190 protein-coding genes, 1 pseudogene and 2 riboswitches (2 of these 193 cut by a window edge) are annotated in these 230,686 nt (G+C 42.1%); of the genes and pseudogenes, 110 read left to right on the forward strand and 81 right to left on the reverse strand.

Annotation, left to right across the window (positions count from 1 at the left end; all coding sequences use genetic code 11):
* Positions 1–42: the 5' portion of a protein-disulfide isomerase gene (locus AAEY98_RS00750; RefSeq protein WP_351014524.1), read on the reverse strand. 585 nt of this gene lie to the left of the window's left edge; only the first 42 of its 627 coding nucleotides appear in the window; the start codon lies at positions 40–42; the stop codon falls past the left edge of the window.
* A 326-nt stretch (positions 43–368) separates the two neighbouring features.
* Here AAEY98_RS00750 and AAEY98_RS00755 point away from each other — a divergent pair, with 326 nt between their 5' ends.
* A complete protein-coding gene (locus AAEY98_RS00755) occupies positions 369–1,172 on the forward strand; it encodes a polysaccharide deacetylase family protein (RefSeq protein WP_350998144.1) in 804 nt (267 codons plus the stop codon).
* Positions 1,173–1,397: 225 nt separating this feature from the next.
* Here the strand turns inward: AAEY98_RS00755 and trmH are convergent, their stop codons facing one another.
* Complete coding sequence (gene trmH, locus AAEY98_RS00760) at positions 1,398–2,099, reverse strand: tRNA (guanosine(18)-2'-O)-methyltransferase TrmH (protein WP_101086009.1); 702 nt, start codon at positions 2,097–2,099, stop codon at positions 1,398–1,400.
* A gap of 316 nt (positions 2,100–2,415) precedes the next feature.
* Between trmH and AAEY98_RS00765 the strand changes: the two genes are divergently transcribed.
* Positions 2,416–2,802, forward strand: coding sequence for a ribosome recycling factor family protein (locus AAEY98_RS00765; RefSeq protein ID WP_351014775.1), 387 nt, complete (start codon positions 2,416–2,418; stop codon positions 2,800–2,802).
* 352 nt (positions 2,803–3,154) lie between these two features.
* On the opposite strand, the gene AAEY98_RS00770 is transcribed toward AAEY98_RS00765, so the two are convergent.
* Entirely contained in the window at positions 3,155–3,730 is a 576-nt protein-coding gene (locus AAEY98_RS00770; protein ID WP_162022374.1) for a porin family protein, read from the reverse strand.
* An 885-nt stretch (positions 3,731–4,615) separates the two neighbouring features.
* Here AAEY98_RS00770 and cspE point away from each other — a divergent pair.
* From cspE to AAEY98_RS00790, 4 genes are all read left to right on the forward strand, one after another.
* Positions 4,616–4,828, forward strand: coding sequence for a transcription antiterminator/RNA stability regulator CspE (gene cspE, locus AAEY98_RS00775; RefSeq protein WP_011636218.1), 213 nt, complete (start codon positions 4,616–4,618; stop codon positions 4,826–4,828).
* A gap of 309 nt (positions 4,829–5,137) precedes the next feature.
* Positions 5,138–5,368, forward strand: coding sequence for a hypothetical protein (locus tag AAEY98_RS00780; RefSeq protein WP_101086008.1), 231 nt, complete (start codon positions 5,138–5,140; stop codon positions 5,366–5,368).
* A gap of 546 nt (positions 5,369–5,914) precedes the next feature.
* Positions 5,915–6,931, forward strand: coding sequence for a hypothetical protein (locus tag AAEY98_RS00785; protein WP_351014526.1), 1,017 nt, complete (start codon positions 5,915–5,917; stop codon positions 6,929–6,931).
* 714 nt (positions 6,932–7,645) lie between these two features.
* Positions 7,646–9,832: an OsmC domain/YcaO domain-containing protein gene (locus AAEY98_RS00790; protein ID WP_351014528.1), complete on the forward strand. Its 2,187-nt coding sequence runs from the start codon at positions 7,646–7,648 to the stop codon at positions 9,830–9,832.
* A gap of 86 nt (positions 9,833–9,918) precedes the next feature.
* Here the strand turns inward: AAEY98_RS00790 and AAEY98_RS00795 are convergent, their stop codons facing one another.
* Positions 9,919–11,406: a CotH kinase family protein gene (locus tag AAEY98_RS00795; RefSeq protein ID WP_351014530.1), complete on the reverse strand. Its 1,488-nt coding sequence runs from the start codon at positions 11,404–11,406 to the stop codon at positions 9,919–9,921.
* Between the two features lie 287 nt (positions 11,407–11,693).
* On the opposite strand from AAEY98_RS00795, the gene AAEY98_RS00800 reads away from it, so the two are divergent.
* Both AAEY98_RS00800 and AAEY98_RS00805 read left to right on the forward strand, forming a co-directional pair.
* Entirely contained in the window at positions 11,694–13,097 is a 1,404-nt protein-coding gene (locus AAEY98_RS00800) for a hypothetical protein (protein WP_351014532.1), read from the forward strand.
* 136 nt (positions 13,098–13,233) lie between these two features.
* Positions 13,234–13,482, forward strand: coding sequence for a hypothetical protein (locus AAEY98_RS00805; protein WP_182744881.1), 249 nt, complete (start codon positions 13,234–13,236; stop codon positions 13,480–13,482).
* Positions 13,483–13,555: 73 nt separating this feature from the next.
* Here the strand turns inward: AAEY98_RS00805 and AAEY98_RS00810 are convergent, their stop codons facing one another.
* Both AAEY98_RS00810 and AAEY98_RS00815 read right to left on the reverse strand, forming a co-directional pair.
* Positions 13,556–17,146: an FG-GAP repeat domain-containing protein gene (locus AAEY98_RS00810; RefSeq protein ID WP_351014534.1), complete on the reverse strand. Its 3,591-nt coding sequence runs from the start codon at positions 17,144–17,146 to the stop codon at positions 13,556–13,558.
* Positions 17,147–17,482: 336 nt separating this feature from the next.
* Positions 17,483–18,685 (reverse strand): ammonium transporter, encoded by a 1,203-nt coding sequence (locus AAEY98_RS00815; RefSeq protein WP_101086001.1) that lies wholly within the window; start codon positions 18,683–18,685, stop codon positions 17,483–17,485.
* Between the two features lie 414 nt (positions 18,686–19,099).
* Between AAEY98_RS00815 and AAEY98_RS00820 the strand changes: the two genes are divergently transcribed.
* The 3 genes from AAEY98_RS00820 (at position 19,100) to AAEY98_RS00830 (ending at position 21,844) form a co-directional block, all read left to right on the forward strand.
* Positions 19,100–20,269 (forward strand): lipid-transfer protein, encoded by a 1,170-nt coding sequence (locus AAEY98_RS00820; RefSeq protein WP_101086000.1) that lies wholly within the window; start codon positions 19,100–19,102, stop codon positions 20,267–20,269.
* A gap of 218 nt (positions 20,270–20,487) precedes the next feature.
* Positions 20,488–21,030 (forward strand): carboxymuconolactone decarboxylase family protein, encoded by a 543-nt coding sequence (locus tag AAEY98_RS00825; RefSeq protein WP_162022383.1) that lies wholly within the window; start codon positions 20,488–20,490, stop codon positions 21,028–21,030.
* A 166-nt stretch (positions 21,031–21,196) separates the two neighbouring features.
* Positions 21,197–21,844: a DsbA family oxidoreductase gene (locus AAEY98_RS00830; RefSeq protein ID WP_351014537.1), complete on the forward strand. Its 648-nt coding sequence runs from the start codon at positions 21,197–21,199 to the stop codon at positions 21,842–21,844.
* 49 nt (positions 21,845–21,893) lie between these two features.
* On the opposite strand, the gene AAEY98_RS00835 is transcribed toward AAEY98_RS00830, so the two are convergent.
* Together AAEY98_RS00835 and fdhD are read right to left on the reverse strand one after the other, a co-directional pair.
* Complete coding sequence (locus AAEY98_RS00835) at positions 21,894–24,239, reverse strand: FdhF/YdeP family oxidoreductase (RefSeq protein ID WP_351014539.1); 2,346 nt, start codon at positions 24,237–24,239, stop codon at positions 21,894–21,896.
* Entirely contained in the window at positions 24,232–25,047 is an 816-nt protein-coding gene (fdhD, locus tag AAEY98_RS00840) for a formate dehydrogenase accessory sulfurtransferase FdhD (RefSeq protein WP_162022385.1), read from the reverse strand. The genes AAEY98_RS00835 and fdhD overlap by 8 nt, the downstream gene beginning before the upstream one ends.
* 134 nt (positions 25,048–25,181) lie before the next feature.
* On the opposite strand from fdhD, the gene AAEY98_RS00845 reads away from it, so the two are divergent.
* The 7 genes from AAEY98_RS00845 (at position 25,182) to AAEY98_RS00875 (ending at position 31,314) form a co-directional block, all read left to right on the forward strand.
* The gene (locus AAEY98_RS00845) at positions 25,182–26,081 is read left to right on the forward strand and encodes a LysR family transcriptional regulator (protein WP_101085995.1); all 900 of its coding nucleotides are present in this window, start codon (positions 25,182–25,184) and stop codon (positions 26,079–26,081) included.
* Positions 26,082–26,420: 339 nt separating this feature from the next.
* Complete coding sequence (atcJ, locus tag AAEY98_RS00850; protein ID WP_059745623.1) at positions 26,421–26,705, forward strand: cold adaptation protein ActJcold adaptation protein ActJ; 285 nt, start codon at positions 26,421–26,423, stop codon at positions 26,703–26,705.
* A 7-nt stretch (positions 26,706–26,712) separates the two neighbouring features.
* Entirely contained in the window at positions 26,713–27,240 is a 528-nt protein-coding gene (atcA, locus tag AAEY98_RS00855; RefSeq protein WP_011636233.1) for a cold adaptation protein AtcA, read from the forward strand.
* A complete protein-coding gene (gene atcB, locus AAEY98_RS00860; protein ID WP_351014541.1) occupies positions 27,237–27,992 on the forward strand; it encodes a cold adaptation protein AtcB in 756 nt (251 codons plus the stop codon). The genes atcA and atcB overlap by 4 nt, the downstream gene beginning before the upstream one ends.
* An 11-nt stretch (positions 27,993–28,003) precedes the next feature.
* Positions 28,004–28,897 carry a cold adaptation protein AtcC gene (gene atcC, locus AAEY98_RS00865; RefSeq protein ID WP_162022386.1) on the forward strand — a complete coding sequence of 298 codons (894 nt, stop codon included), beginning with the start codon at positions 28,004–28,006 and terminating at the stop codon, positions 28,895–28,897.
* A 504-nt stretch (positions 28,898–29,401) separates the two neighbouring features.
* Entirely contained in the window at positions 29,402–29,806 is a 405-nt protein-coding gene (locus AAEY98_RS00870) for a VOC family protein (RefSeq protein WP_351014543.1), read from the forward strand.
* 278 nt (positions 29,807–30,084) lie between these two features.
* Complete coding sequence (locus tag AAEY98_RS00875; protein WP_162022388.1) at positions 30,085–31,314, forward strand: dicarboxylate/amino acid:cation symporter; 1,230 nt, start codon at positions 30,085–30,087, stop codon at positions 31,312–31,314.
* Between the two features lie 61 nt (positions 31,315–31,375).
* Here the strand turns inward: AAEY98_RS00875 and AAEY98_RS00880 are convergent, their stop codons facing one another.
* Together AAEY98_RS00880 and AAEY98_RS22795 are read right to left on the reverse strand one after the other, a co-directional pair.
* A complete protein-coding gene (locus tag AAEY98_RS00880; protein WP_351014545.1) occupies positions 31,376–32,569 on the reverse strand; it encodes a GGDEF domain-containing protein in 1,194 nt (397 codons plus the stop codon).
* Positions 32,570–32,732: 163 nt separating this feature from the next.
* Positions 32,733–32,897 (reverse strand): annotated as a pseudogene (locus tag AAEY98_RS22795) (AGE family epimerase/isomerase); the annotation flags it as partial.
* 355 nt (positions 32,898–33,252) lie between these two features.
* Between AAEY98_RS22795 and AAEY98_RS00885 the strand changes: the two are divergent.
* The gene (locus AAEY98_RS00885) at positions 33,253–33,786 is read left to right on the forward strand and encodes an NUDIX hydrolase (protein ID WP_351014547.1); all 534 of its coding nucleotides are present in this window, start codon (positions 33,253–33,255) and stop codon (positions 33,784–33,786) included.
* 91 nt (positions 33,787–33,877) lie between these two features.
* Here AAEY98_RS00885 and proC read toward each other — a convergent pair whose 3' ends face one another.
* From proC to putP, 4 genes are all read right to left on the reverse strand, one after another.
* Entirely contained in the window at positions 33,878–34,717 is an 840-nt protein-coding gene (gene proC / locus AAEY98_RS00890) for a pyrroline-5-carboxylate reductase (RefSeq protein ID WP_101085982.1), read from the reverse strand.
* Positions 34,718–34,792: 75 nt separating this feature from the next.
* Entirely contained in the window at positions 34,793–36,040 is a 1,248-nt protein-coding gene (locus AAEY98_RS00895) for a glutamate-5-semialdehyde dehydrogenase (RefSeq protein WP_192115594.1), read from the reverse strand.
* Positions 36,037–37,143 carry a glutamate 5-kinase gene (gene proB / locus AAEY98_RS00900; RefSeq protein ID WP_101085980.1) on the reverse strand — a complete coding sequence of 369 codons (1,107 nt, stop codon included), beginning with the start codon at positions 37,141–37,143 and terminating at the stop codon, positions 36,037–36,039. Before proB ends, AAEY98_RS00895 begins: the two co-directional genes overlap by 4 nt.
* Positions 37,144–37,157: 14 nt before the next feature.
* Positions 37,158–38,654, reverse strand: a complete 1,497-nt coding sequence (putP, locus tag AAEY98_RS00905; RefSeq protein WP_192115596.1) for a sodium/proline symporter PutP — start codon at positions 38,652–38,654, stop codon at positions 37,158–37,160.
* Positions 38,655–39,693: 1,039 nt separating this feature from the next.
* Here putP and acuR point away from each other — a divergent pair.
* A complete protein-coding gene (gene acuR, locus AAEY98_RS00910) occupies positions 39,694–40,338 on the forward strand; it encodes an acrylate utilization transcriptional regulator AcuR (protein ID WP_243756236.1) in 645 nt (214 codons plus the stop codon).
* Positions 40,339–40,384: 46 nt separating this feature from the next.
* Entirely contained in the window at positions 40,385–41,368 is a 984-nt protein-coding gene (acuI, locus tag AAEY98_RS00915; protein WP_351014550.1) for an acrylyl-CoA reductase (NADPH), read from the forward strand.
* Between the two features lie 222 nt (positions 41,369–41,590).
* Here acuI and AAEY98_RS00920 read toward each other — a convergent pair whose 3' ends face one another.
* From AAEY98_RS00920 to AAEY98_RS00930, 3 genes are read right to left on the reverse strand one after another with little or no spacing between them, the layout of a single operon-like run.
* On the reverse strand, positions 41,591–43,636 hold the full coding sequence (locus tag AAEY98_RS00920; protein WP_351014551.1) for a putative bifunctional diguanylate cyclase/phosphodiesterase: 2,046 nt from the start codon (positions 43,634–43,636) through the stop codon (positions 41,591–41,593).
* Positions 43,637–43,640: 4 nt separating this feature from the next.
* Positions 43,641–44,171 (reverse strand): YfiR family protein, encoded by a 531-nt coding sequence (locus tag AAEY98_RS00925; RefSeq protein ID WP_101085975.1) that lies wholly within the window; start codon positions 44,169–44,171, stop codon positions 43,641–43,643.
* Positions 44,172–44,179: 8 nt separating this feature from the next.
* Complete coding sequence (locus AAEY98_RS00930; RefSeq protein ID WP_351014553.1) at positions 44,180–46,243, reverse strand: TonB-dependent receptor plug domain-containing protein; 2,064 nt, start codon at positions 46,241–46,243, stop codon at positions 44,180–44,182.
* 319 nt (positions 46,244–46,562) lie between these two features.
* On the opposite strand from AAEY98_RS00930, the gene AAEY98_RS00935 reads away from it, so the two are divergent.
* The 3 genes from AAEY98_RS00935 to AAEY98_RS00945 all read left to right on the forward strand — a co-directional run bounded on the left by AAEY98_RS00935 (position 46,563) and on the right by AAEY98_RS00945 (position 52,411).
* On the forward strand, positions 46,563–47,078 hold the full coding sequence (locus AAEY98_RS00935; protein ID WP_011636249.1) for a VF530 family protein: 516 nt from the start codon (positions 46,563–46,565) through the stop codon (positions 47,076–47,078).
* 670 nt (positions 47,079–47,748) lie between these two features.
* A complete protein-coding gene (locus AAEY98_RS00940) occupies positions 47,749–50,331 on the forward strand; it encodes an acylase (RefSeq protein WP_351014555.1) in 2,583 nt (860 codons plus the stop codon).
* A 610-nt stretch (positions 50,332–50,941) separates the two neighbouring features.
* A complete protein-coding gene (locus AAEY98_RS00945; protein ID WP_162022395.1) occupies positions 50,942–52,411 on the forward strand; it encodes a carbon starvation CstA family protein in 1,470 nt (489 codons plus the stop codon).
* 79 nt (positions 52,412–52,490) lie between these two features.
* On the opposite strand, the gene AAEY98_RS00950 is transcribed toward AAEY98_RS00945, so the two are convergent.
* Positions 52,491–53,705, reverse strand: coding sequence for a 4Fe-4S binding protein (locus tag AAEY98_RS00950; RefSeq protein WP_351014557.1), 1,215 nt, complete (start codon positions 53,703–53,705; stop codon positions 52,491–52,493).
* Positions 53,706–53,950: 245 nt separating this feature from the next.
* Here AAEY98_RS00950 and AAEY98_RS00955 point away from each other — a divergent pair, with 245 nt between their 5' ends.
* Both AAEY98_RS00955 and AAEY98_RS00960 read left to right on the forward strand, forming a co-directional pair.
* Positions 53,951–54,970, forward strand: a complete 1,020-nt coding sequence (locus AAEY98_RS00955; protein ID WP_182745043.1) for a DUF2817 domain-containing protein — start codon at positions 53,951–53,953, stop codon at positions 54,968–54,970.
* A gap of 63 nt (positions 54,971–55,033) precedes the next feature.
* Complete coding sequence (locus AAEY98_RS00960; protein ID WP_351014559.1) at positions 55,034–55,828, forward strand: alpha/beta fold hydrolase; 795 nt, start codon at positions 55,034–55,036, stop codon at positions 55,826–55,828.
* A 203-nt stretch (positions 55,829–56,031) separates the two neighbouring features.
* On the opposite strand, the gene AAEY98_RS00965 is transcribed toward AAEY98_RS00960, so the two are convergent.
* Genes AAEY98_RS00965 through AAEY98_RS00980 form a run of 4 tightly spaced genes read right to left on the reverse strand, consistent with a single transcriptional unit; the run spans position 56,032 to position 60,202 of the window.
* A complete protein-coding gene (locus AAEY98_RS00965) occupies positions 56,032–56,931 on the reverse strand; it encodes a LysR family transcriptional regulator (protein WP_192115614.1) in 900 nt (299 codons plus the stop codon).
* A gap of 28 nt (positions 56,932–56,959) precedes the next feature.
* A complete protein-coding gene (locus AAEY98_RS00970) occupies positions 56,960–58,546 on the reverse strand; it encodes a cryptochrome/photolyase family protein (protein ID WP_351014562.1) in 1,587 nt (528 codons plus the stop codon).
* Between the two features lie 11 nt (positions 58,547–58,557).
* On the reverse strand, positions 58,558–58,698 hold the full coding sequence (locus tag AAEY98_RS00975) for a DUF2256 domain-containing protein (RefSeq protein WP_351014564.1): 141 nt from the start codon (positions 58,696–58,698) through the stop codon (positions 58,558–58,560).
* The gene (locus AAEY98_RS00980; RefSeq protein ID WP_351014566.1) at positions 58,688–60,202 is read right to left on the reverse strand and encodes a cryptochrome/deoxyribodipyrimidine photo-lyase family protein; all 1,515 of its coding nucleotides are present in this window, start codon (positions 60,200–60,202) and stop codon (positions 58,688–58,690) included. The genes AAEY98_RS00975 and AAEY98_RS00980 overlap by 11 nt, the downstream gene beginning before the upstream one ends.
* 203 nt (positions 60,203–60,405) lie before the next feature.
* On the opposite strand from AAEY98_RS00980, the gene AAEY98_RS00985 reads away from it, so the two are divergent.
* From AAEY98_RS00985 to AAEY98_RS00995, 3 genes are all read left to right on the forward strand, one after another.
* Positions 60,406–61,044 carry an NAD(P)-dependent oxidoreductase gene (locus tag AAEY98_RS00985; RefSeq protein WP_351014567.1) on the forward strand — a complete coding sequence of 213 codons (639 nt, stop codon included), beginning with the start codon at positions 60,406–60,408 and terminating at the stop codon, positions 61,042–61,044.
* Between the two features lie 703 nt (positions 61,045–61,747).
* Positions 61,748–61,882 carry a hypothetical protein gene (locus AAEY98_RS00990; RefSeq protein ID WP_351014569.1) on the forward strand — a complete coding sequence of 45 codons (135 nt, stop codon included), beginning with the start codon at positions 61,748–61,750 and terminating at the stop codon, positions 61,880–61,882.
* A 53-nt stretch (positions 61,883–61,935) separates the two neighbouring features.
* Entirely contained in the window at positions 61,936–62,502 is a 567-nt protein-coding gene (locus tag AAEY98_RS00995) for a hypothetical protein (RefSeq protein WP_351014571.1), read from the forward strand.
* 749 nt (positions 62,503–63,251) lie between these two features.
* On the opposite strand, the gene AAEY98_RS01000 is transcribed toward AAEY98_RS00995, so the two are convergent.
* Positions 63,252–64,154, reverse strand: a complete 903-nt coding sequence (locus AAEY98_RS01000) for a LysR substrate-binding domain-containing protein (protein WP_351014573.1) — start codon at positions 64,152–64,154, stop codon at positions 63,252–63,254.
* 217 nt (positions 64,155–64,371) lie between these two features.
* Here AAEY98_RS01000 and AAEY98_RS01005 point away from each other — a divergent pair, with 217 nt between their 5' ends.
* Both AAEY98_RS01005 and ybaK read left to right on the forward strand, forming a co-directional pair.
* Positions 64,372–65,340 (forward strand): TDT family transporter, encoded by a 969-nt coding sequence (locus AAEY98_RS01005; protein WP_351014575.1) that lies wholly within the window; start codon positions 64,372–64,374, stop codon positions 65,338–65,340.
* A 10-nt stretch (positions 65,341–65,350) separates the two neighbouring features.
* Positions 65,351–65,824: a Cys-tRNA(Pro) deacylase gene (ybaK, locus tag AAEY98_RS01010; RefSeq protein ID WP_162022404.1), complete on the forward strand. Its 474-nt coding sequence runs from the start codon at positions 65,351–65,353 to the stop codon at positions 65,822–65,824.
* A 325-nt stretch (positions 65,825–66,149) separates the two neighbouring features.
* Here the strand turns inward: ybaK and AAEY98_RS01015 are convergent, their stop codons facing one another.
* Together AAEY98_RS01015 and AAEY98_RS01020 are read right to left on the reverse strand one after the other, a co-directional pair.
* Positions 66,150–66,881: a DUF2057 domain-containing protein gene (locus AAEY98_RS01015; protein WP_351014577.1), complete on the reverse strand. Its 732-nt coding sequence runs from the start codon at positions 66,879–66,881 to the stop codon at positions 66,150–66,152.
* Positions 66,882–66,960: 79 nt separating this feature from the next.
* Positions 66,961–67,806: a pseudouridine synthase family protein gene (locus AAEY98_RS01020; RefSeq protein WP_351014579.1), complete on the reverse strand. Its 846-nt coding sequence runs from the start codon at positions 67,804–67,806 to the stop codon at positions 66,961–66,963.
* Positions 67,807–67,987: 181 nt separating this feature from the next.
* Between AAEY98_RS01020 and lgt the strand changes: the two genes are divergently transcribed.
* Positions 67,988–68,764, forward strand: coding sequence for a prolipoprotein diacylglyceryl transferase (lgt, locus tag AAEY98_RS01025; protein ID WP_101085954.1), 777 nt, complete (start codon positions 67,988–67,990; stop codon positions 68,762–68,764).
* Between the two features lie 109 nt (positions 68,765–68,873).
* Here the strand turns inward: lgt and AAEY98_RS01030 are convergent, their stop codons facing one another.
* Complete coding sequence (locus tag AAEY98_RS01030; protein ID WP_101085953.1) at positions 68,874–69,716, reverse strand: sulfotransferase domain-containing protein; 843 nt, start codon at positions 69,714–69,716, stop codon at positions 68,874–68,876.
* Positions 69,717–70,041: 325 nt separating this feature from the next.
* On the opposite strand from AAEY98_RS01030, the gene AAEY98_RS01035 reads away from it, so the two are divergent.
* The 4 genes from AAEY98_RS01035 to AAEY98_RS01050 all read left to right on the forward strand — a co-directional run bounded on the left by AAEY98_RS01035 (position 70,042) and on the right by AAEY98_RS01050 (position 73,322).
* Positions 70,042–70,263: a hypothetical protein gene (locus AAEY98_RS01035; protein ID WP_351014581.1), complete on the forward strand. Its 222-nt coding sequence runs from the start codon at positions 70,042–70,044 to the stop codon at positions 70,261–70,263.
* A gap of 44 nt (positions 70,264–70,307) precedes the next feature.
* Entirely contained in the window at positions 70,308–70,505 is a 198-nt protein-coding gene (locus AAEY98_RS01040) for a hypothetical protein (protein ID WP_351014583.1), read from the forward strand.
* A gap of 439 nt (positions 70,506–70,944) precedes the next feature.
* Positions 70,945–72,435, forward strand: coding sequence for a SulP family inorganic anion transporter (locus tag AAEY98_RS01045; protein WP_101085950.1), 1,491 nt, complete (start codon positions 70,945–70,947; stop codon positions 72,433–72,435).
* A 32-nt stretch (positions 72,436–72,467) separates the two neighbouring features.
* Positions 72,468–73,322, forward strand: coding sequence for a universal stress protein (locus tag AAEY98_RS01050; protein WP_351014585.1), 855 nt, complete (start codon positions 72,468–72,470; stop codon positions 73,320–73,322).
* A gap of 279 nt (positions 73,323–73,601) precedes the next feature.
* Here AAEY98_RS01050 and fdhF read toward each other — a convergent pair whose 3' ends face one another.
* From fdhF to AAEY98_RS01065, 3 genes are all read right to left on the reverse strand, one after another.
* A complete protein-coding gene (gene fdhF, locus AAEY98_RS01055; RefSeq protein ID WP_351014587.1) occupies positions 73,602–77,831 on the reverse strand; it encodes a formate dehydrogenase subunit alpha in 4,230 nt (1,409 codons plus the stop codon).
* A gap of 456 nt (positions 77,832–78,287) precedes the next feature.
* Positions 78,288–79,004, reverse strand: a complete 717-nt coding sequence (locus tag AAEY98_RS01060; protein WP_182744674.1) for an oxidative stress defense protein — start codon at positions 79,002–79,004, stop codon at positions 78,288–78,290.
* Between the two features lie 164 nt (positions 79,005–79,168).
* Positions 79,169–80,074, reverse strand: coding sequence for a LysR family transcriptional regulator (locus AAEY98_RS01065; RefSeq protein WP_350995643.1), 906 nt, complete (start codon positions 80,072–80,074; stop codon positions 79,169–79,171).
* Positions 80,075–80,174: 100 nt separating this feature from the next.
* On the opposite strand from AAEY98_RS01065, the gene AAEY98_RS01070 reads away from it, so the two are divergent.
* Together AAEY98_RS01070 and AAEY98_RS01075 are read left to right on the forward strand one after the other, a co-directional pair.
* Positions 80,175–80,981, forward strand: a complete 807-nt coding sequence (locus AAEY98_RS01070) for a class II aldolase/adducin family protein (RefSeq protein ID WP_081430151.1) — start codon at positions 80,175–80,177, stop codon at positions 80,979–80,981.
* Positions 80,982–81,117: 136 nt separating this feature from the next.
* Positions 81,118–81,999 (forward strand): bile acid:sodium symporter family protein, encoded by an 882-nt coding sequence (locus tag AAEY98_RS01075; RefSeq protein ID WP_351014590.1) that lies wholly within the window; start codon positions 81,118–81,120, stop codon positions 81,997–81,999.
* Positions 82,000–82,197: 198 nt separating this feature from the next.
* Here AAEY98_RS01075 and AAEY98_RS01080 read toward each other — a convergent pair whose 3' ends face one another.
* Complete coding sequence (locus tag AAEY98_RS01080) at positions 82,198–83,202, reverse strand: AraC family transcriptional regulator (RefSeq protein WP_351014592.1); 1,005 nt, start codon at positions 83,200–83,202, stop codon at positions 82,198–82,200.
* A 141-nt stretch (positions 83,203–83,343) separates the two neighbouring features.
* Here AAEY98_RS01080 and AAEY98_RS01085 point away from each other — a divergent pair, with 141 nt between their 5' ends.
* Positions 83,344–83,673, forward strand: a complete 330-nt coding sequence (locus AAEY98_RS01085; protein ID WP_351014594.1) for a 2Fe-2S iron-sulfur cluster-binding protein — start codon at positions 83,344–83,346, stop codon at positions 83,671–83,673.
* 10 nt (positions 83,674–83,683) lie between these two features.
* Entirely contained in the window at positions 83,684–84,841 is a 1,158-nt protein-coding gene (locus tag AAEY98_RS01090; protein ID WP_351014596.1) for an alkane 1-monooxygenase, read from the forward strand.
* 61 nt (positions 84,842–84,902) lie between these two features.
* Here the strand turns inward: AAEY98_RS01090 and AAEY98_RS01095 are convergent, their stop codons facing one another.
* The 4 genes from AAEY98_RS01095 to AAEY98_RS01110 form a co-directional block, all read right to left on the reverse strand.
* The gene (locus AAEY98_RS01095; protein ID WP_192115657.1) at positions 84,903–86,036 is read right to left on the reverse strand and encodes a sensor domain-containing diguanylate cyclase; all 1,134 of its coding nucleotides are present in this window, start codon (positions 86,034–86,036) and stop codon (positions 84,903–84,905) included.
* A gap of 500 nt (positions 86,037–86,536) precedes the next feature.
* Positions 86,537–86,917 carry a DP-EP family protein gene (locus AAEY98_RS01100; RefSeq protein WP_182741341.1) on the reverse strand — a complete coding sequence of 127 codons (381 nt, stop codon included), beginning with the start codon at positions 86,915–86,917 and terminating at the stop codon, positions 86,537–86,539.
* A 25-nt stretch (positions 86,918–86,942) separates the two neighbouring features.
* Positions 86,943–90,236 carry an nSTAND1 domain-containing NTPase gene (locus AAEY98_RS01105; protein WP_351014598.1) on the reverse strand — a complete coding sequence of 1,098 codons (3,294 nt, stop codon included), beginning with the start codon at positions 90,234–90,236 and terminating at the stop codon, positions 86,943–86,945.
* Positions 90,237–90,440: 204 nt separating this feature from the next.
* Complete coding sequence (locus tag AAEY98_RS01110; protein ID WP_192115662.1) at positions 90,441–91,406, reverse strand: 2-dehydropantoate 2-reductase; 966 nt, start codon at positions 91,404–91,406, stop codon at positions 90,441–90,443.
* Positions 91,407–91,537: 131 nt separating this feature from the next.
* Here AAEY98_RS01110 and AAEY98_RS01115 point away from each other — a divergent pair, with 131 nt between their 5' ends.
* Both AAEY98_RS01115 and AAEY98_RS01120 read left to right on the forward strand, forming a co-directional pair.
* Positions 91,538–92,851: a metal-dependent hydrolase family protein gene (locus AAEY98_RS01115; protein ID WP_101085937.1), complete on the forward strand. Its 1,314-nt coding sequence runs from the start codon at positions 91,538–91,540 to the stop codon at positions 92,849–92,851.
* 385 nt (positions 92,852–93,236) lie between these two features.
* Entirely contained in the window at positions 93,237–94,202 is a 966-nt protein-coding gene (locus tag AAEY98_RS01120; protein ID WP_182744683.1) for a sensor domain-containing diguanylate cyclase, read from the forward strand.
* A gap of 203 nt (positions 94,203–94,405) precedes the next feature.
* Here AAEY98_RS01120 and AAEY98_RS01125 read toward each other — a convergent pair whose 3' ends face one another.
* Complete coding sequence (locus AAEY98_RS01125) at positions 94,406–94,852, reverse strand: MarR family winged helix-turn-helix transcriptional regulator (RefSeq protein ID WP_162022423.1); 447 nt, start codon at positions 94,850–94,852, stop codon at positions 94,406–94,408.
* 205 nt (positions 94,853–95,057) lie between these two features.
* Between AAEY98_RS01125 and curA the strand changes: the two genes are divergently transcribed.
* The 4 genes from curA (at position 95,058) to AAEY98_RS01145 (ending at position 98,381) form a co-directional block, all read left to right on the forward strand.
* Positions 95,058–96,086, forward strand: a complete 1,029-nt coding sequence (gene curA, locus AAEY98_RS01130; protein ID WP_162022424.1) for an NADPH-dependent curcumin/dihydrocurcumin reductase — start codon at positions 95,058–95,060, stop codon at positions 96,084–96,086.
* 43 nt (positions 96,087–96,129) lie between these two features.
* Complete coding sequence (locus AAEY98_RS01135) at positions 96,130–96,807, forward strand: type 1 glutamine amidotransferase domain-containing protein (protein ID WP_194956143.1); 678 nt, start codon at positions 96,130–96,132, stop codon at positions 96,805–96,807.
* Positions 96,808–96,937: 130 nt separating this feature from the next.
* The gene (locus AAEY98_RS01140) at positions 96,938–97,558 is read left to right on the forward strand and encodes a glutathione S-transferase family protein (RefSeq protein ID WP_182744684.1); all 621 of its coding nucleotides are present in this window, start codon (positions 96,938–96,940) and stop codon (positions 97,556–97,558) included.
* Between the two features lie 223 nt (positions 97,559–97,781).
* The gene (locus AAEY98_RS01145; protein ID WP_101085931.1) at positions 97,782–98,381 is read left to right on the forward strand and encodes a hypothetical protein; all 600 of its coding nucleotides are present in this window, start codon (positions 97,782–97,784) and stop codon (positions 98,379–98,381) included.
* Here AAEY98_RS01145 and AAEY98_RS01150 read toward each other — a convergent pair.
* Positions 98,371–99,204, reverse strand: a complete 834-nt coding sequence (locus tag AAEY98_RS01150) for a TIGR03899 family protein (protein ID WP_101085930.1) — start codon at positions 99,202–99,204, stop codon at positions 98,371–98,373. The two genes, AAEY98_RS01145 and AAEY98_RS01150, sit on opposite strands and share 11 nt — an antisense overlap.
* 66 nt (positions 99,205–99,270) lie before the next feature.
* A complete protein-coding gene (locus tag AAEY98_RS01155) occupies positions 99,271–100,410 on the reverse strand; it encodes an MFS transporter (RefSeq protein ID WP_502959629.1) in 1,140 nt (379 codons plus the stop codon).
* 280 nt (positions 100,411–100,690) lie between these two features.
* On the opposite strand from AAEY98_RS01155, the gene AAEY98_RS01160 reads away from it, so the two are divergent.
* The 5 genes from AAEY98_RS01160 to AAEY98_RS01180 all read left to right on the forward strand — a co-directional run bounded on the left by AAEY98_RS01160 (position 100,691) and on the right by AAEY98_RS01180 (position 106,593).
* Complete coding sequence (locus AAEY98_RS01160) at positions 100,691–102,094, forward strand: porin family protein (protein WP_351014601.1); 1,404 nt, start codon at positions 100,691–100,693, stop codon at positions 102,092–102,094.
* A 56-nt stretch (positions 102,095–102,150) separates the two neighbouring features.
* Positions 102,151–103,314 (forward strand): imelysin family protein, encoded by a 1,164-nt coding sequence (locus AAEY98_RS01165; protein ID WP_351014603.1) that lies wholly within the window; start codon positions 102,151–102,153, stop codon positions 103,312–103,314.
* A 142-nt stretch (positions 103,315–103,456) separates the two neighbouring features.
* The gene (locus tag AAEY98_RS01170) at positions 103,457–105,085 is read left to right on the forward strand and encodes a di-heme oxidoredictase family protein (RefSeq protein WP_351014605.1); all 1,629 of its coding nucleotides are present in this window, start codon (positions 103,457–103,459) and stop codon (positions 105,083–105,085) included.
* Between the two features lie 467 nt (positions 105,086–105,552).
* A complete protein-coding gene (gene hemG / locus AAEY98_RS01175) occupies positions 105,553–106,074 on the forward strand; it encodes a menaquinone-dependent protoporphyrinogen IX dehydrogenase (RefSeq protein WP_351014607.1) in 522 nt (173 codons plus the stop codon).
* Between the two features lie 3 nt (positions 106,075–106,077).
* The gene (locus AAEY98_RS01180) at positions 106,078–106,593 is read left to right on the forward strand and encodes a cytochrome b/b6 domain-containing protein (protein ID WP_351014609.1); all 516 of its coding nucleotides are present in this window, start codon (positions 106,078–106,080) and stop codon (positions 106,591–106,593) included.
* 89 nt (positions 106,594–106,682) lie between these two features.
* Here the strand turns inward: AAEY98_RS01180 and AAEY98_RS01185 are convergent, their stop codons facing one another.
* Positions 106,683–107,570 carry a LysR family transcriptional regulator gene (locus AAEY98_RS01185; RefSeq protein ID WP_351014611.1) on the reverse strand — a complete coding sequence of 296 codons (888 nt, stop codon included), beginning with the start codon at positions 107,568–107,570 and terminating at the stop codon, positions 106,683–106,685.
* A 144-nt stretch (positions 107,571–107,714) separates the two neighbouring features.
* Between AAEY98_RS01185 and AAEY98_RS01190 the strand changes: the two genes are divergently transcribed.
* Both AAEY98_RS01190 and AAEY98_RS01195 read left to right on the forward strand, forming a co-directional pair.
* Positions 107,715–108,686 carry an aldo/keto reductase gene (locus tag AAEY98_RS01190; RefSeq protein ID WP_351014612.1) on the forward strand — a complete coding sequence of 324 codons (972 nt, stop codon included), beginning with the start codon at positions 107,715–107,717 and terminating at the stop codon, positions 108,684–108,686.
* A 73-nt stretch (positions 108,687–108,759) separates the two neighbouring features.
* Entirely contained in the window at positions 108,760–110,559 is a 1,800-nt protein-coding gene (locus AAEY98_RS01195; protein WP_351014614.1) for an alpha-amylase family glycosyl hydrolase, read from the forward strand.
* Positions 110,560–110,615: 56 nt separating this feature from the next.
* Here AAEY98_RS01195 and AAEY98_RS01200 read toward each other — a convergent pair whose 3' ends face one another.
* The gene (locus tag AAEY98_RS01200) at positions 110,616–111,272 is read right to left on the reverse strand and encodes a thiol:disulfide interchange protein DsbA/DsbL (protein ID WP_101085920.1); all 657 of its coding nucleotides are present in this window, start codon (positions 111,270–111,272) and stop codon (positions 110,616–110,618) included.
* Positions 111,273–111,850: 578 nt separating this feature from the next.
* The gene (locus tag AAEY98_RS01205; RefSeq protein ID WP_351014616.1) at positions 111,851–112,510 is read right to left on the reverse strand and encodes a DNA-J related domain-containing protein; all 660 of its coding nucleotides are present in this window, start codon (positions 112,508–112,510) and stop codon (positions 111,851–111,853) included.
* A gap of 360 nt (positions 112,511–112,870) precedes the next feature.
* Between AAEY98_RS01205 and AAEY98_RS01210 the strand changes: the two genes are divergently transcribed.
* The 6 genes from AAEY98_RS01210 to AAEY98_RS01235 all read left to right on the forward strand — a co-directional run bounded on the left by AAEY98_RS01210 (position 112,871) and on the right by AAEY98_RS01235 (position 120,356).
* Positions 112,871–113,437: a phosphoribosyltransferase gene (locus AAEY98_RS01210; protein ID WP_101085918.1), complete on the forward strand. Its 567-nt coding sequence runs from the start codon at positions 112,871–112,873 to the stop codon at positions 113,435–113,437.
* A 175-nt stretch (positions 113,438–113,612) separates the two neighbouring features.
* Complete coding sequence (locus AAEY98_RS01215; protein WP_351014776.1) at positions 113,613–115,526, forward strand: peptidase U32 family protein; 1,914 nt, start codon at positions 113,613–113,615, stop codon at positions 115,524–115,526.
* Positions 115,527–115,720: 194 nt separating this feature from the next.
* Positions 115,721–116,056, forward strand: a complete 336-nt coding sequence (locus AAEY98_RS01220) for a DUF3622 domain-containing protein (protein ID WP_101085917.1) — start codon at positions 115,721–115,723, stop codon at positions 116,054–116,056.
* A gap of 126 nt (positions 116,057–116,182) precedes the next feature.
* Positions 116,183–116,848 carry a hypothetical protein gene (locus AAEY98_RS01225; RefSeq protein ID WP_101085916.1) on the forward strand — a complete coding sequence of 222 codons (666 nt, stop codon included), beginning with the start codon at positions 116,183–116,185 and terminating at the stop codon, positions 116,846–116,848.
* Positions 116,849–117,160: 312 nt separating this feature from the next.
* Positions 117,161–117,374: riboswitch (cobalamin riboswitch) on the forward strand.
* A gap of 141 nt (positions 117,375–117,515) precedes the next feature.
* Positions 117,516–119,495: a TonB-dependent receptor gene (locus AAEY98_RS01230; protein WP_182744695.1), complete on the forward strand. Its 1,980-nt coding sequence runs from the start codon at positions 117,516–117,518 to the stop codon at positions 119,493–119,495.
* A 120-nt stretch (positions 119,496–119,615) separates the two neighbouring features.
* Positions 119,616–120,356, forward strand: a complete 741-nt coding sequence (locus AAEY98_RS01235; RefSeq protein WP_101086305.1) for an HDOD domain-containing protein — start codon at positions 119,616–119,618, stop codon at positions 120,354–120,356.
* Here AAEY98_RS01235 and AAEY98_RS01240 read toward each other — a convergent pair.
* Positions 120,339–121,241, reverse strand: a complete 903-nt coding sequence (locus tag AAEY98_RS01240) for a LysR family transcriptional regulator (RefSeq protein WP_101085914.1) — start codon at positions 121,239–121,241, stop codon at positions 120,339–120,341. The genes AAEY98_RS01235 and AAEY98_RS01240 overlap by 18 nt on opposite strands.
* Before the next feature lie 154 nt (positions 121,242–121,395).
* Between AAEY98_RS01240 and metE the strand changes: the two genes are divergently transcribed.
* Together metE and AAEY98_RS01250 are read left to right on the forward strand one after the other, a co-directional pair.
* Entirely contained in the window at positions 121,396–123,687 is a 2,292-nt protein-coding gene (gene metE, locus AAEY98_RS01245; protein ID WP_351014618.1) for a 5-methyltetrahydropteroyltriglutamate--homocysteine S-methyltransferase, read from the forward strand.
* Positions 123,688–123,996: 309 nt separating this feature from the next.
* Entirely contained in the window at positions 123,997–124,209 is a 213-nt protein-coding gene (locus AAEY98_RS01250) for a dodecin (RefSeq protein ID WP_041412796.1), read from the forward strand.
* A 12-nt stretch (positions 124,210–124,221) separates the two neighbouring features.
* Here AAEY98_RS01250 and queG read toward each other — a convergent pair whose 3' ends face one another.
* Together queG and AAEY98_RS01260 are read right to left on the reverse strand one after the other, a co-directional pair.
* Positions 124,222–125,451 (reverse strand): tRNA epoxyqueuosine(34) reductase QueG, encoded by a 1,230-nt coding sequence (gene queG / locus AAEY98_RS01255; protein ID WP_351014620.1) that lies wholly within the window; start codon positions 125,449–125,451, stop codon positions 124,222–124,224.
* 40 nt (positions 125,452–125,491) lie between these two features.
* Entirely contained in the window at positions 125,492–127,375 is a 1,884-nt protein-coding gene (locus tag AAEY98_RS01260) for a tetratricopeptide repeat-containing diguanylate cyclase (protein WP_351014622.1), read from the reverse strand.
* Between the two features lie 423 nt (positions 127,376–127,798).
* Between AAEY98_RS01260 and AAEY98_RS01265 the strand changes: the two genes are divergently transcribed.
* Positions 127,799–128,233: a DUF3069 domain-containing protein gene (locus AAEY98_RS01265; RefSeq protein WP_182744700.1), complete on the forward strand. Its 435-nt coding sequence runs from the start codon at positions 127,799–127,801 to the stop codon at positions 128,231–128,233.
* Between the two features lie 156 nt (positions 128,234–128,389).
* Here AAEY98_RS01265 and AAEY98_RS01270 read toward each other — a convergent pair whose 3' ends face one another.
* The 4 genes from AAEY98_RS01270 to AAEY98_RS01285 form a co-directional block, all read right to left on the reverse strand.
* Complete coding sequence (locus AAEY98_RS01270; RefSeq protein ID WP_101085910.1) at positions 128,390–130,078, reverse strand: NAD-dependent malic enzyme; 1,689 nt, start codon at positions 130,076–130,078, stop codon at positions 128,390–128,392.
* 284 nt (positions 130,079–130,362) lie between these two features.
* Complete coding sequence (locus AAEY98_RS01275) at positions 130,363–130,827, reverse strand: YehS family protein (RefSeq protein ID WP_192115693.1); 465 nt, start codon at positions 130,825–130,827, stop codon at positions 130,363–130,365.
* 386 nt (positions 130,828–131,213) lie between these two features.
* A complete protein-coding gene (locus tag AAEY98_RS01280; RefSeq protein ID WP_351014625.1) occupies positions 131,214–132,479 on the reverse strand; it encodes an NRAMP family divalent metal transporter in 1,266 nt (421 codons plus the stop codon).
* Between the two features lie 12 nt (positions 132,480–132,491).
* Positions 132,492–133,031, reverse strand: coding sequence for a PH domain-containing protein (locus AAEY98_RS01285; protein ID WP_351014627.1), 540 nt, complete (start codon positions 133,029–133,031; stop codon positions 132,492–132,494).
* Between the two features lie 223 nt (positions 133,032–133,254).
* Here AAEY98_RS01285 and AAEY98_RS01290 point away from each other — a divergent pair, with 223 nt between their 5' ends.
* Together AAEY98_RS01290 and AAEY98_RS01295 are read left to right on the forward strand one after the other, a co-directional pair.
* Positions 133,255–135,822, forward strand: coding sequence for a TonB-dependent receptor (locus AAEY98_RS01290; protein WP_192115701.1), 2,568 nt, complete (start codon positions 133,255–133,257; stop codon positions 135,820–135,822).
* Between the two features lie 94 nt (positions 135,823–135,916).
* On the forward strand, positions 135,917–136,549 hold the full coding sequence (locus AAEY98_RS01295) for a glutathione S-transferase family protein (protein WP_192115703.1): 633 nt from the start codon (positions 135,917–135,919) through the stop codon (positions 136,547–136,549).
* A 62-nt stretch (positions 136,550–136,611) separates the two neighbouring features.
* Here AAEY98_RS01295 and AAEY98_RS01300 read toward each other — a convergent pair whose 3' ends face one another.
* The 4 genes from AAEY98_RS01300 to AAEY98_RS01315 form a co-directional block, all read right to left on the reverse strand.
* Positions 136,612–137,112, reverse strand: coding sequence for a DUF4447 family protein (locus AAEY98_RS01300; protein WP_351014628.1), 501 nt, complete (start codon positions 137,110–137,112; stop codon positions 136,612–136,614).
* A gap of 91 nt (positions 137,113–137,203) precedes the next feature.
* A complete protein-coding gene (locus AAEY98_RS01305) occupies positions 137,204–137,605 on the reverse strand; it encodes an SMI1/KNR4 family protein (protein ID WP_011636316.1) in 402 nt (133 codons plus the stop codon).
* Between the two features lie 175 nt (positions 137,606–137,780).
* Complete coding sequence (locus AAEY98_RS01310; protein ID WP_162022445.1) at positions 137,781–138,560, reverse strand: nucleotidyltransferase family protein; 780 nt, start codon at positions 138,558–138,560, stop codon at positions 137,781–137,783.
* Positions 138,561–138,774: 214 nt separating this feature from the next.
* The gene (locus AAEY98_RS01315) at positions 138,775–140,862 is read right to left on the reverse strand and encodes a M13 family metallopeptidase (RefSeq protein ID WP_101085903.1); all 2,088 of its coding nucleotides are present in this window, start codon (positions 140,860–140,862) and stop codon (positions 138,775–138,777) included.
* A 292-nt stretch (positions 140,863–141,154) separates the two neighbouring features.
* Here AAEY98_RS01315 and rsuA point away from each other — a divergent pair, with 292 nt between their 5' ends.
* A complete protein-coding gene (gene rsuA / locus AAEY98_RS01320) occupies positions 141,155–141,844 on the forward strand; it encodes a 16S rRNA pseudouridine(516) synthase RsuA (RefSeq protein WP_101085902.1) in 690 nt (229 codons plus the stop codon).
* A gap of 183 nt (positions 141,845–142,027) precedes the next feature.
* Here rsuA and AAEY98_RS01325 read toward each other — a convergent pair whose 3' ends face one another.
* The 3 genes from AAEY98_RS01325 to AAEY98_RS01335 are packed head-to-tail and all read right to left on the reverse strand — an operon-like array spanning position 142,028 to position 144,098.
* Positions 142,028–142,966 (reverse strand): DUF4097 family beta strand repeat-containing protein, encoded by a 939-nt coding sequence (locus tag AAEY98_RS01325; protein WP_182744893.1) that lies wholly within the window; start codon positions 142,964–142,966, stop codon positions 142,028–142,030.
* On the reverse strand, positions 142,963–143,604 hold the full coding sequence (locus AAEY98_RS01330) for a hypothetical protein (protein WP_182744892.1): 642 nt from the start codon (positions 143,602–143,604) through the stop codon (positions 142,963–142,965). Before AAEY98_RS01330 ends, AAEY98_RS01325 begins: the two co-directional genes overlap by 4 nt.
* Positions 143,601–144,098, reverse strand: coding sequence for an RNA polymerase sigma factor (locus AAEY98_RS01335; protein ID WP_351014630.1), 498 nt, complete (start codon positions 144,096–144,098; stop codon positions 143,601–143,603). The genes AAEY98_RS01330 and AAEY98_RS01335 overlap by 4 nt, the downstream gene beginning before the upstream one ends.
* A gap of 328 nt (positions 144,099–144,426) precedes the next feature.
* On the opposite strand from AAEY98_RS01335, the gene AAEY98_RS01340 reads away from it, so the two are divergent.
* Positions 144,427–146,289, forward strand: coding sequence for a methyl-accepting chemotaxis protein (locus tag AAEY98_RS01340; protein WP_351014632.1), 1,863 nt, complete (start codon positions 144,427–144,429; stop codon positions 146,287–146,289).
* Positions 146,290–146,419: 130 nt separating this feature from the next.
* Here the strand turns inward: AAEY98_RS01340 and rpiA are convergent, their stop codons facing one another.
* From rpiA to AAEY98_RS01355, 3 genes are all read right to left on the reverse strand, one after another.
* Complete coding sequence (gene rpiA / locus AAEY98_RS01345; protein WP_011636324.1) at positions 146,420–147,079, reverse strand: ribose-5-phosphate isomerase RpiA; 660 nt, start codon at positions 147,077–147,079, stop codon at positions 146,420–146,422.
* Positions 147,080–147,143: 64 nt separating this feature from the next.
* Positions 147,144–147,956, reverse strand: coding sequence for a mechanosensitive ion channel family protein (locus tag AAEY98_RS01350; protein ID WP_101085897.1), 813 nt, complete (start codon positions 147,954–147,956; stop codon positions 147,144–147,146).
* Between the two features lie 11 nt (positions 147,957–147,967).
* On the reverse strand, positions 147,968–149,320 hold the full coding sequence (locus AAEY98_RS01355; protein ID WP_351014634.1) for a P-loop NTPase family protein: 1,353 nt from the start codon (positions 149,318–149,320) through the stop codon (positions 147,968–147,970).
* A gap of 346 nt (positions 149,321–149,666) precedes the next feature.
* Between AAEY98_RS01355 and pbpG the strand changes: the two genes are divergently transcribed.
* The 8 genes from pbpG to AAEY98_RS01395 all read left to right on the forward strand — a co-directional run bounded on the left by pbpG (position 149,667) and on the right by AAEY98_RS01395 (position 156,027).
* Entirely contained in the window at positions 149,667–150,575 is a 909-nt protein-coding gene (gene pbpG / locus AAEY98_RS01360) for a D-alanyl-D-alanine endopeptidase (RefSeq protein ID WP_101085895.1), read from the forward strand.
* A gap of 170 nt (positions 150,576–150,745) precedes the next feature.
* Positions 150,746–151,390 carry a cupin domain-containing protein gene (locus tag AAEY98_RS01365; protein WP_182744889.1) on the forward strand — a complete coding sequence of 215 codons (645 nt, stop codon included), beginning with the start codon at positions 150,746–150,748 and terminating at the stop codon, positions 151,388–151,390.
* 84 nt (positions 151,391–151,474) lie between these two features.
* Positions 151,475–151,768, forward strand: coding sequence for an FMN-binding negative transcriptional regulator (locus AAEY98_RS01370; protein ID WP_351014637.1), 294 nt, complete (start codon positions 151,475–151,477; stop codon positions 151,766–151,768).
* Positions 151,769–151,980: 212 nt separating this feature from the next.
* A complete protein-coding gene (locus AAEY98_RS01375; RefSeq protein ID WP_351014778.1) occupies positions 151,981–152,358 on the forward strand; it encodes an FMN-binding negative transcriptional regulator in 378 nt (125 codons plus the stop codon).
* A gap of 99 nt (positions 152,359–152,457) precedes the next feature.
* Positions 152,458–153,756, forward strand: a complete 1,299-nt coding sequence (locus AAEY98_RS01380; protein WP_101085892.1) for an MFS transporter — start codon at positions 152,458–152,460, stop codon at positions 153,754–153,756.
* A 258-nt stretch (positions 153,757–154,014) separates the two neighbouring features.
* Positions 154,015–154,365 carry a HopJ type III effector protein gene (locus AAEY98_RS01385; RefSeq protein WP_162022453.1) on the forward strand — a complete coding sequence of 117 codons (351 nt, stop codon included), beginning with the start codon at positions 154,015–154,017 and terminating at the stop codon, positions 154,363–154,365.
* Between the two features lie 244 nt (positions 154,366–154,609).
* A complete protein-coding gene (locus tag AAEY98_RS01390; RefSeq protein ID WP_101085890.1) occupies positions 154,610–155,158 on the forward strand; it encodes a type II secretion system protein in 549 nt (182 codons plus the stop codon).
* A gap of 380 nt (positions 155,159–155,538) precedes the next feature.
* The gene (locus tag AAEY98_RS01395) at positions 155,539–156,027 is read left to right on the forward strand and encodes a hypothetical protein (RefSeq protein WP_162022454.1); all 489 of its coding nucleotides are present in this window, start codon (positions 155,539–155,541) and stop codon (positions 156,025–156,027) included.
* A gap of 116 nt (positions 156,028–156,143) precedes the next feature.
* On the opposite strand, the gene AAEY98_RS01400 is transcribed toward AAEY98_RS01395, so the two are convergent.
* Genes AAEY98_RS01400 through AAEY98_RS01410 form a run of 3 tightly spaced genes read right to left on the reverse strand, consistent with a single transcriptional unit; the run spans position 156,144 to position 160,836 of the window.
* The gene (locus AAEY98_RS01400; RefSeq protein WP_182744888.1) at positions 156,144–157,433 is read right to left on the reverse strand and encodes a cytochrome c; all 1,290 of its coding nucleotides are present in this window, start codon (positions 157,431–157,433) and stop codon (positions 156,144–156,146) included.
* On the reverse strand, positions 157,430–157,966 hold the full coding sequence (locus tag AAEY98_RS01405) for a (2Fe-2S)-binding protein (RefSeq protein WP_101085887.1): 537 nt from the start codon (positions 157,964–157,966) through the stop codon (positions 157,430–157,432). Before AAEY98_RS01405 ends, AAEY98_RS01400 begins: the two co-directional genes overlap by 4 nt.
* Positions 157,963–160,836 carry a xanthine dehydrogenase family protein molybdopterin-binding subunit gene (locus tag AAEY98_RS01410; RefSeq protein ID WP_182744887.1) on the reverse strand — a complete coding sequence of 958 codons (2,874 nt, stop codon included), beginning with the start codon at positions 160,834–160,836 and terminating at the stop codon, positions 157,963–157,965. The genes AAEY98_RS01405 and AAEY98_RS01410 overlap by 4 nt, the downstream gene beginning before the upstream one ends.
* A gap of 907 nt (positions 160,837–161,743) precedes the next feature.
* On the opposite strand from AAEY98_RS01410, the gene AAEY98_RS01415 reads away from it, so the two are divergent.
* The 6 genes from AAEY98_RS01415 (at position 161,744) to trxC (ending at position 171,082) form a co-directional block, all read left to right on the forward strand.
* Positions 161,744–163,372, forward strand: a complete 1,629-nt coding sequence (locus AAEY98_RS01415; RefSeq protein WP_351014640.1) for a methyl-accepting chemotaxis protein — start codon at positions 161,744–161,746, stop codon at positions 163,370–163,372.
* Positions 163,373–163,732: 360 nt separating this feature from the next.
* Entirely contained in the window at positions 163,733–165,019 is a 1,287-nt protein-coding gene (locus tag AAEY98_RS01420; RefSeq protein WP_351014642.1) for an acetyl-CoA hydrolase/transferase family protein, read from the forward strand.
* Between the two features lie 734 nt (positions 165,020–165,753).
* Entirely contained in the window at positions 165,754–166,866 is a 1,113-nt protein-coding gene (gene aguA / locus AAEY98_RS01425; protein WP_351014644.1) for an agmatine deiminase, read from the forward strand.
* A gap of 95 nt (positions 166,867–166,961) precedes the next feature.
* On the forward strand, positions 166,962–168,665 hold the full coding sequence (locus AAEY98_RS01430) for an amidase (RefSeq protein WP_351014646.1): 1,704 nt from the start codon (positions 166,962–166,964) through the stop codon (positions 168,663–168,665).
* A gap of 672 nt (positions 168,666–169,337) precedes the next feature.
* On the forward strand, positions 169,338–169,946 hold the full coding sequence (locus AAEY98_RS01435; RefSeq protein ID WP_123777245.1) for a tetratricopeptide repeat protein: 609 nt from the start codon (positions 169,338–169,340) through the stop codon (positions 169,944–169,946).
* Between the two features lie 713 nt (positions 169,947–170,659).
* Positions 170,660–171,082, forward strand: a complete 423-nt coding sequence (gene trxC, locus AAEY98_RS01440; RefSeq protein ID WP_350977892.1) for a thioredoxin TrxC — start codon at positions 170,660–170,662, stop codon at positions 171,080–171,082.
* Positions 171,083–171,291: 209 nt separating this feature from the next.
* Here trxC and AAEY98_RS01445 read toward each other — a convergent pair whose 3' ends face one another.
* From AAEY98_RS01445 to metH, 3 genes are all read right to left on the reverse strand, one after another.
* Positions 171,292–172,452, reverse strand: a complete 1,161-nt coding sequence (locus AAEY98_RS01445; RefSeq protein ID WP_123883820.1) for a lipase family protein — start codon at positions 172,450–172,452, stop codon at positions 171,292–171,294.
* Positions 172,453–172,476: 24 nt separating this feature from the next.
* Positions 172,477–172,998 (reverse strand): DUF6795 domain-containing protein, encoded by a 522-nt coding sequence (locus tag AAEY98_RS01450; protein ID WP_351014649.1) that lies wholly within the window; start codon positions 172,996–172,998, stop codon positions 172,477–172,479.
* Positions 172,999–173,552: 554 nt separating this feature from the next.
* Positions 173,553–177,269 (reverse strand): methionine synthase, encoded by a 3,717-nt coding sequence (gene metH / locus AAEY98_RS01455; protein WP_351014651.1) that lies wholly within the window; start codon positions 177,267–177,269, stop codon positions 173,553–173,555.
* A 283-nt stretch (positions 177,270–177,552) separates the two neighbouring features.
* On the opposite strand from metH, the gene AAEY98_RS01460 reads away from it, so the two are divergent.
* From AAEY98_RS01460 to cobO, 8 genes are all read left to right on the forward strand, one after another.
* Entirely contained in the window at positions 177,553–178,296 is a 744-nt protein-coding gene (locus tag AAEY98_RS01460) for a histidine phosphatase family protein (RefSeq protein ID WP_351014653.1), read from the forward strand.
* A gap of 218 nt (positions 178,297–178,514) precedes the next feature.
* Positions 178,515–178,635, forward strand: a riboswitch (cobalamin riboswitch).
* Between the two features lie 79 nt (positions 178,636–178,714).
* Positions 178,715–179,524, forward strand: coding sequence for an ABC transporter ATP-binding protein (locus AAEY98_RS01465; RefSeq protein WP_101085873.1), 810 nt, complete (start codon positions 178,715–178,717; stop codon positions 179,522–179,524).
* Positions 179,517–180,623, forward strand: coding sequence for a FecCD family ABC transporter permease (locus tag AAEY98_RS01470; protein ID WP_351014655.1), 1,107 nt, complete (start codon positions 179,517–179,519; stop codon positions 180,621–180,623). The genes AAEY98_RS01465 and AAEY98_RS01470 overlap by 8 nt, the downstream gene beginning before the upstream one ends.
* A gap of 129 nt (positions 180,624–180,752) precedes the next feature.
* Positions 180,753–181,808: a nicotinate-nucleotide--dimethylbenzimidazole phosphoribosyltransferase gene (cobT, locus tag AAEY98_RS01475; protein WP_351014656.1), complete on the forward strand. Its 1,056-nt coding sequence runs from the start codon at positions 180,753–180,755 to the stop codon at positions 181,806–181,808.
* A 9-nt stretch (positions 181,809–181,817) separates the two neighbouring features.
* Positions 181,818–182,603: an adenosylcobinamide-GDP ribazoletransferase gene (locus tag AAEY98_RS01480; RefSeq protein WP_011636351.1), complete on the forward strand. Its 786-nt coding sequence runs from the start codon at positions 181,818–181,820 to the stop codon at positions 182,601–182,603.
* Positions 182,603–183,133 carry a bifunctional adenosylcobinamide kinase/adenosylcobinamide-phosphate guanylyltransferase gene (gene cobU, locus AAEY98_RS01485; RefSeq protein WP_101085869.1) on the forward strand — a complete coding sequence of 177 codons (531 nt, stop codon included), beginning with the start codon at positions 182,603–182,605 and terminating at the stop codon, positions 183,131–183,133. The genes AAEY98_RS01480 and cobU overlap by 1 nt, the downstream gene beginning before the upstream one ends.
* On the forward strand, positions 183,133–184,704 hold the full coding sequence (locus AAEY98_RS01490; protein ID WP_351014657.1) for a cobyric acid synthase: 1,572 nt from the start codon (positions 183,133–183,135) through the stop codon (positions 184,702–184,704). The genes cobU and AAEY98_RS01490 overlap by 1 nt, the downstream gene beginning before the upstream one ends.
* Positions 184,701–185,339 carry a cob(I)yrinic acid a,c-diamide adenosyltransferase gene (gene cobO, locus AAEY98_RS01495; protein WP_101085867.1) on the forward strand — a complete coding sequence of 213 codons (639 nt, stop codon included), beginning with the start codon at positions 184,701–184,703 and terminating at the stop codon, positions 185,337–185,339. The genes AAEY98_RS01490 and cobO overlap by 4 nt, the downstream gene beginning before the upstream one ends.
* A gap of 153 nt (positions 185,340–185,492) precedes the next feature.
* Here the strand turns inward: cobO and AAEY98_RS01500 are convergent, their stop codons facing one another.
* The gene (locus AAEY98_RS01500; RefSeq protein WP_351014658.1) at positions 185,493–186,266 is read right to left on the reverse strand and encodes a substrate-binding periplasmic protein; all 774 of its coding nucleotides are present in this window, start codon (positions 186,264–186,266) and stop codon (positions 185,493–185,495) included.
* 149 nt (positions 186,267–186,415) lie between these two features.
* A complete protein-coding gene (locus AAEY98_RS01505) occupies positions 186,416–186,772 on the reverse strand; it encodes a winged helix-turn-helix transcriptional regulator (protein ID WP_101085863.1) in 357 nt (118 codons plus the stop codon).
* A gap of 110 nt (positions 186,773–186,882) precedes the next feature.
* Here AAEY98_RS01505 and AAEY98_RS01510 point away from each other — a divergent pair, with 110 nt between their 5' ends.
* The 3 genes from AAEY98_RS01510 (at position 186,883) to AAEY98_RS01520 (ending at position 190,343) form a co-directional block, all read left to right on the forward strand.
* Positions 186,883–188,250 (forward strand): aldehyde dehydrogenase family protein, encoded by a 1,368-nt coding sequence (locus tag AAEY98_RS01510; RefSeq protein ID WP_351014660.1) that lies wholly within the window; start codon positions 186,883–186,885, stop codon positions 188,248–188,250.
* Positions 188,251–188,387: 137 nt separating this feature from the next.
* A complete protein-coding gene (locus tag AAEY98_RS01515; RefSeq protein ID WP_192115750.1) occupies positions 188,388–189,182 on the forward strand; it encodes a 2OG-Fe(II) oxygenase family protein in 795 nt (264 codons plus the stop codon).
* A gap of 579 nt (positions 189,183–189,761) precedes the next feature.
* Entirely contained in the window at positions 189,762–190,343 is a 582-nt protein-coding gene (locus tag AAEY98_RS01520; protein ID WP_192115751.1) for a hypothetical protein, read from the forward strand.
* A 110-nt stretch (positions 190,344–190,453) separates the two neighbouring features.
* Here AAEY98_RS01520 and AAEY98_RS01525 read toward each other — a convergent pair whose 3' ends face one another.
* From AAEY98_RS01525 to AAEY98_RS01540, 4 genes are all read right to left on the reverse strand, one after another.
* Positions 190,454–192,178 carry an RluA family pseudouridine synthase gene (locus AAEY98_RS01525; protein WP_351014662.1) on the reverse strand — a complete coding sequence of 575 codons (1,725 nt, stop codon included), beginning with the start codon at positions 192,176–192,178 and terminating at the stop codon, positions 190,454–190,456.
* 90 nt (positions 192,179–192,268) lie between these two features.
* Positions 192,269–193,054 (reverse strand): subclass B1 metallo-beta-lactamase, encoded by a 786-nt coding sequence (gene bla / locus AAEY98_RS01530; protein WP_351014664.1) that lies wholly within the window; start codon positions 193,052–193,054, stop codon positions 192,269–192,271.
* A gap of 295 nt (positions 193,055–193,349) precedes the next feature.
* A complete protein-coding gene (locus tag AAEY98_RS01535) occupies positions 193,350–193,733 on the reverse strand; it encodes a VOC family protein (protein WP_101085857.1) in 384 nt (127 codons plus the stop codon).
* Positions 193,734–193,798: 65 nt separating this feature from the next.
* Positions 193,799–195,121 (reverse strand): ABC1 kinase family protein, encoded by a 1,323-nt coding sequence (locus AAEY98_RS01540; protein WP_351014666.1) that lies wholly within the window; start codon positions 195,119–195,121, stop codon positions 193,799–193,801.
* A gap of 180 nt (positions 195,122–195,301) precedes the next feature.
* Between AAEY98_RS01540 and AAEY98_RS01545 the strand changes: the two genes are divergently transcribed.
* Positions 195,302–196,876 carry a tetratricopeptide repeat-containing sulfotransferase family protein gene (locus tag AAEY98_RS01545; protein ID WP_351014668.1) on the forward strand — a complete coding sequence of 525 codons (1,575 nt, stop codon included), beginning with the start codon at positions 195,302–195,304 and terminating at the stop codon, positions 196,874–196,876.
* Between the two features lie 127 nt (positions 196,877–197,003).
* Here AAEY98_RS01545 and AAEY98_RS01550 read toward each other — a convergent pair whose 3' ends face one another.
* From AAEY98_RS01550 to AAEY98_RS01560, 3 genes are all read right to left on the reverse strand, one after another.
* On the reverse strand, positions 197,004–198,197 hold the full coding sequence (locus tag AAEY98_RS01550) for an aspartyl/asparaginyl beta-hydroxylase domain-containing protein (protein ID WP_351014670.1): 1,194 nt from the start codon (positions 198,195–198,197) through the stop codon (positions 197,004–197,006).
* 111 nt (positions 198,198–198,308) lie between these two features.
* Positions 198,309–199,337 carry a sulfotransferase family protein gene (locus AAEY98_RS01555; protein ID WP_351014672.1) on the reverse strand — a complete coding sequence of 343 codons (1,029 nt, stop codon included), beginning with the start codon at positions 199,335–199,337 and terminating at the stop codon, positions 198,309–198,311.
* Positions 199,338–199,395: 58 nt separating this feature from the next.
* Positions 199,396–199,938 (reverse strand): isochorismatase family protein, encoded by a 543-nt coding sequence (locus AAEY98_RS01560; RefSeq protein WP_182745197.1) that lies wholly within the window; start codon positions 199,936–199,938, stop codon positions 199,396–199,398.
* A 131-nt stretch (positions 199,939–200,069) separates the two neighbouring features.
* Here AAEY98_RS01560 and AAEY98_RS01565 point away from each other — a divergent pair, with 131 nt between their 5' ends.
* The 13 genes from AAEY98_RS01565 (at position 200,070) to AAEY98_RS01625 (ending at position 214,602) form a co-directional block, all read left to right on the forward strand.
* The gene (locus AAEY98_RS01565; protein ID WP_351014674.1) at positions 200,070–201,107 is read left to right on the forward strand and encodes a T6SS phospholipase effector Tle1-like catalytic domain-containing protein; all 1,038 of its coding nucleotides are present in this window, start codon (positions 200,070–200,072) and stop codon (positions 201,105–201,107) included.
* 213 nt (positions 201,108–201,320) lie between these two features.
* Positions 201,321–202,139: a cobalamin-binding protein gene (locus tag AAEY98_RS01570; protein WP_049763570.1), complete on the forward strand. Its 819-nt coding sequence runs from the start codon at positions 201,321–201,323 to the stop codon at positions 202,137–202,139.
* Between the two features lie 820 nt (positions 202,140–202,959).
* A complete protein-coding gene (locus AAEY98_RS01575; RefSeq protein WP_351011086.1) occupies positions 202,960–203,208 on the forward strand; it encodes a PspC domain-containing protein in 249 nt (82 codons plus the stop codon).
* 100 nt (positions 203,209–203,308) lie between these two features.
* On the forward strand, positions 203,309–203,710 hold the full coding sequence (locus AAEY98_RS01580) for a DUF6896 domain-containing protein (RefSeq protein ID WP_350995797.1): 402 nt from the start codon (positions 203,309–203,311) through the stop codon (positions 203,708–203,710).
* 259 nt (positions 203,711–203,969) lie between these two features.
* A complete protein-coding gene (locus tag AAEY98_RS01585; protein ID WP_351014676.1) occupies positions 203,970–204,593 on the forward strand; it encodes a hypothetical protein in 624 nt (207 codons plus the stop codon).
* Between the two features lie 672 nt (positions 204,594–205,265).
* Positions 205,266–205,592, forward strand: coding sequence for a hypothetical protein (locus AAEY98_RS01590; RefSeq protein WP_335689926.1), 327 nt, complete (start codon positions 205,266–205,268; stop codon positions 205,590–205,592).
* Positions 205,593–206,719: 1,127 nt separating this feature from the next.
* A complete protein-coding gene (locus AAEY98_RS01595) occupies positions 206,720–207,979 on the forward strand; it encodes an efflux RND transporter periplasmic adaptor subunit (protein ID WP_351014678.1) in 1,260 nt (419 codons plus the stop codon).
* A gap of 77 nt (positions 207,980–208,056) precedes the next feature.
* A complete protein-coding gene (locus tag AAEY98_RS01600; RefSeq protein ID WP_182771439.1) occupies positions 208,057–208,278 on the forward strand; it encodes a hypothetical protein in 222 nt (73 codons plus the stop codon).
* Between the two features lie 140 nt (positions 208,279–208,418).
* On the forward strand, positions 208,419–209,117 hold the full coding sequence (locus AAEY98_RS01605; protein WP_123883845.1) for an ABC transporter ATP-binding protein: 699 nt from the start codon (positions 208,419–208,421) through the stop codon (positions 209,115–209,117).
* Between the two features lie 10 nt (positions 209,118–209,127).
* Entirely contained in the window at positions 209,128–210,441 is a 1,314-nt protein-coding gene (locus AAEY98_RS01610; protein WP_351014680.1) for an ABC transporter permease, read from the forward strand.
* A gap of 30 nt (positions 210,442–210,471) precedes the next feature.
* The gene (locus AAEY98_RS01615) at positions 210,472–211,680 is read left to right on the forward strand and encodes an ABC transporter permease (protein WP_351014682.1); all 1,209 of its coding nucleotides are present in this window, start codon (positions 210,472–210,474) and stop codon (positions 211,678–211,680) included.
* Between the two features lie 160 nt (positions 211,681–211,840).
* Positions 211,841–213,244, forward strand: coding sequence for a sigma-54-dependent transcriptional regulator (locus AAEY98_RS01620; RefSeq protein WP_351014684.1), 1,404 nt, complete (start codon positions 211,841–211,843; stop codon positions 213,242–213,244).
* A gap of 2 nt (positions 213,245–213,246) precedes the next feature.
* Entirely contained in the window at positions 213,247–214,602 is a 1,356-nt protein-coding gene (locus AAEY98_RS01625) for a sensor histidine kinase (protein ID WP_351014780.1), read from the forward strand.
* 250 nt (positions 214,603–214,852) lie between these two features.
* On the opposite strand, the gene AAEY98_RS01630 is transcribed toward AAEY98_RS01625, so the two are convergent.
* From AAEY98_RS01630 to bufA2, 3 genes are all read right to left on the reverse strand, one after another.
* Positions 214,853–215,662: an HvfC/BufC family peptide modification chaperone gene (locus AAEY98_RS01630; RefSeq protein WP_351014686.1), complete on the reverse strand. Its 810-nt coding sequence runs from the start codon at positions 215,660–215,662 to the stop codon at positions 214,853–214,855.
* Positions 215,663–215,664: 2 nt separating this feature from the next.
* Entirely contained in the window at positions 215,665–216,603 is a 939-nt protein-coding gene (bufB, locus tag AAEY98_RS01635) for an MNIO family bufferin maturase (RefSeq protein ID WP_101085838.1), read from the reverse strand.
* A 124-nt stretch (positions 216,604–216,727) separates the two neighbouring features.
* Positions 216,728–217,186, reverse strand: coding sequence for a BufA2 family periplasmic bufferin-type metallophore (bufA2, locus tag AAEY98_RS01640; RefSeq protein WP_101085837.1), 459 nt, complete (start codon positions 217,184–217,186; stop codon positions 216,728–216,730).
* Positions 217,187–217,580: 394 nt separating this feature from the next.
* Here bufA2 and AAEY98_RS01645 point away from each other — a divergent pair, with 394 nt between their 5' ends.
* Positions 217,581–217,964 carry an MAPEG family protein gene (locus AAEY98_RS01645; protein WP_101085836.1) on the forward strand — a complete coding sequence of 128 codons (384 nt, stop codon included), beginning with the start codon at positions 217,581–217,583 and terminating at the stop codon, positions 217,962–217,964.
* A 158-nt stretch (positions 217,965–218,122) separates the two neighbouring features.
* On the opposite strand, the gene AAEY98_RS01650 is transcribed toward AAEY98_RS01645, so the two are convergent.
* The gene (locus AAEY98_RS01650; RefSeq protein WP_182745074.1) at positions 218,123–218,377 is read right to left on the reverse strand and encodes a hypothetical protein; all 255 of its coding nucleotides are present in this window, start codon (positions 218,375–218,377) and stop codon (positions 218,123–218,125) included.
* Between the two features lie 114 nt (positions 218,378–218,491).
* Between AAEY98_RS01650 and AAEY98_RS01655 the strand changes: the two genes are divergently transcribed.
* Entirely contained in the window at positions 218,492–219,085 is a 594-nt protein-coding gene (locus AAEY98_RS01655; protein ID WP_502959630.1) for a uracil-DNA glycosylase family protein, read from the forward strand.
* Between the two features lie 91 nt (positions 219,086–219,176).
* Here the strand turns inward: AAEY98_RS01655 and AAEY98_RS01660 are convergent, their stop codons facing one another.
* Positions 219,177–219,677, reverse strand: a complete 501-nt coding sequence (locus AAEY98_RS01660) for a YcxB family protein (protein ID WP_162022491.1) — start codon at positions 219,675–219,677, stop codon at positions 219,177–219,179.
* Positions 219,678–219,823: 146 nt separating this feature from the next.
* On the reverse strand, positions 219,824–222,472 hold the full coding sequence (gene glnD, locus AAEY98_RS01665) for a [protein-PII] uridylyltransferase (RefSeq protein ID WP_101085833.1): 2,649 nt from the start codon (positions 222,470–222,472) through the stop codon (positions 219,824–219,826).
* An 81-nt stretch (positions 222,473–222,553) separates the two neighbouring features.
* Here glnD and AAEY98_RS01670 point away from each other — a divergent pair, with 81 nt between their 5' ends.
* The 3 genes from AAEY98_RS01670 (at position 222,554) to AAEY98_RS01680 (ending at position 227,021) form a co-directional block, all read left to right on the forward strand.
* Positions 222,554–223,267 (forward strand): 16S rRNA pseudouridine(516) synthase, encoded by a 714-nt coding sequence (locus AAEY98_RS01670; RefSeq protein WP_351014690.1) that lies wholly within the window; start codon positions 222,554–222,556, stop codon positions 223,265–223,267.
* Positions 223,268–223,331: 64 nt separating this feature from the next.
* A complete protein-coding gene (locus AAEY98_RS01675) occupies positions 223,332–224,288 on the forward strand; it encodes a LysR family transcriptional regulator (RefSeq protein WP_351014692.1) in 957 nt (318 codons plus the stop codon).
* 336 nt (positions 224,289–224,624) lie between these two features.
* A complete protein-coding gene (locus AAEY98_RS01680) occupies positions 224,625–227,021 on the forward strand; it encodes an OmcA/MtrC family decaheme c-type cytochrome (protein ID WP_351014693.1) in 2,397 nt (798 codons plus the stop codon).
* Between the two features lie 621 nt (positions 227,022–227,642).
* Here the strand turns inward: AAEY98_RS01680 and AAEY98_RS01685 are convergent.
* The 3 genes from AAEY98_RS01685 to AAEY98_RS01695 form a co-directional block, all read right to left on the reverse strand.
* Positions 227,643–229,178 carry an MFS transporter gene (locus AAEY98_RS01685; RefSeq protein WP_162022493.1) on the reverse strand — a complete coding sequence of 512 codons (1,536 nt, stop codon included), beginning with the start codon at positions 229,176–229,178 and terminating at the stop codon, positions 227,643–227,645.
* 282 nt (positions 229,179–229,460) lie between these two features.
* Positions 229,461–229,799, reverse strand: a complete 339-nt coding sequence (locus AAEY98_RS01690) for a PBPRA1643 family SWIM/SEC-C metal-binding motif protein (protein WP_011636389.1) — start codon at positions 229,797–229,799, stop codon at positions 229,461–229,463.
* 219 nt (positions 229,800–230,018) lie between these two features.
* Positions 230,019–230,686 carry the end of a valine--tRNA ligase gene (locus AAEY98_RS01695; protein WP_351014695.1) on the reverse strand. Its footprint extends 2,239 nt past the window's final position, so 668 of the gene's 2,907 nt are visible here — the last part of the coding sequence; its start codon lies beyond the right edge, outside the window; its stop codon occupies positions 230,019–230,021.

A 230,686-nucleotide genomic window follows, 5' to 3' on the forward strand; every position in this document is an offset into this window, starting at 1 on the left:
AGGGCAATGTGAGTCGTAGATAAAATAAAGCTCAGTGGTCATTAAGTGAATTCTTGTTTGCGAGTCAGATGTGCTGATCCTAAATAGTTTATGAGTATTATACAATCATTGAATCTGCACCAATTGAGCTGAAGTTGCCTGAGGCGTTGAATAAACGATAGCTTTCAATACTGTATAAAAAACGGCTACCGTATAAAAGCAATTGCCTATAGGATTAACACTAGCGACTAATATGCATGGCGTCGGCCAAGTCCAATAGACGATTGAGCTTTTGATTACATAACACTCAACCATGCTGATGTAGATTAAACGCATGTGGATTAATGACAAGGAATTAGTTCAAGTGACTTTATGGACACTAGATTATTATGATTAAACCAATTTGTTTTTTTGCTGCACTACTACTTTCATTATCAAGTTATGCAGAAACGCCAAGTACGGTTAACACACTAGGTGATACGTTCACTTGGCCAGGCGGGAGCAAGTTAGCCGTTAGTCTGTCTTATGATGATGCGCTTAATAGTCAGTTAGATAATGTGATACCCGCGCTGGATAAACATAATTTCAAGGCGTCTTTTTATGTGGTAGTAAACTCTCCGGTTATGAATGTCCGGTTAGATGAATGGCGTGCAGCAGCTAACCGTGGCCATGAGCTTGGCAATCACAGTGTTTATCATCCTTGTCGAGCCTCTTTGCCGAACAAAGATTGGGTAGAGGCGCATCATGATCTTGATCATTACAGCGTGGCGCAGATGATTGAAGAGCTAAAAGTAGCCAATACTTTTTTAAAGGCCATTGATGGTCAATCGGAACGGACTTATACGGTGCCTTGTGGTGATATGGTAATTGGCGCTGATGTGTTGAGTCACCAACAATACCTGAGTCAGCTCAATGAGTTATTTACTGCGGTGAAAGGGCAAGGGAAAGATTCTCGATTTTCACTGATATTATATCCAGAAGGCCAAAGTGGCAAAGAGCTTATCGATTATATTCGCCATATTCCCGCAGATACTTTACTGGTAAACGTAATATTTCATGGGGTTGGAGGAGATTATTTATCGGTGTCATCTGAGGCACACGCTGAATTATTAACGTTTTTAGCCAATAACCGGGATGCTTATTATGTTGATTCATACATCAACTTGATGAAATATGCTGACAGTAAGCTGTAAGTGTTCAATCATTTGATGGTAGGCAAGGGAGTGTAGATGGCAGGTTGATAAACCTCGTAGTTTTCTTATAACTCAGCGGTTATTTCAAATGGCTCAAAACTCTATCAAGTCGTTCAGAATACTTATCAAACAGTGGTGCAGAATAATTGAGGCCGAATACTGGCCTCAATAACTAGTTATTAGTTATTAGTTATTAGTTCTTAGTAAATGTACTGAGTTGATGCATCAATCCACCAACGTTTGTGGATTTGGTGCGCGCATTCTATCCCACCACTCTTTGTCAGCTACAATTTGGCCTTGATCATCAATGGCTGGGTAGGGGATCTGTTTGCGGCGACACGCTTTGGCATAAACCGGATGACCTTGTTCAAATAACATAGTCTGGCAGTAGCTGTGATCCAGTCTACGTGTGCCGTACATCTTGGCTACTTCGCGCTGGCGCTGAGCTTCATACATCACTAGTGCTGCGGCAACCGACACGTTAAGCGATTGCACCATGCCACGCATGGGAATAATGATATGTTGGTCTGCTGCGGCAATGGCTTCTGCGCTGACGCCGTCACGTTCATTACCCATTACAATGGCAGTGGGTTGAGTATAATCAATCTCACGAAAATCAACCGCAGAGTCCGAAAACGTAGTGGTTAATATCTGCATTTTCTGTTTTTTAAAGGCCTGGTGAGCTTCTTCAAAAGTGTAATGTTTAACGGTATCAACCCATTGCTGGCTGCCAGAAGCGGTATTACCCGATACCCGCATATCATCATCGGGCCACACAGCATGAATTTGATGTATGCCCACACAGTCAGCAGAGCGAAGAACCGCAGCAATATTATTGGTCATATGCACTTTATCAAGGCAAACCGTTAAGTCGACTTGGCGGTTATCAAGCATTTGATTTATTCGGGCAAAACGTTCTGGACTCATGAGGTATTTCTACTTAATTTTATTCAACAGATTTTAACATTAGCTTTCAACAGAAAGGGCGCTAAATGCGCTGGTAAGCGGTTAATATTGATAGCAGGTGATTATTTCGAGTGGCATTATAGCGTTAAAATGCGAACGCTAAAACGTCATCAATCGTGACAAGAGATTGGTTACTATATAATTCTGATTTTTATTACTATGTTGCTTTTAAAGATATGCTTGTAAGTTACAGATAACGTTGAAGTTAGTAGTTTTTGCCGATAAAAGTGTTTTAGCCAGAACTCATTTCAACAAAGTAGGTTTGCCACAAAATATTATGATTGAAGATATTACCATCCCACTTCCATCGCTTATTCATCGAATTGGTGGGGAGAAAACCAAGCAAGCCAAAGTCATTGCGCTGCAATTTAACTGCGAGCTGAAGCGTGTACGTCGGTCTCGGAATTGGTGCGTTATCGGTGAGGCGGTTAATATTCAGTCGTTTACTGAACAGTTAAAAGCACAAAATGATGATAATTTTCGTTATCTTATTCAAAAGATTGAGACCGCGCTTCTTGGCCATGCAGATAAGTTAGAGCCATTAGATGCAAAACTTGTCCGCTTAATTAAACAAACTCCAGGTATCACCTTGGGGGAACTTATGCAGCTTACCCAATGTACGTTAACTGAGGCGCGAGTGGCTCGTTTTAAAGTCGATTTTTGATTATTTCAACGTGTGATTCGTACTTTTTTATGCTGCAGGATCGCAATGCTCCGTGGCGATAAAAATACAGCGCTTGTTGTTTTGAGCCCCAAGCTCAGTATGTAAATTTTGCATCGCAGTGAATAAACAGAGTTAAAGATAAGCAACCTAATTCATCAATTGTTTTATTGACGTAAATCGCAGACACAAGAGCGATGTTCATATAACTTGTTTTGGGTAGAAGGTTAATCGTTTTAATGCGGATCTTAGAATAATAGGTATAAAATAAAGGTGTAACACAATTTGCATTACACCCTTCTGAATTTTATTATTAAGTAGTTAATTTAAGCACTCTACTTAATCACTAGAATCACTAGAAACGATATTCAACACCGATACTAGCCTGCTTAAAGTCTGTTTCTGTGTCGGAACCGTTAGAGACATTATCTAAGTTAATTTCTGCATCATACCAAGTGTACTCCGCATTAATTAAAAAACGATCTGTTACTTTAAACGCGACACCAGCACCGGCAAATACACCTTCATCATCTTTATTGCCAGAAAACCCGACCACGTCATAATCTGTTGAGTACCATAACTGACCACCTTTGGCATACAGCTCTATTCGCTCAGCAATTGGCAATGTCACTTTTAGACCAGCGGTATAACCATCTGTTTCAGCACTAGATAAGTTGTTGCCGTAACTACCAAAATCAATATAGCTGCCTTCTAGAGCTAAGTATTTGTTGAAGCGATAACCTACTAGGCCCTGGAGTACATCATTGTCGTCGTCAAAGTCATCTTCGCCATCGACTTTTAGGTAACCATAATTAGCGCCGACATAAACGCCATTTTCTGCTGCGTCTTTCTTGAAGTCATCAGCGTGAGAATAAGTACTAAAAGAGGCTAACGAAATAAGTCCGGCTAAAGTAAGAATCGTATTTTTCATAAGGTACTCCTAGTTAATTACGTAAATACATCTAACTAAATACAAAACGGATGCCAACTTTATAAAAGTAACAGAGAGTTAATTATCGATATTTAAATTTAACATTTAATATCAACAACTTATGTTTAGTGTTTTTGGTGATGGAAGGTGTAGGTGATGATATCTCAAGCGAAATGGCTTATTTTTTCACCCGCTCAATGAGCCAGTAATAATGTAAAACGGTATTTTTTTCTGATTAAATTGTAATTTTTTCATCTTTAAAACATAATGTTATCAATATGTTGTGGTTTTATTTGTTGTTGCCTATTTTCTAGAAAAGATAAAATCTTAGTCATAAACTTGCTATGTTGATTTAGCTTTTTAAAGTGTAGGCTTGTCCGATAGCGTTAAAGTACAACCATTAAAGAAAGATAATGACTATACAGTCATAAGCCCAATAACCGGATTATCAACACGTTAGGATCGAAAACCTAGATTGTAAATTGGGTTGGATGACTTGCCTAATTGGATTATGAAGCTAATTTCATATCTGTTTTTGGTTAACGGCTATGGTAGGCGCTATGGCAGGCTTAGTGGCTAATCTAGTGGTTAATCTAGTGGATTAAGGTTGCAAGTGGCAATGCTGTTAATCAAGTGGTTTTAGGTGTTGTTTATATTTATTCAATAAAAATATTTACAAGCTTAGATATTCGTGTATTATATGTCTTGCTCTGACATTCAGAGTTATTAATGAACATCAAGTAAAAGAAAAGCCTTAGAATCTCTTCGTTATCGTTGTTATCCTCTGTGTTTCCCTTAGCTTCATCGTGACATTCAATAATTCAAGCTTGAGCGCATCGCATTTTCGCGACAGATTGATTAATTTTAATATATAAGGGACACATCATGTCTAACAAAACAACTGGTTTAGTAAAATGGTTTAACGAAGATAAAGGTTTTGGTTTTATCACTCCTGATAACGGCGGCGCTGACGTGTTCGTTCATTTCCGTTCAATCACTTCAGAGGGTTTCAAGACTCTTGCTGAAGGCCAGAAAGTTTCTTTTGATGTTGAGCAAGGCCAAAAAGGCCCACAAGCTGCTAACGTAGTAGCTGTGTAACTCGACGTTATAAGAATAACGCAAACGGTTTAACGACTGTTTGCGTTTTTTTATGTCTGCGATTTAACAACTTGTATTCGTAACGGGTATAAACGGTTTATTTTTGTAGTGTCATCATTTCAAATTATTATTTTAACTATGTCTCCTCTGCTTGTTAATCACCATCCTCAACATGAGCGGAATCTAACTGTTATCTAATTTTCTTATTTCTCCATAATCCTATTTCTACTTTGATCTGAATCAAGGCTATTGATCGCAAATAGTTTCATTATATTAGCTGTACATCATGTTGATGATAGCGAGGCCATAATGCCGGATAACAAACTCATATTGATCTTAAAAATCTGTATCTCGATAGGGTTCAGCCTAATTTTGTTAGGCATTTATTGTCATAATTTCAGTGATACGATTGAGATGATGGGAGTTAATGGAATTATTATTAGTGCGATGTGCGTGGCCTTTGGCATGGCATTGTCGCTACCGACAAAAATGTACCTGACTTTTATGCTGGTTAAGCGTGAAGCAGATAAAGCGTCATAATCTCATCGTGGTCGGTTCGTTACAAGATGAGCGTTAATGTTTACACTAACGATATTTCATTTCACATAGAATGTTATTCCCTCCTAGAACACTACAGCAAGTCGCTTTTTAATGACTAAAACAGTCTAATTCTCTTCATTTTCTATTAGAAAATCGGTTGTCATAATACATAAATTAACGGGCATAAAAATAAATTTTCCGCGGTTGCAATAACAATTTAATACTTAATGATGACGTTTTTTAGTGATTGATTATTAAAGATTATATGTAAATTCAGAGCCGAACGATGGTCTGTTTACTGTGGCTATAATGCTGTTGGTTCATTTTGTGTTGAGTGATAGCTTATTTGAGATGAAAAATACTTATTACATTGATTTTAGTGCTATTAAGTATGTTTAAATAAATTGTTTAATCGCTAAAAAATGATTTAATTTGAGGGTATATGTGTGACTTTTATTGTCTTTTAGCCTTTTTCGTGGTGACATTAGTAGTTGGATCAGTTATTACTATTTATACAAACAGGAAAATAACATTTAAGGAAAAATAATGCCTTCATGGTTTGATAATGTTCAGCTTGGTTTTGATATGGCGACAAGTCTGACAATTGTTGGTGCTGCAGTGACTTGGGTTATTCGTGAAAAGAAGCAGGCTGAAGCAGAAAAAGTGCGTGGAATTAATCAACAAGTTCGGTCTACAAGTCTAAAAAAAGTACAAGATGTACTTTTTGAGATGGAAGATAAATTTTCAGTGTTGATCAATGAGACACAGACCTATGAAAATATGATCGATAATCGTGTTCGCAAAGTAAATGATCAACTCGATTTTTCTCGGTTGAATTTAGCGATAAAACGAGATGATCAATTTCTGATTAAAGCGATTGATCGTCTCCAAGCGATTCGCGAAGAATTAGGCCAGTTTTATGAATTGATTCAGGTTAGACGTTATAGCTTGATACCTTTACTTGATGCTATTGAAGAAGGTGATAAGTATATTGGTGTATTCCAACAAAATATCGACGAAGTCGGTGATGCTTATAACCAAGTGACATCAGGAAATGTATCTCTGTTAAAAGAGCTGGAAGCAGTTATTTCAATGCTCAACAAACAGTTTAGTGATGAGCTTGTTGACGTATCTGATGAAGTCAAAAAAGAGCTTTTTCAAAAGATATCGACAGATGAAACGTTTATGAAACCAATACAATCTATCATTTACGATGAAGATTATTTCTATTGGGTACAACGTTTTGTTCCTGCAGGAAGAGAAGAAGATTATTTAGAAAAGGTTGTCAGACCAAGTAAAATTGAAGATAAAGAGCTTTGCTCTGAAGTAATGGTTCATTTTATTTTAGCCTTAATTGGTAAAAATCATGAGCTAATTTCTCAAGTCTTGAGAACCGCTTCGGGATCGGTGATGAAAGCCAGAATTGAGTGTAAAGATATTTTGATTTCACTTAGTGCAATTTCGCATAAATTGGTGATGGATAATCACGGCGATACACTTGAAAAAGTAATCGCAAAGTATGAGTCTGAAGAATATTTTGGCCGAAACGTAACTATTCGCTAGTCGATCTATTTAACATTGAACTTGCTGTTTATATTTTACAGATGATTAGGGTCTGTTGATCTTCGTTGGTTGAATTTTGTTCGAGTTAAAAACGTTTTAATCGAGGCGAATGAATTGCTGCCTAGTCATCTAAGCAAAATGCATTCAACAAAGAGTAAAACGTTTTTAGCCGAACCTTTCGGGCAGCGTTTGTAGGTCATTTTTACTGCGTTATCGACTTTTTATGTAGAATAACTACACCACAAAGTCTCTGCCTTGTAGCTCATGTTTAAGTAATGGCCAACAATTCTCTGCAAAAACAACCTTGAAAGATCAACAGGATCCAGTGTTCCTAGGTCTTACCGGACTTAGTGGCAGATGAATGAGGTGTGAAAGCCCTTCATCATTTATACATTGGGTTTTGCCTTTACCAAGACTGGCTTTAACCTTTGTCGTTAATACATTCATAATACGATCTGTGACGATTGGCTCTACAGTGATATCTGTTTATTTTTATTGAAATGAGCGTGTTCATCAATTTATCTATTTTTACAAACACTATTGATTAGCTAGCTCTGTTCTGCTGCTAGCTAATCAATAGTGTTTATCCTGCAAAATCACCTTAAAGCTATCATTTTGGCAATTAACCCAAGACTATTGGGTCAAAAACACCGATAATTCACCCTAATTTAGACAAGCTGGCCGTTTGGTTGCGCAAGACTGTGGATATATTCAATGGAAATCAAAGTAAATTTTCTCGATAATTTGAGACTCGAAGCTAAGTTTGACGACTTTACCGTCACCGCCGATCAGCCGATCCGTTACAAAGGTGATGGTTCTGCTCCTAGTCCTTTTGATTATTTCTTAGCATCTTCAGCACTTTGTGCCGCTTACTTCATTAAGGTGTATTGTAAAGCTCGTGATATTTCGACTGAAAATATCAAATTGTCGCAAAACAATATTGTTGACCCGGAAGATCGTTATAACCAAATTTTCCAAATTCAAGTTGAGTTACCGGATGATATTTCGGATAAAGATCGTCAAGGTATTTTACGTTCAATCGATCGTTGTACCGTTAAAAAAGTGGTTCAGACTGGGCCAGAGTTTAAAATCGAAACCGTTGAAAACTTAGACGCCGACGCCAATGCGATGTTGATGGGCCAAACTGAAGCAGATGCGAGTACTTTTATCTTAGGTAAAGACTTACCGCTTGAGCAAACTATTAAAAATATGACGGGGTTGTTAGCCGACCTTGGGATGAAGATTGAGATTTCGTCATGGCGTAACATTGTGCCTAATGTGTGGTCTTTACATATTCGTGATGCAGCATCACCTATGTGTTTCACCAACGGAAAAGGTGCCACTAAAGAGAGCGCGTTATGTTCTGCTTTAGGCGAGTTTATAGAGCGTCTTAATAATAACTTTTTCTATAACGATCAATTCTTTGGTACTGAAATCGCCAATAGCGAATTTGTGCATTACCCAAATGAGAAATGGTTTGCACTAGAAGAAGATGATGCTTTGCCTACTGGTATTTTAGATGAATATTGTTTAGATATTTATAATCCAGATGAAGAGTTATGTGGTTCGCATTTAATTGATACTAACTCAGGCAATAAAGATCGTGGCATTTGTGCTATTCCATACACGCGTCAGTCAGATGGGGAAACGGTCTATTTCCCATCTAACCTTATTGAAAACTTATTTTTAAGCAATGGCATGAGTGCGGGTAATAACCTGCAAGAAGCCCATGTGCAGTGTTTATCTGAAATTTTTGAACGTGCAGTTAAACGTCAAATTATCGAACAAGAAATTGTACTACCCGATGTGCCAATGGCAGTACTAGAGAAATTCCCAAGTATTTTAGCGGGCATTAAAGGACTTGAAGAGCAAGGCTTCCCTATTGTTGTGAAAGACGCTTCTTTAGGCGGTCAATTTCCTGTTATGTGCGTGACCTTAATGAACCCACGTACTGGTGGTGTATTTGCCTCGTTTGGTGCACACCCTAGCTTTGAAGTGGCATTAGAGCGCAGCTTAACCGAGTTATTACAAGGCCGCAGCTTTGAAGGCTTAAACGATGTGCCAAAGCCAACGTTTAACAGCATGGCAGTGACTGAGCCAGAAAACTTTGTTGAGCACTTTATTGATTCAACAGGGGTTATCTCTTGGCGTTTCTTTAGCAGTAAGTTTGATTACGAATTCTGTGAATGGGACTTTACTGGTACTAGTGAAGAAGAAGCCAGCGGTTTATTCGGTATTTTAGAGGCCATGGGCAAAGAAGTGTATATTGCCGAGTTTACAGATTTAGGCGCATCTGCGTGTCGTATTTTAGTGCCGGAATATTCAGAAGTGTATCCAGTAGATGACTTGATTTGGGACAACACCAATAAGTCTTTAAACTACCGTGAAGATATCTTAAATCTGCATTCATTAAGCACTAAAGCGTTAGGTAAGTTAGTTAATCGCTTAGAAGAAAGCCAGCTAGATAACCATACCGATATTCGTACCTTAATTGGCATTGTGTTCGATGAAAATACGGTTTGGGGCCAGTTAACCATTATCGAACTGAAGATTTTGATTTATCTTGCATTAGGCTCGCACGAAGATGCGATTGAATTGGTAGGTGAGTTCTTACAGTTTAACGACAATACCGTCCAACGAGGTCTGTTTTATCAAGCTGTGAATGCAGTATTGGAAGTGACCTTAGATGAAGACTTAGAACTTGAGCACTTTATCGGTAACTTTAACCGCATGTTCGGTAAAGAAGTGATGGACAATGTCGTCGGTTCGGTTAATGGCACAGTACGCTTTTATGGCCTGAGCAAAACCAGCATGAATCTCGAAGGCATTGAACCGCATTTACGTTTGATCGAAAGCTACAAAAAACTACATCAAGCGCGTAAAGCAAACCTTAGTATCTAGTTTATTGGTTCTGTTTTGCATAGCAAAAAGCCCGCCATTTATGTGGCGGGCTTTTTTTTGCGCTATATTGTGAAGGAGTGGCGTGCTTACTGTTTGTCTAAATAGCTTTCTACAGCAGTGGATCTATCTTCTGCATGCTCTATTAGCTCATCGATAGCACGGTAAAAATCGCTGCTACTTTCTAAAAAGCTATACCCAGATACTTCAGTGGTCGCATAAGGGGCAACAAGTGCAGAGTAAGCATTGTAGCTTGCTTGCATTTTATTGGTTTCGAATGCATCGCTGATAACCTCAAGTAAAAACTGGTTGTAGCGGTCACGGTATACATCATCTGCGTACAGTTTTGATATGAGTGGCCAGCTGTTCGAGTTGAGGTCTGAGAAGTCTAACGACAATGCGCCACCTTGTTTCCCGTCTTGCAATGCTTCGTTGTTGTCCCAAGGTATCCAGGTCAGTTTTGAATTGTCTGGATTGTTATATAAATAGTAGTTGTGTGGCATTAAGCCGTAAGTGTCCCAGTTTTGAATGATGCCATTAACGGCTAAGTATTTTAAAAATACATCAACATCAAATACCGTTTCTAGATTGGCTCGCCATGTTTCAGGATCTGTGGTGCGAGTGTCGTCGTGTAGGGCGGTAAACAGGGCTTGTATGTCAGACCAATCTTCGTCGTCTTCGTTAGTTTTTTTCTCAAAGTCTTCTTGATTAAATGACCCATCAACAAACATTGCGCCATCATCTTCGGGTTTGTACAAGTTACCTTTGTCGCTAGAAAATTGCGTGTCGATTACAGTGTCATCAATTTCTTCTACAAGAGTATATAAACCAAAATATTCTGGGCCGTCTCCATGGTCAACGTATAAGGTGTAAAACCCTGTGTGAGATACAGCAAGCCCAGCGTCTTTAAACACATCCGCTGCGACTTTTTCACGTAACATTGACTCATCATCAAAGTTATTTTTTAAACTAAACTTTTTAAAGCCATAAAAACGTTGGTTTTTAATTTGCGGGTAATCGTCTTCATACTCGTCGAAATCAAGTTTAAGTGCCAGTTTAAGAATGCCTTGTTGCCAGCTAGTTTGCAGTGATGAATTACCTTTAAAGCGGATGCCGACGCGATACCATTGCGTGCCGTTATAAAATACTTCAGCTGGAACAAAAATAGGATCTTCATCGGTATCACTTAAGCTATTTGATGAGCTTCTACCAAATTCACCATAGAGTGTCGTCATGTCATCTAACATGCTTTGCCAGCGCGCTTGTGTGACAACGATATCAAGCCGTTTAACTTCGGTATCACTAAACACTTCATCAAAGTTAGGGTCGACATTTTTGCTGTGGGTTTCGTCTGTCCAATCGCTCGCTTCAAAATCTGCGTCAGTGACCTCTGTTTCAGTATCAGTGCTTGTGTCAGTATCAGCGCTAATGACCGTTTCGGCTATTTCGCTGTTGCTATCACTGTCGCTCCCACAACCTGTGAGTATAAAAGCACAACTGAGTGTCATGATAAGTAATAGTGTCATTGGCTGGTTAATTAACCGCTTTTTGAGGTGTAAGTTATTAAGGGAAAACATCGGGCTCTCCTAGTACTTGGGTAAGATTATTTATATGAAGTCGTTACACGTATGTTAGAGAGTAAAAGTGCAGAAACTGCACAGTGAGTGTGGAACAAAATAGCAAGTCGATAAAAGTGCGATCTTGTTCACTGTGATATATTTGCGTGCTAATAGCCGTCGCCACCGTATTCGATAAGATAAATAAGTTTACAGTGAAGAGGTTTATCTTTAGGTTAGTGAACAATGATAATGTTAACGTCTTGTAAAAAAACATATTCTTAATAATTAATATTCAAGGACGATAAATGAAACCTTCACTTTTTTTGCTCAGCTGTGCAATGTTAAGCCCTGCTATAAACGCCAATGAATTACCGCCAATTTTAGATTTTCACCCACTTTGTAGTCCACACACTATCGATACAGCCAATGATAAAATCGTCTACGATATTGACTCAGAGTTGCTGGAATCGTCTAGTGATGGCGTGTTGTCCCATCGTGATGCTTATATACAACAAGCCTTTGTGGAAATACAGCGCAAAGCTGCAGCAGCAGGAGCGGATGCGATTATTATTGATAGATTAAGTGTTGGCGGAATTGAGCGAAGTATTGACTTGCAAGATGACAGTAGCCGAGTTAAATCGATCACCAAGCAAATCCATGTGATTACCACTGCGCAATACGTTACCTTTTGTGACGATACACAACTGAGCAAAGATCCCACACCTTATAACAGTGAAGGTAAATCGGTTTCGTATACCCAAACCACAGTAAAGTTGACGATGCCAAACGAGGGGAATGTATTAAAGCAAGCGCAAAAACACCAAGCACCTGATGCGCTTATTACAACCGACAGCGCCTATGGCATACACATTGGTGACTCGGTTGATGTTTTACAACAAGCATTAGGTCCTCACAGTATTCAGTTGCAACTCGACAATGGTGCAACCGTTTATGGTTATGGGCGCAGTCTATGGTTTGTTGTTAAAGACAATCGTATCGAGATGATTACCCAGGATTTAGGATTGTTAAATGGCCATGGTCAAAACCAAATTGCCTTAAGTGGAAACTATGATGGTGATAATTGGGTGATTGCTAACCAAGTGCGTCAAGGTGATGGGCTTGCTAGCGTGAAAGCGCATTTAGCGCTTAAAAAGCAAGGTGATGTTTACAGTGTGGGAGATAAAAATAGCCGATTGATATTAACTTTTGAAGACTATAATGAAAGTCTAGATAATGCTGCTGTTTCTCGACTTAACAGCTTTGCAATTATGCCATTAACAGTCACTGATGATTATCACGTTAAGTTCGGTAACTTTGATAATATCGACATCGCAACATTGTTGACATTAGCATTTAAGCAAGCTTATACCTTGCAACCACAACAGCTCATCAACCAAATCCAATTGACAGACAACGGTCCAAAAGTGCTGGTGAATAGCAATGTATTATTGGGTTTTGATCGCCAAGGAGTCGTTAATTCAATTAAAATTACCGAGTCGATGTTTGGCACGCAAACGATGAGTGAATTTAATGCTGTGCTTGCTAATTATCAGTTGCCTACTATCAAATCTCAATTGTTGGAGCGATACCCAAACGCAGAAGATAATTTTGATAACATTATGCTGACAAAAGGGACGGTGATGTTGTCGATTAATTTTGATTCATACGATGACGATGCGCAGCTGATTGATTTTACGTTACGTTTTTAATCATCTTAGCGACTAGACCTGAGTGAGTGGTACAGTTACCAGCGCTATAGGCACAGATGGCATACAATATACCTTATTGAGGTTCAATGGGGTAAAGTAGCACCCAAGTTTTGATCTAAAGTTGTGGGGAATACAAATGAATATTGAAAATGATGTGATTGATAATTTAGCCGAATTAGAACGCTTTTTACTGTCGGTGGAAAAGGGCGGTTTAGGTTTGGAAGGTGTTGCGGGTGTGGGTATGGCAACTAGTAATGCCGACGGACGTCATTTTGTTGCGGTATTTGGTGATAACCACAAGCTATTACTTGGCCGTTGGATTACCGCAGAAATCTTCGAAAGTGGTCAAGATATGGTTAAAAATGGGCTTAAATCTAAGCATTGATGAACTAAATTGCTTGGCCTCAAAAAAGGCAGAATGAATATTCTGCCTTTTTTATTACACATTAAATTATTTGTTAATTAATCATATACATAGCTTTTTGGGTCGACAGCATTAACTGGGTACCATTACTGCTAGAGTATCGCGCTTTAAGCCCTTGCTCTGATGGTTTTCCAATTAAGCCAGGGCTTCGCCAGACGACATTACTGTTAGCGTCATGTTTTTCAATGTGGTAACTGACATCAGACTCACCGGTATAACCTTGACCTTTTTGGACAGTGACAAAATACCCTTGGTTATTACGGGTAGATTCATCGATAGCAATACCATAGATTGAACGATCGAATGCTTTTTTGCTTTTCTCAACAAGCACTAAGTTGTCTATTTCGTATGTATAGATATTACTGATGTTTTCATAATGATCACCTTCAATACAAATTAGTTCTTGTTGAAGGTCGGTGTCTTTGTTGAGTAACGTTAAATATTGGCAACGTTGATTGATAAAAGACTGCTCTGACAGAGAGTAAGTATTTAGCGTTAATACACTGACCGTATCTTTTCGGGCCACAATCACGGTGTTTTCATATATAACAAAGTCTGTGATATTGCTTTCAAAACTGTATTGCGCAATCAGACTTTGATCTTCAATATTGACTATTTTGAGTACTTTTCCATCGGCATAAATGGCATCTTCAAATCCATCTTGATTGATATCAAATGCCTTTATCACGCCAATATCAGATTGGCTGCTGATTGTAGATTGCCAATGGAAGCTATAATCAAATAATTGCATAACGCTCATGCGCCCATCGTAATATTCTGTTGTTGGCAGCAGTAAATCACCAAAACCGTCATGATTGTAATCAGTGGTGACAGCATGAAAGCTATTATCCCAATTTGACGATATTTGCTCACTCAATTGGTAAGAGCCATCTGCTGCCATTGTCAGGATTCGGCTTCCTTCATAACCGCTTGCTGTTTGCGGAACAAAGAATACGGCTTTTTCATCATTATCGGTAATAGTTGACCAACCAGCACTGCTAAAAGTATCTAATTGAATGGTGGGGGTTGATGGTTTGATGTTTATCGTATTAATGCCGAGATCTGCGACATGAAAACTGTCTGCCCCGGTGCTCATTGTGCCAGAGCCCCAATGAAGTTCGTCTTTGCCATCATTGTCTGAATCACCCACAGTTAACGAACTCACCCCAGTATATGGAATATATACAGACCATAACTCAGAGAGTGTATTAATATTTAAGTTATAAGCATGCAATTGTCCTGACTGACATTCACCAACCACTAACTCGTCGGCCTTATCATTATCCAAATTAATGGTACTGATGGAACAAGTATTAAAGACTTCTGTCGTCGCTAATTGCGATTTATTGACTGCAGAATAGACAGTGATAGCTCCCCAATTATTCGCGCCGGCAATTTCATTAACACCATCGTCGTTATAGTCACCGGCAGTTACGGCTCGGTCTCCAAATGGCGTGCTGTTAGCCCATTTATTTTGCCAACTCTGGGTATCGTAAACTAAGCCAGTATTTGTGATCAGTTCAAGGCCTGGTTGCAGATCTACATTGGAAAAGATGACTTGTTGAGCACTAATATTGGTTGTAAACAGCGTTTCTGAAGGTGCTGACATACTGATAACACTGAGCATGGGTTCTTCATCGTAAGAAGTCAGCGCTCGAGAATGCAAATAAGCAATTTCTGGGACCCCGTCATTATCGATATCATCAATTGCAGCGCTGAAGATCGTATCATCTGTAGCTAATAATTCGTATGACAAGGCATTGAGATCGTTAATAACACTGATCCCGTGTGTTGTTATTACCACAATATCATCACGATTATCTTTGTTAGTATCAAAAACCAGAACTTGTTGAATTGTGCCTTGTGATGCCACTTTAAATGGATAAAGCCAGGTTTGCACATAACTACCATTTTGTTCGGTTAGAATGAACAGCCTGTTGTTATTATCTGTTGATATGACTTCATTAATACCATTGCCATCAAAATCACCCACCCACATAGATTTTTCGTAATAAGGAACCTCAATACCTGAACGAGCCAGTGGCATTGGCTTATCGGCATTCACATCAAGTGAAACCGTTGCTGATTCTAGAATGTTGCCATTTGAATCGGTCAGTGCAAAAACAAAATCGACACTTTGCTGTGGAAAAATATAGTCACTTCCTACATGCCACGTGACCAGACCTTGGCTGTCAATGGTTGCACCATTAGGGCCTGAAATTAAGGATCCAATTTTTGATGGATCAATATTGTCTGGGTCGGTGAGCAATGCGCTAAATTGCACGGTTTGTCCCGATTGAATGTTGCTTGGGAGGTTAACCGCATTAAATTGTGACGGTGAGTCATTAATGGTAAAGAAAAAGTAATCACTTTCAACAGTGTTAATCCCATCGGAGACGACCATTACCACTTTTACTTCATCGCCGAAAACAGCAATATGAGCTGGTAGGATATTACTTGTTTGCCCTGCGACAGGTTGGCCATTAATGTACCAACGGTAACTGACAGTGAGTTGGTCATTGCTGTTATCTGGGTCGTAATAATACCCAGGCGACACAGTCAGTGGTGTGGTTGTATATAACTGATAATTATTTCCATAGGGCGCTGAAGCTTCTGGAGGTAATGACATCTTAGCCACATCAACAAGCTGTTTATTTGATAAATTACTGTCGATTAAGTCATAAATAGATGCAAAGTAAGTACCTACATCATCAATGCCATTGTTGTCTGTATCTTGAGTATATTTTACTGGACCATTCAAAAACTCCAGCGTAGACGAATTGGTGCCCTTAAATATGATCTTTCCTTGTTCTAAATTTCCATCTAAAGCATTGGTAGATATATTGAATTGACCAATCTTACTGTGAAAGTATGAACCTGAAATAACCCAACTAAACAGGTTATCCTTATACGATTGAGTTTGAGTTATCTGAACAAGTGCTTGAGTTTGGCCTGAGTAAGTATAAAGAAGATTGGTTTTGATACTATTGCTGTATTGGGAAGTATTAGGCGTTTCTTGGCTATTAATTCCATAGGTGCCAGTGAGTGATGTTGTGAGATTACCTTCTTTCCAAGATAAATTATCAAAGTTAAAGCTAAAATTGTATTGGCTTTCTGTGGCAGTTTTTATTGAAAAAGCCATATTGCCGGTTACATTATTGCTATAACCATCACTACAATTATTGTAACTAATGGCAAGGTTACCCGTAAATTGAGTACTTAACTGACCTTTAAATTTGACACTGCCGGAGGTAGAGCATTGAGCAGTAAAATCCACTTTACCAGATTCGTTAACATTATAATCAAGCTCTTCTAAATGTAAGTTGGGCAGTAATATACCTTCTCCATTTATGACTTTTTTAAAGGCATGTTGGGTATTTGATAGCGTCAATGTGGCCAATGATTTTGACCCCGTATAGCGTGCGATGATTAACTGCGCTGCAGCGTTTTCAAGTTCAATCGCATTATAATTATCGGCATTTTTAATGATATTAGATTGTGAGTTCGTGTTTGTTGAACCATCAGGTGTTTCTGAAGGAGAGTCTGATGAGTCTCCGCCACCGCCACAAGCAGAAAGGGAAAATAAAATCGCTAAGGCAAACGAAAGTTGGTTTTTGGTTAACATTTTTCATCCTTGTGACAATGCTATATAAGTGTGATTTTTATGTAAATTTATTGTTTATTTTTTGCGTATACTAGGATTTAGATATGATTTTTGCAATGTAAATTTATGCTTAAGTCAGTTATTTTATTAAGGCCAAAGACGCTGAATGATGGCCGCATACGTCTCCCTGATTAAGTGTTCATTTTGGGGTGTTTCGAATTGGCGATAAGGGTTTAATATTATTGATTTTAATGAATTTATTTATCTTTAATGAGCGAACATATTTCAGGACGGGACAAAGGAGACAAAAAAGGCAGAATGAAGATTCTGCCTTTTTTTAATGGTTATCTTTTTTAACTACTTATCTGAATTGGTTGAACCAATTTTATGAATCGCTAAATCCGCCCCAATAAATTCATCTTCTTGGCTTAAGCGTAAACTCGATAGCTTGTTAACCACGCCATACACAATCATACCGCCAACAATTGCCACCACAACACCAGCAATACTACCGATAAGTTGTGACATAAAGCTGACTCCGCCGAGGCCTCCGAAAGCTTGCTGGCCAAAAATACCCGCTGCAATACCGCCCCACACACCGCATAAACCGTGTAGTGGCCATACACCTAGAACGTCGTCTATTCTGTTGCTGCGCTGTAATTTTGTGTATACGAAAACAAACAAACCTCCAGCGACACCGCCAACCACAAATGCGCCAACAGGATGCATTAAGTCAGAACCGGCACACACAGCCACTAAGCCTGCTAGTGGTCCGTTATGAATAAAACCAGGGTCATTCTTACCCACCACAAGTGCCACAATCGTACCGCCAACCATAGCCATTAAACTGTTTACCGCCACTAAGCCACTAATTCCATCGAGGGTTTGCGCTGACATAACGTTAAAGCCAAACCAACCGACAATCAGCACCCAAGAGCCTAGCGCTAAGAACGGAATATTTGATGGTGCAAAAGCGATACCGGGTTTGCGGCCGCGTCGGGCACCTAATAAATAGATGGCGACTAAGGCTAACCAACCGCCCATGGCATGTACCACAACGGAACCTGCAAAGTCATGGAATTGGGCGCCGAATTGGCTTTCTAACCAAGCTTGGAAGCCATAATTACCGTTCCACATAATCCCTTCAAATAGCGGGTATACGAAGGCAACAATCAAAGCTGAAGCCAATAAAAAAGGCCTAAAACTGCCGCGTTCAGCAATACCGCCAGATACAATGGCTGGAATGGCTGCTGCAAATGTGAGTAAGAAGAAAAATTTAACCAGTTGGTAACCATTATCAGTGGTTAAGCTTTCTGCGCTGACAAAAAAGTGATTGCCGTAAGCAATTTGATAGCCAATGACAAAGTAGGCAATAGCGGAAAAAGCAAAGTCAGTTAGAATTTTCACCAAGGCATTGACTTGGTTTTTATGTCTCACTGTGCCCATTTCTAAAAATGCAAAGCCTGCGTGCATGGCTAACACCATAATTGCACCAAGTAAGATAAACAAGGTGTCTGCACTTTGTGCAATGACGCCAATAGCATCACTAATATTATTCATTTCAGTTCCCACAAAACGATTCTCTGTTGAAATTCATACTTTTATAAAGCAAAAGTCATTCCTAAACCGTTACTTGACTGGCATATTCATGAACCCATATGGTGCAAATAGCTGAAAATGTTGCTGAAATGATCCGTTAAATGTTCTACTTCGGTGCGTTTTTATGTCGGTTCAATGCTCAATAGTGTCAGTAATGATTGATGTTTGGACTGGTAATGTTTCATTTTGGTGCGCTATCGCTTTCATTTGGTGCGTTGTACTACAGGTAAATTAACTTTATGTTAACAGTTGTCATTAAGCTAATATTGTCCAATAACGAGGGCTTAAATACATCGGTTGTAAAGATCCCTATTCCAAATTATCAATAACTGATCCCCAATAACATCTCACTAGAAACAGCATTACGGGAGCAATATGACAGCAGTAAGAGTGGCTGGAGTGGGAATGATCCCATTTTGCAAACCAGGTAAGCATGAGCCCTATCGTGTCATGGCGGCTAAAGCGATAAAGCTGGCATTAGCTGATGCAGGGCTTGACGCCAAGTCAATTGGCCAAGCATATGGAGCCTATATTTATGGCGACAGCACCTGCGCTCAGCATGCATTCTACGATGTAATCCAAAGCGGCATTCCAATTATCAATGTTAATAATAATTGTTCTAGTGGCTCGACTGCGTTATTTCTAGCGCGTCAAGCGGTGTTATCTGGACAAGTAGATTGTGCGTTAGCGTTTGGGTTTGAAGAAATGCAACCAGGTGCATTGGGATCGCATTGGACCGACAGAGAAAGCCCTTTTGAGCGGGTTGAGCCAGTGTTAAAGCAGTTTAATGCCCCGCAAGGTCCAATTGCATTACGGGCTTTTGGTGCTGCGGGTCGTCATTATATGGATAAGTATCACGTCGGTGCCGATATTTTTGCCAAGGTGGCCGAAAAGTCACGTTGTCATGCGTTACAAAATCCATACTCGATGTTTTCAACGCCATTAACGTATCAGCAAGTGCTCGATGATAAGTTAATTTACGATAATTATTTAACTCGGCTTATGGCTTGTCCTCCTACTTGTGGTGCAGCAGCGACCATCGTTTGCAGCGAACAGTTTGCCCGTCAAAATGGCATTACATCCAAGGTAAAGATTATTGCGCAGGCAATGGCAACTGATACAGAGCAGTCGTGGCAAGACCCAATTTATGCCGTCGGTAAGGGAATGAGCCAACAAGCGGCGCTGCAGGTTTATGATGATGCTGGTATCGACCCCAACGATATCGATGTAATAGAACTGCATGATTGCTTTACCCCAAATGAGGTGATCACTTATGAAGCATTAGGCTTATGTCCTGAAGGCGGCGCAGCTGAATTGATTGCCAATGGTGACAACACTTATGGTGGCAAATTTGTTATTGGGCCATCGGGGGGATTAATGTCGAAAGGACATCCAATTGGTGCTACTGGGCTGGCACAATGTACCGAGCTGACATGGCATTTACGTGGTCAAGCTGGCAACCGGCAAGTCGACAATGCCAGGTTAGCGTTGCAGCACAATGTAGGTTTAGGTGGCGCGGTGGTGGTGACGTTATATGGCGTTTAGCTAACGGTTTTATTTCATGTTGCGCTTCAGTGTCGTCGATGTATGAAGGCAATGTAGCGCAACAAGGTGGGCTGTTATTTTATGGTGTGATTTGAATAACAATAAATTATTTGAACGATCACTCAAAATAAACTTGAGCGATTGTTCAAATTAGTTTATAGTGGACTCAATTCGAAACGAAACGCTCCTAAATTTATTTATCTAGAAGAGAGAATATTATGACTGCATTTACTATTCATACAGTAGACACCGCACCAGAAGGCAGCAAAGCTATGTTAGAGGGTGCTAAAAAACAAATGGGTATGGTTCCCAATCTATTTGGCGTTTTAGCAGAGTCTCCAAGCACGTTGCAAGCTTACCAACAGTTACATCAGGCCTTTTTAGACACATCATTTAACCCTGAAGAGCTAACGGTTGTATGGCAAACCATTAACGTTGAACACGAATGTGGTTACTGCGTACCAGCCCATACAGGTATTGCACATTCAATGAAAGTAGACCCAGCGTTAACTGAAGCATTGCGTAATAAGGCGGCGATGCCAAACGCTAAATTACAAGCGTTACAAGATGCGACATTAAGTATTGTACGTAACCGCGGCAATATTTCTGAAGCAGAACTAGCAGCATTCTATGCCGCAGGTTATGGCCAACAGCAGGTATTAGAAATCATTTTAGGTCTGTCACAAAAAGTGATCAGTAACTATACCAACCATGTGGCAAAAACACCGGTTGATGATGCATTCAAAAAGTTTACTTGGTAATTCTTAACTAACATTGTTACCGACATTTTTATCAAAGATTATCATTCACGATAAGTCGATTCATGTATGACTTCATAATACCAATGCCGCGTTATCGCAAATGGCATTGGTATTTTTTTATCACGTTACAGTGAAAAAGCGTACTTGAAGAGATGAGGACAGCCAAATGACAGCAAAGATTAAGCTCGATATTATTTCAGATGTAGTGTGCCCTTGGTGCATCGTCGGTTATAAACACTTAGAAGCAGCGATAAATGAACTTGGGCTGCAAGATCGAGTTGAGATTGAGTGGCAACCATTTGAACTTAACCCTAACATGCCTGCTGAAGGTGAAAATCTGCGTGAGCATTCAGCCAGAAAATACGGCACAACCCCAGAAGGTAGCGTTCGTGCACGGGCCAATATTGCTCAACAGGGGGCTGAACATGGCTTTATTTTTGACTATTTTGAACAGATGAAAATGGTTAACACTTTAGACGCTCATGTGTTGTTGGAATACGCGAAAGAGGTCGGTAAGCAAACGGAGCTTAAATTGCGTTTATTCAGCGCCTTTTTTAGCGAACATAAAGATATTTCAAACCGTGAGGTGTTGACCGCTGAGCTCACCGCAGTGGGTATTAATGCCGCAGAAGCCATGAGTTTACTTGATAACGCTGCAGTGGCAGAACAGGTTCGCGCCAAAGAGGCTCATTGGCAGCAACTTGGTATTTCGGGTGTACCCACGGTCATTTTTAACCAATCGAGTGCATTAACCGGCGCGCATCCAGTTGAAGCATATAAACAAGTTTTGGCCGATTTAGTTGCCCAGCGCTAATGCGCTAGGGCTACATTGTTTGAGTATTGTTATCCCGAGTTTAGGTTACTTACACCTGAGCCACGCTAATCACCTGTTTGGTTGATGGAGTAATAACCACCGGGATTGATTTTGAGGTTGGGGTGTAAGAGCCAATTCCGACGCTGTTGATTGACACCAGTGGATTCGTCTCAGGATAATAAGCAGCAATGTTACCGCGTGGAATGTCGTAATAAACCACGCTAAAGTCACAGACTTTGCGGACGATATTGTCGTTGGCAATAGACTGTATATCAATAAGTTGGTCTTCAAGCAGATTAAGCTGAACAGCATCTTGTTGGTTCATAAACAATACATTCCGCTTACCTTTAATACCGCGATATCGGTCGTCCATTCCATAAATAGTGGTGTTGTATTGGTCGTGAGATCGCAAACTTTGCAGTAGAAAAATAGGGTGTTGTTCGGAGGATGACGCAGTTGTTTGTGCGTTGCTTGAGCAATCTGCAATAACTGAATTTGGCAACTGACTAGGATTAAATTGAGCTAACTGGTTAGTGGTATTCCAAATAAGCTCAGCAGCGCTATTCCCCAGATAAAACCCGGCAGGTTGCTCGATACGTTGATTAAAGTCACTAAAGCCGTCGATGGTATTTTCGATAAGCTGACGGATTAGTGCATAGTCATCACGTAATGCCAGCCAATCTAGTTTATTTGCGGCATGGTTTGTTGAGTTGAGCTGAGTCGAGCCGGAATGGTTAAATGTTGCATGAGCCATTTGAGCGACAATATCAATTTCAGATAAACATTGTTCAGAGGCGGGTTCGGTCATGCCTGTTGAAGCATGAACCATGCTAAAGGTGTCTTCAACGGTGATTTTTTGAATGCCGCTTTGCTGCTTGTCTAATTCAGTGCGGCCTAAACAAGGTAAAATTAAGGCGTCGTGTGTTACTTGTAAGTGGCTGCGATTAAGCTTAGTGCTGATTTGAACATTGAGTTCAGCATTGCGCATTGCTTGGTATGTAAAATCAGTATCGGGCGCCGCAGCCGCGAGATTTCCACCTAAACAAATTAGCACCTTACTCTGTTTACTGTGTAGGGCTTTAAGGGCTTCGACCACATTGTGGCCCGCTTGCCGCGGTAAGCTGGTAGATAAATGCTGTTCTAAGCGGGTAATAAAAGCGGCAGACGGCTTTTCATTAATGCCCATAGTGCGGTTGCCTTGCACATTACTGTGGCCGCGAACAGGGCATAATCCGGCACCTTTTTTGCCTATTTGACCACATAGCAGATGCAGATTAACGACTTCACGAATAATGTCGACCGAATGCTTATGTTGAGTTAAGCCCATTGCCCAGCAACTGATCACGGTTTTGCTGTCACTGAACACGGTCGCGGCTTGAATAATCTCTGCTTTTGTCAGTCCAGATTGTTGTTCTATTTTATCCCAGCTAGTGTGTGTAACACTGTGTTGATAATCTTCAAAAAATGCACTGTGCTGCTGTATAAACTCATGGTCTATTTTATCTGGACGTTGTTCAATAATAAATTTAGCCATGCCTCGCGCAGCGGCCATATCGCCGCCTAATTTAGGGGTTAAATACAAATGGCTGATGGTAGTGGCTGCTGGAGTGAGCAATTCTATAGGGCTTTGTGGACTGGCGAACTTTTCTAAGGCAACTTCTTTAAGATTATTGAAAGTGACAATTTTACCCCCTTGTTTGGCGGCCTTGCGCAGAGTATTCATCATTCTTGGATGGTTGGTGCCAGGGTTTTGGCCAAACACAAAAATGGCTTCGGCGGCATCAAAATCTTCTAATACTACCGTGCCTTTACCTATTCCAATGGCGCTAATTAATGCGACACCACTAGCTTCGTGGCACATGTTAGAGCAATCGGGAAAGTTATTGGTGCCATAAAGCCGGCCAAACAGTTGGTAGAGGTAGGATGCTTCGTTACTGGCGCGTCCAGAAGTGTAAAATTCAACTTGGTCAGGGCTACTTAAACTGTTGAGCTTGGTGGCGATAATCGAAAATGCCTCAGACCAGGTTACTGGTTCATAGTGATCGGTTATCGCATTAAAGCGCATTGGTTCGGTTAAACGCCCCTGATACTCTAACCAATAGTCAGTCTGTTTTGTTAGTTGGCGTACCGAATGTTGAGCAAAAAAATCGCGGCCAACGCCTTTACCCGTTGATTCCCATGCCACAGCTTTGGCGCCATTTTCACAAAACTGAAATGCACCTTGCTTGTTATCACCCCATGCGCAACCCGGGCAATCGAAGCCATCAGTTTGATTAACACGGAGTAAGTTTTTAAGGTTTTGCTTGGTGTGTTGGCTGCGAAGTACATGAGTAAATGTGGCTTGCAGTGAAGGAAATCCGCCGGCTTTAGTTGGTTTTTGGTGATGACTAGACATGAATTTCTCCGATAGGGCTCAGCGATAGACGGTTAACATTAAAATGACAATCGTAACTGGAATAATAAATAGGCGCTGAAAACTTGGGTATGTGAATAATATTGAGGTTGTATTTTAGTGCCAGCTTTACTGCCAGTTGGCTTGGCGAAGCTAGACTAATAAGATTGTTAGCGCCAAAAAGAACCGCTTTATGGATCAATTCACTGCTACAACGACTGGTGATTAATAAGGTATTACATGATGTTTTTTGCGTCGCGGTTGTTTGCCTTATTAACATGCCGATAAGTTTATCGAGTGCATTATGACGGCCGATGTCTTCACGACAGGCGATAATGTCGCCTTGTGCTGTTAACGCTAAAGCCGCATGTATCGCACCACTTTGTTGAGCTTTTATTTGGCTGTCGGCAATACGTTGTTTTAAGGTTTCAAGGTTATTAATGTCAATGGGGCGTGTGACCGGAAGAATAGCTAATTGAGGCAGTGCATGTTCTATTGCTTCAACACCGCAGATACCGCAACCTGTTGCACCCACGAGCCGACGTTTTTTACTGTTTAAGGCCGACAGACAACGATTGGCGATAGTCACTTCAACCATAAAGCCGCTATCTGATGGCGTTATTTGAATGTCATGTATGTCATGGTCGTGTTGGATAATGGCTTCGGCAAATAAAAAACCAATCGCAAAATCTTCAATATCATCAGGGGTGACCATCATCACAGCATAGTTAATCCCGTTAATATTAATGGCGGCAGCCGCTTCCTCTACCAGATGTTCAATGGGGGGCAACCATTTATATGAAGCATTCATGTGTATAGACTCAAAACCGGACGTGGATCACAGTTTAGGGGGCACTAATACACAAAGCCAATCAAACAAATTTATGCGGTGATAGTTTTTATCTATTAATATAGTGGAATTGATAGGGAGACTTTGAAGGGCGTATGAACCTGAGACAGTTACATTATTTTTATGAATTAGCGCAGTTTAAGCATTTTGCTAAAGCAGCCAAAGCTTGCCATATTACCCAGCCGACTTTGTCTGCCAGCATTACCGCGTTGGAAAAAAGCTTTGGTACCGAGCTAGTGGTGCGCGGCAGTCAGTTTGTTGCGTTAACCGATGCTGGACAGATTGTATTGCGCTATGCAGAAAAAATGCTGTTAGATCAAGCGGCGCTAAAACAAGAATTGAGTGTGTTTAGCGGGCCATTAATCGGCTCTTTGCGGATTGGCATTGTGCCGCAGTCGAGTGTCGATATTATGCCGATAATTAAAGCATTCAACGAGCTGCATTCTAATATTGCCGTAACGCTCTTGGTGACCACCAATGAAAAGCTAATTGAGCAACTGACTTTGCATCAAATTGATATCGGTTTAGGGTTTGATGAAAACCTTACTGAGGCGAATCGTCGCACGTTTCATTTTTATCCGCAGATTGATAATGATATGGCGGTATTATCAACCCAAGCACTTGTTAATCAACTCGACACTACTGCGCTAAGTGATAACCGATTAACCCTTAATAATTTGCAACGTTTACCATTGGTGTTGTTGAGCCAAAATATGCAGTTTAGGCAATACATTGATAATGCGATGGCAGAAACGGATTTACGCTTTAATGTGGTGTTAGAAACCGATTCGTTATTTCACCTAGTCAGCGCGGTAAAACACAATATTGGCTACGCGATTGTCAGCAGCGGTATTGCAAAATCAGCTCAGCAGTTATTCAATCTGCATTACCGACAACTGCAAGGTATTGAATCGGGTAATACGGTGTTTATTACCCGCAAATACAGTGTCTCACCTGCGATGCGCGAATTTGTGAGTCTGATTGAAATGGGGTAATTTTTGCAGGTGTTTTGCCGTTAAAGCATCATGCTAGCAAACTCAGATAGGCGTGGATATTGTTAATATCGCATCATTCAACTTGGCTGGTGGCATCTTAACGGCAGCAAAGATAACACCTGTTAATGACAACGCTGCTTTTTGGGTGTCATAGCTGTCCTAAAATTACTGTCCTAAAAATAGCTGTCCTGAAATTGATGTCTTAAATGATTGCAACTTAACTTGGGTTTATGTTTGCTGCAAGCCTGTGATTGTTGATATAATAGCGGGCTAAAAAATTTATCTATTTACAGACTTTTTTATCTCGCAATCACTGCCACATCGCCTGCAGGAATAACTATGATTAACCACTTTAGCGTACTGGGCGTCAGAGCCAATGCCAAAGAAGATGACATAAAAAAAGCCTATAAACGTTTATCGAATAAGTACCATCCTGACAAATTACTTGGGGCGTCTGATGATGAAAAGCAACAAGCATCTGTGCAGCTCCAACGAGTCAAAAAAGCTTACGAAGTGTTGTCAGATAAAAAGCAGAGAAATGCTTTTATCAATGATTTTAACAACGTAATTGTTACCGATCCCACAGCCGCTATGCGCGAGTTGTGGGACGAATATTATTCCTGAGTATCCCATGGCTAAACATCTTAATATCTCACGCATTAATGAGCTAAAAAATAATGCCAATGACAATATAGAATCTTACAACGACCCTGATACGCCAAATGCGCTGGCAAAGTTTACCAGCCAAATCAGAGAGATATTGTTGGCCGATCCTGGGATGCTAGATTCAGTCCCTGAATATTTACCTGTTGCACTTTATGAAAGAGTTAAGTTCTCGCCTGAGTCAAAGCGCCAATGGGCACATTGGATTAGCTTGAATATTCACCCAAGCTGGGATGAATTTAAAACGACGATTGCGTTTAACAACGCCGATCTACCTCTGGCGCTTGCGGTACGCAAATATAACGAAGATTTGCTCATTGAAAGTTGTGCCGTGGTGTATCTGTTAGAGACTCAGGGAGATACAGCGCCCAAGCCTGAGGAAGATGATTCTGATGGTCTTCATGAGCATGAACGTGATGAAAACGATGATGACGACACGGACTATGATAGCGATGAAGAAGGTTATTATGACCAATATGACGAGGATATCGAATGAACAGTCTCATTGAAATAACCGCAGCTGAAATACAAGAGCTGGCTAATGTTGAGCCTAAACAGGCCAGCAAGAGATTTGAATTGATTGCATCGTCGATGTCAGATGATCAGTTGGTTGAAGTTATCGAGAAAATGGATATCGTTACGTTGACACAAATTAACAGTCAGCATGATATTTCGTGTCCATCGATTATGTCTGAGTTAATGACCCCAGAACAGATCCGCGACATTGTCTGCCAGCAGCCACTTTATTGGGAAGAAAAAATCAAGAGTAATGCCGAAGAGTTAATGCAGCATACTTTTGACTTTATGACTTATCTGATTCGAATCCAAGACAATGAAGAGAAACAAACTGCTATTTTAGAGTGTTTGGCTGAAGATCCTGCTGCGCTGTTTTATCTATCGATTCCGTTTATCGAGCTTATTTTAGGCGGTACCAGCAGTGATGACGATGAGATCAACGACACTTTTGATGATGAAGCTGATGAGGAAACCGTAGGGTACTCCGATTGGCAAGCCGATGAAGAGGCACACAGTCTTAGCATCGATGACCCGCGCAGTTTATTAGCATTGATCCGCGATCGAGCGCCTAATGTTGAAAAGGCGATTAAGAACATGTTGCGTAACACCGGCTCTGATTGGCAGTTAATTATTAGCCAGTTTGCCAGTGAGTTAGTGATACAGGCGAAAGAAAAGAACCAAGTCACCGACGAGTATGCTGAAGTTGATGAAATGTTTAGCTTTCTTGATTAAGGGTTCTGCAAATGCAATTGGTATTACGTGACGAAAATCAGGGTCCCTATCTGAGTCGGGTGTTGGCTTATGGCCGAACCGAAGAATTGCTCAGTAATGAGCAATTGGGACAGATCAAAGCGAAAGCCATTTTGATGAGCCTTAAGTTCGCTGATAAGTTTTATAACAAGTATAAAATGCATTTGCTTGAAGAAGCTGCGCAAGATGTTATCGGCATTGTTAGCATTGGCTTAATGGCATTATCGGACCAAAGTCAGGCTAATGCTATACGGTTGCTACTGACTGATGACGGCGTAGTTAAGTCGTTCCAGAAGGGCTGGGGAATGCTAACTAAAGTTAGCCAACACAGGCTTCATGGTAAATCTGTTTATGGTGACGTAGATAAAGTGTTGCTTGATCAAGTGTCGAGTCCACCTGATTGTGACGAATGGCAAGGCTGGGCTTACTACCAAGAAGCATTAGCTGAGCATAATCGCCAGCAATCTATTAATGCCTTATTGGCTCAGTTCTACATTGTCGGCACTTTTGATCCAATGGATTATATCAATCTAGAAAGTACTCTGGCAGAAGCCGTGTTATATCGGATATTTTTTGACGGTAAAAAAGTCCGTCAAGATCTTAAACGCCGCATGGCTCGTATAGAACTTAAAGATGAATGGTTTAACCTCGAATTTATCGAGCTACAAACTAAGGTGGCTTTGGCCGAGTTACCTAACGAGCTTGCTGATGCAATTCGTTTAGATTTAGGTAAGCATTTTAACGCAGCATTGTTGCGGACCCTGCATTTCTCTCGAAGTTATCAAGAGTTGGCCATTCAAAATGCCTCTCCTGAACGATTGGAGCGCCTGGAATACAAAGAAGGCTTAATTGGTCTACTTGGTTGGCCAATCTATATCGACATGTAGTTTAGCTTTAGGAAGCTTGCGAGTGAGCAAGCTTCCTTCATTCACTGATTATGTCTGCCATTATTTACTTCCGGATTGCGCAGCACCATAAAATCTCTCGTTACCGTGATGTTGTACATTATATTTATACTCTGCTTTGAGTTAACAACGTTTTAATCCTATCTAATACCTATTTAAAATTACTTTTTTCAACTCAATCATTTCATATTGCACTTGTTACAAATACTGTTGCTTCCCTATTCAACACTGACTTAATGGTTAACTTATTCATATAGCACAACATATGTGAGTTGCATCTTCTGCTATCCGATCGATACAGAGGTATAGATAGTGTGGAGTCAATGGTATTAATGTCCACTGATGAAACGACTCGGTTATGGATTATCAAATGATTTTTGATAATGTTTACCTTTTGTGGTGGTTCATTGGTAGTCATAATCCCAGTAATATAAGGCTTTGCTGATAAAGATCGTTAAAGTCGGCTATATTCTAAAAGGGCGTGGTATGAATATTCGCTTTGATCATTTGTCACTAAGTGCTAGAAATCCGCAAAAAATGAGCGATTTTCTGGTGGAGCTATTAGATTTAACCGTTGGTGATCGGCCTAATCTTGAGTTTTCTGGTTATTTTTTATTTGCCGGTGACAAAGATGTGATACATATTTTTGCTAACCAGCAGCCAGAGGTAAGCTATCAACTGTCGCAAAATGAGCAACAGCAAAATATTGTTCATCATGTGAGTTTTTTCAGTGATGACTATCAAGATGTCATGGCAAGAATTGCCAAACTGGGCCTGCGTTATTCTATGAGTGAAGTGCCGGGAACGTCGGTTAAACAAATTTTTGTTCGCGGCCCTGAAGGGCTCATTATTGAAATCCAAGCCTTGCCGAACGGCGAGTGCGGTTTGTAGTTGTGTATAGTATTGGTTTTGTGTCATATTTATCATTAAGTTATGTTGTTAGTACGTCATTGTAGAGAGTGATGATCGATAGTGAAAATCGATAGCGATTGTTGATAATGATTGTCGATAGTGATTATTGATAATCATTGTCGATAGTGAAAATTGCTAGCGTCTTGATAGGGTTAATTGTACATCTGCATTTTCTGTTAGTTGTTAACGCGTTAACTGTTCTTTGGGCCGAGTCTGCTGCCTATTCCATCTTTGTTTAATTGTTCTTAGGATCCAATATGCTGAGTAGCTTACGTGCTTATCGTTCGTCCATTATTTTACTGAGTGCCTTACTGCTGGGCGGATTGTTTGGTGGGTTATTTCCTGAATGGGCTATCAAGCTTAAGCCTATTGGACAAATATTTCTCAATCTACTGTTTATGATCATCGTACCTTTGGTTGCTGTGAGTGTGATGTCATCTATTGCTCACATGACCGATTTAAAGAAATTAGGCGCGATACTGGTGTCTATTATGGCTGTGTCGATTGTCATGGCGATTATTCCGTCAGTGGGCGTGGTGTTGTTGGCATTAGCATATGATCCCGCGCAAGGGGTGACATTAGACTTAGCCAATACCGTTGATTCTGCCTCGGGTAGCATGGACTTTGTCAGCTTACTCACAACTAACGATTTTGTCGGACTACTCTCTAAATCAAACATATTAGCATTGATTATTATGTCGGTGATTGGCGGTGTGGCCATTGGTCAATCCGGTGAAGATGGCCAGAGAGTGGGGCGCATGCTCGACAGTTTAAATACCGTGATCATGAAAGTGATTTCGATATTAATGTATGTGGCTCCAATTGGGCTAGGTGCTTATTTTGCCGCGACTATGGCTAGTCAAGATACTGAATTAATGGGGACATTTGCTCGAGCGGTGGGGTTGTTTTTTGTGGCGATGGCTATTTACCTAACGTTAGGTTCGACGTTATATGCGTGGATTGGCGGTGGTGCACAAGGTGTGAAACGTTTTTGGCAACATATGCTTGAACCTGCTGTGACGGCATTAGGCACTAGCTCGTCGTTAGCAACGTTACCTGTGACTATTCGCAGTGCGGCTAAAATGGGCCTAAATGAGCAAATTGCCGAGATTAGCTTACCGTTACTAGTGAATCTCAATAAAGGCGGTGCAGCGGCTATTACCGCACTAAAAATCGTGTTTATTTATTCGTTATTAGGTCTCGATTTTACGACCGATGTATTTATGCTGACGATTTTGATTTCGGTATTATCGGCATTTATCATTGGCGGAGTACCGGGCGGGGCATTTTTAGGTGAAATCTTTATTGTGACCACCTTAGGTTTACCGATGGAAGTGATCCCTATTTTAGTGGTCATAGGGGCCATTACCGATGCGGCTTCAACGGTGGTTAATGTGGTACATGATTTAACCGCAACGCAAATTATTGAGCGCATTAATGGTAAGCATTATATTGTGGATGCGCCAGCGAGTCGCTTACAAGAGTAAGATTCAATATTCTGTTAATTGTTAATTGTTAATTGTTAATTGTTAATTGTTCTTTATCCTACTAAGCCGCTGCTACACAGTTTCGCCCGCCAGATTTTGCTGAATATAAGGCTTTGTCTGCGCGGTCAAGCAAGCTGTGAGCCGTGTCTTCTACTCTATACTGGGCGACACCTAAGCTAATTGTCAGTTCCATTGCTTGAATATTTTGCATGGCAATATACAGCCTTAACCTTTCGGTTAACTCAACAGCATCTGCCAATGTCGTGTTGGGTAAAACCACCACAAATTCTTCGCCGCCCCAGCGTGCTAATAAATCGTCGCTACGCATTTGGTTTTGTAATAATTGCGCGAGTTGGCATAGCACTTTGTCTCCGAATAAATGGCCGTGATTATCATTAATTTGTTTAAAATGATCGATGTCGATAATTGCTACCGAAATAGGGTATTGAGTGGCAGCTTGTTTACTGAGTAAATCTTGAGTTGTTTGATGGTTTTTCAGCGGATGGTCATCCGCATAAGGTTGGTAAATAATCGGTGCTTCGTCTGTTCGTTTTGTCGCGTTAGCGCTTTCTGTTGCCATGGGCGCATTGGCTGCTGGTGTGGTCAGTAGAGTATCAAGCGCAAAATCGAGTTTTTCACGGTTATACAGTCCGGTGAGTTTATCTGTTTCAGCCATTTTTTGGATTTCTAAATTACGCAGTGCCAGTTTTTGATAAGCTGAAAAACGGGTTTTTTCGTAAAATCTAAACAGTAAAATTTGTGCAATACACACTTCAATAACGTTAAATAATGAGCCGGTGCTAAAGGCCACTGGCTGAGGGTCTTGCGTTTGCAGGTAAACAATAAAAGCACACACACTAAAGCAGATGCATGAAATAAATGTGCCCCATGTTCGACCGATAAGAAAAAATGAAAAAGGCGGAATAAGCGTCGCCCAAAACAGTGAATGAGAATACCCTTTGGCTGATATCACAAATAGCATAATTAAACTGGCTACCATGAGAGTGACAGCCCATGCGGTTATCTTTACATGACCCGTGCGACGAAAACGACAGTAAATACCCAATGAGATAACTAAGCCTGAACCGTCGAGCAAGGCATATTGATAACCTTCAAAATAGAATAGGTTGATCAGGGTAAGAATGAGAAAGTAACTCGTGGTAATGAGTAATGAATGTTCGATTAAGCGAATACGCCAATAATCAGGGTGATCAGGCGGATACTGAGGGAATTGTTTGTACCAAAATTTAATCATAAGCAACTTCCGAGGTGACATTCAGTGAACGTTAATCTTTGTATCTTGATAACCGTATCATTCAATCCTTGATAAGTGATAATTAAGCATAGGTAAAATTTAAAAAATAACCGTCTATTTAGGCGGTTATTTTAAGATATTGGTATGAAAGGACGATTAAAATTTATGGTTTTGTTTCAATTAGCTCAAGAATGTCAAAACAGGCGCCCATGGTGTGAAAATCGGTTTTGCCGAGCGGACTTTTTAGGTTATCTATCTTTTGGTTGTCTTGAGTTCACATGCTAAACCCAGCACCGTATCGATGAGCGACCATGTGTTGCCACGTGCCGTGCCCAATTTGGTCAAATGGGTATTTAACTGTGGCTTTTAAAATGTGGTTTTCTAACGTTGGTTATTTAACTGAAAGTACCTAGCAAAGAGTATTTGACTGGAAGCATTGAGCTAGCAGTATTGAATGAGACGTTTTGCGCTATAAGTATTGCGCTATAAGTATTGAGGTAAGAGTACCAAAGTCGCTTGTTGTGAATAATCAGCTTCATAATTGATTGTTATTATTTGCACTCAAGTTGTCATTACAAGCACTGATATGCTGCCCTGCAAGTAGTTTTAACTTATACGCCAAACTTGAAGCATATAGTTTGGCAACGTATCATGCGCTTTTTATTGCGATGAGCCCTTCTATAATGCGCCACTTAACCACTCGTTATCATTCCGACACTCCAGCAGATTTTATTGCTGCGAATCACCAAACAATGCTAACGCGGCTTGCTGCTCGCGCAATTGTCATGCGTAATAATCAAATATTAATGCTTTACACCCAACGTTATCATGACTATTCATTGCCTGGTGGTGGCGTTGATGCTGGCGAGGAGATAGAGCAAGGGCTTATCCGTGAGTTACAAGAAGAAACTGGCGCCCAACAAATTCGCAATATTAATCCATTTGGCTTATATGAAGAATATCGTCCTTGGCAACGAGATGGTTATACGTCGGTTAATATGCTGTCTTATTGTTTCACTTGTGATATTGACAGTCAGCTGGGGGAAACCCAATTTGAAGCTCACGAAATTAATAACGGCATGATACCAGTATGGATTGATATCGATGAGGCTATTAGGCATAACCTTGACACTATCGCCAACAGCAGCAAAAAAGGCTTATCGATTGAACGAGAAACCTTTCTACTGAAATTGATTAAACAAGAGTTAGTGCGCTAAGCTTAAGCCATTGTGGCTTAAGCTTAGCGCTATATGGCTATCACATAGCCAAGCGGATGGTATTAACCGTCAGCTCAGGTTCATAGCCCCGTTAGCCTATAGACAGTTCTTTTGCTCTTGTCGCTGCACACGCCATTGCGCTGGCAACTAGCTCGTCAAGATCACCATCCTGAAACGCTAATATTGCCTGTTCCGTTGTGCCTTTAGGTGAGGTCACCTGGTGACGTAGACTCGCCAAGTTATGCTGACTATTCATCGCCATTGATATGGCTCCCATAGCACTCTGCAACACAGCTTTAGTGGCTGTTTCTTGCGGCAGCCCTTGTTCAATGGCAGCTTTCTCCATGGCTTCTAAAAATAAGAATAAATACGCCGGCGAGCTGCCTGCTGCAGCCACGATGGTCGACATTTGGCTTTCTTCTTTTAGCCATACTGTTTCACCCACAGCACGCATGAGTCTTTCTGCTAGCGCAATGTCATTAGCGTGAGTGTCTGGTCCCGCATATAAACCCGTTAACCCTTCACCAATGGCGGTAGGCAAGTTTGGCATGGCGCAAATGACTTTGGGTGAGAAATGTAGTTTTTGGCGCAGTGTGGCATGTTTGACTCCCGCGGCAATCGAGATAACGAGTTTTCGGTTATCGTACTGCATAACTTCACTCAACTGCTCACACACTACAGGTACTACAAAAGGCTTAACGGCAACAATGATGACATCAGCAAACGCAACGGCGGCGGTATTGTCTTGATGTACTTTAACATTGAACTTATCGATTAAGTCGTGTCGAGTAGTTTGGCTGGGGGTGCACACTAGAATATTGGCACTGTTATGACCTTGTTTAAGTAGGCCGCTGATTATGGCTCTTGCCATGTTGCCACCACCAATAAAGGCGATACAGGTATTGGGGTCTAATGATTCATGTTGAGAGATGACAACCTCCGAAAATGTCGCTAAAAAGAAAAGGCCACGCTTTCGCTTGGCCTTTGAATTGTGGAGCCTATTTGATTATGCGCGAACTTGACCTACACCGCTGACTAAGTATTTCTCAGTGGTAAGTGACTCAAGGCCCATAGGTCCGTAGGCATGCAATTTACTGGTGGCAATACCAATTTCAGCACCTAGACCGAGCTCGCTACCATCAGAAAAACGTGACGATGCATTAACCATCACTACCGAGGCATCCACGGTGCGTTGAAAACGCGTAGCCGTTAATTCATTTTGGGTACAAATCACTTCAGTATGATGGCTACCAAAGCGGCGAATATGATTAATAGCATGATCAAAATCAGTGACTTGGCGAATGGCAATTTCTAAATCCAAATATTCTTGGCCGAAATCATCATCGCTAATAACGTTGGCATGCTCAAAGTATTGTTGGGCATTTTTGCTGACATTTATACGTACTTTATGTGCAGCAAGTTGGGCTGCCACTTTAGGTAAAAAGGCTGCCGCTACGTCTTGATGTACCAGTAATCCCTCTAGAGCATTACATACTCCAGTGCGTTGGGTTTTACCATTGAGCAATAAAGACATCGCAATATCAAGATCGGCATCTTTATCAACATACAAATGACAAACACCTTTAAAATGTTGAATAACAGGTATTTTACTGTTATCTGTAACAAAATTGATTAAGCCTTCGCCACCGCGTGGAATAATGACATCAATAAAGTCACGTTGCTGCATAAGCTCTAGTAATAAAGCGCGATCTGGATCGGGTATTACGGTGATCAGTGCTGGTGGTAATTGATATGCTTGCAATACATTTTGTAAAATAGAAGCAATGATTTTGCTTGAATGTATTGCTTCTTTACCGCCACGCAATATCACTGCATTACCTGATTTAAAGCACAATGCACCTGCATCAGCGGTAACATTAGGGCGTGCTTCATAAATCATACAAACAACGCCTAAAGGTACGCGCATTTTTTGAATGTTTAGACCATTTGGTCGCTCACATATTTCACGTACCATGCCGACAGGATCGGGTAATGATGCAACGGTTTCAATGCCCGCAGCCATAGATTCAATACGTTCAGGTGTCAGTGTCAATCGATCTATCATTGCCGCGCCTAAATCTGCTTTTTCGGCATGGTCAAGATCCAATAAATTCGCTTTAATAATATCGTCGCTGTGTGCTCTAAGTGCACGGGCCATATCAAGTAAAATAGTGTTTTTAACTTTCTCATCTAATAGGGCTAGAGTTTGTGCCGCTGTGGCTGCTGCTTGCGATAAATCTTTAATTAAACTCATAGTTGCTCCAAAATGGCGATGTTTTTGTCAGAGATCAGTGGGCCCGTTTTTTGCTGGGCATTGTTGGCAAATTCACGATCTTCTTGGTCTGCAATAAAATGTAATAAACAACTACTGTAGTTTGATTTGGCTTTTGCCAATTTAGTGCCATCGCCTTTGCGCACTAAAACAGTATCGCCGACGGAAAAGTTGCCTCTTACGGCCACTACATCGTCAGTGGTTAGTTGGGTATCATGCTCTTCAAGGTCAGCGCTAAAGTCATTTTCGACAATTAACTCACCCTGAACTTGTGAGGTATGCATCATCCAATGCAAGTGTTCTTGCATCGGTACATCATACGGGGTGAATAAAGTGCCTGGATTTTGGCCCTTTAAAAGTTGATTGAATGTGTCCGCGTCAAAACCATCGACAATCATGGTTTCAATTCCGTGTGAAATTGCTTTCTCAGCGGCTTCAATCTTGGTTAACATGCCGCCAGTACCTACGCTGCTCGTAGCACCGCCAGCCATAGCATAAATCTCAGCATTGATTTCACTGACTTGCTTAATTAGCGTGGCATCTTCATGTAAATTAGGGTTTTTAGTATAAAGCCCTTTTACGTCAGAGCAGATAATTAACGCATCTGCATCCGCTGCTGCGGCAACCATAGCTGATAAATTGTCATTATCCCCGACACGTAACTTGGCTGCGGTAACAGCATCGTTTTCGTTGATAATGGGAAGTAAGCCATTGTCTAGCAAGGTAAAAATAGTATTTTTAATACTGATATAACGGTCACGGTCGCGTAAATCACCATGGGTAAGTAATAGCTGCGCCGATGGGAAATCGAACAATTTATCCCAGGTGGCCATCATATCGGCCTGGCCTGCAGCTGCCATGGCTTTTTTAAGCGAAATACTTGGCTCTGCCGTATCTGGGAATCTATGTTTGCCCGCGGCGACTGACCCTGAAGATACCAATACAACTTGGCATCCTTGAGCGCGACAGGTAGCGATAAACTGTGCAATACCTAATAAATAATGGCTGCTACAACCTTGTTGATGGGGCGCAATTAATGCGCTTCCCACTTTAACGACAATCCGTTTCCAATGTGAAGTTGACATAGTTTTGTTCTCCATTACTGTTGCTCGGTTAAAACACGATTCGCTTCATGGAAGGTATCAACTGTTTTATTACAAGGATCCGAGTCAAGAGCGCTGGTAATCCAAATCACTACACTACTAACAATAAAGCCGGGGATCATTTCGTACATTACGGTGGTTAACGCTTTTCCATCTGCCAGAACTGGCGCGTAAATCCAAAATAATACGGTCACTGCACCCGAAATAATACCCGCAACAGCGGCTTTATGGGTCAGGTTCTTTTTATATAGGCAACACAGCACCAGTGGACCAAAGGCCGCACCAAATCCAGCCCATGCATTGCTGACTATCGATAAGATGCTATTTGAGCGATCGAGCGCCAGTAAGCTGGCGACAATACCGACACCGGCTACACCATAACGTCCCATTCTGACCATTTCTTTCTCAGTTGACTCTTTTTTCGAAATGACTCGATAAATGTCTTCGGTCAATGAACTTGACGACACTAATAACTGTGAAGAAATCGTGCTCATAATAGCGGCTAAAATGGCTGCTAAGAGGAAACCACTGATCAGTGGATGGAACAACAATTCAGAAAATACAATAAAGATGGTTTCAGGATCGCTTATTGTCATATCGAATTTATTGGCGTAGGCAATACCCACTAGACCTGTTGCCAGCGCACCAGTAATGGTGACCGTCATCCAACTCATGCCAATTCTTCGTGCCGCTTTGATATCAGAAACCGAGCGGATAGCCATAAAGCGCACAATAATATGTGGCTGACCAAAATAACCTAATCCCCAAGAAAGACTGGAAATTAACCCGAGTATAGTGACATTTTGCATCGCATCAGAAAAATGTGGGATCGACTCATAAGCAAAGCCCATCATTTTATCAGCACTGCTAAACTCTTGATATGCCACAACGGGTACCAGAATCAAGGCAACAAACATGATACAGCCTTGTACAAAGTCAGTCATACTGACGGCTAAAAAGCCACCGAGTAGGGTATAAGACACTACTACACCTAGGGTGATCACGAGCCCGAGTTCATAATTTAAATCAAATGCAGAGACAAATAATTTCCCGCCAGCGACTAATCCTGCCGAAGTATATAAGGTAAAGAAGATCACAATGATCACTGCCGCGATAATCCGCACATTACTGTTAGGTGCGTGGAAGCGTTTAGCAAAAAACTCAGGGATCGTTAGGGAGTCACCCGCGACTTCAGTATAAACCCGTAATTTAGGTGCCACGATCAGATAATTAATCAATGCCCCAGCTAATAGGCCGATCGCAATGTAGATGGTTTCGAAGCCTACTAAGAACATGGCGCCAGGTAAGCCCATTAGCATCCAGCCACTCATATCGGAGGCTCCAGCTGACAGTGCGGTAACTTGCGGGCTGACTTTACGGCCACCCAAAATGTAACCAGATACATCGCTTGTTGATTGTTTATACGCGAACAATCCAATGCCTAGCATTACCAGGAAATATATTGCTAATGAGACATAGGTTAAGTAATGCATGAATTATTTTCCTCCTAACGCTTTGTGATTTTGAATCCCGCTAGGTTTCAACATAACAAAGAGATAGGTACTTAAAAGGGCACATAAACAAAATAATTGTGAAGCCTCTTTCAGCTTTAATTTAGCGGTGTTCAACATAGTGGTAGTGAGATTTTCTTCGTTTGACGTGTCCGTTGACATAATGTCCTCCTGGGTGCGGGCTAATCGGATTATTGTTAATTCATTTTTCATTCAACAATAAAAAACCACCAAACTAGTTAGTGGTCTAACTATATTAACATCATTTTAGGTAAAATTTCCAATCCAATCTCAGTTACGGCAGTAATAAATGTTTTTTAACAGCTATTTAACTTTATATCGATACGCTGTCAGCGGCATGAAATATAACGATGTCACACTGGCTGATTAAGTTGTGAGTACTTTTTAGCTATGTGCTGTTCATCTTTTTAATTTTCGACGGCGGTTAGCTTAAGTTACTGTATTTAAGGTTTTATATATTTCAAGTTGAGTGTGAACGTCATCGGTTTTACTGGGTATTTGCCTAATGTTGATGCTATAGATTGTTTATTATGCAGTATAAACGTTACAGATATGATGCTATTCGCAAGTCGATTTGGTGCACTTTTTAGCTATTAATAAGGTGTTTTTAAATAAGTGGTTACAGCTCGAATGATTTGAATTCAAATGGTTTTGACTCGAGTCGCTATGTCAAAAGATTTGGTTTTATCGCGTGATATGTGTTGAATGGCCACTGCGTTTTCTGCCATTGCTAAGTTAACTATTTCAAATTACTTATACATAAATCCATGGATGTAGTGGGTTATCTATTGCCAGTTTCAGTAATAGCAGTGGATTAAGTCGGCATGTTATTCGGTGGCAACATTGCTGTGAGATAGAGCTTTACTAGCTCATGTTAATGTTGTCGCGACCTTGATATTACTGGGTAACTGGGCTTCAAGTAGGATTTGATATAATGTTATTGCATTTAATTAGACGCTCGGTCTAATATAGGGGTATGAATAATTTAAGTGTAGATATAATGACAAGTCCGCATACTAAGCCAAGCCCTAAACCTCGTAGAGGCAGACCTCCCAAAGTATCGCGAGATAATCCAGATACTCGGGCAGAGCTTATTCGTAGTGGTCTTGAGCAACTGACAGAGCAAGGTTTTGCCTCATCGGGTATTGAACCCATTTTGAAAAAGGTGGGCGTTCCGAAAGGCTCTTTTTATCATTATTTTGCGAGTAAAGAAGTCTTTGGCCAAGCGGTATTGCAGAACTACGCTGAATACTTCTTACATAAACTTGAAATTCATTTGCTTGATGAAGCTTATTTACCATTAACGCGGATTAGACACTTCGTTGATGATGCTAAGGCCGGAATGATTCGATACCAATTTAAACGCGGTTGTTTAGTGGGTAATTTGGGTCAAGAAATTGGCGTTTTGCCAGACAGCTTCAGACCGCAAATTATTGCGATTTTTCTGAGTTGGCAAGCTTGTTTAGCTCGTTGCCTCAAAGCTGCGCAATCACTCGGACAAATAGCTGCAACGGCAGATTGTGATGCTCTAGCTGAAAATTTTTGGGTTGGCTGGGAAGGAGCGGTAAGCCGTGCAAAGTTAGTTCAAGATGAACGCCCACTTGATAACTACTATGATCATTTTATGGCAGCGTTAGCAAAATAAATTTTTTAACCATTAATAGACGATCAGTCTAAATTAGGAGAGCAAAATGTTTAATGGCATGTTGATCGAAAAAGACGACCAAGGTTACCGCACCACAGTAAAAAGTATCGATGAAAGCGTGTTACCTGAAGGTGATGTGACGGTAAAAGTGCTCTATAGCACCCTTAATTACAAAGATGCGCTAGCGATTACCGGTAAAGCACCTGTAGTGAGAACTTTCCCTATGGTGCCAGGCATTGACTTAGTAGGCATTGTCGAACATAGCGATAATGATAAATTTGCCACAGGTGATACAGTATTATTGAATGGTTTTGGCGTAGGTGAAAGTCATTGTGGTGGCTTGGCTACAAAAGCGCGTTTAAAAAGTGAATGGCTTATTCCATTACCAAAGGCATTTTCACCACAACAAGCTATGGCGATTGGCACTGCAGGTTATACCGCAATGTTATGTGTGATGGCTCTTGAGAAAAATGGCGTAACGCCAGACAAAGGTGAGGTGCTAGTTACTGGTGCTAATGGCGGAGTCGGCAGTTTTGCTATCGCTATTTTAGCCAAGTTAGGCTATCACGTCGTCGCCTCGACTGGCCGAATGGATGAAAGTGACTACCTAAGAAAGTTAGGTGCCAAAGACATTATCGATCGCGCAACATTGTCAGAAGCTGGTCGTCCATTGGCTAAAGAGCGTTGGGCTGGTGCTGTTGATTCTGTCGGCAGCCATACCTTAGCCAATGTGTGTGCTAGTACCAAGTATGGCGGAACGGTTGCTGCTTGTGGTTTGGCACAGGGAATGGATTTTCCTGCCAGCGTAGCGCCATTTATTTTACGTTGCGTGACCCTAGCGGGCGTCGACAGTGTAATGCGACCTTTAGCTGATCGTATTGAGGCATGGCAACGTCTAGGCGAAATCTTGGATGTTGGTGTGTTCGATGACATTGTTCATGAAATCAGCTTGACTGAAGCGATTGATGTGGCAAGTGATTTGTTAGCTGGTAAGGTTCGTGGCCGTGTGGTTGTTGATGTAAATCGTTAATGAATTAATTTGGATAGTTTTTAGTTGGATAATGTTGTCGGCCTGTGTAGCAGGTCGATGAATTTGTTAGCTGTTTTATCGCTCCCTCGTTCTTTCATGACAGCAAGCTGTTATGAAAATATTCTACCGCTACAAGTGTTTGTGAATGCCTTAATTGGAAGATTTAACGCTAATATCAAAGACTCAACATACTATTTTTACATGACGATGTATGAGTTTTTATTACTCTGCGGCAAGTGGGAACGGTAAGATATAACGGTCAATAAAATGTTGTGTTGGCATAGGTCTGGCAAATAAATAACCTTGTAAGTAATCGCATGACAGTTGTTGAAGTAACTGGTGTTGTCCCTCAGTTTCAACACCCTCGGCTACGACTTTAACTTTCAAATGATGTGCCATGGTGATAATAGCTCGTACCAACGCAATGCTACTTTCATTGGTTTCCATGTGCTGAATAAACGATCGGTCAATTTTTAGAATATCAATATCGAGTCGTTGCAAATAGGCTAATGATGAATACCCGACTCCAAAATCATCAATGGCGATATCAATACCATAATTATTGAGTCGTAGCATTTGCTGTTGAATGGGAGAGTCTGGGTCCATCAAGGTGTTTTCTGTCACTTCGATAATCATGGTATCGCGAGGTAAATTGAATTTATTACACGCTAATATCCATTCATCGACCCACAAACCCTCCTGATCAATTTGCAACGGTGAGGTGTTGACGCTCACTTGCATTTTGTTGCCCGACAATTGATAAAAATGAGCAGCATCTTCAATCGCTTGGTCTCTTACCCAGTTACCAATTTCTTCTATTAAACCATTTTGTTCAGCCACCGGAATAAATTCATTTGGACCAATAAGGCCGCGCTGTGGATGATTCCAACGGATGAGTGCTTCTGCCTTGGTAGCATTAACGCCAGATTGGTCAAAAATGGGTTGGTAAAACAATACAAATTGACCGAGTTTAAGTGCTATGCGGATTTCTTCGATAAGACGACGTTTCTCAATTGCTTGTTCTTCGATAGCATGAGAGAAAAATTCATAACGATTACGCCCTTTGCTTTTAGACAAGTACATGGCTTGATCAGCATGTTTGACTAACGCTTCAACATTTTGACCATCGGCAGGGTAGAAAGTAAGCCCGATGCTACCTGTCACGTTGACTTGCACTTCTTTAATGCTAATACATTGCATCAGGCTATTTTTCACTTTTTCAGCAATTGTTGCAGCGTGTTCTAAGTCACTCACATCTTCAAGAATTAAGGTGAACTCGTCTCCGCCTAGACGCGCAACCGTATCATGATCTCGAACACATCCACGTAAACGTTTAGCCACTTGATGCAGTAACAGATCACCATATTCATGGCCTAAGGAATCGTTGATCTCTTTAAAGCCATCGAGATCGATAAAAATTAACGCAAAAAACATGTCATCTGTATCAATAAGCGACTGCAGTTTTTCATAGAAAAAACGTCGATTGGGTAGCAGGGTTAAGCCATCTTGATAAGCATATTCGTGCAATTGAATATTGGCATTCTCTAGTTCTCTAGTACGCAGTTGTACTTCACTTTCAAGCGAGCTTTCACGCTGTTCAATATTATCTAACATACTATTAAAACAAGTGGTTAACTGACCGATTTCATCTTCAGACTGTACTTGAGCACGCAAGCTGTAATCTTGTGACACGGTGATTTTTTGCGAAATTTTAGCGAGATATAACATTGGACTTAAAAATTTACGACGTAAGAATAATGAGAGAAAAAAGCTGGCACAAAGAGATGATAATAGTAATAGCACAATAAATTGGCCGTAAAATGTAATTCTATCAGTGATAATGCTGTCATCTACTGATATGTGTAAATCACCATATTGTTGCTTGTCGAGTGTCAATGGTGTCATCACTTGAGTGATGTCATTAAGGTCGTCATCAATCTGGGTCATAGAAGGGCGCTTTGATAATGCCTGAGCTAACACAACACCTTCAACATTAGTGACGCTGACAGATAATACATCTGATCTTAACAAGATAGGATTAATCAGTTCTTGAATGGCGTCTTGATCATCAAATAATAAGGCCGCAGTGATATTGGGCGACAACATTTGCGACAAGCTGTGTAGGCTTTCAACTTGTTCTCTTTTAGCGGAAGACAGCTCGAAGGCGCTGAATATTGATGTCACAGTGAGTGTCGAAATGAGCGCAACGCTCATTAAAATGAATTGCAATTTTTTACTGATTGTATTTAAAGCGAAAAATTGTTTCATAGCATTAATTATTCACTACTCGACCTAGGCGTAATACTTTTGAACTCATTGTTATCCCTGATAATTTTAATTTTTCGGGTGAGACTTCAAAACGAATTTTACCACCGGATAAAAAGAAACGAATATGCCCACCTTGCTCTATAAAGTTGTCTGTTTCACCAACGATCATGACATCAGCAAGATGTTTATTATCCAATTGTTGCCAAGATTCAAGGGTGTCGGTTGTGATAAACAAGATATTACATTGTTCTAAGTTTGTTTCTGTGAGACTCACTTCGACATTTTCTATTGGTAAATTATTGACTTTACGACCATTGAGGATTGAGCGCGAGACACTAATAAAGCTAGTATCAGGGCTGCACAGTGTAAAAGAGCTGGCTGTATTCGTGTGATGACTCCATTCGCCGTAACGGGCAAAGTTAAATAAAAAACCAGCTTTAAGTGCATATTCTTTTTCGTCAGCAATCGCGCCTTGGCTTATAGTAAGCAAAAGCGTTATAAATGATCCAAACAGAATACGTTTAATAGTTAACATTAAGTCAGTTAGAATTTCGCCGTAATTTTAAAAGTGACACTTTCGTCTATATAATTTGATCGTGTATACGTTTCACTATCATTGCCATACTCAAGATGTGAACCTGCAAACAGGTTTTTACCCATAATGGCGAATGCCCAGTTAGGGTGAAAAGCCCAATTCCAAGTTAAATCGAGTGCGGTATAATTTTCTGTTTGATAGGCATCACTATTTTCAACTCTGAGTGAGGCAAAAATATTATGCTGTTCAAAAAAATGTATATCAGCTTTAGTAAACAGTTGACGACTGGTTGAGTCAAAGCCAATCGCTGGGAACGTGTTGTCTGCTAAGTCGTAATTAAAGGTGTTATAGCTGTAACCTACCTCGGCAGTAAAGTTGTCAGACGGTTGCCATGACAACACCACATCACCACCTTCAGTGGTCAGCCCTGCATTAGAGACTAAGTCAAAATTAATCGATGTTGTCGTCAATGCTTGTACTGCGGCATCAATCTGTCCAGCCTGTAACAATGCAAACACGGGGAGGAACTGATCGATATTCGGATCGATTTGGATCACGGCTACATCATCGGTATCAGTATGATAAACCGATAGGTCAAGTGCCCATGTGGTATCAGATAAACGATAGCCCATTTCATAAGATACAGATTTTTCTGACTTTACGTTGTCATTACCATTGAGGTAAGTGCGGATATAATAACGATCAATCTCGGGTATTCCGGTGGTGATAGGCGATACTTCTTCGACTCGTTGTCCATCGATAAGAAAGTTGTCGTTAAATTCAAGTAAAGAGGGAACCCGAACACTTTTTGATACAGAGGCCCACAAGACTTGATTATTTAGTGGTTTCCATACCAGCCTTGCTAGTGGTTGGTTTTCCCAACCAGTCAAATCGTTATGATCAACTTTGACACCCACAATTAAGTCTAATGTGTCCGCAATCACGTTATATTGAGCCTGCGCTAATCCACCATATTGATGTAGGCTTTCAAAACCTCCATCGCTTTGCACAAAGGTACTGTCTGCAAAAGAAATAGAATTGTAACGGTAGTTTAGCCCCCAATCGAACTGTAAGTCTTGGTGCAGGAAATTCATCTGATAATCAACATCAAAAGATTCAAAATTTTCTTGTAAATGGGTTTGGCTACCACTTTGTTTTAACCAAGATGTTTGCAGCATTTGGTTAGCTTTGGGTGAAATACGATTTTCCAACCTCGCCATGACTCGAACATCGGTACGATCTAAGCTGTCAGTAAATGAGATATTACGGTTGCTTTCATCCACGACGCCGCGAAAATTTTGGCCTAATGTAGATTGAGTCATATCACCTTGAATAAGTCCTGACCATTGATCGTTTGGGGTAAAGTCAAACCGGGTGCCTACAGATTGTTGCTCTGAAAAGTCAGCCGGCTCCATTTCAATCCCTTTGTCAGACTTCTGGCCATCTTTAACGTGGCCATATATTCTGAAACTGCCATTATTACCAATATCGCCACCATAACGAAGATTGGTATCGACATTAAGCTGGCTACCACTGCTGACATCAGCATATAGGCCCCGAGTATCAATGCTGTTTTTAGTAATGATATTAATGACGCCATTAGTGGCATTGCTGCCCCACAGTAACCCACCTTGACCGCGGATAATTTCGATACGTTCTATATCGTATAACGGTACGTTTAGGGTTTCCCAATACACGGCGGCAAATTTAGGGGTATACAAACTTTGACCGTCTACCATAACGAGTAATTTGCTTGAAAATCGCGATGCAACACCACGAGAAGAAATTGCCCATTGATTATTATCAAGTTGTCTAACGGCTAATCCAGGTACCATTTTCAGGGCTTCTGGAACAGAAGTCACGCCTGAACGAGTGATTTGTTCTTTGGTTAATACGTATATAGATGAAGCGGTTTCAAAGGCTGATTGGGTTCTTTTCATCGCCGAAGTCACTTGTACATCCATCGCCATCAGCGAATCTAAATCTAAATCGAGATTGTTTAAGATTTCTTCTGCTATGACATGAGGCGAAATTAAAATAAATAAGTACAAGCATTTTGGTGATAACTTCAAACCAATGTCCTCGATAATCTTTGATGATGGTCAACTATAATGGAACTATTTTAACACACGCTATTAACTAAATATCAGTGCATCCCTTTCAATATACGGATTAATTTACCTTCTGTTAACGACTAAGTCGTTATTTTTTGGTTCACATCTGTGAGTATCGTCATAAATAAATCAGAAAACGATGTTAACCGCCACACTAGAGGTAATGAGTTTTAGTTAACTCATTACCTCTAGTGTGAAATATGCATAAAGACGATGGGGCATTTTAACGGTAAACTATACACATTATAGAGACAGCTTTTTGAGGTCATGAGATAGCATGGTAGAACTGCAGCAAAATAATCCACTTCACGGTTTAAAATCAGAAACGATGATATCTGAGTTAGTGGCATTTTATGATTGGAAAATTCTCTACGCAGCTTTGCGTTTAGAGTGCTTCAATACCAACCCTAATATGGACGCTTGTGTTAAGTTCCTAAAAAAGACGGAATGGGCGAGAGAGCGTGTTGAAAATTTTTATTTGTACCGTTTCAAGCGTATGCCAAAAGGTAACTCTGCACAATTTGAATTAAAACCCCGTGAACGTGGTTTTGCTGACGGTATTTTACCGCGTAAGCCGCAGCCTTTAACGGTTGAGTTAGTTGCCGAAATGAAAGCCAAAGCAACGGCTGATTATGAACAAATGAAACATAATCAAAGTCGTTCATATGCTTCTTCGTCATCACCTTCATATTCCTCATCGAGTCGTTCAAATGACAGCGATGCAGCGACACAGCGTAGTAATCAAAATAAGCCGCAGCCTACATTTGATCCAAACAATCCGTGGAATAAATAACCACTAGACTGATCTCATGTCAAAGGACGCTATAAAAGGGAAAAGCCTAGATGCTATACAGGCGAAAAGCCTAGATGCTAGGACGCTACGCTGCTAGATGCTATACAATCTTAGCAGCGAAGCGACACTCACAGGACGCAGTCCGCCCTAGCAGCGAAGCGATACTCGCAGGACGCAGTCCGCCCTAGCAGCGAAGCGATACTCGCAGGACGCAGTCCGCCCTAGCAGCGAAGCGATACTCGCAGGACGCAGTCCGCCTTAGCAGCGAAGCGATACTCGTAGGACGCAGTCCGCCTTAGCAGCGAAGCGATACTCGCAGGACGCAGTCCGCCCTAGCAGCGAAGCGATACTCGAAGGACGCAGTCCGCCCTAACAAATATCCAAAGACGTCGCTATTTTATAATCGTTTATTATCCAGGACTGAGGTTAGCTGAATAAGGTTAATTGTTTTTGTTAAGTACGTTTTGGCTATTTTTATCAAGATGTAGACACACGAGAGAATGATTGCTTAAATAGTAATGCATGTCTTTGTTGTATTTAACAACAGCGCATTCGTTTCAAGGTAACTGGGATTACTTTGGCGGTGCTGTTAGCTTAAATTGAGGCGTAAAGGATTAAGTACCTCATCCATTTTGCTGCTTAGCATTGGGATACAACAAGGATAATAATAATGAAACTGAATAAAATTTTGCTCGCTATCGGCATGGCTTCTAGCGTTGCGATAGTAGGTTGCGGTGATGACACCCAATACGGTAAAACCCCTCAACCAGATCCAGAACCCGAAGTCGTTACTCCTCTATTACAAGCCTTTGCCCCTAATGGCAGCTTAAAAGTCCAAATTCGCCGAACTCAATATGGTGTACCACACATTACCGCCGACAATTTAGAGAGTCTTGGTTTCGGTAATGGTTATGCCCAAGCACAAGATAATTTATGTGTAATTGCAGATGGCTTTATTAAAGCCAATTCTGAACGGTCGATGTATTTTGGTCCCCATGCTTCGATTGACTTTACTACCGGCCTTCCAACCAGTGAAGATAACGGTAACTTAATTTCTGACTTTGCCTACAAAGCATTGAAAATCAGGCAGCTTGCTGAAAACCAATACCCACAGTTTAGTTATAATTCGCGTGCATTAATGGAAGGTTTCAGTGCGGGTTATAATCAATATCTTGCCGATGTAGAAGCTGGAACTCAAACAGGCGAGCCATTTTGTGCTGGTCAACCGTGGGTTAAACCTATTAGCGGTGTCGATGTAGCAAGCTATCTATTTTCCATCGCGCTATTACCTGGGGCGGCAAACTTTTTAGATTTAATTTTTTACGCCAACCCTGGCGATGCTCAAGAGTATTTACCGCGAATTATTGGGCCTGCACCATCCACTGCACAAACCGCGTTTGTGCAGGATATGAACAACAAATTAATCGCACGGTCTGCAACCATTACCACACCGGAAACTAATCCGCGAAATTTGGGTTCTAATGGTTGGGGTTTAGGTAAGGATAAAACTGAAAATGGTAAAGGTATGGTATTGGGTAATCCACATTTTCCGCATACCGGTAATTTACGCTTTTGGCAGTCGCATTTGACCATACCAGGACAAATGGATGTGATGGGCGGCTCGTTGGTTGGTATGCCTGGATTGGTTAACATTGGTTTTAACCAAGATGTTGCTTGGACGCATACCTTTTCAACCGCAGAACATTTTGTAATGTATAACCTTGAGTTAGTTGCCGGTGATAGATTGCAATATATGTACGATAATTCGCCGATGCCAATCACCAAAGAAACGGTTTCGGTATTAGTTAATGCAGGCCCCGCTGGCATGTTGGTGGCGGAGAAGGATATTTACACTACAGCCAAAGGTCCGATGGTTGAAGCACCACCGGCATTAGCACCATTTGGATGGGACGATGGCCAGGCTTTCTTTATTCAAGATGCCAACATGGCCAATAAAGATCCGCTCGATCATTGGTTAGCCATGAATCTTGCATCCAATAAAGATGAGTTTCAACAAGCGTTTAAAAATTATGATGGGGTTATTTTTAATAACACCATGTATGCGGATAAAGAAGGTAATGCGTTTTATATTGACGACTCAACCGTACCAGGTTTTTCGGACTTAGTGGTCGATATTATTAAGACGACCCCAGCGATACAAGCGGCTAGAGCTCAAGCTGGATTTACTATTTTACCCGGTAATACCTCGGTATTTAGTTATGACTCGCCAATGCCTTACGACCGTGCACCTAAGCTTGAACGTACTGACTTTGTGCAAAACTCCAACAATTCATTTTGGTCAACTAACTTAGCGGCACCGCTTGAAAACTACTCTCCTTTATACGGTCCAGAGCGAGGCCAATTATCGTTACGTACTCGTATGGGCTTAACCTTAATGGATGACGCCGCGGGTGATGACGGTAAATTTACTATTGAGGAGCTAGAGGCGGCTTTATTATCCAATCGGGCTTATCTTGCTGAATTGGTGTTACCCGACTTAATCAGCCAGTGCGAGCAACAAGGGTCTACGCCGGTGATGGTTAGCGCAACATTGTCTAAAGATGTCTCGGCATCATGTGCCGCGCTAAAATCGTGGAACGGTAAACAAGATAACGACAGTAAAGGTGGGGCGTTACTCCGTGAGTTTGCCCATCAGTTCAATCAAAATACCATGCTAACCGAAGCATTTGATTATATGAGTGCAGCAACTACGCCCAATAAGCTCAATACTGACGGCAGTGCATTAGTGGCTTTAGCTCATGCAGCTTTGAATCTTGAAGCGGCAGGTTTTGCGGTTGATGTTGCGTTGGGAGATGTGCAGTTTGTTGAAAAGTCACTTGCTGATGGCTCAGCATCTGGGGTGAAGTTACCTTGGCCTGGTAGTCATAATGCGGAAGGTGGGTTCAACGTATTCTCGACCAGTTTATCGGGCGATGACACCTTAATACCTCAACATAAATATAGCCCTGTTATGGATGTTGTTTCTGGTAATGCTACAGCATCAGGATTAACTTCTGAAGGTTACCAAGTGCGTTATGGTTCAAGTTGGATGATGACCGTGAGCTTTACTGATGACGGTCCTAAGGCAAAGGGTATTTTGACTTATTCAGAATCTAGCAATGTGTTGAGTCCAAGTTTTTCCGATCAAAGTGAATTGTATTCCTCGGCAAAACAATTACGTCCATTGCTATTTACTGAGGCAGAAATCCAAGCATCAGTTGAATCTAGCATCGAGCTAACGCTGCAAAAATAGACTAACGGTTTATTCTGTATGAGTGAATAAAACTAAAACCTCACTGATATTTATCGGTGAGGTTTTATCATTTTATAGACGAATAGACGAATAGACGAATAGACGAATAGACGAATAGACGAATAGACGAATAGACGAATAGACGAATAGACGAATAAACAGATGAGCCAGTAAGCGGATGTTTGGGTTGTTCACATGGTGATTCAATCGTGTTTGTTACCTCAATTTCAGGCTACTTAACTTCCCACCTATAAAGATGTGTTTGAGGTGATATATTGGTGACGGTGTAATTATCTTAGGTGTTACAAAGGGTAATTAACCATTTTTAGTATATAGGGATGTGTAAGTTTACAAGCCACAGGTGAGTTAAAAGTGATTATGTTTGAATTTTTTTGATGTGTGGATATGGGTAATTAAATAGCTAATTATAAGGAAGTTGGGGTAAGCCATTAACAGGGTTATAGTTTATCGCTAAAGTGAGTATATATGCACGGAAAGTAACTGGTAGCAATCCCTACTTTGGTATAACACCCGGTTGCTTGACCTAGAAAGCTAACTGAAACAAACTCGACATTGAATATATTCCTATAAATAATTGGATGACAATAATATGCTGATTTTCCTCATTTGTATCGGGCTACTATTGCTCGGGTACAAGTTTTACAGCCCGTTCGTTGAGCGACAAGCAGGTATTGACCCTAAAGTTAAAACCCCTCAAGAACGATTTAATGATGGCGTTGACTATGTACCCGTTCATCCGGTTAAAGCGTTCTTAATTCAATTTCTTAATATCGCCGGTGTCGGACCGATATTTGGGCCAATTTTAGGTGCATTATATGGCCCGATAGCACTGGTTTGGATTGTGATTGGTAATGTACTCGGTGGCGCAGTTCACGATTACTTCTCTGGTGTAATGAGTATAAAAGAAGACGGTAAAAGTTTACCTGAAATTGCTGGCCATTATTTCAATGTGTACTTTAAAGGTGCCATGTTGATATTTACTGCCATGCTACTCTTCTTCGTTGGTGTAGTATTTATCATGAGCCCAGCAGGGCTGTTAAGTAACTTAGATTATTTTAAAGACACTTTTTTGAGTAATAATACCTTTTGGGTATTACTGATTTTGGGTTATTACTTTCTCGCGACTTTGTTACCAATCGATAAAATCATTACCAAACTGTATCCAGCATTTGGTTTATTAATGATTGTGATGACAACCTCTATTGCTGTTGCATTGCTAATCCATGCGCCGCAACTACCGACTATTGACAGTATCTTTGCTTATTTTGATCATAGCCATTATAACAATGACTTATTAGAGCCGAACCCAAGTGGGCTACCTGTATGGCCATTATTGTTTGTCACTATTACCTGTGGCGCAATCAGTGGATTCCATTCAACTCAAGCACCGATTATGGCGCGTTGTTTAACTAACGAAAAATACATTCGTCCAGTTTACTATGGTGCCATGGTAGCAGAAGGTGTAGTGGCATGTGTGTGGGCTACTGCAGGTATTGCGGCTTTCCCTGGTGGTTATATCGAACTTAAGAGTGTTCTCGATATAGGCGGTCCTGGTATGGTTGTTAACCAAGTGGCGACCACTTACCTAGGTGTAGCGGGTGGTGTTATGGCGATTATCGCGGTTGCGGTTTTCCCTATTACCTCAGGTGACACTGCGTTTAGAGCATTACGTTTAACTATTATCGATGCGTTTAAAATTCCGCAAAGTGTCAGAAACCGTTTACTGGTTGCCATTCCGATTCTGATTATTGCTTATTTTATGACTAAGATTGATTTCACTCTAATCTGGCGTTATTTCGCATTCTCAAATATGTTGCTCTCAACTAGCGTATTGTGGCTGGCGACTAAGTATTTATTTGATCGTGGTACCTTCCATTGGATTGTCAGCATTCCAGCGATTATTGGTACTTGTGTGACTGTGTCGTACATCATGACCGCAGGTATTGGTTTTGGTTTGCCGCAACAGCTGAGCCAGCCAGTGGGTATTGTTGTAGGTGTAATATGTCTTATTGCGCTGATTATTGCGCACAATAAACGCAAAGTGATTACTACTCAATAAGTTAATGATTGTGGTAATTGTTAGTTAATTAAAGGGCTGCATTGTGCAGCCCTTTTTGTTGCCTATTTGTAACCGTAAATTAATGACCAATACGGTCCAGTTTCTGAATCAGTTCTATTTTGATATCGTTAGGTGTTTGACTGTGCCAGTAGCCACTTACGTAAGCAAACAGCGGTAACATAAACATAATAGTCAGTAACACAATGAGTAACCCTCTGGCAGAAAGCGGAATGCCATTACGAGTGCTAAATTGCAACGCCTGTTTTTTAGGGCAAGCAGACACACAACGCATGCAAGCTTGGCATTCGTCTGAGTGGATATTTTTTTGAGTATGCACCGATATATTGGCAGGACAAGCACGGGTGCACTTATCACAACTCATGCCTTTAGTTTCAATTAAACAATGCTGAGTATTACGGCGAATTTTAAACGGACTTAGAAAACTTACAATACCTAGCAATGCGCCATAAGGGCAAATGTAACGGCAAAAACCTTGGCGACGCCATGCCGCTAAGGCAAAGATCATTCCAAAACCGATTAAGGCCACCATTGATGGCATCATAAAAAACACTGCCATTTTTAAGTCAGCCACTTTGTGGTAATTACCTGATAGGTAGTGTGGAATGCTTGCTGATGGCATCGAAATAACCAAATAAAGCAGTGCCGCTAATAATAAATATTTAACCATTCTGAGTGGCCAGTCTATCCACGCCGGCGGTAATAACTCTGCATGAATAACACGTTTTCTCAGTTTATAAAGGTACTCACCTGCTAATCCTAGCGGACAAGCCCAACCACAAAATGCTCGCTTACACACTACACCTGTGAGCAATACTACACACAGCATCACTACCGCAGCAGGGTGGTTTTGATCCCAAAGTCCAAGGGTTAAAATAGCTTTGAGTTCTATGCCGCCCGCAATAGGTAAAAATGCATCACCGACATCCGGTCTCATTAACCAAGGTGTTTCTCCGGCATACAATAATCCTGCATTGATGGCATATTGCACGCCAACCAATAACATCGAAAGGGCAAAGAAATGTTGGCAAATCTCACGTACAGCATTGGGTCTGCCTTCTGCATTGGCAAACGCAGGTTGATATTGCCCTATTGCGGTAACAACTAATACCGCGCCCAACAATATAAGTAAAAGTGGCCAGAAAAAGCTAGCTAGAGTCGCGCCGAGCAATAATGCCCCGCTGACCAATGCGCCCCATTTTTTGCCACCCCAATACAGTAAGCTGGTGCTATATACCAAGGCTAGCATTAAAGTGATTGATTCAATTGTACTCATAGAGGATGCCTACAGTGTTTTATTTTCTATCAATAATGATAAAAGTTCTGCTTAAGGGCTAATGTGAGAGGAGTCACCAAAGCCAATAATTGATTTCTAAATATATGATCTACATTGATTTGTTTACTTTATGTAAACATTGTTAAGCAGTGTGTGAACTAAGTGTTTTCACTCTGTTGTCATGAACTTGTCTTAATTACTGGTTACCTTATTAAGATCATTTTTGTGACCGTAAAAAGTGGCTAATGGCTAAGTTTTCTTTTGAGCATTCTTTCGAGATCGACACCTTAAAGCGCTTAATTGCCCAGCATCAGCATCAATTTAGGCATAAGTCCCTGGCGAATTTATATTATCGTGGTGAAAAATTATCGGTAACCGCCATTGAGCTTGGGCAACAACAGCAACCTTGCCCTACGGTGTTATTTGTTGGTGGGGTGCATGGTGTGGAGCGTATTGGTGCACAAGTGGTGTTGGCCTTTTTAGACAGCTTACTCAATCGACTACCTTGGGATACTCATTTACAGCAATTACTCAAACACGTGCGTCTAGCTTTTGTACCTGTGGTGAATCCGGTAGGCTTTTTGCGTGGTAGCCGAGGCAATGGCAACAATGTTGATTTAATGCGTAATGCACCGATTGATTCAGACGAAGACGTGACCTTTCTTGTTGGTGGTCAGCGACTCTCGCCGCGCTTGCCTTGGTACCGTGGTCAAAATGGCATGGAGCTAGAAACCCAAGCATTAGTAAACTATGTGCAACAATTACAGCAACAAAGTAGCAGTGTTATTGCCTTGGATGCTCATTCTGGTTTTGGTTTGCTAGACCATCTGTGGTTTCCTCATGCGCATACTCGGCAACCGTTTGCAGGCATAGGTTATATTTATCATTTAATGCAATTATTCGAAAAGGGTTACCCTCACCACGGCCATTATCGGTTAGCGCCACAAAGTCATTTTTATCGCACTCATGGCGATATTTGGGATTACTTAGTGGCGAGTAATATCAGTGAAAAACCGTTTATTCCATTAACGTTAGAAATGGGCTCGTGGGCCTGGGTGCGTAAAAACCCACGTCAGCTATTTAATTTCCCCGGCTATTTTAATCCGCAGAAAACACATCGACATCAACGTATTTTACGACGTCACGTGGTATTAATGCAGTTCATTATCGATGCAGCTTATGCACAAATTATTGAACAAATAAAGCCTAAACAGCTGACGCAGTTGACTCAACAAGCGAATCGCTTCTGGACTAAAAAAGGCTAAGTGAGGCTAAAAAAGGCTAAGTGAGGATAAGTGAGGATAAATGAGGCTAAGTGAGGATAAACGATGACCACCTTGGTTTTGCTTAGAGGATTAATGCGCGATAGCCGCCATTGGTATGGTTTTGATCAGCGTTTAGCTCAACAAGCGGTGAATGTTATTAGCGTCGATTTACCGGGTAATGGCCTGTTAGTTAATCAGTCTAGCCCTGGTGAAATGCAGGATTATTGTGATGCAGTGTGGCAACAAATCGATGACGCCTTGCTAAAACAGGGCATGCTACCAAGCCAAGTTAAGTTAGTATTGGTTGGGTTGTCTATGGGAGGAATGTTGGCCTTAACGATGGCGGCGCAGTGTCGCTCGCGAGTTGAGCATGTGGTGTTAATTAACAGCAGTGCGGCCAACTTGTCACCTTGGTATAAACGATTCCAATGCTTGGAGTTAATGAGGTCATTGGGTGCTGTGTTCACTCGGGCTTTACGCGCCAGCTTGTCGAACAGTATTGATACAGATAAAAGTCATTGGCTAGAGGCAACGGTATTAGATTTTACCAGCAGGCATTTTGGCCAGAGTATTGACGTGATTAATGCCTGGAGCATACTGAGATTGCAATGCCATACATCATTTATTAATGGGCTACGCCAATTGTACGCCTCAGCCCGTTTTCACTGTCCAGTATTGAATGACATACCGGTTAGCGTGATTGTCGCTAATCAAGACAAACTTGCCCATCCAAAATGCAGCGAACAGTTAGCGGTATTTTATCAAACACAATTACACAAAATAGACGACTGTGGTCACGATGCCAGCCTTGATCAACCACAACAATTACAACAACTATTGCTGAAAATTATTCGTTAGAGCTTATTCATTAGAGCTTATTCATTAGAGCTTATTCAGTAGGACTTATCCATTAGGGCTTATAGAGTAGTGCTTCTTAAATAGAAAGTACTGAATCGAGAGTATTAAACAGAGAGTACTAAATTGGAAGTGCTAATTTGAAAGTGCTAATTTGAAAGTGCTAAATAGTAGCGATTACTCATTCAATCACATAATCATTCAATTTAGCTTGCTTGCCATTTTTTAATGTCTTGCTGCCAAGCATTAGCGGTAAAGTCGATAAAGGCTCTGACGACCGTTTGCTGATAACTGCGCGACAAATAAACCGCCCACAACGTCTTACCCGGCGCAGTGGTGTTGGGCAGCACTTCAAGCAATTCACCTTGTTCAAGATAGTGATTAGCTAAATCGGTCGGCAAGCACACAATACCATTGCCGCGTAATGCCGCATTGATTAATACACCCATGTCATTGGCCTGTAAATTACCGCTCACATCAAGTAAACAGGTTCGAGACTCATCGATTATCTCCCAACTTGGTTGGCTCGAGTGGCGTAAACAGTTGTGTTGTAATAAGTCATTAGCTGACAATATGGTCGAATGTTTGGCGAGATAGTCAGGGGATGCGCAAACCACATTGTCGATATGCATTAAGCGTCTGGCGATTAAGCTTTCATCAGGCTGGTGGGTATAACGCAGCGCAATATCGACTCTGTCATTCACCAATTGCGAGACATTATCCGACAGTAACAGCTGAATATTAACCTGAGGATGTTGCTGACAAAAAGCCTCAACTACGTCATACAGTTTGTGTTGCCCAAGTCCAATGGGCGAGGCGATACGAATACTGCCAACCAGTTCATTATTGTGGCTGTTGGCGCGACTTTCCATCGCCGTCACTTCACTTAAAATCCGTTGGCAGTAATTAAGCGCTTCTTCGCCCTGTAGGGTGAGGCTAACTCGGCGAGTAGTGCGATGTAATAATCGCAACGCTAACCATTGTTCAACTTCTTTGATATGGCGCGACACTTGTAAACGGCTTAAGCCAAGTTGCTCGGCCGCTTGGGTAAAGCTGCCACAACTGGCCACTTCAACAAAGCTGCGTATAGCAGATATTTTGTCCATAAAATCATCCTGTCGCGACAGCTAAAGGTTATAAGTTTTCTATATTTTCCAATAGGCTATCGGCTTTGTTAATAATGGCCTGTTGCGTGTGCACATCCATTTTTTGCCAGTTTTTATATACCATTGCCATGCGAGGGTTACGTTTAAATTGGTCTTGATGCCGCTGAATAAAATGCCAATATAAACTGTTGAATGGGCAGGCGTTATGTTCTGTCTTGAGTTTGACATTGTAATGGCAGCTTTTGCAATAGTCGCTCATTTTGTTCAAATAGTTACCGCTGGCGGCATAAGGTTTTGTGGCCGCAATTCCGCCGTCAGCAAATTGAGTCATCCCGCGCGTATTGGGCATTTCGACCCATTCGATGGCATCAATGTAAATGCCTAAATACCAGTGGTCGACTTCATCTGGATTGATACCCGCGAGTAAACTAAAGCAGCCAGTCACCATCAATCTTTGAATATGGTGGGCATAGGCATAATCGAGCGACTGTTTTATGGCGTGGTGCATGCAATTCATCTTGGTGTTGGCGGTCCAAAAATACCCTGGCAGCGGCCGCTGTGCTTGTAAGGCATTTTTAGTGGCGTAGTTGGGCATATTGCACCAATAAATACCGCGGACATATTCACGCCAGCCAAGTATTTGCCTAACAAAACCTTCAACTTGAGCCAGTGAAATATCATGTTGATGCGCTTGCCAATGCGCGATGACTTTATTAATCACTTCACTGGGGGAAATAATTTTAGCGTTAAGCGCAAACGATAGCCTTGAATGATATAAGCTCCAATCCGCACGGCTATTTTCGGTCATCGCATCTTGGAAATGACCAAAGCGGATCAATAAATGCTGGCAAAAAAAGTCGAGTAACTCACGCGATTGGCGTCGATTTACTGGCCATAATAATTGGCTTTCTGCCTTACCTATGGTGTTGATGTTATGGCGCTTAAGGCGGGCTAAAATATCACTGACATCGTTAGCAAATACCAAGGGCGCAGGAACATCAGCAAGGTCATTCTTTTTAAAGCTCGCACGGTTTTGCTGGTCAAAATTCCATTGGCCACCTAATGGTTCACCCTCTTGCATTAATACATTAAAGCGTTTGCGCATGCGTCGATAAAAAAACTCCATTTTCACATGTTTATTCGGTGTGAATTCGCGCTGAATATCGTCAAATGGCAGTAAGAAATGTTCTGTGTCATAGCTGTTTTTACTCACCTTTGGCAGTGCGAGTTCACTCAATTGTTGCGCTAAGCGATATTCATCAGGCTGTTGATATTCAAATATCGTCAGTTGCTGGATTGTGGTGATATTTTCAAGTAATGCAGGGAGATCTGCATAGTGCTGGGTGTCATCTAATGTTAGGTACATCACTTGATGACCACTCTTGGCTAAGGCCTGTGCAAATTGCGCCATAGAGGCAAAAAAGGCGCAGACCTTTTGCACATGATGAGTGACGTAGTTTGCTTCTTGTCCCAACTCGGCAATCAAATACACCACATTAGGATCGACTTGTTTAAACCAGGAGTGTGACGCATTAAGTTGATCGCCCAAAATGAGTCTCAATGTGCTGGTTTGCGGCAATAATGTTGATGAAGCATGGGTGTAAAGCGTCGTCATGGTGATTACCTTTATTTAGATTTATGTCGGCGACAGCGTTCAGAACAATATTTAACCTTGTCCCAATCTTTGGCCCATTTTTTACGCCAGGCAAAAGGGCGTTGGCATACCAAACAGATTTTATGGGCTAAATGCGTTTTTTTATGAGTCATGGCGAGCCTTCTTCTGTTTGGGCTTTGGGCGTACATGACTGGTTAATACCGCAGAAATATGCTGTTTAACTTGAGGTTGTTCGCGATACGACCATAAACGATCACGGGCAGTTTGTGATGCTTGAGTTAAATCAATCATTGGCTCTGGATAATCACGACCTAAGATAATGTCGTTAAAAATCGCTTCCATAGGCGGTTGTTGCCAAGGTTGATGAATATACTCATTGGGTAAATTGGTGAGCTCTGGGCACCACAATCGAATAAACTCACCGCGTGGGTCTTGGTCCTGTGACTGCTTTACGGGGTTATATAACCTTATGGTGTTAATACCTGTGACCGAGGCTTGCATTTGCAGTTGCGGATAATGGATGCCGGGTTCGAAATCGAGAAAATAATTGGCTAGCGGTAAGCTGGCATGCTGCCAGGCAATATTGAGATGGTGAGTCACAAAGCTGACTAGCATGGCGCGCATTCTAAAGTTGATATAGCCGGTTTCTTTTAAACAACGCATACAGGCATCGATAATAGGGATCCCCGTTTGGCCGTCAGCCCAGCGTTGAATATCTTGCTGCACTTTGTCGTCGGTACGGTAGGGATAATCAACATACCCAGGGTTAACCGGGGTAAATTCCATGCTGCATTGGCTTTCAAATTTTTGCATAAAATGGCAATGCCAATGTAAACGAGACATCATCGCCAATAACGGTTTTCTCCACGCTTTATTGCTGGTTTGCACCTCGTTATAACGTGTTAATGTCGCTTGATATACTTGCTTTAGACTGATGTTTCCCCATGCTAAATAAGGCGATAAGCGTGAGCAGTGGGTGCGGCTCAAACTGGGACTTGAAATACTGCGTTGATAGTCTTTACCCCGATGGGTTAAAAAACTGCTCAGTATTGTTCTGGCTGCTTTGGGGCCACCTATTTGAAACTGATCATAGTGTGCCATGATGGCATGATCAAGAGTCGGGTCTTGATGATTATCGAGTTTTTGTAACTGACATAGTTGCCAGTTGGGGATGGCAATAGGGCTGTTCATTACTTGTTGCCAGTGTTGATCCCATGCCTGACGATTTTTTCGGCCACGAACTACAGCTCCAGTAGGCGACTGCTGCCAATTAACTTGCTGTTGATTACACCAGCGAGCAACCGTTTTATCGCGTTCAAAGCTGTTGTGTAAACCTATCTCTTGATGACTATAAATATTTTTAATTTCAAATGTTTGGGATATCTCATCTAGTAAGTCAATCATCGGCATACTGAACATATACACCTGTCCGTTAAATCGGAGCAGTTGTTGATTCATATCTTGCAGCGACTGCCACACAAAGCGCCAATGGCGTTCATTATAATGCGAGTCAGCCAGCATAAATGGCTCAAAGGTGTAAATGAGCAAGCAGGGTAAATTGTGGTTAAACGCATCGACGAGCGGTTGATGATCAGACAAGCGCAAGTCGCGTTTAAACCAGACAATATTAATAGCTTGCTTGATTGTGTCGGGCATGGCGCCAAAATCTCATGATGAATGAGCCATTAGATACGCACTAGCCTGCGGTTTAGATTGCTTTTAAGGACACAATTACGTAATGATTTTACACCTTAATTTGTATCTTTAAATGAAACAATTAAGCGCAATTATCGATATTTATCTCTAAAAGATTACCCACTACACTAGCTCCATTGATAATTAATAGAGCGAGACACAAAATGAAATTAGCAGTATTAGGCGCAACAGGTTGGATTGGTGGCACTATCATGCAACAAGCGATAAGCCGAGGCCATGAAGTGATTGCCGTAGTGCGCGACGCCAGCAAAGTCACTCAAGATGTGGCCGTACGTACGCTTGATTTAACCACGATGACAAGCGATGCCATCGCTAGCGCATTTGCCGACGTTGATGTTGTTATAGCGTCAATCGGTGGCCGCGCCGCACAAAACCATCAAGTAGTAGCGCAAACCGCTAAGCAATTACTGCAACACTTGCCTAAAGCGGGCGCACCGCGTTTGTTATGGGTTGGCGGTGCAGGTAGCTTAGAAGTCGCACCAGGCGTGACGTTAGTGTCAACACCAGAGTTTCCTGCAGATTATAAAGCCGAAGCCATCGCCCAAGGTGAGGCACTAGCGTTGTTCCGTGATACAGATTCTGCTATCGAGTGGACTTATGTTAGCCCCGCAGCGATTATTTTCCCTGGTGAGTCAGAAGGCCCATACCGTATAGGCGGCAACGAATTTTTTACCGATGCACTAGGCCAAAGCCGAGTATCAGTAGTGGATTATGCCAAAGCCATGCTTGATGAAGCCGAAAATGCTAAGCATATTAATCAACGTATTAGCGTTGCTTACTAAGTGATATTGGGTGGGTGATTAATCGAAACAGGCCAAAATGGCCTGTTTTTTTTATGCTTTATCCGGTGCATAGGTGGTTATATCGATTAGGCAAACAATGGTTTAATTTGTATTAGGCCATAGCCGTTACTCGGTAATATTTGAGCGCATTTTATTCAAAAATCATACTGGGTTATCAGTTACAGGTTATGTAATTTGAGTCTGTTTTAAAACGTTTTTGGATAAAAGTGTATTTAAGATATGGCCTGCGGCCACTAACGTCGTGGCGCTTCGCCCACACCAGACCAAAAGGAAACCAACGGCTATTCCCTCTTGGATCACCCAGCCGCCCCACAACATTTTCGCTATCTGCAAAACAAGAGCGGCGAAAAGGTCGCAATGGGGTAGATCCAGCTTTTGACTTTATTGGGTAACTGCCTCAGTCTTATTCGAAAATGCTAACGCTTCCGATGGTACATCCTGTACCCCGAAAGCTAGCCTGACATCCATGTCAGGACTCACGCTATTTTCTTCAACGCCCTCAAGTTCAGAGTTAAATTTGTACATTTTTAAGTCAAAAACCAACTCGTTTTTGCCCCATTATGAGATAGAACGCTAATTCTATCTTAATTCAGTCTTTCCGATTATCATTACATTAACTAATGCAAGTAAAGTTGTATTTACTGCTGTTTTGGAAACGACCCATACCCTGGAGGTTATACAGGTGAATAAGGATGCCAGCAAAGGTATAACAAATTTTTCAAAAGAGATTGATACACATAATGTTCAAAAAGTGTTTCGAGAAGATCCTGTAAATACAATGAAACAGGTTTTTGGAATGCCGGTGGTTAATTTATGAGCACTGTTAACATGCTCTTGACGTAATATTAATTTAATAATCTTGGATGTTATATGAGTGGAATAATACTTATTTTAATACTGGTTGCATGGGTTTTTGTTGCTAAAAATATAGCGGTACTATTCTCTTCGATTTTTAATTTACCTAAAGGGAATATAAAGCGGGTCATAATAGGGGGGAGCTTTATTTTAATTTTAATTTTCCCTATTGTAGATGAAGTTGTTGGGTGGTTTCAGTTTAATACTCTATGCACTACAGAGAATACACTTCTATACGATAAAGATAAGGTTTACGGGAAATCAGTTGTGCGTCGGGATATACCTCTAAGTACTGGTTGGCCAATGTCTACAGAGAGAGCTAACAGCAAGTACAAAGGTATAGCAATGTATACTTTACATAAAGCTATTCCGATAGTTGTTACTACAGCACAATGGGAAGATTCTGAAACTGGAGAATTACTAATTACCTATAGGTTGTTGCAAGCTGAAGGAGGGTGGCTAAGCCATTTGATTGGATTTCCCCAGGGAACCCCGCCTTATATTTTTGATGGCCGTTGTAGTTCAAAAGAATATTACGAGTTATTTGATAATTTAAATGTTAATAGAGTCAAGAATAAATAGGGATGTTAATTATGTCAAACCTTGGAGTTTTCGAGCTACGCGAAGGTAAACATTCACCCATACAAAGATGAATATGAAACATACGAAATAGAGCATTAGTTCTAACGCATTTCTGTCCAAAAACGAGTTAGTAACGCTTGCAAAAGTCTAAATTCAACTCTGAACTTGAGGCCGTTGAAGAAAATAGCGTGAGCCTGACAGGACGTCAGGCTAGCTTTCGGGGTACAGGATGTACCATCGGAAGCGTTAGCATTTTCGAATAAGGCCGAAGACGGTTACAGATGAAGTTAAAAGCTGGATCAATTTCCGTCGCAATTTTTTCGCTGCTGTTGTTTGGTTAAAAAGCGAAAATGTTGCCGGAACGGCAGGGGTGATCCAAGAGGGGATTGCTGTTGATCCCCCTTTTGGCCCGTGCAGGGTGGAACCTTGCGATCTTAATTCAAACGAAGTTTGAAAAATAGGTATGGCGAAGCGCCACGACGTTAGTGGCCGCAGGCCATCGCCAAGACTAAAACCAAAGAATAGAGCTGGATTCCGGCTCACAAGCATTACCGGAATGACGAAAAATGGCGACCGGAATGACGGGAAATGGCGACCGAAATGACAGAGAAGAGTGACTGGCATGTCTGATGTATTTGGCCCGTGCAGGGTGGAACCTTGCGATCTTAACTCAAACGAAGTTTTAAAAATAGGTATGGCAAAGCGCCACGACGTTAGTGGCCGAAGGCCATACTCAACCAAGAATCGCTTTATGAATTATCCCATTGATGACAAAACTCAATAAAGCTTTTCAACAGCGGGCTGTGATATTTATCTTTGTGAACCACCAACCAAAACGGTCGCTGCATATTGATATGATTCCCCTTAATTGGGGAGTCGAGCTGAGTCACACGGCCATCATTAATCGCATATTGTGCCGCCAAAGCAGATAAACACCCTAAGCCAAGTCCGGCGGCGACACTGTTAATTAATGCTTCAGTGGTATTCAGTTCAAACACTTCATGCCACGACTCTATTTGCGGCGCGATAGTGCGCAAAAAAAACTCTCTCGAGCCAGAACCTGCCTCACGTAATATCCATTCACTTTGTTCTAAATCATTAAACGTCCATTGTGCCTGCAGACTTATGGGTAAATGAGGCGCAGCGATAATACACATTTCATCATGGCTAAACTGAGTGGCGATGAGTTCTGGGTGATGACTTTTACCCTCAATCAAGCCAATGTCTAACTCGTAATCCAGTAGTTTTTGGCAGATTAGACGTGAATTGGAAATCACCACGCTTTGTGAAAAATGTTGATGTTGCTGACGAAAATGGCTCAATAACCCGGGTACAACATGATTACCTAAGGTGTCACTGGCACCTATTTTCAATTGACCCGTAAAAGCGTGGTCTGCATCAAACAATTGACTGATATTATTTGCTCTACTAAGCAGCTCATCGGCCAGTGGTAATAACTTGTGTCCTTCTTGATTCAGCACCAAGCGATTATTGACCCGATCAAATAGCGGGTGACCCAATTGTTTTTCGAGTTCTGCCAGTGCCATGCTCACCGCGGCTTTAGACAAATACAGTGCCTCGGCTGCAGCGGTTAAGGTTTTATGTTGGGTAACACTGGTAAACACGTTGAGCTGCTTTAATGAAATGTGCATAGCGCCGCTTAGTTTGATATAGAGTGAGTTTGAAATAGCATTAGTTTGATGGTTATAAAGTTAATGTGAACGGTTTCATTTTTATTTCCATCGTTATTGGTATGATTAATATTTCGTTCAATTTTTATGAACGTATGTTTCATATAATTGGATATATATAAACAAAGTGCAAGCGTAATATAAGCTTATTCTCTGATGGGTTGTTTTTGAGGTTGTAATGATTCGAGCGGTAAAACAAACACTAACGGCAGTTCCAACCCCTATGGCTGGATTAGCGTTGGGAATTGCAAGTTTAGGTTGGAGTTGGGAAACCCTCGTTGATTTACATCATTATAGTCAGTGGGTTGGGGCTGCCATTGCAAGTGTATTATTGCTGATTTTAAGTGCTAAATTTTTATTACATTCGGATTTATTACGCCAGGATCTTGCTCATCCAGTGGTCGGCAGCGTGGTACCTACTTTTGCAATGGCGTTAATGGTGGTGTCGAATTCGCTGAGTTATGCCTCTGCACTCGCAGGTGATTTATTATGGTCATTTGCAGTATTGCTGCACATCAGCTTTTTGGTCGGGTTTATTTATCATCGCAGTAAACAATTTTCACTGCATCATATGGTGCCTAGTTGGTTTATTCCGCCCATTGGTATTGTGGTGGCCGATGTGTCGTTTTCAGGCAATATTCATCTAGCGTGGGTTGCTCATGCTGCGCTAATCTTTGGCATGTTGAGTTATGCCATAATGTTACCGATGATGATTTATCGTCTTATATTTACAGAACAAATCCCAGATGCAGCCAAACCTACTTTAGCGATTTTAGCGGCGCCAGCAAGTTTATCTTTGGCGGGCTATTTAACGGTAATTGAACAACCATCGCCGGTCATTGTTGGGCTATTATTTGGTATTGGGGTGTTAATGACCTCAATTATCTATTTGTGTTTTTTCAAACTGATGCGTTTACCCTTTAGCCCCGGCTATGCCGCATTTACGTTTCCGATGGTGATTGGGGCAACGGCATTATTTAAAATGTCTGTTTGGATGGAAAGTGTTGGCATGGCAGCGGAATATGTACAGCAAATTAATGCATTAGCTGAGTTTGAATTGCTTGTCGCTACCGTGGTTGTCAGTTATGTTTGTCTGCGATATCTGCATTTTTATCAACCGAGTAGAGTCTTGGTGGCTAATCCATAAATGAGCGTATATGACCCCAGCAATTGAGATAGCAAAAAAGCATAAAATAGATTTTGAAGTACATGAATACCACCATGATACTAATAGTGAATCTTATGGTTTAGAAGCAGCGCAAAAACTGGGCGTGCCAACGGAACAAGTGTTTAAAACCTTGGTGGTGAGTTTAGATAATCAAGCGCTGGTGGTTGGGGTTGTGCCAGTGTCGTCGATGTTGAGTATGAAGTTAATCGCGAAAGCCGCAGGCGCAAAAAAAGCCCGCATGGCAGAGGCATTAGTCGTTGAGCGTTCTAGCGGTTATGTACTGGGTGGAGTGAGCCCATTAGGGCAAAAAAAACCTCTGCCGACAGTTATCGATATTTCTGCACAGCAGCATCAACGTATCTACATTAGCGCCGGCAAAAGAGGCGTAGATATTTCGTTAAGCCCTGCTGATTTACAACGGTTATTGAACGCCACGTTTGCTGATATTTGTGCCCAACGTTAATGTCTATTTGCCGTTAACTGGCCGATGAGATTGTTAGCTTAATGACCATTGTCAGCAAGCAATACGCAGCCAACATTTCGCAGCCAATAATTTTCTACAAAGAGTTTGCTATAAAAGGTTAGCTATAAAGAGATCGCCGTAAACATTTGCCGTAAACAATTCACCTCAAACAATTCATCTCAAACATTTTATCGTAAAATATCTGCTCTTAAACAAGTTCGTCTCAAAAGAGTGAGTCTCAAAATCATTAATCTCAAAGAATGAGTGTTGAACTATTCAAGTTCAAACTCTAGGTTTTACCTTCGTTCAATAACACCCTTCATTATCAATTTATTTTGGCTTTAAACTCTGCTTGGGTATTGAGATTAGCCTTTTGATACCAATAATCGAGCATTCTACTGATTTCTGCTTGGGTGATATCTTCAGTTTTATTAACCTGAGTGTTAGCGGTATTGTTACTTGCTGTAACCTCTGCCGTTTTTGTGACTGGTACTGGCGCTACTGGCGCTACTGGCGCTATTGGTACTATTGGTACTACTGGTGCAATTGGCGCTGCAGTAGCTGTTTTTTTGTTGATAGGTTTAGCTGATGCAATTGCAGCTATGGCGCCAGATTCATTATATTGTGCGATCTCTTGAGCAAAATCACGGCCAATTTGTAAGCCTGATTTCATCAGTTTATCTTGAGTAAATACAATGCTTTTACCCGTATTGTCGGTTAACGTTATAGTGGGTTGATCATTAAATTGATTGGCGCGTGAGGCAGAGTTAATGGTCGGCAATGTGAGTTGGTAGTTTTGCTCGCTGGCCTGAAAACGCAAGATAACAACATCAGAAACAAAATTATTTTGGCTGCCATTATCGCGATAACGGGCTTGATAGCGAAAAGCGATTTGTTGCATGTTATCGGGCATGCTTAAGTCCAGTTTTACACTAGATTGCTGTTGTGATGCTTTACCGTTAACTAATACCGTTTCGACTCTGTCTGGCAGTTGTAAACTGGCGGCGATGCCCATAGGGCTAAGAGTAAGACAAAGTAACGCGATGATATGACGCATAGTATGTTATTCCATTGATGTTGATGAACAATATTGTGTGTTATGTGTAAGCACAATAATTGCTTAATTTCCTAATAGCTTAAGTGGTAATAAATGCTGGTCGGTAATGCTCTGGCAGTTCAAAGGTTTTTAGCATGTTGCTTAATGGGCAAACAAAACGGAAATAACACGATGTCAGTGCAAGGTCGGGCGAGTGCTCGTCGCCATTGCCATGCAAACGGTCGCCTACAACCGGGTGGCCTAAGCTAGCCATATGAATCCTAATTTGATGTTTACGGCCGGTGTCTATTTTTACCTGTACCTTGGATTGATTCAACTCTGAGTTGTAGGTCAGTAAGGTGGCGTGGGATAACGCCGGTTTATTATCGACCGGAGTATCAATGGTAACGGGATTGCTCGGAAACTCACCTTCAACAATCACTTGATAGTACTTTTCCAATTCGCGAGTTTCAAACAGCTTAGCAATAGCGGCAGCGGCTTTTTTACTGTGTCCCAATACTAATAAACCGGTAGCAGCACGATCTAGACGATGAATAATAAAGGCATTGCGCTGCGGCTGCATATTTAATTCAGCATAGCGATTAATGGTGGTGTGATCGCTCCACTTTGAGCCCTGGCAACGCATAGCATAGGGCTTGTACCAAATGCTGTAGTCGCCTTCATCAAACAATAACTCTGCCGGTGTGACTTGTTCGTCTAAAATGTATTGATTGTAATAGAGATGCAGTTTGTCACCGGGTTGCAAAGGCTTTTTTGCACGGCGAATACGATTAGTTTGTTTACCATGGCTGTGCCAGATAGCACCTTTTTGCATAGCATCTTTCAATACTTGCTTGCTCAGGCTACTGGCTTGCGCCAAAAGCTCAATAGCGTCAGTACTGTGCTCGGTAATATCAATATGGTATTCGGTTTTATCAGCCATCATTTGGTTAACTCTAACAATGCAGTTTATCAGCAGTAAATAACGCTAAATGTTACCTTATTTAGCGCTTCAATGTTGATTAGTTAATGAAACTTTCTCTTCGCTTAAGTATCTATGTATCATCTGTCGTAAAGTTGTTTTAGCATAACGCGACAAAACACCATATCAATCTGGAGTAGGTAACTTGGAACACATCGTTTGGGATTTTGATCCTATATTAGTCTCGTTTATGGGATTAACCGTACATTGGTACGGCGCGCTTTTTGCGTTGGCTATAGCCACTGGTTTTCAGGTGATGAAGCACTTTTACAAAAAAGAAGGCTTAGATGTTGAGTCTCTTGATAACCTATTAGTGTATTGCGTTATTGGCATTATTGTTGGGGCTCGTTTAGCTCATTGTATTTTTTATGACCCTGGGTATTACTTTGCTCATCCGCTGAAGATATTTGCGATTTGGGAAGGCGGCCTTGCTAGCCATGGCGGCGGGTTAGGAGCGATATTGGGTCTGTATTTTTACCAACGTAAAGTGAAGTTACCGTTTTTGTTTTTACTCGATCGTTTAGCTATTGCGACAGCCATATTTGGCTTTTTTGTGCGTATGGCGAACTTTGCTAATTCAGAAATTTTGGGCGAACCCACTAATCAGCCATGGGGCATTATTTTTAAACGTATTGATATGTTGCCGCGCCATCCTGCGCAGTTGTATGAATCGTTTGCCTATTTATTAATATTTATCGGCTTATTCGCCATTTATAAATACACCAATATGAAGCAAAAACACGGCGCTATCTTTGGTTTGTTTTTGGTATTGGTCTTTACTGCGCGTATCGCGATTGAAAGCGTGAAAGTCAGCCAGGCGGCATATCATGAGTCAATGCTCAGTGCCGGCCAGTGGTTAAGTTTACCGTTTCTATTCGCGGGTATTGTGTTGCTGGTTATGGCTTACCGTAAACGCAGCTAATATGCTTACAAACTGAAAGTGATATCCAATAAAAACGTCCTATGGCTAATGCGATAGGACGTTTTTTTATGAGTAATCTGAGTCAGGATTTAATGCCTTTTACTTGGCATTACATACCTGCTGGTAAATACTTAAATCGCTTCATTTGTTCGTAATGGGTATCAACAATTTTTTGTACTTGTTCTGGTGTCAGTTTGGTTTTCCACTGATGCTTGCCACCATTTCTAAAGAAGGCATTAGCATTTTCATGTTTTTCAACAAAGCCGAGTTTAGTTTCTTGGGCTTTCAATTGAGCAAAAGAAGAGTGCTTAATGGCATTTTTCAGGCGGACAGGATCTTTTTTCAAACCTAAAAAGGATTCTACTTTACGGAAGACCTTTTTAGGATCATCTAGCATATCCTCATAGCGTAAAATCAGCTTTGAGGCATCATCGGCAGTCCAGCTAGACACATGCATAGACCAAGAGGTAATAATTTGTGGCACATGCGGTGCTTCATTTGGCGTGCCAGTCATTTCTTCTGCCATATAAGCTATGGCTTCATCGATGCTGTAACCAAAGTAATTGGCCATTGAGATTGCCACATCTAGCGGGTTACGAACCACATAAATTGCCCCAGATGTGACTGAGGAATTATGCAGTGGATGACCGTTGTATTCGCCTAGGTAGTTGTGGGTTTTTACAAATGTGGTGCCATTAGCTTGATGCGCAATATCAGCCTGAACCTGTGGCCGCAATACACTCACCTCTTCTAACGTCAGCTCGGTGGTGGCAGCTTTGTCTTTTGGTAAATAATGCTGGTAACGATGCGCGGCCGACTCTGCCGTCGAAATGGTGTGCATGGTATTAATATCAATCGGTTGATCTTGATTTTGAATATAGTTTTCTAAAAATGCGCGTACCCAAGTGTTACCCGATTTAGGGTAAGAGGCCACCCAAAGTATGTTTCCCATCCGTAATCCTTTGTTATTATTTTTACGTCTTTCAATGCAGTAAAACTACCGATAATTGTGCAAAATGGCAAGTTTACTGGGGTGTTTGTATAGGGATTAAACTGTGATTATAACAACGATAATGTCGCTAAATGTAAATGCTGTAATGAATTTCAAGCTTCATAGCGCATGGTTTATTGTTAAGCGCTGACATTAATTGCTTTGCATCAAATCGCTTTGCATCAAATCGCTAGCAAATGTAGCATGCTTGTTAATAAATGCCTTGCGACCGTTTGGTAGAGGTATTTTAGGCTGTATTATGTATAAAACAACAAGGAGAGTTTTGATGAATATTAATGCAACGCTGATTGGCCAGTTAATTGTTATTTTCGCATTGCTAGTGGGTGTTATCAGTTATTTTCTTGGTCGTCGTAAAACACAATCACCGATTATGGCGGGCGTGCTTGGCGCTGTATTATCAATTGTACCGCTATTTGGTTTGATCTATTTAGTGGTGTTGATGCTCAAAAATGATGTTAATTTAGGCGCTGAAACCGCAAGCAATTAAAGGTTGTTCCTAGGTCTCCTTTTAATGTTAAGGCTGCTGTTTTGATGCAGTTACCATTTTTTCTGCTAGTGATAATAAGTTTCGGGTCAACTTATGCAACGTTAATTCCTCGCTCTGTTTATGAAGCATTCCGGTTATTGGGTTCTATTTCAGAGTGTGTTTCAGTATTAATGGCTTACGGCTTAATCGTTGCGTACAACAAATTTACCTCAGAAAAAATTGCGGTTATCTCTTCATCATAACGTTGGGCTTTGTTCAGTTGAGCATTAAAAGGGGATAGCTGAGTGTTGTATCCACTTTAACTGCTCTGACAAGGCTCTAAACCAGTAAACGTGTCCGCGGCGTTACTGTTTAAACGCTTTGATTTTACTTATGCAACCCTTTATACTTGCCGCTGCATTTTTATGCACTGCGCGTTTAATAAATTTTAAGCCTAATTTACACATATTGCCGAGGTCGTTTTTCCATAATGAATATTAAGCCGCATTAGTTTTCCCTCCCTATTTGGATCGTTAAGATCCGTCCGTAATTGCTGCCATGTTGGTAGTTTTTGTTGTATATCACTATCCAATATCATTTTGTCGCATTAATGAGTTAATTTCACCGCTGACGCACGCTGATATATCAGGCGTTAACATATGTTATTGGCATATTGGCTAACATTAAAACAGAGTAAAATACATGATACAAAACATGAAAAAAGAATGGTTTTCCAACATCCGTGGAGATCTGTTAGCAGGTATAGTCGTCGCGCTAGCGTTAATTCCTGAGGCGATTGCCTTTTCTATTATTGCTGGGGTTGATCCAAAAGTGGGTTTGTACGCTTCATTCTGTATCGCTGTGGTCATCGCGTTTACGGGTGGACGTCCTGGAATGATCTCTGCGGCCACGGGTGCTATGGCGCTATTGATGGTGACCTTAGTTAAAGAGCATGGTCTTGAGTATTTATTAGCAGCAACGTTATTGACCGGCATATTTCAAATTGCAGCAGGTTACTTAAAGCTTGGTAGTTTGATGCGTTTTGTCTCGCGTTCGGTGGTGACCGGCTTTGTGAACGCACTCGCCATTCTGATCTTTATGGCGCAGTTGCCAGAGCTCACAGATGTGACGTGGCATGTATACGCTATGACCGCCGCTGGACTGGGTATTATTTACTTATTCCCACTCATCCCAGTTATTGGTAAATCATTGCCGTCACCTTTGATCTGTATTGTCGGCTTAACCATTTTTGCGGTTTACATGGGATTAGATATCCGTACCGTAGGCGATATGGGACAACTTCCTGATACGTTACCAATCTTCCTTTGGCCAGAAGTGCCATTAACCCTTGAAACGTTAATGATTATCTTCCCTTACTCTGCTGGTCTTGCTGTTGTGGGTTTATTGGAATCGATGATGACAGCGACCATTGTTGATGATTTAACCGATACGCCAAGCGATAAAAACCGCGAATGCAAGGGCCAAGGTATTGCGAATATCGGTGCTGGTTTATTGGGCGGCATGGCAGGTTGTGCCATGATTGGTCAATCAATTATCAACGTTAAATCAGGCGGGCGTGGGCGTTTGTCGACATTCTCTGCCGGTTTGTTTTTGCTAATCTTGATCGTGTTTTTAGGTGATTGGTTAAAAATGATCCCTATGGCTGCACTCGTTGCCGTGATGATCATGGTGTCTATTGGAACCTTCTCTTGGGATTCTATTCGTAATCTTAAACATCATCCTTTATCGACCAATCTTGTGATGGTTGCCACAGTTGTTGTGGTTGTCGCTACCCATAATTTAGCGATTGGGGTATTTGTAGGTGTGTTACTTGCCTCGTTATTTTTTGCCAATAAAGTGGGCCGTTTTATGGTGGTTAAAAACACCGACACTTCAGCAGACACTGGCCGTCATTATCAAATTATTGGCCAAGTCTTTTTTGCCTCAGCAGATAAGTTCAGCAACTCATTTGATTTCAGAGAAGTGGTTGATAAGGTGACTATTGATTTATCTTTGGCACATTTTTGGGATATTACTGCGGTATCGGCGCTCGATAAAGTGGTGATTAAATTCCGCCGCGAGGGCACTGAAGTTGAGTTAATTGGTCTTAACGAAGCCAGCGCTACCATTGTGGATAAATTTGGTGTGCATGATAAACCCGAAGACGTTGAAAAAATGATGTCAGGTCACTAAGCCCATAGCCACACCATAAAAGGATAATAAAGATGACAAATGTGATTGCCTGTATCGACGGTTCAAAAGCAACACGCGCGGTATCTGATGCTAGTGGGTGGGCGGCTATGCAGTTGAATGCCCCTGTGACTTTACTACATGTATTGGATAAGTCTGCCTATCCTACAGAGTTAAATCTGTCGGGAAATATTGGCCTTGGAAGCCGAGAGCATCTGCTTGCTGAAATGGTTGAACTTGAAGGGCGCATGAGCAAACTCGCGCTCGAACAAGGTAAATATATGCTACAAGATGCGCAAACGAGCATTGTGGCGGCGCAACCTTCTGTGACTGTGCAAATACTGCAGCGCCATGGCGATTTAGTTGAAACGCTGCTTGAGCAAGAAGCTGATGCCAGACTGGTGGTTATTGGTCGTCAAGGTGAGCAACATCAAGATCAAGCGCAAGCGATTGGCAGTCATTTAGAAAGTGTTATACGCACGCTTAAACAGCCGATTTTAGTGGTGATGGCTGATTTTACAATGCCAAGCCGTTTTATGATTGCTTATGACGGCAGTGCTACTTCGAAAACCGTGCTTGAACGCGTGATAAGCAGCCCACTACTTAAAGGGCTCGCATGCCATTTAGTGATGGTGTCTGACAATCAGTCTCAAGCGCTGACCGAATTGACTTCAGTTGCAGACTCTCTTACCGAGGCTGGTTTTGAGGTAACAACTGCGGTTTGTCAGGGCGAGGTGCAAACGGCTCTAGAGGCTTACCAGCTAGCACACCAAATTGATTTAATGGTAATGGGTGCTTATGGTCATTCACGTATTCGTGAGTTTTTTGTTGGTAGTAACACGACACGGATGATCAGTAAAAGCCACATCCCGTTGTTATTGTTGCGTTAAGCAAAAAAGACTAGCGTCGCTTCGCTGCTAGGGATAGCTTAAAAAAATGATAACAAGCGGTGACAAGCGAACGCTGCGCTTACGGATAGAAGGATCTAGCACCTAGGCGCCTGGCTTGTTATCGCTTGATACCGCTCATTATCTCTGGGATAGGGATAGTTTAAAAAATGATAACAAGCGGTGACAAGCGAACGCTGCGCTTACGGATAGAAGGATCTAGCACCTAGGCGCTTGGCTTGTTATCGCTTGTTATCGCTCGTTACCGCTCGTTACCGCTTGTCATCCAACACTTGGCTGCAGTGACTTTTCTGCTTTTACAGCACACACCTTATATTCTGGAATTTTTGCAATGGGATCTAATGCATTAATGGTCAGTTTATTGGCTGCGGCTTCGGCAAAGTGGAATGGTAAAAATAATACTCCTACCTGAGCCCGCTTAGTCACAAAGGCGGCTATGTCTATTTCTCCGCGGCGAGTACTCAGTTTCAACATATCACCGTTATTGACTCCCAATTGCTCGGCATCAAAAACCGAAATCATTACTCTGGGCGACCCTTTAATATCCAGTTCCGGGGTTTTGCGCGTCATAGTACCAGTATGGAATTGTTCCAGTAAACGGCCTGTTGAAAGGGTTAATGGATATTCGCTATCGGGCATTTCGGCAGGTAGTCGATAGCTCACTGGCATCATCCTGCCTTTACCACGTAAAAATGTTTCGGTATGCAAAATCGGTGTGCCAGGATGGTTTTCATCAAAGCATGGCCACTGTAAACCATCTACCTTATGTTCAAGTCGTTGCCAGGTAAGGCCTTGATATTGCGGGGTGACGTGGTTAATTTCTTGCCAGATATCTTTGGTGCTGTGGTAATTCCAATTAGCATCAAGGCTGTTGGCAATCATTTGGATAATTTTCCAGTCTACAATCGCATCCCCAGGAGGGGTTAACGCGACACGTAATTGTTGTACCCGACGTTCTGTATTAGTGAAATGGCCATCTTTTTCGGCAAAGGCAGTTGCGGGTAGTACCACATGGGCCATCTGCGCGGTTTCGGTTAGAAAGATATCTTGCACTACCATAAATTTAATTTTGGATAGTGCAGCGATTACGTGAGCTTGGTCCGGATCGCTTAGCACTGGGTTTTCACCCAATACATACAGAGCATCGAGTTTACCTTTGACAATAGCCTGCATGATTTCAGTTGCTGCTAATCCTATCTCTAAATTTAGCGATGTATTGCCCCAAGCTTTGGCAAATTTAACGTTATTGAGTGGGTTATCGACTTGCTGATAACCGGGATAATAATTGGGTAACGCGCCCATATCACAGGCACCTTGCACATTACTTTGGCCACGTAGTGGATTGAGTCCGCCGCCCGTCACGCCAATGTTGCCACACAGCAATTGCAAGTTAGAGGTGGACACAACGTTGTCATAACCCGAGGTATGTTGAGTAATTCCCATGGCATAATACAAGGCGGTTTTATCCGCGGTACCAATCATTTTTGCCATAGCGGCAATGTTTTCAGCGCTCACACCAGTAATTAACGCTGCATTGGCTAAGTTGTAATCTGGCTTCATCACTTCTTGCTTGAGCAATTCATAGTCTTCAATACGGCTATTGATGTAGTGCATGTCTTGCCAGTTATTGATGATAATTTGCTGCATGATGGCATTGAGTAACATCACATCTGTGCCCGGTTTATGTGACACATATAAATGGGCACTGTCTGCAATAGCCGTTCTCTTTGGGTCCGCCACAATTAAGCGCGCGCCGTGTTGGCTGACCGCTCTTTTAATGTGAGAGGCGATAATAGGATGGGCGCTGGTGGTATCGGAGCCGATAATAAAAATAACATCGGACTCTTTGATACTGGGAATATCATTGGTCATGGCCCCGCCGCCAATGGTATCGGATAACCCTGCAACAGATGATGAATGACATAGTCGTGCGCAGTGATCGATGTTATTAGTGCCCATAATGCTACGGGCGAATTTTTGCATTAAATAGTTTTCTTCATTGGTGCATTTAGCTGAAGACAATGCCGCAAACTTGCTTGGCCCAGCAGCATCTTTAATCGGTTGAAGTTGCTGTGCTATATAGTTAATGGCCTCGCTCCAGCTGGCCGGTTCTAGCTGACCATTTTTGCGAATTAATGGTGTGGTAAGGCGTTTAGGGCTGTTTAAAAAGTCAAAACCAGAGCGCCCTTTAACACATAACATGCCTTCATTGACCACTGATTGAGTATCGCCAGATACTCGCATTACATGATTTTTGGCCGGGTCGACATGCAGTTCAACCCGGCAACCGACACCACAATATGTGCACACGGTTGAGGTTTTGGTTAACGCTCTGTCGCTGCCTTGGGTTTTATCGCGGGCATCAACCAAAGCGCCAGTAGGGCAAACTTGAACACAGTTACCGCATTGCACACAATCACTGTCATTCATCGACGCAGTAAAGCCAACACGAGGGGCGTTGCGGCTAATGCCTGCTGTTGTAGCATCGGGTAGTGCTTGATAACTATTGGCTTCAAAGCTGATAACGTTATGACCACTTTGTTGATGGCAAGCGTCAATGCAAGCGGCGCAACTGATACAGCGATTAGCGTCGAAAGTAATAAAAGGCGCACTGTTATCGACTTTAAATTTACGCGACTGAGTTTGATCCAGTGTTTTTCCGTCGACTTTATATTCGGTGGCATAGTCGCGTAACTTACAATCGGTATTGGCTTGGCAAGCACACTCCAAACAACGCATAGCTTCTTGCATTGCTTCATCGGGAATGAATCCTAGCTCTACTTCGGCAAAGTTAAGCGCTCGATTGAGCTGGTTTAGCTCTGGCATTTTTAAGCGACGACGTTTGGCTGTCTCAGGGTATAAGTTAGGGTAAGCGTTGGGATGTAGCGCTGCAGATAACGAGGCTGTTTTGTTGGCTTTTCGTGAGTTAAATAGTCCAGGCTCTAAATGACATGTTAAGCCTTCAGTTAATAATCCTTCAATGGCTTCAGCGGCTTTTCGACCGTCTGCCACCGCACCAACTGCAGTACCTGGGCCGGTGCGGGAATCACCGATAACAAATAGCTTTTCCACTCCAGCAGACATGGTTTGCTCGCAGCCAAGGAAAGTATGCCAGCGGGTCAGGGCGATATGGCCAGTGTCTATTTGATTTTCTGGCTGGTCTAAAAAGGCTAAATCCACTTGTTGAGATACCGCAGGAATTACAGTGTCGAATGCTTCTTCAAAGGTTTCGCCAGTCGCTTTAGGAGAACGGCGACCAGATTCATCGGGCTCGCCGAGCGCCATTTTAGCAAAGGTGACGGATTTAACCCGGCCTTGGTCATCGCTGTGGTTTTCCAGAGGATTAGTGAGAAAATGAAACTTAACCCCTTCCTCTTCTGCTTCATGTATTTCATAGGGCTCAGCTGGCATTTCATCACGGCTACGACGATAGATTAAGGTCACATCAGCACCATCACGGACAGCGGTACGGGCGCAATCAATGGCAGTATTACCGCCACCAATGACGGCCACTTTTTTGCCTGTAATGAATTTTTTGTCGGTGCAATAATCGCGTAAATAGTCCACACCTAAATAACAGCCGATTAAATCACTGCCAGGATAATTCATTGGCATGGCTTTTTGTGCCCCAATAGCAAGGCAAACCGCATCATAATTGGCCACTAACTCGGTTAAATTGGTATCACGACCCAGTTCAACTCCAGTTTCAATCTTAAGTCCGTTGCGGGTGAGCAGTTCAATCTCTTTATCGAGTATATCTTTAGGTAAGCGGTACTCAGGAATACCGTAACGTAACCAGCCCCCTGCTTTAGGAGCCGACTCCATAATGGTGACATCGTGACCATTATTAGACAAATAATAACCCGCGGTTAGCCCTGCTGGGCCACTGCCGATAATCGCAATGCGCTTGTTGGTAGCGGGTGCTTTTGGCGGAGCATAAGACTCTGCATCTTGTAAATCTAAGTCTGCTGCATGACGTTTTAATTGGCGAATTGCCACAGGTTCATCTACTAGTCCGCGGCGACACTGGGCTTCACAAAAAGCCGGGCAAACACGGCCAATAGACAAGGGTAAAGGTAAGGTTTGCTTGATGACTTTGACGGCTTCTTTATGATCACCTCTGCCGATATGATACAGGTACGACTGCACGTCAACGCCGGCAGGACAGGCGGTTTGGCAAGGTGCTTCACAATCCGCAAAGTGATCACTCAGAATATCTTTGAGTGCTTGTTGCCGAAGGTGGCTTAAGTGGCTCGACTGGGTAATGACCTCTAAGCCGGTTTCAAGCGGGGTTTCACAGGCACGAACACATCGTAAGCTGCCATCATGGTTTTTGATTTGTACTTGGCACAAATTGCAGTGTTGTCTCTCTTGGCGATGAGAATAATCACATAAGCTAGGGATGTTAATACCGGCGTTTTTTGCTGCCTTTAACAAGCTGTCTGCTTTAGGAAGCGAAAGTGTTGTTCCGTCGATAGTGATATCAATCATTGCAAAGCCTTTTCATTTTTTGAGTCACGGGCAAAGTCTAATGCCTTTGAGGATGGGACGAGTAGGGCGTCAATAGGGATAAAAAACTAAACCTAAAATGGGGTTAATGTCAGCAATGGCAGATTAAGCTGATAACCTTGCGCTCGCATCTACAGTCTATGCATCAAGTTTAATTTGAGGAGTGATTTTCAGATGTGACTTAGATCATTTTTATTGCGATTAAATGTGTATTTTATATTAATGTTATAATAAACAATTAATTACTTATGGTTTTATGTCGTAATTATTGCTAGGAGAGTGATGATTTGTTGTCATTGTTCACAATTGTGGACAGTTGGTTGTGATGAGAGGATTCATCGCTGTTGCAACCATTGCAGTTATAGCCATTGCTGTTACAACAATGGCTGTTACAACAAAGCAGGCTGAATAAATGATATTCAACCTGCTTGTTTATTGCTACTTCAATCTAAAAACCACTTCAACTCTGTCGCTAATGTTAACTTGGCCTTGTTGATAGGTTTGCGCCACATCGGCATTCATTTTCATGCTGGCGCGGTACATTTCTGGCTGATTGGCTTGTTGCGGAAAGTATCTTACTTGCCATACCCCAGCAATTTGTTCACCAAAGCCTTTTGCTAAAGATTGAGCTTTTTGCTTGGCATCATCAATCGCGGCTTGGCGAGCTTGAGCAATGATTTTGGCTTCTTGGCTCGACTTTAGTTCGATATTATTAACGTTATTAATCCCTTCAACCAAAGCGCTGTCGAGTAATTCATTTAAGTTGTTAAGGTCAATTACGGTAATGGTCATTTGACGACTAGCGTTATAACCCGTGAGTTTACGCGGTTCATTTTGCACATACATATATTGCGGATTAAGTTGTAAATTAGCACTTTGAATGTGTTTTTTGTCGACTCCAGCCTTGAGTAAACGTTGCATAAATTGGCTGACGGCTTCGTCGGCTTTGTCTTTAGCGGCTTTAGCGCTATCGGCTTCTATAGATACTTGAACATTGATAATAGCCATGTCTGCTGCAGCTTCAATGGTGCTTGTTCCCACTGTTTCAATATGAGCAAAACTGAGCTCGGCTGCTTGTACTGGCGATAAACTGCTGGTGGCGGTTAAGGTAAATAATGAGGCAGAAATGATGCTTGTGAGTAATATTTTGTTCATTGATAACTCCGCTAGTGGTTAGCTAAATACTGTTTACACTCAGGTAAAGTGGGTCTGTTATGAGTGTAAACGGTGCAAATATAAAAAAGGGTTTTTATTTTTGACTATTTTCTGCGATTTATTTCTTACGGTTTATTTATGACTTACTAACTACTTAACAGAAACTAAAACAACTGGGCCGAGATATTAAGCAATTTGTTTCTGATCCATTGATTTACCGGATCGTCTTGGGCTTGTTGATGCCAATACATGTGTACCGCCAGTTCTGGTACTTCAAAGGGCAATGGCGACACTACAATTGGCATGGTTTGTTGTAACAACATGGCGTAGGTGTTTGGCATGGTCATGATCAAATCTGATTGGCAGATCACGCTGATGGCGGCAAAGTAATGCTCGCAGCGTAATGCAATATTGCGGCTAACGCCTTGATGGGCGAGTGCCATGTCGACGGTGTCGATGCTGAAGTCTTTTAAGCTCACTAATGCATGAGATGCGGCGGCATAATTAGCGAGCGTGAGCTGCTGTAATATAGAATGGTTTTGACGACACACTAATGAAAATCGTTCGCTACATATTAGAGTATTGCGAATATCTTTATGGGTTGGCATCAGTACATCGATAACAATATCTAAACTTTGCTGCGCCAGTGACGGCTCAAGTTCAGTGCGTTTAATTTGACGACTGTTTAGGGTGATATTGGGGGTGTTATTGAGTAAATCGGGCATAAGAATAGGAAAGAACATTGACTCTAATATGTCTCTTAAGCCTAGTTTTATCTCGCGTTTGTGCTGTTGTATGTCAAATGTCGCGGGTTGGCTAACGGTATTATTGAGTAACAGCAGCGCTTGTTGCACGTCGGGAATGATTTTTTGGCATAAGGCGGTTGGCACCATTTTACGGCCATGGCGGACAAACAACGGGTCGTTAAATTTGTCGCGTAGCCGAGCAATAGCATGGCTTACAGCGGGTTGTGTTAGGTGCAGTTTACTGGCCGCAGCAGTAATGCTGCCGTGCTGATATACCGTGCTCATAATGAGGAATAAGTTTAAATCAATCTTACTATGCAGCATATTAATAGTTATCTATGATTTAGTATCATTTGAATTTATTTTAGGCTTGGTTAAATTAAAGTCAAACTAAACTAATAAAAGTAGACTCAACATGACCGCAATAAATGACACTCAAGCACAGCAAATTCAAAAAATGACCATTGGCACAGATAAATATCCAATGCCGTTACCGCCAAAGTTTGATAATAAACAACAGCAACAACAATATGAAAAACAGCGTCTAGCGGCGGCATTTAGAGTATTTGCCCATTATCGATTCGACGAAGGATTGGCGGGGCATATCACCTTACGTGATTGTATTGATCCTGAGTCATTTTGGGTTAATCCGTTAGCGGTGCATTTTTCTAAAATTAGGGCTTCTGATTTAGTGCGAGTTGACCATAAAGGCAATATTTTGGAGGGTAAGCATCCAATCAATAATGCCGCATTTGCGATTCATTCGCGTATTCACCATGCGCGCCCCGATGTCAACGCAGTGGCTCACGCCCATACTACTTATGGCCGTGCATTTTCATCACTAGGTGAGTTACTTAAACCTATTTCTCAAGACGCATGCATGTTTTATGAAAACCACAGTGTGTTTGACACTTTTACCGGCGTGGTCGCCGATTTATCTGAAGGCGATATGATTGCTGAGGCGCTACAAGGCCATGCTGCGGTTATCTTACAAAACCATGGCTTACTCACTGTCGGTAAGTCTGTTGATGCGGCAACGGCTAATTTTGTCATGTTAGACAGTTGCTGCCATAGCCAGTTATTGGCACAGGCGGCGGGTGAACTTAAATTGATTGGCCATGAAATTGCGACTAAAACTCGCCAAATTAATGGCTCAGATTTAGTGACATGGGGTAATTTTCAACCTTTGTATCAGGTCATGTTGGCGCAAGATAACAGCTTTTTAGATTAAGCCTGTTAACGACGCCAAAGGGCGGTTTGATTTTGATAAAACCGTATTCATGCAGCTATATTTCGCAAGAACGTATTCTGTACTGATGCTTATGATACTCGCTAAGTCTGCTTAGCGAGCAAGGATGCAATTCCCTATGACAGGTTCGATTATTACCGAAATACTGCTGCCATTGTCGCTCGCCTTCATTATGTTTGGCATGGGCTTAAGTTTAACTCAATTTGATTTTTTACGTTTATGGCAAACTCCAATGCCGATTATTGGCGGCTTTATTGGCCAAATTATCGTGTTGCCTTTGTTGGCTTTTACGCTTTGTTTGTTGATGGACTTATCGCCAGCGATGTCGATAGGGTTAATGATTTTGGCTGCCTGCCCCGGTGGCACAACCTCAAATGTTGTAAGTCATCTTGCTAAGGCTAATTTGGCTTTGTCGGTGAGTTTGACTGCACTGAGTAGCATTGTGTGTGTTTTTACCGCGCCGTTTATCATCCAATTTGCGGTTAGCTATTTTAGTGAAACCCATGATATTGAGGTGTCGTTAAGCAGCATTTCATTAGGGTTATTGGTGATTACCTTACTACCGATTATGTTTGGCATGATTGTGCGGCGTTATTATCGCGATTGGGCTGTGAAGGTTGAGGTGTATTTTAGGCGCTTTGCATTAGTGTTTTTATTGTTGATGATTACTGGGGTGGTGATTCAAGAAAGTGACATTATCAGCGATGCTTTTAACGAGGTGTTTATTGCGTGCATGTTGTTAAATTTGCTTGCCATGATGGTGGGCGTAATTACTGCTAAGATATTCAAATTAAGCCACAAAGATAGCCTAACGTTGGCCATTGAAATTGGTTTGCAAAACTCCACTATGGCAATGCTTATTTGCATTAGTTTACTGCAAGCCCCGAGTTATGCTGTGGTGGCTGGAGTGTATAGTTTAACGATGTATTTAGGGGCTGGCTTGTTAATCGCCTATGCCCGTTATGCTAGAAACCAAAAACATACAGTTCAATCTAGCTAATTACATTAGTGCTATTGATTAACGGATTTTTGTCGTTTAGTTAATAGCTTAGTTACTTACTTAGGGCTTAGTTACATAGTGTTTAGTTACATAGTGTTTAGTTACATAGTGTTTAGTTACATAGTGTTTAGTTAGTTACTTCGTTACTTCGTTACTTCGTTACTTAGTGCTTACGCACTCGTGTTCCTACATCGAATGTCATTTTACTCTTTTTTGCTGGCGGTATTCACTGGGTGTGGTGCCTTGCCAGCGTTTAAAAGCCCGCCGAAAGTTAGCCACATCTACATAACCTAATTGATATGCCAATTGCTTAATACTGCCATTAGATTGCGATAAGTATTGCTTCGCAATATGGTGATTCACCGACGCGACAATGTTTTTATAGCTTGTTTGTTGTTGGGTTAAATGGCGATGAAGAGTCCGTGGGGTCATATTAAAATGCGTGGCTGTATCGCTTAAGCTTGGTAGTGGCATCGGACTTTGTAGTAAATACTGATACAACTTATCGCTAAGGCTTTGCTGTAAATCAAGTTTTTTAAGTTCGTTAATACACCATTGTTTAGCTTGAACAAACGAGCTGGGATCGGCCATATCCAAGCGTTGATTTAATGATGCTTGAGTTAATATTAGCTGGGTGCTGGCTTGATTAAAATGCACCGGTACTTTGAGTAATGCAGAGTATTGTTGCCAATAGGCTGGTGCTGCGAACCCCAAATTAACCTGGCTTATTGCAGGTGATAACGGGGTGGTTTGTTGTAACAAGTTGGCAATGGTGACGAGCAAAGTATCCATAAACGGTTGTTGAATCACGCCCAATGGTTGTATCGCTTGCAGTGTGATAACCATACTGCTGGCGGTTTCATGGGTATTAACATTAACTAATGGTGTGCGTGTATTGATAAATTGCTTCAATGTATCAATAGCTTGTTTAAGGGTACTGCTATTAAGGATGGCAAATCCCATCATGCCATGGGTGTTAATGCCTATTCGGCTGCCGACATGTAAACCTAAGTCTGGCCGTGCCGATAGATGAATTGCAGACGTTATCAGTCGTTGATAATCATCAAAACTCACTTGAAAGTGTGGGTCTTGTAGTTGTTCAAGCATAAGGCCGTTATGGGCTAGCCATATATCGACATTGCATTCCCACAGGCGCAGCTGTTGATACACTTGGTTTAAGTAAAATACAGGAAGCAGCTGCATAGCAATCTTATTAATGGCTTTGAGTTAGTTGTAACGGATTTTGCTGTGCTTGTCTATTAATGACCCCTTAATGTCCATTCTTCCCTCTTTGTTATATTTCTGGTTGGCGTACAGTAAACCTTTAATCACCAAGGAATGCGTATGTTGTCTATGTTTACTGCCAAACCGGTTAGCCTAACCATTAATGATGAAATAGTGATAGCGCAAACTAGCGTTAAACACTCTATTTTAACCGCCGCGTTGGCTGCCAACATTGCCTTTCCGCATCATTGCCGAGTAGGCAGTTGCGGTGCTTGTCGATGCAAGTTGATTGCTGGCGAAGTGAAACAATTAACCGACAGCGCATATGTTTTATCGGCTGAAGCCATCGCTCAAGGAATGATTTTGGCCTGTCAGAGTCTGGCTAAAACTGATGTGAATATTCACGTTAATTTACGCCAGCGTCCTTTAGTTGACGAACCGCAAGCATAAGGACGTGGCCATGTTTAAATACCTTAAATTTATGTCGTTTCATCTTATGGCGGTGATCGCTATTATCAGCATCACTTTGGGTGGAACCTATATCAGCATTGGCTTTACTATTTGGGTTACGGTGTATTTGGGTGGTGACATCGTGTTTGGTGATGATACCGCGACGCCACAATATCGCTATCCGGCATTGCTTACGTGGCAATTATGGTTGGCACTGCCATTGACTGTGATATTAGTGTTTGTGTGTTGCTGGCAATTTGCCAGCCAAGATATTGGCCAATATGGCGCATGGGTCACTCGTTTTACGGGGTATGACGCCCTGTTAGCAAGGCAAAACACCAGCATGATTCAATATGGGGTGATGGTGATTTATTTGGGCTTAGTGGTTGGCGTAATGGCGACGATTACAGGCCATGAGCTAACCCATCGTACTTGGCAGCCGGTGTCATTATTGATTGGACGCTGGTTATTGGCATTTAGCTTTGATGCTAACTTTGCCATTGAACATGTATATGGCCACCATAAATACGTTAGTACCTTGAACGATCCTGCTACCGCTCCGCGTGGTCGTGGTGTTTATGCACATATTATTATTTCGACCATTAAGGGCAATATTAGTGCGTGGCATATTGAGCAACAAAGGCTGGTGCGTAAACAGTTAGCTGTGTGGAGTTGGCACAATAAAGCGTTACGAGGTTACGCTATGAGTGTCGCTATTATGGTGTGGGTATTTTGGCTTGCTGGTTGGCAGGGGTTAAGCTTTTTTGTATTAATGGCGTTATGGGCTAAAGCGACTTTAGAGATAGTCAATTACATGGAGCATTATGGTTTGGTTCGCGAACTTAACTCGCCAGTAAAACCTCATCATTCTTGGAATACCAATAAGCGGGTAAGCTCGTGGGCAATGTTTAACTTAACCCGACATTCACATCATCACGCTCAAGGGCAGTTACCTTACCATCAGTTATCGCCTTATCCCGATGCACCGCAAATGATTGGCGGTTACCTTAGTACCTTTGTATTGACCCTCATTCCGCCTTTATGGCATCGACTTATGCTGCCCAAATTACAACATTGGGATGCACATTTTGCCACGCCAGCTGAATATAATATGGCCCAGCAGGCAAATCAACAAAGTGGCATTGCAACTTATCAAGCGTGTTGTTAACCCTTTGATTGTTTGATTGTTTGATTGTTTGATTGTTTGATTGTTTAGTAGCTAATAGATATTAGCTACTCATATTAATGCGGTTACGGCCTGTTGATTTGGCGCGGTAAAGTGCTGTGTCTGCGGCGCAAACCAGTGCGGTTGGCGTGCGGTATTGACCACTGCGTTCACAGGCAATGCCCTGGCTGACACTGATTTTGGTTTGTGCAGGTAACCCTATATCGGTAAAGCTTAACTGGTTAATACGACGTTGAATATTTTTGGCAATGTATTCTGCAGTTAACGGATTACTGTTGGGCAAAATGACCACAAACTCTTCACCACCATAACGGGCAGCCATCGCATTGTTAGACGGGAGCACCTCTGCCAGTACTTGGGCAATTTTTTGCAAACATTTATCACCGTTAACATGACCATACTGGTCATTAAACATTTTAAAATAATCGACATCGATGATGATTAAACACAGCGGTTGGTCGTGATTAATGCTGTCGTTCCAGTTGGTTTGCAGGGCATCATCAAAAGCATGTCGATTGGCAAGACCGGTTAATTTGTCAGTATGGGCTAAGTGGCGCAGTTTATTGTATTCGGCTTTATGCGAAGTCAGGTTATGCATAATGCCAATAAATAATGGCTCCGAGCCTATTTGTATTGACGGTAAACATGACAATGATAAATCGGCTTCGAGCAACGTGCTGTCGGCGCGGTTAATGATAATTTCTTTAGGCCCATGATTAAACTGAGTTACTTTGTTGCTTTGATCGCTGGCGTTGTTCCACAGGTCAAATAAAGATTGATACTCATCTTTAAAAGGACTTTGTAGATAATCGGTCCAGGTTTGACCAATTAACATTTCGGCTGGGGCACCGAATAATTTAGCGCCTAACGGATTAATCATCTCAATAACGCCAGCGGAGTTAATCACAAATATCGCTTCTGAAATCGCGTTAATCACATTGAGTAAGGTGCGAATTTGTAAGTTATCTACTACAGCCATTTTGCCATTCTGGTTTGCTGAAGTGGCATCAAAAGTGGCATCAAACATCACCGCTGTCGATGACGAGTCGGCTAGGGTTTCAGCTTCAACACGCAGTGGTATTTTTACCGCGTTAGGATATTTAGACAATGAGTCTGTTAATTTAGTCACACGAGAAATCGTGTCATTGAGTTCAGTTAATTTATCATTGGTAAACATGGTGCATTTCCTCAAGCGTTTGGTGTTGGTAACCCCTTGTTGATGACAAACACTCTATTAGGAATGGGAGTTTTTAACCTTTCGGTAATCTTCTGATTTTAACTTATTGATTTTTATTTAATTAAATTATGATTTTTGGTATAAAAAAGATTGATTTTAGTTGCAGCTTAAAATGTCTGCATCAATCTGGCTGCGACTTATAGGGTAAGTCATGGCAATTGTCATAGCCATTCATCGGCAAGTTTTAGAGTTTTTCGCGAATTGGTTAGCGAATGTTTTAGTGAAAATATTAGTAAACAACACAGTGTTATTGGCGATGATTAACAGAGGTTTTTGTCTGGATTTTAGCAGAGGATTGAGGACTAAAAATCTAACCTTGCAATGGGTTAGTGGGTAACACAAGTTGTTTTAGTCTTGGTTAAGCGATTAACTGCTTTGTAGTGTGGTTATCTTGTTCAAGATAAAAAGCTCAGGGTAGCCCTGAGCTTTTTATCTATTTTTTATTTATTATCGCGATTAATAACTTGAGGATCTGGGCTAAGTACTAGCAGGGTATTGGCACTGTTTGACAGCACAAATTGAAAGCTGGTGCTGCCTGGCACTTCATTTAAATCGGTTAATTGTATCAAGTTGCCATCGCTGCTGATGGTGGTGGCATCGATAATACCGTCAAACGTGGTAGTGAAAGCTGCGCCAACAAATTTAAGGCCCTTACCAGTCTTGTCAATCAACTGGTAAGAAATGACTCCGTATTGAGTTACGACCATATTGCCGGATACTGCAGAACCATCAATATTAGTATAGCTAAAGACGGGTTCATTGTTCGCGTTTAGGATTACTGTGACGTTAAACATGGTTGCTTGGCCTTGGACATTAGGCATTTTATTCTCCATACTTTCTTTTTGTTTAGGGTTTAGGGTTAAACTTATAATCTGTGATGGCCGATTGTTGTAGCTGTTGCACTAAGTCATCGTGTTGATCTAGCTCTCCTAGACAATCGAGGGCCTTCGCGTAGGGCATAGTAAATCTCGGTTCTTTATTTTTATCAATAATATCGGCCAATTGATTTTTAGTTTGCTGACATAGGGAGTTAACTTGCTTAGGTTGACCTAGGGATGTCAATAATGAAGCCGTTAACATATTGCTTTGGGCTAAACTCGCGACATAAAGTGAACTTTGGTTAAATTCAGTGATTAATTGCTTAAATGAGGTAATGGCTCGCTGTGCATATACTAAGCTTTCTGACAATAGTCCCTTAGAGGCCAAATAGTTGGCGGCAGCCAATTGATATGTTGCCCAAACCTCTATTTTTTGGGCTGATTTGTTTAAGGTAATATCTTTCTCGAGCATGGTTGCTAATGAGTCAAGACTCTGCCCCATAGTCTGTTCAATCGGCTCAGTACTATAAGCCAACATCTTTAGGTAGGCGTAATATTGCTGGATTTTCCAAACATCATTTTCAGGGTCTTGTTTAAGGGCATTGGTGATGGTCACTAAACTGAGTTGTGCTTTCTCAAAAGCTTGTTGCTGATGGTTTTGGTAGCTTAATAATCTAGCCAGTAACGCATAACTGCTTGATAATCGTTCCAGTAAGTAGGGCTGCTTTTCTAAGGAGTTATTGTTAAATTGTTGCTGAATTTGCTGATGGATTTTAATTGCCGTGCTGATATCACCTTGGTCACTGGCGGCACTGGCAAGCCATGAGCGAGTGTCTGCAATATCGGCTATTAGCTGGTTGTTGGTTTGGTCTTTATCCCACAGTTGTAGTTTAAGTTGTAATGATTGCTCAAATGCCTCACGGGCATCGGTAAAGTTTTGCTGCTTCATGTATATGGAGCCAAGAGAATTTTGCGCATAGGACAACTCCATTAGCGCATCGTTATCGTCTGGCGCGTATTGATACATGGTTTGGCTGTATGTTAAATACTGTTCGAACCAAGGCTGTGCCGCTGTCCAATCATTTTGATCGTATTCAAGCTGGCCGAGCCAAAAAGCATTGGCACCTAAGGTTTTGAGTAAACTGAGGTGTTGAGGTTGCATTTCGAGTAACGGCAGCATGCGCTCACGGGCGGCGATTAAGGCGCTGTGGGCCTCGTCGATATTGCCGCGAGAATAGGCCACTTCGCCCATGGCCTCTAAGGTTTGGCTGTGTTGAAAGCGCGCTTCAAAGCTTAAATAGCTGGCATCGTCGGCAGAAAAGTCGCTGAAATATTCCAATGCCTTGTTACTGATCCCATCGAGCAAGTCCATGCGGCCAATGCCGCGCATTTTGTCGGCGAACTCACCGACCATAAAACCAAGTAAGTTTTCTGCCGCAAGGCGTTTTTGTTGTGCCTGGGTTTCGGCCTCAATGCTGCGAATACTCATGGCGACCGAAATGAGTGTCAGTGCCACAAGGGCTAGCATGACTGCAAGGCGGCGCCAGCGGCCGATGTTGGCTTGTTTGGTTGAGGCTTGAATGAGTGCCAGTTCTTGAGGCTCTAAACTAAACAATTGGTTATCGAGCAATGTGCTTGCTTCTACTAATGGTTTGCCTTCTGCCAGTAAATAAGCATTACTCTTTGACTCGGCCAGCCAGCGGTTAGATTGATGCTGTAAACGGCTTTTAATGGCTAAACTGTCCTTGTGCTCGGTTATCCATTGGGTGGCGCGGGGCCAGCGCCTTAATAGCGCTTCGTGAGCAATACTAAAGCAGGGTTGATCTTGTTGCAGATGCGAAACAAACAAACGGTTATCAACCATGGCTTTGACGAGGTTTATTTCGGCATCACTACTGAGATCGCTCCAGCGGGCGGTGATGCTGGTGATTGATTTTTCATCTTCGGTTAGGGTGACTAACATCGACAGTATTTTAGGCAGTGCGGCGCGTTCGCTGTTGTTTAATTGGTTGAGCACTTCTTCGGCATTTTTACCGATGGCGCCTTCAATCCCCCCAAGCGAATGGTATACCGACACCAATAATTGGTTGTTGTCATCTTTGTGCAAATACAGTGATTGCAAGGTGTATTGCAACATGGGCAGAGCATCGGGGTTTGAGGCGGCTTCACTGCAAAGTATTTCGTCCAACGGCATTGCCGTATCGGGATCGAGTGTCCATGTGAGGTTAGCTGCATTGGCCGGCAAGCGGATCATTTGCATCAGCTCTGATCGGGTTGGCGCCGATAAATCGAAATGTGAGCCATTAGCTTTGCCTGCCATTAGGCTTGGGTGGCTAACAACCTGAGGGTAAAAGTCATTGCGGCAAGCACTAATTATTAATACTGCCCCTGAAACCGCAAGGGTTTCGAGGATATCTAATACATTGTTGCGTTCGGATTCGGTAAATAATGGCGACGCTAATAAGATTTCTAAACGGTCGATAAACAATGAAAAATGGGGCCGACTGTATTTTGGGGCATTGTCATCATTGATTGATGAGTATTTGGCTAAAGCTAGCTGACAATATTCAATAACGGCGTTGATGTCGTTTTGCAGTTTGTTTGCCAGCATATCGGCACTACAGTCGGTAAACACCGCTTGGTCTTTGATTTCCCAGTCGAGCATCGCACTGGCGATATCGATAATTAAGCGTCCTTTAGTGACATCGGCTAAATCTAGGTTAGCATTATCGATTACGCCAACCCCGTTAAAGCCATTTTTGGACATTAAATTAGGCATGATGCCGGCATTAATTAACGATGATTTACCTGTACCGCTGGGGCCGAGGATTAAGCAAAAGGCACGGCCAAATTCAACTTGTTTTGTGATGCGATTTAATAAAGTGTCAACTTGCTCACTTCGGCCAAAAAATACATTGGAGTCGTTGGTGTCAAATGCGCGTAAACCTGGAAACGGCGAGGCGCCTTGCCATTGTTGGGTAGTGACTTTGGCATGATGACCAATAGGGAATTCAACACTGGCGATGGTGCGATAACCGCGTTTGCGGATGGTTTCTATGTACTGCGGATTAGATGCTTGATCGCCTAATGCTTTACGCAGCTGGGTAATGACTTTATGCAGCGGATTATCGCCAATGGCGATGCTGTTCCAGCAGTGGTTAATAATATCGTCTGCTGCTAGCACTTCCCCTTGGTGTTGGCACAGTAAACGCAACACATCCATGGCTTTGGGTTCAAGACTGCGAATAACATCGCCAGACTGAATGCTATTGCTGTGTGGATTAATTTGCCAATCGCCAAAAAAGAAAGTGCTGTCGTTCATCTGTAATTAATTTCCGATTGGTTAATCGCGTTAAGTTATAAGCAATAAAGATTACGTCACGATGACTCTTATTGAGAGTCATCTTTAGGCGTACTACTTCTGCTTGTTTGATTGTATCGTGCGACTACGTCAATTGTATTTTTTTGCAATATTTTACAATAGATTTACTTTTTTCTCGACAACGATATCGCGTACGGCATTTGGTTAATGTCGTTGTTCTAGCTGCTTTATTTGTTCTACTATCGCTTGATTCTCCGGTGTTTTTATACCGTATTTTTTCCCAATGCTGACCACCGCGCCATTGATGTAATCGACTTCTGTTTTTCGTTTCGCTTGAATGTCTTCCCACATTGATGATCGTGCTTTGGGATCGATGTCGAGCATCTGTTTAGCGACCAGATTAAACAACCCATTTGGCAACGATAAAATGGTGGGTAACCAGGAGGGTTTAACCTTGGTGTATTGATGCAATGTAATGTTTGCCGCTTCGCATACTGCTAGCCATTCTTTCATTGCTTTGGCTAAAACTCGGCGATTTTTGTAGTCACTTAATTGCTGTTTAATCGGTAAATCGGTGACCGCATTTAATGCATTATTGAGATTTAATAATAATTTACCGTAAATCATTGGGGTAAAGTCTGCTTCAATGTCGCAACCAAATCCGTGGTTAACCAGTGCGGATTGAATTGCGATGGTATGAGGGTTTTCTTGTAAGGTAAACACACCCTCTGTGCCTTTATGAAATACGCCATTGGGCAGTTGCAGCACATTAAATGGCGTGATCCCTTGGAGTAAGCGGTAATGATCGAGCGAGTCTTTAATGCTGTCAAAACTGCCTAAGCCATTTTGCATAAATATAATGCTGCTGTTGTCGTGAGTAATCGCCATTAATTGATTGGCAATACTGCTAACTTGATGACATTTTAAGGTGACAAATACTACATCAAATTTGCCATTGATTGATGATTCTTGGTCGATATCGGTGATCAACGCTTGCGGCATAATCGTTTGTTTTAAGCCGTTATAATCGGTCAAGGTAATGCCGTTATTGGCAATGATTTTTTGCTTAATTGCTGGGCGACAAATTAAGCTGACTTGTAACCCCGAAATACATAACTGACCCGCTAAATAACAGCCTGTTGAACCCGCGCCAAAAATTGCAATATTCATTTTTTATTCATTCACTGTTTGTTAATGACGAAACGATTTTTCTAATACAATATTTTACTCTCTTGTAACATAACAGCATTTTTGGCAGTGTAGAAACTTAACCTCTTTCTCGTTATCAACAGTGAGCGTCTATGAATAATAATACTATTACCACCATCGCCTTAGCGGTGTTCGGATTAACGATGGCATCGACGGTGGTTGAGGCTGCCGATATTAACGTTATTTATGCTGGCACATTATTAACTACGCCAGGCGAGTCACCTTTAACTCAGCAAACTGTGGTGATAAAAGATGGGGTAATCACTTCTATCACTTCAGGTTATCAGTCTGCACCGGTGGTGGACGAGCATGACAATGTTGAGATGATTGATTTAAAAAATAGCTTTGTTATGCCTGGCATGATGGATATGCATGTTCATTTACAAGGCGAGTTAGGGCCGAATAATGATAGCGAAGCTTTGCGAATGTCGGATGCTGACGTGGCAATGCGCAGTGCTTATTTTGCTAAAAAGACCTTATTAGCAGGCTTTACTACGGTGCGAGACTTAGGCGCGAAACCGGAACAGATTTATGCCTTACGCGACGGCATTAATAAAGGCTGGATTGATGGCCCGAGAATTATTGCATCTGGTGGCGTGTCGGTTACCGGAGGCCATGGTGATGTTGACGGTATGAGTCCTGATTTACTTGATAAGTTTACCTCTAAAACCATTTGTGACGGACCTTATGATTGCCGCCGCGCGACTCGTCGGGCGATAAAGTTTGGCGCTGATGTGATTAAAATCACCTCTACCGGAGGAGTGTTATCGGACACTAATACGGGTACTGGCCAGCAAATGGATGATGATGAGCTTAAAGAGGTGATTGATACTGCGCATGCCTTAGGTCGTAAAGTGGCCAGCCATGCCCATGCTGCTCAAGGTATTAATGCAGCGTTGCGCGCCGGTGTCGACAGTATTGAACATGGCAGTTACGCCGATAAAGAAAGTATTAAATTAATGAAAAAAAGTGGCGCGTTTTTAGTGCCAACATTGTTGGCGGGCGACACGGTAGTGAAAATGGCCAATACCGCAGGGGCTGACTTTATGTCTCCTGCCATAAAAGCCAAGGCAATACGTGTTGGTGGCGACATGATGCAAAACTTTAGTGCGGCTTATAAAGCTGGGGTTAATATTGCTTATGGCACCGACAGTGGGGTGTCACATCATGGTGATAATGCTAAAGAAGCTGTATTGATGAGCAAAGCGGGTATGAGTAATGAGGATATTATAATCAGTGCGACGATTAATTCGGCAAAACTGATTGATATGTCAGATAAACTTGGCACTTTGGAGGTTGGCAAATATGCCGACATCATCGCAACGCATAAAAGTCCTCTTGAGCAAATTGAAGCGTTATTAGATGTGTCATTTGTGATGAAGAGCGGAGTTATTTATAAGCGTTAATGTTATTTATTATTGTAGGTCAATAGTATCGACAATAACTAACCTTAACGCTTGTTTTGTTTTGAGTTGAGGTTAGTTAGCAAAACAGTAGACAGTTTAATCACCGTTTATTAGCGGAAGCGAAGGTTAACTTGACTTGAGCCCCAATATTGTCGATTTCAACACGATAATCAGAATCTATATTGCGATATTTCAATAATATGCAACGCATTTCGGCGTTGAATCCAGGCATTCATTATTTGATTGTCACAATAGATCTTTTTATACTTGACCCTGTTTACTATACGGTATGGTTAACCGTAAGTAATAAGAGTATATTGTTGGATCTGCGTCATTAACATCATCAATGACGTATATGGATATAGATGGTAGCTAAGGAATGCTCATGTCGCTTGAAATCGTTGGATTATTGATTTTCATCTTATTGTTAATCATTGCTTTTTTGCTGTTTTTTAACCTAAACCGATACCGTCAGCAGCAAGCAAAAAAGATGATATTAGATACCTATGAGCTTATCCTTGATCAAGTTGATGCTTATATTTATTTAAAAGACACTCAATGCAAATATGTTTATGCGAATCAACTAACGCTTGACTACTTTGGTGTGACGCTTGAAAAGCTAAAGGGCACTTCCGATAGCGATTACTTTCCCGCGAATGTTGTAGATATTTTGCACGTGAATGACACTAAAGTGCTTAACTCGCAAAGTAAACTCTCTGACGATATTATTGTTGATACCCCAGCCTCGCTCATTGTATATCACGAAGTTAAACAACCCTTATATAACCATAAAGGCACATTAATTGGCCTCATCGGTATTTCTACCGATATTACCGCTGCTTATCATTTACGTTCAAAACTAGAGCGACTTGCTAATACCGATCCGTTAACGGGTTTGTTTAATCGTCGTTCATTTACGTCTTTTTGCGAACATGAGTTTTTTCGTGCTACTCGCTATTTTCAACCATTCTCGTTAATGATCATTGATATTGATTTATTCAAAAATGTGAATGATACCTATGGCCATTTAGTGGGTGATGAAGTGATTAAGCGCGTTGCCAATATATGCAATGAACATATTAGGGAGGCCGATGTATTGGCTCGAATTGGCGGTGAAGAGTTTGCTATTTTATTACCCGATACTGATATTGACTCTGCTTATATCTTGGCTGAACGGTTAAGAGAAGCTCAACAACAGTACGACGAACAAAAAGCTCCTTCGATAACCATTAGTATTGGCGTTGCAACCTTACGTTCTCAGGATAAAGCATTTTTAGAGATATTTAAGCGGGCAGATAAAGCGTTGTACTCATCAAAAAATATCGGTCGCAATAGTGTCAATGTCGCGTAATGGCAAGTGCTTGATAACCATTTCAGTCAGATGGCAAAGTGGGATTTCATCGCGTTTTATTCTCTTCAAACAATGCGGCGGCATCACGTAATCGTTTATAGACCTTAAAAATTGTTAATTTAAGTTGCGCGCAATTAGTTATCGTGATTATCATATAGCTAAGCAAAACAAATTAAACTCAAAATTTTGAGTCATTTTGTGCGTTAGAACTCAATATGACTAGGCAGTTTTAGCCTAAATTGATCCAGCTGTCGTTTTAGATCGGTGATTTCAGACATTTCGATACCGCATTGTTCAAGAATACATAGGTGGATTTGTTCTGCTTGGGGCTGCAGTTGATGACCTTTTTCAGTTAATTGCATGCACAAGGTCCGTTCATCTAAGGGCTCGCGAATGCGCTTTAGCAGGCCATCAGTTTCGAGACGTTTTATGACCGGTGTTAATGCACCCGATTGCTGCCCGAGTTTGCTGGCCAAGGTTTTTAAACTTAGACCATCTTGCTCCCAGAGGACTAACATCACCAAATATTGAGTGTAAGTTAGCCCAATAGAGTCTAGTAACGGTTTGTACAGTTGGGTAATAGCCAATGACGTTGAATAAACAGCAAAACACAACTGATTTTCGAGTAATAGATGTTTGTTTTTATTCATATCAATCGCTTAGCTCGCAAAGTTGTTGACCATATTTGAATTGATCAACTTAAGTAAAAAGATCGTATTATTTGGCCTCGGTTGTTTATTGTACCAGTGTTTAGTTGATATCAGTATTACAGCGGTAATCAACTTTTAGCAACCGAGGTCATATTGTCTTCTCAAGTACCACTTTATGGTGCTTATGTTATTTAAAGGACACAAGATGAACACTCAAAATCGTCGTATAGTACTTGCCAGCCGTCCACAAGGTGAGCCAGTGGCTAATAATTTCCGTTTAGAAACCGTCAACAAACCTGTACCAGCAGAAGGTGAGGTGTTATTGCGCGCGGTGTATTTATCGCTTGATCCTTACATGCGTGGCCGTATGAATGACGCCAAATCATATGCAGATCCAGTAGCAATTGACGATGTGATGGTGGGCGCTGCGGTATCACAAGTGGAAGAGTCTAATCATCCTGATTATAAAGTGGGTGAGTGGGTGTTAGCGTTTGGTGGTTGGCAAGATTATTTAGTCTCTAATGGTGAAGGACTGATGAAATTGGGCGATAACCCAAGCCATCCTTCTTATGCGTTGGGTATTATGGGCATGCCAGGCTTTACTGCGTATATGGGGCTATTAGACATTGGCGCGCCTAAAGCGGGCGAAACCGTTGTGGTTGCCGCAGCTACTGGGCCTGTTGGCGCAACGGTTGGCCAAATTGCTAAGTTGAAAGGCTGTCGAGTTGTTGGTATCGCCGGTGGCGCAGAAAAATGTCGCTACGCAAAAGAAGTATTAGGCTTTGATGAATGTATTGACCATAAAGCGGCTGATTTTGCGCAGCAACTGACAGCCCATTGTGATAACGGCATTGATGTGTATTTTGAAAACGTTGGCGGCAAGGTGTTTGATGCGGTAATGCCATTACTCAACACTGGTGCTCGAGTGCCAGTGTGTGGCTTAATTTCTCAGTACAACGCAACTTCATTACCCGAGGGACCTGATCGTTTGTCATTACTGATGGGCACATTGCTGGTTAAGCGCATTAAGATGCAAGGCTTTATTATTTTTGACGATTATGGCGACCGCTATCCAGAGTTTGCCAAAGATATGGGCCAATGGCTTGGTGAAGGTAAGATTCAATATCGTGAACAAATTGTCGATGGTCTTGAAAATATGACTACAGCCTTTATCGGGCTATTAAAAGGCGAAAACTTCGGCAAGGTTGTCATTAAAGTAAACAATCCTCTGTAATCTAAGTGATTACAACTAAACATACAGTATTTAAGGAATCACTATGAAAGTATTAATGGTATTAACTTCGCACGATAAATTAGGCGACACTGGCGAGAAAACCGGTTTTTGGTTAGAAGAATTAGCGGCTCCATACTACGCATTTACCGATAAAGGTGTTGAGGTAGTGCTAACATCTCCTAAAGGTGGTTTACCGCCATTGGATCCTACAAGTGATAAAGTTGATTTTCAAACTGACTCTACGCGTCGTTTTACAGCCGATACTAAAGCGCAAGCATTACTAGCCAATACACTCACATTGGCATCAATTGACGTAGCAGATTATGACGCGGTATTTTATCCAGGCGGTCATGGTCCATTATGGGATTTAACCAATGACAAAGACTCTATTGCATTAATTGAACAGTGCTACAAAACAGATAAACTTTTAGGTTTAGTATGTCATGCACCGGCTGCACTTAAGTACCCTAAAAAGCCAGACGGAACGCCACTCGTTGCCGGTAAAAATGTCACTGGTTTTACTAATGGTGAAGAAGAAGCTGTACAGTTAACTAACGTTGTACCGTTTTTAGTTGAAGATATGTTGCAGCAAAATGGCGCGACTTATTCTAAGGGTGACGACTGGCATCCATATGCAGTAGTTGACGGTAAACTAGTTACCGGTCAGAACCCTGCATCGTCTGAATTAGTGGCAGAGAAAATGTTAGCTTTACTAAGCTAATCTGCTGTTTAGTTTAGTGGTTACAGTTAACTGTAACTCGAAATAACAGAATACGTAGATTGATAGAAGCAAACCCAGTGAGTTGTTCATTGGGTTTATTTTTTATCACTAACAATACAAGGATGGCTTAATGATTAAACTACATCATTTAAATAAATCACGTTCAAAACGCATTATTTGGTTATTAGAAGAATTGGGAGTGGACTATGAGCTGGTTGCTTATCAGCGTGATACAACCACATTTTTAGCGCCAGAGTCGTTAAAAGCGGTTCATCCATTAGGTAAATCACCAGTATTAGAAGCGAGCGGTTATACCATTGCTGAGTCGGGCGCGATTACCGAGTATTTAATTCATACCTATGGCGCTGATAAACTGATGCCAGCACTCGGCACAGCAGATTATATCGATTACTTACAATGGATGCATTTTGCTGAAAGCTCAGCTGCTTTGCCACTATTGCTGAAAATTTTTGTTAAAATGGATGGCGCAGAAACCCGTTTTATCGGTGGATATGCCGATGCAGAAACGGCAAAAGTCATCAGCTATGTTAACGACCGCTTAGAAGATAAGTCATACCTAGTCGGTAACCGTCTTAGCGGTGCAGATATTATGATGTCGTTTATTGCAGAGCTTGTTGGCCAAAACGGTGAGTTTGACAAGTATCCTAATATTGCTAAGTACTATCAACAACTAATGAGCCATGCATCGTTTAAAAAAGCCATGCAAATAGAAGCTGAACACGATCGATAATGATTAGATTGTATCGGCACTAAAAAGACGAACTGAGTTCGTCTTTTTTCATTTAAGTGTGAGTACTGTTCATTCACATCAGCTTATCCTTTGTGATGTATTTTACGCTGTTCGGCAACTCTTGTGCATTATAAGTGGTGGTGTATTTTGGTTAAAGTTTGTTCGCTATCATACTAAGGTGTTAGTATAGGGGTCGTGTTAGTGTGTAAAAAAAGGCTAGATTATGTCGACTTTATCTGATGAAGAGCTCGCTTATTTTAGCGGTGTATTTTCGCCGGAAGATGACAGTACCGATAATGCTTTATCGAGACATTCATTAAGTGTTGCGACTGAAATACCGCAAGTGCTTGCTCATATTTTGGGGAATGCCAAATTAACCTTATTGGCAGAAATTAGTTATTACCGTTTATGGTTTCCATTAACCTTAAAGCAAGATGAGCTTGGGCAATTTTTGCCTGAGTTGGGTATTCCTGAAGTGATTGATATGCGCGGCGGTGAACGTAGCTGGCGGCTCAATAATGTCAAAAATATAAAAGTCATTGATAACGATACGGCTAAATTTGTTGAGGTACTCTCTTTATCGAGTTCAGGCATGACCATTAAAGTGCCGCAAGAACTTAACGATAAAGTGCCACGCTTAACACAGCTAATTTTACCTAATGGTGTGCACCTCGATATGGTGTTTGAACCGGTACGAACTGAAAATGGGGTAATGGCAGCAAAAATTAGTGCTGAAGGTGAATCCCGTGAAATACTGCGTCAATTTTTGTTTAGCGAACATAAGGCTAAGTATTCGCACCTTTACAAAAATATTAACCGCTAACCATAAAATCTTTGGCTAACATGGTTTTAACGGCATTGATAAATTCATCATCACTTTTTGCCTGAATTAATTGGCACAACTCATCACCTACAGTGGTAAATCGATAATACGTAAATAATAAGTGCTGATGCTTAGGTTTGAGCGACAAAGTGGCATTACACATAGTTAACTGAATATGTTCACTACTGCTTAATAGTCCGGTTTCAAACTCGCTTTTATGTAAAATTCCCGCATCGACTAAGGTAAGAATACTCGAATAAGGTAAGCCGAATTGGGACAGGCCGAAGTTAGTGTGAGTATGCTTACGAAAATATTGTTTCATCCCACCATTAATACGATAACTACTGAGTAATTTAAATCTGGGCTCGGTATTAATTTTAACTGACATGCCTAAGGCTTTTTCAAATATCAGTGCTTCTCGAAACGTCAGTTGCAGTAATACCGCTAAAGTTCTAAGGCTAAAGTTACCTGGATTAACGACTTCACTGGCTAAAATTCTGGCCCACAAATCCTGCATTTTACGGTTATGAATTTGTTCAGCCATTTGAAAAAATTGATAGCGCCAATCTGGATCTAATTCGACTCCTGTTACATCGGATGGGGTGTAATTGAGTGCTAAGGCAAAAATGCTTTCAAGGTTGGTCTGATGCTGGCTGAGTTGCTTGCGTTGACGGTGCTCAGCACGCTCGGCAACGGAGGCTGTTGAAGGGCGATAATCTTCCTCGCTGGCTAAGCCGATAATGCGCCCGAGTAATAAGGTTTTTTTGCGTGCGGACACTTGAGTATTGTCATCTTGTGTTGCCGTCACATCAATATCAGTCATCATTAACTCCCTTTATGCATTACACTTTCGCCATGTTTGTATGGTATGACATCTGTGCTAAATCTTTTAGCGTTTTGTCATTAACGGTGACCATAAGGCTTCTTTACCAGGCTCCGGATGACGCGGCACATTGAATGCTAGTGCGAGTGAGCATACGGCAAACCCAGTGCCTATGAAGAATACTGCTTTAGGCGAACTGAGCCATAAAATGCCTAATAAAACAGGGATAATTACCGCGGCAATATGGTTAATGGTAAAGCTGACCGACATGGTTGAAGCAATATCTTGTTTATCGGCAATTTTTTGAAAATAGGTTTTCATCGCAATCGCCATAGCAAAAAGCAGGTGATCAATCACATACAATCCAGCCGCAATATTAGCGTCGCTGACATAAGCGTAACTACTGAAAATAATCACTAAGCCAACGTATTCGATAATTAACGCGTTACGTTCACCCATTTTTCCAATAAAGCGACCAATGGTGGGGGCAAAGAGTAAGTTAACGACATAGTTAATTAAGAATAAAGCGGTGATTTCAGACACAGAATAGCCAAATTTTTCAACCATCATGAAGCCAGCAAACACCATAAAAATTTGCCTGCGCGCCCCAGAGAAAAAGGTTAGTAAGTAATAAAGCCAGTAGCGTTTTCTCAGTATTAAGTGTTTGTGCTGAATGGAGCCAATGGCAAAACGAGGAAAATACACTGCCATAATGAACACCATGACTAATCCACATCCGCCAATAATGCTATACATCCAGATGTAATCTAGACTCAGCCAGTTCATTATTAACCAAATTGACCCATAGCCGACAAGTGCAGCAGCGGAGCGCCACGCTAACGCTTTGCCCATAAAGCCAGGTGCATCGGCTTTATCTACCCACTGTAACGTAAGCGATTGATTTATTGTCTCAAAATAATGAAATCCAATCGACATGAGTATCGTTGTTAAATACAACCCGATGACATCAGGAAACCAGCCAGTAATTCCCACTCCAATGCACAATAGTGCCAAGGATGATAAGGCGAAGGTTTGCTCTTTGATCAGCAGCAATACAAACACCGCGGTAAAAGCTAAAAATCCAGGTACCTCTCTTAAACTCTGCAGTAATCCAATCTCAGCGCCAGTGAATGCGGCGCGTTCAATAACAAAGTTATTTAACAAAGCCTGCCAAACTGCAAACACCATGGACATTACAAAGGTCATCCATAGCAGCAAATGTTGTGGATTAGTGCGCTCAATACGGGCCGATTTACCACTAAAGAGGGCAGTATTACTGATGTTTGACATTGAAAGTACTCGGTTTATAGGAGGTTTTTTGATTGTTGTTTTCCATAGTGACATAAAACAGTTTGTTAAGTGAAATGTAATTTAGTGTAAATAAAATTGCTAATCTTAATGTAAATTATAATGCGAATGGTTATCGTTTGATGTATGGTTGTTGCGTTTTTTGAGGGAGTATTAACGTGACGTGTCGGAGAAACAGATGAATAAAAAGTTAACCTTGTTGGCAGTATCTGTGGCAAGTGTATTGGGTTTGAGTGGGATGCCTAATGCTCAAGCTGCAACGAATACCGAAACATTAGCCAAAGCCATTGCCAAGCAAGAAGCTGAAATTATGATATTGAAACAGCAGCTTGCTACATTAGCAGCCGAACAAAAACAACAACAGCAGCAAAACAAACAAGTGGCGACTCAAGTTGACACTGTGGTGCAACAGGCCACTAAAGCGCAAGACCGATTGAGCCGTTTTAGCTTTAACTCATATGGCAGCGCTGTTTACACCAGTGATGAATATTTCGATAACGTACAAGATACATCCGCAGAGCGACGTAGTCGTACTGATTTAGAGCGGATTGTGACCGAGTTTGGTTATCAGTTCACTGATGATTGGAGTATGGAAGTTGAAATTGAATATGAGCATGGTGGCACTGGCACCTCACTAGAATATGACGGCTTTGATGAATTTGGTGAGTTTGAATCCGAAGTTGAAGCGGGTGGCGAAGTGGTGGTTGAAAAAGCGGAAATTCGTTACCGTCCATCAAAAGCCTTTGGGGTGAAATTCGGTAACATTCACTTGCCTATTGGCTTATCGAGCATGTTACACAAACCTAATCAATATCTTACAGTGCAACGTCACAAGAGTGAAGCTGCGATGATGCCAACCGTTTGGAACGAAAATGGTATTGGTGTTTACGGAGAGGTTGCCGATTTTCATTATCAGGCACAAGTTGTCAGTGGGTTAAACTCTGAGTATTTTCGCACTTATGATTGGGTGGCATCAGGCCATCAAAAACGCTTTGAAGAGGTGAATGCTGACGACTTGGCATTTGCTGGCCGTATTGATTATGGCAATTTCAAAACAGGCAGTGCAGTCGGCGTGGCTTATTACTACGGTAATACCAGTGGTAATCGCCATAAGAGTAACAAACTCGATGTTGATGGTGCTCTTAGCATTGTGTCTGTTGCCGGAGCCTTTGTTGAAGGTCCATGGATCCTCCGCGGTCAATATTTATATGGCTCGTTAGACAATGCTGACGCTATTACCCAGGCTAATAAAACCACCCCAGGTTTACGTCCAGGTAATTTTGCCCAACTGGGTTCAGAGTCGCAGTCGTTCTTTGTTGAGGCGGGCGTCAAACTTGATGAATGGTTTGATATTCCGATGACCGTGTTTGCCAATATCGATTATTCCAATCCACTTATGGCCGTTGAAACGGGCACCGCAACCAAGCGTTATGAAAATACTTGGAGCAGTGTGGGTATTAACTATTTCCCGATACCTGAAATTGTGATTAAAGCCGAAGGTGGTCTTCATCAAGTGGCTGTTGCCAGTATTCCTGACACCAATTTCTTTGCTTTAGGTGTGGGATATCAGTTCTCGCTATAAGCAAATTTAATTTTTCGACCTATTTTTTGATCTGTTTTTTTACATGGAGTTTTATTATGCGTTTTAACTACACTGCAATCTCACTAGCACTAGTGGCAACATTATCCGCGTGTGGCGGTTCAGGCTCGGATGACACTAGCACCCCGACAACCCCAACTACACCTACAACCGGTTTTAGTTTTGTCGCGACAGAAATGATCACTAACTTAACCGATGAGGTGATTGTGGCTGGTTATGCTGATTTAGCGGCAAAGGGGGATGCCTTATTATTGGCAACCCAAACCTTACTTACCTCAACGGTACAAGCCGATTTAGTGGCTGCACAAAATGCGTGGAAGTCGGCTCGTCAACCTTGGGAGCAAGGGGAGTCGCATATCTTTGGCCCAGTCGACTCATTGAGTATCGACCCGCATTTAGACAGCTGGCCGTTAAACACCACTGACTTACAAACCCAGTTAGCCAACAGCAATGGTTTTGATGCCGACACCATTAAAGGTTGGAATGATGATGTTCAAGGTTTTCATACCATGGAATATCTGTTGTTTGGCGATGGTGTTAACAGCAACACAAAGTTGATTGCAGATCTTAGCACCAAAGAGCGTGAGTATTTAATCGCCTTAGCGGAAGTGTTCCGCGATTACACCGCGCAATTAGACGATGCTTGGCAAGTGAGCCATAACCCACAAGATGCTAACGCCAAACCTTATGCCGAGTTGCTTAAAACTCCTGGCGATGCCACTAACACTATTTACTCATCACAGTTGGCGGTTATTGAAGAATTGATCAACGGCATGATTGGTATTGTCGATGAAGTGGGTAACGGTAAAATTGCCGATCCATTCGGAGAGTCATTAACCACGGCAGACACCTCTAAGGTGGAGTCGCAGTATTCGTGGAACTCACTAACCGACTTTTCAAATAACATCATTGGTGTACGTAACGTTTATCAAGGTGAGTTTACGGGTGGTGCCGATAAACAAGGTTTAATTGATTTTGTAACAGCAGCTGATGCGACTTTAGCTACGCGTGTCGCCAGCGAAATTGATGATGCCATTTTAAAAATTCAAGCCATTTCGGGTAGCACTAGCATGCCGTTCCGCCAAGCGATTCTCGATGCTGATGGCCGAGCTAGAACCCAAGTCGCCGTGGATGCATTAACAAAGTTACAAGCGACGCTGCAGTCAGATGTGCTGCCTTTATTATCTGATTGGAACTCATAATTTAGCTGTTACCCTCCCAATAAGGCCATGGAACGACCTTATTGGGAGGGTAAGTGTGACCCAAAAAATAGAGACTCAACTCATAACAAGGTCGCATTACTGCCAAATAAACTCAATTTTAGTGTGAATGTGTGAGACAAAGATGAACAAATTATTACGACAACCATATTGGTTTGTAGCATTGCTGGGGCTTAGCCTAAGTGCTTGTGGTGGCAGCGGCGATGATGAAACCTCGCCAGACCCCATTGATCCGGTAGTGACTTATCCTAGCTATACCTCAATTGTTGCTTTAGGCGGTGACACCACAACATTCGATGCCAGTAACTCTGGCCATGGCTTTTCAACGCCATCGTTAAATTTAACGGCAGATGAACTCGCATTACATTTACAAGGTGATACCAACTTTGAAGTTTCGTTTACTACAGCGCCGAATGATCAACACCCTGAGCTTGATGGTTTAGGCCCTGTATTTAATAATGCTGACTGTAATTCTTGCCATCAACGCGATGGTCGAAATTCCACTCCTTTTTTGGCCGCAGATGAAACTCGGGTAAAACTGGGTTCGGCAGCGGGTATTTTCTTACGTATCAGCAAAGCTCCTGCTGAACCTTGTACTGTAGGAACTGCAGATAATAATTACTGTGCGCCGATTAAAGTGCCAGATTTTGGTGACCAGCTATTTCATCGCGGAGTGTTAAAAGCGCGCCCTGATTGGCAAGACAATGCATTTGTTGGTCAAGCAGATGTGTATTTGTCTTATGAGCGTCATGATGAAGTGTATACCGATGGACGCACCATTAGTTTGAAGAAGCCTATTTTCGCGGTCGAAAATCCATATGATGCACCAGGCGAAACCAAACAAAGTGCCAATGTAACTTCAAATCTATTACAAGATGATGTGTTAATGGGTTGGCGTAACGGCATGCCTGTGTTTGGTTTAGGGTTGCTAGAAGCAATACCTGAGGCAAGCATTCTCGCCAATGTTGATGCTGATGACAGCAATAAAGATGATATTTCTGGACGAGCTAATTGGGTATTTGATGCCATAAAAGCACAAAATGGTGACAGTACACCCGTGTCTTTAGGTCGCTTTGGTTGGAAAGCCAACACTCCAAGTGTGCGAGTACAATCGTTAGGTGCATTACGTGGTGATATTGGTATTACTAATCCGTTATTTCCTGATGAAAGCATTGTTGGCACTAGTTTACATGATTCATATTTAACACGAACTGGGTTTGTTGATACTGGTGAAGATGTTAACGGTGCGCCTGAGGCCAGTGCAGAGTTCAGTGATTCAGTGGTGTTTTATGCCGAAACTTTAGCGGTGCCAGCAAGACGTAACGTTGATAAAACGGCAGTGCGCGAAGGCGCTAGGTTATTTGAGCAACTTAATTGCAGCAGTTGTCATACGCCGTCGTTTGTGACCAAAACCTCAGGTGATATTGGCGGATTACCGATGAGCGACAGCTTAAAAGGCCAAACTATTTATCCCTTTAGTGACCTGTTGTTGCACGATATGGGTGAAGGACTGGCAGATGGTCGTCCAGACTTTTTAGCCGACGGTAATGAATGGCGTACTCGACCATTGTGGGGCATAGGCTTAACTCAAACGGTTAATCCCCAAGCCGGATTTTTACATGACGGCCGTGCAGCAACCTTGGAAGAAGCCATTTTGTGGCATGACGGAGAATCTAAAACGTCTAAACAAGACTTTATGGCCTTAACGCAAGCAGAGCGTGATCAAGTTATCGCCTTTTTACAGTCGTTATAAATTGCTGTAGAGCTCAAATACCTTAGGGTCTGTAGATCTTTCAAGGTTTTTTTGCAGCGAATTGTTGGTCATTACTTAAACATGAGCTACAAGGCAGAGGCTTTGTAGTGTAGTTATTCTACATTAAGAGCTGATAACGCAGTAGAAATGACCAACAAACGCTGCCCAAAGGGTTCGGCTAAAAACGTTTTACTCTTTGTTGAGCGAATTTTGCTTAGATTGCTAGGCAGCAATCCACTCGCCTCGATTAAAATGTTTTTATCTCGAACAAAATTTAACCAGCAAAGTTCAGCAGACCCTAGACATTTATGCCTAGGGTATTTTTTTGCGCGGCAGTTCACATTGCATTACGGTAGTTCATATTGAGGTAATTGTGGATGATGATGACGTGATCTGTTTCATGTAAATTTTCGCGCCAGTGGTCTAAGATACTGTATTACTTTTAAATGATTTCATTCGAGGTCAGCATGAGCCAAATTTTACTGATCCATTCAAGTGTCCATGGTTACACTCAAAAAATATGTGAATATTTACAGCTACAACTGGTTGAGCAAGGCGAGCTGGTCACGGTCGCATCCTTAGCGGAAGCTCCCGATTTAGCCCTATTTGATAAAGTGTACATTGGCGCCAGTATTCGTCATGGCAAACATCGCCCAGCCCTGTATCAATTTATTGAAGATCATCGTGCGGAATTGGACAGCAAACCCAGTGGTTTTTTCTCGGTGAGTTTAGTGGCGCGCAAACCCAATAAAAATACGCCGCAAACTAACAGCTATATGCAACAGTTTTTAAGTCAAAGCCCTTGGCAGCCCAAGTTATTACAGGTGTTTGGCGGTAATTTAGATTACCAAGGTTATGGTGCCATGGACCGGAATATTATTCGGTTTATTATGTGGTTAACCAAAGGGCCGACAGACCCTAATACCAAAGTTGAGTTTACCGATTGGCAAAAAGTTGATGAGTTTGCTCAGCAAATAATAGAGGCATAATTAATGGTATTAAAGCCGTTATGGCAGCGTATTGAAGCAGTATTGCATCCATTGATGATATTGATGTCGTTGTTATTAATTTGCACCAGCCCATGGATATTAATTGGACGTCAATTAAGTCCTCGCGCCAGTGTTTGGGATGTATTTCATGTTTATGGTGGCTTGTTTACCGCATTGTTAGCATTGATGTTTACTTATAAAGTGTGTGCGGCCGGGCAGTGGCGGCAGTTTTTTCCTTGGCTTACCTTTGAGTTAACGCCATTGCTTGCAGATGTGCGAGGGTTAGTGCACGGTCAATTGCCACATTCTGGTGGCAAAGGCCTAATCAGTGTCATTGAAGGCATTGGGGTTATTTTGTTAATGCTGGTGGTGTGTAGCGGAGCTGGTTGGTACATAGCAGATCCTAGTAATGCTTTAGCATGGCGCGGTTATCATATTGTGTTTGCTCAGGGTTTTATTGGCTTTATTGTGCTTCATTGTTTATTGGCTCTTTTACATCTTCGCGATTTTTTTAATTAACTGTGCCTGAGTCGCTGGCAAATCGGCATTGTCATCAGCATTGTCACCAGCATTGTCATCAGAAGAATGGCTTAGTTCAAATCGACTCATTATTGGGTATTCAATTGCTGAAACCAATTTAACGTAAACTGAATAAAACTGCTTAGCCTTGCGGATTGTTGTAGCAACTGTGGGTGAATTAAATAAGTGGTCGATGCGTTCATGGTTTCTGTGGTTAAGATTGCCTGTAATGTGCCTGCTTGTATTTCTTTATCGACTAAATACTCTGGCCCGACAATAATCCCTCGACCCAATAATGCTAGTTGTTTAAGCATATGATTATCGTTAACACTCAAGCAGCTATTGATTAATATCGGCTGAGCATTGAAGGTCCAGTGAGTTTGTTCTGTTGCCGTTAGGCATTGGTGATGTTGCAAATCCTCAATCGAATTGGGCGTTCCGTGTTGTTGAAGATACGCTGGGGCCGCACAACAGATTTGCTGATAATCAAATAATTTTTTAGCGACCATGTTTTGCGGTGGTGTTGCGGTAGCCCTAAATGCGAGATCAAAATCGTTACGGGTTAAGTCGTGCAGGGTATAGCTGCAATCAATACTAAAATGTACCTGCGGATGCAATTGCGTAAACTCATGGCAAATATTAAGCAAATGGCGTTGAGTGAGTTGGCTGGGCGCTGTAATGCGGATCCGCCCTGAGATATCGTCGTTGTCGTGACGAATTCTTTTGTCTAGCATGAGTAAGTCGGCTTTTACTTGTCCCATGCTCGATAAAATCATCTCACCTTGAGGGGTTAGCCTTACACTGCGTGTTGTACGTATGAGTAATGGTCGGCCTACTTCTTTTTCGAGTTGCCTAATCTGCTCAGATAAATAGCCTCTCGATATCCCTAATGAGGCCGCCGCTTCGGTAAAGCTAAGTTGTTTGGCGACTTCACTGAATAAGAATAATCGCTCAAATTTTTTGTGTTCACGGCTCATGATTATCACCATCAATAATATTTTATAGAGAACTGTAATCTGTTATTGGTAGATATACCAAATAATGATTTTGCTTTTTGCGGTTCATTTTTACGCTGAATCCCATACACTCATATTCATCATAACTATAAAAAGAGTATCAATATGACAGCTTTACCCTTAACAGAATTTTTACCCAACGTTAGCCCTATTGTTTATGGCTGTATGGGACTGGGTGGCGGTTGGAATAATAATGCCATTACTCAAGCGGATATTCAGCAAGCCCATGAGGTTATTGATACTGCGCTGGATAACCAAATAAACTATTTTGATCACGCAGACATTTATACTTTTGGCAAAGCAGAGTCCGTTTTTGGCAAGATATTAGCTCAGCGCCCTGAGTTGCGTGAAAAAATATACCTGCAAACCAAGTGCGGTATTCGATTTGAAGACAGCAAGGGCCCCAAGCGTTACGACTTATCAGCAGAGTGGATTAAGTATTCTGTTGATAACAGCCTCAAGCAACTCAATGCCGAATACCTTGATGTATTAGTGCTTCATCGCCCAGACCCGTTAATGCGACCAGCAGAAATTGCCGAAACGTTTCAACAGCTAAAGTCTGCTGGTAAGGTACGCTTTCTGGGTGTTTCGAATATGCAGCAACATCAAATTAGCGCGCTGCAGCGTATGCTTGGTGAGCCATTAGTGGTAAACCAAATTGAAATGAGTTTGCAAAAACACGCATGGGTAGACGAAACCATTTATGCGGGTAATCCAGACGGCAAAGACATCAACTTTACCCCTGGTACGTTAGAGTACTGCAATCAACATAATATACAAATTCAGGCGTGGGGCAGCTTATGTCAAGGGATTTACAGTGGCATAGCAACAGCGGAGCAGTCGACAGCCGTGCAGCAAACCAGCCAGCTTGTTGCTACGTTAGCCGCTGAATACCACACCAGCCCAGAAGCCGTGTTATTAAGTTGGTTAATGCAGCATCCTAGCCAAATTCAACCTGTTATTGGCACCACCAACCTTGAGCGTATTAAGGCTTGTGCAAAAGCCACTAACGTCTCGTTAAGTCGCGAGCACTGGTATGCATTGTATGTCAGCGCTAAAGGACATGAGTTACCTTAATCATTACTACAGCATGTTTGAGCAATACCCGAGCATTTCTCCATGCCATTCAATTAAAGGATTCTAAGACAATATGAACAAGACAACATGGGCACTATTGAGTGCAGCATTGGTGTTAAGTGGATGTCAGCAAGCAGAAACAGAAGTGGTCGCGTCGGCGGTTCAGCCTTTGCCACAACCAAGCGTACAAGCTGATATATACCAAGATTACTTACATCGTGATGTTCGGGACGATATTTTCTATTTTGTATTACCAGACCGTTTTTATAACGGCGATAGCAGTAATGATAACGGCTCAACCTCTAAACCAATTTCAGCGGGTGGTTTTGATACTAGCAGCAGTCGCGGTTTTCATGGCGGTGATATTTTAGGCATTGAACAAAAGTTAGATTATCTCCAAAACCTTGGTATTACCGCGATTTGGATGACGCCATTATTGCGAAATAAGGCCATTCAATCAGATGGCATTGCGCATCATGGTTATTGGATTGTCGACTTTACCGAAATAGACCCGCATTTTGGATCTAACGCAGACTTAAAGCAGCTTATCGACTCTGCACACCAACGCGGTATAAAAGTCTTTTTTGATATTATTACTAACCACACGGCCGATGTCATCAAGTACCAAGAGTGTCATCAAACGTCGGGAGAGTTTATTGCGCCGCAAACCCATTGCGAATACAAGTCGTTAGCTCAAGTTGAAAAGGGCGACAGTTACACGCCGTTTGTGCCGCAAGATCAAGCGAGTGTAAAAGTGCCTGATTGGTTAAATGACCCGCGTTTTTATCACAACCAAGGTGATAGCACATTCAAAGGTGAGAGCTCATTAAATGGCGACTTTAGTGGCTTAGATGATCTTAATACCGCAGATCCTCAAGTGGTATCTGGCATGGTTGATATTTACCAAAATCTGATTAAAGAATTTAAGCCAGATGGATTTAGGATCGACACGGTTAAACATGTGGACTTGTCATTTTGGCAAACGTTTAGCCCTGAAATCGTTAACTTTGCCAAGGCGCAAGGCATTCCTCAGTTTCATGTGTTTGGTGAAGTGTACGATACCAACCCTAACAACCTCAGCGTTTTTACTACCCAAGGCAAGTTACCTTCGGTATTGGACTTTGCGTTTCAACAAACTGCGGCAGATATTTTTTATCGCGGCAAGAGTCCTGTATTAGCCCAGCAATTATTTGCCCAAGATTCGTTATATCAAGATGACGACAGCCAGGCTGATTTATTGATGACTTTTTTAGGTAATCATGACATGGGCCGCACTGGCTATTTCGTCAATCAAGCCAATCCTGATGTAAGCTCAGCCGATAAACTGCAACGCAGTATTTTGTCGCATGCGTTTATGTTTTTATCTCGCGGTATTCCAGTGATTTATTATGGTGATGAGCAAGGATTTACGGGCGATGGCAATGACATTGACGCACGAGAAGATATGTTTGCATCTCACGTTGCTAGCTACAATGACAATATTTTACTGGGCACGAACGCGACGACCGCAGATGATAACTTTGACCCTAAACACCCTTTGTATCAAGCAATAGCAAAACTGAGTGAACTGCGTAAGCAATATCCTATTTTGCGTCGTGGTCAATATCAAGACCGCTTTTATCAAGCAGACAAAGACATGTTTGCATTTGCTCGGGTAGACCCTGAAACAGGAGCAGAGTTTTTGATGGTGTTTAATAGCGGTGAGCAAGCGCAGACGATTAATGTCACCCAAGAGGGCAAGCGTTATCGCTTAATGACCACATGGCCAGATGTTGTAGTGCCACCAATTGAAGATGCCGCACAGGCCGTATCAGCAGAGTTAACGGTGACCTTACCGCGATTAAGTTATGCAATTTATACCACAGCGAGTTAAGCAATAGAGATAAAAAATGGCTATCCATTGGATAGCCATTTTTGTATTGGTTAGCACTACTGCTTTAATGCTAAGTAGTTAATGACCCCAATGATATCGTCCAAGCTACGCATTTCATTTAAATTGATAGCGTATTTATCGTTAACAATAAATGCCGGTACACTTTGTACTGCATACGACACTTGCTGTTGACGCCACATGGTTAACTTTTTATTGGTGTCTGCACTGTCTGCTACCGTGTCATATTGCTCTGCATCGACACCAAACTCAGCAAAAACATTTTTAATATCATCACGGTTATTAATTTGTGATTGGTGTTCATGTCCAGCTGCAGCGTGGTCGTGACCACCGGTATTATCTTTGCCTTGGATCGCGCCAAACATGGCTATTTTTAACGCTTCTTTATTATCTAGTTCATGAATAACCGCTAATGCGCGCATGACTTCAGTGCCCAAGTCGCTATTCATAAAGTCGACATGTTTGCTGTCGAAAGCGATTTTTTTGTCTAAACCCGCCTTGATTTCAGGTAGATACTGGCTTTCCATATTGAAACAGTTATGGCAATAGAACGAGAAGAATTCAGTGACTTTAGGTTCACTCGGAACCATGTTGTTTGATATTTGGGTGTAATGTTTGCCCTCAACAAATGGCGTAGCAAATGTGCTAAACGAGGCGGTGATGAGCGTTAGTACTATGGCAAAATATTTAATCATGTAAACCTCAAATCTATGTTAATAGCGAATCAATGTTAATAGCGAATCAATGTAAGTAGTAAATCGATGTTAGTAGTAAATAGTCACTAGGATTCGATTAATCTGCTTGAGCTAATTAGGGTAAGTTTGTTAGCTGAATTATGGCTTAAATCATCAATCAAAAAGACGCTAATTTCGTGATCGATGCGTGCTTTATGAGGATGATCCTTTAATAAAGTTCAGATATTGCTGTGAGGTTAATGATCTGTGCCAATGTCACTATGCGTGGTCATGAGCGGTTCATTGTTGATGGGTTATGTGGCAAGGCCGATATGGCATGCTGAATTAGCAGGGATAATATAGAAGGATGAATGTAGAACAGTAATCTAAATGCTGACAACGATAATGGCTGTGGATGAAGAGTGGTCATAAGCGGTTCATTGTTGTTGGGTTATGTGGCAAGGCCGATATGGCATGCTGAATTAGCAGGGCTGATGTGGAAGGATGAATGTAGAACAGTCACCCTGAACATTTTAGTGCTGACAACGATAACGGCTGTGGATGAAGAGTGTTCAACCACGGTAGTTTACCGAACAACGCTAATCTCTGAGTGTTTGCCATGCTTCGCACACTTCTCGAAAGCGTTCAGCATTACCTTGTTCACGATCGGGATGCCATTTTAGTGCTAGTTTACGCCATTGCTTGCGAATGTCTTTATCGGTTGCGGTTTCATCAAGTTCAAACACTTTTAACGCATGACCTTTGTGCATCAACTGTGTGTTAACGCCAATATACTCTTGAAAGCTAGACCAGAATGACTCAAGCATTTCCCGTACAACGTTTACGCTGGAATCATAATTGTTCCAATCGAGGTAATAATCGCGTAAAGCACCATCGCGAATATGTTGTATATCAGCACTGGCTGGAATGATCCGAAATATTTGAATTTCCATCGCCTTCACTTGCAACCACTGCTTGGGCATCAGTATGTCTTGTAATTCATACAAGGCGTTCATCAGGAGAAAATTGCGTTTGAATAGGTCTTTTTCGGGTAATGGGTCAAGGTTATGCATTAAACCTTTAGTTTGTAATTCACTGGCTAAATGATGCACTTTCCAACTTTGATTTGATGATTGTAATAAACTCAACACAGGCCATATTAGCGGGTTGTCACCTTTAGGCACATTGAGTTCGTTACTGTCCGTGGTGTTAGCCAGTCCAGTTCCGTCAGTATTGTGTAAGGTTTTATTGAGCAACATAGTGGCGTATTCATCCTGAATTGGCGATTAAATCTGCTAGTCATTAACGCCCACTATGCCATAGTCGTTTTTAATGACAAGCAGATTTATCTGCACCGATAAGCTTGTTCGACCAATCAGCAAGTGCATCGACTTGGCCGGTTGTTGATAGCATGCCTATCAAAGGTGAAATGATTCAGCGTGGGCCAATGACCGATGCGAGCATGCATTAAGCAGGTCACAACCAAATTTTGAGTCATATTATGATTTGATCAACATTTTTATTTTTATGGGTTTGATCAATTAATTCCTATTCTTACAGGCAAGAAAGCTTTATTTGGTATAAAATTCTCCGCAAGAAATTAATCGGGGGCTTAACCAATGACAGATAAACACTTTATTAGTGCGCAACAACTACTGGAAGATTCATTTAGACTCGCTGCACAAGTATATGATAGTGGCTTTCGACCTCAGTTTATCGTGGGTATTTGGCGCGGTGGCGCTCCAATTGGTATTGCAGTCCAAGAGTATTTTGATTTCAAGAAAGTTGAAACTGACCATATAGCCGTTAGAACGTCTTCTTATTATGGTATTGGCACTGACAAACAAGATAAGAATATCAAAGTACACGGTTTGCATTACATTATTGAAAATGCCAATGCTAGCGATGGTTTGTTGATCGTTGATGACGTATTTGACTCTGGCCGCAGTATTGATGCACTTATTGGTAAATTAAGAAAGTTCATGCGTTTGAACATGCCAACCGATATCCGTATCGCATGCCCTTATTACAAGCCAAAAAACACTAAAGTAGACCTAAAACCTGAATATTTTATTCATTCATCTGAAGATTGGTTAGTGTTTCCCCATGAAGTGTCTGGGCTTAATCCGCAAGAAATTGCTGAAGGCAAAGCTGACTTTAAAAACATCCAAGAGTTGTTTTTATAAGCTATATTCAGCAGTTGTTTAAGCGGTAATTAGCAACGAATTTACTTAGAACTTTGTTCAAAGTTTGCTAAAGTATAAAGCTATGTGAGTGCGTCAACATACTTATGTCAATGCGACAATATTAGTATGTTGGCGCACTTTTTTATCCGAATCAATGCGAAATTTAATTAACATTATGGTTTCTGTAGAATTGTTCACCCCCGAGGCGCCTGTAAAGCGCCAACTTGAACTGTTAGCACCGGCTAAAAATGCTGATTATGGCATTGAAGCTATTCGTCATGGTGCTGATGCGGTTTATATTGGCGGCCCTGCATTTGGCGCGCGTCATAATGCTGGCAACAGCGTTAAAGACATCGCTCGCTTAGCTGAATTTGCTCATCGTTACCATGCCCAAGTGTTTGTGGCGCTCAATACCATTTTAATGGATGACGAGATTGATAAAGCGCAAAAGCTTATTTGGCAACTTTATGAAGCCGGTGTCGATGCCTTGATTGTTCAAGATATGGGGGTTTTACAATTAGATCTTCCACCTATCGCGTTGCATGCGAGTACCCAAACTGATAACCGCAGCCCAGAAAAAACGGTCTTTTTCGAACAAGTCGGTTTTTCACAAGTCGTGTTAGCTCGCGAGTTGAATATTCCACAAATTCGCGACATTGCTGCGAGCACAAAAATGAAGTTAGAGTTCTTTATTCATGGTGCGTTATGTGTCAGTTATAGCGGTTTATGTAATTTAAGCCATGCGTATTCTAATCGCAGTGCTAATCGCGGTGAATGTTCACAGATGTGTCGATTACCGTGTAATTTGACTACGCGTGAAGGTGAAGTATTAGCTGAAAATAAGCATTTATTATCACTAAAAGACAATAACCAAACGGATAATTTAGAAGCCTTAATTGATGCGGGCATTAGCTCATTTAAAATTGAGGGCCGCTTAAAAGACATTACTTACCTCAAGAATGTTACCGCACATTACCGTCAACAACTGGATGCCATTATTGCTAAACGCAATGATGTAGAATCTATTTCTCATGGCCGTTGCGAGTTTAATTTTACGCCCGACCCTGATAAAAGTTTTAACCGCGGTAAAACAGATTATTTTGTCAATGAACGCACTGAGGCCATTGAGCATTTTAGTTCGCCTAAGTTTATCGGTGAAAAAGTGGGCCGTATCACCCAAGTAGGTAAAGACTTTATTAAAATCGATACCAGTGAAAGTGGCAAAGACATTCATTTTAACAATGGTGATGGCTTATGTTTCTTTGTTGAACATTATGAAACCCAGCGGTTGTCTGACGATAAGCTCTCCGGTTTGCGCATTAACCGCGCCGACGGTAATACCTTGTATTTAACTGAGGTGCCTAAAGATCTTAAAATTGGCGTGATGATGTTCCGTAACTTCGATCATAAGTTTGAAGCTATCTTAAATAAAGATTCTGCCACCCGTAAAATAGCTGTTGATATGCAATTTTTTGATACCGATGACGGCGTCGGATTAACCATCACCGATGTACACGGTATAAGTGCAACCGTTACCTTAGCCTGTGATAAAGCTCCTGCGAATGATCAAGCTAAAACGGCAGAAAATCTGAAAAAGCAACTTAGCAAACTTGGCAGCAGTGATTTTGTATTGAATAAGGTTAATTTACTGACTGAGCAAATGTGGTTTTTACCTGCCTCGGTGGTAAACGAGCTACGCCGCGATGCTGTGAGTGCATTAATGGCCACAAGGGTGACGAGTTACCAACGACCAGAGCGTTGGGTGCACGATAAAACGGCGCGTTTTCCACAAAAAGCATTGAGCTTTTTATCTAACGTGGCTAACGAAAAAGCGAAATCGTTTTATCATCAGCATGGGGTGATTCAAATTGAAGATACCTATGAGAAAAATAACGTGTTGCATGATGCACCGTTAATGGTGACCAAACATTGTTTGCGTTACAGCTTTAACTTATGCCCGAAAGAAGTTGAAGGTATTAAAGCCGACCCAATGTTTTTAGATGTCGGTAAAGATAAATTGAAGTTGGTGTTTGACTGCCATAAATGTGAAATGATGATTGTTGGTTCTAACCAATTAGTGAAACAATAACCGCATCGCAGCGAGATTTTATTCATCATATTTTCTCCAGTGGCAGCATTACGCTTGCCACTGAGTTAATTTTTCAAATAAGCTGCAAAAATAACCATTAAATAGCTGCCCAAACTCGTGCGTTTCGAGTACACTGCGCGGCTGAAATTTCATGGGTTTTAGCCTGTGATACCTTAAGTAGGAAAGAATAGATTATGAGCGATAGCAAAAAGTATGCTTTACGTGTTATTCAAATTGAAAACACGTGGAAAACCGAAATCACTCGTCGTATGACATCGACTAAAACCATAGTATCAAAAAGCCAAGATGGTTTTGCGTCAGAAGCAGAAGCTACTGCATGGGGCGAGCAATCACTGCAAGGTTTTTTATCTAAGCAAGTTGATCGTAACAAGCGTAAAACTGAAAAGCACCTTAAAGCTAAAAGTTTAGCAGCGGCTATAGCTGCAGAATCTGCCGTCGATGAAGAAGAGTTATTCGATGCTGAAGATGAAGACGATGCTGAAGACGAAGATGACGAAGAACTAAACTAACATCTTACCAACGATGTAAATGTTATCGATAAGTGTCAATTTTTGTATGTTCAGGATAGGATATACCTAATTAGAATGATTTTTAGTCAACTTATCTCTTTCTTGACCAAATAAGGATTCATTTGGATGAACAAGATTGCTGCAATTATCGGCTGCTCGGGCTGTCTAGGAATTATGTTCCTGTTCCCGAGTAGTGCATCTGCGACACTTCCAGCACTGATGGCATTTGGCGAAGATGACAACTCATCAGGTGCTATGGTGATGTCTGAGGATGTTCAAAAACTCACGGCTCTATCTGAAAAATTTGGCTTTTTACCGCCATTAGATTGGAAGCTTGCATTCAGCGATAAACGTGGCGATATGACAATGGCTGAGTTTATTCCATCCAATGAATCATTAAATGATTGGTCTCGTTTAGTCTGTATGCAGGGGTTTAAAGGCTTAGCAAATGACGTTGAACCCGACCAGTTTTTAGATTCGATGGCGGCGACATATCAAGAACATTGTGAAGGTAAAATTGTTTATCAACAGCTAGGCAGTTCTAAAGTCGATGGGCTCGAGGCTGTACATGGTTTATTAGGCTGCACCAGTATGCCTAATATTCATCATTCTTCCACAGTGGTTGAAGCGTCTTATGTTTCCAGCCCGCAAGGTGAGATGGGCTATTTTACGGTGATAAGTGATGACGAAAATGTCTACTTAATCCATAAATCCATTCGTACAGCCATTTTTACCACAGAGACAGCTCCTATCACTATCGATAATTATCGTAATTTCATGAGCCAACCTTAACGTCGACATTTATCGCTAACATTGACGACATATTCATATATTAGCGCCGTGTTGATATAATTAGTGCCGTGTTGATAGCGTTGTTGGCCATTTCTAGTGTCACTCTCGTAACATGTTGAATGCCCGACAAGTTGAATAATCTGTGAGTTAAGCTTTTGTTAGTATCAAGTTCACCTTAGGATCCGTTATAATCGCCGCGCTAATATTTTGGGATGTCACTCATTAGTCAGGCAGTACTATGGTACTCAATGCTAACGCCGACATAACAACAGATATTTTTCAATCATGAGTTGAATATCAACTTATGATAATTTAATAGTCAATCTTTACGGTGCTTGCTTTGAAACGATAGACCAAAGCAGGATAATCGGGAAACCAGTGTAAATCTGGTACTGCCCCCGCAACGGTGATTGGTGAGAGTCAGGTGCGCAATAACCTTGCGTTAATCATCTCGACTCGCGTGCGTTTACCTTTAGTGTAACGCCATAACCTTAGTCCGGAGACCGGCCTTAAAGGTGATTTCGATGATTTCGGTGGGCAGATCTCGAAATGTAATGTGATACCGCTTGTGGGCTTATTTATAGAACCTTTCTGTAGAATAAGGCCCAAGAGGAGTTTTATATTGCGGCGTTATTGCCCCATTTTTCCTTTCAGGAGTTAAAGGTAAATGGGTACTAAACCAACAAAAATTGCACTGTTATTAAGTGCTGTCTTCAGTGTCGCAAGTGTTAATGCTGTTGCGATTGAATCAGTTGTTACATCCCCCTCGTCTTCGGCTATCAGCATGGATGAAACCATTGTGGTTATTGGCCGTAATGCTGCCAAGCCATTAAATATTGCTGCCAATGTTAATGTCATTGATGCTGCTGATATTCAAATGAGCGGCGCCACCAATTTAACCGATTTATTACGTGGACAATCTGGTATTCAGGTGTCGGATAATAACTCGGGCAGTGTATTTTCTATGCGTGGGTTTTCTGCATCACAAGCCGCTAATAACACGCTGATCTTAGTCGATGGACGCAGACTGAATAATATTGATATTGCGGCACCGAGCATTGAGTCGATCCCGATTAACTTAGTTGAGCGTATTGAGATTTTATCAGGCAGTGCAGGGGTACTATATGGTGACCAAGCTGTTGGCGGCGTGATCAATATCATTACCAAAGCACCGACAGAAACGGGTGGTGGTTTACAGGTTAGTGGTGGCAGTTTTGATACCTATGAAGCTAAGGGCGATATTTCAGGGGCTATCAATGATGCATGGCGTTACTTTTTAGCGGCCAGTTATAACGAAAGCGATAATTACCGCGATAATAATGACAATGAAACTAGTTCTATTCTAGGTCGCTTACAATATCAAACAGATACCGAAGACTTCTATGTTGAAGTTAATCATTTTGATAACGATCGCCAAGCACCAGGTGCGCTAACGCTGGCGCAGTACGAAGCAGATCCTCGCCAAGTAGCATCATTTTCTGAAGGTGAATTCTCTCATGAAATAACCACAGCATTGCGCAGCGGTTATCAATACCAGCTGAATAATATTTGGGCCTTAGGTGCTGATTTAACCTACTCGGATACATCAACCACGAGTCTGTTATTTGGTGGAGCAGGGCGTATTGAGCGCGACTTATTAAGTTTCTCACCTAAAGCTACTGCTAACTATCATTTAGAACATGGTGATTTAAATTTTGTTGCTGGTATTGATGTGAGTAAAGGTGAAGCTGATTTCGATACACTTTATACGCAACGAAATAATGAACAAACACAAAAGAGCGCTTATGTGCAAGCATCGGTACCGATAACGCCGACGTTATCTTATGTTGTTGGTGGTCGTTATTCTGAAGTGACTGACGATTTATATGACCAATTACTTTATCCGAACCGTATTGAAATCGATAATGACGCCCATGCGTTGGAGTTAGGGTTAAATTATCGCCCAAGCAGTGAACATCGTTTTTATGTCCGTGCAAATGATAACTTCCGTTTTGCCAAAGTCGATGAACAAGCTTACACCCCGCTTGATGTACAAGGTTTAAATCCACAAACAGGCCGTTCTTACGAAGCAGGTTGGGACTTTACCACTACAACTCAAACATTAAAAATCAATGCTTATCAACTTGAGTTAGAAGATGAGATTGTTTACGAAGGCGGTCGTACAGATGGGCCTTATGGGGGTGGTGCTAACGTAAACGCCGATGAATCTCGCCGCTTTGGTGTGAGCACTGCTTATGATGTGCAGTTATCAAATGACTGGCTGCTAGGTGCTTCGTACGACTATATTGATGCAGAGTTCACTCAAGGTGAGAACGACGGTAAAGCGTTATCTTGGGTGGCAAAACATTCAGGTAAAGCCTTCGTAAGCTATGATTTTGCTGATAATTGGCAAGCGTTTGTTGAAGGTGTTTACACTGGTGAGCGTTACATGGAAGGCGACAACAGCAATACCGGTGATAAGTTAGACAGTTACGTGCTAACAAACCTTGCGCTTAACTATACCTATTCAGGTTGGAATGGTAGCTTACGTGTAGATAACTTGCTTGATGAAGATTATGTTGGCACTGGTTATTACTCGGCTTATGGCAGTGGTTATTATTCTGGTACTGGTCGCTCAATTAGACTGACTGCGGGTTATCGTTTCTAGATTATCTTTTTTTAGCGAATAACCTTTCGAAAGCCAGTAAACTATTACTGGCTTTCGTTTTAATATATCGTTAAATTAATGAATAAAGTGATTTATTCTAAGAAAAGGTAATTGATGAATATGACTAATCTTGAGCAACAAGTCCTTACTCAAGTTCAAGCTATTATTGGCAATGAAGAGCAAGTCATTGGTCGTCGTGGCATATTAATTCCATTAAAAAAATCTCTGATTAACGAAGCAGATATTCGAGTCGTTATCGATATCATTTCAGCGGATCCTGCTTTGGCAGCACATTTATTGTTACGCAGTAATACCGCGCAAACAGCAGGTGTCATATCAACAAAAAGCCGTAGTGTAAAAGATGCCTTAATCCGTTTGGGCCAAGTGAACATTTATCGCTACGCGTTTTCGTTTTACCTTAAAGAAAGGCTTGATGAACTTTCTGAGCCTTACAAAAAACTGGTTCAAGGCTATTGGGCATTAAATGAAACCATTGCGGTGGATTGCATACAACTGTTACGTGAAGACAACGACATTGGTGTAGGCACTAAAATCGATGCGGATGAAATGCAAACATTAGCGTTGTTTAGTGTGTTTGGGCAGGTGATTGCGTTAACCGCTTTTGCTTATTTAAATGCTGAGTTGTCTCGACCAGTATCGTTAAAAGTATTGAAGTCGCTTATTGATAAACAACAACAGCAGTTATCGCTCGAAGCATTTGCGTCATTAGGGCTAGATGATGATTTACGCGAAGAATTTTTGATTGCACATAACTTACGCCAAACACAAAACCCTGATTCTCCAGGACTTGTGCTTCGACGCGTACTGTCTAAACGAGGTTTATTAATCAACCCGTTGTAGATTTATGCCTTCACTTGCTACCAGTTCGAGCCACTTTTGGATTAAATTTGCATTAGTGGCATCGCGACGATAGGCCCCAAACAAAGGACGTTTTAGTCCTTCTGCTCCTAATTTTACCGCAGTAAGGCTTAGCCCCTGACTCTCTCGGATAGACCAAGTTGGTAGGGTTGCTACGCCATCATTACAGGCTACTCTTTGTAACAGCATGGAGGTTAAATCGCATTGCTTTTGCTCGCCAGGTTCAATCCCCGCGGGCTCTAAAAAGTGTTTGTATATGTCTAAACGCGCTAAAGGCACGGGGTAACTGATTAAGGTTTGCTTTGCCAATTGCGCTGGCGTGACAAACGCTTGTGCCGCTAATGCGTGATCACTAGCAACGACTAACTTTACTTCAAAATCAAATAGATGCTGATATGCGACGCTATGTCCTGGCACAGGGTCAGATGTTAGCACTATATCTAAACTCCCCGTCTCCAACGCATTGAGTGAATCAAATAAATGACGGCTCGAAATGTCAATTTGAGCTGCTGGCGCATGCTGTTTAAATTGCTCAATAACGGGCATTAACCAACGAAAACAACTGTGGCATTCAATGCCGAGCTTAAGCTGTTGGCTTTCACCTTCTAAACCGCGTTTAAGATCTGACTCGGTTGCAATCACTTTCGGTAAGATTTCTTCCGCTAAATTCAGCAGACGTGAACCTTCGTGAGTAAACGTTAACGGTTTACTTTTACGAACAAAAATAGTTGAGTTAATTCGTGTCTCTAACTCTTTTATTTGATGAGAAAGCGCCGACTGGGTTACAAACCGTTTTTTAGCTGCACCCGCTAAACTGCCACTTTCCTTTAACGCCATCAAGGTGCGAAGGTGTCTAAGCTCTATCATTTTCTCTCCACATGAATCTTGCTCAACTAGCTGATGAAATCAATTCGATTGCTTGACAGCAGAGTAACACAATAAACTTCTAGACGTCCAGACGCCTATGTAGCTTTTCTACATAAATGGCTATAAATTTTTGCTCAACGAAAAGGAAAGCAGTATGAAAATTTCAAGTTTAGGATTTCCCCGCATAGGACGTCAGCGTGAATTGAAGTTTGTTTTAGAACGTTATTGGCGCGGTGAAGCAACATTAACGGAGCTGAAAAACGTTGCCAGTGAATTAAAACGCACTCATTGGCAGTGGCAAGCAGATGCGGGTGTTGAATTACTGCCAGTAGGGGATTTTGCTTATTATGACCAGGTGCTAACCCTGAGCGCGACCTTAAATGTGATCCCCGATCGTCATCGGGCCACTCAAGCTGATGGCAGCCCAGCCGCTGTCGATATTGACACCTTATTTCGCGTGGCTCGTGGCCGTTCGCAAAGCGGCCAACATGCGTGTGCGGCAGAAATGACCAAGTTTTTTAATACTAACTACCATTACCAAGTGCCAGAACTAAGCGCTGATCAAACATTTGAGATTGCCTTCGAGCAATTGTTTGATGAAGTCACAGAAGCACAGCAATTAGGTCATCAAGCAAAACCTGTGCTGCTCGGTCCGGTGACGTATTTATACTTATCTAAAAGCCTTTCTGAGTTTAATAAGTTGACGTTGTTACCGCCGTTATTGGTTGCCTATCAACAAATTTTGTCTCGTTTTGCTGCCCAAGGTGTGAGTTGGGTACAGCTTGATGAACCGGTATTAGCGGCAGACTTAACCGATGAGTGGCAGCAAGCCATTAGCCACAGTTATCAAACGTTAGCGCAACAAAAGCCAGCATCATTAAAGGTTTTACTCGCCAGTTATTACGGTTCTATTGCCCATCATCAAGCATTGGTGAGTGCATTACCGGTTGAGGGGCTACATCTTGATGTAGTCACCGCGCCAGAACAGCTTGATGTGTTTGTTAATGCTTTAGGCGTTCAGCAGGTACTTTCTGTTGGGGTGGTTAATGGCCGTAATGTGTGGGCTGCTGATGTTGATGTGATTGCACAGAAGGTAACCGAGTTAGCGACCACGTTAGGCGATCGTTTGTGGATTGCACCTTCATGTTCATTGTTGCATTGTCCTGTGGATGTCGAGGTTGAAAGCCAATTAATTACGCCATTACTTGGCCAATTAGCTTTTGCGAAACAAAAATTATTTGAACTTAACGAAATTCATCAATTAATCGTTGAGCAAGGTTCAGCAACTAGCCGAGCGATTATTGATCGTTGCCAGCAACGCCGCTTGGCAAAAGCTGCCGCAGCTAATCAACAGGTTGTAGAACGTGTGTCGCAGCTAACCGCTGATGATTTTGAACGTAACAGTCCATTTGCCCGCCGTATCATTGCCCAACAACAAAAGTTAGCGCTGCCATTATTACCCACAACCACCATAGGTTCATTCCCGCAAACGCCAGCTATTCGGGGGTTACGCAGTCGCTGGCGTAAAGGCGAAATCAATGACAATGATTACCGTTCACAGCTTGAGCAAGTCACTCAAGACACCATTTCTCGTCAACTTAAATTGGGTATCGACGTGCTAGTTCACGGCGAAGCTGAGCGTAATGACATGGTGGAGTATTTTGGTGAACAATTAGAGGGCGTTGGGTTTACTCAATTTGGTTGGGTGCAAAGTTATGGTTCTCGTTGCGTTAAGCCGCCGTTAATTTATGGCGATGTGTCTCGCCCCAAACCAATGACGGTCGACTGGGCTACCTATGCGCAAAGCTTAACCGACAAGCCTGTTAAGGGCATGCTAACGGGTCCGGTGACCATTTTACATTGGTCGTTCGCTCGTGAAGATATTCCACGTAAAGATATTGCTAACCAACTTGCATTAGCAGTACGTGACGAAGTGGTTGATTTAGAGAAAGCGGGTATTGGCATTATTCAAATTGATGAACCTGCATTTCGTGAAGGTTTACCGATTAAACAAAGCCAATGGGCAGATTATTTAACCTGGGCGGTGGATGCGTTTAAGTTATCGGCTGCAGGTGTTGAAGATGCAACTCAAATCCATACACACATGTGTTACAGCGAGTTCAATGACACCATTAATGCCATAGCGGCGATGGATGCTGATGTTATCACCATTGAGACGTCACGTTCGCGTATGGAGCTACTGAGTGCCTTTGAAGATTTTCATTATCCTAATGAAATTGGTCCCGGTGTGTATGACATTCATTCGCCAAATATTCCAACCGTTGATGAAATGGTCGACTTAATAACTAAAGCGTCGCAAAAAGTGCCGGTGAAACAGTTATGGGTTAATCCTGATTGTGGTTTAAAAACCCGTACCTGGGATGAAGTTGAGCCCGCGCTGCGGAATATGATTGAAGCGACTAAAGTGCTTCGACGTCGGTTCTAATTGGGATGAACTCGTTATAGATAACATTGATTTAAATGAAAATAATTTATTAATATTAGCTGGCAGACATGGCGAAGCCAAATGTAGACTTGGCAATTGTATGTAGTTGTATGTAGTTGTATGTAGTTGAATTTGATTGTTCTCTGTTGAGATTAGTTGAAAAAAACTTATCTTAGAGAAAAACGGTGTGAGCACCCCCGGATTCAACGGCTGACCGTTATCTGTTTATTATTCAACGATACTGCGGTGAATAGCGCTATTGTTTACTACACTGAAACTAAAGATGTGCAGTTAACAATAGGAGCTATTATGAGTCACACTTATAAAGTCATTGAACTCGTGGGATCATCACCAATAAGTTCAGATGAGGCGGTCAAAAATGCGATTGCAGAAGCCAATAAAAGTTTACTACATTTGCGTTGGTTTCAAGTTATCGAAACTCGTGGTCACTTAGAAGAAGGCCTAATTGCTCATTGGCAAGTGACTATTAAAGTGGGTTTTACCTTAGACTCTAATGCCTAATGCTTATTTTGTTTATGCGTCTCTTGGTAAACCCTTTTGTATTGATCTGATCACTCGTTGAGTTTTACGTGAAAGCGCCGACTGTGGCGCTTTTTGTATTTGTTGAACTAATGCCCATTCAATATGCTCAAGTACCATATCATCCACTTCTTCACTGTGTTTACGTTGCTCTAACGCATTAATAATGGCCGGATTAGCAGGGGCATTACCTAATGCAATCGCGATATTACGTAACCAACGTTTATGACCAATTCGTCGAATCGCACTGCCTTCTGTTTGGCTGAGAAAATAAGGTTCAGACCAAGCAAATAGAGTCAGTAAATCGGGTTGAATAAGCGCACTGCGAGTATGAAAATCAGTTTCTTTTGTCAGTGGTGCTTTAGCATTGACTGGGCACACTAGCTGGCAGTCATCACAGCCATAAATACGATTGCCTATAAGCGGGCGAAACTCTTCTGGGATAGCGCCCTGTAATTCAATGGTCAAGTAAGAAATACAGCGTCTTGCATCGACAACATAGGGCTCGACAATCGCATCAGTTGGGCATGACTTTATGCAGGCTACGCAAGTGTTGCAGCCTTCTTCAATCGGGATATCTAACGGTAACGGTAAGTTAATGAGTAACTCGCCAAGAAAAAACCAGCTGCCTGCATCTGGGTTTAAAATTAACGAGTGTTTGCCTGTCCAGCCTAGTCCGGCTTTATCGGCTAATGGACGTTCTAAAATAGGTGCAGAATCCACAAAAGGTCTAAAATCAGTCGTATCAAAGTCGAGCTGTTGGCAATACTGGTTAATTTTATCGCCGAGCTTTTTAAGCCGTTGTCGGATGAGTTTATGGTAATCACGTCCACCCGCATAACGAGAGATATAACCAAGATTTGGGTCGGTTAAATTACTGGCAAAGCCAGCGTCAGGCGGTAAATAGTCCATCCGAGCACAAATCACTCTAATGGTTCCGGGATGTAACTCAGCGGGTCTAGCACGCATCATTCCGTGATTAGCCATGTAAGCCATCTCACCGTGATAACCTTTATCTAACCAGTCTTGTAATGCTGCCTCATGCTGAGTTAAGTCGACATCAGCAACACCAATATGAGCAAAGCCAAGTTCTTTACCCCAAAGCTTGATTTGCCTATTGAGCACATCAAGTTGAACCGCGGTCAATGGACAGGGCTCGGGGATTGAATTGATCTCAAGATCGGTAATTGGATCAGGCGTTAATACTGGGGTCGTTGTTGTCATAACACTATCATTGAGTAAACACGCTAAAATTATACGCGTTTTACTCAGCTTTGACACAATTTCGACCAGCAGCTTTGGCAGAATAGAGCGCTTTGTCCGCTTTTAGTAACAATGGTGACAAGTCTTCTTCATTACTATAGCTGGCAACCCCGGCACTGACGGTTTGATGTAAGTTCGGCGCAATCTGAGTCCAGTCATAATCAGCAATGGTCTCAATTAACCGATTAGCGATTTCAATGGCTTTAGTTTTGTCGATATTAGGCAGTAAAATCAAAAATTCTTCACCGCCAACACGTCCAACAACATCGGTATCACGCATCATGCTTGTGCTAATTGACGCTAGTTTTACCAGTACTTTATCTCCCATGTCGTGGCCTAATGTATCATTTACTATTTTAAAATGATCAGCATCAAAAGAGATAATGGAAAACGGCTTGCCTGATAGTTTGGATGATTTTAAGAAGTAATGCCCCTGAGAATAGGTGTCACGTCTATTGGCCAATTTAGTCAGCTCATCGGTTAGGGCTAAACGCCTAAAGAGTTGTTTTCGAATGACTTGTTTATAAGCAAACATTGATACGATAATTAAAATAATCGCAACTAAGATAATAATGATGATTTGCATGCTTTCGTTACGCTGTAAAATTTGTAACTGTTGCTCTTTATCTTTGTCGCGTTGTATTAACCATTCGTTTTCGGTTTGAATTTTGTTGGTATTAAAGCGCGCTTGCATTTCTGAGTTGCGATCAGACATATTTTGCTTATCAAGAGCCATGTGCATTTTGATAAATTTTTGCAAAGTTTTTAATGCATTTTCAATATCACCTTTAGCTTGGTAGATATCGCTTTTGATATAGATGTTTTCACTTTCACCGCGTTGATTGCCACCACGGTTAAAATCAATAGATGCAAGCTGACTATATTCAAGTGCCTTATCTAATTCATTTGTCGCTAAATATGCTTGTGCTAGGTATAACATTAATGAACTATGCGGCCCATCATGACTGACTGGGATTTCTTTTTCTGCTTCCTTTAACAGCACTAATGCTTCATCTATTTTATCTAGTTTAATCAGATTTCCTGCAACATTAGTTTTGGCATCTGCAATCGCAACGTTATCTTTTTGGGTTTTCCAGAAGGTGAGCGACTGCTTAAATCGAGCTGTAGACTCATCGATACGTCCAAGCTCTAAAAGTGAAAATGCGATCTGATTATTGATGTTATCAGCTTCTATTTGTTGATTGGCCTTAAGGTAAACTTGTTCTAGTTTTATTTGGTATTTAAGAGCGGTTTCAGCATCACCAAAACGCCGATAACTTGCAGCAAGTTCACTCAAGTTATCATTTGCCCAATAAGTTAAATTAAGATTTTCATACAATTGTTGCGATGTAATTAAATCTTCTAATGCAGATGAATAGTTGCCTTGATAGGACAGCATTGCCCCTCGAATGCTGCGACCGTCAGCGATAAGTCGAGGATCTTCAAGTTCGTATGCATTATTTATTGCATTAGAAAGATCGTCCAGAGCTTCGTCTAATTGCCCTGAAAACTGTTTGTAATAGCCCAAACATAATAATAAATCGGTATGAATTGCGGATGGATAGGGTTCTGAATATATCAGCAGTTGCTGCTCTGCATATTTAATGGCGTTGGTAAGTTCACTCTCTGTAGTAGAAGGCTGGTTCCAGCAGTTTAAACGGACATAGAGTTTTTGACGGATCTCATCGTCAGAGGCAATGATCCGCTTATATTCGTTGAGTAGCTTTTCGCCAGCGATCTGATCAATATAATCAGCTAAATCTATTTTTTTATAGATAGCATCAGCTTTGTCGTTGTCGTAATAAGCGGCAAAAACTGGAGTAGGTAAAAAATATATTGCGATAAAAATGGCAATAAAAAAGTGAAAATTTAGTGATTTATTCAAAATAATAAGCTGCTTTTTTATTTATAGTTTTTTGTTGGCAACAATAATCATTGTGTAGGCGTAGTTATAGCACTTTTATATACATCTTTACTATCGATGAGCAATTATTGTGCACAATGGGTGTTTTATCAATGATAAATTGATGTGACCTGCAGATTAAAGTCCATATTTAGAGACTGATCTGCTCATTAAGTTAATATATCGACGGAGTATTACTTTAAAAACTGATAATACAAACAGTAAAAAATCATGTCATAATTGGATTAGCTTGTTTTCATTTACATGAGTAAAAGACATATCACTGCATAGATATGGCATTAAGAGTGCGTTTGTTCTGGCCTAATTTCAATAAATAATTTGATTATTATGCCATCAAACATTCTGATGCCAATCCATGTGGAGAATGTTAATTGAGAGATAACCATGACCAAAGTTGACCCGCAGTATCAAGAAGTAGCAAAACAAATTTCGTATAACGTAGCAAACAAAGTACTGCCGATGGACAAGTTACCTGAAACATTACTTGAGGCCTATGAAGGCTTGTTTAGCGAACTTATTGAAGATAAAGCCAATACATTTACTCATGCTTGGGATGCATTACCTGCGAGTGCGCAAAAGTTAATGACCAAAGCAGAGTTTCATGGCTTTTATATTGCCAATGCGTGGATGCAGTTAAGCCGTGTTGCGCAAGAAATTGCTGATAGTGCTGACTCTGAAGAAGAGATGAATAATAACGAATATGATGGTGTCTTCGGACGCTTAGCTGAGCAGTCGTTGAAAGAGTGTTTACGTAAGCTTAAAAAAGCGCGCACCGACCGCCCATTGTTGAATAGTTTTAAGCTAGTGATGTCGGCATAAATTTACTGTTATTACAGACATAAAAAATCCCAACTTAGGTTGGGATTTTTTTATGGTTAAAAAGCGCATAACCTTTTCAATCAATGAGTTTCACTATCACAGTAATGACAATCAGCGCTTTACAATTCTAAAGCGCTGAATGGACCTTATTAATGGTTAGAATGAGGTACGTTTGTAACGACGATATTCAGGTTCCCAGAAGTTAGCTTCAATCGATTGTTGCAATAATTCATCGGTACAAGGTAATGCTAAACCTTGATCAATAGCTGCTTTAGCAACAGCAAAAGCAATATATTTACTGACAGCTTGAATATCTTCTAGACGAGGTAATAGCGAGCCAACACCCTCTTTGCCTAATGGCGAACACTCCGCTAAAGCACGACTTGAAGCCATTAACATTTCATCCGATACACGCCTTGCACCACAAGATAATACGCCTAAGCCAATACCTGGGAAGATAAAGCTATTATTACATTGTGCTATCTCAAAGGTTTCGCCATTGACGACCACAGGTTCAAATGGGCTACCCGTTGCCACGAGTGCTTGGCCCGATGTCCAATTAAGAATGTCCTTCGGGGTCGCTTCTACACGGCTCGTTGGATTCGATAATGGGAATACAATAGGGCGTTTACAATGGCTGTGCATTGCTCTAATGATTTCTTCAGTAAATAAACCAGGAGAGCCTGATACTCCAATAAGTACCGTTGGTTTGGCATTGTTAACCACATCAAGTAACGAAATATTGTCACTGTAATTGTCCCATGCTTCTATCGTGGCACAGGGTTGCGCTAGCTTCTGTTGGAATGGAAGTAGGTTAGGCATGTTATCGAGTAATAAGCCCCAACGATCGACCATAAACACTTGTGAGCGAGCTTGTTGATCGCTAATGCCCTCAGACACCATTGTCGCCACAATCGCTTCGGCAATACCACAACCAGCGCTACCCGCACCCAAGAAGGTAATACGTTGTTCGCTAAGTTTACTGTTAGCGGCTTTACAAGCTGCCAGTAGTGAGCCTACCGTAACGGCTGCAGTGCCTTGAATATCATCATTGAAACTGCAATATTGATCTTTATATCGTTCAAGTAATGGCATGGCATTTTTTTGTGCAAAATCTTCGAACTGAATTAAGGCATCTGGCCAGCGACGGCTGACTGCTTGCATAAACTCTTCAACAAATTCAGCATATTCATCACCGCCAATACGCTGATGACGCCAACCCATATACATAGGGTCTTCAAGAAGTTGTGGGTTATCAGTACCAACATCTAAGGTCACCGCAAGACAATACGCCGGGCTTATGCCGCCACAACTGGTGTATAGCGATAATTTACCAATTGGGATCCCCATACCGCCTATGCCTTGGTCGCCTAAACCGAGAATACGTTCTCCGTCCGTCACCACGATGACTTTGACTTTATGGCGGGTTGAGTTATTTAAAATATCATCAATGCGATCTTTGTTAGGATACGAAATAAATAAACCGCGGTTACGACGATAGTTTTTTGAGAAACGTTCACAGGCTAAACCAACCGTAGGCGTGTAGATAATTGGCATCATTTCACTGATGTTATTACGCACTAAACGATAAAATAAGGTTTCGTTAGTATCTTGAATGTTGCGCAAATAAATGTGTTTATCGAGATCATTGGTGAAGTTTTTAAACTGTGCGTAAGCACGAGCGGCTTGCTCATCAATGGTTTCAATGACCCAAGGAATGAGGCCTTCGAGGTTGAAATAAATTCGTTCTTCTTCACTAAATGCACTGCCTTTATTAAGCAGGGGTGATTCAAGAATCGCTGGGCCGGCAAAAGGAAGATAGAGGGGGCGTTTGTTATCGTCCATGGGGAACCTTAATGTGTGAGATCCAGTTAGATCGTTATTAGAATTGGGCTGGTTTTTTGTGCTTGTAGATTATCACGTCTGATCTTTTTTGTGGTCTGTTAAGTGAGTAAAATCACATAATTGTTAGGTACTTTTACTCACCTCTCACTATTGTGTCATTGCTATGTGAACAATCGCATGGTGTAAATGCAAAATGATTATTGTTTAAATGTAAACGCCACAAACAAAAATGCGCAGCCTAAGCTGCGCATTTATAAAGTATTATCTCAACAACTTGGTAGGTTTTACTTACCGCGATGTTTGATTGATAAACCTTTAACGAAGTTTCTTAATACCTGGTCGCCACAAGGCTTATAGTTTTTATGATCAGGGTTACGGAATAGCGCGCCTAGCTCAGATTTAGTCATTGAAAAATCTGCTAAGGCTAATGTGGCAATAATATCTTCTTCACGCATTTCAAGCGCTACGCGTAATTTTTTGAACATAAGGTTGTTAGTCAATTGCTTTAAGGGCGCAGGTACTTCAGCTCCTGGCTTTAATCCACGATTTTGAATGATCAAACCATCTAAGAATTGACACATTAATGTGTCATTACACGCTTGATAACCTTCTTCTTCCTCTTTTTTCAACAGCGCAATAATTTGCTCTGAAGACATGTCTACTTTGGCTTGGCTGAAAATGTTAATCATTTTGGCATTTGAATAGTCAAACACAAAGCGAATACGGCGAAGAATATCATTGTTAATCATAAGGTTCTCTGGCGCGGCTGCGCATAAATGGTTTAGGTCAATTGACGAAACACTAGTATAACGGGTAATCATTGATTAGTCAGATTAATCCTGCTTGAGCTGCAATCGATTTCTAACGCAGCTAGTGTCGCTTCGCTGCTAGGGCGACCTTCGGTCTGCTAGTGCCGCTTCGCTGCTAGGGCGACCTTCGGTCTGCTAGTATCGCTTCGCTGCTAGGGCGGCCTTCGGTCTGCTGGTATCGCTTCGCTGCTAGGGCGACCTTTGGTCTGCTAGTATCGCTTCGCTGCTAGGGCGAGCTTCGGCCTGCTAGTGTCGCTTCGCTGTTAGGCTGTTGATTTTATAGGATCTAGCCGCGTAGCGTCCTAGCCTCTAGGCTTTTAGTGAGATTACTTTGTGAGATACCAATAAATAAACAAAATAGCGAAGCTAACTAAATACAATAAACCAATCCAAGACAATCCAACCATCACCCGGCCATAACGATGTTTTTTAGCCAAGGTGTTACTGGTCATTAAACGGAAGTTAAGCCAAGCAAAAATAACGGTAGTCATAAAGGCAAGGATCATCACAAATTCAAGCAGCGGTAATAAGGCGCCTTTAAAGAATAAAATGAGTAATAAACCCAGCGCGCTGATCCCGAGCATCACCTGTGTTAAATAACTGCGTGTGGACGTGTTGTTAGACAGTAATCGCCAGCCCATATCAAGTGTGCGGCTATAACCATCAATTACCGTCACTGTGGTGCTAAAAATACATAAAAACGCGACTATCCCAATGAGATAGCGGCTTTCATTGCCCATAACTTGGCTATAAAGGGTGATCAATTGCGACGCAAATACCGCGCCAGAGTCAGAAAAACGCTCGCCACTGCCGTGCATCACTAATGCGCCTAACGCTAAAAATACAATCGCCAGTAATGCCGTGGTGACATAGCCTAGATTAAAATCAAAAATAGCCTGCTTGGCGGTTACCGTTTGAGTTTTACGTTTTTCTATTAACCATAATGAGTTCCAAGTACTGACCTCTATCGGAGCAGGCATCCAACCCATCATCGCCACTAAAAAACCGACATACGCCCATTGCCAAGGAGATTCACCAACCACTGGAGTGCCGAATCCGCTATGACGATTAAAAGCCAATGCCACGGCGACTAAGGTGGTTAACGTAAGAGCCAACATGATAATTTTGGTCATTTTATCAAGCAGTTTGTAGTGGCCGAAAATTAATAATGCTAATGAGCTGACCAATACAATTAGCGCTAATACATCAATCGATAGCGGAATAAACTGGGTTAACATTGCTGCCGTTAACATACATACCCCCGCCGTACTGGCAATGGCGGCAATAACATTAAGCCCCGTAAACAGCATCAAATACCCGCGGCCTTGCTTTTGATAACCGTGCAATAAACTCTCATCAGTTGCTGCTGTGTAGCGAGCGCCAGCGGCGAAGAAAGGATACTTAACGATATTGACTAATAAAATGAGCCACGCCAGTTGCCAACCAAATTCGGCACCCGCTCGAGTAGAGGCGACTAAGTGAGAAGCGCCAATCGCGGCGGCGGCCATTAAGATCCCAGGTCCTGTGGCTTTGAACAGTGTGTTAACACGAGATACCCACGGTAAGGCTGATGCAGTTTGTTGATTAAGCATGTTAAAAAAGACCTAGTTTGATTGTTTAGCGGTTAATGATTGTTCAATACGTAAAAGAGTAGCGTTCATTTGTTGTAGATTGTCGAGGATTAATGCATCGGTATTGGGGCGGGCCGATGTGTGGTCTTTCCGTTCAGTGAGTTGTGTTTTTTGTGCCAGTACTTGTGCTCTAAAATCCACTACATTTATGACGCCCGTTAAGTTAATTAACGCCCCAGCACCAGATTGCCCGGCGGTTTCTACGGTAAGTTTATGTATGCCAAACATGCGCATGATGGGGCCTTGGATAAGCGCCATATCGGTGATTTTATCCAATGGAACGGTATTTTCAGTTCGAGTAAACAACCCTTTGCGGACGATGAGTTTTTGCTCAGTTAATTCAGCACTCATGTTATTGATGTAACGTTTTGTCGCCAATAACCCTAGGGGAAACCATAATAATAACAATGGAATACCAACAACACTTAGGCAAAAGACTAAGCCACCAGACAATAACCAGTACAGACCTAGGTTTGCATGAAAGTGGGCACTAACTAGCGTTTTGTCACTCATCTGACCTCCATATCAAAAGCATTTAAATTCACTTTTTTTAAGTATTTATTCTTGTTTAAGTGGCTGGTTACATTTACATTACGGGCTTGTGTTGACTTTGTTAAGAAATGACTTAACTTAGTTACGTAAGTATAAATCCGCACGAGTTGCGCGTCGTTATAGCTTTAACGGCAGTGTGCAGCAGTCAAGGATGTAAAACAATAAATTAACGTTAAGGATGATCATGAAAAAAACTAACCTACTGCGTAGTGCTTGCGCTATCGCTATATCACTGTCCCTTGCCCCTATCGCATTCGTTTCTCAAGCTGCCGAAGCCGGTGCTGAATCAAAAGTTGAACGAATTGAAGTGACCGGTTCTCGTATCAAACGAACTGATATTGAAGGACCTTCGCCAGTACAATCGTTAAATAAAGACGATATCGCCAACATGGGTTTCGATAACCTACAACAATTGCTTGAGCGTATGCCTGCAAACGGTTCTGGTGCATTTTCTACTCGTGGAAACAGCCAAGACTCTACCGCTAACGGTGGTGCATCAATCAGTTTACGTGGCTTAGGGCCAGATGCCACTTTGGTACTTATCAATGGTCGCCGAGTGGGATCGAGTGCCTTTGCTGAAGGTATTTCGAATTCATTTGTTGATATCAACAATATCCCAGTATCAGCGATTGAGCGCATTGATATTCTTAAAGACGGTGCTTCAGCCATTTATGGTTCTGATGCTATCGCTGGTGTGGTTAACATCATATTAAGAAAAGATATCGAAGGGCTTGAAATTAACCTAGGTTATGGTGATGACAGCGGTACGGGTTATGACGAAACCACAGCCAGCTTAGTGTGGGGCGTAAAAGCCGACAAAGGCAGTGCGTCAATTATTCTTGATTACTTTACCAATGGCACCTTGTCAGCAAGCGATATGGGTCGTTTTGGCACCGCTAACCAATCACCTTACGGCGGTGAAGATTACCGTTCATCACGAGGCTTTCCAGGGTATTTTTATGTTAATGGTGTGAAAACCATCGATCCTGATTGCCCCGCTGAGAATGCCACAGCAAGTGGCAGTTGTTTGTTTGATTACGGTCCATACAATTTAACCATTCCAACGTCTGAGCGTGTTGGTGCTATTGGCCAATTTGATTACATGCTAGGTGAAGATTTAACTGCATTTTTAGAGTTATCTGTACAACATAACACCTCTGAAGCGGGTGGTGCACCAACGCCATTAGATGAAGATGCTGGTTTAACCGTGCCTGGTTCTCATCCTAACAACCCATTTGGACAAGACATTGATATCGGCCGTTACCGTACAGTTGATGCTGGCGCTCGTCGTTGGGATATTGAATCAGATACTATGCGTATTGTTGCCGGTCTTCGCGGTGTAATAAACGATTGGGACTGGGAAGTGTCAGCGCAACGTGGTCGCAGTGAATCAACTCAAACAGGCGATCGTTCACAAGGTTGGGTAAGAACTGATTACTTACAAGCCGAAATTGATGCCGGCAATTACAATCCTTTTGGCGGCACGATTAACTCAGCAGATGTAATTGATCGCATCACTACTAGCCTAGTAAGACAAGGTAAGTCGAGCATCACAGCTTATGATGCGAGTATTTCGGGCCATGCGTTTACTATCGCCGACCGCGATATCATGATGGCTGCAGGTGCAGAGTATCGCGAAGAAAGCGTTAGTGACGTGCCAGATGAGCAGTTCCAGCGCGGTCTGATTTTTGGTACTGAAGCGGTGTCTGCATTTGGTTCACGTGATCAACATGCTGCCTATGTAGAATTATCAATTCCTATTGCAGATAACTTTGAACTGCAGTTAGCGGGTCGTTATGACAGCTACAGTGACTTTGGTTCAACCACTAACCCTAAAATTGCCTTCCAATGGGGCATTAGTGACGAGATAACTGCACGTGGTTCTTGGTCAACTGGTTTCCGTGCACCATCGTTAGCGCAAATAGGCTTAGGCCCATCTGAAAAAAGTGACTTTTTAATTGATAGCTATCGTTGTGAAGCTGATAACGTAGATTGTGAGTTATTGGATTACAACTTTATATTTGCCGGTAACCCTAACCTTAAAGCAGAAGAGTCAGAAACCTGGAATGTGGGCATGATTTGGGCTCCAAGTCAGCAGTTTGATATTGGTGTCGATATGTACAATATCCTCCAAGATCACAAGATTGATTCACTGCAAAACCAGGTTCTTTATGATGAAAATTGTAATGATCAAAACAGTACGGTCTGTTTGCGAAATGCACCGCAAGCAGGTCAGACATTTGGTCCGCTTGATGTGATTAAATCTGGATTCGTCAATATTGGTTCACAAGAAGTTCAAGGTGTAGATTTATCAACTCATTATGGTCTTGAATTAAACCGCTATGGTGACGTTAAGTTTGGTCTAGAGTACAGTTACTTAATCAGCTTTGAAAAAGAAATTGATGGCGAGATCATTGATTACACTGGTGAGTATGAGTATCCACAACACCGCTGGTTAGCTACAACTAACTGGAACATGGATGACTTTGCCGCTAACGTTAACTTAAGTTACATCGGCGAGTTTGAAGATTTCAACGAAACCCGTACCGTTGATGCACAGTTGTTAGTTGATATGTCTGGTTCATATCGTTTCAATGACACGGTTAAGCTATCTGTAGGTGTTAATAACGTGTTTGATGAAGAGCCATCATTTGCGATTGGTGATGGTGATGCAGACCTATATGGTTACGCAATGGGTGTACATAACCCATTAGGCCGTTATATTTATACTAAAGTCACAATGAAGTTCTAATGACAACGTCATAAGATAACAACAGCCACATTCACTTAAGGTGCAATGTGGCTTTTTTATTCTCATTAACCTCATCATACAAAATGGAGCCAAAATGATTACGTTATACGGAACCCAAAAAAGTCGTGCGCTACGCGTATCTTGGCTTTTAGAAGAGTTAGGTATTGCATGGCAGTTTTATGCTATCGATTTTGCTAATGGTGAACATAAAGGTGACGCATTTTTAGCCCTTAACCCTAGTGGCAAAATGCCAGTACTCACAGAGGGTGATTTTGTGTTAAGCGAATCTGCGGCCATTATGCGTTATTTAGCGGAAAAGTACGGCCAAGGTAAATGGTTGCCAAAACCGGGTACTCAAGAGTCTGCTATCCATGAACGCTGGATGAGCTTTGTCATTAGTGAGCTTGAACAACCGATTTGGAGTATTGCAAAGCATCGTTTTGCGTTGCCAAAAGAACTGCGTGTAGACACTATGTTTACTGTAGCTAAATGGGAGTTTGATCAGGCGACAGCTATTGCTGAAACTTGGATACCGGAGTCTGGGTTTGTATGTGGCTGCGAGCCAATGGTCGCCGATATACTATTAAGCCAAACATTAGGGTGGGCTTTGGGATTTAAGCAAGACATTCCGCCCAAGTTGTCAGCGTATCGTGATAGGCTAAAGCAACGTCCTGCTTTGGCTGCTGCGCTCGCCAAAACAGTAGCACTTGCCGATGTCGCTAAATAACCGTTATTAAAAAGGAAGCCCGAAGCTTCCTTTTAGTGATTGACTGTCAAAATGGAGGTTTTTTATAACTGAGTAGCAGCCCATTTTGCACGGCTTTCTCGGCTTTCGCTCATGCCGTTATCAGCACGATAAGTTTTATAGGCTTCGGCATCGAGCGCGACTAAGCTTACATCCACTTCAAGTACGAGTTTACATTCTTTTTTAATACGCCAAGCTGCGGCATTGTACAATTCAGTTAATGGTAAAGTGCTTAAAAATTCTGGATTGTATTGGGTATATAGCGCTTGAGTCGGATACACCACAAAGGCTAACCGACGCTTAGGCTCTTTTTTAAATAGCTCTTCAATACCGTCAGAGGTGTTGAGCACTTGCATTTCGATAATATCATCGATTTCTAGTAACTTTTTTTGAGCCGGAATCGGTGCTTCTTTCTCGCCAGATTCCCATGCCATCACGTCTTCATTACTGGCTTTAGTGATGCTAGCAACCTGTTCAGTTGTTAGGCCTAAAGACTGACGTAAACATTGAATTTCAATTGCATTTAAACCGGTATTTTTCGACATGATCGTTCTCATTGTTAGTGATAATTTGTTTGATAACCGTTTATTATCTCGCGTTGGGTTAGTTAACTCCAACCGAGGCTAATAAATAAGATTATCGATTAAGCCATACGTCTTCGGCCCAATGCCAAAATGATTCCCATACTTTGTCGCTAAATCGGCCTTTTTTCCAAAACAACACTTGGCTTTCTTCATCAATACAATAAAAGCTATCACCGATTTGGCAAATGGCAATTTGTTCGCGAGGTAATCCAATAGACCAAGCATAACAAGCCACTTCAGGTAAGTAGGTATGTGAAGATGGATCGGCAGCGGTAACAGGTTCAAGCGTGCCATAAATAACATCGCTGCCATACAGTAAGAATTCTTTTAGATCGTTGGGTAAACCAATTAAGATCTGTTCTTCAACTTCTACAAGTTGCTCAAAAGTTGGCAATTCTAACGGCACCGGTACGGTTTCGCTTAATTCTTGTAGTTGTTCAATAATGTCATTCATCGCATTGTCCAGCAGATCGTTTTGTAATGGGCGCGAGTATAGCAGAAGTGATTGTTGCGGATCTTGTTTGGCAAAAAAAAAGCGCTCATATGAGCGCTAAAAGGGTGGAAACTTACTGTGATTAGAAAAACGTTAGGGGTTGTGAGTTATTCATAATAAAGATAGTTATCAGTATTTATGCTACTTGTTGTTGTGAACTATATAAACTTTGACGTTTATAGCTTAACCACGCTTTATGATACTGCTTGTGCGAGTCTTGACGAAGCTTGGCTATCATGGCTTGCTCAATGTCATTTAAGTGTCTAGATGTGGCTTTCGCCTGAGACTCTATCTGTTGGATTTGCTCATAAACATGATGTTCAGGGCCACTTTTTATGTCGGCAATATCATTTAAATGAAATTGTACTTCAACCACCATTTGGCTAACGGGTAATTTCACTAATACATTTAAATCACGATAACCTGACACTTTAGGATGAGAAAAACGATTTTTTAATTGCACAATTTCGGTGTATTGGCTCAACTGTTGGTAACTTGATAGCAAGCTTTTTACGTCATAGGCCACCACACTTGCCCGTGCTATGTCGGTTAGTTGGCTGGCGTCGCCATTAAATTTTGTTTGCACTTTTTGAGAGGCACGCTGATAACTTTTGGTCGCAGGAATAATGGTTTTAGTATTACTTGATTGGTCAATGAAGTGAAGTAGGTCAATCAGTTCTTGCTGCGCCGCCGGTGCCCGAGACATCAGAGTATGTAAGTTATCGGTATCTTGTGTCACCAAGTCGCTGTTGTGATCATAAAGCGCCATTAGCTGCTCAATATCATTAGATGATTTTTGGCTGAAGTCAGATGGCTGAGCTAGCTTGGTGTATTTAAGCTCGTTAGGCTGGGCAATAGCACCACGTGTAGACAGTAAAATTAAGAATATAAAGAAGGTACGAAACAGCTTATTCATTGAATAGCTCCAGCATAATGTCTGTTAACCCAATGTACCGCTTTTTGGCTGAATAGGGGCTGAATGAACAAGGTTTAATGATATATATTAACGTGGCTTTGTGTTGTATTTGTTTTTATTATCAATTGGTTAGTTTTTTTTATAAAAAAAGGGCATCTTTCGATGCCCTTTTTTGTGTGTAAATGTGACCTAAGTCAGTCATTCGTCTTGGTGATTACCAAATTTTTACGCGACTAGCAGGCTCAATGTACATTTTGTCGCCTTCTTTCACGTCATAAGTGCTGTAGAACTCAGGCATGTTAGATAACGCACCTAATGCACGGAAATGACCAGGTGAATGCGGATCAGTTGCTACGCGGTTACGCATGGCTTCTTCTTTCATCTTCACACGCCAAATTTGAGTGAAGCCCATGAAGAAACGTTGATCGCCTGTTAAGCCATCAATAACTGGTGCTTCTTTACCGTCAAGTGACATTTTGTAAGCTTTATAGGCGATAGTCACACCTGATAAGTCACCAATGTTCTCGCCTAATGTTAAGCTGCCATTCACGTGTAGGTCGTCAAACACTTGATAACCATTGTACTGAGCGATTAATGCATTGCCTTTTGACTCGAATGCTTTTAAGTCAGCTTCGGTCCACCAGTCACGCATGTTACCTTCGCCATCAAATTTAGCACCTTGGTCATCAAAGCCATGGCCCATTTCGTGGCCAATAACAGCACCAATACCACCATAGTTAACCGCATCATCAGCTTCTAAGTTGAAGAAAGGCGGTTGTAAAATCGCAGCAGGGAACACGATTTCGTTCATGGTTGGGTTGTAGTAAGCGTTAACGGTTTGTGGCGTCATGTGCCACTCGTCTTTGTCAATTGGTTGGCCTAACTTAGCAAGACTTTTGTTATGCTCAACAATCGCTGCACGCTTGGCGTTACCGACTAAATCATCTGCTTTAATGGTTAGTTTGCTGTAGTCATCCCATTTGTTCGGGTAACCAATTTTAGGATTAAACTTAGCCAATTTATCTTTTGCAGCAACTTTAGTATCAGCACTCATCCAATCTAATGAATCAATGCTTGAACTATAAGCGCCACGTAGGTTTTCAACTAACTGTTCCATGCGGGTTTTAGCTTCTGGTGCAAAGTGACGTTTCACATACACTTTACCCACTACTTCGCCTAGCGTGTCACTCACAGTGCTCACGCCACGCTTCCAACGAGGTTCTTGTTCTTCTTGACCATTAAGCGTCTTAGAGAAAAACTCAAAGTTTTCGTTATCTAATGCTTCAGATAAATTGCTGGCATTATGAGTTAATGCCATCCAAGTCATGTAGTTTTTCCAAGTATCAAGGTCGTTATTTTTAAGCACCTCGTTTAAGCCTTGGATATAACTTGGTTGGTTGATAATGATATCTGTTTGCTTGTCGCCGCCAAGCGCCGCTAAATAACCATCCCAGTTAATTTCTGAAGCCAATTCTGGCAAATTCTTAACTTGGTATAGGTTGTATGTTTTAGTACTGTCGCGCGTTTCAACAACGTCCCAATGCTTTTCTGCAATTTGAGTTTCAAGTGCAAGAATGGCTTCAGCGTTGGCTTTTGCATTTGGTAAGCCAGCAAGGTTGTACATTTTCTCAATGTGTTCAACGTAGGCTTTACGGATGTTGACGAAGCGTTCTTCTTGATTAAAGTAGTAATCTTTCTCTGGCAGGCTTAAACCATATTGCCAAATGTGTGTGGCATAACGGCTTGAATCTTTAGCATCAATTTCAACATAGAATGCTAGCGGTGTACCGCCACCGTTTGCTTGGTTTTCACCAAAAAATGCGGTTAATTCTTTTTTATCTTTCAGGGCTGCAATTTTATCCAAATCAGCTTGGATTGGTGCAATACCTAATTTATCAAGCGTTTCAACATCCATGAATGAGCGATATAAATCAGCCACTTTCTGTTCATCTGTGCCATCGGCTAGATTCGGCGTCGCGCTTAAATCTTCAATAATGGCTTTAACATCATCACGTGCATTTTCACGTAAGTCGTAAAATGCGCCAATGTTGGTACGGTCGCTAGGGATTTCTGCATTTTTCATCCATGCGCCGTTAACATACATATAAAAATCGTCTTGTGGGCGCACTGACTTGTCGATGTTGTCAAACGTGATGCCAGACGTAAGTGCTTTTTCTACTGCAGCAGCAGTAGCTGTTTTTGCGACATCTGCAGCAGGCGTAACGACTGCCTTGTCATCACTACAAGCACTCAAGCCTGCAATTAATGAGGCGCATAGACCGCCAATAACCAATTTTCTCATGTTGTTTCCTTTGCTTGATGTAAAAAGCCCTTCAATGGGGCATTGCGATCAGTGTCGCTTAATTCAGTAATAACCCCTTTATCCAAAGGGAAAAGCTATTACTTTTATTGTGAATTGTATGTTAAGGCCTTATCCGCCTATAAAACAAGCCGCAAGGAGGCCTTTTTAGTGTGTTTTTTGTGAGGATGTGTAACCAAAAATTACCTTAGCGGTGAAAAATATCGGTGATTGATTTCTATTTAAGCGTGTAAGCAGCATAATAGCGTCAATATTTTTAGATTGAGTAATCATTGTGCGTTTAGACAAATTTATCTGTGAAAGTACCGAACTGACTCGGTCATTGGCCAAGAGAGCCTTGCATCGTGGTGACGTTACCTGTGATGGTGTTGTGGTCAAAAACTCAGGTTTTAAAGTACTACCACAAATGTCGGTGCATTTAGACGGCATATTAATTAGCGTGATTGGCGAGCGTTACATCATGTTAAACAAACCGGTAGACACCATTTGTTCAACCATCGATGAAGAATATCCATCCGTATTGAGTTTGATTGATATTGAGAAAATGGACACTTTGCACATTGCTGGTCGATTAGATGTCGACACCACAGGCTTAGTGTTAATTACCAGCGATGGTCAGTGGTCGCATAAAATCACTTCGCCAAAAAAAGATTGTGGCAAACGCTATTTGGTTGAATTAGCCGAACCTATTGATGACAGTTTAATCCAGGTATTTGCCGATGGTGTTGAGCTGCGCAATGAAGATGAGCTGACCAAGCCTGCTTTGCTCGATATTATTGACTCAACTCATGTGCGATTGACGATTAGCGAAGGTAAGTACCATCAAGTTAAGCGTATGTTTGCCGCGGTGGGTAATAGAGTGGTTAATTTACACCGTGAAGCGGTAGGTGATATCGAGTTAAACACGGACTTAGCCGCAGGTGAATGGCGCTTTTTAACCGATGCTGAAATGAAATCTGTGTAGTCATTATTTGAATATATAAAAGTGCCCGGTTGTCACCATATAATGATTACCGGGCATTTCTTTATCTGCTCATTGCAAATCAATTTCTACTCAATACAAAATCACTTTTTCAAGACAGAATCAATTGCGAGCAAAGCGCTCTTTTATAAGCATCGCTTACCCCGAGCTAATGTTATTTTACACTTATTGAGTCAGGCTAATTTTGCCACTAATGGTATTGATGTTGACTTGACCTGTGCCAGCTTGAGTTTTGAACTGCAACGTTTTGGCTGGTGAGTACTTTTGTTTTAGCGGTTTATCATCGGTTAATTGATTGTCTATTTTTCCACCAGGGCCGCCATCAATCATAAAACTGATGTTAGGCATAGCAGCAAACGTTAGTGCCATATCTCCACTTATGGTTTCGAGTTGAGCTTTGTTTAAATCAGCCCCTAAGGTTAATTGTGCATCGCCACTGATGGTAACAATATTCAACTCAGTGACTTGGTTAACGATTGCGGTTATGTCACCAGACACTTGGTCGACAGACAAATGTGTAAAAGCGCTTTGGCTTTTTAGTTCGCCACTGACTAAGCGCAGCTCAGCCTCGCCTTGGCTATTGCTATCAGTGATATCGCCCGATACTGTTTCGAGGTTAATTTTTCCTGCTAGCTCAGAGGTATTAATATTGCCTGACACCGTGGTGAGTTTAGTATTGCCACTAAGTTGTTGGGCGTTAATGTTGCCGCTGACTAACGCTAACGATATTTGGCCATTTAGCTGTGATAATTGATAACTGGCTGATACTCCCTCGGCATCTAAACCTAGCTGTTTAGGCAGGTAAATGGTCAGTTGTGACCCTTGTTTATTACTGCCCTGATAACTGCGGGGTAATTTATCTTCTACAATAACGCTATTGCCTTTAACCTCAAATATTAAGCCTTGGCTTAACTCATCAAGTTCACCTTTAATCTGAATGCTATTTTTATCCCAACTGACGAGCTCAACGTTACCCCGTTGTATTTTCATGCTGACCGAAGGGTTATCTGTGACCGTTAATTGTTGGTCAACGGCTTCTTTGGCCATGGAGATAAAACTGATACCGATTAACGGCACGATTAACACGTATTTAAGAATGCTCATATTGTATTTCCTTGTGGTGTCCGTTTAGACGTAAATGGGAGCTTTTGGCCTTGCTGCAATAGGGTTATTTGACGTTGCATGATCCAGCGCCATAATTGCCACATTTGTTGATTAGTCGGTTGTTGTTTCAATGCTGCTTGTACTTGTTTTGAGGCGGTATCCAGCTCGGCTAATGCTTGGCTAATATCGCTCTGTATCTGTTGTGGAGCATCAGTTGATGATAATTGCCAACTCACGGTGTATTGGTTTTGATTAAAAACATCCAGTTGGCTCTGATGAGTCATGGCTATTTGATCGACTAGCTCAGCTAATGTTGTCTCAGCTAATGTTGCCTGGGTGTGGGTTGGTGATGTTACTAGGCTTACCTCAGTATTCAATGTCGACCCTGGGGCGGTTGAGGTTATTGTGGCAGTTTGCGGCAGCAATGAATTACCCTCTGGGCGTTGCCAAAGCAGGATGGTCAGCATACAAAAAACTGCAACGCTAGCGGCGATAAGCCAAGGGCGAACCAGATGTTTTTTTTGCTGAGATTGAGGTGGTAACTTAGCTGCAATCGCTGGCCACAAATCGGTTGTAGGTTGCATCTCTAGCGGCAATGACTTGATTAGGCTATCTAGGTCTTGCGGTGACGGGTTCATGCAAGCATCTCCTGTAAAAATTGTTTAGCATTATGGTACTGCGCTTTACTCGTGCCCTCGGCAATGTTGAGTAGGGCGGCAATTTCTTTATGTTGATAACCTTCAATTGCACACAGTACAAATACCATACGAGTCCGTTGAGGTAATTTGGCAATACACTTATCCAATTGGTGATATTCATCAAAGGCAACCGTGGGTATGTCCTGCGGCTCAAGTTGCTCTGTCGGTATAAAGCGTCGCCACCACGATTGTTGTACCTTTAGTTCGTTAATCGCTTGGCGGACGCACAAGCGATGCAACCAGGTGGTAAATTGGCTGTCGCCTCTGAATTGGTCCAATTTATGCCATAAGCGTATAAAACACACTTGAGTTATATCGTCTGCAAGGTGAGCTTGGCCACTCAATCTAAAGCAAATGGCATAAACCCGCTTATGATGGCGGCTATAGAGTTGCTGGAACGCCTGCTTGCATCCAGTAACCGCTATTGCGACCAACTGATTATCGTCAAGTGCCGCTAAGTGGCTTAATTGCTCGTTTGTTGACTGATTAATAGCGGCATCCTTAATGTCACAACATGTCCAATATGATGGTGTAGTTATTTGACAGCCTCAAGTCGGCAAAAGGTTTATATGAGTGATTATAAATAATCACTTATTTTTAAAAGAGTTTAGCTTTACTTATGTTTGCCGATAACTAGATGTTATACTTTCGTTGCAGCAATGATCTAAAAATAACTACAAAACAACTATAAAATGACAAAAAAATAACAATAACAATAACAATAACAATAACGTTAAATCTTACTTTGGGGTGGTAGAAAATATGCTTATTCGTTCGAAACTTATTTTAAGTTCGCTCATTTCAATCTCCTCAGTACTCGCGATGTTCGGGTTACAAAATTATTCTGAATCAGTCCTGTTGGAATTATCAACCGCATCGAGCAGTATTGTTGAAATTGAAAAAAAAGTGCTTGAATTACGTACTGAAGAAAAGGATTTCCTCCATCGTAACGACACTGTTTATATTGAAAAATTCAAACATAGCATGAATGATATTTTGGCTTATATGGCCGAAGTACGTGTCGCGCTAGAGCATCAAGATATGAATGTTGATGCTCTAGATGATTTTGAAAACAACCTCAATGATTATAAAACGATATTCCATGAGCTCATCGCGCTAAAAGTTGAGATAGGCCTAACTCCCGAGTCAGGTTTATATGGCGATTTGCGTTTGGCAGTTAAAAAAGTCGAAACTGTGCTGAGTGGCAATGCCGATGATGCCCTGCTGGTGGCTATGCTTCAGCTGCGTCGCAGTGAGAAAGACTTTATGCTCCGTCGTGGTCCTAAATATGTACAAGCTTTTGATGACGGAATTGGCCGTTTTTTAGCTCAAGTACAACAGTCTACTTTGTCCTTCTCTGACAAAGAGCAATTGACTGCAGATATTAAAGATTATCGAGTGAATTTTAACAATTTAGTCAATAAAGAAGTGCTATTTGGTCTGTCGGACGAAGACGGTAAAATGGCCGAGTTGCGGGATAAAATTCATCAAACCGATAATGATACCGTTACCCTGCGAGAGGAAACCTTGGCCGAAATTGAACATGGTAAAAATCAGGCTTTTATTATTGGCTTAAGCATATTTTTGTTAATCGCTGCAGTACTGTGTATTTTCACCTATTTAATTATTCGTAGTATTATTAAGCCGGTGCAAGATATTACCTATGTAATTTCTTCAATTGAAAAAAGTAAAGACTTATCAATGCGTTGTGATGATTCTGGTAATGATGAATTATCGAAAATCGCCTATCACTTCAACCAAATGGTCATGACTTTTCAAGAATTGATCCAACAAGTGAACGAGTCGGTTACCGTAATGAATGAGTCGTGCCAAGAGCTGTCTCGAAATGCTATGACAGCTTCAGAAGGCGTGTTACGTCAGCTTAATGAAACCGACATGGTCGCTACAGCCGTTACCGAAATGGGGGCTACCATTGACGAAATTGCCAAGAATACTGAATTGGCGGCCAGTAAAGCCAGCCAAACTCATGAGAATGCTCAATCTGGTCAACAGGGCGTAGAACTCACCGTTCAAAAAATAAACTTGCTAGCGAAGCAATTAGCCGATTCAGCCGCTGTAGTTACTGAACTTGAGCGAGACAGTGTCACTATTGGCAGTGTGCTTGATGTGATTAGAGGCATTGCTGATCAAACAAACTTATTGGCATTAAACGCGGCGATTGAAGCAGCAAGAGCGGGGGAACAAGGCCGTGGTTTTGCGGTTGTTGCCGATGAGGTGCGCACGCTAGCCTTGCGAACACAAACGTCGACTCAAGAAATCTCCAGCATCATTTCAACCTTACAAGCGCGAACTCATTCGATTGTTAACCTTATGCACGAAAGCCAACAACAAGGGCGAGAGAGTGCTGAACAAGCCACCATCGCTGGTGATGTTTTACGAACCATTACCAATGACGTGACCAATATTATGGACATGAGTACTCAAATTGCTGCTGCAATTGAGGAGCAAAGCATGGTTGCCGCAGAAGTGGGTAAAAACGTGGTGGTTATCCGTGATATTGCTGATGAATCATCGCAAGCAGCGGAAGAGAATGCCGCGGCTTCTGAAGATGTGAGAGTACGAGCCAAAGCACTGCATGAAGCGGTGAGCCAGTTCACAGTGTAATTCGTTGTCATTGCAGAACAGAGACTAAAACAGAGACTAAAACAGATAAAAAATGGCCTAGCAGTAATGCTAGGCCATTTTTTTGTGCTGTTGCTAAACATTCAAGTTAATCAAGCGAATGGTTTAGTTTTTACAGTGTGATGGTGTTAACGCCATCAGGGGTGCCTACTAGTAGTACATCGGCACCGCGGTTAGCAAATAAACCGTTAGTCACTACACCGACAATGGCGTTGATTTTAGTTTCCATCACTTTAGGGTCTAAAATTTTCATATTGTAGACATCTAAAATAACGTTGCCGTTATCGGTTATTACGCCTTGACGGTAAACGGGGTCGCCACCTAATTTTACCAACTCACGCGCCACATAAGATCGTGCCATCGGGATGACTTCAACAGGCAACGGAAACTCACCTAAAATGGGCACTTGTTTGGTATTATCTACAATACAAATAAACCGTTTAGCTACCGCCGCGACAATCTTCTCGCGCGTTAATGCAGCTCCGCCACCTTTAATCATATCCATGCGGTCGTTAATCTCATCCGCGCCATCAACATAGACATCAATCAAATCAACACTGTTTAAATCAAATACTTCAATTCCGAGTTCGATGAGTTTTTTCGTTGATGCTTCAGAGCTTGATACCGCACCTTCGATGTCATCTTTCATGGTGGCAAGTGCATCAATGAAGTGATTGACTGTAGAGCCTGTACCTACACCGACGATGGTGTCTTTTTTGACATACTGCAGCGCTGCCCAACCTGCCGCTTTCTTCATTTCATCTTGAGTCATAGCAAATTCTCCATTTTAACAATCAAAAAGTGTTATCTAACAATTGAGTCGATTATAGCGTAAATTACTGAAATACCGTTTGTTGTACATCATAAAATTGGGCATTTTTAAATGCGCTTAATACCCTGATATTGATGTCACTGATAAACTTTTTCTCTAATCTTACGTCCATCACATACGCTTTGACTGTGATGGTTTGTAAAAACTGGCCAAAGTCGTGCTCGTTACCTAAGTTGACAATAATGGGCTTATTTAAAAAGGTATATGGTGAGCATTGCGTTGCTTCTCTGGCCAGCGCGATGGCTTTGTTGTGATCGGCATTCATTGGAATGGTAAAACTCACTACCACCATTTCATCTAAAGCGCCGCTATTTGCATTGGATACTGCAGTTTTTAACGCCTCAGCATTAGGCACCATCACGGTATTATCATCAAAGGTACGCAGCCAAGTTACGCTCCATTCCAGTTTAATGACTTCACCATAATGTCCAGATAACGTTACCATATCACCAACGCGATAAGGCGGGTTGATCATAATAATAAACCCAGCAATCATGTTTTTGGCTGGTTCTTGGGTCGCTAAACCCACCACAATACTGATTGAACCTACCACTGCAAGGATTAAGTTCTCATGTGGATCGATAATGCCAACGATCGAATAAACAATCACACTCAGCCACACAAATAAACGCACAAAAGGGTATGACCGATTCCAAATTAAGCGGTATTTAGGCAAGGCTTTATTCAGTTGATTTAAGCAAAATTGGATCAGTACCAATAACAGCCACGCCATTAGACACAGCAGTAAAATACTGATTATTCGGTCAAACGAAATGATCTCTAAAAATGCTTGTAATGCTTTACGGGAATCTTCCATAGTCGCCTCGTTTAATTAAACAACTTATTGTGATTCACCAAATGGCTGGCGACAATTTTACTTAAGGTTGGAGTAATAAAGTAGAAATGCTCGGCAAAATCTTGTTGTGAATATTGCGCAATAATGAGTCCTTGGCGAGCTAAATATTCTAACTGCAAGCTGCTTTGTTCAATCGTAATGACAAAAATATGTGCATGCTGACTCACTCGTAAGCCACCATGAACATAAATCTCTGCTAATGAAAATAGGTCATTGTCTTGGCATTGTTGCAATACAGATGAGTTAATGCGGCAAATATCAATGCCATTATTTGAACGACTATTTGAACTATTATCCGAACCGATATCGACTTGGTGCGCGAGAGAATACTGTAGCAACAATGATGCTAATTTGGGGTGCCCTTGGCTGATAGTGTACAGCTGTTTTAGCTGGTCTTTATAAGGATTTACAATATCCGCTTGATTATTGTTGGTTTTTTCAGCTTGCTGTGCAGTGTTTTTTTTGGTGTTTTTATCGGCTGCAGTAGCGGTTTCTTTGGTCATCACGTCGTTACTGATTAACCCTAAATCAAGCAGATGCTTTGTTTGTATTGTGGCTAATTCGGTTTCACTGAAATAATCGAGCTGAAAAACATGCTTAATAAAGTGATGAATTTGGTACTGTGCACTTAATCGTTGCCATGCAAATATTTCACAGCTTATGATCCAACAATGATGTTTACGCGTTTCCATCACGATAGTTGCAAAGGTTACCAAGGCTTGATTATTTCCCATCACTCTCAACATCAGCTTGTGCATATCATCTATCATAATTAGCTGTGGTGGTTGCTGGTTGATGGCGGCAATCGTTTCGGTGATGGTGTTTGGTGGCGTAATACCAAAACAATAACAAACATGGGCTATCGCGTCATTTGCGCCTAATGGCGCTTGATAAAAACTCATCAATAGCCACTTGGACGGCAACGGTTTTACGTCAGGCATCGGTGCTTTTTTAGTGTCTTCGGCGATAATGGTTTGCAGTAAAGGCGGCAGTTGGCCTAAAAAAGATGATCCTCCAGCTCCAGCAGGCGAGACAATGGCACTGATTTCGCCGTGATGATTACGCCATTGGTTTATCACATCGGTAATTTGCTTGAGTTGTTTTTCTCGGCCAACGAAATCATCACTGGCATAAAGTGACTGATATAGCATCACCTGAGTAATTGGACCCCGACGAGTTTGAAGCGGATATTGGTTGGCGATAGTCTTGAGCGACATCTGCCCTTTTTGCGCTTCATCAGCCTCTGTTTTTAGGGTAGCTTTAGAGGTCAATAAGCTATTGAGCCATGGGTTTAATCGACTAAAAAAACGCAAGTTAATGTCCATCTATACTCTCTTTTTAAACGACTTATTCAATCTTAACATGAAGACAACAAAAAGCGTTATCTGTGCTGAAGCTCATCTTCTTGTGCCCTTTATTCAATAACAAAGACCTCACTAATCGATTGCCAACACTATGACTAAAATAGCTCGCTTGGCGAATGCAGGGTTATCGTTTAGCTGTTTATCACTTAGCTTGAGCCGGATTGAGATGAGTCATTGCGAATGCTTTTGACTCAAACTGCGCCAAATTCACTAAAAACTTACTAATAGTGATTATTTATCTATTGTCGGTCTAATCCTTTATCGTATACTCAGTGGACTTATTAGGTTTATTTTTCAAGTGATGTTAATGAAACTTCGTTTCTTTTTTGCCTGCGCTTTATTATGTTCAACTTCGTTGAGCAGCCCAATGTCTTTTGCAGCACAAGTTGTGCAAATCAAACCTCAACAAGAGTTAGCCTCCGGTAGTGCTATGTTGGTCGACTTAGCCACCAATGAAGTTTTATATTCAAGTAATCCAAATCAACCTGTGCCTATTGCCTCAGTGACCAAGTTAATGGCTGCCATGGTGACATTGGATGCCAAGCTTGCATTAGATGAAAAAATCTCAGTAAAAATTACTGACTCACCTGTGATGCGCAATATTTATTCACGAGTGCGTTTAGGCAGCGTGGTGACTCGTGAAACCATGTTGCTATTAACATTAATGTCGTCAGAAAATCGTGCCGCGACCTCACTTGCACATAATTATCCAGGTGGATTTAAGGCTTTTGTGCGTGCAATGAACGACAAAGCGACCGCACTGGGCATGAGCCAAACCCGTTATGTTGAACCAACAGGCTTGTCACCTGACAATGTATCTAGCGCTAACGATCTCATATTATTGCTTAAAGCCAGTCAAACGTATCCGTTATTAGGCAAGCTGAGCTCGACCACTAAAAAGCACGTTAACTTTGAATCACCACGTTATGCCTTAGATTTTCAAAACACCAATAAACTGGTATTTAAAAACAATTGGAATATTGCATTAACCAAAACGGGCTTTACCAATAAAGCGGGCCATTGTTTAGTGATGTTAACTGAAATGAACAAGCGTAAAGTGGCATTTGTGGTACTGGACTCATTTGGTAAATACACCCACATGGCAGATGCCAACCGATTAAAGAACTGGCTAGAAACCGGGCGTACAACACCGATCCCTGCATCGGCTAAAGCCTATAAAAAACAACGCCAAGCGATTCTGAATAACAGTATTTAACTGCTGAATGACCACAATTAACGCCCATTCACTTTGTTGAATGGGCTTTTTTTATCAATACACTTTTAATATTGGCTTATTAATATCTATAGGTACCATAAAGTACCTGCTGTTTTATCGATTGTTAAAGCCTTACACTAATGGCAATTAAACGGTTGTAAGGTAGCAATATGTTAAACATGGATTTTAGCCAACGAGTGGTGATTAACACTGCCGATCTTGAATGGCAAAATAGCCCCGCAGCGGGCGTATTACGTAAACGCTTAGCGCGTGAAGAAGCAGAGCGTGGTCATGCGACCAGCATTGTAAACTATCAAGCTGGTGCTAAATTTAACTCACACCCTCATCCGTTAGGCGAAGAGATTTTAGTGCTCGACGGGGTGTTTTCTGATGAAACCGGTGACTATCCTGCAGGCACGTATTTGCGTAATCCTGAAGGTTTTGTCCATGCGCCATTTAGCGTAGAAGGTTGTACGTTGTTGGTTAAGCTGCACCAGTTTCAACCTACAGACTCACAACAAGTGGCCATTAATACCAATGAGACAGAATGGTTGCCGGGTCATGGTCAGTTGCAGGTTATGCCGCTACACCAACATGGTACTGAGTCGACTGCATTAGTTAAGTGGCCTGCGGGGACACATTTTCAACCGCACCGTCATTTTGGCGGCGAAGAAATCTATGTTATTAGCGGAGAGTTTATCGATGAACAGGGTCGCTATCCTGCAGGTACGTGGATCCGTAGTCCGCATTTAAGTCAGCATAATCCGTATGTGGAGCAAGACACGGTGATTTTGGTCAAAGTAGGCCATTTGTAATAATCGCTACAAACCCATAAAACGATGGCATTTATTCGTCAGATTCACTATAAAGACTTTATAGACTATTTTAGTAAAGAGTGAATGATGCAAGTGCCTGATAAGTGGGATATGGGAGTCAGAGAGTTAATCCATCAGTTTATTAACCAATATGGTTTTGCGACTGTTGTGTCTAACGATTTAGAGGGCTCGCACTTGCCTTTATTACTCATTGCCTCGGAGGGTGAAAATGGTACCTTGTATGGCCATTTTGCTCGTAGTAATCCGCATTGGAAAAGTATTGCGGGTACTAGAGTCCTTTGTATTTTCAATGGCCCGCACGCTGATACCAACTCCAACAATTATTTGGCCATTCAGCGGGAATTCAGCACTCTATAGGCAAGTAATAAGATTGCAGGCATAGTTGTTCTACGTCAAAATTTTATTAAGTAGCATAGAGAGTGCTGAAACCCGCCCTGCGGGAGGCTCTCAGGCTTTCCACTTTTTTGTTGCATTGTTTTATAAGGGAACGACCATTCTTTCAACAATGCGCCGCAAACTGAAAAACCTGAGCGACTCTGAAATGTCACATAATTGTTGGAATTGGTATTATCTCACCCACTTGGTATGACTCCTATCCAGCGGTTCCGACTTGGAATTACAGCGTAGTACATGCAAAAGGCATTATTGAATTAACTGATGATGCGATCACCGCACAAGTATTCGAATCTACCATCCAACAATATGAACCTTCATTACTACAAAGTGGTGGATTTATTGCCGATGATTACCAACAAAAACTAGCCAAGGGCATTGTTGGTTTTAAGATTGTCATCGATGAGTTACAAGGTAAGCAAAAATTAGGGCAGCACCGTAACCAAAGTGATCAACAAGGTGTGGTTCAAGGATTATCGCTGTCAAATAGAGCCGATGAAAAACAGCTATTAGCTTATATGATCAGTAATAACATAGGATTAGGCAATAAATAGTGGTTCATCCGCGCAAATGCCGTTAGGATTAGCTCTATAACAACCCCATCAATTTAGTCTGTCATAATCTATTTCAGCATCACTCTTTAAGGATAAAAAGTGCATAGCGATATTTCTGTAGCGCGGTTTAAGCAATTTCCACGATTAATGTGGATACTGTTATTTGGCTCGTTTATTACTCGCGGTAGTTATTACATGGTGTGGCCATTTTTGGCTGTCATTTTGTATGAAAAATTTGCTTTAAGCGCCACAGAAGTGGGTTTAGTACTATCGAGTGCTGCGATTATATCGGTATTTACCAGCTTTATTGGTAGTGCACTGTCAGACCGAATCGGCCGCCACAAGCTAATGTACTTTACCGGTGTGCTTTATATCATCTCGTTTTCATTACTGGCGCAAGTCGATTCCGTCAAAGGCTATGTTGTCGTCATGACTCTGTGTTCTATTGCGACTGCAATATGGCGGCCACTAACGTCTGCCACCATTGGCGACATTATTGACGATCCTAAAACCCGTGAGTTGGCGATGCAATCACTGTATTTTATCGTTAACGTAGGTTGCGCCGTAGGGCCAATGTTAGGAATATGGTTGGGCTTAACCGGAAAACAATCGAGTTTTTACATTACCGCTGCGGCTTTTGCTGCTTTATTGGGGTTATTATTTTGGGGTTTTAGGCATCAAGCTCGCCAGACTCATTCATCGGCTCCAGAGCTGGTTGCAGATGGACTCATTCCAGTTATGGGCGATGCAACAGCTGCTGTTAAGCGTAAACCTGCTATGATGAATCGAAAGCAAATAATGTCGATTTTATGGCAAGATAAATTACTGCAAGGTCTTATTTTTGCAAACATTTTGTGTATGTTTATTTACGCGCAAATGGACAGTTCGCTGATCCAATATCTTACTCGTTCAAATGCCCCCGATTTATTAACACTGATTTCTGCAATGATTTTTACCAATGCCTTAGTCATTATCTCGACCCAATTTTTATTGTTAAGATTAATGGCTGGTTACAGTTTGGTGCATCGGATTCAGTTTGGATTGATGCTGTTGGTTTGTTCACAAGTTTGGTTAGCGTATAACCCCATTGATTTGTTTTGGGGCTGGATTGGCGCTGTTGTTGTTATGAGCCTAGCAGAAACCATTTTATTCCCAACGATGAACGTGCACATTGACAGGCTAGCCCCTAAACATTTACGTGGCGCGTACTTTGGCGCAGCTTCATTTTATGATTTGGGGTTTGCATTTGCGCCGCTGGGCGGCGGGATTATACTGGATCATCTTGGTGGATATTGGTTGTTTATCATCGGCGCATTATTGTCGTTGGTGGTGATGTATTTATACAGTAAGTTGGAAAGGTTACCACGGCCAGATTTTACTGCACTAAAGTTGGATTAAGTGTCGATGGTCTATGCTTGCAAACTTTATTGAATTTAACATTGTAGTAGGCAGTTACAGAGGGTATGGGCCTCGCTTTGCTTTTGAGCTTTTTAATCGTTTGCTTGAGTCTTTTTCACTATAGTAAATGTGATCATTTTGATAAGGTCTCGAACTATAGTGTCGGGAGTTTTACTGTTTATTTTTCTTTTAATTTTATTTTATTTTATTTTAACTTTAACTTTAACTTTAACTTTAAATTAAGGCAGGGCCAATTTTATGCCATCAACGGCTATTAACCCGTTTATTTCATCGCTAACATCGCAAGCAGATACTATCCGTTTTGAAGAGACTATGGCTGTCATTGATGGCCAGTATGACTTCACGATAAGTGCATTTAAAAATGGTGATCAGCTTAATGAAGCTGGAGAAAATTCTGGTTCTTGTAAGGTGTTTGCGTTTGGGCAAATTCATCAGTTAACGGTGCAACAAACCTTGGCTATGTTTGGCCAACATTACCGAGATGTTGTGGCGACGCCGCAAGGGACGGATCATCAAAATATTCGTCAGTTTATGCAACATGGCTGGGATGGTATTTTATTTTCGCAACAGGCATTAAAGGCTAAATAACCTAGGTGCTAAACAAGGCTTAATACAACAGGCTCAATACAACAAGGCTCAATACAACAAGGCTTAATACAACAAGGCTCAATACAACAAGGCTCAATACAACAAGGCTCAATACGCAAAACTATGATGAAAGCCTCTATAACTTAAGCTCGTGTTTAGGTTAAAATAACGTCTCATGTAATTGTTTTAAGTAAACTCTTTCTAGCTGAGCAGTTTGTTTACTGTATCAGGAGGCATTCATCATATGATCAAACTTAACCGCAGTATCGTTTCCTCTCGTCAATCCGGTTTCACCCTTATAGAGCTTGTCGTTGTCATTATTATTCTTGGCGTATTGGCTGTTGTCGCAGCGCCTAAGTTTATTAATTTAAAAACAGATGCACATATTGCAGCAATCAAAGGTGCCACAGGCTCAATTAAAACAGCAGTGATGTTATTTAAAACAAAAACATTAACCTCAGGCAATGCGCTTACAGATACGGTTGAATTCTCGGGTGTTAAAGGCAGTCATTACCAACCTTGGGCCGCAGCGGCCAATACTAGTGGTAGCGGTTTTAATGCCGGTTATACAACGTCGTCAGAAATCTTTAAAGCGGCTGGGTTAGAAATGAATGATTGGTCATATCGCATTTTTACATCTAATAGCAGCTATGCTGTTGTTGCAGCCCCCAAAAGTGCACTTGCCCTTGCAGAGCCTACTGCAGCCGAAGTTATTGCAACCAGTTGTTACTTTCAGTATCACTGGCAGAGTACTGGAGAGCCTGTCATCACAACGGTAATCGTTGGGTGTTAACGGTATTATTAAAATCTAAAGGGGCAAACGCACTCTTGTTTATCAATTTTTTGTATATTCGCTGCTTTTCTGTGTCCCTTTATCATCGATAAAAAAGTCTTAACGAGTAACGTCATAAGGATTAAAACATCAAATATTGCTGGGGTTATGCGGAACGAATAAGGTGTTGTTTTCACAATTGGTATTGAAACAAAAGTAACGATTCTACGCGAACATTAATTAACAATAATATAGATTAGTGTCGACAATAGAGCGCAATACAACTACCTTTGCACCCATATCAACCGTAATATTAATAGTATTGGTTTTTTTAACGGTCAGGCATATCGCTGGTTAACTATTATGACAAGCGCCTATTTAATCGCAAAGGAATCCATTTTATGAATCGACATATACTACCTCTCATCATTATCAGCACCTTAATGGTGTGTGCTTCCGGTTACAGCGTTGCTAAAGACAACGACTCGCATGGTAATAGCGGTAAACATAAATCTGAAAAACATGAAAAAAAGCATGACAAGAAGCATGATCACGAACAGGAAGAAACTTATCAGACCTATTTTAGTAACGATCGCCAAGTCATCGTTAATAATTACTATTATACCAACCGTGATGCTAAGCATTGTCCACCAGGATTAGCCAAAAAACACAATCGTTGCCAACCACCGGGCAGTGCTAAGCAATGGCGAAAAGGCTACTCGTTACCTGCTGATGTTGTTTACTACGATGTACCATCAGCGCTTACTGTTCAGCTAGGTCGTACGCCAGAAGGACAAAAGATTGTCCGTGTTGGGACTGATTTGCTGTTGATTAGCATTGGTACGGGTATGGTGATTGATGCAATACAAGACCTTAACGATGTGTTGTAACCTCGTTGGGTAAACCTTGTTATGGCGTTAGTTTTGCCATTAATCGTTAGTGAAACAAAAAGCCGACCAAATGTCGGCTTTTGCTTAAACGGATATTCTACAACGGACTCAAATGGTTAATCGCGTTCGAATATCACTTCTTTTAAATCATTAATTGTATTCAAATCTACATCACCTGGCTGATTACTCCATGTGACGCGCAGATAATTGCTTAAGTCTTTAAGCTGTTCATCACTTAACTCATCGGCATAACCAGGCATGGCATAAAAGCTGGTGGTGGTATTGTAATGTTGGCTCTTTATACCTTTAAGCATTACCGCAACAATATTGTGCGGGCTGGCTTTATCTAATGTGGCGTTACCGGCCATTGCCGGAGCAACATTAGGTCGACCTTCACCATTTTGACCATGACATCCAGCGCAATATCCCATGTATAGGTTATATCCTGGTAATTCACGCTGGTGGCCGTTAAAGGTCAGTGGTTTGGCTTCTACAGTCTCGTCAGTATCAAGTAAGTAATTGCTTACTGCATGCATGTCGGCATCGGTTAAGTGACTAAAGCTGTGGTATACCACAGGATACATGCCACCAAATACTGTACCTTTACGAGAATAACCTTCAGTAAACAGAGACTTTAAATCGTCATGAGTCCAGTTTTGTCGGTTAAGTTCAGCAGGGGTAATATCTGATGCTTCTAAGCCCTCGATAACGGCGCCTTGAAAATGCTTATCCTGCTCCATGGCAAATAAGCTGTCTCGAGGAGTATGGCATTCACCACAATGGCCTAGCGCATTGACTAAGTAATTACCTCGGTTCCAGGGCTCACTTTTGTCTTTCTTGGGGGCAAATTTTTCAGCATCATGAGCGATTAAGTTCCACGCCTTGAGACCAAATCGAACGTTAAAAGGGAAGGATACATCATTGTCGAGATTAGCTTGCTTGATGGGTTTGGTGCTCATCAAGTAGGCATAAATCGCTTTGGTATCTTCATCGGTTAACAGGCTATAAGACGTGTAGGGCATAGCGGGGTACAAATTACCGTTAATACCGACACCGTGATGCATGGCATCAAAAAATTCGTCATAACTGTATTTGCCAATTCCGGTATCTTTATCTGAGGTGATATTGGTTGAGAATACCGCCCCAAACGGGGTTTCGAACGGCAGTCCACCGGTTAACTCTCGTCCGCCTACCGCGGTATGACAAGCCACACAGTCGCCTATCTTCATCAGATAAGCCCCACGTTCGATATCGCTACTGTTATTGCTCGCCTTATCAGCCGCGCTGCTGGAACAGGCGAACAAACCCAAGCCTAAACTTAGGCCTAAGCTGAGTAAAAGATTTTGGCGGAGATGTTTTTGCGCCTTTATTAAACGGCTTAAGTTACATTGATATAATGGCTTCATGACAGGGTTAGCCCCTCTGTCTTGAGGATCAAATCTTTGATCGCCGCATAGTATTTTACATAACCCGTACAACGACAGACGTGTTCGCCCAAGGCATCTTCAATGACTTGCTCAACTTGATCTTTGGCTATAGGTTTACGCTCTAGTCGTTCAATCAGTGCAGTCGATTCATTGACAAAGCCTGAAGTACACCAACCACATTGAAACGAGAAATGTTCTAAAAATGTTTGCTGTACAGGGCTAAGTGCAGTGATTTCACCTTGGGCATTTTGCTTAGCATGACCTTCAATAGTGCGAATCGATTTGCCATTGAAACGCTCGACGCCATTGATGCAAGTACGAACCGATTCGCTCATACCTTGTTCGTCATCGACGATTACCGTGCAGGCATGACATACACCCGCGCCGCAACCAAATTTAGTCCCGGTGAGGTTTAAATACTCATGCAAAAACTCAATCATCATGATGCCATCGCCAACGTCAATCGGGCCCACAGCTTGGTTATTTATGGTTAACTTAATTGACTGGCTCATGCCATGGCCTCCTTGATTTTTTTCGCTGTCATTGGTAGTTCGTAAAAACGCACTGCGGTAGCTTGGTAAACGGCTTCAACCAGCGCGGAAACAACAGGTATCATCACCACTTCGGCGATGCCGCGGCTAGGATCGGTTTCGGACAACTGCGGTAAAATAGTATGTCGCTGGCTCCAAACACCAACATGTCGCGCTAACGGCACCTTATAACGATTTATATTCCAGGTGCCATTACCAGCGCCGGCTTCAAATGGGGGTAATTCTTCATGCAATGCATGGCCAATTCCCATAGCAAGACCGCCTTGAATTTGGCCTTCAACTAACTCATTCACAATCACTTTACCGGCTTCTAACCAGGTATGAGAGCTCAATAAACTGACTTCGCCATTACCTTCATTAACGGCTACTTCTACTAAAGTGGCGCATGGAGCGTAGTAAGTCACCATGGCGTTATTCAGCTCGGCTTTAGGATAGCTCATCGCTTGACGATCGATTAAGTGATAGCCGTTTGAACTCATGCGGGCTTTGCGATCCGCGCTGCCATGATACTTGTCACCCTCGCCGTATTGCAGTGCCAATGCATCCAGTGCAATGCGTTCTTTGGTACCGAAAATCTCAAAATCAGCTTCGGCCCAAGCCCAACGGTTAAAGGCATGACCCATTACGCCAACCACTAAGCCTAAATCGTGGGCTCGTTTAGCGAGAATGTCGATTGAAAGCGGCGGGAATCCCATAGCGGTAAGCTTGCCATCAGTCCAGCGGCCGTCACGAGAGTGATTGAGATTAGTTTTGCCCATTGGGGTGTTGAAATACAACTCGTTCCAAATAGACACCGCAGCAGGCCAGAGTCCGTGACGATAAATAATATCGGCGGCAATACGAGTGACATGGCTTTGATAATATGCCGACATAGATGCCGACGATGCCATGGCTTTAACCGGTGTCCAACGTGGATTTGCCGTCATTTCATCTTGGCGCTGCTGCGAAATAATGTATGGATTGTCGGTTTGCACTAATTGCATTGCATCCCAAATATCTATCTCAGCAAGTTTCACTTCATGAGCAAAACTACCTAATGACTCGCTGACTACCACGGCTTGTGACGTTTGAGTACCAGTACCCATTTCGATAAAACCAATTTCTAAGGTTATTTTACCGTCTTTAGATAATCTAACCGCCGCACTTGGTGCTGCAGCACCGGTACCATAATCTTTCGTCGCAATACCAAAACCAACGCCGTAACGCATGCCTGGGTTTTTAGCCTCATAACGCGCTTTATTATCTGCACGGTTTTGCCACACTGGGTCTAGTTCGGCCATGTCGAGCATTTCACGGTATCTAAGCGTGCCATTAGGGATAGCACCTTGAGTATTACGCTGTCCTGATTCCATCACGTTAGCCGCGCGTAACTTAAAGGGATCAACCTTTAACTCAGCAGCCATCTCGTGGATCATGCCTTCCATTGCGGTCATCGATTGCAATGTACCGTAACCGCGCATCGAGCCTGCATCAGGGTTACGTGACGCATAAGATGTGGCGATAATATCGTTACGTGGGGTGTAGTAAATGCTTTGCATTGCCGTCGCCCCAACAGAGGTGACCGATGGGCTGAAATTAACTCGACCACCGCCATCAACTGTCATCTGTGAGGTTAACGCTTGAATTTTCAAGGTTGCTTTATCAACGGCTAAACGACTTTTCATGATGAAAGGATGACGCTTAAGACCGGATTGAAATTGCTCGAAGCGGTCGTTAGCTAACCGAACCGGACCGTTGGCGTAAATGGTTGCCAACACGCCATAATACGGGAATATTGAGTGATCTTTAGCGCCAAAACCGCCACCAATATAAGGAGAATGCACTACTAGATTTTTGACTTTGTCAGCCAATGGCCCAGATGACAGCATGTGTACGGCCATCTCTTGAAAGTCTTGCGGCGACTGAGAGGTAATAACGGTATGAAAGGTTTGGCTGCTGGCATCAAACCAGCCATTAAAGGCCTCTGGCTCCATCATCATAGGATCGATGATTTGAGTGCGATATTCGCGCTCTAATACTTGCCACTGTTGATCTGCTTTGGCACTCGCAATCTGTTTTTCTATCTCGCCAGCATAATACAGCCCGCGCTCAGAAACCGAGCCTTGAGCATTAGCATCACCTGACCATACCGGTTTGTGGTGCTTAACGCTGGGGAAAAATAGTCCATCGTGTAGTGGGCTATAAGTATCTTCACGGGCACCATTTTCGCCTTCAACCCGAATAAGACGCCAGCTGGCATAAGGGTCTTTAGTGTCTGAAACAAAGGGCGTTTTTTCACCAAAGCGCAATAAGGTATTGTCGAACTGCAACAATGACTTAGCTTGTTTAAATGCAGGGAAACTATCAAATAATAATATGGCTACCGCATGACCAAGATAATCTGCTGTTTGTCCCTCGGGCAATAACATATTGTCACCGTAAAACTCAGGCAATTTAACTTTGTCGCGGGCAAGGTCTGCTGCAGTAATGACTTTATAAGGCTTAGCTGAAGCCGGGAGGTGGTCGAGGGAGAACCCTTGATAGACATGGGATGCATCTGCAGCGCGTAAGATAAACGCGTAGCCTTGTTGTTTTGGCCAGCCTGCCATGTCCATTGCCCGGTAGTCACGACCATAAACTTTTTGACCGGTGACTTTAGCAATACCGTCGTTACGAAATTTGGGTTTAGATTGGCCGCTAACCTGAGTTTGCCATTGTGCAGCCAGTTCAGGCGAAATGATGGACGCATTGGCCCGACTCATTTCCCACAGTAAAGGCGCGGAATATACCGCGACCCCGCCAATAACACATTGTTTTATAAAGGTCCGTCTCGACGCGTTAGATACATCCATATCTCACCTCAGTTATTCTAAAGGGGAAAATCAGACGGCCTATTCATTGTCGCCCGATTTAGGCTTATTCACTTGATTGTCATTGCATAATTTTTGATTGCGCTGAATCTAAATTAGCACTATGTACGGTAACATACTGATTTAGGAATGCATATTTACGATTGTGATAGGGTTTCTCGGTTGCTTGCCGTGAAGTTGAATAATTCATCTTTTTGATGATTTAATCTGCGAATAAAATGATTGAGTAATTGAACGTCTCATAAAAACCGTTTCGTTTATACTTAAATTATTAAAAAGTCATCACGAGTAATATTTTATTCATTTAGATGTGCTGATATATTTTTACTATTTAATCAATTATATAGTAAACGATCGGTGATCTCGTTAACTGTATATCTTGGACTCGATCCAAAGTAATTATTTAATTTTAGTCAGTTAAAGTAAATTCTCGATAACGATAATTATATTTTTTCATTTATTTTAGCTAATATATTGAATTGTAAGCTTAAAGTTATCGAGTTGTTTGTGTTTATCGTTGCTTTTGGTTGCTAGTTAACTTTAACGTAAACTGCTTGTTGCTGATTTAGCTGCGCATATCTGCAAAGTGTTTTTTATAAGACCAAGATTCTAAGTTCTCCAACTTATTTTTGTCGTGTTGAATCGTTTTATCATTATTTAAAAAATTTAGTTTACAGATTTTTAATACCTTGAACAAAATCATATATATCGATGAGTATAGGCATAAAAATGTGATTTATATATTTGATTGGAGTTATATTTTATATTACATTAAAATTCTCAATAACATAATTGTAACATTTGCATTGGTTATTGTTTTTCATCGTAAAGTTCCTCCAAGGATTGATCGAGCTTTTATAGTTAATTTATTTTTACTTGGTGGTCTATTATGCTGAATTTTAAAATTAAACAAAAAATGCTCATTAGTTCGTTAATTCCATTAGCCATTCTCATCATAATTTGTGGCATTGCTGTCAATATGATGGGGAAAATCGAAGATGGAGTGATGAGGATCTATTCTGATCGGGTGGTGCCATTAGAAGATTTAAAAATCATTGGTGATGACTATGCTGTCTTAGTCATTGATGCAATAAACAAAGCCAATGCTGGCGGCTCAACCGCTCAAGATGCTGCTGAGACATTAATGAGTGCAAAAAGTAATATTGATACCCTGTGGAAAAAATATTTAGCCACTACGTTAACACCCAAAGAGAGCCAACTTAGTATTGAAGCCAATGATATGTTTGGTCCTGCGGATGAGAGAATTGATTTTCTTATCAATAAACTGCAAAACATGTCGGGGAATATTTCAGGTCAATTGACCGATGATATTATGCCTTTATACGGGGTAATTGATCCCATTAGCGGTAAAATAGCCGAATTAGTGTCATTGCAAATAAAAGTAGCAGGCGATGAATGGCGATTAACTCAAGATATATACCAATCATCAGTTAAGTTGTTTATTTTCTTTACGTTATGTGCAGTTGTTATCAGTGTAGTGTTAACCATTTGGGTGCTGCGCAGTGTGATGAGGCCCGTGACTGATATTTTGATGAAACTAAAGCTCATCAAGCAAAACTCAGATTTAACCCAAGTGTTTACTCCTTATAATGATGATGAATTAGGCATGATTTCAACGAGCCTTACAGGCGTTATCACCCATCTAAGAAGCATTATCGAATCAATTTCAGATGCCGCTAATACCATCAATATTTCATCAGAAGAGTTGCAGCGTTTTACAGAAGACACTAACCATAGAATGATACAGCAGCAAGATGAGTCAGAACAAACTGCAACGGCTATGAATGAAATGACCGCAACAGTGGCTGAAGTCGTTCAAAGTACCAATTTTGCTGCTGAACAGGCGAAACAAGCTAATGATCATGCTGAAAATGGTAATATTATTGTTCGAAATTCAATCGACAGTATATCGCAGTTATCTAATCAAATTGGCACCACGGCGGAGGTGATATCTCATCTCGCTAAAGAAAGTCAAAACATTGGTCAAGTGTTAAGTGTCATTAAAGGTATTGCCGAGCAGACTAACCTTTTAGCCCTAAACGCCGCCATTGAAGCAGCAAGAGCCGGTGAACAAGGTCGAGGATTTGCTGTTGTTGCTGATGAAGTTCGTACTTTAGCTAAGCGCACTCAAGACTCAACACTGCAAATTGAAACCATGATTGGTGGGTTACAAAAAAGTGTCGTGCTTGCGGTTTCTTCAATGGATGAGGGCTTGGTTCTAGTTAATAATGCTAACGATAAAACGAGTAGTGCAGGTGTTGTGCTAAGTGAAATTGTCACTTCGGTCGACAGTATCAATGAGCTTAATACCCAAATAGCTACCGCTGCAGAAGAACAATCCTATGTGGCAGAGAGCATCAATAAAAGTATCATCGCAATAAATGATATTACTAAAGCCTCATCAGCGGCGACTGAAAAACTCACCCATTCTGTCAACGACTTACAATCACTGGCTCGTTCAATGCAACGTCAAGTGGCGACATTTAAAATAGCCTAACGTTTTCATTAATGAGGGCTGAGTTAAACTTCAGCCCTTCCTCGCAATCTCTCAGTTAATTTATCCGTACAACCTGTATGGCTAAAAAGCTAGCGAGGGCAGTGTTATATAATTCCCTTTAATTATGTTGGTTTTTTATCCTTTTGAGCATAACGGCGGCGATATTGTGATTGGCGTTAAAGAGTCGTTTTGATTAACTGAAGCTGCCGTAAGTTAGACATCACTTATTATCAATTAACGTCCTATATGTCTCAATTTCTCCACTATTTTGTGCTAGTTCAACGTTACCATCGTCAACACTATTAAAGGGGTAATTTACCGCTTACACTACAAATAGCTTAATTACCTTGAGTAATATTAATGAAACCAATTATTTGTAGCAGTGCTTTAGAGGCCGTATCCTTAATTGAAAACGGTGAAACCTTGTGGACTCATTCGATGGGGGCAACGCCAAAATTACTGCTCGATGCATTAGCCCAACATGCGTTAACAAAGCATGGTTTAACATTATTGCAGTTGCATACCGAGGGGGCTGAATCGCTAAGTGATCCCCGTTTAAGGGATCATCTTCGCCATCGTTGCTTTTTTACTGGTTCACCCACAAGGTCACTGCTACAACAAGGTTATGCCGATTATGTGCCAATTTTTCTCTCTGAGGTGCCCAAGTTGTTTCGTTCCGGCGAACAGCATATCGACACCGCCATCGTTCAAGTTTCCCCGCCAGATAAACATGGTATCTGTTCTTTAGGCATATCGGTTGAGGCAACCTTAGCAGCCTGCCAAATGGCGGGAAAAATCATTGCTCACATTAACCCCATGATGCCTCGCACCCATGGTGACGGTTTTATTCATTACAATAAGTTCGCTGCCGTGTATGAGCAGAGCATGCCGCTACCACAACACCTATTCGCCCCAAGTGATGCGATAAGCTTGGCCATCGGCCAGAATGTGGCCAAATTGGTACTTGATGGCGCTTGCTTACAAATGGGCATTGGCGCTATTCCAGATGCCGTGCTGGCGTGCTTAACCGAACATAAAGATTTAGGCGTTCACACTGAGTTATTTTCTGATGGCGTGCTTAATTTGGTCGAGCTTGGCGTGATCAATAATAGCCGTAAGAAAGTCCATCCCGGCAAGACAGTGACAGGCTTTGCATTAGGTAGCCAACGACTTTATGATTTTGTTGATGACAACCCATCGGTAATATTCATGGATATTGAGCAGGTTAATGACACGGCTATTATCCGTAAAAACCCTAATGTGATGTCGATAAACTCAGCACTGCAGGTCGATATTTCAGGGCAAGTTTGTGCTGATTCATTGGGTACTCAAATATATTCCGGTGTAGGCGGTCAGATGGACTTTATACGCGGCGCGGGGCTTTCTGAAGGTGGTCGTTCTGTTATCGCATTACCCAGTACTGCGGCTAATGGCACCGTGTCGCGGATTGCCACCGTTTTATCGCCAGGCGCTGGCGTGGTAACCACCCGTGCGCATGTACACTATATTGTTACTGAGTATGGAACCGCTTATTTACGCGGTAAATCGTTACGAGAACGAGCCCGTGCGCTTATTGACATTACCCACCCTAAGTTTAGAGAACAGCTTTGCCAAGAAGCTTTTGATATGTGGCGACTTAAGGTTTAATCATTAGTGATTTATGAATCTTGTCATTCCGGTAATGCTTATCAGCCGGAATCCAGTTCTTCTTTTATTGTTTAGATTTTATGGCCTGCGGCCACATCAATGTTAGAAACAAGAGTCGATCGCAAGGTTCCACCCTGCACTGGCCAAGAGGGGATCAACAGCCATCCCTTCTTTACTGTTTATAAAAGAATTAGCAATCTGATAGGCAGGATGCCTTAAAGCACATGGTCAATGATGTTGCCGACATCACTATGACATTTCCAATATCAATATAGGTCAGATATGCATGAAAGGCCTGTCAGGTTGATGGATTCTTTTTAAAGAGTCTTCAACGTCCTCAAGTTCAAAGTTCAAAGTTCAAAGTTCAAAGTTCAAAGTTCAAAGTTGAATTTGTCCATTTCCTGGTCGAGAAAACTAACTCCGTTTCTGCCCTAAAGTAATTTCACTCATCTAATGTGCAATAAACTTACAAGCATTTTATCGTATAAATTCTTATCTATCCTATGCATACAACTATTTAGCGCAAGCAGTCTTAAATGATATGATATACAGTCATATTTCAACGAAGCTAAAACTCACCTAGTAGGACGTGGCAATTTCGGCCTAGCTATCCGCGTGATGAATACGCTATTTCGATTTGTTTATTTGATTAATGTTAGGTGTATTTCTATTCTGTCGTCCTATGTTAGGGCGCTCACCCTTATCGTTTTTAAGCATTACTGGAGATAAAATTCATGACAAACGTGAATGTGGATGCCACGCAGTTAACCACTAAACCATCTCAAGATGGTTTTAGCATGCCCGCCGAATGGGCGGCGCAGCAAGCTGTGTGGATGATTTGGCCATATCGTCCTGACAACTGGCGCTCTGCAGGGGCTTATGCTCAGGCTACCTTTGCTAAAGTGGCCGATGCCATTGGTGCTGTTACCCCAGTTTACATGGGGGTACCTAAGGCGTTTTTGGCACAGGCCAAAACGGTTATGCCTTCTCACGTTACGTTGGTCGAAATAGATAGCAACGATTGCTGGGCTCGCGATACAGGTCCTACTGTAGTGGTCAATGCCAAGGGCGAATGCCGTGGTGTTGACTGGGGCTTTAATGCCTGGGGCGGCGATAACGGTGGTTTGTATTCACCATGGGATAAGGACGAGCAAGTCGCGCAAAAGATGCTTACGCAGCATGGTTTTGAGCGTTATCAGGCTCCGCTTATTCTTGAAGGTGGTTCAATTCATGTCGATGGTGAAGGCACCTGCATGACCACGGCTGAATGTTTACTTAACAGCAACCGCAACCCAGATTTGACTCGTGAACAGATAGAAGCATTACTGGCTGAATATTTAAATGTTAAGCAGTTTATCTGGTTGCCAGACGGCGTATTCATGGATGAGACCGACGGACACATTGATAATATATGCTGTTTTGCTCGCCCAGGCGAAGTGGTTTTACACTGGACTGATGATCAAACCGATCCGCAGTATCCTCGCTCAAAAGCCGCTTTGGATATTTTGCAAAATACTGTTGATGCACAGGGGCGTAAGTTAAAAGTCCATTTACTACCACAGCCTGGTCCTTTGTATTGCACAGAAGAAGAAGCGCAAGGCGTAGTAGAGGGGACTGGTGTTCCACGCACCGCGGGTGAACGCTTAGCGGGTTCTTATGCGAACTTTTTGATTACCAACAATCGCATTGTGTTCCCACTACTCGACCCAGCAACTGACGATATTGCAGCTCAAAAATTGCAAGAAATTTTCCCTGAGTATGACATTGTCGGTGTGCCTGCCCGTGAGATTTTATTAGGTGGTGGTAACATCCATTGCATCACCCAGCAGATCCCCTCTGGACAGTAAGTAAAAACCAACGAGAACACAATGACCATTAATGTCACTATTGTTTTAATAAAATTGACTGTCAATACTTTTGGCTTTTAAGAAGAGGTCGTAACATGTTCGAAGTCACTGAGGTTTCTATTGCCGAGCTGCGTGCAGCCCTCGAATCCGGTCGCACCACAGCGGTTGAGTTAGTGAAGTCTTATTTAGCTCGGGTTGAGGTTTATGACGGCCCAGCGACACAGACCAAGCTAAATGCGCTGGTGGTTCACAATCAAGATGCGATTAAGGAAGCTGAAGCTTCTGATGCGCGCCGAGCGCGTGGTGAAACGCTGAGTCCACTCGATGGTATTCCTTACACTACGAAGGATAGCTACTTAGTTAAAGGGCTCACTGCGGCTTCTGGTAGTCCAGCGTTTAAGGACTTAATTGCTCAATACGACGCATTTGCCGTTGAACGTCTGCGCGAAGCGGGGGCTATTTGCTTGGGCAAAACCAACATGCCACCTATGGCTAATGGTGGTATGCAGCGCGGTCACTATGGCCGTGCCGAAAGCCCATACAATGCTAATTATCTTACCGCTCCCTTTGCCTCAGGTTCTTCCAATGGCGCGGGTACTGGTACCGCCGCAAGTTATTCTGCTTTCGGCCTAGCTGAGGAGACATGGTCGAGCGGTCGTGGTCCTGCATCGAACAATGGCCTGTGTGCTTATACTCCATCACGCGGTGTTATTTCTGTGCGCGGTAACTGGCCGTTAACACCTACGATGGATGTTGTGGTGCCTTATACTCGTACTATGGCCGATATGCTTGAAGTACTTGACGTTATCGTGGCAGATGACCCTATCACTCGCGGAGATTTATGGCGTCTACAACCTTGGGTTGATATCCCAAAAGCATCAACCGTGCGTCCAGCATCGTATCTGGATCTTGCAGCTCAAGCCGACACGCTTAAAGGCAAGCGTTTTGGGGTGCCACGCATGTACATTAATAAAGATGAATTGGCTGGCACCAGCGAAAACCCAGGCATTGGCGGCCCGACTGGTCAGCGCATCCATACTCGTGCGTCGGTGATCGACCTTTGGGAAGCAGCACGCAAAGCGCTGGAATCTGCCGGAGCCGAGGTCATTGAAGTGGACTTCCCGCTGGTTTCCAACTGTGAAGGTGACCGACCTGGTGCACCGACTGTGTTCAATCGCGGCATCGTCACGCCTGAGTTTCTCGAGGATGAGCTATGGGCTCTATCGGGGTGGGCTTTAGATGAATTCTTACGTGCTAACAATGACCCTAAACTGAACAAATTAGCTGACGTTAATGGGCATTTGATTTTCCCGCATGACTTAGGCACCTTGCCAAACCGTGAAGGCGACCTCGCTGCTGGCATGGATGAGTACGTCAACATGGCCAAAAGAGGTCTCAAGTCGTATAACCAAATCGATAGCATACCGGATGGTCTGCGCGGCTTAGAGAAGACGCGCAAGCTGGATCTGGAAGACTGGATGGACGAGCACAAACTTGATGCAGTGCTGTTCCCAACCATGGCAGATGTGGGACCTGCAGATGCGCACCTTAATCCTGCTTCAGCTGACATTGCGTGGAGCAACGGTGTTTGGGTTGCTAATGGCAATCTTGCTATTCGCCACTTAGGTGTACCAACGGTTACTGTGCCGATGGGGACAATGGCCGATATTGGCATGCCAGTAGGTTTGACTTTTGCAGGCCGTGCTTATGACGACAACAACCTACTCAAGTTTGCGGGTGCATTTGAAGCGACAGGCAGCAAGCGCCTGATCCCTACACGCACACCTGCGCTTAGCTGATAAGCACTAAGCACTATAAATTGAAAAACGGGATTGGTTACTGCGCGCCAATCCCGTTTTTTTAACTCAAATATAGATACATTTTTAACTTATTTTCTATATACAGTGGGCGGATCATACACACTAGATCAAAGTCGCAAGTTTCACTCTGCACGGACCAAATCCACTATCGTTCCGATAATGCTTGTGAGCCGGAATCCAGCTCTTTTTTTATTCTTTAGATTTTATGGCCTGCGGCCACTAACGTCGTGGCGCTTCGCCCACACCAGAGCAAAGGGGTAAAGCGCTTGTACCCCTTTGCAAACCCTCAGCGTTCCGGCAACATTTTCAAACAGCGAAAAGGTCGCGACGGAAATAGATCCAGCTTTTGACCTCGCTTGTAGATTGCCTCAGCCTTATTCGAAAATGCTAATGCTTCCGATGGTACATCCTGTACCGTGAAAGCTAGCCTGACGTCCTGTCAGGCTCACGCTATTTTCTTCAACGTCCTCAATTCAGAGTTGAATCAGGCCAACTGCAAGCAAAGTATGCAAATCATTTATGCCCCTTTCAATGTTAGGGCCGATTACCCACTCAGTTCAGTAGAACTTCATTTGGCTTACTTTTCCTCATACCATTAATGTGTTTCAATATCTGGTGTTGGGGGAGGAATAAACTGAAGAGGGCTCTATAATGCATCCAGAGTATGATGAACTGTCTTTATGGGATGATGCAATACGTCTGGTGAGTGAAAATAAATACGACCAAGCTATTTATCTATATAAAAGTATGGCTAAAAATGGAATAGATGAGGCATTGGTCGAAATAGGGCGGCTGTATGAAATGCCATCAACAGCGACTATTGAACAAGACTTTTCAAAAGCGGCTACATATTATAAAAAAGCGATTGATTTAAGTGATGATATGTATGCTTATACAGCTCTTGGAAGGCTTTACTTTTTCGGTGTCGGTGTGGATCAAGACTACATAAAATCAAAACAGTTGTATTTGATAGCTGCGAATATGGACGGACTAGTAGCCACATTGATGTTAGCTCGTATTTATCGTTACGGGCATGGTGTTCAACCTAATTTAACTAAAGCAAAAGAGCTCTATCAGAAATCAATTAGGCTTGGAAGCTATGTAGCCCTAAAGGAGAGTGGTGGGTTGGATATTTCTTGTGGTGAGGTTGTAAAAGGAATAGCAAAAGTAATAAAGGGGACTTGGAATATTTTTTTAAGGGTGCGAAAAGACATATCTAATTATGGAGTTATTGTTAGTGAATGTGTAAAAAACCAATAGAGAATATTTATCAGGACAGGTATGACCAATCGAATTTAGGTCGCGTTTAATGTTGTTAACTTATTCACTCCTAAATTAGCCCCAATCATTGGGCTTTTTGTTGCGCTGAAGAAGGCAATTTAATCAGCAGAGTGTGCCGAGCTCACCAGTAGAAGGTATCAGTTGTGAACAGTAGTCTGTGCAATTGTGAAGTCGAGCTGTGAATTTTACCACTGACTCAGCAGTTTTCAGTACAAAACCTTATCTGAAAAAATATAAATTGATTAATGTTCTAACTCGGAAATGTCCACAAACGAGTTAGTAACGCTTGCAAAAGCTTGAATTCAAAACTGAACTTGAGGCCGTTGAAGAAAATAGCGTGAGCTGGCCATGGATGGCCTGCTAGCTTTCGCGGTACAGGATGTACCATCGAAAGCGTTAGCATTTTCGAGTAAGGCCGAGGCCGATTACAAACGAGGTTCAAAGCTGGATTAATTTCCGTCGCAATTTTTCGCTGCTATTGTTTGGTTAAAAAGCGAAAAAGTTGCCGGAACGCTGAGGGTTTGCAAAGGGGTACAAGCGCTTTACCCCTTTGCTCTGGTGTGGGTGAAGCGCCACGACGTTGGTGCCCGCAGGCCATAATATGATAAAAAAATTAAAACGATTATTCGTTTAACACACCAACAAGGTTTATGATTAAAGAGTCTCGATAATGAAGTTGATGAGGTCTAATCATGATAATAGCTTGCCCCCATTGCGATACCTTAAATCGCGTACCTGAAGAACGTCTTGAACAACAACCAACTTGCGGAAAGTGTAAACAAAGCCTATTCGTTGGTGAACCGATAGAGCTCACAGCCGTCAATTTTAGCCACCATGCTAATAAATCAGAATTACCGCTGGTCGTCGACTTTTGGGCTAGCTGGTGCGGTCCGTGTAAAAACTTTGCGCCGGTATTTACTCAAGCAGCTAAAAAGTGGGAGCCCAAATTCCGTTTCGGCAAGCTCAACACCGAAGAGCAACAAGCCCTTGCTGCCCAATTTAATATTCGTTCGATCCCAACTCTGATGGTATTTAAGCAAGGCAAGGTTATGGCTCAGCAATCAGGTGCTTTGCCTGCATCATCATTCAACCAATGGCTTGAATCGATTAAATGAGCTTAATGTCAGTAAAGATAAATTTGTAGTATCAATATGAAGCAAAGCTTAATGCTTGGGTAATAGAGTTCGGGAGTTTAGTGCTTATACATGATGATTCTGTTGATGGGATAAGGGATTACTCATGTATTTGGAGATATAAATAAAAGGTCCCGGTCACTGATTATATATTGCAGCGACAAGGACCTTAATAATGTCATTATTGTTTATTACTTGTGTACAGATTTAATCGCGTCTTTCACGCTGCTATATAAGCGTGCAAGCATTTTATTGAAAATGGCTCGAATAGTGGCATAAGTTAAGTCAACTACGGTTGTGACTACAGCTCCTGCAAAAGACAACATATGGCCAAGTAGTCCTCTGACATCGTCGGCGAAAGAATCTGCCGCGGCAGCAATTTTTTCAAGGGTTTTAGCGACAAGATCATAGAATGTCAAACCGTAAGATGCCGTCGCTTGCGCTACAATTGCGCCATAATAGCCTGCCGCTTTTAAGACCGTAATTAATGCTGCGCTGAGTTTGTCACTCCACTGGTCTGAATAGCTTGCTTGATTGCGGTTTTCATAACGTAATTTTACCGGCTTTAAATATTCGCTAGCTTTAACATGTAAATGGCCCCAATGCTCAGTGTTTGCAGAGACTAAATAACCTGGTTCGGCTCCAGCTTTAGGATCCATACCATGAGCACTAATCCTCAAACCTTGACTGTTATCTAAGCGATATTCCACTCCTTGATAAGGCGCATGAATAAAAGGCCATAAAGGCACTTTAGGGACTACATCGGCGCCGTGTGTGCAGCGAAAAATTTGATTTAGTCTATGGGTGTTAGCTGTGGCAAAACCTTGTTGTCCAACTCTTGGGGCACCAAAAGTGTATAAATTAATATTTGAAGCGTAATTATTAACAGATGCCCAGTCGGCAGCAAGTGAGGCAATTGCTCCTCCTAAGCTATGTCCGACAAAATGTATCGCCTTACCAGGATTTGAGGTACGCCACTTATCTAAAAAAGTCGCAAACTGCGGTCTTAATGAAGTAAAAGCATTATTAAATCCAGCGTGCACTATTTGGCTACCATCACCGACACTTAAACCAACTTGCGCATTCGTAGACCAGTCTGCTGCAGAACTAAATTCTGTGCCGCGGATCGCTATGATAGCATCTCCTTGGTATTGTCCTTTGCCTAACCCCATCGCCGCAAAACCTGACTGGCGATTAAAAATAAACCCGCCAGTTTTTCCTATGCCAACATTATGGAAGTTAAAGTGATTGTTAATGTATTGATTGCCAAAATGTCTTGTATCATCAGGACTAATTAAATCGTAAACACTAAATGCCAATTCAGAAGTTAGTTTGGGTGATAACTGATTCATAAACGTTCCTTGTTAATTAAAAATTTATTTATCGTATTTTTTATGTTTCTCGAATTCTAGTTCGTCCAATACTGGCCAGCGACAAATACTAAATACCTTATAGCGCACTACCCCACTAGGGAACGCTTCATCAATGATTTCATTCCTGATGGCTTCATTCGATAAGTCGCAATCTAATTTGGCTAGCCTCTCAGAGAGATAAGATATATGTTTCTCGCCCCTAGATATCGATGCCCAAAGTATTACTTCAGAATACTCATCTTTAGCAGCTTCAATGATGTCTGACTCTTCATTTTCATCCACTTTAATAGTTTGAGATACACGTGTTTCTGCAAAAGGCTTATTTGGATGTGCTGTGCTGTAAATGATTTCAGGAAAGCTAAATTTTCCATCAGCGTCTGTAGTGGTGTAGTCCCATTCTTTTTCTTCCATGACACCAGAGTATTGATAACCTCTTTTTAGCTTAATACCGGCTAGAGGTTTTCCCTCATGGGTTAAGCTACCTATCACTTCAGGAAATACTTCGACATCGACTTTTTTAAACATGCTAAACATTGACTCCTCCGAGTAGCAACTAACGGCGACAATCAGACACAGGAATGCAAAAATCCCAATATATGCTCTATAGGCCATAGATGAAGCAACTCCCTGCTTTTTAATTCATATGATTATTATTTAAACGAAGTTATTGTAGAGTGATTCTTTAAGGGTATCTATTATTATAAATGACTATTTTTTATAGTGTAATGATGAAAAGGGTATGTCCAGTTGAGATATTTTTATTTTATCCAGCAGTAAATTAAATTGAGAAGATCAAAGACGTTTTAAGTTATTTATTGTAAAAACGACGAAGCTGGATCCCGGATAAAAAGCATTGCCGGAATAACGCTTGATTTGACCCGTGCAGTATGGAGCCTTTTGACCAAAATCCAAACGAAGTTTGGACATAAAAAAGAGTAACCGTGATGACTCAAGGTTACTCTTTATTTTTAATTACTCTCTAATTGCGAGCACTCTTTATTCAGAAGCACTATCTACTCTGGGTCTCTCTTTATTCAGGATCTCTTTCTACTCTTGATCTCATTCTATTCGAAATAAATCTATTCGGGATCATAGTCCAATATCGGTGACAACCACTTCTCTGCTTCTGCCAACGTCATGCCTTTACGCTGGGCATAATCTTCTACCTGATCTTTACCAATATTGGTCACGCCAAAATAGCGTGATTTTGGATGGGCAAAGTACCAGCCAGATACCGCTGCGGTTGGGTACATGGCGAAGCTCTCGGTGATGTTCAAATCAATCGTTTCATCGGGTTTGAGTAAATCCCATAACAAACCTTTTTCAGTGTGGTCTGGGCATGCTGGATAACCTGGCGCTGGGCGAATGCCTTTATAACGTTCGCGAATTAGCGCTTCGTTATCGAGCACTTCATCCGCGGCATAACCCCAAAACTCTTTACGAACACGTTCGTGCATGCGCTCGGCAAAAGCTTCGGCTAAACGGTCTGCTAAGCATTTAAGCATAATCGCGTTGTAGTCATCGTGATTGGCTTCAAAGCGGGCAACATGTTCATCAATACCGTGACCCGTCGTTACCGCAAAACCGCCCATGTAATCAGCAACGCCTGAATCTTTTGGAGCGACAAAGTCTGATAAACAGAAGTTGTCGTTACCCACGCGTTCAAGCTGCATACGTAAATGATGGGTGGTCATTTCTAATGTGGTGCGGCTTTCATCGGTATACAGTTCAATGTCGTCATGGTTGACGGTATTGGCTGGGAATAAACCGATTACGGCTTTGGCGGTAAGCCATTTTTCAGCAATAATTTGTTTCAGCATGGCTTGGCCGTCGGCAAACAATTTAACCGCTTCTTCACCAACGACTTTGTCTTTTAAAATTTCAGGGTAATGACCGTGCAGTTCCCAGCTTCTAAAGAACGGTGTCCAATCGATACGTTCGACTAGGTCTTCTAATGGATAGTCATCAAACACCTGGCGACCTAATACATTAGGCGTAAATGGGGTGTAGTTTTCCCAGTCGTGTTTACAGCGATTGTCACGCGCGGCTTCAATCGACACGATGGTTTTACGCTTGGTTTGCGACAAACGTTTTTCACGCATCATGTCGTATTCTGCGTAGGCTTCGTCGATGGTTGCTTGGCGAGTGGCGTTATTAATCAGCTTAGACACCATAGGTACAGCGCGAGATGCATCGGCAATGTAAATGGCGCCGTGTGGGTAATGCGGTGCTATTTTTACTGCAGTATGAATTTTAGAGCAGGTTGCACCACCGATAATAGCAGGGATGGTTAAGCCTTCACGGTGGAAGGTTTTCACGTTGTGGACCATTTCATCCAAGCTTGGCGTGATTAAACCAGACATGCCGATGATGTCGATATTATGCTCTTTTACTGCATCTAGAATTTTATCGACAGATACCATGACCCCAAGATCGACCACTTCGTAGCCGTTACAGGCAAGTACTACTCCAACAATATTTTTACCGATGTCATGCACATCACCTTTTACGGTGACCATTAAAATTCGCCCGTTTGACTGGCCAGCAACCTTTTCAAGCTCAATATATGGGTTTAGGTAAGCGACGGCTTTTTTCATTACTCGTGCCGATTTGACCACTTGCGGTAAGAACATTTTGCCAGCACCAAATAAGTCGCCGACCACGTTCATGCCATCCATTAGCGGTCCTTCGATAACATCGAGCGGGCGCACGGCTTCTTGACGAGCAGCTTCGGTGTCTTCATCAATAAATTCGGTAATGCCTTTAACCAATGCGTGTGACAAACGTTTGGATACCGGCCAGCTGCGCCAAGCTAAATCTTCTTTTTTGGCCACTTGTGAGCCATCGCCTCTAAAGCTTTCAGCGATGTCGAGTAGCTGCTCGGTGTTGTTTGAGTCGGCTACCGGACATGGTAAGTTTTGAACTACGTTTTCAACCCGTTTTTTGAGCTCTGGTTCAATATCATCGTATATGGCTAACTGACCAGCGTTAACAATACCCATGTCCATGCCGGCTTGAATGGCATGGTATAAAAACACCGCGTGAATGGCTTCGCGTACTGGGTTGTTACCGCGGAACGAGAATGACACGTTAGACACGCCGCCTGAGATCATTGCGTGTGGCAAGGTGGCTTTTATGTCTTTTATCGATTCGATAAAGTCGACTGCATAGTTGTCGTGTTCATCAATACCGGTGGCAATGGCGAAAATGTTAGGGTCAAAAATAATGTCTTCTGGTGGAAAGCCAACAACATCAACCAAAATGCGATAAGCACGGGTACAGATTTGGGTTTTACGCTCACGTGTATCGGCTTGGCCGTCTTCGTCAAAGGCCATTATAATGGCTGCCGCACCATAGCGTTTTACTAAGGTGGCTTGTTCAATAAATTTGGCTTCGCCTTCTTTCATCGAAATAGAGTTAACAATCGACTTGCCTTGAACGCATTTAAGCCCAGCTTCAATCACTTCCCACTTTGATGAGTCAATCATGATGGGCACGCGGGAGATGTCGGGCTCAGAGGCGATTAAGTTTAAAAACTTCGCCATTGACGCCACGCCATCAAGCATACCTTCATCCATGTTGACGTCGATAATTTGTGCGCCATTTTCAACCTGCTCGCGCACGACATCTAAGGCTTCTTCAAACTTTTCTTCTTTAATTAAGCGCAAAAACTTAGCCGAACCGGTCACGTTAGCGCGTTCACCGACGTTAACAAATAACGAGTTTTTGTCGATGGTGAGTGGCTCTAGGCCCGATAAACGACACGCCACAGGTATATCTGGTATCTGTCTTGGTTCGTGTCTGAGTACCGCTTCACGAATAGCACTAATGTGTGCGGGTGTACTACCACAACAACCGCCGACAATATTGAGCATGCCTTCTTGCGCCCATTGATTAATGACTTCGGCCATTTCTTCTGGGGTTTCATCGTAGCCACCAAATTCGTTGGGTAAGCCAGCATTTGGGTGGGCAGAGACATAACATTCGGCAATACGTGATAATTCTTCAACGTACGGGCGCAGCTCTTTTGGTCCGAGGGCGCAGTTAAGGCCAATCGATAACGGCTTGATGTGGCGTAAAGAGTTATAAAAGGCTTCGGTGGTTTGGCCGGTTAATGTACGACCAGACGCGTCGGTAATAGTGCCAGAGATCATAACGGGTAGGCGATCGCCAAGTTGATCGAATACTTTTTCAATCGCAAATAGGGCGGCTTTGGCGTTTAAAGTATCAAAAATGGTTTCAACCAAAATGATATCGGCGCCACCTTCAATTAAGGCGCTGGTGGATTCGACATAAGCGTCGACTAATTGGTCGAAACTGACATTACGAAACGCTGGGTCGTTGACGTCTGGACTGATAGAGCAAGTACGGTTGGTTGGGCCTAATACACCAGCAACATAACGTGGTGAACCTGTTTGCGCGGCCACTTCGTCGGCCGCTTGGCGGGCGACTCGAGCGCCAGCAAGGTTAATTTCAGCGGCTAGCGACTGCATATCGTAGTCGGCCATGGCAATGGTGGTGGCATTAAATGTGTTGGTTTCAATAATGTCGGCACCGTTTAGCAGGTACTGAGTATGAATATCTTTAATGATTTGCGGTTGGCTGAGTACTAATAAGTCGTTGTTGCCTTTAACATCGCAATGCCAATCTTTAAAACGCTCGCCACGATAATCTTCTTCTTCCAACTTATAGTCTTGGATCATGGTGCCCATGGCGCCATCTAAAATCACAATACGCTGCGCTAACAATGCATTAAGTTGTTTAAGTGTTTGACTGTAAGAAGTCGATTTCGCCATAACAGTTACCTTTTTATCACTATGTTGCTTGATACCTTGATTGAGATAAGCATACCCTTATTTTTACAATAGTAGGGCGATAACATCATTGCTGTGCACAAGTGTTGTAAATAACAGTTATACACAACGATTGCTTTAACCGTTGCAGGCAATTGCCTTGGACAATTACTGCGTACAATGATTATCTTCTAAATGATTATCTTTTAAGATAGTATTTTAGACATATAAACGTATAGACGTCCATAGTACGCGAGTTTTTATCACTAGAGCAAGGCTGAATTAAATGAAACAAGCCAAGATAATATTAATGCGCCATGGAGAATGCGAAGGTGGGGCAATATTTCGCGGCCAAACCGATGTAAAGCTCACCGACACTGGAATGGCCCAAATGCAGCAAGCGTTTGCTGAACTACAATTCCCCATTAGCCATGTGTTTAGTTCGCCATTGCAACGGTGTCAGCAATTCAGTCGCCCTTTAACGCAGCGATTAACATTACCGTTAACGACCATAACAGCACTGCAAGAAATTGATTTTGGTGTGTGGGATGGGCAATCGTTTGATGCAATTTATCAGCAAAATCCAGGTAAATTTGATGCTTACTGGCATAACCCATGGTTGGCTGATAGCACGCCTGATAAAGCCGAGTCGGTAAGCGATTTTGCTGCGCGAGTAGAAGCCGGGCTCATGAGCGTGGTTAATGAACTGTGGCGCTCACGTCATCAGCAGCACTCTTGTTTACTGTCTATCGACGAACAACAAGGGCAAAGCTTGCCGCAAACTGCTCAAGCTGTCGATTGTCCCCATGCGTTAGTGGTTACTCACGGTGGGGTGATGCGTTGCTTAATGGGCTATGTGCTTAAGGTTGGCCAATCTAGCGGATTATTCGCTAACCTAGCGATCCCCTATGCTGCTATTATGGTGCTCGATGTCTATTGGCCTGATGATGTTGATAAGGTTGACGCTTTTCAAGCGACAGCAATGAATAGCAATACCGCTGAAGTGAGCTTTACATTACATTGGCCGTAACACTTCATTGGCTGAGCGTTATAACCATAGAGTCATTATTTTTGCGCCATAATTTGCGTAATAATTTGCATAATAATCTGCGCCATAACTTGCGTAGTCATTAGTGTCACAATTTGCATAGTTATTTGCAAAGTTATTTGCAAAGTTATTTGCAAAGTTATCAGCGCCGTTATTTGAATAGTTATTTGCGTCATAATTGTCGTAATAATCTGCGTCGAAACCATAGTGCCTTTCAAGGTATTGGGAATTGGGATAAGCCCAAACTGTACCCGCAACTGTAGATGTACCCATCGAATATGGGGACATAAGTCAGATACCAGCTTTGAATCGCCTCAATATCCATGCCTAAGCGGGTGACTTAGGGGAGTTATTAAATAGATGTTTGTGTTAATTAATTGGACATGGCGGGCTAACTTTCATGTCTGAATCTGTATTAGATGTAAATCATCTTTTTTGGCAAGTCGATAATAAAACGATTCTGGCGGACATTCATTTCAGTTTGCCTAAAGGCCAGATGCTAGGACTAATTGGTCCCAATGGCGCAGGCAAGTCGAGCCTGTTACGCTGCTTATATCGCTATATTGTGCCGACCAGCGGCGATATTGAGATATTTTCTAAACCCATCAGTGAGTATTCCTCTAAGTTGTTAGCGCAGAATATTGCTGTGGTGCAACAAGATACCCCGCATTATTTTGACATGACCACCGAGCAATTAGTGTCGATGGGGCTTACTCCGCATAAAGGCTTGTTTGACTCAAACACAGCCCAAGACCGTGAACGTGTGGTGAGTGCCTTAACCAAAGTTGGATTACAGCAAAAAGCTCAGCAACAATATGAACTGTTATCTGGCGGTGAAAAACAACGTGCCCTAATTGCCCGCGCCATTGTGCAACAGCCGCATATTCTTATTTTAGATGAACCGACCAATCACTTAGATATTCGTTATCAAATTCAAATTCTTGAACTCGTTGCATCTTTAGGCATCAGTGTTATTGCTTCTATACACGATCTGAATTTAGCCAGTGCAATGTGCGATAAATTACTGCTACTCGACCAAGGACGATTAATTGCTAAAGGTACCCCAACAGAAGTGCTAACCGAGCGGCAAATTAGTGACGTGTTTGGTGTGTGCTGCGACATTAATCTTCACCCACAACACGGTAAGCCGCTGATCAGTTATTTTTATGGTTACCAACCGAGTCAGAAAGGATGCCCCGATCATGATTGATGCATCGCAACGTCGCTACTATGTTTGTTTCAGCTTGTTGGTATTGGCTACCCTGCTTACCCCGGTATTTGCCGCCAGTTTTGGGGCGGCTAACATTCATCTTAATGACGTATTAATGATATTTAATACCTTATTGGGCGGCGACATGCCGAGTGCGATTGAAGGCAGTGAACATGCGGTTACGATAACCCAACGCATTGTGCTTGAATTACGCTTACCGAGAATTTTGTTGGCCTTTGTGGCTGGCGCAGGGTTGTCTATAGCAGGCAGTGTATTACAAACCGTGACCCGCAACCCGTTGGCCGACCCGTATTTGTTTGGCATTAGCTCCGGGGCGTCATTTGGTGCAGTGCTGGTGGTGTCGTTATTCAGTCAAACCGGTTTGTTTGCCGAAATGTTTTCTGGTGTATTGACTATAGCGCCAAGCTTTACCGCGCAACCTTGGTGGTCTTGGTCGACATTAAGCATACCGATAGGAGCATTCATCGGCGCCAGTTTATCGGTGTTGGTGGTGTTTATTTTGTCGGGACCTGGTCGAAGTAGCCAAGTTGAACGTATGTTGCTGTCTGGTGTAGCAACGTCGTTTCTGTTTGGGGCATTGACTAGCTTGCTGTTGTATTTTTCAACCCCTCAAGCTGCGGCGTCAGTACTGTTTTGGAGTTTAGGCAGTTTTGCTAAAGCCAGTTGGTCTAATTTACTCTTACCCAGTGTGACGGTAGGGGTTAGTTTATTGGTTATGTTGGCGTTCAGGCGGCAAATTATGGCGCTGCAAGCCGGTGATGAAACGGCTCATACATTAGGGATTAATGTCGCAAAATTGCGCTTAAGTATGTTGTTACTGTGTTCGCTTATTACGGCAATGTTGGTGGCAACTTGTGGTGGCATTGGTTTTGTTGGTTTGATGATCCCGCATACGGTTAGGCTATTATTTTCCGGACGTCAGCCGATGATCTTAACCGCGATGTTGGGTGGCTTATTTATGGTGTGGATTGACGTGATAGCACGATGCATTTTATTTAACCAAGAATTGCCTGTCGGTATTATTACTGCTGCATTGGGCAGCGTATTTTTCTTGTTTATTTTGCGTCAACGCCGTTAAACGCTAAGCCTTTTGATAAGTACTTCTCTAATCACTTTAATAAGCGTTTAGAGAGGTACTTTTATAAGAATTGGATGAGTGCTGCAATACATCATATTGAATTTATCTGCCCAAATTGCTGGAGTTTTCATGTTTGTCATAGAAGCTGTTAAGTCAGATGTTGATGCCAATATTCAACATAAGATTAATCAAAAAACCAAACCATTAGGGGCGTTAGGGCAACTAGAATCGTTGGCATTACAAATTGCTCGGGTGCAGTACCGCGGCGATAAACAGTCGTTAAGCACACCGCTGCAAATCACTAAGCCAACGATGTTAGTGTTTGCTGCTGACCATGGTATTGCCGCTTACGGCGTGTCGATTGCGCCAAGCGAAGTGACCACTCAAATGGTGCATAATTTTGTCCAAGGCGGCGCGGCAATTAATGTGTTTTGTCGCCAAGTCGGGTTTGAGCTTGAAATTATCGATTGCGGAATATTACAACCGCTTACAGGCCAAGCCAATGTTATCGACCAACGCTTAGGCGCAGGCACTAAGGCTATGCATTTAGCTGCGGCTATGCCACTTGAAAAAGTCGCCCAAGGTTTTGAATTTACTCGACAGTTGATTGCTCGCCATGTTGATGTTGGGTGCAATTTAATTGCTTTAGGTGAAATGGGTATCGGCAATACTTCTGCTGCGACTGCGGTAATGTCAGCTATGCTCAATATTGATGTTGAGCAATGTGTCGGTCGAGGCACGGGAATAGATGATGCAACTTTGGTGATCAAAACAAAACTCATTAACCAAGCACTTGATTTACATCAACATGAGTTAGTTTCTCCTGAAGCAATTTTGGCTCACGTTGGCGGTTTTGAAATAGTGCAAATGACCGGGGCGATACTGGCGGCTGCGGAACAAAAAATATTAGTGGTGATTGATGGTTTTATCGCTACTGCTGCAGCATTAGTTGCGGTAAAATTATCTCCACAATCAAGAGACTATTTAGTTTTTGCTCATGAGTCGCAAGAGCAAGGACATAAGCTTCTGTTACAACAGCTACAAGCAACACCATTGTTGTCGCTGGGATTAAGACTTGGAGAAGGCACTGGCGCTGCGTTAGCGTTACCGTTAATTCAAGCTGCGGTGAATTTTTACAATCAAATGGCCAGTTTCGATGATGCTGGCGTTAATAATGTGGTTTAAGGGAACAACATGTCTGGCGAGATAAAATGGTTGCGGCAGTTAAATTTATTTTTTGTGGCGATGAGTTTTTTTACTCGGATCCCCGTTCCATCGTGGGTGGTGATTGATAGCGATAAGCTCAACAAAGCTAGCCGTTATTTTGGTTTAGTGGGCTTACTCATTGGCTTAATTTGTGCGTTGGTATTTTGGCTTGCACAGCTGATTTTACCGGCAAGCATTGCCATTTTATTAGCCATGGTGGCGGGTGTATTAGTGACCGGCGCCTTCCATGAAGACGGCTTAGCCGATACCGCAGATGGTTTTGGTGGTGGTTGGACGGTAGAAGACAAGCTGCGCATCATGAAAGATTCGCGTTTGGGCAGTTATGGTGCCTTGTCGCTGGGATTAGTGTTATTGCTAAAATGGCAATTGCTAGTCGAGCTGGCTTTATATAGCCCAATGGCTGCGGTCAGTGCGCTTGTAGCAGGCCATACACTCAGCCGCGTTGTGGCATCAAGCTTGATTTTTAGTGAGCAATACGTCCGAGATGACGACACCAGCAAGTCAAAGCCGATTGCCCAAGATCAGCAATTAAATGATTTATTTATTTTAATCGCCAGCGGTATTTTTGTGTTGTTATGGCTTAATGGTGTCGCGGCATTTGTGCTGTTTATTACCTTGTGGCTAGTACGCATTTTGTTAGGTGGCTTTTTCCGCAAACAAATTGGTGGCTACACCGGTGACACACTAGGCGCTGCGCAGCAAATCAGCGAAGTGTGTTGTTACTTAGTTATTTTAGCGGTTGGATTAAGCTAATGATTCATTTGGTGTTAGGCGGTGCGCGTAGCGGTAAAAGTCGATATGCAGAGCAATGTGTGGCGGAATACGCTGCTATTGGTTATTCATGTGTTTACTTAGCCACAGCCACAGCGTTAGACCATGAAATGTCTGCGCGCATTAATCAACACCAACAAGACCGTATGTCCAGCGTCCATAGCTGGACATTGCACGAACAAGCTTATGACGTTGGCCAAACATTGGTGGCGATAGATAAACCACAACAAGTCATATTGCTCGATTGCCTGACGTTATTATTAACCAATCACTTATTGTTAAATGACGGCGCCTCGTGGGCCACGCAAAAGTCATTACTCATCGACAGTTTGTCTGCTTTGCAAAGCGATGTGGTGTTAGTCAGTAATGAAGTGGGCTCGGGCATAGTTCCCATGGGTGAGTTAAATCGTCGTTTTGTTGATGAAGCGGGCTGGCTCAACCAAGAAATAGCCGCAATATCTGATCAAGTCACTTTGGTGGTCGCAGGCCTACCGTTGGCCTTAAAAGCATAATGTCATTGGTTGACGATCAATCTCCAAAAGCTCCAACATTACGTGGCGCATTAATGGTGCAAGGCACCACCTCTGATGCAGGTAAAAGTACGCTTGTAGCAGGTTTATGTCGTTTATTTTCCCGTCAAAACATTAATGTCGCGCCTTTTAAACCACAAAATATGGCGCTAAACAGTGCTGTAACTGCCGATGGCGGTGAAATTGGCCGAGCCCAAGCATTGCAAGCTATTGCTTGTGGTTTAGCACCCCATACAGATTTTAACCCCGTATTATTAAAGCCAAGTTCAGACACTGGCGCCCAGGTGATTATTCACGGTAAAGCGTTAACTACATTAGAAGCCAAGGCCTTTTTCGGACCCGAGAGTTATGGTTATAAAACCTTAGCCTTAGCGGCAGTGATGCAATCTTACAGGCGCTTGCAGCAACAATACTCGTTAGTGGTGATTGAAGGGGCGGGCAGTCCGGCAGAAATCAATTTACGTGAAGGTGATATTGCCAATATGGGCTTTGCCGAAGAGGCAGATTGCCCAGTGATCATTATTGCTGATATTGATAAAGGCGGTGTGTTCGCCCATTTAGTTGGTACGTTGGCATTATTAAGCCCGTCTGAGCAAGCGCGAGTAAAAGGCTTTGTGATAAATCGTTTTCGCGGTGATATCAGCTTGTTGCAGCCAGGAATTGATTGGCTTGAAGCCTATACCAACAAACCTGTATTAGGCGTATTACCATATTTGCACGATCTACATCTAGACGCTGAAGATGCGTTAATTGATACCCCTCAAAGTTCATTACCGACAGCATTATCTACCAACCAGCGTATGTCTGTATTGGTGTTAGTGTACCCAAGGATCAGTAATCATACCGACTTTGATCCGCTGCGTTTACACCCACATATTGATTTTCATTATGTGAGTATGCAGAGCATGGCTCAATCATCCCATTGGCCCGCTGCAGATTTAGTCATATTACCTGGCAGTAAGAATGTTCGTGCAGATTTAGCTTTTGTGCGTGAGCAAGGTTGGGACATCGCCTTAACAAAACATTTACGTTATGGCGGTAAAGTCATCGGAATTTGTGGCGGTTACCAAATGCTCGGTGAGCTTATTGATGATCCTTTAGGTATTGAAGATAATGCTGGTTGCAGTGACGGATTGGGCTTATTACCGATTACTACCGTATTAACTGCCAGCAAAACCTTAACTCAAGTAAGGGGTCACTTACGCTTACAAGACCAGCAGGCAGAGTTTAGTGGTTACGAGATCCATTGTGGTGAGTCTTCACTCACTCAAAGCGACGTTATCCAGCCGCTATCGATTGAACAATACGCCCAGCAGCCAATGGCGATGTCCAAGCTTGATGGCATGGTGAGTAATGATCAACAAATTTTAGCGACCTATGTGCATGGATTATTTGACCATCCCGCTGCATGCCAACTTATTTTGCAATGGGCTGGCTTAGACAGTCGCCATACTATCGATATTAACCAAATTCGCGAGCAGCAACTAAATCGTCTTGCCGACGTATTAGAAGCGCATTTGGACATGAATACATTGAAAGGAATAATCTCATGACAACTGATAACCACGAAAATGAACAAGCTAACACTATTGATGCAAGCAAAGCTGAACGTCATAAAGCCCGCCAGCAGAAAGTCAAAGTGGGCGTTGATGCCAAAATTGCCGCAGCGCAAGACGAAAAAGGTATTTTGCTGGTACTAACCGGTAACGGAAAAGGCAAATCGACATCTGGTTTTGGTTCGATTACCCGCGCTGTGGGCCATGGTCATAAAGCCGCAGTGGTGCAATTTATTAAAGGCACTTGGGCTTGTGGTGAACGTAATTTACTCGAAGGTGCTGGAGTGCCATTCCATGTAATGGGTACCGGCTTTACCTGGGAAACTCAAGACAAAGAAAAAGACACCCAAGCCGCAATGGAAGCCTGGCTTGAAGCAGAAAAGTTGCTTAAAGACGAATCGATTAATATGGTGCTGCTTGATGAGCTGACTTACATGGTCAGTTACCACTATATCGAACTTGAGCGAGTATTAACGGCATTAAGAAATCGCCCAGCGATGCAGCATGTGATTATTACTGGCCGCGCTTGTCATCGTGACATCATTGAGTTGGCCGATACGGTCAGCGAAGTACAGCCGATTAAACATGCGTTTAACGAAGGTATTAAAGCCCAGTTAGGCTTTGATTATTAAAGTTATTTTTTATTTTTAATTATGGCCTGCGACTACGACGTTTGTTGGTGCTGTTGAACGCTTTAAACATAATGGGTTTAAGCTACTCACACTTAACAAGTTAATCAACTCACTTGCTCTGCTCGCAAGGCATATTTCGGATACCTGCGCCGATTATTGCTCTGTTGCTGTAGGGAGGATGTTTGTTGGGGTGAACCAGCGAGCAGTTATACTTTCAAGTTGGCCACTTTGAGTTAGGGTGTTTAATGCTTGGCGCATACTTTTGGCTAATGCTTCATCTGTATCTTTATGGGTGGCAATACCAATGGGCATGTTTACCACAGGCAATACAGCGGTAAAATCGCTTAGTTTAAAGCCCATTTTTTTAACGTCTTCGCGAAAACCCACTTCGTTATTGTAAATCAAATCTACGCGGTCAAAATTAAGCATTCTTAACGCCGCTAGTTGGCTTCTTACTAGGTATACATTGGGATGTATTCCATCGAGTTTAAGCCGATCTAGTGAGGCATCGTTTCGCGATAATGCCATAGAGTAACGATTAATATCATCTATGGTTTTAAGCTGAATGTCGGGACGATTACTTTTTCGATAGATCATATCTTGCACAGTATAAAAGTCGCCTATCCATTTGAAATAGGCTAAGCGTTTGTTGGTATTGGCAATTGAAAAAATGAACGTATTCGGGTACTTCTGCGCATTATAATAAGCGCGGCTCCAAGGCATGATTTTAATATTAATATCAAAATCAAGATATTGCTGGGTAGCATGTAAAATATCGATCGAAAAGCCTACCAATTCTCCTTGAGAATTTAGCGACTGAAATGGAGGATAACTTTCTGTGTAAAAAGTGACTGCAGGTCTAGCATTTGAAACTGGCGAACTGAAAAATGTAATGATGAAAATCACCACAGATAAGTAGCGGAACATAAATAACAACACCTTAATTTAAGGCTTCCATGCACTTCATATCCGTTTTTATAACAAGTCTAACATAGTGTTATTATTTTGTGATCATTAACCCGTTGTGTTGTCAGATAATTAATCATCTGTGATGTTCAACAGGCCATCGTACCTTGTTAAACAATATATTCATCAGCCCAATCTTTTAAACGTTCTAAAATATCCAATGCAGTTCGGCCAAGTTCGGTAATGCTATAAGACACAGCAATAGGACGGTCACTAATCACATGTCGAGTCACCAGTCCTTGGGCTTCTAATTCTTTAAGGCGCTGATCGACCATTTTTTTACTCGCCCCGCCTAACATGCGCGATAAATCATTAAATCGCACTGGACCATCTTGCAAGTGCCATAATATCGATGCTTTCCATTTACCGCCTAATACCCGCATTCCACGCTCGACCGAGCAGGGTTCAGCACAAGCATTAATAACTTTTTTTTGACCGTTAGTCATTGTTTCAATTTTAGTTTTCATTAATTTAACTTAAGTTATTCTAGGTTACTAAAAGTATACTGGTTGCTTTTGTATTCCATTGTAGCAAAATAGACATCAATTAGACTAGTACCATTAAGGAATGTTTCTCCATGGCAGTATTAACCTCTTACGATCCCGCTAGTTATCACAAAGTCGATGGCGGAGAACATATTGAAGCCACTGCGGTTGGCAGTGTTGAAACCTTAGCGATATCTCAGTTACCACAAGTTGTCGCCAACGCTCAAGTTGCACAAAAGGCGTGGGCACGTTTGTCATTAATTGAACGCCAACAATATGTGGTTAAGGCATATCAGCAGCTCGTGGCAGTGCAAGATGAACTGGCAACATTAATTGGCCAAGAAATGGGTAAAGATTATCGCCGTGCCACCTATGAAGTTGGCGGTACAGTGCAAAATGCACCTTATTTTGCCGGTGAAATAAGCGATGCACTAACCACTGAACAAGTTGATAATCGCACCGAATTACAATATCGACCATTAGGTGTAGTGGCAGTGATTTCGCCGTGGAACTATCCGATAGCCATGGCTAACAACTTACTGATGCCTGCCTTAATTGCGGGTAACAGTGTGATATTAAAGCCGTCTGAACAAACTCCGCTGGTGGCCGAATTATTCATTAATACCCTTAATAAGGTGCTGCCAGAACATGTGTTGCAAGTGGTTCAAGGTGATAAAGCCCTTGGCCAAGCATTAGTGGCAGCAGACATTAATATGGTGGCGTTTACTGGGTCGATGGCCGCAGGTAAACACATTATGGCCAATGCTGCGTCTGGCTTAAAAAGGTTAGTGATGGAGCTTGGCGGTAATGATCCCTTGATTGTGATGGCTAGCGCTAATATCGATTCCGCGGTTAGATTTGCAGTCGCTAGTTCGTTTGAAAATGCCGGACAGATGTGCACTTCAACAGAGCGCGTTTACGTGGATGAGCGTATTGCTGATGAGTTTGAACAAAAGGTGTTGGCTTTAGCCAGTCGTTACCGTGTCGGTAAATGGGACGACGCGAATGTGAATATTGGCCCTATAGTGAATCCAACCCAACACCAAAAAGTGCTTGAACAGTTGCAAGATGCCAAAGCCAAAGGAGCGAGCTTTTTACTCGGTAGTGATGAGTATCCATTACCGTTTATTCAACCTACTGTGGTCTCAGGTATTACCCCTGACATGCTCCTAGAACGTGAAGAAACCTTTGGCCCTGTGGTGGCTATCAGCCGTTTTAGTGATATTGATGAAGCCATTAGTCGTGCTAATAACAGTCACTATGGTTTAGCTGCAGTCGTGTTTGGTGGTCAAGGTGCCAAAGCCGTTGCTGAACAACTTGAAGCTGGCATGGTTGGGGTTAATCAAGGTGCTGGTGCGGGCAATGCTCCATGGGTAGGAGCAAAGCATAGTGGTTTTGGTTTTCATGGTACTGCTGCAGGGCATCGCCAATTTGCCCAAGTGCGAGTGATGAGTTATTAATTTCTGGGTTTAACCCATATTGATGAGTAAGCCGTCATTAGTAAGCTTTTATTTGTAGAACATCATTAGTAAACAGTCATTAGCACACTTTTTAGTAAAGCATTGCTAGCCCATTTTATGGTTAAAGGTATAAACAAATGAACACAACAAGTGTAAATTCAGATTATTTTGTGGTGGCACTAGAACCCGGCGCTGAACATCCGGCTTTGCCAACATGGGCTAATCATCAAGCTAATGTGGCTGAGCTTAATGAAGCAGAGCTGACGGATGCTGAGCGGGCTAACGTGAGTAAAAAAATGTTAGCCGAAGTACCAGGTGCGTTCCAATTAATGAATGTATTGACGCCAGATGAGTGCAAACGGTTAATTTCGGTCAGTGAGTCGATGGGCTTTTTACCCGACGCCGCGGTGTCATTACCACGCAATGTACGCCATAACGACAGCTTAACCTGGGTAGTTGATAACACCACAGAGCAAGTGATTTGGAGTAGAGTTAAGCATCTTATGGATGATAACTTGGGCATTTTTGGTGGTAAAGCTGCTTTAGGATTAAATAATCGTTTTCGTTTTTATCGCTATAACGAAGGCGATTTCTTTAAGCCACATTCAGATGGTTCGTGGCCTGGAAGCCAAGTTGTAGATGGTCAGTTAGTGCGAGATGCCTTTGGTGATCGCTACAGTCTGCTGACATTTTTAATCTTACTGACAGAAGACTTTGAAGGCGGTGCAACGCGCTTTTTAGTCAATGCCGACAACCCAAGCTTACCAGCAAAACATGGCGATAATATGCGCCAAGTTGACGTGCGAACGCCTGCGGGGAGTGTGTTGTGTTTCCCACATGGCATGCATCCGCTGCATTGTATTCACAGCTCAGAGCCTATTTTCTCTGGGGTTAAATACATTATCCGCACTGATGTGTTGTTTGAGTTGTAACATTATTCATCAATATGGGTTAGCTTATTGATAAGCTAACCCATTAGTTAATCACTCATTTTTTAACTAAATAAAGCACCTGGTTCGCTTTTTTAGAGCCGTTGTTGTACTTTTTCTCCTTGCGTAATCCTCGTGAATTAAGTCAATGTTAGTAATCCGCCATGTATTTTCTGCTCCATATAAGCACGCTGCTATCAAACTTACTCACTTATCTCTTTCAAGAATAAACTGCTATAAAGCTGATCAAATAAGCTTACTCTTCGGGGGCGCTATTGTGATGGCGAATGCTCGTCAAATAAAATTATCAGCGTAAATAGCCAATGATATGACTAGCATTTTTACCCATTAGCAGTGACAAAAACATACTGATAGCCAGAGGTGATACGGTGCAATAAATCAATTGAGTAAACAGATAAAAAGTCGATGAGTTTTTTACTATTGAGTTTATCAATCGGCGCTGTTGCCCCCCGAGTACACTAGATTCATTAACGCGATTTAATGTGCCGCAGTACTTGCTATTTGACTGACTAAACTATCTAATTGCGCCGCTTTCCTAACCACATATATAGAGACGTTTACATGAAATCAGTACTGTGTAGTTTGTTTGTTGTCAGTGTTATTAGCCTATCTGGATGTGCTGCACCGCAGAATAATTTCGCGTCTAAAGTGAAAGCCGAAGGTGAGCAACACCTCGACTTGTCTCAACAGTGGGAACAAGGTCAGAAAGACCTCAGAAAAGGTAACAGTTTATTAATCGATGGGCGTGAGTTAATCGGTAAAGGTAAAAACCAAATTCGTGAAGGTGAAGCGTTAATAGCACAAGCCAAACAAGCTGCACAGCAACAACGTCAACTATTTCAGTCGATGGCGAATACATTAAACGGCGCTCAAAATGGTGCCCGTGCAGTAGTGTTAGTCGACAGGTTGGATGATGTAGCCGATGCTTGGGAAGATGCTGATGATAAGTATGCAGATGGTAAAGAGCTGATTGAAGACGGCAATACCAATGTTGCTGAAGGCGAGAGTTCAATTGAACAAGGCCAAAACATGGTGACGAGCGGACGTAGTAGAATGCAACAAGCGGAATCTACCTACCAACAACGTACTGGTAAAGGTTTAGTCGAGCAAATGCATTTAGAAGAGCAACCTAGTAACTTCTAATCAATAGAACTGAGACTAATCAAATAAACCGATATTGTTAATTCAATATCGGTTTTATCGTTTCTAGCGGATTTACTTTCAGCAAAAAGCGATTATATTATACGACTGCTCTATTCAAAATCGGCTTTGATTTCAAACACCATATCTTCGCCGGTCACTGGATGATTTAAGCCTAAATATTGGGCGTGTAAATGCAATCTGTTGGTCGCAACACCGTATAAATCATCACCTACTATTGGCATGTGCAATCCGTCATGATGAGCACAATGCATGCGTAACTGATGGGTTCGCCCCGTTTTAGGATACAAGTGAACTAAGGTTTGATGTTGTTGACGCTTAAATACCTGCCAATGCGTTTCGGCATGTTTGCCGTACTCGTAGCACACTAGCTGCTTAGGACGGTCGTCTAAATCTACCCGCAATGGCAAACTAATATCACCCTCACCTTGGCTAGGCACCCCCTCAATTAACGCGATATAACGTTTGGTCACGCTGCGTTGAATAAACTGTTGTTGTAGGGCTTTGTTGGCTTCTTTGGTGAGAGCAATCACCATTAAGCCTGAGGTCGACATGTCTAGGCGATGGACTATCAGCGGCCCCGTCGCATTGGGGAACAGCTGCTGCATACGGCTAAACACCGAGTCGGTGATATTTTTGCCAGGTACCGATAATAGTTCCGCAGGTTTATTAATAATCACCATCGCATCATCTTGATAAATAATATCAATGTGCTGATCTTTACCCGGATTAATCAACAGTGGATCGTTATCAACTTGCATGCCTTTTAGCATGTGGGTCAAAATAGGTCGGCATTTTCCGTGACAAGCGGGGTAGAAGTTTTTGTGCTGTTTTATCTCAGATTTAGGCGATGAACCCCACCAAAACTCTGCCATGGCAATCGGGGTCAATTGATGTGTAAACGCGTATTGCAGTAACTTAGGTGCCGCACATTCACCTGCACCAGCAGGTGGCAAATGGTTAGGTGCGTCATTGAAAATATCGTTTAAATCTCGCGCTTCACCCAAGACATTCAAAAACTGATATTGAGCAAAAAGTTTGTTTTGTAATCCATTTGAAAGTTGTTTGCGCTGACGTTTAAGCTGTTTGATTTGCTGCGCAAGTGCATCTAAGGCCACTTTAGTGACTTCAATTTGAGTCTGCCACTGTTGCTTTAACGCGTTCAGCTGATGCTTTTGCTGCACACTTTGACGGCTTAACTCGATAGACAATGTTTTATGGGTATCGTCGTTAATGCTTGCTTGGGCTAATGCATCATCTGCTTGCTCACGTTGCAGCTTACGCATTTTACGACCTTCAACTATTGCGTTACGTTGCTGCTCAAGCTCACTTTCCGCTTGGTGTTGTTGCGCAGTTAACGTCGCGGTTAATGTTGCCAGTACTGGATTAGCTTCTTGCTGACTAATCGACAGATTAATTTGGTTAATCTGTTTATTTTCATGACTGAAAAAACTGTCTTGGGTCAGCATATCAAACACCGGCGGCACAAACGGCGGCAAGATATTTTGGTCGGCTAACTTACCTGAAAATGCGGCTAAAAAACCAAGTTGCCCAAGGGTGTCTTTAACCACCAACACACCAAACATCTTACCAATCACCATGCCACTATCTCGTTCGCTGTCTAAGCCAAAATTATGTTCCCAGGGATTCGTCTCAAGTAACACCTGCTGCAACTGCTGTGCTGCCAGTATCGTCAATGGATGAGGTTGATAATAAAACGGGAAGGTAAAAGATTCAGGCAACCCTTGTTCGGCAAGCGTGTTATTGAAAGCTATCGCATCATTAAAAGGAATAAAGCACGGGTCGTTAACAGACATCAAAAACACACTCACTACACTAAAGGGCGGCTATTTTACCCTTTCAAACTAGTAGATGCATTATTTACTGAGCTCGGTTGTTTTGGAATGTTAATCTAAACGTAGTTTGGCAAGGAAATCGTTAACCAACCCTTGAGTATGATCAAGCAACTGAGCATTACCAATGGCGCCATGCCCTGGCACAATAACCTCAGCGTCAGGATATGTCGCTTTAACCTTACGAATCGTTACTGGCCAATCAGTTAACGATGCCTCAACAATATAGCCCATACTCTTACTGTGAGCGCTTTTTACCAGGCAGCCGCCAAACAGTAATTGTGCCTTAGGGAGCCAGACCACAATGTTATCAATTGTATGGCCAGCGCCTAAATAGCGAGCTTCGAGTAAACCATTAGCTAGGATAAATGAGTCACCATCAAACGGCTGGTTTGCGAGAGTTTGATGGTGTGTGGTCAATATTTTCTGAGTCATTGCAGACACATGAGTGCTAACCCCAATACTGTTTAAATAACCTATCCCAGCCGTGCGGTCGGCATGAGAATGAGTCGAAATACTGGCTTTGAGTACAAACCCTTGCTGCTTTATCCACTCGACTAACGCAATAGTGTCTTTCTCGCTCCATGGAGTATCGATTAAATAAGCCTCTTTTCCTTCAACAACCACTAAGCCATTAGCATCGACCAAACCAAAGTCTTCAGTTTTGAAATATGACTGATATTCAAATAGTTGGATTTGTGTCGCTTGAGCTTGGTTAGCCGTAACCAAAGCATTGCTACTGAGCGGTGTAATAGTCAGTTTGCCTGATGACTCAGCGCTCATCGCAAGCGGTGCACAGCAAATAAAACCAACTAGTAATATCAATATTCGTGAAAACATAATGGTACTCAATTAACGTTCAGTCAAAGTTCAGTCGAAAAGAATAGGCGTTAAAGTGTATCACTGAATTTGTGAGTAATGGATAACATAGAGGGAAGTCATGCTTGATGACATTGGTTGTGTGAAGCGGATAGTGTTGAACGAATCGATGGGCAATAGCCTTAAGCTATTAATTCAAAACTATCAATTCTTAAGCTATTAATTCTTAAGCTATCAAATATAGATGAAACCGTACTGGTTTCATCTATATTTGGACATAGTTATTGATAATAGACGTTACTATAAATAACGACGATTATGCCTTTGGTCTGTGCAATACACAGACTTTGTTACCAGAAGGGTCGCGTAAGTAAGCTAGATATAATGGACCATTTGGACTGTCGCGAACACCAGGAGCATCTTCGCAAGCTTCGCCACCACTCGCCACACCAGCAGCATGCCAAGCATTGGCTTGCTCTGCGCTATCGGCATGAAAACCTATGGTGCTGCCATTACCATTACAAGCGGGTTCACCATTAAGCGGTTTAGTGAGGGCAAATACACCTGCGCTAGTAACATAAAAACAACGGCCTTTAGGATCAATCATCCCAGGTTTAATGCCTAGTGCGCCAAGTGTGGCGTCGTAAAAGGTTTTTGATTTGTCGATATCATTAGCACCAAGCATGATGTGGCTGAACATTGTGACTCTCCTTGTTGGGGTGAATAAACACCAATTTTATATATCTATTTTACTTATTTGTTAACTTATTCGTTTTTACTATTAACTACCTGATTAAACAGGGCGTGTACATTAATATTGGCGTTAAGTTTAGCGGCTAATAAATACATGCCTGCTAACTTGCGATGTATGAAAATAGCATCGGTTGGTGGTGTGTGCCATTCATTTTGTTGAGTGCTCATGGCTTTACCTGCCTGAGTGATCCTTTTAGCCAAATTACTTGCACCAAAATCATACGTTCCTTGAGTACGTAATGGCTCACAAGCTTGGTAAAAAATATCAATAATCAGTTGTTTTTGTTGTGGGTCGATGGCGTCTTGAAAAAAGCCGATTTGTTGTGCCGCTTGTATCATTTGTTGTTTATCATCGGCAATCGCACCTTGCATCAATTGCATATAACCTTGTGATAATGTGTCGCTAATGGTGCGAGTGGCGCCAAAGTCGAGTAATACAATTTTCTGGCTGTCTGTTTGATACTGGAAATTGGCAAAATTAGGATCGCTTTGCACCAGTTGAAAACAAAACAGCTCTTTAAAACACAGCTCCATCAAGGCACTTGCAACCTTGTCACGCACATCTTGTGGATACTGTTCGACCGATTCAATCGCGACGCCTTCAACATATTGCATGCATAAAATGCTGTTGTTGCTCAATTTCGGATACACCTTAGGCACGATGAAGTGAGGGCTGTCGCCTAACTGTTGCTGATAAAGTGCGATTTGCTGTGCTTCAAAGTGATAGTCTGCTTCGTTATGCAACTGCGCTTTAGCTTCGGCCAATAAAGTATCGAGTTTTACGTTAGCGGGGATTAACCGCGAGACTTTTAATAGGCTGGCAACGTTATCTATGTCGCTGTCGATGCTGTCGCGGATCCCTGGATATTGAATCTTTATCGCCAGCTTTTCGCCAGTATCCAAATAGGCTAAATGTACTTGGCCGATAGATGCGGCGGCAAACGGGCGCAGTTCAAATTGGGCAAAAGGTGCTAGCCAGTCATGGCCCCAGTGCTGAACTAATAATTGAGTTAATTGTTTGTGCGGCATGGCTTTAGCGTCAGAACGCAGCTTCGCCAATATTTCAGCCAATTCAGGAGGCACTAAGTCACCGGCATCCATTGACAACATTTGCCCCACTTTCATGGCAGCGCCGCGCAGTTGCGACAGCTTATCTGCCACATGACCAATATTTTTAGGGGTCATCATCAGTTGTTGCATTGACGGCGATTTACCCTGGCTAAGCTGCTTTGCCCCTTCTAACAGCACATTACCCGCAAGGCGAGAAGCCAGTCCGCCCATTTTTGATAATCGGGACAGTCGACTGGTTGGCACTTTAGCTTCATTATTTTTCATCAGATCTCACTTGTGTCGCATGAACTCGTAGCGAATATAAATAATTGTACGCTGAAGTTGATTATTTCGTTCAATATGAGCCAATAGCGTGGTCAAAATTTACTATTTTCTATGTTACTCTGATTTTCGAGGCATTTAAGCCATTCTTTGGGTGAGCAAAACAATAATAAGGACCCTAGTTTGAGTATTATTGAACAATATTTAAGTCAAGCTGAAGCGCTGTTTCAGTCTAAAAACTATTCATCGGCCAGAATGTACGCACGTAAAGTGGTTAAGCGTGATGATAAACACCTTGGGGCATTGAGCTTATTAGGTCAGATTCATTTACAGCAACAACAATATAACGAGGCCGAAAACTATTTTGTCAGTGCAGCAACTATTGATCCCCATGCGGTTTCAGTGTTGACTGGCTTATTGGCTATTGCTGAAGTGAAACAAGACTTTTTCTTGGCGAAAACGTATTTATTACAATTAATTAATACCCAAAGTAACCTAGGGGAAAATCAATACAAACTCGGATTAGTCGCCACTAAAGTCGGTGATATGGCCTTAGCTGAACAATGTTTTGAATGGTGTGTAGCAAATGATTTTTCTGACCCCGCTGTGCAGCTTAATTTAGGTCATATATATAAAGCCAAAGGCGACACGTTACGAGCGGCAGATTTTTATCAGCAATATATTCAATTAAGCCCAAAGCAAGTGGGTGTAGGCTATTGGAGTTTGGCAGATTTAAAGCAGTATCGATTCAGCACGGCTGATGTAACCTTATTGCAAGGTTTTGCAACCGATGAGTCGTTAAGCAAACAAAATCAGGCATTGGTGTATTTTGCTTTGTGTAAAGCTTACGAGCAAACACAGCAAATCGATAAAGCCTGTGAGTCGATGTTATTAGCTAATCAAATAATGGCGCAGCACAGACCGTTTAAACAAGCCCAGTTTGCCAATATTGTGTTGTCACTACTTGGGCATACACCATCGCCACATATTGATAGCTTGCCGACCGCGAGTCAAACACCAATTTTTATTGTTGGTATGCCTCGTTCTGGTACCACATTAGTAGAGCAGATTTTGGCTTGTCACAGCGACGTTGGTGCTACCGATGAGTTACCGTTTATGGAACGCTTTGCGCTGCAAATGGACATGTCGGGTGGCTATAATGCAAGACTAAGTCAGCTTTCTGCCAGTCATATCGATCAATTCCGCCAACGGTATTTAGCTGAAGTGAATCATTACTTTAGCGATGCACCAACCTATGTAATCGATAAAAACCCAAATAACTTTTTACACATAGGGCTAATTAAAACCTTATTTCCTCAAGCAAAAATCATCAATGTGGTACGTAATACCGTCGACAATGGCTTGAGTGTATTTAAGCAGTTTTTCAGTTTTGGCCATGACTATTCGTATTCGTTTACGGGTATTTCAAGTTACTGGCAACATTATTTAGACATCATGCAACATTGGGATAGGTTGTACCCTAATGAGATTTTACATGTTTGTTTTGAGCAATTAGTGCGTGAACCAGAGTCACAAATTCAACGCATATTAGATTACTGTGAGTTAACGACTCAAGCGCAATGTTTTACCTTTTATGAGTCTGACCGAGCCGTATTAACGCCTAGCGCTAGTCAAGTTAGGCAGCCTATGAATCCTAAGGCAATTGGTCAGGCAGACAAATATCAAGCTTTTATACCTGAGCAAATAGCCGAGTTGGATGCCATTGCGAAAAAAGCAGCACTGCAATTCTTTAGTTAAGCAGAACTTGGAATAAGAATTTGCTATAAGCCAAAACAACCTAGTTTGGCTGACTTTATAGAAATGGCGCCTCAGGGCGCCATTTTTGTATATATTCTCAGATAAACCTATGCAGGTATTCGTCTTACTAACTCACTTTACCGTGACAGGCTTTATAGCGCTCGCCACTGCCGCAGGGGCAAGGACTATTGCGAGATGGCGGTGCAGCAATAGTGCGAGTGTTATTTTCAGCTGCTATTTTTGGTATTATTGATGTTGATGTTGATGTTGATGTTGCTGATGCAGATTTTACGGATGCTAAATTTGCACTTTTTGGTGAGCTTTTTGGTAAAGTAATAGCCTGTTTGCGTGTTGCTAATTGCTCACTAAGTTCAACATTCATACACGCCACGATAACCAATTGTTCGAACGCCTTTACCGCTGAACCAGAATGGGTCAGTTGCAGTGACTTAGCGCACTGTAGTGCTTTTATCATGGTTTGTTCACGTAACGCATGATAATGCGGCCAACCTGCTTTAGTGCACTCATATTGCAGCCATAACATCCGCCAATCGGCCACAAACTCTGCGATGACTACTGAAAATGCATTCACTTCGGCAATCTGATTTACAGGGTTGTGTTTAACCTCAGTTAACAGCTCATTAGTTAAGTATTCAACCTCAGCAACAGGCATGATCACTGGGGCATTAAATTGCTCTGTGATAAAGGTTGTAGATGAGCTTGGGTTAAAACCGACGAATTGACTGTTTAATGTTGTTGATTGATCATCTGCGATTGAACGTGAGTGTTGAAATACCGTGCGCCAAAATTGACTAGAACCGGCTAAATCAACGACTAAATGAACACGGTATTGGTCGCTGTTGTTCTCCACTTTGTGAAGCTTCCACGAGTCGAAAATCCAACATTCTCCGGCGCCCATATGCACTTGTTTGTCATGACAAAAAAACTGCACTTGCTCAGTGGTGGTAATGGGAATATGCACTCGTACCCGTTTATACCAATGGTAATTAATGTCTGAATGCAGTGGCACTTGTGCACCTGGCGCTAAGCGCATTAATCTTGAGCGGCTGAGCACCTCACCAAACGAGGCGAGTATTTGTTTTATGTAAGGGCTTTTTGCTAACGCCGCAGTGGGCTGCATTGGCCCTTTAAAGTCATTATTAAACTCGCCATTGACCGATATTAACGGAATAGCCGAATTGCCCTGAAAACCTTCATGATGAGTTACCCAATCTGCTTCGGTAAATTGTCCGATCTCTTTGGTTAATTGACCAACATCAAAGCGAAAAGGTAACTGATAAAACTCATGGGGTAACTTCATAATTGGGCTCTCTGTAATACGGCGCTTAACGTTATGATTTTCTACACAGGTATTTTTACCCGTTCTACTGACTATTTACAAATGACTTACTCAAATGACTAAATCAAACGGCTAACGCAACTGGCCATGGCATTGCTTAAATCGTTTGCCAGACCCACAAGGGCAGGGACTGTTACGAGATACATTTTGCTCGCTTGGCGTAGCGAGTTTTTCAGTTGGTTCGGGTGTCAGTGCTACAGGCTCTGCAATGTCGTGTTGCTGCCATTGAGTGTCATAGATGGGATGACTACGCTGGTGTAAATGACGATTGATTTTGTTCAGTGTTGCAGAAATATTTGGCCAGATTTTGGCGATGTTATGGTAATTCTCAAGCCATTTATTGGGTTTGGGTTTCGAGATGGTGTAGCGAGAATGCGCTAATGGCTTACTGCATAATTGCGCTAAAGCAGGGTCAAAATCAGTACCGGTAAATTGGCATAGTTGCTTAACGGTTTTCGCAGGATCTGCAATTAATTGATCATAAGACACCATGCACCAGCGATTACTGTCGATCTTTTGCAATGAATCCATAATCGCTTCATTAGCTGCTTGCCATTGAAACGCGGCAATAGCCTGTAATGGCTGGCGATTAAGTTGCTGCCATTTTTCTGGTAACAGTAGCGACCAATTACGCTTATCCCATCCCGGTAGATTTGGGTAAGTGACAAACTTATTCGACCGCCACGCTTGCATAATACTGCTGATGTTTTCTTTAGGCTCCCTCACTAAATAGATAAATAAAGCGTCGGGAAACAGCGCATTAAAAAAGTCGACCCGCAAACTGTTTTTTGGGGTTTTTTCTAAAAAGCGGATATTAGTCGTATCAATACTATCGGGTTTATTACCCTGATTATCTTGCAGCGCATCGCTAAAACGTAGCAGTAATTGCTGGCGTAATTCGTCATCGATATCTTGTTCCGTTAACGCATTAGAACTAAATTGACGATAGGCGATATTCAGCTTGGGTATGGTTTCAATTAGCGCATGACTTTCGCCGCCAATGGTCCATATAGACTGGCTTTTTGATAGAACTTCGAACAACAAAGTGCTGCCTGAACGAGGCGCGGATAAAATAATAATGGGCCGATCAAATTGATGCATAGCGGTATGATGTTATTGTTATATTTTTTAACATCATACCCACACCGATATCATATGGCTACTTTATCAATTTCAGTAGAGCCTTAAAGCGGTCACCTTGGGCAACATGTTGTAGCTCAAACAGTAGTGATTCAACATTGGTGAGATTGGCACCATCATTAAGCATCATTTGCACCCCAAGTACTTTATTGTCTGTACCCCTTGATGCAACAGCATCGGCAACAAGATGCACTTGATAGTCGTTGGCCAGTAAATCTTTGCACGTTTGGTAAACGCAAACATGGGTTTCGATACCCGCAAGAATGACATTATTGCGGTTTAATGCGTTAAGTTGTTGTTTTGCTTCTTCACAATGCCAGCCACTAAAGTGCTCTTTAGCGATAGGTTTAGTTGTTTGCGATAATATTTGTGCGAGTTCGTCGCTGGTATGGCCTAATTTATTGGGTAATTGTTCTAACCAAATAATCGGAATATCAAATAGTTGTGCACCTTGAATTAATACTGCAAGTTTTTGGTGTAGTTGAGCTGATTGCTGCATAACCTGGGCTAGCTTGCCTTGTACGTCTACAATCATTAATACACTTTGTTCTGCTGTTATCATGGTCAGTTACTCGAATGATTAAGTGAGCTGTCGAGTATTGGTTATTTTTACCGTGGTGCAAATAAGCATTTAGTCTATTATGGCTATGATAATTTTTATGAATGTTCGCTCAGAGAATGTCAGGGATTGATATGAATAAACGTATTGTCATTTGTGCCGATGGAACCTGGAATCGGCCAGAAAAAGATCTTGAAAAAGATCACGCCACTAATGTACTTAAACTCGCCAGAGCCATCAAACCCATTGCTGATGATGGTGTACCGCAACAGGTATTTTACGATTGGGGAATTGGTTCGTACTATGACTCCATGATTGGTGGGGCAACTGGGCGCGGCTTACATAAAAACATTATGGATGCTTATCGCTACATAGTGCAAAACTACTCTCCTGGCGACGAGATATACCTGTTTGGTTTTAGCCGTGGTGCATACACAGTGCGTTGTTTGTGTGGCCTCATCAATAATTGCGGTATTGTCACTCGGCCAGATGCCAAGCTTATTCAGCAAGCGTTTGACCACTATAAAATGAAAACTCAACCTTTTTCACCAGATGGTGATCGCTCTGTGGCGTTTCGTCTGCAACATTCGCATCCTTCACGTGAAGTGGCTTTTGTTGGCGTGTGGGACACCGTAGGGGCGATGGGGATCCCGCTGTCTTTTTTAGGCATGTTTGAAGATAAAGATGAGTTTTATGACGCCAAGTTAGGCCGAAATGTCAAAGTGGCTCGCCATGCACTCGCGTTAGATGAGCATCGCAGCGATTTTGAACCAACCATTTGGGCACCTCGTACCAGCATAGACATACAGCAGGTTTGGTTTATTGGCGCCCACAGTAATATTGGTGGTAGCGTTGCCCCCAATGATGACGGTAGCACCTTGTCTGATATAGCGTTGCAGTGGATGATAAGCCAAGCGCGAGCAGTTAACTTAACGGTCGAGTTACATTTAGCCGATGCTTTATTGCCTAATCCTATGGCGGATATTCAAGATTCATATCGCAGCTTTTATCGGGTTAAAAAACGCTTTATACGCGAGCTTGACCCCGAGCAAGCGCCGATATTATTGCATCAGTCGGTTAAAACGCGCTGGCTGAATGACAGTAATTATCGACCGAAAAACTTAGTAAATTACATTGCTAACCATGGTTGGCCCGATAAACTGGTGCAATAATCTGTGTTAACACCATCATTAAATAACGAGTGCTAGCAACCACTAATAGCAACCACTAATAGCAACCACTAATAGCAACCACTAATAGTAACCACTAATAGCAACCACTAATAGTAACCACTATTACTATTCATTACTAAAAACATTTCGATTAAGGACAGTATTTTGCTACGTGTATTTTTAACGCTCATCACAGTGATATGGCTCTCGTCTATATCACTTTTTTTACCCGCGGCTGAACCGACGGCTTCTGATGATTTACAAGATAAGCCGCCAGCAAAACGGATTATTGCTCTATCGCCTCATGGAGTTGAAATGCTGTTTGCTATTGGTGCTGGCGACTCAATTGTAGCCACCACCGATTATGCCGATTTCCCTGCAGCAGCTAAGAATATTCCGAGTATTGGTGGTTATTACGGTATTCAAATCGAGCGAGTGATTGAACTGAATCCCGATTTGGTGCTGGTGTGGCAAAGCGGTAATAAAATGGAAGACATTAATCAGTTACGTGATTTAGGTTTTACCGTTGTGAATAGTGATCCTAAAAGCTTAGCTGATGTTGCGACGGATATTGAACTGCTGGGTAAACTCACCGGACATTCGGTTAAAGCCAAGCAAGTGGCAGATGACTATCGTCAGCAGTTGGCTGATATTACGTTGCAAAACCAAACGAAACCTGCTGTAAAAGTGTTCTATCAATTATGGTCAACACCATTGATGACGGTGGCTAAAGGCAGTTGGATCCAAAACCTTATTGAAGTGTGTCATGGTGAAAATGTATTTTATGATGCAGCAAGTGAGTACCCACAAATTAGCATCGAAAATGTGTTACTAACCGGCGCTGAAGTGATTTTACAAAGCCAAGATGAAGGCAATATTTTAGGTATTAATTGGTCTGACTGGCCTGAACTACCCGCGGTAAAAAACCAGCATATATATCAGTTTGATGCCGATTTGCTGCATCGGGCAACCCCAAGGGCAATTCAAGGCGTTAATGCGGTTTGCGGGGCGTTGGATAAAGTAAGAAAGTAAGATTTTTATTTCAAAGATAACGGTTGTTATGTGAACATGGCCTGCGGCCACTAACGTCGTGGCGCTTCGCCAACACCAGAGTATGAATAAACGTTACTCTGATTCAAGCAAACTCCATTAATACGTCTTCCCGGTAATGCTTTTGAGCCGGGATCCAGGTGTTTGTTTTGCTTATGGCCTGCGGCCACTAACGTCGTGGCGCTTCGCCCACACCAGAATTTTCAAACTCCGTTTGAATTAACATCGCAAGGTTCCACCCTGCACGGGCCAAAAGGGGATCAACAGCAATCCCCTCTTGGATCACCCTTGCCGTTCCGGCAACATTTTCAAACAGCGAAAAGGTCGCGACGGAAATAAATCCAGCTTTTGACTTCGTTTGAAATCTTCTTCGGCCTTATTCGAAAATGCTAACGCTTCCGATAGGCCATCCCTGGCCAACGAAAGCTAGCCTGACGTCCTGTCAGGCTCACGCTATTTTCTTCAACGTCCTCAAGTTCTGAGTTGAATCAATCCCTTTACAAACAAGGCATATTACTCGTTTTCCTCATTCCGAGTTAGCAAGGTGTATAAGGGGAAAGGCAATAACCGAGCAAAGAAAAAGATGAAATACAATAAACCCCACCTCAAAAGGTGTAATCAGAACAAACAATTAGCCGAAAGGTTGTACAAAAAACTACCGTAAAAAAGCAAATTCCTATAGCATCATATGATGAGTAAAAAAGTTACTGATGTGACATCGGCCTAGCACTACAAATGATTTAAACTCTGCCAACATTTCAAGGCATGAATACTAAAACGTTAACAGCCAATTGGAGGTGACATGGAAAGTCTAGATAATATAAAAGTACTAACACGTGGAGAATCTGCGATTATTGCTGGAGTTTGCTCCGGTATTGCAGAGTATTATCATTTACGAAAAAACAGCATCAGGTTAGCATTTTTGTTAACGAGCCTATTTTTTGCCATTCCAGTATTCGCTTATATTGTTTTGTGGTTAGTGCTACCCAAATACCCGACGACAGAGGCTATGGCTCGAGACTTACGGCGAAAGAAACGACAAAGAAAATAAGCTACTTCACTTTATTTTGGTCAAGCAATTGATATTTATTGAGTTTGGTTGTCTTGAGCCGATGCTGTAGACAGATTTTTGTCTCAAAAGCATTATTCAAATGATGGGTGGCACAGATTTGTTATTAGCAGATATAAAAGTATTCATATCAACACAAAAAAAACTGACTAAAGCTTTATTGAATGAGCATCCGGAATGTACTAATTATTCATTGTTATTCAACCTGCCAAAGCATGGCAGAATTAAAGTCGATGATATGTATTGGAACTTCAAAAAGCATGGATCAGGTGTGGAGTTCAGCTGTGTTGATGATGGCAGGTTAGTTGACGTCTGTGAACATATTGAACAACCAAACTTGTTTGACGAATGGCGGCTATCTTTCTACCTAGTATCAATTCATGAAGGAGATTATAACTTAAAAAGTGAGTTGGCAGGTCTATGCCAATCTGGTCAAGTGTTACCTAGTAAAAAGTACCCTCGATTACTACTTCTTGCACAATGACTACTTGATGAGTTTTAACAATGCCTAGTCTGGATACCTGCTTAAATAATGGGTGGTACTTTTTTTTGACTCAACCACTTTTGCTGGGCTGAAATATTCAGGCTGTAAGTTGGTTGCTGTTTAAACAATGTGTGGCATGGTTTTTTTACAAGCACTTTAAATGGAACATAAACAGTTGGCTATGTTTTGCTGCGCTACACTATTTTAGCCAACTATTTCTGTCCGCTTAAGTGGGCGCTATATTAATGAGTTTGTACATATGAATGATTTATTAAAAATCCATAGAATTATTGAGGGCGCAATCGTTGGTTTAGACAGTGATATTGTATTAAACGGCTGGTGTCTTCCAGATGGAATAAATTTAAATAGTTATATTGAATTTAAAGCTAATTCAACTAAATCGAATGTTGAGCTCTTAGAACTATTTTATGAAAGAGAGTTTAATACAATTGTTTTAGCTGAGTTGAATAGACCTAGCTTAATACTAATTTCCCCATATGATTTAATGCTAAAAGAAGTTATAACAGCTTATGAATTAGGCTATTTCAATATTTGTATTCCATCGTTATTCTCAATAATTGAAGCAATGTTGGTATTTCTAGCAAATGATGGTGATTTTACAAAAATACGTTACATTAATGGGCTAAACAATACTCTAGAATTACCAGGAAATAGTAATATTGAACTCAAAAGTAAATTACATAATATTAAAGAAATAGTTGAGAACTATTTTCAAAAAATAGAGTTTAATAGTGAAGTTAGCTCATCAAAACTAAATAGACATGAAAGCGCCCATGGAAGAAAAGTAGGGTCGTACAATAAAACTGATTGTCTAAAGCTATTGGTTTTAATATCAGTGATTAAATCATGTTATAACAATTAGTGCACAGTATAGCTAACAGGACGTTAACGACTCTCATAGCCATACATTTCCCTAATGGTAGTAGACTCAAATTCTAAAATGCTTCTGCCCATAAATGACTTAGATACCTCAGCTTGAAATGTCCAAATTCAACTCTGAACTTGAGGCCGTTGAAGAAAATGACGTGAGCTGGCCATGGACGGCCAGCTAGCTTTCGAGGGGAAGGGACGCCCCATCGGAAGCGTTAGCATTTTCACTCTTTATTGCAAAATGGGCCGAGGCAGGATTCAAATACGGTTTAAAGCTGGCTCAATTTCCGTCGCAAATTTTTCGCTGCTATTGTTTGGTTAAATAGCGAAAATGTTGCCGGAACGGCAGGGGTGATCCAAGAGGGGGATTGCTGTTGATCCCCTTTTGGCCTGTGCAGGGTGGAACCTTGCGATTTTAAGCGTTAGTGGCCGCAGGCCATATCTTAAACCAACGTTTGTCTAAAAAACGAGTTCGCATCAGCTTACAAATGTATAAATTCAACCTTGAACTTGGATCTGTTGAAGAAAATGCTTACAGCATCATGTTAAGTAAAAGTTACCTAAAAATGTATATATGTTATCGACCAAGTCCAACAAGTGATTTATGCTTTGCAAACCGTGTTACGAATAAATACTAAAACATTATTTTCATGGATATTTGATAATGGATATGACTCAAAAAGAAGTTGCAGTTGTTAAAGCTGCCATTAAATCACGAAACAAAAGTAAACTGTTCCAGCCAGTGTTATTTGCGATATTAGTTGGCCTTTTAATCGCCATGTTGTTTGGCGTTTTACCTGAAGAACAGTTTGCCTATTTGGCTATTCCCTTAGTTATTTTAACGATATTGTTGCCACAACTTGGTGCTTCACCTAAATATAATGAACTAGTTGATATACTTGAAAAACAACTACCGCAACACGACACAATGGAAAGTGTTTTGTCTCAAGAGTTAAATAAAATACAAGCCAGCCAAAAAGATCATTCATAGTCATTCATGGTTTAAATTTCTGCAAAAAATAAGTTTTTGAAAATATTGCTGTTTAATTTACGTCATGATGAAAAGGAAACATCCCCCGGTTATCAATATCCTCGCTTTACTTAACTAGCTGAAATAGTTTTAATTTTTGTTTAAGTCTTACTACTAGATACACAAAAGGCTATATCGAAGAGAATTAAATTACTGGTGTAGATGAGTCAGCGAGTATCCAAAACAGGGATGTTTTGGTTAAGCCCACATGGATGTGCTCGCGGCGTCTCGCTTAATCATCTGCACATTTAGAATAACTAAGATACCCATTTTTATGTTGCTCTAACCAATTTTTGTACCTAAATTAGTTAGATGCCTAGGTTAGAAATGTGCAAATTCAACTCTGAACTTGAGGCCGTTGAAGAAAATGACGTGAGCTGGCCATGGACGGCAAGTTAGCTTTCGAGGGGAAGGGACGCCCCATCGGAAGCGTTAGCATTTTCGAATAAGGCCGAAGAACACACAGACGAAGTTAAAGGCTGGATTCAACCACGTCGCGAAATTATCGCTTTTCAGATAATTTTGATGTGGTGGCTGGGAGTTCTAAGAGGGAATAGCCGTTAATTTCCTCTTGGTCTGGTGTGGGTGAAGCGCCACGACGTTAGTGGCCGTAGGCCATAAGTACAAAGCATAAACAAACACCTGGATTCCGGCTCAAAATCATTGTCGGAATGACGTAGTATTTGGCCCGTGCAGGTGGAACCTTGCGATCTTAAGCGTTAGTGGCCGCAGGCCATAAAGTACAAAAGCACAAAAGTGCAAAGCAAAAATAACACCTGGATTCCGGCTCAAAAGCATTGCCGGAAAGACGTAGTATTTGGCCGTGCAGGGTGGAACCTTGCGATTTTAAGCGTTAATGGCCGTAGGCCATAAGTACAAAGCAAACCATAAGTGTCCGCTCGGACACTTTCTCAATGAACGGACAGTTTTCAGCGCTGTCCGCGGACACTTTTAGGGTGTTCGGTTATCTTTTTAAATTTATATCATTATGAAAAACAACAATAAATAACTATTGGCATGGCTTGTGCTTTATCTTGGCATAAATGTGAAGAGGTGGGTGCGGTCAGCGCGTTACCTAAGGACCTGAGATGATTAAAGACACAAGTAGCCAAGATACTGTTATTGCGCCTAAGTTAGGCCGTAAATTGCGCTTACCCTTGATAATAGGTTGCGGTGCCATATTGATGAGCGCGTTGGTGTGGGCGAGTTTAAGTCATGACAGTAATCAACGTTCGGTTGATGGTGCAGATTTACGTTTGGCAACCTTAACCCGTGGCACTTTGGTGCGTGATATTGCCACTACCGGTAAAATTGTGGCGGCCAATGCGCCCATTTTATATAGCACGGAAGAAGGTGTGGTGACGCTATTAAGTCAGCCTGGTGATGAGGTTGAGCTGGGGCAAGTGGTAGCCAAGATTGAAAGTCCACGTTTACAAAGTGAATTGCAACAACAGCAGTCGATGCTTGAAGGCATGCAAGGTAGTTTAGAGCGCGCCAAGTTAGATGCCCGCCGCGAGCAATTGCGCGTTAGCCAGATTTTAGACATGGCGAAAGTCGATTTAGAAGCCGCAGATCGTGAAAGTCGTCGTGGTGATCAATTGATTGAGTCGAGTTTGATCAGCAAAATCGATTTTGAAAAAAGCAAAGATGATTTACACAAAGCCAAATTATTACATAAGCATGCCCAGCAAGAAGTTGAGCTTATGCGCGATACCCTCAGTTTTGAAATTAAAAACCGCACCCTTGAAGTACAACGCCAAGCGCTAGTAGTGAGGGAGTTAACTCGTCAAGCCAACGCCTTGAGTATTATCGCGCCGGTTAGCGGCATTATTGGTAACTGGCTGGTGGAGCAAAAAGCCCGTATTGCCGCCAGCCAACCAATATTAACTGTGGTCGATTTAACTGCCTTTGAAGCTGAGTTAGCTGTGCCAGAGTCTTATGCCGATGAACTGGGTTTAGGGATGGATGTCGAGCTGAGTTTTGGCAACGTTAATATGGTAGGCCAATTATCGTCAATTTCACCCGAAGTACGTAATCGTGAAGTGACCGCCCGAGTGCGTTTTGCTGACAGTAACACCTTATCGTTACGTCAAAATCAGCGTTTGTCTGCCCGAGTCTTACTGGAAAACAGACCCAATGTGTTGATAGTGAAACGCGGTGATTTTCTCAATATGGGCGGCGAAGTGGCGTATCAAGTGAGTGACGCTGTTGCTCATAAGAAAGTCGTTAAATTGGGCGCACGCAGTATGAGCCAAGTTGAAGTGCTTGAAGGCGGTGAAGAGGGTGATGTATGGGTGATATCCGGTACCGAAACCTTTAAAAATGATCCAACAATTCAAATCCGATAGCTAAGTTGATAATTAAGTCGATAGCTAAATCAATAACGAATCAAATAACTAAACACTCAACTGAGTAAGGACATTCTATGACTTTTATTCAACGTAGACAGCTTATCGCGCTAGGTGCTTTATTTATTCTAGCGATGGCAGTGAGTTACCGCATTGATAATCAAACAGATTGGTTGTCGGTTAGTTTGCAATTAATTGACATGAGTAGCCAGGTTTCGAATCGATTAAGAGATATTAGTCCTACCGTTAGTTTGCATATTGATATTAGCGACATGGTCAAGATTAAGCTGCTGTTTTAGCCATGACTAATACTAACGGCGCTGACGCCAATAGCATTAAAAACAAAAGTATTTAACAAAGCCGTATTCAGATTTGCAAGATTGACATTATCAGCCCTAGGCGCTGGGATGCGACAACCGAATTAACCAAGGAAGCCATTATGTTATCCATGAAAAATATCAGTAAAGTATTCAAAACTGACTTAGTTGAAACCCATGCGTTACGCGACTTTAACCTTGAAGTGAAAGAAGGCGAATTTGTCGCGGTGACAGGCCCGTCTGGTTCAGGTAAAACCACCTTTTTGAATATTGCGGGTTTGCTCGAAGGCTTTACCTCTGGCGAGTTCAGCCTTGATGGCGTGAATGTGTCGAATTTAAGTGACAACAAAAGCGCTAAAGTCCGTAATGAAAAAATTGGCTTTATCTTTCAGGGGTTCAACCTTATTCCCGACCTTAATCTAGCCGAAAACGTCGAAGTGCCGCTGCGTTATCGCGGTATGAATGCCAGTGAGCGTAAGCGCCGAGTCGAATCAGCATTAGAACAAGTCGGCTTAGGTGCGCGGATGAAACACTTACCGACGCAATTGTCTGGCGGACAACAACAACGTGTCGCTATTGCGCGTGCATTAGCAGGCGAACCACGGTTTTTATTAGCCGATGAACCAACCGGTAATTTAGACAGCTTAATGGCGCGCCAGGTGATGGAATTACTTGAAAATATCAATCAACAAGGCACCACTATTATTATGGTGACCCATGACTCAGAGCTTGCGCGTCGTGCCCAGCGCAATATTCAAATTGTTGATGGCCAGGTGTGTGATTTTTCGATGTACCAACCAGCTGCTACCGGCACTCGCTAAGGGGAACACTATGTTTTTTTACTATTGTGATTTAGCGTGGCGAAGTATCCGTAAAACGCCGATGTTATCGATGTTGATGGTATTAGCGATTTCGATTGGTATCGGCATTACTATCACTACGCTCAATGTCTATAAAACTATGTCTTATAATCCGGCGGGCGATCGCAGTGAGGTGATTAATTCAGTGCAGTTGTGGAGCCAAGGCTTGGATACCTGGGATGAGTTTATTCCAAGCATCACCTATATGGATGCGATGAACTTGCGCAATAACAAAGAATTAAGCCTCAAAGCAGCGACTTATCGAACTGGCTTAGCATTACAATCTGACAATCCTAAAATTGAACCCGTGTTGAACAGCGTTCGGTTAACCGACAGAGACTTTTTTCGGATTTTTTCGGTACCCTTTATTTATGGCAGTTACTGGGATACCAGTGTTGATTTACGCCCAGCTTACCAAGTGGTGATTAGTCAAAAATTAAATTTACGCTTTTTTGAAGGTAAAAATAGCGTAGGCAAAACACTCTTTTTAGACCGTAAACCTTATCAAATTGTTGGGGTGATTGATGACTGGAATCCGCAACCTAAATACTACGATCCACTTAATGGTGCCTTTAATGATGCTGAAGAGATATTCATTCCGTTCTCGTTAACAGGCCAAGAAGAATTTGATGTATGGGGTAACACCAGCGGTTGGAAGTTCGAACCCATGATCACATACAGCGACCGCTTAGCGTCAGAAAAAGTATGGATTCAATTTTGGACTGAACTGAACACCGATGAGCAGAAACAAAGCTTTTTAGGCTGGTTAACGCGTTATGTTGAGCAGCAAAGAGCACTCGGCCGCTTTACTGATACCGCTAAAACCCCTAGCGAGTCAGTGCAAATTAGCGACATCGCGAAATGGCTCGAAGATAACGATGTGGTGCCTAAAGATAATAAAATATTAGTCGGCTTAAGCTTGCTGTTTTTAAGCGTGTGCTTGGTGAATATTCTCGGGCTGTTGCTAACCAAGTTTTTAAAGCGTGCGCCAGAGGTGGGTGTTCGTCGTGCTATTGGTGCCAGCCGTGGACAGATTTTTAGTCAGTATATGGTCGAAGTGGGTATGATTGGTTTTATCGGTGGCGTAGTGGGTTTGTTATGGGCTTGGGGGTCGTTAACGGCGCTGCATAGCTATTTTTCAATGGACCAAAGTGTTACTGGACTTGATGCCAGTATGTGGATTATCACGCCATTAATTGCTATTTCTACCGCGGTATTGGCTGGGGTTTACCCTGCTTGGGTGGTGTGCCGCACTAAACCCAGTGTGTATTTAAAAGCCCAATAACTCCAGTTAAGCTTAAGAAAGGACATCACCATGTTACATATCAAACCGATTTTATCCAGTTTAATGCGCAGTAAAAGTGCGCCGGTTTTATTGCTATTGCAGATTATTTTGTCGGTTGCGATAGTCGCCAATGCGAGTTTTATTATTAACGAACGTTTGTCGCTAATGCAGCGAGAATCTGGCTATGCCGAAGATCAGATCCTGACCTTTAACCTGTATAATTTCGATCCTGCTATCGACAACATGAAACAAAACCAAGTTGACCAACAAATTTTGCGTTCGCTGCCCAATGTAATTGATGCCAGTTACAGCAATATGTTGCCGTTAAGCGGCAGCGGATGGATGGATCGCTATGTTGACGGCCCAGATGCAGATACCGCTAAAAGCACCCCTGGGTTTGCCTTTTATTTGGGTAATGAGCACTTACTCAATGTGATGGGAGCGAAGTTAATTGCTGGGCGAAATTTTACCGCCGATGAAATTAATACCAGCTTAGATGACAGCGGCATGATGGCGTTAGTGTCGCAACCGTTAGCCAAAGCCTTTTGGGGCGATGAGTCACCTTTAGGTAAAACCATGTATCAAGGTGAGCAAGCCGTGACCATTATAGGCGTAGTGGATAAGCTGCAAGGTGCTTGGGTTGACCACGAAAACTTTGAATACAGCGTGATCCAGAATATCGATTTTGGTGGCAGTAGTAGTAATAAATCTTACATGGTGCGGGCATTACCTGAACATATTCCAGCGTTAGAAGAAGCCATTAGTAAAGCCTTGCATGCAGAAAACCCAAACCGTGTAGTGGAGAACTTCCAAACCCTCACCACAATTAAAAATTTAACTTACAGTAACCACCGTTTAATGGCGACAGTGTTAAGTATTATGGTGGTGTTATTGTTATTAATTACAGCGTTGGGATTAACCGGTATGGTGATGTTTAATATTCAACGCCGCACCAAACAAATAGGCACTCGCCGCGCGCTGGGTGCACGTAAACGTGACATTATAGAATACTTTATGGTGGAAAATTACCTAATTTGTATTGTCGGTGGGGTCATCGGTGGCATGCTATCGTTGGTACTTGGGCAGCAATTAATGTCACTGTATAGCTTACCTATGGTACCGGTGATTTATCCGATTATCTCTGTTATTGGTTTGCTGGTTGTAACTACGCTAGCGGTAATAGTGCCCGCAGCTAAGGCGGCTAATATTTCACCCGCCATGGCAACGCGCAGTGTGTAGACCGCATACCATTAGAGGCTCAGCTTGGTACTCAGCTTGAGACTCTATGCGAGACAGTCATTGCTAATGTATTGAATTTTGCCCTAGCGTGCTAGGCTTATAAACGTGACTAATAAATACAGATATTTGGATATAACTCAATGAGAACAACATCATCGTAATGGATAATATTTTAATTGTTGATGACAATCATGCCATTTGCCAAGCGCTTGCGCTAATGATTGAGCTGCATGGCTATCAAGCTATTTTTTGTCACTCACCTGATGCGGCTATTGAGATTGTGACTAATAAAGAGATCAGCTTAGTCATTCAAGACATGAACTTTAGCCGTGATACCACCTCGGGTGAAGAAGGCAAGCAACTGTTTTACGCATTGCGTCAGTTACAGCCTAATTTACCGATTATTTTAATGACTGCGTGGACCCAATTAGAAACCGCTGTCGAGTTGGTTAAAGCGGGGGCAGCTGATTACATGGGGAAACCGTGGGATGATGCTAAGCTACTCAATAGTATTAGTAACCTATTATCAATTTATCGACTGTCTCAGCAAAATAGTCAATTAACCCGGATAGACAGTGAACGCATGTCGGCCATTAATGGCGCCGATTTATGTGGCTTAATTTTTGGTAGTGGTGCCATGCAGCGCTGTGTTGATTTGGCATTGCAAGTTGCGCGTTCCGATGTGTCGGTGATGATCACTGGCCCCAATGGCGCGGGTAAAGACAAAATAGCCGATATTTTACAGGCCAATTCGCCACTAAAAGATAAACCGTTTATTAAGGTCAACATTGGCGCTTTACCAATGGATTTATTAGAGGCCGAATTGTTTGGCGCTGAAGCGGGCGCTTTTACGGGCGCCAATAAAACCCGTATGGGCCGTTTTGAAGCTGCCGATGGTGGCACGTTATTTTTAGATGAAATTGGTAATTTGCCATTATCTGGCCAAGTAAAGTTATTACGGGTATTACAAACCGGTGAGTTTGAACGTTTAGGCAGTCATCAAACCCGCAAAGTGAATGTACGGGTAATTAGTGCTACCAACGCGGATTTAGCCGACGACATTGCTCATGGGCGTTTTCGTGAAGATTTATTTTATCGCTTAAATGTCATTGAGCTAGCCATATCACCATTGAATCAACGCCAGGACGATATTTTACCCTTAGTGAAACACTTTATAGGTGCTCATTTTAGCCTTGATAAGTCGACCCAGCAGGCGTTAATTAATCATAGTTGGTCGGGTAATGTGCGTGAATTAGAAAACGCCTGCAAAAGGGCGGCGCTGTTAGCTAAGTCACCACAATTAACGATTGATGACTTTGGCTTGATGGCGATAGCTAATGGCGGTGCAGCTACCCAGCATGCGCTTGTTGTTGAACATCATCTTGGTCAACAAGATCATGGTATGGATGATACTCAGTCGATTTGCGAACCCGATAAGCAACAGCTAGAAGACGCTTTAGCGCAATATAATGGCGTCATTGCCAGAGTAGCAAAATCCTTTGGCTTAAGTAGGCAAGCCCTTTATCGCCGTATGGAGAAATATGGCCTTAGGGTGACTAGATAATGATGTTATCACTGCGCACTAAATTGCTGATCAGTAACATGTTGAGCTGCCTTTTGGGAGCGATGTCAGGCGCTTTAGTGTGGCTTACATTGGGTGATGACACCTTATGGTTGGCTATTATTGTGATGCTGGCGGTGTGTTATTTTTGCAGTATGTGGCTAACAAGACGATTAAGTGAAAGTCTGCAAGCATTGGAAATCGGTCTACTTAACTTTAAAGATAATGATTTTAGTGTGTCGCTGCATCCCTACGGCGAACCACAATTAGATGCGCTAGTGAGCTTATATAACCAAGCATCGGCAAAATTGCGTAGTGAGAGGCAGTTTATTTATCAGCGCGAGTTAATGCTCGATAAAGTGATTCAGAACTCACCTAATGTCATGCTATTAATCGATGATTCCCAGCGAGTCATTTACGCCAATGGCGCAGCAAGACATTTGTTTAATCAGGGCGTCAAAGTAGAAGGCATGTTGTTACCTGATCTTGTGGTGATGTTACCCGACACGCTTAAAGCGGCGTTAAGCAGTGAGCAAGAAGGACTGTTTTCGATGGGCGGTAGCGGGGCCGATGGTGTTGATAGTCATTCTAATACTGATGCTGACAGTAGCGACGTTGAAACCTGGCATATCTCTCGTGGCCGCTTCACTCAAAACAATCAGCAACACCATTTAATTTTGCTTAAACAGCTCACCAAAGAACTTAACCGCCAAGAAGTGGCTGTGTGGAAAAAGGTGATTCGAATTATTAGCCACGAGCTTAATAACTCGGTCGCGCCCATTGCTTCTATGGTCAACTCCGGTAAGTTTTTAACCCAGCACTTAGACAACAGTAAGCTGCAATTGATTTTTGATACCATCGAAAATCGCACCACACACCTGAGCCAATTTATCTCTCATTATGCCCAGTTTGCTAAATTGCCACTGCCACAAAAAGCCTTAATTGATTGGGCTAAGATGACCCAGCAATTAGCGCAGCAATACCCATTTAACCTGTTATCACCTTTACCAGTTAATCCAATCAAGCTCGATGCAGTGCAATTAGAACAAGTCTTTATCAATCTGCTTAAAAACGCCCACGAGTCTGGCGCGGTGGCAGACACTGTGTCGATAACGTTTGAGGAAGTGACTCATCCAATTAACGGGTTATTAATCAAAGTAGATGACCAAGGTTGCGGGATGTCTAGCGAGGTATTGTCGCAAGCATTGTTACCGTTTTACTCAACTAAACAATCTGGTACTGGGATAGGTTTGCCATTATGTCGTGAAATTATTGAAGCCCATGGTGGCCGAATTAGCATGCAAAACCGCGTAGAGGGTGGCTTAAGCGTTAAAGTGTGGTTGCCTTCACTGCAGGGTTAACACTGACTAATGATGAATAAAGTCTGATAGTTTTGAGTAATATTTTCCAAAAGAGAGTTGAAGCCTTAAAGCGTTTTTCAAATATGGCCAGCGGCCACTAACGTCGTGGCGCTTCGCCCACACCAGATTAAGGTAGTAAGTTGTCAACTTACGCAGGGTAATTTAATCGTCTTCCCGGCTCAAAAGTACTGCCGGGACGACGAGAAAGTAGTTATCAAGCTTTGTCCTGAAATGAGTTAACGTAAATTAGCTACTTACTCACTACCGCTCGAATTAAGCCGCGTTGAAACCAGGTTTGCATGGTTTGCAGTACCATCATTGGCGCAGATTGCTCGTCGTGCCATTGCAACATTTGTTCACACTGGTCGGCAAAGTTGTTGCCCTGAATAAACCCGAGTAACAACGCATGTTGCTCTGTCGTTAATGATACAAATTCTGTTAACCGCGACTCTCCGCGCCATAATAACCACGCTCTAGGCGACTCATAGTCTGGTGCGGGAGGTGCGGTATCTATTTTCAAGGCTTGCCAAGCTTCGACTGCATTACTGTTACAAGTGAATATTTGTACGCTAGGATGAAAGCGTAAACAGCAATTGGGCCACAATTCTGGTGATATGGCCTGTAAGTCGCTAAAGCTTGTACGGGCGCAGTCTGCAGCATCAAATGCATTAAGTAACCGGCGCTCGAATCGGGCTAAATCGGTGATAATCGGATGCTGTTTAAAAAACGCATCTTGTTGTAAAAAATCCGGTAAACCATCACAAAACTGGCGCAATGACTTATTACTTGATGGATATTGACGAGTATAGTCGGCTGCCATTTTATCGAATAAATCGTCACCCAAATACAAACCTAGCAGCTGGTGGTCGGTTTCAATGGTTTCTTTTAATCGAATTCGGTAAGCGTTGGCATAAATTTGTAGGCGATCATCGGCGCTGATCCCCGCTTGTTCAGACACGTTTGCTTTCATCACCGATTGAATCTGTCCGTGTTGTGTATCCGAACCATCAGACAGTAAATATTGCATAAATTGTTGTTGAATTTCAGCTAAACGACTCATTGTTATGCCCTGACTTTTTGCGATGAAGCATGATTAGCGCTGATGAATTTGCTGACGTCATCAAGTGAACGAGTGCCAAACTGTGAGCGTGCTAGGGCTGGGTCGTCGGGTAAGGTTAACTGAGCAATGTTTTTCGCTTCGAGTAATTCTTGGTATAACGCTGGGAACTCGGGAATATTAGCGTCGCGCTCAATCATGGTGCTAACCGCGCCAAAGCGCTCTAGTGCCGCTTGGTATAAGGTCCACACTGACGGCGGAATATCATGGTCGTGGGTATCAATGACATAATCACCAAAGTCGCTGTGGCCAGCTAAGTGAAACTGTTGTACCCGGCGTGGGTCGATTTTTTTAAGGTAATCGAGTGGATTAAAATGATGATTACGGGCGCTGACATAAATATTATTGATGTCGAGTAATATTAAGCAATCTGCGGCTTCTGCTACTTGGCTTAAAAAATCCCATTCATCCATGGTCGAGTCTTGGTATGACAAATAGCTCGATACGTTTTCCAGTAAAATTCGACGACCTAGTACGTCTTGTACTTGCCGAACTCGCTGCGCGACATGATTAACGGTTTCTTCGGTATAAGGCAGTGGCAGTAAGTCATGGCTATTGACGCCGTGAATTGAGGTCCAGCAAATATGATCAGATATCCATTTAGGTTGAATGTCGTTACTGAGCTTTTTAAGGGCTTTTAAGTAATCCATGTCTAAAGGATCGGTACTGCCTATCGACATTGATACGCCATGCATCACTACAGGATATTGTTCGGCAATGGCTTCTAAATAATATCGGGGTTTACCACCAGCGACTAAGTAGTTTTCAGATAGCACTTCAAACCAGTCAATATCTGGCTGGTGTTGCAAAATGTATTCAAAATGGTCGGTTCGTAAGCCCAAGCCAAATCCGAGAAAGTCTTCTGTAATGCGCGTATCTGGCATGGTGAATCCTATTTTAATGCAAATTTTCTAGCTTGATTTAGGCAAAACTTGCGTTAATAATTGAGATAGTAAGCTGATGACCCTGTCACAATAGTAGGTGACAGCGTCATCAAACGAAGCTTAATTAGCTTGTTTTACCGCCAATATCAGCACAAGATTTTGCTGTAGTGCTAACAAAACCAGTGCCTTTACAACTTGCCATACCGCCACAAGCGTTATCAGCACCTTTACAATCGTTATGGCCTTTACAGACGTTAACACCGTAACAATGTACTAAATCGGCTTTAGTGACTTTACCAACCCAATCATCTTTTTGCGTGCCGCCTACATCAGCACAGGCTTTTGAAGGCATGCCAACAAAACCAGTGCCTTTACAACTTGCTTGACCGCCACAGGCATTGTCGGCTGTTTTACAATCGTTATGGCCTTTGCAGGTGTTAACGCCGTAACAATGGACTAAATCTGTTTCGCCTGCTGCCAAAGGTGCCGTGCTTGTTTCAGCGGCCATAGCCTGACCTGATAAGCTTGCCATTGCGAGTGCTAATGCTGCGCCGGTTAAGCTGCTTTGTGCTTTCATATTCATGATGTATTCCTTGCATTTGTGGTTATTATGTTTACTGCTATTCATGTTTACCCATGACAAGATTGACTGGGTACAGCCATTATTCTTGTTAGGAGGTATTAGTAATGACCGTGGTGCTGCGAAAGATCTTTCAAGTTAAAGTGTAGACTAGTCACTAAAATGTTGTTGATGTGTTAACTTGTGATTGATTTATAAGGTGAAACAATAATTTACGATTTTGCAGATGAGTGCTTAAGCATTATATGAATTAGGTTGTTATTAAGGCCGGTAGATTATGTTATTTTGTTCTGATTACACTAGTGGTTAACACAACGCGTTCAATCGTAACGAATACAACGAATACAACTAAAACACAGCTACACATAATAAGAATATTAATAACTAAGGATAGATTATGCAGACGATACTGATATGTTTATTGATTGCCATGCTGTTGCCGTATGCGGCAAAAGTTCCATTAGCGATGGCAATGGCTAAATTAGGCCGATATGACAATGACCATCCAAGAGCCCAGCAAGCTCAATTAACCGGTTTTGGGGCGCGAGCATTAGCAGGGCATCAAAATGCATTTGAATCGCTAATCGTATTTGGGATTGCAGTATTAACAGCATTACTGACCAATAATGTCACCGATATTGTTGCGCTTTTAGCCATAGTACATGTGGTCGCACGGCTGGTTTACCATGCGCTGTATTTATTGAATTTTGGAACATTACGTTCATTGTCTTGGTTTGTTGCCATCGGTGCATCGATTGGAATATTTTGCCAAGCGTTTTAAGCTTATGTTACTCAAACAACGGTGACTCCCATAAAAAAACGCCTTAATGGCGTTTTTTTATGGGAGTCAGTTGATACTCGTCATCATGAGGGTAGTCTAGGCTTAGTATTGGTTTCGCATTGGTTTAGTATTGGCTTCGCATTGGGTTTAGTATTGGCTTAATCTAGACTCGCAACACGTTCGTAGCCCATTTCGGTTAATTGGTCGTTAACGCAATCAAGCAAAAATGCGCCGACTTCACTTTCTGGCAGTTGGTCTTCAAGTGCAATTTGCTGGCAGGCTTCTTTTAATGAAACTACATCGTTAACGGGTGCTTGGGGAAGTGCAGCAGCACTAAAACTCATCGCTGTACCGCTAATTAACATAGCAGCTAAAGTCGTAAGGGCTAAACGTGAATGACGTGAATGTTGCATGGTTGTTCCTTCTTGGGAGAACTTTGTTATTTTGACAAATACTACTGCAGCTTAGTTCCGTTAGATATAGCGATTAACGCGCTTTTTATGATTTTATATACAAAAAGTAAGGTATTGAATATGGTTTCGTTGCTCACTCAAGTAAAAAGTTGTCAACTTTGCGTATCAAGCCTGGTAGATGGTGTACGTCCAGTAGTGCAAATTGATCCGCAAGCAAAAGTGTTGATCATCGGTCAGGCCCCTGGACGTAAAGTACATTTGTCGGGTATTCCATTTGATGACGCCAGTGGCGACCGATTGCGTCTGTGGTTAGGGGTAACGAGAGACGTTTTTTACGATGCCAAACAGATTGCTATTATGCCGATGGGCTTTTGTTATCCGGGCAGTTATGCCAGTTCTGGTAAAGGAAAATCTGGCGACTTACCTCCTCGGCCAGAATGCGCGCCTAAATGGCATAGTTTATTGCTGCAGCAGTTAGTTAACGTCAAGTTGGTCTTGCTGGTGGGGCAATATGCACAACAGTATTATTTAACCGATAAGCCGAAAACATTAACCGAAACAGTGCAGCAATGGCGCAGGTTTGGGCCTCGTTATATCCCAATCCCACACCCCAGTCCGCGCAATAATATTTGGCTTAGTCGTAATCCATGGTTTGAAGATGAGTTACTTAGCGACATTCGTCCACGCATTGCGAATGCGTTAGCCTAAACGTGGTGTTTTTTGATCTACTGTATTTATCTACTGTCTTGAACTACTATATTTAAATACTGTCTTGAACTAGTACTCAGTTATTTTTACGTTATTGTTTTTGATTAATAAAGTCGATAGCGCTTTTATCTAAGCAGCGTTTAGACAAATAAGTCGTGGTTTTTTGTAGTTTAATTAACAAGCCTGCATCGGTTTCAGTAATTCGATAAATATCAGTCCACAAAATCTGTTGATTAACATGCAGCGACTGACTACTGATACCATTATCATCTATTGTAAGATTGACATGCTCACCTGCCGCTTTACTCATCATTTGACGCCATAACCACCAGGTTTTATTAAAACGAATACTCAAAAACTCTACCACGGCTAAGCCAATAAAAAAGTAACCTAAATAGTAGGTTTCTTTGGTGCTCATTGATGTTGGGCTTAGTGTGTCGAGCATTAAAATAGCCAAACCAACCAGTGCAAAAATGGCGGTTTTAATAAAACGTTTTGGTGATGTGCTGGGATGAATTGATTGCAGATAGCATTCTTCAAAGTACGACTTGTCTAGTACATATTCAGCAGTATAACTAAAGGCTTGTGACATGATGACCTAATTTACGGCAGTTGATGGGCATGATTATCGCATAGTCATCAGTTTGCTCAAAGCCTGCTTAGTGGTGAAATAAAAGCGCCATGGTGATTCATTCACACATGGCTCATTTGTATCAACAACACTGACTGATTAGGCCGTTATTCGTCTGTGGTGATAGCTTGCATTAATGTTGCCGACAATTGCTGCTGTTGTTCAGGGGTTAACTGCTGATCGTCTTTATTGGATAATAAAAATACATTGTCTGCGCGTTCGCCGACCGTACTGATGGTGGCCGAATGAATATTCAAATCCAATTCCCTGAATGCACTGGCAATTTGTTCCATAAACTCACTGGTGTCTAATGCTGACACATTGACTAAGCTACGGGTCGATTTACGTGAATGCAAAAATTCGATATTAGGCTGATTATCGAAACTCTGATGTCGCCTCGACTGGCGTTTTTTCGGTAAATTAATACCTTTATCCAGCACCTGATGTAACTTGTTGATGACTTGTTCACGACGCTGTGCACTGGTAATTGGCTTTTCATCAAAATCGAGTACTTTAAATGACTCAACCACATAACCGTCTTTAGTTCGGGCTATTTGTGCCTGTTTCACCGAAATACGTAATGTCGCTAATGTATTGAATAATTTTACAAACAATCCGTGTCTGTCTTTGGTGTAAACAAACACGTCACTGCAACCTTTTACCACGACATCGTCGAGTAAAATTAGCGTGTTGTATTGATTGTCTGTTACAGGCGTAAGATCGTGGTTAATCATCGCTTGGGTGTATCTGGCGATATCATCCGCTTCGGCATTACTGAAAAAGGCGATAGGTAAACGACGCCATAATTTTTTGATATCGTCACTGCTATCGTCATCTGTGGCTAATAAATTCAGTGCTTCTTGCTTGTGTTCCCGTACCAAAGTACGCAGTTGCAGAATATTTTCAAAACCATTGCGCAGTGCTTTACGAGTAACAAAATACAAATCTTTTAATAGTGACGCTTTCCAGTCATTCCACAGATCATCATTGGTTGCCTGAATGTCGGCAATGGTCAGGCAGTACAGGGCATCTAAACGGGTTAAGGTACCTACTTTTTTGGCAAAAGCATTCACGACATCAGGATCATAAATATCCATGCGTTGTGAAGTAATAGACATTAACAAATGATTTTCTACTAGCCAGCAAATCAGTTTCTCTTGTGACACTTTTAAGCCATGAAACTTAGCAAATAAATTGGCATCAACAGCACCGAGTTTACTATGGTCACCGCCACGGCCTTTGGCTAAATCATGAAACAATGCAGCAAATAACAGCGTCGACTTATTAGACATTTTTTGATAAATATCAGCGGCTAATGCCAGATCTTTATCCAACGTCTTGATGTCGTTTCCGTAGAGATATATATTTTTAAGCACCTTGTGGGTGTGCTCATCGACTGTATAGGCATGGAATAAGTCAAACTGCATCTGGCCAACAACTTCACGCCATTGCGGTAAATAAGAGGCTAGAATACCATGTTGATGCATCAAGGTTATGGCGAGTCCCATGCCTTGAGGGTGAACAAATATCGCTTTAAATTGCTCTCGACAACGCTGGAAATCTTGTAAATCACCCATTAAACGACGTCTTACTTGGCGTAAAGATCGTAAGGTTTCTGCGGTAATACCGATTATTTTGTCGTGATGAATCGCGATAAACTCAAATAACGCCATAATTTGGGTGCGATCGATAAATACGGTTTCGTCGCGAACGTGAATGTACTTATCAACTATTTCAAAATTATCGTTAATCGCGATTATTTGTGGATTGAGCTCTGGAATAATTTCTCGTTGGAAATACGCCATTAAAATTTTGTTTAACTCGCTGATGCGCTTCATGGCGCGAAATAATTGACGCATCATTTTTTCAATAGCAATATTGCCGCTTTCACCGATGGGCATACCATCACCAAAACCCATTAATTTAGCCACTTCAGCTTGGTATTGCAGTAATAAACGATTTTCAGAACGTTGGGCTGCTTGATGTAAGGCAAAGCGCACTCTAAATAAAAAGTGTTGGCACTCCATTAATTCAGCATATTCGTCATTAGTTAAAAAACCAAAGCGACGTAGTGATTGCATATTGGCAACGCCGAAATGTTTGCGAGCAACCCAGGTAAGGGTTTGAATATCACGCATACCACCTGGGCTGGTTTTAAGATTGGGTTCAATACTGTATGAGGTGCCTTGCGCTTTCGCATGGCGTTCTTGTTGTTCGCTGAGTTTGGCATTAAAAAACGCTTGGCTTTGCCATAAATCCTGGCCGTACAGTGCATTCAACACTTGCTGTTGGTGCTGACTATTACCGAATAAATGACGAATTTCCAGTAAACTGGTTGCAATGGTTACGTCATCCTTACACGCTTGGAATGTGTCAGTTAAACTGCGTACAGCGTGACCTAAATCGAGATTAAGATCCCAAAGTTGAGTCAGAAATTGGCTTACAGAAGCAGCTTCCGTAGGCGTTAATGGACCATCGTGAATAACGCAGATGTCGATATCAGAGAAAGGATGTAAGGTTTGCCGGCCGTAACCCCCAACTGCATTGAGCGAGATACGCGCGGGATCTAATTCGAAGGGTTGCCAAAGTTGGCATAATAGCGCATCGAAAAAATGTGATCGCTTATTCAAGGTGTCATTAATTGCACTTTGAAAAATGTTATCTTGTAAATATTGATCCAGTGACTTAATCGCCTGTTTTAATTCAGCGCTGGTCATATCTGGGCGCAAATCTGTACTAGCAGGTTGCGAAAGCATGTTACTCCTTAATGTTTTTGCCTTTTAACAGAATAAGGTATTCTTAAACAAATTGGTATCATTCTATATTGGTGAAGTTTTATGGTGTCTAAACGAGGTCGACTGGACCAATTTATTGCTGGTACGTTACAAATCCCCAAAAAAGCGGTTCGGCTATTGTTAGTCACCAATAAAGTGCTTGTCGATGGCCAGTTTGCTAAGTCACCAGACTTACAAATTGATGAGTTTACTCATATTGAATGTAATGGTGTGGTGCTGCGTCAATATCAAAAACAGTACTATATGCTTAATAAACCTGATGGGGTAGTAAGTGCAACCATTGATGATAAACACGCTACGGCATTAGGATTAATAACTGGCGTCAACACTGATATGTTACATATTGCCGGTAGATTAGATTTACATTCTACCGGGTTATTATTATTAACCAACAACGCTAAATGGTCCGAAGCATTAATGTCGCCGCAGCATAAAGTCGACAAACAGTATCTGGTAACCTTAGCTAATCCGCTAGAGCAAGGGTATGTAGAGGCATTCGCCAAAGGGATGTATTTTGAATTTGAAGACATCACCACATTGCCGGCACAACTCACGGTATTATCGAGTCATCAAGCTCGGGTGGTGTTGCGTGAAGGTAAGTACCATCAAATTAAGCGAATGTTTGGTCGTTTTAGAAATCCGGTGGTGGCGCTACATCGTGAATCTATTGGTGAAATCGTGCTTGATAGCCAGTTAGCGTTGGGTGAATTTCGTTCATTAACAAAAGCTGAAGTTGATAGCATTTTTCAGCACTAGATCAATTTTTTTTATTTGGATACATGTTAATTTAATCGCCTCATTACAGCAGATTAGGTGATATGTGGATATTCAAGCACTGAAAAAAGTCAGCGAATTAGATGTATTTAGTTTGTTAGTGTTTAAGCTCATTTACGAAACCGGCTTTGCTAATTTTGCAGCCAAAGAGCTTGCTGTATCCGCGCCAAAAATTAGTCGATGTTTAACATCATTAAGGGCTATTTTTAATGACGAATTATTTTTTCGTCGCCAACAAGGGCTAAAACCGACCCCATTAGCTGAACGTTTGTACCAGCCTGTATGCCAATTGTGTGACATGGTGAGCCAAATTGAGCGAGTGGCAGACGACCGCTTAAATCACCATCAAACACCGATTTTACATATTGCAGTATCGCCGAGCATTATTACCAGTGTAGCCATTGCGTTAAGTAAGCTTCCGCGTGATGTTATCGGCAAAGTTAAACTTCACAGTTGGCAAGCTGACACGGAAGAGCAGATTTACAATGGCGAACTCGATTTTGGTATTGGCTTTGAAACTCAAGATGCTCATGGTTTAGAGGCTTATCCTATTGCCAATGTGACGTCTTTATGCGTTGTAGGTAATATTAACCATTCATTTTGGGGTAGTGTTGAGAACATCAAGTTAGAAGATATTATTCAACACCCTGTGGTGTATTTACGCTGTAAAGGCTTTAACAATCGTATTGATCCTTTAGAGTTATATTGTCAAACCCATGGTTTGCTACTAGAAGATATTGAGTGCGCAAGAAAACTCGAAGATTGGTATTGGCACATACTGACCATGGACAGCTTAGCCATTACGATTTGTAATGAAGGTTCGTTTGCGCAACAAATTCCTCAATTACGAGTAGAAAAACTTCCACATGATGAATTTAATAAGCTCAATAGCGTGATGGCTATGCCAAGTTATTGTTTAATTGAGCGAGCAGAACACTACCGCCGTTATTCGTCAAATGTTAAGGAAGTGATAATCAATATCATTAAGTCATTACTAGTGTGAAGATTGGTAACATTTTTTGATGAGATTCAGAACACTTAATGTTGTGGTCTGAATCTTTTTTATTGCCACAACCTCACCAAGCACACTGATTTTATTGTTATTTATTTGTCACCCACTATTTTTTACATTATCGAAACACATTTAATACCTCTTTAGGGTTACTTAATCTGAAACTGACGGTTTCATTTTTGTGTATACCTAAAACTAAAACTATCGATTACTGTTAACGAATTTGTAACCAAACCTCACAGGTTTACCACTGTAGACGGGTGTTTTGTTCTATTTCCTTATATTTTAGATGCGTAAAACCTACAAATTTAAATCGGGGGATTTAAAATGAAAAAATATAATAGAACATTACTTGCTGCAGCGTTTATTGCAGCGTTAGGTGTGACCGGTTGTGGTTCTGACGGCAGTGATGGTGCTGACGGAGCTGCTGGTGCCGCGGGTACAGATGGAACACCTGGCACGCCTGGTACTCCAGCTGGTTCGGTTGTTACAACAGTTGAAAATGCCTATGACTTTACCTTAACACTGGCTCCTACGGATATCGTCGTAGTAGGTGCTGATCCATTTAACGTTAAATTTACTGTAACAGGTAAAGGAAGTGGCGGAGCGGACGTTCCATACACTGGGCTTGATAAAGTTGCGTTATACGTGACCAGTCAATCAGCTAATGCTACTGACACTGGCGCACCAATGTTGTGGACAAACCATGCACTTGCCAATGATTTTGGTAGCAGCATGTACTGTAACTTAACCGGTAGCACTACAGCGCGTGATGGTTCTGTGGTAAATGCATGTACGTTAACAGAAGATACTGCTAATCCTGGTACTTATACTGGTACTTGGGCACATGATGGTAATGCGCCTGTGGTATTAGCAAGTGGTGATGCAAACGATTTAGTCCGTGTGTTTATTCGTGCCTATGACGTTACGATGGCTGATGGTACAGCAGTAAGTGATAAGATTTTATCAACTCCAGTAGATTTTATTCCTGCTACTGGCGAACTTGCTGTTTCTGCAAAAGATGCTGTGTCTAGTGCAGCATGTATTAGATGTCATAGCCCAATGGAAGGTTACGCTGATACTGATATGCGTATTGCCAACATTGGTGCTCATCATAATTACCAAAAAGTTGAAAATTGTGTAGCTTGTCATAATCCTGCTTATGCTGGTGGACAAGACGATCCTGAAGTTGGTTTTAACGTTAACTTCAATGCCATGATCCATACCATTCATGCTGGTCATCATATTGCTGACAAGTTGACTGGTGAAGCCAAAGAAATGTTTGGTGGAGTTGGATTTCCTGCTGAGTTAAATGAATGTACTGTTTGTCATGATAATGGCACACAGTGGAACGATAATGTCTATGCTGAAGCCTGTTTATCATGTCACGTTGATGTTGATTTAACGACTGGTGTTAACCACAGAGGTATCGTTCCTGCTAGTGACGCTGTTTGTTCTGGTTGTCATGGCGCAGGTAGTTTAAGCCCAATCGAAGCTCACAGTGTTGATCGCCGTGCCGCCTTTGAAAATGGTTTGGTACTAGAGGTTGCTTCTGCTGAAGTCGCGTCAGACGTATTAACTGTCATCATTGATGTTAAATTAAATGGTGTGGTTGCGGCTGATGGTACTGATTTAACTCAGTACTTAAACAAAGCTAAATCAGGTGATGATATTTTAATCGGTACACTTGATGGCAATGGCGATTATGTGCGTGGATTAAGTATCAATACAGCTTCTAATCCAGAAATGTTTGTGGTTCAAAGTGGCAAGTTAACCTTAACTAAAGCACTTACACCTAATCAGTTAGACGGCCAAATACTTTCAGTTACTTCAGAAATGAATATGTGTGGTAATACAACGACCGATATGGTTGTTGTTAATACCAAACTAGCTGAAGGTGCAGGAACCGATACTGGTGCTTGTGATGTACCTGTTCCAGCTAACATCGTCACTAAGTACTTTATGTTTGATGCAGTTGCGGCTAAAGGCGTATTAACTGAGGACAATCTACGTTTCGTTAGTCCTGAGTTGACAGCTTATACCTCACCTACACAGGCTGGTAACGACCGTACAACAGCTGACGAAGCTAAATGTAATGCTTGTCATGACAACTTGTCTCACGTTAAATCACCTAACCATGGTGTGACTAACTTTACACAATGTGCTGATTGTCATAACAACAACTATGCAGGTTCTTACCATGCAGATGTTTACAAGCAAGCTGGTGTAGATGCTGATGGCGAACCTACGTTTGAAGTTGTTGAAGGGTTAACTTATAACAACCGTGATCTAGTGACCGTAGCACATCGCTTCCACAGTGGTTTGTTTGCAGGTAGCACAGGTGCTGGCATTTACTTAGGTACAGATGGTGAAACTTGGGTTAACTATCCTGCAACTAAAACAAATTGCCAAGCTTGTCATAAAGATGCGAATGCTGCAGGGGATGCTATGCCATTCTTCTCTGGCACTGGTACGTTAACATCTGGCAGAACTGCAATTGCAATCAGTGGTGGCGAATTTATTTCTCCTGTCGCTGAAGCATGTCGTAGTTGTCACGCTCACTCTGGTGCTGCTGCTCTAGCTCACTTCAAGAGTAATGGTGCGACAGTTGCTGGTGATAGCGTAATGTCTGCTGCCGGTGTACCAATTGAGTCTTGCGCAACTTGTCATGCTGAAGGTAAAACTTACGGTCTTGATAAAGTTCACTCTGGTGCAGCGCACTAAATATCTAGATAACTTCTTAATCATCACTTAAGAAAGTAAGTAAGAGGGAGGCAGCAATGCCTCCCTTTTTTTATTCATTTGACATTAAGTGAATACGCACTGAATGATCATCCGTTACCAGTCTAGCCCTCGAAAAAAGATAGCGTTTTGCATCATTTATTACCCAACCTAATCAAATCTGCTCAATCCAGCCAATGCAAATAACTTGAGTTGTTGCAATTTAATTGAAGCTAATCACATATTAAAGTCAACTGAATCATCTAATGCGGTGGCATTTTATCCACAACAAACTATGGTTTAATTATTCCGACACATCGACGTGTAACTCATTGATGCTGAGGTATTCGGCTGTAGTGTGGCACGTGCAATTTGAGGAATATGATCTATCAATCGATATTGAACCGGATAAGTAATAAACAGGGTAAGTTAGTCGTACCGAGTTAATGAACAAGAAGCTATTGGGAGGGAAGTAAATAAGATACAAGTTAACGATTAGGACGATTTTATTACGATGCTATTAAAATTTATCGACTTATTTTTGGGGACAAACAAAAAGGAAGCATTGCAGCTTCCCTTTTATCAAACTGGTACTTTATGGTAAGTACTCTACAATTCGCTCAACTAAGCCACTTGTTGGCGCTGCATCCTTAATAGCCATTTTCCGTAGATGAAAATACCTACTGCAGAAATAATCCCAATGGCGGCGATAATATACCAAGCCATGCCGATATTGTTGGCTTGATATAAAGCTTGGGTTAATGCCTGTGGGTCTTGACCTGTGGTACTGACTAAGCGACTAAATGCTTCACCTTGAGGGATGTTAGCAATATCGGTTAAGTTCATACCATGTTCAGATAGCGCTTCACGGGCGATGCGTTCTTTTGACGCGTACATGTCATAAAGCTTAGGGCCGAAATAACCTTCTAACGTCCAACCTATGCCTTGAGGAAGCATGACAAAGCCTAAATACATGGCTTTTTTACCTTCAGGTGCGATGTTACCCATAAACTCGTTTTTCTTTGGGCTGATCATCATTTCGCCGACAGAGAACATGGCAATAGCCAATACAATCATCCAAGCCGCATTAAATGCACCGACCAAGGCAATGGCTAAAATACTCAATAAGCAACCGACAAACATGGTGGTGGTAATGCGATATTTAGCCGTAAGCGCAGCAACAATAAAGCAAGTGGTCATGATCATCCCCGCGTTGAGGTTAAGCATGCCCTCTGGCATCACTTTGGTACCGTCATTATTCAACCCTAGCCAAAACTGCAATATGCCGCTGCTGGTGCCTTCTGGGCCAAATAAGGAGGTGACAATGACGCTGGTATCAACCCATTCCGCAATGTGAATAGGCAGTACATCAAATAATGAGTTGTATAAAAACCAAAAACCGGCAAATACCAGCATGTAGTAAATCACCACAGGTTTCTTTAGTTCTCTTAAGGCATCCTTCCACAGTGCTTCTTGTGTGATTTCACCATTTTTCACTTGGCGTGCGCGCTCTAAGCGCTCAGCTTTGCCGGGCTCTTTGTAAGCCAATAAGAATAAAAAGTTAAACGAAATAATGGCTGCACAGGCGTAAAACACGTTATCCCAAGATAATTGACGCATATGTACCGCCACCAATGGACCTAAAAATCCACCGATGTTAACCACTTGGTAAAAAATGCCCCAAGCCATTGAAGTATTATTTCGGTTGGTTGACAGTACTAAAGTGCCTTGAATACCAGGTTTGAATACCCCTGTACCCATGGCTAGCAACATGGCGCCAGCGAGAAAACCCCAGAAGCTAGGGAAGAATGCCATGGTTAAATAACCACAGATTTTGATGATGGTAGAAACGAAAATGGTTTCTTTGTAACCGACACGGTCAGAAATTCCGCCAGTTAGCACTGGTACGAAGGTTTGTAGCAACGCCCACACGGATATAATAATACCGTAATCGCTTAAATTAATGCCCAGTCCGCCTTGTGATACTGGCGCTTTAGCGTATAAGCCAGCACTGGCTTTGACACCATAATAGGCAATGCGTTCTATTAGCTCCATACCACCGACAAGCCAAAATATATAGCCTAAACTGGTGATCGCGGCCCACATGCCTAACTGTTTTACTTCACTCAAATCATTGTCTGAGTGCGAATTAGTGCTCATAAGTCACCCTTTTATTTTATGGTCTGTTTCATTTTTATAACAAAGGCTGACACTTTACCTAAGTTCGTGATTAATACCAAACCCTATCCATAAGTGATCCGCCCAGAGTGCCGCTCATTTGTGAATTTGTGATGTGGTTACATAGGTAAGCCTCGACTGTTAAGTGTATACAACGTTAACGCTAACAATCTAAAGGCAATAAAAAAGCGGATCGTAAGATCCGCTTCAATATTTAATCATTGGCCCGTTAGTGACCAACGAGCCTAACGTTGGTATTTTGGTTTAAGCACCGCAACACTTTTTGTACTTTTTACCACTGCCGCAAGGGCAAGCATCATTGCGGTTTGGCTTAGCTTCAGAAGTAACCGCTTTGGGTTTATTCAATAAACCAGTTAAATCAACAATGTTTTCAGGCTTATCTGCATCAATAGTGATATTAGCAAAGAGTTGCTGTTCAGCGACCATAGCAGCCACTTCATGTTGGCGAGCTTCGGTTTGAACTGACAATATTAACGGTAACGCTTCCGTGCCCAGTTTGGCGGCACGTTTGGTGTTATAACCACTTTCACCATAAGCTGGCTTAGGGGTTCTACGACCTTTAAAAAAGTATTTATCAGACATGGTTTTGACCCATTAGATAGAATGATGATATTGGCCGAAGCTTATACACCAAAAATGTAAGTTGAGATATCAAAGTTTCAATTTTGAACCAAATAAACCTAATATTATCGCCATGGGTCACATCAACGAATATAAAAAACCAGCGAGTTATTCGCTGGTTTTTTTGAAGAGTGCTTTGTTAAACAAAGTAAACCTTAAGACAACAACTTATGGTTGCCGTTAAATCTTAGCTAATTCGACTTTTTGTTCGTTTAACTTTTCAATGTCACGAGTTAAATCGGTCATTTTAGCGCGTTCTTTATCAATTACCGCAGCAGGGGCTTTAGCCACAAAACCTTGATTAGATAATTTACCTTCAATACGGGCAATCTCTTGAGCAAGCTTTTCTAACTGTTTATCGATACGGGCCATTTCTGCGCCTACATCGATCAAACCTGCCATTGGGATTAATAGCTCCATATTGCCGACTAACTGAGTGCTCGACATTGGCGCCGTTTCACCTTCAGATAAAATGGTCATCGTTTCGAGTTTAGCCAAACTTGCAAAGAATGTTTGGTTTGCTTCAAGACGAATACGATCTTCGTAACTCACACCACGCAGTAACGCATTAAGCGGCTTTGATGGGGCAATATTAAGTTCAGCACGAATATTACGTACAGCCACAATCACTTGCTTAACCCATTCAAGATCGGCCATCGCGGTCGCATCAACTTGATCTGCTTGATAAGTTGGGAATGATGCTAGCATGATGGTATCGCCAGTTACGCCTGCTAACGGTTTGACACGTTGCCAAATCGTTTCAGTAATGTACGGCATAAATGGATGCATTAGACGCTGCATTTTTTCAAGCACATTGACCAAAGTGTGGCGAGTGCCGCGCATTTGCG

The sequence above is a fragment of the Shewanella sp. AC91-MNA-CIBAN-0169 genome, from assembly GCF_040310165.1.
Taxonomy (GTDB): Bacteria; Pseudomonadota; Gammaproteobacteria; order Enterobacterales; family Shewanellaceae; genus Shewanella.

What these genes read in the sequence shown, in the direction of transcription:
- AAEY98_RS00755 (WP_350998144.1), top strand. Translation starts at nt 369, where the DNA reads ATGATTAAACCAATTTGTTTTTTTGCTGCACTACTACTTTCATTATCA.
- trmH (WP_101086009.1), bottom strand. Translation starts at nt 2,099, where the DNA reads ATGAGTCCAGAACGTTTTGCCCGAATAAATCAAATGCTTGATAACCGC.
- AAEY98_RS00765 (WP_351014775.1), top strand. Translation starts at nt 2,416, where the DNA reads ATGATTGAAGATATTACCATCCCACTTCCATCGCTTATTCATCGAATT.
- AAEY98_RS00770 (WP_162022374.1), bottom strand. Translation starts at nt 3,730, where the DNA reads ATGAAAAATACGATTCTTACTTTAGCCGGACTTATTTCGTTAGCCTCT.
- cspE (WP_011636218.1), top strand. Translation starts at nt 4,616, where the DNA reads ATGTCTAACAAAACAACTGGTTTAGTAAAATGGTTTAACGAAGATAAA.
- AAEY98_RS00780 (WP_101086008.1), top strand. Translation starts at nt 5,138, where the DNA reads ATGCCGGATAACAAACTCATATTGATCTTAAAAATCTGTATCTCGATA.
- AAEY98_RS00785 (WP_351014526.1), top strand. Translation starts at nt 5,915, where the DNA reads ATGCCTTCATGGTTTGATAATGTTCAGCTTGGTTTTGATATGGCGACA.
- AAEY98_RS00790 (WP_351014528.1), top strand. Translation starts at nt 7,646, where the DNA reads ATGGAAATCAAAGTAAATTTTCTCGATAATTTGAGACTCGAAGCTAAG.
- AAEY98_RS00795 (WP_351014530.1), bottom strand. Translation starts at nt 11,406, where the DNA reads ATGTTTTCCCTTAATAACTTACACCTCAAAAAGCGGTTAATTAACCAG.
- AAEY98_RS00800 (WP_351014532.1), top strand. Translation starts at nt 11,694, where the DNA reads ATGAAACCTTCACTTTTTTTGCTCAGCTGTGCAATGTTAAGCCCTGCT.
- AAEY98_RS00805 (WP_182744881.1), top strand. Translation starts at nt 13,234, where the DNA reads ATGAATATTGAAAATGATGTGATTGATAATTTAGCCGAATTAGAACGC.
- AAEY98_RS00810 (WP_351014534.1), bottom strand. Translation starts at nt 17,146, where the DNA reads ATGTTAACCAAAAACCAACTTTCGTTTGCCTTAGCGATTTTATTTTCC.
- AAEY98_RS00815 (WP_101086001.1), bottom strand. Translation starts at nt 18,685, where the DNA reads ATGAATAATATTAGTGATGCTATTGGCGTCATTGCACAAAGTGCAGAC.
- AAEY98_RS00820 (WP_101086000.1), top strand. Translation starts at nt 19,100, where the DNA reads ATGACAGCAGTAAGAGTGGCTGGAGTGGGAATGATCCCATTTTGCAAA.
- AAEY98_RS00825 (WP_162022383.1), top strand. Translation starts at nt 20,488, where the DNA reads ATGACTGCATTTACTATTCATACAGTAGACACCGCACCAGAAGGCAGC.
- AAEY98_RS00830 (WP_351014537.1), top strand. Translation starts at nt 21,197, where the DNA reads ATGACAGCAAAGATTAAGCTCGATATTATTTCAGATGTAGTGTGCCCT.
- AAEY98_RS00835 (WP_351014539.1), bottom strand. Translation starts at nt 24,239, where the DNA reads ATGTCTAGTCATCACCAAAAACCAACTAAAGCCGGCGGATTTCCTTCA.
- fdhD (WP_162022385.1), bottom strand. Translation starts at nt 25,047, where the DNA reads ATGAATGCTTCATATAAATGGTTGCCCCCCATTGAACATCTGGTAGAG.
- AAEY98_RS00845 (WP_101085995.1), top strand. Translation starts at nt 25,182, where the DNA reads ATGAACCTGAGACAGTTACATTATTTTTATGAATTAGCGCAGTTTAAG.
- atcJ (WP_059745623.1), top strand. Translation starts at nt 26,421, where the DNA reads ATGATTAACCACTTTAGCGTACTGGGCGTCAGAGCCAATGCCAAAGAA.
- atcA (WP_011636233.1), top strand. Translation starts at nt 26,713, where the DNA reads ATGGCTAAACATCTTAATATCTCACGCATTAATGAGCTAAAAAATAAT.
- atcB (WP_351014541.1), top strand. Translation starts at nt 27,237, where the DNA reads ATGAACAGTCTCATTGAAATAACCGCAGCTGAAATACAAGAGCTGGCT.
- atcC (WP_162022386.1), top strand. Translation starts at nt 28,004, where the DNA reads ATGCAATTGGTATTACGTGACGAAAATCAGGGTCCCTATCTGAGTCGG.
- AAEY98_RS00870 (WP_351014543.1), top strand. Translation starts at nt 29,402, where the DNA reads ATGAATATTCGCTTTGATCATTTGTCACTAAGTGCTAGAAATCCGCAA.
- AAEY98_RS00875 (WP_162022388.1), top strand. Translation starts at nt 30,085, where the DNA reads ATGCTGAGTAGCTTACGTGCTTATCGTTCGTCCATTATTTTACTGAGT.
- AAEY98_RS00880 (WP_351014545.1), bottom strand. Translation starts at nt 32,569, where the DNA reads ATGATTAAATTTTGGTACAAACAATTCCCTCAGTATCCGCCTGATCAC.
- AAEY98_RS00885 (WP_351014547.1), top strand. Translation starts at nt 33,253, where the DNA reads ATGCGCCACTTAACCACTCGTTATCATTCCGACACTCCAGCAGATTTT.
- AAEY98_RS00895 (WP_192115594.1), bottom strand. Translation starts at nt 36,040, where the DNA reads ATGAGTTTAATTAAAGATTTATCGCAAGCAGCAGCCACAGCGGCACAA.
- proB (WP_101085980.1), bottom strand. Translation starts at nt 37,143, where the DNA reads ATGTCAACTTCACATTGGAAACGGATTGTCGTTAAAGTGGGAAGCGCA.
- putP (WP_192115596.1), bottom strand. Translation starts at nt 38,654, where the DNA reads ATGCATTACTTAACCTATGTCTCATTAGCAATATATTTCCTGGTAATG.
- acuR (WP_243756236.1), top strand. Translation starts at nt 39,694, where the DNA reads ATGACAAGTCCGCATACTAAGCCAAGCCCTAAACCTCGTAGAGGCAGA.
- acuI (WP_351014550.1), top strand. Translation starts at nt 40,385, where the DNA reads ATGTTTAATGGCATGTTGATCGAAAAAGACGACCAAGGTTACCGCACC.
- AAEY98_RS00920 (WP_351014551.1), bottom strand. Translation starts at nt 43,636, where the DNA reads ATGAAACAATTTTTCGCTTTAAATACAATCAGTAAAAAATTGCAATTC.
- AAEY98_RS00925 (WP_101085975.1), bottom strand. Translation starts at nt 44,171, where the DNA reads ATGTTAACTATTAAACGTATTCTGTTTGGATCATTTATAACGCTTTTG.
- AAEY98_RS00935 (WP_011636249.1), top strand. Translation starts at nt 46,563, where the DNA reads ATGGTAGAACTGCAGCAAAATAATCCACTTCACGGTTTAAAATCAGAA.
- AAEY98_RS00940 (WP_351014555.1), top strand. Translation starts at nt 47,749, where the DNA reads ATGAAACTGAATAAAATTTTGCTCGCTATCGGCATGGCTTCTAGCGTT.
- AAEY98_RS00945 (WP_162022395.1), top strand. Translation starts at nt 50,942, where the DNA reads ATGCTGATTTTCCTCATTTGTATCGGGCTACTATTGCTCGGGTACAAG.
- AAEY98_RS00950 (WP_351014557.1), bottom strand. Translation starts at nt 53,705, where the DNA reads ATGAGTACAATTGAATCAATCACTTTAATGCTAGCCTTGGTATATAGC.
- AAEY98_RS00955 (WP_182745043.1), top strand. Translation starts at nt 53,951, where the DNA reads ATGGCTAAGTTTTCTTTTGAGCATTCTTTCGAGATCGACACCTTAAAG.
- AAEY98_RS00960 (WP_351014559.1), top strand. Translation starts at nt 55,034, where the DNA reads ATGACCACCTTGGTTTTGCTTAGAGGATTAATGCGCGATAGCCGCCAT.
- AAEY98_RS00965 (WP_192115614.1), bottom strand. Translation starts at nt 56,931, where the DNA reads ATGGACAAAATATCTGCTATACGCAGCTTTGTTGAAGTGGCCAGTTGT.
- AAEY98_RS00970 (WP_351014562.1), bottom strand. Translation starts at nt 58,546, where the DNA reads ATGACGACGCTTTACACCCATGCTTCATCAACATTATTGCCGCAAACC.
- AAEY98_RS00975 (WP_351014564.1), bottom strand. Translation starts at nt 58,698, where the DNA reads ATGACTCATAAAAAAACGCATTTAGCCCATAAAATCTGTTTGGTATGC.
- AAEY98_RS00980 (WP_351014566.1), bottom strand. Translation starts at nt 60,202, where the DNA reads ATGCCCGACACAATCAAGCAAGCTATTAATATTGTCTGGTTTAAACGC.
- AAEY98_RS00985 (WP_351014567.1), top strand. Translation starts at nt 60,406, where the DNA reads ATGAAATTAGCAGTATTAGGCGCAACAGGTTGGATTGGTGGCACTATC.
- AAEY98_RS00995 (WP_351014571.1), top strand. Translation starts at nt 61,936, where the DNA reads ATGAGTGGAATAATACTTATTTTAATACTGGTTGCATGGGTTTTTGTT.
- AAEY98_RS01000 (WP_351014573.1), bottom strand. Translation starts at nt 64,154, where the DNA reads ATGCACATTTCATTAAAGCAGCTCAACGTGTTTACCAGTGTTACCCAA.
- AAEY98_RS01005 (WP_351014575.1), top strand. Translation starts at nt 64,372, where the DNA reads ATGATTCGAGCGGTAAAACAAACACTAACGGCAGTTCCAACCCCTATG.
- ybaK (WP_162022404.1), top strand. Translation starts at nt 65,351, where the DNA reads ATGACCCCAGCAATTGAGATAGCAAAAAAGCATAAAATAGATTTTGAA.
- AAEY98_RS01015 (WP_351014577.1), bottom strand. Translation starts at nt 66,881, where the DNA reads ATGCGTCATATCATCGCGTTACTTTGTCTTACTCTTAGCCCTATGGGC.
- AAEY98_RS01020 (WP_351014579.1), bottom strand. Translation starts at nt 67,806, where the DNA reads ATGATGGCTGATAAAACCGAATACCATATTGATATTACCGAGCACAGT.
- AAEY98_RS01030 (WP_101085953.1), bottom strand. Translation starts at nt 69,716, where the DNA reads ATGGGAAACATACTTTGGGTGGCCTCTTACCCTAAATCGGGTAACACT.
- AAEY98_RS01035 (WP_351014581.1), top strand. Translation starts at nt 70,042, where the DNA reads ATGAATATTAATGCAACGCTGATTGGCCAGTTAATTGTTATTTTCGCA.
- AAEY98_RS01040 (WP_351014583.1), top strand. Translation starts at nt 70,308, where the DNA reads ATGCAGTTACCATTTTTTCTGCTAGTGATAATAAGTTTCGGGTCAACT.
- AAEY98_RS01045 (WP_101085950.1), top strand. Translation starts at nt 70,945, where the DNA reads ATGATACAAAACATGAAAAAAGAATGGTTTTCCAACATCCGTGGAGAT.
- AAEY98_RS01050 (WP_351014585.1), top strand. Translation starts at nt 72,468, where the DNA reads ATGACAAATGTGATTGCCTGTATCGACGGTTCAAAAGCAACACGCGCG.
- fdhF (WP_351014587.1), bottom strand. Translation starts at nt 77,831, where the DNA reads ATGATTGATATCACTATCGACGGAACAACACTTTCGCTTCCTAAAGCA.
- AAEY98_RS01060 (WP_182744674.1), bottom strand. Translation starts at nt 79,004, where the DNA reads ATGAACAAAATATTACTCACAAGCATCATTTCTGCCTCATTATTTACC.
- AAEY98_RS01065 (WP_350995643.1), bottom strand. Translation starts at nt 80,074, where the DNA reads ATGCTGCATAGTAAGATTGATTTAAACTTATTCCTCATTATGAGCACG.
- AAEY98_RS01075 (WP_351014590.1), top strand. Translation starts at nt 81,118, where the DNA reads ATGACAGGTTCGATTATTACCGAAATACTGCTGCCATTGTCGCTCGCC.
- AAEY98_RS01080 (WP_351014592.1), bottom strand. Translation starts at nt 83,202, where the DNA reads ATGCAGCTGCTTCCTGTATTTTACTTAAACCAAGTGTATCAACAGCTG.
- AAEY98_RS01085 (WP_351014594.1), top strand. Translation starts at nt 83,344, where the DNA reads ATGTTGTCTATGTTTACTGCCAAACCGGTTAGCCTAACCATTAATGAT.
- AAEY98_RS01090 (WP_351014596.1), top strand. Translation starts at nt 83,684, where the DNA reads ATGTTTAAATACCTTAAATTTATGTCGTTTCATCTTATGGCGGTGATC.
- AAEY98_RS01095 (WP_192115657.1), bottom strand. Translation starts at nt 86,036, where the DNA reads ATGTTTACCAATGATAAATTAACTGAACTCAATGACACGATTTCTCGT.
- AAEY98_RS01100 (WP_182741341.1), bottom strand. Translation starts at nt 86,917, where the DNA reads ATGCCTAATGTCCAAGGCCAAGCAACCATGTTTAACGTCACAGTAATC.
- AAEY98_RS01105 (WP_351014598.1), bottom strand. Translation starts at nt 90,236, where the DNA reads ATGAACGACAGCACTTTCTTTTTTGGCGATTGGCAAATTAATCCACAC.
- AAEY98_RS01110 (WP_192115662.1), bottom strand. Translation starts at nt 91,406, where the DNA reads ATGAATATTGCAATTTTTGGCGCGGGTTCAACAGGCTGTTATTTAGCG.
- AAEY98_RS01115 (WP_101085937.1), top strand. Translation starts at nt 91,538, where the DNA reads ATGAATAATAATACTATTACCACCATCGCCTTAGCGGTGTTCGGATTA.
- AAEY98_RS01120 (WP_182744683.1), top strand. Translation starts at nt 93,237, where the DNA reads ATGTCGCTTGAAATCGTTGGATTATTGATTTTCATCTTATTGTTAATC.
- AAEY98_RS01125 (WP_162022423.1), bottom strand. Translation starts at nt 94,852, where the DNA reads ATGAATAAAAACAAACATCTATTACTCGAAAATCAGTTGTGTTTTGCT.
- curA (WP_162022424.1), top strand. Translation starts at nt 95,058, where the DNA reads ATGAACACTCAAAATCGTCGTATAGTACTTGCCAGCCGTCCACAAGGT.
- AAEY98_RS01135 (WP_194956143.1), top strand. Translation starts at nt 96,130, where the DNA reads ATGAAAGTATTAATGGTATTAACTTCGCACGATAAATTAGGCGACACT.
- AAEY98_RS01140 (WP_182744684.1), top strand. Translation starts at nt 96,938, where the DNA reads ATGATTAAACTACATCATTTAAATAAATCACGTTCAAAACGCATTATT.
- AAEY98_RS01145 (WP_101085931.1), top strand. Translation starts at nt 97,782, where the DNA reads ATGTCGACTTTATCTGATGAAGAGCTCGCTTATTTTAGCGGTGTATTT.
- AAEY98_RS01150 (WP_101085930.1), bottom strand. Translation starts at nt 99,204, where the DNA reads ATGACTGATATTGATGTGACGGCAACACAAGATGACAATACTCAAGTG.
- AAEY98_RS01155 (WP_502959629.1), bottom strand. Translation starts at nt 100,410, where the DNA reads ATGACCTTTGTAATGTCCATGGTGTTTGCAGTTTGGCAGGCTTTGTTA.
- AAEY98_RS01160 (WP_351014601.1), top strand. Translation starts at nt 100,691, where the DNA reads ATGAATAAAAAGTTAACCTTGTTGGCAGTATCTGTGGCAAGTGTATTG.
- AAEY98_RS01165 (WP_351014603.1), top strand. Translation starts at nt 102,151, where the DNA reads ATGCGTTTTAACTACACTGCAATCTCACTAGCACTAGTGGCAACATTA.
- AAEY98_RS01170 (WP_351014605.1), top strand. Translation starts at nt 103,457, where the DNA reads ATGAACAAATTATTACGACAACCATATTGGTTTGTAGCATTGCTGGGG.
- hemG (WP_351014607.1), top strand. Translation starts at nt 105,553, where the DNA reads ATGAGCCAAATTTTACTGATCCATTCAAGTGTCCATGGTTACACTCAA.
- AAEY98_RS01180 (WP_351014609.1), top strand. Translation starts at nt 106,078, where the DNA reads ATGGTATTAAAGCCGTTATGGCAGCGTATTGAAGCAGTATTGCATCCA.
- AAEY98_RS01185 (WP_351014611.1), bottom strand. Translation starts at nt 107,570, where the DNA reads ATGAGCCGTGAACACAAAAAATTTGAGCGATTATTCTTATTCAGTGAA.
- AAEY98_RS01190 (WP_351014612.1), top strand. Translation starts at nt 107,715, where the DNA reads ATGACAGCTTTACCCTTAACAGAATTTTTACCCAACGTTAGCCCTATT.
- AAEY98_RS01195 (WP_351014614.1), top strand. Translation starts at nt 108,760, where the DNA reads ATGAACAAGACAACATGGGCACTATTGAGTGCAGCATTGGTGTTAAGT.
- AAEY98_RS01200 (WP_101085920.1), bottom strand. Translation starts at nt 111,272, where the DNA reads ATGATTAAATATTTTGCCATAGTACTAACGCTCATCACCGCCTCGTTT.
- AAEY98_RS01205 (WP_351014616.1), bottom strand. Translation starts at nt 112,510, where the DNA reads ATGTTGCTCAATAAAACCTTACACAATACTGACGGAACTGGACTGGCT.
- AAEY98_RS01210 (WP_101085918.1), top strand. Translation starts at nt 112,871, where the DNA reads ATGACAGATAAACACTTTATTAGTGCGCAACAACTACTGGAAGATTCA.
- AAEY98_RS01215 (WP_351014776.1), top strand. Translation starts at nt 113,613, where the DNA reads ATGGTTTCTGTAGAATTGTTCACCCCCGAGGCGCCTGTAAAGCGCCAA.
- AAEY98_RS01220 (WP_101085917.1), top strand. Translation starts at nt 115,721, where the DNA reads ATGAGCGATAGCAAAAAGTATGCTTTACGTGTTATTCAAATTGAAAAC.
- AAEY98_RS01225 (WP_101085916.1), top strand. Translation starts at nt 116,183, where the DNA reads ATGAACAAGATTGCTGCAATTATCGGCTGCTCGGGCTGTCTAGGAATT.
- AAEY98_RS01230 (WP_182744695.1), top strand. Translation starts at nt 117,516, where the DNA reads ATGGGTACTAAACCAACAAAAATTGCACTGTTATTAAGTGCTGTCTTC.
- AAEY98_RS01235 (WP_101086305.1), top strand. Translation starts at nt 119,616, where the DNA reads ATGACTAATCTTGAGCAACAAGTCCTTACTCAAGTTCAAGCTATTATT.
- AAEY98_RS01240 (WP_101085914.1), bottom strand. Translation starts at nt 121,241, where the DNA reads ATGATAGAGCTTAGACACCTTCGCACCTTGATGGCGTTAAAGGAAAGT.
- metE (WP_351014618.1), top strand. Translation starts at nt 121,396, where the DNA reads ATGAAAATTTCAAGTTTAGGATTTCCCCGCATAGGACGTCAGCGTGAA.
- AAEY98_RS01250 (WP_041412796.1), top strand. Translation starts at nt 123,997, where the DNA reads ATGAGTCACACTTATAAAGTCATTGAACTCGTGGGATCATCACCAATA.
- queG (WP_351014620.1), bottom strand. Translation starts at nt 125,451, where the DNA reads ATGACAACAACGACCCCAGTATTAACGCCTGATCCAATTACCGATCTT.
- AAEY98_RS01265 (WP_182744700.1), top strand. Translation starts at nt 127,799, where the DNA reads ATGACCAAAGTTGACCCGCAGTATCAAGAAGTAGCAAAACAAATTTCG.
- AAEY98_RS01270 (WP_101085910.1), bottom strand. Translation starts at nt 130,078, where the DNA reads ATGGACGATAACAAACGCCCCCTCTATCTTCCTTTTGCCGGCCCAGCG.
- AAEY98_RS01275 (WP_192115693.1), bottom strand. Translation starts at nt 130,827, where the DNA reads ATGATTAACAATGATATTCTTCGCCGTATTCGCTTTGTGTTTGACTAT.
- AAEY98_RS01280 (WP_351014625.1), bottom strand. Translation starts at nt 132,479, where the DNA reads ATGCTTAATCAACAAACTGCATCAGCCTTACCGTGGGTATCTCGTGTT.
- AAEY98_RS01285 (WP_351014627.1), bottom strand. Translation starts at nt 133,031, where the DNA reads ATGAGTGACAAAACGCTAGTTAGTGCCCACTTTCATGCAAACCTAGGT.
- AAEY98_RS01290 (WP_192115701.1), top strand. Translation starts at nt 133,255, where the DNA reads ATGAAAAAAACTAACCTACTGCGTAGTGCTTGCGCTATCGCTATATCA.
- AAEY98_RS01295 (WP_192115703.1), top strand. Translation starts at nt 135,917, where the DNA reads ATGATTACGTTATACGGAACCCAAAAAAGTCGTGCGCTACGCGTATCT.
- AAEY98_RS01300 (WP_351014628.1), bottom strand. Translation starts at nt 137,112, where the DNA reads ATGTCGAAAAATACCGGTTTAAATGCAATTGAAATTCAATGTTTACGT.
- AAEY98_RS01305 (WP_011636316.1), bottom strand. Translation starts at nt 137,605, where the DNA reads ATGAATGACATTATTGAACAACTACAAGAATTAAGCGAAACCGTACCG.
- AAEY98_RS01310 (WP_162022445.1), bottom strand. Translation starts at nt 138,560, where the DNA reads ATGAATAAGCTGTTTCGTACCTTCTTTATATTCTTAATTTTACTGTCT.
- AAEY98_RS01315 (WP_101085903.1), bottom strand. Translation starts at nt 140,862, where the DNA reads ATGAGAAAATTGGTTATTGGCGGTCTATGCGCCTCATTAATTGCAGGC.
- AAEY98_RS01325 (WP_182744893.1), bottom strand. Translation starts at nt 142,966, where the DNA reads ATGAGCATTCTTAAATACGTGTTAATCGTGCCGTTAATCGGTATCAGT.
- AAEY98_RS01330 (WP_182744892.1), bottom strand. Translation starts at nt 143,604, where the DNA reads ATGAACCCGTCACCGCAAGACCTAGATAGCCTAATCAAGTCATTGCCG.
- AAEY98_RS01340 (WP_351014632.1), top strand. Translation starts at nt 144,427, where the DNA reads ATGCTTATTCGTTCGAAACTTATTTTAAGTTCGCTCATTTCAATCTCC.
- rpiA (WP_011636324.1), bottom strand. Translation starts at nt 147,079, where the DNA reads ATGACTCAAGATGAAATGAAGAAAGCGGCAGGTTGGGCAGCGCTGCAG.
- AAEY98_RS01350 (WP_101085897.1), bottom strand. Translation starts at nt 147,956, where the DNA reads ATGGAAGATTCCCGTAAAGCATTACAAGCATTTTTAGAGATCATTTCG.
- AAEY98_RS01355 (WP_351014634.1), bottom strand. Translation starts at nt 149,320, where the DNA reads ATGGACATTAACTTGCGTTTTTTTAGTCGATTAAACCCATGGCTCAAT.
- pbpG (WP_101085895.1), top strand. Translation starts at nt 149,667, where the DNA reads ATGAAACTTCGTTTCTTTTTTGCCTGCGCTTTATTATGTTCAACTTCG.
- AAEY98_RS01365 (WP_182744889.1), top strand. Translation starts at nt 150,746, where the DNA reads ATGTTAAACATGGATTTTAGCCAACGAGTGGTGATTAACACTGCCGAT.
- AAEY98_RS01370 (WP_351014637.1), top strand. Translation starts at nt 151,475, where the DNA reads ATGATGCAAGTGCCTGATAAGTGGGATATGGGAGTCAGAGAGTTAATC.
- AAEY98_RS01385 (WP_162022453.1), top strand. Translation starts at nt 154,015, where the DNA reads ATGCCATCAACGGCTATTAACCCGTTTATTTCATCGCTAACATCGCAA.
- AAEY98_RS01390 (WP_101085890.1), top strand. Translation starts at nt 154,610, where the DNA reads ATGATCAAACTTAACCGCAGTATCGTTTCCTCTCGTCAATCCGGTTTC.
- AAEY98_RS01395 (WP_162022454.1), top strand. Translation starts at nt 155,539, where the DNA reads ATGAATCGACATATACTACCTCTCATCATTATCAGCACCTTAATGGTG.
- AAEY98_RS01400 (WP_182744888.1), bottom strand. Translation starts at nt 157,433, where the DNA reads ATGAAGCCATTATATCAATGTAACTTAAGCCGTTTAATAAAGGCGCAA.
- AAEY98_RS01405 (WP_101085887.1), bottom strand. Translation starts at nt 157,966, where the DNA reads ATGAGCCAGTCAATTAAGTTAACCATAAATAACCAAGCTGTGGGCCCG.
- AAEY98_RS01410 (WP_182744887.1), bottom strand. Translation starts at nt 160,836, where the DNA reads ATGGATGTATCTAACGCGTCGAGACGGACCTTTATAAAACAATGTGTT.
- AAEY98_RS01415 (WP_351014640.1), top strand. Translation starts at nt 161,744, where the DNA reads ATGCTGAATTTTAAAATTAAACAAAAAATGCTCATTAGTTCGTTAATT.
- AAEY98_RS01420 (WP_351014642.1), top strand. Translation starts at nt 163,733, where the DNA reads ATGAAACCAATTATTTGTAGCAGTGCTTTAGAGGCCGTATCCTTAATT.
- aguA (WP_351014644.1), top strand. Translation starts at nt 165,754, where the DNA reads ATGACAAACGTGAATGTGGATGCCACGCAGTTAACCACTAAACCATCT.
- AAEY98_RS01430 (WP_351014646.1), top strand. Translation starts at nt 166,962, where the DNA reads ATGTTCGAAGTCACTGAGGTTTCTATTGCCGAGCTGCGTGCAGCCCTC.
- AAEY98_RS01435 (WP_123777245.1), top strand. Translation starts at nt 169,338, where the DNA reads ATGCATCCAGAGTATGATGAACTGTCTTTATGGGATGATGCAATACGT.
- trxC (WP_350977892.1), top strand. Translation starts at nt 170,660, where the DNA reads ATGATAATAGCTTGCCCCCATTGCGATACCTTAAATCGCGTACCTGAA.
- AAEY98_RS01445 (WP_123883820.1), bottom strand. Translation starts at nt 172,452, where the DNA reads ATGAATCAGTTATCACCCAAACTAACTTCTGAATTGGCATTTAGTGTT.
- AAEY98_RS01450 (WP_351014649.1), bottom strand. Translation starts at nt 172,998, where the DNA reads ATGTTTAAAAAAGTCGATGTCGAAGTATTTCCTGAAGTGATAGGTAGC.
- metH (WP_351014651.1), bottom strand. Translation starts at nt 177,269, where the DNA reads ATGGCGAAATCGACTTCTTACAGTCAAACACTTAAACAACTTAATGCA.
- AAEY98_RS01460 (WP_351014653.1), top strand. Translation starts at nt 177,553, where the DNA reads ATGAAACAAGCCAAGATAATATTAATGCGCCATGGAGAATGCGAAGGT.
- AAEY98_RS01465 (WP_101085873.1), top strand. Translation starts at nt 178,715, where the DNA reads ATGTCTGAATCTGTATTAGATGTAAATCATCTTTTTTGGCAAGTCGAT.
- AAEY98_RS01470 (WP_351014655.1), top strand. Translation starts at nt 179,517, where the DNA reads ATGATTGATGCATCGCAACGTCGCTACTATGTTTGTTTCAGCTTGTTG.
- cobT (WP_351014656.1), top strand. Translation starts at nt 180,753, where the DNA reads ATGTTTGTCATAGAAGCTGTTAAGTCAGATGTTGATGCCAATATTCAA.
- AAEY98_RS01480 (WP_011636351.1), top strand. Translation starts at nt 181,818, where the DNA reads ATGTCTGGCGAGATAAAATGGTTGCGGCAGTTAAATTTATTTTTTGTG.
- cobU (WP_101085869.1), top strand. Translation starts at nt 182,603, where the DNA reads ATGATTCATTTGGTGTTAGGCGGTGCGCGTAGCGGTAAAAGTCGATAT.
- AAEY98_RS01490 (WP_351014657.1), top strand. Translation starts at nt 183,133, where the DNA reads ATGTCATTGGTTGACGATCAATCTCCAAAAGCTCCAACATTACGTGGC.
- cobO (WP_101085867.1), top strand. Translation starts at nt 184,701, where the DNA reads ATGACAACTGATAACCACGAAAATGAACAAGCTAACACTATTGATGCA.
- AAEY98_RS01500 (WP_351014658.1), bottom strand. Translation starts at nt 186,266, where the DNA reads ATGTTCCGCTACTTATCTGTGGTGATTTTCATCATTACATTTTTCAGT.
- AAEY98_RS01505 (WP_101085863.1), bottom strand. Translation starts at nt 186,772, where the DNA reads ATGAAAACTAAAATTGAAACAATGACTAACGGTCAAAAAAAAGTTATT.
- AAEY98_RS01510 (WP_351014660.1), top strand. Translation starts at nt 186,883, where the DNA reads ATGGCAGTATTAACCTCTTACGATCCCGCTAGTTATCACAAAGTCGAT.
- AAEY98_RS01515 (WP_192115750.1), top strand. Translation starts at nt 188,388, where the DNA reads ATGAACACAACAAGTGTAAATTCAGATTATTTTGTGGTGGCACTAGAA.
- AAEY98_RS01520 (WP_192115751.1), top strand. Translation starts at nt 189,762, where the DNA reads ATGAAATCAGTACTGTGTAGTTTGTTTGTTGTCAGTGTTATTAGCCTA.
- AAEY98_RS01525 (WP_351014662.1), bottom strand. Translation starts at nt 192,178, where the DNA reads ATGTCTGTTAACGACCCGTGCTTTATTCCTTTTAATGATGCGATAGCT.
- bla (WP_351014664.1), bottom strand. Translation starts at nt 193,054, where the DNA reads ATGTTTTCACGAATATTGATATTACTAGTTGGTTTTATTTGCTGTGCA.
- AAEY98_RS01535 (WP_101085857.1), bottom strand. Translation starts at nt 193,733, where the DNA reads ATGTTCAGCCACATCATGCTTGGTGCTAATGATATCGACAAATCAAAA.
- AAEY98_RS01540 (WP_351014666.1), bottom strand. Translation starts at nt 195,121, where the DNA reads ATGAAAAATAATGAAGCTAAAGTGCCAACCAGTCGACTGTCCCGATTA.
- AAEY98_RS01550 (WP_351014670.1), bottom strand. Translation starts at nt 198,197, where the DNA reads ATGAAGTTACCCCATGAGTTTTATCAGTTACCTTTTCGCTTTGATGTT.
- AAEY98_RS01555 (WP_351014672.1), bottom strand. Translation starts at nt 199,337, where the DNA reads ATGCATCAATTTGATCGGCCCATTATTATTTTATCCGCGCCTCGTTCA.
- AAEY98_RS01560 (WP_182745197.1), bottom strand. Translation starts at nt 199,938, where the DNA reads ATGATAACAGCAGAACAAAGTGTATTAATGATTGTAGACGTACAAGGC.
- AAEY98_RS01565 (WP_351014674.1), top strand. Translation starts at nt 200,070, where the DNA reads ATGAATAAACGTATTGTCATTTGTGCCGATGGAACCTGGAATCGGCCA.
- AAEY98_RS01575 (WP_351011086.1), top strand. Translation starts at nt 202,960, where the DNA reads ATGGAAAGTCTAGATAATATAAAAGTACTAACACGTGGAGAATCTGCG.
- AAEY98_RS01580 (WP_350995797.1), top strand. Translation starts at nt 203,309, where the DNA reads ATGATGGGTGGCACAGATTTGTTATTAGCAGATATAAAAGTATTCATA.
- AAEY98_RS01585 (WP_351014676.1), top strand. Translation starts at nt 203,970, where the DNA reads ATGAATGATTTATTAAAAATCCATAGAATTATTGAGGGCGCAATCGTT.
- AAEY98_RS01590 (WP_335689926.1), top strand. Translation starts at nt 205,266, where the DNA reads ATGGATATGACTCAAAAAGAAGTTGCAGTTGTTAAAGCTGCCATTAAA.
- AAEY98_RS01595 (WP_351014678.1), top strand. Translation starts at nt 206,720, where the DNA reads ATGATTAAAGACACAAGTAGCCAAGATACTGTTATTGCGCCTAAGTTA.
- AAEY98_RS01600 (WP_182771439.1), top strand. Translation starts at nt 208,057, where the DNA reads ATGACTTTTATTCAACGTAGACAGCTTATCGCGCTAGGTGCTTTATTT.
- AAEY98_RS01605 (WP_123883845.1), top strand. Translation starts at nt 208,419, where the DNA reads ATGTTATCCATGAAAAATATCAGTAAAGTATTCAAAACTGACTTAGTT.
- AAEY98_RS01610 (WP_351014680.1), top strand. Translation starts at nt 209,128, where the DNA reads ATGTTTTTTTACTATTGTGATTTAGCGTGGCGAAGTATCCGTAAAACG.
- AAEY98_RS01615 (WP_351014682.1), top strand. Translation starts at nt 210,472, where the DNA reads ATGTTACATATCAAACCGATTTTATCCAGTTTAATGCGCAGTAAAAGT.
- AAEY98_RS01620 (WP_351014684.1), top strand. Translation starts at nt 211,841, where the DNA reads ATGGATAATATTTTAATTGTTGATGACAATCATGCCATTTGCCAAGCG.
- AAEY98_RS01625 (WP_351014780.1), top strand. Translation starts at nt 213,247, where the DNA reads ATGTTATCACTGCGCACTAAATTGCTGATCAGTAACATGTTGAGCTGC.
- AAEY98_RS01630 (WP_351014686.1), bottom strand. Translation starts at nt 215,662, where the DNA reads ATGAGTCGTTTAGCTGAAATTCAACAACAATTTATGCAATATTTACTG.
- bufB (WP_101085838.1), bottom strand. Translation starts at nt 216,603, where the DNA reads ATGCCAGATACGCGCATTACAGAAGACTTTCTCGGATTTGGCTTGGGC.
- bufA2 (WP_101085837.1), bottom strand. Translation starts at nt 217,186, where the DNA reads ATGAATATGAAAGCACAAAGCAGCTTAACCGGCGCAGCATTAGCACTC.
- AAEY98_RS01645 (WP_101085836.1), top strand. Translation starts at nt 217,581, where the DNA reads ATGCAGACGATACTGATATGTTTATTGATTGCCATGCTGTTGCCGTAT.
- AAEY98_RS01650 (WP_182745074.1), bottom strand. Translation starts at nt 218,377, where the DNA reads ATGCAACATTCACGTCATTCACGTTTAGCCCTTACGACTTTAGCTGCT.
- AAEY98_RS01660 (WP_162022491.1), bottom strand. Translation starts at nt 219,677, where the DNA reads ATGTCACAAGCCTTTAGTTATACTGCTGAATATGTACTAGACAAGTCG.
- glnD (WP_101085833.1), bottom strand. Translation starts at nt 222,472, where the DNA reads ATGCTTTCGCAACCTGCTAGTACAGATTTGCGCCCAGATATGACCAGC.
- AAEY98_RS01670 (WP_351014690.1), top strand. Translation starts at nt 222,554, where the DNA reads ATGGTGTCTAAACGAGGTCGACTGGACCAATTTATTGCTGGTACGTTA.
- AAEY98_RS01680 (WP_351014693.1), top strand. Translation starts at nt 224,625, where the DNA reads ATGAAAAAATATAATAGAACATTACTTGCTGCAGCGTTTATTGCAGCG.
- AAEY98_RS01685 (WP_162022493.1), bottom strand. Translation starts at nt 229,178, where the DNA reads ATGAGCACTAATTCGCACTCAGACAATGATTTGAGTGAAGTAAAACAG.
- AAEY98_RS01690 (WP_011636389.1), bottom strand. Translation starts at nt 229,799, where the DNA reads ATGTCTGATAAATACTTTTTTAAAGGTCGTAGAACCCCTAAGCCAGCT.